We start from the raw sequence: 168,487 nt of genomic DNA on the forward strand, positions 1-168,487 counted from the left end.
GTCGACGCCGTACAGGCCGGCGGGCGGCTGCCCCGGCAGGGTCGGCGGGACTGCGGGCTCCCCGTCGTCGTCCTGCCGGGCAGCCGCCGCCGACACCGCCGCGATCATCGTCGCCAGGAGGCAGAGCAGCGCCAGGGTCACCCCGAGAAGATCCTGGCGCCCCCGCACGATCAGCGTCACCAGCAGGAAGGCGGCCACCAGCGCCGCGAAGGCCGCCTTCGCCCGCGCGTCAGGCCTCGGAATTCTCACCCGTCCAGGATGTCCACAGCAGGGCTGCTGTCAACCGGGTGCCCGGCACCAGTGCGATGATCTCCATGGAGATCGTCCTGGGAGAGGAGTGCCGGTGAGTCGCGTCCTGCGGATCGTCGCCGCCGTGCTGGTGTCCGGCGCGCTGGCCGCGTGCGGGTCGGACGAGGCACCGGAGGCGGCGATCCCGCCGCCCACCGGGAGCACCGTCACGCCCGGCGTGGAAGCCGCCACGCCCGCCGCGAGCGGCGCCACGCCCGAGGCGTCGTCGGCCGCGCCCGCGTCGCCCGCGTCGGCCGCGCCGTCCGCCGCCGGTGGCGGCGGATACGCCAATCCGGACGAGGCGATCGCCAACCACCTGGCGGCCGTTTCCGGGGTCCGCTACCTCGGGCTGTGCAAGAACGCGAAGCGCGATCCGGAGGCGGTGTGTGCCCTCCGGAAGGCGTTCGTGGGCCGGGACGAGGTCTACGGTCTCGGTGCCCCGCACAGCGAGATCGTCGCCTTCCTGCTGCTGCGCGACGGCACCGACGGCTGGCGGGTGGTGGACGACCACACCCCCGACGGGAAGGTGACGCCGCCCGCCTGGATGGCCACCGTCCGCTGACCCGGTGCCGGACGGAAGGCAGAGCGTCGGTCGGATTGTCGGATATACAGCTCTCCGCGATCCGGTGAGTAATGGTGCGCCATCCCTAGAGTGACGGAGGTCGAGCCCCGCCTCGACCGTCCTGTCCCCCATCGGAAGGCGTCCACATGCCACAAGGCGTCCACATGCCCCGACGATCCCGGAGCCTCGCCGCTGCGGGAATCGCCGGCGTCATCCTCGCCGGTGCGGCGGTCGCTCCCGCTGCCGCCGCACCGTCCCCAACCGGCTGGGGCCGCCCGGCCACCGCCGATCGGACCAGCCCGCAGGAGGCCCGCCGGGTCGACCGGGTGCCCACGCCCGACCTGGACTGGTACGCCTGCTACGACTACGCCGAGTGCGCCACCGTCCGGCTGCCGCTCGACTACGACCGGCCGAACGGCCCGACGACCGAGATCGCCGTGCTCCGGGTCAAGGCCCGCGACCAGCAGCGGCGGATCGGCAGCCTGTTCCTCAACCCGGGCGGCCCCGGCGGCTCCGGCACCGACGTCGCGCTCGCCGCGCCGTACTTCCTCGGCGACGAGGTGCTCGACCGCTTCGACATCGTCGGCGTCGACCCGCGCGGCGTCGCCGCGAGCCGGCAGGTCCGGTGCTTCCCCTCGGTCAAGGAGCAGACCCGGGCGTACGCCGGCCTCAACGTGGCGTTCCCGTGGACCAGGGCCGAGGAGAAGGCGTACGTCGCCTCCTCGAAGGCCGTCGGCAAGGGCTGCTCCAGCACGGGCCGGCCGCTCACCGGGGCGATGTCGACCGCCGAGGTGGCCCGGGACATGGACGTGCTGCGCCGCGCCGTGGGCGACCGCAAGCTCACCTACCTCGGCTTCAGCTACGGAAGTGTGCTCGGGCAGTACTACGCCAACATGTTCCCGGACCGGGTCCGCGCCCTCGCGATCGACGGGGTGCTCAACCCCGACGAGTGGGTCGGCCGGGGCCGGGCACGCACGCTGTCCCAGGAGGACCGGATGCGCAGCGCGCAGGGCGCGTACCGGGCCCTGCGCGAGATCCTGGTGCGCTGCGACCGGGCCGGCGCGGCGGCCTGCCCGCTGGCCGGGGGCGACCCGGTCGCGTCGTTCGACCTGGTCGCGAAGCGGCTGCGGGCCAAGCCGGTGGTGGTCGAGGATCCCGACTTCGGCCGGGTCACCGTCACGTACGCCGACTTCGTCTCGGCCACCCTGGGCGCGCTCTACAGCCCGACGGGCCACGCCGACATCGTCGACATCACCGCCGGGCTGCTGGTGCTCACCGACCCGGCGTCGTCCCCGGCCGCCCGCCGCCCGGCGTCGGCCGCCGTGAGCCAGCGGGCAGCCGAGGCCCGCGAGCAGGCCCGACGGTACGACTTCCCGTACGACAACGGGTTGGAGACCTTCCTCGGCGTGGACTGCACCGACGGGTACCACCCGAGGGACGCCGCCTCGTTCCCGGCGCTGGCGGCGAAGGCCGACCGGCGCGACCCGTACTTCGGCCGGTTGTGGACCTGGGGCACCTCGCCGTGCGCCCGGAAGACCTGGACCGTGCGGGACTCCGACGCCTACACCGGGCCGTTCGACCGGCGGACGAGCGCACCGGTGCTGGTGGTCGGCAACTACTGGGACCCGGCGACCAGCTACCGGGGTGCGGTGGACGCGGCCCGGCTGCTGCCGAACAGCCGGCTGCTGAGCAGCGACAGCTGGGGGCACACCGCGTACGGGACGTCGGCCTGCGCGACCGGCGCGGTCGACGCGTACCTGCTCCGGGGAACGCTGCCGGCGCGGGGCACCGTCTGCGTGGGCGAGGCCCAGCCGTTCACCGCGCCGCCGGCCGATCCGGCGATGACCCGGCGGGCGGAGTCGTCGAAGGACGCGCTGACCGCCCGGGGGCTTCCGGGGCGGGGCGAGCCGAAGCGGCTCCCGCCGGTGGTCGCTCCGCTGCCCGCGGTCGGCTCACTGACCGTCCGCTGAGAAACCGGGGTGCGGCGGCCGATCGGGCGCCCGCCGCACCCCGGCCCGCCAGCCGCCCCACACGGGGTGGCCGGCTCTGGCTACTCTCGGTTTCCCACCTGCTCCGCTGCGCAGCGAGGTCAGCATGGACGGTCGTTTCACCCGGTCGCGCGTACGCACAATCGCCACCACCGTGGCCGTGGCGACGACCCTGGCCCTGGCCGGGGTCGCCGGCTGCGACAGCCGGCAGGAGTCGCCGCTTCCCTCCGTGCAGGAGAAGCTCCGCGAGTCCCACATCCACGGTCAGGCCAAGCTGCGGATCGGGGTGGCCACCAACGAGCCGTTGATGGGTGAGCTGCGCGACGGCGTGCACGTCGGCTTCGACGTCGAGATCGCCCGCTACGTCGCCGCCTCCCTCGGCTACGAGGGGGACCAGCGGATCGAGTTCGTCCCGGTGTCGACGGAGGACCGCATCCCGGCGCTCCAGGGCGGGCTGGTCGACCTGGTCGTCTCCAGCTTCTCCATCACCGAGGAGCGCAAGAAGCAGGTCAGCTTCGCCGGGCCGTACTTCGTCACCACCCAGGAGGTGATGGTCCCGACCCGGCTCAAGGACCGCATCCGCACCATCGAGGACCTCCGCGACCCGGCCTACAAGATCTGCACCAGCGGCGGCTCCACCACCGAGGCCGAACTGGAGAAACACCAGGTCAAGGCGCTCGTCGTCAAGGACGTGGGGGACTGCGTCGACGGCATCCGCAAGGGGCGGTACGACGCGGTCAGCTCCGACGAGGCGATCCTCGCCGGCTTCCGGGCCAGGTTCCCCACCGAGTTCGAGATCGTCGACATGCCCTTCGGCACCAGCGAACTGCTCGGCATCGGCGTGCCGATCGGCGACCCGGCCCTGCGCGACCTGGTCGCGTTCTTCCTGCACAAGAGCTACCAGCAGGGGCGGGACGGGCTGAGCAGCCCGTGGTCCATCGCGTACCACCAGACCCTCGGCCCCTGGCTGCCGACCCAGAAGCGGCAGCCGCAGCCGCTCGACGTGCCCAAGCTGGTGGACTTCGACGACAAGGCGCCCCGGCGATGAGCGCGGCGGTGGCACCCGCGCGGACGATCGGCCCCGGCGCACCGGAGGACGTTCCGCCGGGCTTCTCCGCGTCGGCCCTGGCCGAGCGCCGCGCCCGGGCCAGTCAGTCGTTCTGGACGGCCGTGGTCGGCGTACCGGCGATATTCTCGGTGTTGCGGCTCGGCGTCGAGGCCGGCGGCGAGTTGCAGACGACGCTGCTGCTGGTGGCGAACGTCGGGCCGGTGAACCTGCTGGCCGGCTTCCTCACCACGGCGGCCCGGCTGCTCTCCACCGCGCTGGTGGCTGTCTTCGCCCTCGGCGCGGTGCTGGGCGCCAGCGTCGACCGGCTGCCGCCGGGCAGCGTGCGCAGGCCGCTCTTCGCCCGCTGGGCGGAGGTCACCCCGGCCTGGTTCGTGGCGGCGAGCTTCCTGCTCGCCCTGGTCACCTGGCCGCTGCTCTACCTGCCGCTGCTGGTGCCGGCGTTCGTCGCCGCGTTCCAGCTCACCCCCGAACGGCTGCACGACCGGCCCGGGCCACGGGTGCTGATGATCGCGGCCCTGCTCGCCGGGTACGCCTGGCTGCTGCTGCCCACGCTTCGCGACGCGTGGCGGCAGGGAGAGCCGGTGGCGCTCCTGCTGCTCGTCGTGCCGCCGCTGCTCGCTCTCGCCATCGCCGGCCCGCTGCCCGGGGCGGTGATCAGGCCGCTGGCCTCGGGCACCCAACTCGCCGTGCTGGCCGTGCTGGTGTGGGCGGCGCTGCCGGTGATCAGCACGCCGGTGTTGCCGCTGACCGTCACCACGGTCGGCAGCGGCCCCGGGGCGGCGACCCAGGACGTCCGGGGACACGTGGTGACCACCGACGACGTGCACGTGGTGATCCTCCAGGAGCACGGCGGCGTCCGGTATGTCCCGGTGGACCAGGTCCGCGCGCGGGTGCTCTGCCCGAGCGAGACGGAACTGCCCAGGCGCCGGCTGTGGATTCGTGACTTCCACGTCGAGGACTCGCTGTTGGAGGGCCTGGGCCGGCGGGTCCGTCCCGTGCACCGCGTGGACGCCGCCTGCCGTGCCACCGGCTGAGGGTCCTCATCGTCCGCGCCGAAAATGCCGATACCCGAAGTCGATCGATGAATCCCTATGAGATTGGCGGTCGTGCGGCGATTCTGTCCCTACCGGTTCCATCACCCGCAGGGGGCACACATGATCCAGATCCGCGCCGGACACCGTCGCGCCGCAGTCGCGGTGGGCGCCGCGCTGATCCTCACGGCCGCGCCGATCGCCACCCCACCGGCGTACGCCGACAGCCAGGTCGAGGCGTACACGATCGGCACGGGCTACGGCCTCTACAAGTCCACCGGCGGCGCGCCAGCCCTGGTGCACGGTGAGCAGGTCGCGCCGCCCGGGGCCGGCGTCGCCACCATCCGGTCCGAATCCGGCAGCATCACCGCGTTCGCGATCGGCGTGAACGGCGGTCTCGTTCTGTCGCGGACCGTGCCGCTCGGCGCCGGCCCCGCCGTCACCATCGACGGCCCCGCCGGCCTGGCCCCACCCGGGGCCCCGATAGCCGCTGCCGGCCTGGACGTCTTCTTCGTCGGCCGCAACGGCGCTGTCTTCAACAGGTCGTACCTGAGCGGCGCGCCGACCGCGCCGCGGCAGGTCACCGTCGCCGGCATCGCCCCGCCCGGCGCGGTCGTCGCCGCCATTCCCGGGACCACCCCCGGAGCGGCGTTCGTCGGCACGGACGGCGCACTCCGCGTGGTCCGGCCGAACAGCACCGGCGCCTGGACGACGGCCCCGGCCAGCCCACCGAACTTCGCCACACCCGGTGGCGGGCTCGCCGCCCTCTCCGCCCTCGCCGGGTTCGTCGCCGGGCTCGACGGACGGATCTGGCAGGTGAGGCTGACCGGCGGCCCGCTGCCGGACCCGTGGCAACCGGTCCCTGTCGCCGGCACCGGGGCCGCGCCGGTCGGGGCACACCTCGCCGCGGTCCAGTTTGCCGGCGGCCCGACCGTCGTCATGTTCGCCGGCCACGACGGTGCCGTCCGGGCCACCTCGAACGTCGCCGGCACCTGGCACGAGCCGACCGCAGCCACCGCGTCCGGTGTCGCCACCCCCGGGAAGCCGATCGCCGCCACCATCCACGGCGACCACCTCGACGGTGACTGGTGCGGCAACGGCCAGGCGTGGCAGCTCCGCATCCCGAAGCCGATCCCCCCGTCCGGCCCCCATCCCGAGCCGTGGAACGCTGTCGTCTCCTCGTTCCAGGCACCCAACATCCAGCCCGGCGGCCACGTCTCCAACGTCCTGCGCTAGCGCTACGCCATCGGCCCGGGTGCCATGGACGGTGACCGGCCGGTCCCGCCCCGGTCGCGCCGGGGCGCGTGATCAGGACCTCATGGACGTTATCCGGCCGCTTTGAGGTCCATGGCGTCCTGATCGCCGGGCCGGGCGTTCACGACCACGCGGGCCGATGTCGTCGGGCCAAGCTGAGGGCTGCGGCGCCGCGGGTGATTGCAGTAGCTGGGGTCGATGTGAGGCTTGTTCTCTCCGGGTGCCCGCTGTCGTGCCACCCGACACGACGCGGGCCCTAAGCCTCCCCGGCTCCTCGCCGAATCAGTAGGACTTGTCCTGGCCGAGGACGTGCTGGGCGACGAAGTTGAGGATCATCTCGCGGCTGACCGGGGCGATCCGGCCGGCCCGCACCGCGCCGAGCAGCGTGGCTACCCCGTACTCGGTGGTCATGCCGGCCCCGCCGAGGACCTGGACGGCCGTGTCGACGGCCAGCGCGGCGGCCTCCCCGGCGGCGTACTTGGCCATGTTGCCGGCCACCCCGGCCTCCAGGTCGCGGCCCGCGTCGTAGAGGGTGGCCGCCTTGTGGATCATGAGGCGGGCCAGCTCGACCTGCACGGCCGCGTGCGCGAGCGGGTGGGAGACGCCCTGGTGGGAGCCGATGGTCCGGCCGCCCCAGACCTTGCGGGTGGCGGTGTACTCGCTGGCCCGCTCGATCGCGTACCGGCCGGTGCCGGCACCCATCGCGGCGACCGTGATCCGCTCCGGGTTGAGCCCGGCGAAGAGCGCCGGCAGGCCGGCGTCCAGCGACTCGCCGACCAGTGCGTCGGCGGGCAGCCGCACGTCGTCGAGGTAGAGCAGGAACTGGTTCTCCGGGGAGACGATCTCCATGTCCAGCTTGGACCGGGTCAGCCCGGGCGCGTCGGTCGGCACGATGAACAGCGCCGGCTTCAGCTTTCCGGTGGTGGCGTCTTCGGTTCGCGCGACAACCAGCACGTACGACGCCTCGTCGACGCCCGAGATGAAGCACTTGCGACCGGAGAGCAGCCAGTCGTCGCCGTCGCGGCGGGCCACGGTGCCGAGCCGGTGGAAGTTCGAGCCGGCCTCCGGTTCGGTGATCGCGAAGACCACCTTGAGCGAGCCGTCGGCGAAGCCGGGCAGGAAGCGCTTGCGCTGCTCCTCGGTGCCGTGCCGGGTGATCACCGTGGCCGCGATGGCCGGCGAGACCACCAGCAGCAGCAGCGGGCAGCCGGCCGCCGCCAGTTCCTCGCAGACGATGGCCAGGTCGGTGATGCCGCCCCCGCCGCCGCCGTACTCGGTGGGGATGTTGACGCCGAGGTAGCCCAGCCGGCCGGCCTCGTCCCACAGCTCGGTGGTGTGCTCGCCGGAGCGGGCCTTGGTGACGAAGTAGTCGTGGCCGTACCGCCGGCCCAGCGCGCGGACGGCGTCGCGGAGCTGGTCCTGCTCGGGGGTGAGGTCGAAGTTCATCGGGGGGCCTCCAGGATCACTCGGGGTTGACCACGGCCAGCACAGCGCCCGTGTCGACCTGCCCGCCGGCCGCGACCGGAAGCTCGGCGACCACGCCGTCGGCCGGGGCGAGCACGGGATGCTCCAGCTTCATCGCTTCGAGGGTCAGCAGCAGGTCGCCGGCCGCCACCCGCTGGCCGACCTCGACGTGCACCCGGGTCACCGCGCCGGGCAGCGGCGCGACCAGCGACCCGGCCGCCAGCTCCGCCGTGGGCTCCGGGAAACGCGGCAGCTCGGTCAGGCTCGTCGCCCCGTCCGGGCCGTCCACGAAGACCTCCGAGGACGCCCGGTGTACGCGGTACGCCCGCCGTACCCCGTCGACGTCGAGCACCACCCGGTCCGGGGCGGCCCCGACCAGGCTCACCACCGACGTGGGCGCGTCCGCCGGGGATGCTGCGTCCGGGGCCGACTCGTCGGCGAGGGCGGTGGAGCCGGCGTCCGGCAGGGCCGCCCACTCCGCGAGGCCACCCGAGCGGTCCAGGCGGTAGCGCACCTCGATCTCGCCGTCCGGGGCGGCGAACCGGGTGACCTGCGGAAACGCCGGCACGTTGCGCCAGCCCGAGGGGATCCCTGCCAGCACCGGAGCGTCAGCCCGCCGGGCGGCGGCGGTGGCCAGCGCGGCGGCCAGGGCCACCAGGGGGAGCTCGTCGGCCGGCAGCAGCGGGGCGAAGACCTCGGGATGCCGGTCCAGGAAACCGGTGTCGACGTCGACGGCACCGAACTCCGGGCTGCGCAGGACGCGGACCAGCAGGTCCCGGTTGGTGGTCACCCCGTGCAGCTCGGCGCGGGCCAGCGCGCCGGCCAGGGCGCGGGCCGCCTCGGCACGGGTGGGCGCCCAGGCGATCACCTTGGCGAGCATCGAGTCGTAGTGGACGCCCACCACCGAACCGTCGACCACACCCGAGTCCAGTCGCAGCCCCGGCCCGGCCAGCGGCCCGAACTCGGCCACCACCCCGGGCACCGCGAACCGGTGCAGGTGGCCGGTCGCCGGCCGGTACCCCTGCGCGGGGTCCTCGGCGCAGAGGCGTACCTCGATGGCGTGGCCCTGGGCCGGTGGGGTCGCCGCCACCGGTAGCGGCTCGCCCTCGGCGACGAGCAGTTGCAGCCGGACCAGGTCCAGGCCGGTGGTCAGCTCGGTGACCGGGTGCTCGACCTGAAGGCGGGTGTTCATCTCCAGGAAGTAGATCTCCCCGTCGGACGCGAGCAGGAACTCGACCGTCCCCGCGCCGACGTAGTCGACCGCCCGGCCAGCGGCCACCGCCGCCTCGTGTAGCGCCATGCGTACCTCGTGCGGGAGGACGCCGGGGGCCTCCTCGACGACCTTCTGGTGCCGGCGCTGGATCGAGCAGTCCCGCACCCCGAGGGCCACCACCGTGCCGTGCGTGTCGCCGAAGATCTGCACCTCGACGTGCCGGCCCCGCTCGACGTACCGCTCGATGAAGACCGTGCCGTCGCCGAACGCGCCGGTCGCCTCGCGCCGCGCGGAGGCGACGGCCTCGGCCAGCGCGGCGGCGTCGCGGACGACGCGCATGCCGCGCCCGCCGCCCCCGGCGGACGCCTTCACCAGCACCGGGAAGGCGGTGATCTCGTCGGCGTCGGTCCAGGTGGGCAGCATCGGCACGCCCGCCTCCGCGAGCAGGGCCTTCGCCGCCATCTTGTCGCCCATCGCGGCGATCGCCTTCGCGGGCGGGCCCACCCAGGTCAGCCCGGCGTCGGTCACGGCGGCGGCGAACTCGGCGTTCTCGGCGAGGAAACCGTAGCCGGGATGGACCGCGTCCGCGCCGGCCCGCCGGGCCGCGTCCAGGATCAGCTCGATCCGCAGGTACGTCTCGGCGGGCGTGTTTCCGGGCAGCCGCACCGCCTGGTCGGCCTCGGCGACGAACGGCGCGTCGGCGTCGGCGTCGGAATGGACGGCCACCGTCTCGACGCCGAGCGCCCGGCAGGTGGCGAGGACCCGGCGGGCGATCTCGCCCCGGTTCGCCACCAGGAGTCTCGTGATCACTGAACCTGCCTTTCGTTCGCGACTGCGGGACTCCGCTTCGCTGCGTTCCTCGCGCTCACGGTCGGAGCCTGCCTTTCGTTCGCGACTGCGGGACTCCGCTTCGCTGCGTTCCTCGCGCTCACATGCGGAAGACGCCGAAGCCGTCGGCGCCCCTGACCGGTCCGTTGTGGATCGCCGACAGGCAGAGCCCGAGGACGGTACGGGTGTCGCGCGGGTCGATCACCCCGTCGTCGTAGAGCCGGCCGGAGAGGAAGAGCGCGCCGGACTGCGACTCGATCTGCTGCTCGACCATCATCCGCATCGCCGCGTCGGAGTCCTCGTCGTAGTCCCGTCCCCGGGCGGCGGCAGCCTGTCGGGCCACGATGGAGAGCACGCCCGCGAGCTGCGCCGGCCCCATCACCGCCGACTTGGCGTTGGGCCAGGTGAAGAGGAACCTCGGCTCGTACGCCCGGCCGCACATGCCGTAGTTGCCGGCGCCGTAGGAAGCGCCGAGGTTGACCGTCAGGTGCGGCACTGTCGAGTTCGACACGGCGTTGATCATGAGTGCGCCGTGCTTGATGATGCCGCGCTGCTCGTACTCGGTGCCGACCATGTAGCCGGTGGTGTTCTGCAGGAAGATCAGCGGAGTGTCGGCGGCGTTGGCGAGCTGGATGAACTGGGCCGCCTTCTGCGCCTCCTCGCTGAACAGCACGCCCCGGGCGTTGGCCAGCACCCCGACCGGGTAGCCGTGCAGCTCGCCCCAGCCGGTCACCAGGGCGGTGCCGTAGGCCGGCTTGAACTCGTCGAACTCGCTGCCGTCGAGCACCCGGGCCAGCACCTCACGCGGGTCGAACGGCACCTTCAGGTCGGCGCTGGCGATGCCGAGCAGCTCCTCCGGGTCGTACCTCGGTTGGGCCGGGCGTGGGTTGCGTGGTGCCGGGCCCTGCTTGCGCCAGTTCAGCCGGCGTACGCACTGCCGGGCCAGCCGGATGCCGTCCCGCTCGTCGGAGGCGAGGAAGTCGGCCAGGCCGGACGTGCTCGCGTGCATCGCCGCCCCGCCGAGCGACTCGTCGTCGGTGACCTCGCCGGTGGCCATCTTCACCAGCGGCGGCCCGGCCAGGTAGACCTGCGACCGGTCCCGGATCATGATCACGTGGTCGGACATTCCCGGCACGTACGCGCCCCCGGCGGTGGCGTTGCCGAAGACCACGCTGACCGTGGGGATCTTCGCGGCCGAGAGTCGGGTCAGGTCGCGGAACACCCGGCCGCCCGGGATGAAGATCTCCGCCTGGGTGGGCAGGTCCGCGCCGGCCGACTCGACCAGGTTCACCATCGGCAGGCGGTTGGTCAGGGCGATTTCGCCGGCCCGGCGGGTCTTGGCGAGCGACCACGGGTTCACCGCGCCGCCGCGTACCGTCGGGTCGTTGGCGACGATCAGGCACTCGACACCTTCGACCACGCCGATGCCGGTCACCACGCTGGCGCCGACGGGAAAGTCGGTGCCGTAGGCGGCCACCGGGGACAGCTCCAGGAACGGGCTGTCCCGGTCCAGCAGCAGCTCGATCCGCTCCCGGGGGAGCAGCTTGCCCCGCTTGTGGTGCCGGGTCACGTACTTCTCGCCGCCGCCGGAGCGGGCCCGGTCGAGCTCGGCGTCCAGCTCGGCGAGGCGCTCCAGCAGCGCCTCCCGGTTGGCCCGGTGCCCCGGCGAGGCCGCGTCGACCACGCTGCGCAGAGTCGTCATAGGCCCATGCCTTTCGCGATGATCTCGTTCATGATCTCGGTGGTGCCGCCGCCGATGCCGAGGATCCGGGCGTCGCGGTAGTGCCGTTCCACCTCGGCGTCGCGCAGGTAGCCGTAGCCGCCGTGCAGTTGGAGCGCCTGGTCGACCACTTCGGCGCAGGCGGCCACCGCGACGTTCTTCGCCATCGCCACCTCGGTCACCACCGGCTCGCCCGCCGCCACCCGGGCCGCCACCTGGTGCACGTACGCCCGGGCCGCCTCGGCACGGGTGTGCATCTCGGCCAGCCGGTGCCGGATCAGTTGCCGGCTCGCCAGCGGGCGGCCGAACGTGGACCGGTCCCGGCACCACCGCACCGCCAGCTCCACGCAGCGCTGCGCGATGGCGTACGCCTGGGTGGCCAGGGAGAGCCGTTCCGCGGCGAAGTTCTGCATGATCGCCAGGAAGGCCTCGTTCTCCTCGCCGATCCGGTTCGCCACCGGCACCCGTACGTCGGTGAACGACAGCTCGGCGGTGTCCGAACAGTGCCAGCCGAGCTTCTCCAGCCGGCGCCCGACGGTGAAGCCCGGCGTGCCCTTCTCGATCACCAGCAAAGTCAGCGCGCCGGTGCCCGGCGGCAGGGTGCAGACCGCGGTGGTCACGAAGTCCGCCCGGACGCCACTGGTGATGTAGGTCTTCGACCCGTTGACCACGTAGTGGTCGCCGTCCCGTCGCGCCTGGGTACGCAGGCTCGCCACGTCGGAGCCGCCGTCGGGTTCGGTGATCGCCAGCGCGCCGATCGTCGTGCCGGCCAGCGTCGGCCGCACGTACCGGTCGATCAGCTCCGCGTTGCCGGAGGCGACGATGTGCGGCAGGGCGATGCCGTGGGTGAAGAGCGCGGCGATCAGCCCCGACGAACCGCCGGACCGGATCACCTCCTCGGTCACGATGATCGAGTCGAGCAGGTCGCCCCCGCTGCCGCCCACCGACTCCGGGAAGCCGATCCCGAGCAGGCCGAGCTTGGCGGCGCTGGCGTGCAGTTCCCGGGGGATCTCGCCGGCACGCTCCCAGCCGTCCAGGTGCGGCAGCACCTCCCGGGTGACGAAGGCCCGGGTCAGCTCCCGCAGTTGCCGCCGTTCCGGCGTGTCCGCGATGGTCACCGGCCCTCCCCGGGCGTGCCGCCGCGGGCCGGGCAGGGCGTGCCGCCGTCCGCCGGGCCGGACGTCAGGTCGGCGGGCAGGTCGACGACCCGGGAGCGGAGCAGCTCGCCGAGCGCCTTGGCCTGCGGGTCGAACCGGGTGGAGGCGGCCACGCCCTGCCCGAGCAGCCCCCGGACGACGAAGTTGACCGCCCGCAGGTTCGGCAGCTCGTGCCGCTCCACGGTCAGCGGGGCGGTCTCGGGCAGCAGCTCGCCCAGCCGGTCCGTGGTGAGCCAGCCGCGCAGCCACGACCAGGTGGCATCGGTGCGGGCCCAGACGCCCAGGTTGGCGTCGCCGCCCTTGTCGCCGGAGCGGGCCCCGACGATCTCGCCGAGCGGCGCCCGCCGGGTGGGGTGTGCGGAAGGGCCCCCTGTTATCGCCTTTTGATGTGCAGGGGGCCCTTCCGCACACATGTTTGGTGGGGGAGCGATCGGCAGCCGCTCGCCGGAGGGGAGCACCGCGACGTGCGACACCGCGTCCTGCGGCACCACGTCGGCGGTGAACACCCCGTAGGGCGTGGCGTCGCCGGGCAGCGTGGTCAGCGTGCAGCCCGGGTAGGAGGCCAGCGCCAGCTCCACCGCGGCGGCCGAGAACGCCCGCCCGGCCCGTGCCTTGTCGCCGTCCCGCAGGTGTACGTGCAGCAGCGCACTCGCCGCCTCGGTGTCGGCCGCGTCCGGGTGGTCGGTACGGGCCAGGGTGAACTCCAACCCCTCCGGCCCGACCGCCTCCTCGACCTGGCCCTGGACCAGGGCCGCTTTCGCCGGGATGTCGAGCCCGCACAGGACGAAGGTCATCGAGTTGCGGAAGCCGCCGAGGTTGTTGACGCCCACCTTGAGGGTGGCCGGCGGGGGCGTGCCCCGGACGCCGCTCACCCGTACCCGGTCCGGACCGTCGGCGCTCAACGCGACCGTGTCCAGCCGGGTCACCACGTCCGGCCCGAGGTAGGCCGGCCCGCCGACCTCGTAGAGCAGCTGGGCGGTGACCGTCTCCACGGTGACCGCGCCGCCGGTGCCCGCATGCTTGGTGATCACGCAGGAGCCGTCCGGACGCAGCTCCGCGACCGGGAAGCCGGGGCGGTGCCCACCGTCGGGCAGCTCGGTGAAGAAGCTGAAGTTGCCGCCGGTCACCTGTGCCCCGCATTCGAGCAGGTGGCCGGCGACGGTCGCCCCGGCCAGCGCGTCCAGGTCGTCGCGGCCCCAGCCGAACCGGGCGATCGCCGGCCCGACGACCAGGGACGCGTCGGTCACCCGGCCGGTGACCACCACGTCCGCGCCGCCGTCCAGGCAGGCGGCGATGCCGTACGCCCCCAGGTAGGCGTTCGCCGTCAGCGCGTCCGGGCGGGCGAGGGCGTCGCCCTCGACGTACCCGATGCGGACGGTCAGGCCGAGCCGGTCGGCGAGCGACCCGATCGCGGCGGCCAGGCCGGCCGGGTTCAGCCCGCCGGCGTTGGTCACGATCCGCACGCCCCGGTCGAGCGCGGTGCCGAGGCACCCCTCCAGTTGGCGGAGGAAGGTCTTCGCGTAGCCGAGGGAGGGGTCGCGCAGCCGGTCCCGGCCGAGGATCAGCATGGTCAGCTCGGCCAGGTAGTCGCCGGTGAGCACGTCCAGGTCGCCGCCGTCGAGCATCTCTCGCCAGGCGCTGAACCGGTCGCCGTAGAAGCCGGAGGCGTTGCCCACACGCAGCACGGCGCTCACGCCGGCACCTCGCTGGCTGCCTGGGGCGGGACGCCGGGGCCGGGCGGGCCGGCGAAGGCCTGCGCGACGTCCAGCCACGCGTCGGCGACCGGGCCGGTCGCGGTCAGCGCCAGGTCGGCGCGGTGCCGCCGCCGGGTGACCAGCAGGCAGAAGTCGAGCGCCGGGCCGGTGACGCGGTCGGTGGCGCCGGCCGGGCCGTACGTCCAGGTGTCGCCGTCGGGCGCGGCCAGCTCGACCCGCACCGGCGCCGTCGGCACCGGCCGGCCGTGGACGGCGAAGCTGTGGCCGAGGGTACGGAAGCCGAGGTACGCGACGTGCCGCAGCCGTGCCGTGGCGGGGCGGATGACGCCGAGCGCCTCGGCCACGTCCGCGCCGTGGGCCCAGGTCTCCATGACTCGGGCGGTGACCATCGACGCGGGCGACATCCGGGTGCCGAACCAGGGCAGCCGCCCGCCGGCCGGCACCCGCTCCAGCGCGTCGGCGAGCGCCCCCCGGCCGGCCCGCCAGCGGGACAGCAGCGTGGCCGGCGGGGCGAGGAATTCCTCCGCTCCGGCGTCGACGAGCCGGGCGGGGTCGGGAGCGGCGACCACGGTGGCGAGGAACGCCTCCGGGTCGGTGGCGGCGAGCAGCGCCACCTGATCGGTCCAGGCGAGATGGGCGATCTGGTGCCCGACGCTCCAGCCTGCCGCCGGCGTGGGGCGTGCCCAGTCGGCCGGCGGCAGGGCGGTCACGAGGCCGTCGAGTTGTTCGGACTCGGCGGCCAGATCCGCGAGCAGGTCCTTGAGGTCGACCATGGTGCCTCCGGGGAGCTGGGCGGGCCGGTCGGAGCGGCGGCGGTCAGGGGGTGAGCAGGGTGGCGAGCTGGCGTTTCCAGGTGTGCAGCAGGGCGGCGCGGCGGGCCGAGTCGTCGTTGAGCAGGTTGGCCACGCCCAGCCCACGCAGCAGGTCGAGGGTCGCCTGCACCGCCTCCCGGACGCCCGGGCGGCGCTCGTCCACGTCGAGCAGGGCGACGGTGAGCCGGTGCATCTCGCGGCCGACCCGGGCCTCCAGCGGCACCAGGGCCTCGCGCAGCTCCCGGTCGGTCCGCGCGGCGACCCACAGTTCGAGGGCGGCGACGAAGAGCGGACCCGTGAAGGCCGCCCCGAGCAGGTCGATCACCCGGTCGAGTCGCCGGGGACCGGGCGGCAGCGCCTCGGCCTCGGTGCGCAGTTCCTCGGCCCGCCGGTCGGCGAGGTGGGCGACGGCGGCCGTGACCAGCGCGGCCTTCGTGGGGTAGTGGTGCAGCTGAGCGCCCCGCGAGACGCCGGCCCGCGCCGCCACGACGGTGGTCGTGGTGCCCGACCAGCCGTGCTCGACCAGGCACTCGACGGTCGCCTCCAGCAGCCGGGCCCGGGTGGCGCGGCTGCGCTCCTGCTGAGGTACGCGGATCGACGCGGGCACGGGGACAGCGTGCCGCTCTCGAAACAAACAGTCAAGACTGACTTTTTTGAGCGGTAGCCATGTCCGGCCCCTTTCGACGTGCCCCGGGGCGGGCGGCGGACCGGTCCCCCGCCCGGACGCTGTCGAGCTGCCCGCACGGATGGGGCACGGCTCCCTCGCCGTGATCGAGGTCAAGCTGCTGCGCGAGGTCAAGCTGCTGTTGCGCTACGCCAAAAAGTCGGGCAGCCCGCCCGGCGTCGCAGGGTCGGGGGCCGGCGAATGGGTCTTCCCCTGCGGGCGAGCCGACCGGGTGGAGGGGATCCCGTCGGGACTGCACCCCGGTGGGGCCAGGCTGGGACGCCGCGTAGCTGGTGGTCCGGGTAGGGGTGACCGGCTGGGCGAACCTGGTCGGGGTCTCCTCGGCGGGGACCGGCACGGCGGTGCCGACTTCGGTGAGGCCGTTGCCAGCCAACTCCAGGGGCGTGCTTCCCGCTTCGCGGCGCGGCCCGGCGCATGAGCATCGGGCTTGCCTGCTGGCGCAGGACGCCGGCACCGACCACCCGCGCCCTGGGCCGGACTGATGGCCGACCGGGACAGGGCTGATGGCCGACCGGGGCGGAGCTGATGGCCGACCGGGGCGGGGCTGATGGCCGTCGGGGCCGGGCTGATAGCGGGCGCGAGATCGTGCTCGATCCTGGAACGAGTGCCATCCAGTCGCCGGAGTGACCACTCGATCCTGGATCGAGCACGATCTTGGAGCCGCCCCGCACGCATGGATGGGGCAGCTCGACAGCGTGCGGACAGGAATGGTCGCGGGGTGCGCTGGGCCGGGGGATCAGCCCGAGCCCGCTCAGTCCGCGAGCCCGCTCAGTCCGCGAGCCCGCTCAGTCCGCGAGCCCGCTCAGTCCGCGAGCCCGCTCAGTCCGCGAGCCCGCTCAGCCTGCCCCGCCGGCAGCCCCGCTGCCCGCCCCGCCGGCTGCTCAGCGGCCGTCGCGGGGGGCGAAGACCGCCAGGGCGTCGGCGTCGCTGTGCTGGGAGCGTAGGTACTCGTCGGCCCAGGCGGTGGCGTCGGGGAAGCTCGACTCGGCGGTCACCCGGGCGCAGGCGGCGTCCACGTCGAAAGGGGTGCGCCGCAGGTGCACCCCCGGCCCGAGGAGCGCCCAGAACGCGCCGGGGCCACCGTAGGGCATGCCGATGCTGCCGGGGTTGACGATCAGCCGGCGGTCGGCCAGCCGGGTGAACGGCATGTGGGTGTGCCCGCAGACCACCGTGCGCACCTCGGCCGGCACCCCGGCGAGCACCTCCGCCCAGCGTTCCATCCGGGAGTCGACGAGCACGACCTCCTCGTCGTCCCGTGGGGTGGCGTGGCAGAAGAGCACCGGCCCGAGGCCGGCGATCTCCAGGGTGACCGTCAGCGGCAGTGCCGCCAGCCGGGCCACCTGATCGTCGCGCAGTTGCTCGGCCGCCCAGTTGGAGACGTCGATCGGCGAGGGCCGCCCGGCCCTGGCCTCCACCAGCTCACGGTCGGCGTTGCCGCGTACCCAGCAGGCGCGGTCGCCGAGGTCGGCGAGCAGGTCCAGCACCTCGACCGGCTGTGGGCCGGCCGCGATGTCGCCGGTGAGCACGATCAGGTCGGCGGCGGCGACGTCCGGCTCGGCCAGCACGGCCTCCAGCGCCGGTAGCGCCCCGTGGATGTCGGAGAGAACGGCGACCCTGTTCAGCATCGACCCACCGTGCCCGCCGGCCCGCCCCGGCGTCCAGCGATTCTGCCCCGGGCAGACAGGGCCCGGGGCAGGCGGTCGAGCCGGGTTACGTTCAGACGCGGGCGCGGCGGGCGAGGCGCTCCGGGTCGAGGATGATGATGCTCTTGCCGTCCAGGCGCAGCCAGCCGCGTGACGCGAAGTCGGCCAGCGCCTTGTTGACGGTCTCCCGGGAGGCGCCGACCAGCTGGGCGATCTCCTCCTGGGTGAGGTCGTGGGTCACCCGCAGCACGCCGCCGTCGCGGGTGCCGAAGCGGCCGGCCATCTGGAGCAGGTTCTTGGCGACGCGGCCGGGCACGTCGGTGAAGATCAGGTCGGCCAGCGAGTCGTTCGTCCGCCGCAGCCGGCGGGCGAGCACCCGGAGCAGCTGCTCGGCGATCTCCGGCCGGTTGTTCAGCCACGGGCGCAGGGCCTGCTTGCGCAGCCGTACCAGCCGGGTGTCGGTGACCGCGGTGGCGGTCGCCGTGCGCGGGCCGGGGTCGAAGAGCGACAGCTCGCCGACCATGTCCGACGGGCCCATGACCGCGATCAGGTTCTGCCGGCCGTCGGCAGCCCGCCGACCTACCTTGATCTTGCCGGACAGCAGGATGTAGAGACTGTCGCCGGGCTCGCCCTCGTTGAAGACGACCTCGCCCTTGCGGACCTCGAGCGTCTCCATCTCCTTCGCGAGCGCCTCGGCCGCCTCCGGGTCGACGCCCTGGAAGATTCCGCTGCGGGCCAGTACCTCGTCCATCGCCGCACCTCCGCCTGCGCGTGCCGCCCGTCGGCCGGGTCCGCCGTCCGCTGATCCCTCGCGCGTCGCCAGTCTAGGCGCATGTGAGCACGTATCAGAGGTGCACCCCTGGAAACTTGATCGTTGGGCGTAACCCTCCCGCCCTGATCAAGCAGTAGGATCGCGCCCGCCGGGTGCCGACGGGCCCACCGGAGCCGGGTCGTAGGGTCACCCCCGTGCTGAGCGAACCCGTGCTGACCGCCCGTCGGGAGGACGGTCGGGACGTCCCGCTGCTGTTCTGGCGCGCCGACCGCCCGCTGCGCGCGGTCAGTTCAGCGCCGCTGGGCGGCGGGATCGGTGTCCGGCACTGGGTCGTCAACGCGACCGTGCCCATGTCGTACGACCGGGACGACCCCGCCGACCACCTGGCCGAACTCGCCGACGGGCTCGGCCTCGACGGGCCCGGGGTGGGCCTGCTGACGGGGGTGGACGTCGCCGAGGTGGTGGCCCGGACGGACACCGGCGTGCGCGTCTGGGCCACGGTCGGCCTGGGCACCCCCGTCTGGGCGGCGCAGCCCGCCCCCGTGGCGCTCGCGCAGCGGGTCGGCACGGTCAACATCGTGGTGTACGTCCCGGCCCGGCTCGGCGACGCCGCCCTGGTGAACGCGGTGGCGACCGCCACCGAGGCGAAGGCGCAGGCGATCGCGGAACTCGGCGTGCCGGGCACCGGCACCCCGACGGACGCGGTCACCGTGCTCTGCCCGGTCGACGGCCCGGAGTCTGCGTACGGCGGTCCCCGCTCGACCTGGGGCGCTCCGCTGGCCCGGGCCGTGCACGGCGCGGTGACGGCGGGCGGCGGGGGCACCGTGGTCCCGTGGTCGGACCGGCAGGAAAGCTGAATCCCGTCCGAATGGCTCTCGTTTCGGCGTTGCGTACCCGATAAGGTCGCGCTCGATGTACGCTGCCGCCTCCCCTCCGCGCCGCCGCGCCGCGCTCGCCGTCGGCGCGCTGCTCGCCGTCCTGCTCACCGCCGGCTGCGGAGGCCCCGATTCCGGGGCCGACGCGGTCTGGGAACCCGGCGCGGGTGGCGGTGGCACCGGCGCCCCCGTCCGGTCGGCCGAGCCCGAGAAGCCCGCCGAGCAGACCATCTCGCTCTCGGCGACCGGCGACATCATCATGGGCAACGCGCCGAACCGGCTGCCGCCCAACGGCGGCAAGGGGTTCTTCGACTCGGTCAAGAAGGCTCTCGCCGCCGACCTGGTGATGGGCAACCTGGAGGAGCCGCTCACCGTCGACACCGGCACCGGCAAGTGCGGCCCGAACTCGACCCGCTGCTTCCAGTTCCGGGCCCCGCCGGAGTACGCCGCGCACCTGCAGGACGCCGGCTTCGACCTGCTCAACCAGGCCAACAACCACGGCTACGACTTCGGCCCGAAGGGCTACGAGAACACCCAGAAGGCGCTGGAGAAGTACGACCTGGCGCACACCGGGGCGCCCGACCAGATCACCGTGGTCGACGTCAAGGGGGTCAAGGTCGCGGTCGCCGGCTTCTCGTCGTACGTCTGGTCCAACAGCCTCACCGACATCGCCGCGGCGAAGAAGGTGATCACCAAGGCGGCCGGCATGGCCGACATCGTGGTGGTGCAGGTGCACATGGGCGGCGAGGGCTCCGAGAAGACCCGGGTGCGGCCGGGCACCGAGATGTTCCTCGGCGAGAACCGGGGCGACCCGGTGAAGTTCTCCAAGGCGATGATCGACGCCGGCGCCGACCTGATCGTCGGGCACGGCCCGCACGTGCTGCGCGGCATGGAGTTCTACAAGGGCCGACTGATCGCGTACAGCCTGGGCAACTTCGCCGGCGGGGGCAACTCGCTGAGCAACGCCGGGCGGCTCGGCTGGGGCGGGGTGCTGAAGGTGTCGCTGAAGCCGGACGGCAGCTGGGCCGGCGGCTCGTTCGCCTCGACGTACATGAACTCCATCGGCAAGCCGACCATGGACAAGGACGACCGCGGGCTGGGCCTGATGAAGCAGCTCACCAAGAGCGACTTCCCGGAGACCGGTGCGAAGTTCGACGACTCCGGCGCGATCAGCACGCCGCAGGGCGGCTGACCGGGGGGCGCCACGGCGCGTGCGCCCGGCCGAGCGTCGGCCGGGCGACGTAGGCTGGCCGGCGTGACCACGAGTTCCTCCGGCTTCACCGAGACCGACCTCGGGCGCACCCGTCGCGCCCGGCGGATCGGTCGGGTGCTGGCCGAAACCCACCCCGACGCACACTGTGAACTGGACCACTCCAGCCCCCTGGAGCTGGCCGTCGCGACGATCCTCTCCGCGCAGTGCACGGACAAGAAGGTCAACGAGGTCACCCCGAAGCTGTTCGCCCGCTACCCGAGCGCCGCCGACTACGCGGGGGCGGACCGGGCCGAGATGGAGGAGCTGATCCGGCCGACCGGCTTCTACCGCAACAAGACCGACTCGCTGATCAAGCTCGGCCAGGCCCTGGTGGAGCGCTACGGCGGCCGGGTCCCCGGCAAGCTCGCCGACCTGGTGACGCTGCCCGGCATCGGTCGCAAGACCGCCAACGTCATCCTCGGCAACGCCTTCGACGTCCCCGGGATCACCGTCGACACCCACTTCCAGCGGCTGGTCCACCGCTGGCGGCTGACCGACGAGACCGACCCGGTCAAGATCGAGCACGCGATCGGGGCACGCTTCCCCCGGCGCGACTGGACCATGCTGTCGCACCGGATCATCTTCCACGGCCGCCGGGTCTGCCACGCCCGCAAGCCGGCCTGCGGGGCGTGCACGCTGACGAGGCTCTGCCCGTCGTACGGGACCGGCCCGACCGAGCCGCCGCTGGCGGCGAAGCTGCTCAAGGGCCCCCGGGCCCGGGAGTTGGCGGTGGCCGCCGGAGTCGCCCCCGAGCTGGTGCCGGTCCAGGCCGTCGTGGCGGAGGCACCGTGAGCGCGAACCGCCGACTCGCCGCGCTGCTCGTGCCCGTGCTGCTGGCCGTCGGCGGGTGCACCGCCGGCACCGAGGAGAAGGACCCCGGCCCGTCCGCCCGGCAGAAGGCCGCCGCCAGCCGGCCGTCGCCCTTCCAGGACTGCTCCGCCCTCGGCACCCCGCCCCCGTCCGCCGCTCCGGCCGTCCCGGCTGGCGGCGGGGGAGCGGCGTTGCCCGAGTTGAGCCTGGAGTGCTTCACCGGCGGCGCGTCGTTCGCCCTGCGGGAGCTGCGGGGCCCGGCGGTGATCAACGTCTGGGCCTCCTGGTGCCCGCCCTGCCAGGAGGAACTGCCCGCGTTCCAGCGCCTCAGCGAACGTGCCGCCGGCCGGCTGCACGTCATCGGGGTCAACAACCAGGACTCCCGCGAGGCCGCGAAGGGCATCGGGGAGGACTTCGGCCTCCGCTTCCCCGTCCTGTTCGACCAGGGCGAGTCGTTCAAACGGGCGCTCGAGCGCAAGGCCATCCCCGTGACCGTCTTCGTCGACGGGCAGGGCCGCGTCCGGCACGTCGACACCTCCGGCGCGCTCGACGACGCCCGGCTGGCGGACCTCGTCCGGCAGCACCTCGGGCTGACGGTGCCGGCGTGAGCCGGCGGGCCCGGTGGGGCGCGGAGGTGGCGGCGTGAGCCGACCGCCAGGCTGGATGGAGCCGCTGCTCACCCGGCTCGGCAGCGCCCGGAGCGAGGACTTCACCCGGCTGGTCACCCCGGAGAGCGGCGGGCGGGAGAGCGCCGTGCTGGTGCTGCTCGGCGAGGAACCCGGCGCCGGCCCGGACGTGCTGGTCCTCCAGCGCGCGGCGTCCCTGCGCAATCACGCCGGCCAGCCCGCCTTCCCCGGCGGAGCGGCCGACCCGGAGGACGCGGACGCCCGGGCGACCGCGCTGCGCGAGGCGAACGAGGAGGTCGGCCTCGACCCGGCCAGCGTGACCGTCCTGGCCGAGCTGCCGAAGCTCTGGATCCCGGTCAGCGACTTCGTGGTCACCCCGGTGCTCGCCTGGTGGCACGCGCCGCACCCGGTGCACCCGCGGGAGCCGGCCGAGGTGGCGCACGTGGCCCGGCTGCCGATCGCCGAGCTGGTCGACCCGGCGAACCGGATGCGGGTCCGGCACCCGGGCGGGTGGATCGGTCCGGCCTTCTCGGCGCGCGGGATGGTGGTCTGGGGCTTCACCGGCGGGGTGCTGGCCGCGCTGCTGGAGATGGGCGGTTGGGCCCGGCCGTGGCCCCGTGACCGGGTGATCGACCTGCCGCCGACCGGGGCCACGCCGGCACCCTCCGCCGGCACCGACGCGGTCGACGAAACTCCGGTGCGCTGACCGGACGGTCACCCTTCGCGAGCGACGGGCACCCCCCGAGCCCGGTGCCCGTACGCTTGACGCGTGTCCGCCGTTGATCTCGTACTGCTCATGCTCATGCTCGTGTTCGCGATCAGCGGATACCGTCAGGGCTTCGTCATCGGGGTGCTGTCGTTCTCCGGCTTCTTCCTGGGCGCGCTGGCGGGCCTCCAGCTCGGGCCGCTGCTGGCACAGCAGTTCGTGGGCAGCGGCACCCGGGTGCTGATCTCCCTCGTGGCGGTCTTCGGGCTGGCGGTGGTCGGCCAGGCGATCGCCGGCTGGGCCGGTTCCCACCTGCGCAAGACGATCACCAGCGACGTGGGGAAGCGGGTCGACGACGTCGGCGGGGCGTTCGTGTCGCTGTTCGCCGTGCTGCTGGTCGCCTGGCTCGTCGCGGTGCCGCTCGGCTCGTCGTCGCTGCCCTGGCTGGCCTCCTCGGTCCGCAACAGCGCGCTGCTCACCGTGGTCGACCGGGTCCTGCCCGACCAGGCGCAGCAGCTCTCCACGGCGCTGCGGGACACCGTCGACACCAACGGCTTCCCCGACGTCTTCGGCGACCTGGCGCCCACCCGGGCCCGGCAGGTGTCCCCGCCGGACCCGGCGCTCGCCGGCTCCCAGGTGGTGGTCAACAGCCAGCGTTCGGTGGTCAAGGTGCTCGGCTCCGCCCCGAGCTGCTCGCGCCGGATCGAGGGCTCCGGCTTCGTCTACGCCGACGACCGGGTGATGACCAACGCGCACGTGGTCGCCGGCACCCGGTCCACCGTCGTCGAGTTGAACGGCGAGCGGTACGACAGCAAGGTGGTCGTCTACGACCCCGACCGGGACCTGGCCGTCCTGCACGTACCCGGGCTGCCCGGCCCGTCGATGCGGTTCGCGGCCGGCAACGCGGGCAGCGGCGCCGACGCGATCGTGCTGGGCTTCCCGCTGGACGGGCCGTACAACGCCCAGTCGGCGCGGATCCGGGAGGTCGACCGGATCACCGGGCCCGACATCTACTCCGCCGGCAACGTGACCCGGGAGGTCTACACGATCCGGGCGCTCGTGCAGAGCGGCAACTCCGGCGGCCCGCTGGTCTCGTCGAACGGGCTCGTGCTCGGGGTGATCTTCGCGGCGGTGGAGGACGACCCGAACACCGGCTTCGCGGTGACCGCGGCCGAGGCCCGCCCGGTGGCCCTGGCCGGCGCCGAACGCACCCGCTCCGTCGGTACCGGCGAGTGCACCTGACGGGTCGGTCGCATCGCGTCGACCGGCGCGTGGGCTCAGCGTCGCCGGACGGGCGACCGGTCAGCCGCTCGTGCTTCCCGTGGGCCCGGGGGAGGGCGGCGGTGCCGGCCGGCCGGGCGGGGCGGCCCGCCAGACGGTGAACGCGGCGGCGGTCGCGGCCACCACGGCCGTGCCGAGCAGCCAGCCGGCCAGCACGTCGCTGGTCCAGTGCACGCCGAGGGCCACCCGGCTGAACCCGGTCACCAGGGCGAGCAGCAACGCGGCCGTCCACACCATCCTTCTGGCGACCGGCCCCGCGTGCGGGAGGAACACCACCAGCAGCACCCCGGCGGCGAGGGCGGCGTTGAGCGAATGCCCGGACGGGAAGGCCAGCCCGGGCGCCTCGGCCACCGGGTCGGGCAGGTCCGGCCGGGGCCGGCCGAAGAGCAGCTTGAGCAGCGGGCTGAGCAGCCCGCCGGCCGCCATGGTCACGGCGACCCAGACCGCCAGTTGCCGGGCGCCCCGGCGCACCAGCCAGAGGACCAGGACCAGGGCTCCGAGCCGCAGCGGCATCGGGGCGAACACGTCGGTCCAGGTGGTCATCAGGCGTACCCACCCGGGATGGTCGGCGGCGTGGCCCGCCAGCGCGCCGGTGACCCCCGTGTCCATCCGGTGCAGCGGGGGCCAGTCGCCCAGGACCAGGACCGCCAGCAGCGTGAACGGGACCACCACCAGGAACGCGGCCCCGACGGCGAGGGTCAGCCGCAGCCCCCGGGCGTGGTCGGGGTGCAGGCGGCGGTCGCGCCACGAGGATCGCGGCGGCGCGGCGAGGGTGCGCGGGCCGGAGCTGCTCATGACATCCGTTCTACCCGGGACACGGCCCGGTCAGACCCGGTACGGGCCCTCCGGCCGGTCCTTCCTGCGCTGTCGACGGACTGTCCGTCCCGGCGCACCCCGGCCGGGTGCTGCCGGTGTCAGTGCGCCGGCGGCCGGCGCCACGCCCGCTCGGGACGCCGGGCGGCGGCCAGCGGAGCCCACTGCCGGAAGCGGCGCACCATCAGCGCGGCCCCGGTCAGCAGGGCGACGAAGAGCACGGCTCCTGTCCACAGCCGTTCCGGGGTGGCCTCGGCGTGCGCGCCCGCCGGCTGCGCCGCCCACCGGGTCTGCTGGCGCTGCGCGCCGAGGTCGAGCTCGTCGCCGACCGTCGCCGCCTCGGGCTGCGCCGGCCCCGGCGCCGGGCCGAACCCGACCACGCCGGGCGAGGACTGGTCGTCCAGCGGGTTGCGCCCCACCGGGGTCACCTCTGCGTTCAGCGCGGCGACCGGGTCGACCATGCCGTACCCGAAGCGGTCGTCCCGGCCGCTCGGGCCGATGTCGCGGGCGGTGGCCAGCAGCCGGTTGACCACGTCGCCGGCGGACATCTCCGGGTAGCGGGCCCGCACCAGCGCGGCGGTGGCGGCGACCAGTGGCGCCGCGAAGCTGGTGCCCTGCACCCGCCAGTAGCCGCCCGGTCGGGCCCCGACGAGGCCCGTCGCGGGCGCGGTGAGCACGGTGCTCTGCCCGGTGATCGCCCCGGACCAGAGGTTGTCGCTGTCGCGTTCCGACCCGGTGACCGCGATGACGCCGGGCTCGCGCGCCGGGTACCAGACCTTGGAGTCGGACGAGCTGCCCACGTTGCCGGTGCAGGCCACCACCACGACGTCCCGGACGAACGCGTAGTCGAGCGCGGCCGCCAGGGCGGGGCTGTCGCCGCTACCGCCGAGGGACAGGTTGATGACGCGGGCGCCGTTGTCGACGGCCCAGCGCACGCCCTTGGCGACGATCAGCGCGTCGTCGTAGCGGTTCTCGGCGTCGAGGACGCGCACCGGGAGGATGCGGCTGTCCGGCGCCAGGCCCACGGCGCCCCGCCGGTCGTCGTCGCGCCCGGCGATCAGCCCGGCGACGGTGGTGCCGTGCCCGACCGGGTCGGTGCCGTCGGCCGACCCGGGGGGAGCGACCAGGTCGAGGCCGGGCAGCACCCGGCCGGCCAGGTCGGGGTGGCTGCCGTCCACTCCGGAGTCGATCACCGCGACGGTGACCCCCCGCCCGGTCGAGCTGCGCCACGCGGTCTTGGCCTGCAACACGTCGAGCTGCCACTGCTCGTCGCGGACCTGGTCGGAGCGGCTCTGGCTGTCAGGGGCCGCGAGCGCCACCGGAACGGCGGCGGGCTGCCGAGGGGCGGCGTGGGCCGTGGCGGCGGGCCCGGCGACCGCCACGACGGCGGCTGCCACGCCCAGCAACGCGCGTCCGGCGATCCGCCGAGCCGCTGGCGGACAGCTGTGCCGCACGGTGGTCACATCCTCAGGCATTCATCACGACGCAAACACGACGATCGGAGATTACCGTTTCCCTGGCCTCTTGCGGGCCGTTCCGCAGGACCCGGGTCACGGCGGTGGCAGGTGGGCGAGCTGGACCAGGCGTACGCCCTCGCGCCGGGTGACCAGCCGGCCGCGTCCCGGGGGCAGCGGGCCGGGTCGTACCGGGCCGACCAGCGCTCCCTCGTCCGGGCTGCCGGCCATCACCAGCCCCGCTGTGGACAGTTCACGGAGGCGTTGCACGAGCGGTTCGTACTGGGCCCGGCCGGCGCCCCCCGAGCGGCGGACGAGCACGAGGTGCAGCCCGACGTCCCGGGCGTGCGGCAGGTGCTCCTCCAGTGCACGCAGCGGGTTGGCCGGGCCGCTGGCGACCAGGTCGTAGTCGTCGACCAGCACGAACAGCTCCGGCCCGGACCACCACGACCGCTGCCGTAGCTGGGCGGGCGTGACGTCGGGCCCCGGTGTGCGGGCCGCCATGTAGTTGGCCGCCGACTCGATCAGGTCGGTGGTGAACGCGGCGGCGGAGCCGTACCCGATCAGGTGCTGCGACGGCGACTCGGTCAGGTCCACCAGGCTGCGCCGGTAGTCGACGAGGATCACCCGGGCCTGCTCGGGGGTGAACCGGGTCATGATCGAGGTGGCCAGCGCGCGCAGGAACGACGACTTGCCGCACTCGGCGTCGCCGAAGACCACGAAGTGCGGCTCGGTGGCGAAGTCCAGCACCACCGGGCGCAGGTCCGCCTCGGCGATCCCCACCGGAATGTGCAGGCCGGTCGTCGCGGTCAGGTCGAGTTCGGCGTACGGCAGCACCGGCGGGAGCAGCCGCACCGGGGGCGCGACCGCGCCGGCCCAGCCCCCCGCCACCTGCTTGACCAGGTCGGCCATGTCCCCGCCGGGCGTGCCCAACTGTGGCAACGCGGTGAGGAAGTGCAGGCTCTCGGCGGTGATGCCCCGGCCGGGGGTCTTCTCCGGCACGTTGGCCGCCGCCCGGCGGGCCACCAGCGAGTCGGACGGGTCGCCCAGGCGCAACTCCAGCCGGGAACCGAAGAGGTCCCGGATCGCCGGCCGGAAGTCCAGCCAGCGCACCGCCGTCGCGACCACGTGCACCCCGTACGACAGGCCACGGGTGGCCAGGTCGGTGATGAGCGGCTCCAGGTCGTCGTACTCGCCGCGCAGGGTGGCCCAACCGTCGACCACCAGGAACACGTCGCCGAACGGGTCGGCCCCGGGCTGGTCGGTGCCCGCCCGCGCGGCCCGGCGCTGCCGCCAGGCGGCCATCGACTCCACGCCCAGCTCGGCGAAGCGCTGCTCCCGGTCGACGAGCAGGGTGGCGATCTCGCCGACCGTACGCCGGACGGCTGTCGGGTCGGCGCGGCCGGTGACCCCGCCGACGTGCGGCAGGTCGCGCAGCGCGGCGAGCCCGCCGCCGCCGAAGTCCAGGCAGTAGACCTGCACCTCGGCCGGGGTGTGGGTGAGCGCCAGGGCGCAGACCAGCGTGCGCAGCGCCGTCGACTTGCCGCTCTGCGGCCCGCCGACCACGGCGACGTGGCCGGCGGCGCCCTCCAGCGCGAGCCAGAGCAGGTCCCGGCGCTGCTCGAAGGGCTTGTCGACCACCGCCACCGGCACCTGGAGACCGCCGTGCAGTTCCGGGTTGCCGAAGGTGAGCCCGCGCGCCGGGTCGACGCCGACCGGCCCGAGCAGCTCGTCCAGCGCCGGCGCCCGGCCGAGCGGAGGCAACCAGACCTGGTGGGCCGGCGGGCCCTGCCCGGCCAGCCGGTCGACCATCAGCTCCAGCACGCTCTCCGTGCCCGCCTCGTCGGCCCTGGCGGGCAGGGCGGGCGGCCCGACCGGCTCCGGCTTGGGCACGAGGTGGGTGGAGAAGGCGAGCAGCCGCGGGGCCCCGGTGCCGCCCGCGCCCGTCGCCGCGCCGCGCCGGCGCACCGCCCCCGAGACGTACGCGGCCCTGAACCGCACCAGCGGTTCGGTGCCGAAGCGCAGATAACCGTGGCCGGGGGAGCGGGGCAACTCGTGCGCGTCCGGCACCCCGAGCACGGTGCGGGACTCCAGCGCCGAGAAGGTCCGCAGCCCGATCCGGTACGACAGGTGGGTGTCCAGCCCGCGTAGCCGCCCCTCCTCCAACCGCTGGCTCGCCAGCAGCAGGTGCACGCCGAGCGACCGGCCCAGCCGGCCGATCTGCACGAACAGGTCGATGAAGTCGGGCTTGGCCGAGAGCAGTTCGGAGAACTCGTCACAGATCAGCAGCAGCGACGGCAGCGGGGCGAGTGGGGTGCCGGCGGCGCGGGCCCGCTCGTAGTCGCGCAGGCTGGCGAAGTTGCCGGCCCGGCGCAGCAGCTCCTGGCGGCGGACCAGCTCGCCGTTGATGGCGTCGACCATCCGGTCGACCAGGGGCAGCGCGTCGGCCAGGTTGGTGATCACCGCGGCGGTGTGCGGCAGGCGGTCGAAGGAGGCGAAGGTGGCGCCGCCCTTGAAGTCGATAAGCACGAAGTTGAGCTGCTCCGAGCTGTGCGTGGCGGCCAGCCCGAGCACAAGCGTGCGCAGCAGCTCCGACTTGCCGGAGCCGGTCGCCCCGATCAGCAGGCCGTGCGGCCCCATCCCGTCCTGCGCCGACTCCTTCAGGTCGAGCTCGATGGCGCCGCCGTCGGTGCCCACCCCGATCGGCACCCGCAGCCGGTCCCGGTTGGAGCGGGGCGCCCAGCCCTGCTCCGCGGTGAAGCTCTCCGGGTCGCCGAGGCCGAGCAGCTCGGGCAGGCCCAGCTCGGCGCCCGGTGGGGCGTCCGGGCCGCGAACCGTCGCGGCCAGCCGCAGTGGGGCCAGGCGCCGGGCCACCGCCTCCGCGTCGACCGGGTCGAGCCGGTCCGCCGTGCCGACCTCGGCGTGCCCCTCGGACGACCGGGAGACCAGCCGGCCAGCACGCAGCTCCAGCAGCAGCGCGAACCGGTCCAGCAGGCGTGGCGGCGGGGTGTCCAGGTCGATGACCGTGACCGCGTCGATGCCGCCGTCCCCGGTCAGGTCGGCGGCCCCGGTCAGGTCGCCGCCGTCGAGCACCACCACCACGTGCGGGCCGTCGGTGGCCGGGCCGGCGGGGCTGAACCGGGACCGGCTGGCCAGCACCTCGTCCAGCAGCCCCTCCAGCTCGACGGCAGTGGTGGTGACCAGCCGGACCGCGCCGAGGGCGTCGGTGCGGATGGGGTGGTGGGCGTGCGGCAGCCACTTGACCCACTCCCAGGCGGCCCGGCGTTCCGGCCCGGCGCAGACCGCGACGAGCAGCTCGTCCGGGGCGTGGAAGACCGCGAGCTGAACGAGCATCGCCCTGGCCAGCGCCTGGGCGGCCGGCTCGCCGCCGTCGCCCGTGGCGCCGCCGTCGGCGGCGTCCCGCACGAAGACCCGGGCGAAGGCGCGCAGCGAGAGCGCCACCGGCAGGTCGGGCACCACGGAGTACGCGTCGAGGAACCGGCGCAGCGCGCCCGCGGTCATCGGTTCCAGCTCCTCAAGCGGGCGGGTGACCGGCGGGACCAGCGGAGTGGCGAGGGTCTGCGGGCCGACGGCGACCCGGACCACGGCGAAGTCCGGGTCGGTGGGGCGGCGCTCCCAGACCCGGTGGCTGTCGACGGTCGACCAGAGCCGACCGGGATCCGGGTGCCGGTAGTAGAGCCCGGCGCGCTGCCGCCCGGCGGTCTGCCGGACCCGGCGCCGCAGCGCGGTCAGATGCCGCAGGTAGTCCCGCCGGGCGGCCATCATCTCCGACTTCTTCGGGGTGCCGGAGGCGCTGCCCCACGAGGTCATCAGCATGGCCAGCGAGGAGAGCCCGAACATCCCACCGACCACGTAGGAGTAGGCGCCGCCGCCGCGGCCGAACATCATCGCCATCGCCACGGTGCCGCCGAGCATCGGCAGCACCATGAGCAGCTGCTGCCAGCGCCCGCCGGTGACGGCGGGGATCTCCGGCGGCGCGTCCACCGGCAGCTCGCCCACCGGGATCTCCGGAGCCGGTCGGCGGGGCGGCCGCTTGATGACGACAGTGGACACTGCACCTCCTGACAGCGCTCGGTAACCCGAGCCTGGCTCATGGTAGGTAAAGTCCTGTCGTCCGCGCAGCCACCAACCCCGCCGAACATGGAGATCAGTCGATGACAATCGGGCTGGCCCGGGTCACCATCAGTGCCCCGCAGCGGCGGGTGGACGTCGCCCTGCCAGAGCAGGTGCCCCTGGCCGAGCTGCTGCCCGAGGTGCTCCGCCACGCCGGCGAGGGCCTGGCCGACGACGGCGAGCGGCACGGCGGCTGGGTGCTGCGGCGCACCGACGGGGCGGTGCTGGCCACCGCGCAGGCGCTGCTGCCGCAGGGCGTCCGCGACGGCGAGGTGCTCCATCTGGTGCCGGCCCGCGCGCAGTGGCCCGAGCTGGAGTACGACGACGTGGTCGAGGCGATCGCCGACGGCGCCCGGCGGCGCGGTGGGGCGTGGTCACCCGCCGCCACCCGCGCCGCCGCCCTGGCCGGGGCCGCCGTGCCGCTGGCCGTCGGGCTGCTCGCCGTGACGGCCGGCGGCCCGGCGCACGAGGCGGCCTGGCCGGTCGCCGCCGTGCTGGCGCTGCTGCTCACGCTCGCCGGGGTGGTGGCGTCCCGGGCCCACGGGGACGGTCCGGCCGGCGCGACCCTGGGCGGCTACGCCCTGCCCTACGCGGCCGTGGCGGGCGCTCTCGCGGTCAGCTCCGGCGACCCGGTCGGGCCGGTCCCGGGGCTGCGCTGGATCGGCGCCCCCGAGCTGCTGGCCGGGTCGGTGGCGCTGCTGCTGGTGTCGGTGCTCGGGCTGGTCGGCGTCGCCACCCGGCTCCGGGTCTTCGTGGCGGGTGCCACCGCCGGGCTCGGCGGCGCGCTGGCCTCGCTCGGCGGGCTGCTGCTCAGCCCGGCCGGCACGGCGGCGGTCCTGCTCTGCGTGCTGGTCTTCGCCGTCGGGGCGATCCCGCTGCTGGCCATCCGGCTCGGCAAGGTGCCGCTGCCCCCGATCACCCTGCCCACCGGCGAGCCGGTCGGTGCCGACCGGGCCCGCGACCTGCCCGACCGGGACCGGGTCTACGCGGCGGTGGCCCGGACGGAGGAGATGCTCACCGGCATGCTGCTCGGGCACGCCGTGCTGGCGGTCGCCGCCGCCGGAGTCCTCGGCCTCTCCGGCGGGGTCGCCGGCCCGCTGCTGGTGGCGGTGGCCTCGGCCGTGCTGCTGCTTCGCTCGCGGCTGTTCGTGGCGCTGCGCCACCGGGCGCCGACCGTGGTCGCCGGCCTTGCCGGTCTCGCCGTGCTGGGCGCCGTGCTCGTCGACCGGTCCGGCTCGACCGGCCGGCTCGCGCTGGTCGTCGGCGGGCTGGCGCTGGCCCTGGTGGCGGTGACCGCCGGCACCACGTACGCCCGCCGGCCGGTCTCCCCGTACGTCGGCCGGATCGCCGACCTCACCGACACCGCCCTGGTGGTGTCGGTGGTGCCGGTCGCCTGCGCGGTGCTCGACCTGTACGAACGGGCCCGGGGGCTGCTCGGCTGAGCGGCCCCCGGGCCCGTCGGTGGTCGGTGCCGGGTCAGTGCGCGGACTCGCCGCGCGCCTCGGCCTCCTTGGCGCGCCGGTACGACGCCGCGATCTCCGCCTCGGCCTCGATGCGCCCCACCCACGTGGCGCCCTCGACGGACTTGCCGGGCTCCAGGTCCTTGTAGACCTCGAAGAAGTGCTGGATCTCCAGCCGGTCGAACTCGCCGAGGTGGTGGATGTCGCGCAGGTGCTCCTGGCGCGGGTCCTCGTAGGGCACGCAGAGGACCTTGTCGTCGCCGCCCTTCTCGTCCGTCATCCGGAACATGCCGATGGTGCGGCACCGGATCAGGCAGCCCGGGAAGGTGGGCTCGGGAACCAGCACGAGGGCGTCCAGCGGGTCGCCGTCCTCGCCCAGTGTGCCCTCGATGAAGCCGTAGTCAGCCGGGTACTGCGTGGAGGTGAAGAGGGTACGGTCCAGCCGGATCCGGCCGGTCACGTGGTCGACCTCGTACTTGTTGCGGTGACCCTTGGGGATCTCAACCGTCACGTCGAAATCCATCTGCACGCTCCCTCGTTTGCCCACGCTGGCCAACGGAAACCAGCGGCACGCCGCTCCCGTACGGATGAATGCCCACCCGCCGGCTCCGGCCGCCGCATAGTGTTCGGACCGAAGTAGTGTCACCCAAGCAGATTTTCGCGGGGGAGGAGGGGGTCGTGGGGAGGGAAGATTCACACTACCGTCCGGAGGCGGGTGCTGGACGGGGTACCGGAGGATCTGCTTCCGGCAGGGCCACCGGGCGGTTCCCGGTGCCCGACGCCCATCTCCCCCGCACGCCCGGATCCCCGGGCGGCCCCGACCGGCCGGGCGGTCCGCCCTCCGGCCACGAGGTTGCGCCCGGCCCGGTGCCCGGTGCCGGGCAGGCCGTGCCTGCTGGCCAGGCCGTACCCGCCGGTCAGGCAGTACCCGCCGATCAGGCCGGCCAGGCGTCCCCTCCGGGGGCGCCCGACCTGTGGGCCGCCGCCGCGAACCGCCCCGCCGGTGGGCCACCCGACCCGGCAGCCCCGCACCGGACGGCGCCCGCCGCAGCCGGCCCGGCCCGCCGCCGCGCCCTGCCGGTCACGCTGGCCGCGGCACTCGTGCTCGTCCTGGCCGCCGTCGGGCTCGCCGTGGTCCGTCCGGGCCCGCTGGCCGACTGGCTGGGCGACGAGCCCGCCGGCAGGGAGACCGCCCAGGCGGCGGAACCCGCACCCGTGGCGGTGCTGGCCGGCGCGGACGCGAACGCACCCCTGCCCACCCCCGAGGGCGTACGCGCGGCGCTCGCCCCGCTCGTGGCCGTGCCCGCCCTCGGCGACCGGGTGAACGTCTCGGTGACCGACGTGGCGACCGGCCAGCCGCTCTTCGGCAGCGGCGAGGACGACGGCACGGTGCCGGCCTCGGTGACCAAGCTGGTGACCGGGGTGACGGTGCTCGCGGCGCGCGGTCCCGCGTACCGCATCCCGACCCGGGCGGTGGCCGGTGCCGCCCCCGGCGAGGTGGTGATCGTCGGTGGCGGCGACCCCACGCTGGCGGTCGACGCGAAGGGCTTCTACCCGGGGGCGGCCCGCCTCGACGATCTGGCCGCCCAGGTGCGCGCCGCGTCGGGGGGCACGAAGCCGACGAGGGTCGTCTTCGACCCGTCGCTCTACTCCGGTCCCGTATACGAGCCGGGCTGGGACCCCGACATCCCCACCGGTGGCTACGGCGGCGCGGTGACGGCGCTGATGACCGATGGCGCCCGCAGCGACGTGCCGCGCGCGAAACGCGACGACAGGGCCGGCAACCACTGGGCCGAGCGCACCGCGCGGCCCGACCTCGCGGCCGCCCGGTCCTTCGCCCGGCTGCTCGGGGTGCCGGCGGACGCGGTCCAGCGCGGCACCGCCCCCGCCGCCGCCACCTCCGGCCCCGGCGCGGAGCTGGGCAGGGTGGAGTCGTTGCCGATGGTCCGGCTGGTCGACATCATGATCAGAGACAGCGACAACATCATCGCGGAGGCGCTGGCCCGCCAGGTCGCGCTGGCCCGCGACGAGCCCGCCTCGTTCGCCGGGGGCGGCAGGGCGATGGACGCGGTGGCGGCGGAGCTGGGCCTGCCGGCCGACGAGCTGACGCTGGCCGACGGCAGCGGGCTGTCGCGTACCAACCGGATCAGCCCCTCGCTGCTCACCGAACTGATCGCGCTCGCCGGCAACGGCAGCCGCCCCGAGCTGGCCGCGATCTTCGGCGGCCTGCCCGTCGCCGACTGGTCCGGCACCCTCGCCGACCGGTACCAGACGGCGGCGACGAAGGCCGGCGCCGGGGTGATCCGGGCCAAGACCGGCACCCTGACCAAGGTGCACGCCATCGCCGGCCTGGTCAGCACGACCGACGGGCGGCTGCTCACCTTCGCCGTGCTCACCGACGAGGTGCCCCCGGACGGGCTGACGGCCGCCCGGGTGGCGCTGGACCGGATCGGCGCCGCCCTGGCCGGCTGCGGCTGCCGCTGACGGGCGCGACCGGCGTCGATCGCCCGGCGCGAGCCCGGGCCGGGGTGTTCCGGCGCGGGTACCGTGGGGTGCATGGCGCAGTTCGTGGACTGGGATCTGGCCGCCGCCACCGCGGGGGCACTGAGCAAGTCGGGCCCCCGGGTGTCCTACACCGAGGCGACCGACGTCGTCAGTGAGCTGCGGCGACTGACCGACGAGGCGGCGGGGCACGTCGCGGAATACACGGGCCTGCGGTCGCAGGTGTCCCATCCGCCGGTGCGGGTGGTCGACCGGCGGGACTGGGCGGCGACCAACATCGCCGGGCTGCGGGAGGTGATCACCCCGCTGGTCGGCCGGCTCACCAAGGACAAGCAGCCCGGAGCCCTGACCGACGCGATCGGCTCCCGGGTCACCGGCGTGCAGGCCGGCACGGTGCTGGCCTACCTCTCCGGCCGGGTCCTCGGCCAGTACGAGGTCTTCTCCGCCGACCCGGGGCAGCTGCTGCTGGTCGCGCCGAACATCGTCGAGGTGGAGCGGAAGCTGGGGGCCGACCCCCGGGACTTCCGGCTCTGGGTCTGCCTGCACGAGGTGACCCACCGCACCCAGTTCACCGCCGTACCGTGGATGCGGGCCTACTTCCTCAGCGAGGTGCAGGCCTTCGTGGACGCCTCGTCGAACGGCGGCGAGCACCTGGTGGAGCGGCTGCGCCGGGGCGTGGCCACGCTCTCCGACGCGGTGAAGAACCCGGAGAGCCGCACCAGCGTGCTGGACCTCGTCCAGACTCCGGCGCAACGGGCGGTGCTGGACCGGCTCACCGCGCTGATGACCCTGCTTGAGGGGCACGCCGAGTTCGTCATGGACGGCGTCGGCCCGCAGGTGGTGCCGAGCGTCGAGCGGATCAGGGCGGCGTTCAACCGGCGCCGGGAGACCGGCAACCCGCTGGAGAAGGCGGTCCGCCGGCTGCTCGGCGTGGAGGTCAAGATGCGCCAGTACGCCGAGGGCCGCAAGTTCGTGCACGGCGTGGTCGACCGGGTCGGCATGGCGGGCTTCAACAAGATCTTCGACTCGCCGCTCACCCTGCCCCGGCTCGACGAACTCGGCGACCCGGACGCCTGGGTGAGCCGGGTGCACGGGCCGGTCGGCCCGGCCCCGACGGTCGGCTGACCGTACGCCCGTGGCCGCGCTCGCCCCGCCGGTGGCCGCGATCCGGGTGGCGGTCCGCCGCGCGCTGGCCGACCTGCCGCCCGGAGGGCTGGTGCTGGTCGCCTGCTCGGGTGGCGCGGACTCGCTCGCGCTGGCCGCCGCCGCCGCGTTCGTCGCGCCCCGGACGGGCCGCTCCGCCGGTCTGGTGACGGTCGACCACGGCCTGCAGGAAGGCTCGGCGCAACGGGCCGAGGCGGTGGTGACGTGGGCCCGCGAGGCTGGCCTGGCGCCGGTCGAGTCGGTGCGGGTCGAGGTGGCCGGCCGGCCGGGCGGGCCCGAGGCGGCTGCCCGCGAGGCCCGTTACCTGGCGCTCGCCGAGGTGACCGGCCGGGTCGGGGCGGTGGCCCTGCTCACCGGGCACACCCGGGACGACCAGGCGGAGACCGTGCTGCTCGCGCTCGCCCGGGGCGCCGGCCCGCGCGGCCTGGCCGGGATGCCCGTCCGCCGGGATCTCGACGGGGTGCCGCTGCTGCGTCCGCTGCTGGAGGTGAGCCGGGAGCAGACCCGCAAGGCGTGTGCGCTGCTCGGGCTGAGCCCGTGGGAGGACCCGCACAACGCCGACCCCTCGTACGCCCGCGCCCGGGTCCGGGCCGACGTGCTGCCCGCACTGGTCCGCGCGCTCGGCCCCGGGGTGCTGGACAACCTGGCCCGGACGGCCCGGATGGTGGCGGCGGACAACACCGTCCTCGACGAACTGGCCGGGGCCGCGCTGGCCGGTGTCCGGCACCCCGACGGCGGGCTGGCCGTGCCGGCCCTGGCCGCCCTCCCGCCCGCGGTGCGTGGCCGGGTGCTGCACGCCTGGGCCCGGGAGTTGGGCGCCGCGCCCGCCGCCCTGTCGCACCGGCACGTGACCGCCCTGGACGCGCTGGTCACCCGCTGGCGGGGGCAGGGGGCGGCGCATCTGCCGGGCGGGCTGCGGGTGCTGCGCCGCGACGGTCGGCTCACCGCCATCGGTCCCCGCTGATCCGTTCCGCCGGAGGGTAACCCCGTGGTCCCGGAGTCGGGCCCGTCGGCCCGGGGCCCGGTTCCGGGGCCGCGGAATTCGCCGGGAGACGGTAGACATTCCGCATGGCGTACCCCCGACAGCCGCTCTTCGCGCCGCACGGCGCGGTGGCGACGAGCCAGCCGCTGGCCGCGGCGGCCGGCCTGGCGGTGCTGCGACGCGGCGGCAACGCCGTCGACGCGGCGCTGGCCACCGCGATCGCCCTGACTGTGGTGCAGCCCCCGTCCAACGACATCGGGGGCGACCTGTTCGCGATCGTCTGGGACGGCGAGCGGCTGCACGGCCTCAACGCCTCCGGCCGGTCCCCGGCGGCCCTGACCCGCGAGCTGGTGCTCGCCGCGACCGCGGGGCAGGGCACGGCCCCGGTCGACGCGCTGGGCGGCACGCAGCGGGTGGGGCCGGCGATGCCCGCCCGGGGCTGGTTGCCGGTGACCGTGCCCGGCGCCCCGGCCGGCTGGCGCGACCTGCACGACCGGTTCGGCTCGTTGCCCTTCGCCGACCTCTTCGCCGACGCGATCGGTTACGCCGAGCGCGGTCATCCGGTCTCGCCGGGCGTGGCGGCGATCTGGTCCCGCGCGCTCGCCGCGCACGTCGACCAGACCGGCCCGGAGTTCGCGGAGTTCGGCCGGGTGTTCGCGCCGGGCGGCCGGGCGCCCCGGGCCGGGCAGTGGTGGCGCAACCCCGACGCGGCCCGGACCCTGCGGCTGATCGCCGACAGCGGGGCGGACGAGTTCTACCGGGGCCGGATCGCGGAGGCGCTGGCGGCGCACGCGGCCCGCACCGGCGGCCTGCTCACCGGCGACGACCTGGCCCGGCACACCTCGACCTGGGTGACGCCGGTGTCCGTCGGCTACCGGGGGCACGAGGTCTGGGAGCTGCCGCCGAACGGGCAGGGTCTGGCCGCGCTGCTCGCGCTGCACATCCTCGACGGGGTGGACCTCGCCGGGCAGCCGCTCGCCGAGCGGTTGCACCGGCAGATCGAGGCGATGAAGCTCGGTTTCGCCGACGCGCACGCCCACGTCGCCGACCCGGAGCGGGTGCCGGTGCCGACGACGGCGCTGCTCTCGCCGGACTACGCGGCGGCCCGCCGGGCGCTGATCACCGAGCGGGCCGGGGAGCCGACGGCCGGCGACCCGGAGCGCGGCGGCACGGTCTATCTCTGCACCGCCGACGCAGGCGGCATGATGGTGAGCCTGATCCAGTCGACCTACCTGGCCTTCGGCTCGCGCGTGGTGTTGCCCGGGCACGGCTTCGCCCTGCAGAACCGGGGGCTCGGGTTCCGCCTCGACCCCGCGCATCCGAACGCGGTGGGGCCGGCGAAGCGGCCCTACCACACGATCATCCCCGGCTTCCTCACCCGGGACGGGCGGCCAGTCGGCCCGTTCGGGGTGATGGGCGGGCACATGCAGCCGCAGGGGCACGTGCAGGTGCTCTCGGCGACGCTGGACGGCGGGCTCGACCCGCAGGCTGCGCTGGACGCGCCGCGCTGGTACTGGCACGCCGGGCGGTCGGTGCTGGTCGAGCCGGAGCTGGTCGCCACCGACGAGGGCCGGGCGGCGGTGGCCGAGCTGCGGGCGCGGGGTCACGAAATCGCCGTCGCGGAGGAGCCGGCGGTCTTCGGGCACGGTCAGGCGATCTGGCGGTTGCCGGAGGGCGGTTACGTCGTCGGTTCGGAGCCGCGGGTGGGGGGCGGCATGGGCGGCTGGTGACCGGGCCGGCCCGCCTTGTCCATCGCGGCGGGCTCAGGCTCCCACGCGGTCGCGGAAGGCGGCCCGGTAGCGGTGCGGGGTGGCGCCGACCCGGCGGGCGAAGTGGTGCCGTAGCGCCGCCGAGTCGCCGAAACCGGCCCGGTCGGCGACGGCCTCGACGGTGAGCCCGGTCTCCTCCAGCAGCCGCCGGGCCAGCAGCACCCGCTGGTTGGTCAGCCAGTCGTGCGGCGTGGTGCCGGTCTCGGCGCGGAACCGCCGGGCGAACGTACGCGGAGCCATCCCCGCCCGGGCGGCCAGCTCGTCGACGGTCACCGGCCGGTCGAGGTGCCCCATCAGCCACTCCAGCACCGGCTCCAGGGTCGGCGCCTCCGGGGTCTTGGGGATGGGCGCCTCGATGTACTGGGACTGCCCGCCGTCGCGGTGCGGGGGCACCACCATCCGGCGGGCGAGCCGGGTGGCCGTCGCCGAGCCGTGCTCCTGGCGGACCAGGTGCAGGCAGGCGTCGATGCCAGCCGCCGTGCCGGCGCTGGTGATCAGTCGGCCGTCCTGCACGTACAGCGAGTTGCACCGCACCCGGGCGGTCGGGTGGCGGCGTTCCAGTTCGTCGACGTACCGCCAGTGGGTGGTGCACTCGCGGCCGTCGAGCAGACCGGCCGCGCCCAGCACGAACGCCCCGGAGCAGAGGCTGAGCACGTACGCCCCGCGGTCGGCGGCCCGGCGCAGCGCGGTGAGCACCGTGGCCGGGACGGTGCTGTGGTGGTGGGCCGGGACGGCGACCAGGTCGGCCTCCTCGACCGGGCCGAGGTCGGCGTTCGGAATCAGGTGGAAGCCCGACGAGGTGCGGACCGGGCCCCCGTCCGGGCTGCACAGGCTGAAGTCGTAGCCGGGAAACCCGTCGGCGGTGCGGTCGGTGCCGAAGACCTCGGTGACGACCCCGAGTTCGAACGTGGCGACCGGATCCAGGGCGAGGACGGCGACCGATCTGAGCATGTGACGAGGGTAACCAAGCCGGTGGCAGAAAATCGAGTAGGCATGGCATATCTGCCACTGTCCGGCGCTCGCCGGCTGGCGGAGACTGGTTCCAGTCCGGTGCGCACCGGCGGCGAAAACGACAGCAATCATGCGAAAGCGAGCGCCGCCATGGGAATCCTGTTCTTTCTTCTGCTCCTCGTCCTGCTGGCCGCGGCCTCGGCCGCCGGTCTCACCGTCGACAGCCGGGACTCGGCCGACTGGAAGCCCTCCGACGACGGTCGGCGCTGGCGGTCGCGGTTCTGCTGAGGTGATTGGTCGTCCCCGCGAAGTTTCGTCGTCGGCGGGACCGCGCCCAAAGGGGCGGCCCCGCCGACGGAAGCCAACCGGCGTACGGCAGGCTAGGAGCCATGGCTGACGGCTCCTGGTACGACGCCGACATCGACCACGTGATCATCTCCGAGGCGCAGATCCGCGAGAAGACCGCGGAACTCGCCAAGCAGGTCTCGGCGGACTACGCCGACGTCGATGACGGGCTCCTGCTGGTCTGCGTCCTCAAGGGCGCGGTGATGTTCATGGCCGACTTCGCCCGGGCGCTGGGCCGCAGCGGGCCGCCCGCCGAGCTGGACTTCATGGCCATCTCCTCCTACGGCCAGGGCACCACCTCCTCCGGGGTGGTCCGCATCCTCAAGGACCTCGACCGGGACATCGCCGGCCGGCACGTGGTCGTGGTCGAGGACATCGTCGACTCGGGTCTGACCCTCTCCTGGCTGTTGCGCTACCTGGAGTCCCGTTCGGCCGCGAGCGTCGAGGTCGTCGCGCTGTTCCGCAAGCCCGACGCGGTCAAGGTGCCGGTTCCGGTGAAGTACGTGGGCTTCGACATCCCCACCGAGTTCGTCGTCGGCTACGGCCTCGACTTCGGCGAGCGCTACCGGGAGCTGCCCTACGTCGGCGTGCTCAAGCCCGAGGTCTACGCCCGCACCTGAGTCACCGCCGCCGCGCCCGACCCGTCCCGCGCCGCGGCCCGAGTCCCGCTCGCATCGGCGTCCGTCGAGCGGACGTTCAGCGGGCTCTCAGTCAATCGGTCTACGGTGTAGGTCGGTGGCGTGGAGGCACCCTCCACGCTCGGCCCCCTCGAACCGCGGGACCGGCGGTCGGGAGACCGGGCGCGGAGCTTCCGTCACGTCGGCTGGACCCGGTCCGCCCGACGCGTAGGTACTGGGCTCGCAGGCGCGCTCCGCGCGCGCACAGTGTTTCGCTGTGCGCGACTGCGGGGCTCGCAGGCTCGCTCCTCGCGCACACGATGTTCCCTTTGTGCGCGACTGCGGGGCTCGCAAGCTCACTCCTCGCGTGCACGGTGTACCGTCGAATGACCGCGGCGCGGCAGTTTCGTGCCTCGGGGTCGAGCCGGCCCGCACGGCGGCTCCGGCCGCCGCCACACGCGGCGACATCATCAGACGGTCAGGACGTCGATCAGGAGGATGCGGGCGCCCCGGCGCTCGACAACAGCATGGAACGTACGCGTTTCTTCCGCCGACCGGTGGTCTGGATCATCCTGGTCATCCTCGGCGCCGTTGTGCTCAGTCAACTGTTCACCGCTGGTCCCAGCTACCACCGGGTGGACACGTCCGTTGCGCTCGACCAGCTCAACACCGGCAAGATCAAAAAGGTCGTCTTCCAGGACAAGGAACAGACGATCCAGCTCGACCTGGAGCAGAAGGCCAAGTTCGGCGACACGAACACCGACCGGATCGAGGCGCAGTTCCCCTACGAGGTCGGCGACGAGGTCTGGAACGAGGTCCTCGAGGCCAAGGCCAACAACCGGGTCACCGGCCCGGCCGACGCCAAGGTGTCGTCCGACAGCATCTGGGTGAGCCTGCTGGTCAACCTGCTCCCGATCGTCCTGCTGGTGCTCCTGCTGCTCTTCTTCATGTCGCAGATGCAGGGCGGCGGCTCCCGCGTGCTCAACTTCGGCAAGTCCAAGGCGAAGATGATCACCAAGGACACGCCGAAGACCACGTTCGCGGACGTGGCCGGCGCCGAGGAGGCCGTCGAGGAGCTGCACGAGATCAAGGACTTCCTGCAGAACCCGGCCAAGTACCAGGCCCTGGGCGCCAAGATCCCGAAGGGCGTGCTGCTCTTCGGCCCGCCCGGCACCGGTAAGACGCTGCTGGCCCGCGCGGTCGCCGGCGAGGCCGGCGTGCCGTTCTACTCGATCTCCGGCTCGGACTTCGTGGAGATGTTCGTCGGTGTCGGCGCCAGCCGGGTCCGCGACCTCTTCGAGCAGGCCAAGGCGAACGCCCCGGCGATCGTCTTCGTCGACGAGATCGACGCCGTCGGTCGCCACCGCGGCGCCGGCATGGGCGGTGGCCACGACGAGCGCGAGCAGACGCTCAACCAGCTGCTCGTCGAGATGGACGGCTTCGACACCAAGGGCGGGGTCATCCTGATCGCCGCCACCAACCGGCCCGACATCCTCGACCCGGCGCTGCTGCGCCCGGGCCGCTTCGACCGGCAGATCCCGGTCGACGCCCCCGACATGGAGGGCCGCAAGGCGATCCTGCGGGTGCACGCCAAGGGCAAGCCGTTCACCCCCGACGTCGACCTCGACTCGGTGGCGCGGCGCACCCCGGGCTTCAGCGGCGCCGACCTGGCCAACGTCATCAACGAGGCCGCGCTGCTCACGGCCCGCAAGGACCAGCGGGCGATCACCAACGACTCCCTGGAGGAGTCGATCGACCGGGTGATCGCCGGCCCGCAGCGCCGGACCCGGGTGATGAGCGACCAGGAGAAGAAGATCACCGCGTACCACGAGGGTGGGCACGCGCTGGTCGCCTGGGCGCTGCCGCACGCCGCGCCGGTGCACAAGGTGACGATCCTGTCCCGCGGCCGGTCGCTCGGCCACACCCTGGTGCTCCCCACGGAGGACAAGTACACCCAGACCCGCGCCGAGATGGTCGACACCCTGGCGTACGCGCTGGGTGGCCGCGCCGCCGAGGAGCTGGTCTTCCACGAGCCGACGACCGGCGCCGGCAACGACATCGAGAAGGCCACCCAACTGGCCCGCGCGATGATCACGCAGTACGGCATGAGCTCCAAGCTCGGCGCCATCAAGTACGGCACCAGCGGCGACGAGCCGTTCCTCGGCCGCAACATGGGCCACGAGCGGGACTACTCCGACGCCGTCGCCGCCGAGATCGACGGCGAGATGCGGGCGCTGATCGAGCTGGCCCACGACGAGGCCTGGGAGATCCTGGTGGAATACCGGGACGTCCTGGACAACATCGTGCTGGAGCTGATGGAGAAGGAGACCCTCTCCACCGCCGACATGGCCCGGATCTGCGCCCGGGTGGCCAAGCGGCCGCCGATGGCGCCGTACAACGGCTTCGGCAAGCGCCAGCCCTCCACCGAGCCGCCGGTGCTCACGCCGGCCGAGAAGGACGCGCTGAAGGTGCAGGCCCAGGCCGACGGCGCCCAGGCGACGGTGGGTGGCGGCAGCCCCAACAGCTCCAACAACTCGGACGGTACGCACTGAGCACCGACCCGACGGCCAGTTCCCGGGAGCACCGGGAACTGGCCGTCTCCGCGACCGAGCCGGACGGCGACGACACCCTCGACTACGTCGCCGCGCGACTGATCAGCGGCAAGCTGACCGGTCGGCCCGTCGAGGAGACCATGGACCTCGGACGGATCGAGAAGGCCGTCCGCGAGATCCTGATCGCCGTCGGGGAGGACCCGGACCGCGACGGGCTCCAGCAGACCCCGGCCCGGGTGGCCCGCGCGTACGCCGAACTCTTCGCCGGGCTCCGCGTCGACCCGGCCCAGGTGCTCAGCACCACGTTCGAGGCCAACCACGAGGAGTTGGTGCTCGTCCGGGACATCGACGTGATGAGCCTGTGCGAGCACCACCTGCTGCCGTTCCGGGGCAGCGCCCACATCGGCTACATCCCGGGGCCGGACGGCCGGATCACCGGCCTGTCCAAGCTGGCCCGGCTGGTCGAGGTCTTCGCCCGCCGGCCGCAGGTCCAGGAGCGGCTCACCTCACAGATCGCCGACCTGCTGATGGAGCGGCTCGAACCGCGCGGCGTGGTGGTGGTGCTCGAATGCGAGCACATGTGCATGGCGATGCGCGGCATCCAGAAGTCGGGTGCCAAGACCATCACCTCGGCCGTGCGGGGCACCCTCCAGCGCGACGCCAAGTCCCGCGCCGAGGCGATGTCGCTGATCATCCCCCGCTGACCGGGGGCGCCACCGTGCTGGGTCCTGCCGACCGCAGGCCGGCCGGCGCGTCGGTGGCCGGCCAACGGTGCTCGCGCCGGGTGCCCCCGACAGGTGCGCCCGCCCGCCGGCACCTGGTCAGCAGGGCCTCGTGGTCAGCCCGGTCAGCAGCACCTCGTGGTCAGCCGGCCAGCATCGCGAGCAGCAGGCCCGCGCTGACCAACACCGCCGGGACCAGGCACACCAGCGCGCCGAGCCGGGCCGTGCGATCCAGCCGGCCGCCCTCCGGCGGTGGAAAGAGCCGCCCCACGCCGATCCAGCCCGCCACGAACGCCACCGCCGGCATCGGCAGCCCGCAGACCAGCGCGGCCACGCTCGCCGCCCCGGCCCCCGTCGCCACGAACAGCGCCACCTGGAGCGCCGGCACCAGGAGCGCCAGCGGCCCGTACACCAGCAGGTTGCGCGGGCGCGGCGGCCAGCCGGCCAGGCGCGGCAGCCCACGCGCGGCCAGGGCGGCATCCGCGGCGTCCGCCCGACCCCGGGCGGCGCGGAGCGCGGCCAGCACCGCCGCCGGCCCACCCGCCATCGACCGGGTCGCCTCGGTCAACTCCGGCGGCGTCGGGAGCAGCGAGATCGGCGGTACGCCCCGCTCGCGCAGCCGAGCCTCCTGTGAGGCCAACCGGGCGCGTACGGTGGTCAACTCCTCGCGGGCGGCCTCCACCGACCGGGCCTGCTCACCCGCGGCGGTGGCCGCGTCCCGGCGTACCCCGTCGAGCTGACGGGCGGCGGCGAGGTAGTCGGTCCACGCGGCGGACACGGGGTCGCCGCCCCCGACCGCCCCCGACGGCCCGTCGCCGTCGCTACGACCGGGCGCCGGGTCGGCGCCGGAACGCTGCCGCCCCGGCCCCGCATGGGCCGCACTGGTCCGTGCCCCGCCGCGAGTCATGCCGGCTCCCCCTCCTCGGCGAACGGAACCAGCACCGTGCCCTGCTCGCCCGGGCCGTCCCAGAGCACCGCCCGGCCGGGGCGGGGCCGCCACTGCACCGGCCGCCCGAAGACCGACGTGAGCTGGGCGCCCGGCAGGTCCACCACGGCCACGGCGGCAAGCTTGTCCACCTCGTCCCCGGGCTCCAGCAGCGCGGCGAACGACGGCACCGTCCGCCAGCGGCCGAGCAGGTGCCGGCCGGCGGGCGGCCCGTCCCGCAGCAGCGCGCGCAGGCGCTCCGGGGGCAGTTGCTCCGGCGTCGGCACGTCCAGGCCGAAGACCACCAGGTAGGCCGGCTCCGTGCCGTCCAGGGCGGTGAGCAGGCCGGCCAGGTCCACCGACTCCACCGGATGCCGCCCGGCCAGTTCGGCCGCCAACGCCCCGGCGAGCGGGCGGCAGTCCTCGTCCGGCGCGGCGATCACGAACCGGGCGGCTCCCGGCGGATGGTGGGCCGCGGTGCTGCGGGCGGCGGTGGCGAGCAACAGTGCCGCCTCCGGCCCCGGGCCGAGCACCGCCAGGTTGCGCCCCGGAGCGGGCCCGAGCGGCACCGCGACGGTGGTCCGGGGCACGTCGACCGCCCGGCCCAGCAGAGCGGCGGCACCGGGCGCCTGGCCGGCCAGCGCGGCCCGGTGCCGGGGATCGTTGCGCAGCAGCGGGCGGGCGTAACCGGCGAACACCACCGGCGGGGTGGCGCCCTCCGGGCGGGCCGACCAGAGCCGGTGCCGCAGTTCCTCCACCGTGTCGGGGTGGTCCTGCGGGTCCGGGAAACGGACCATCCGCTCGTGCCCCCGGATCGCTCCCCGGGGCCCACCGAGCCCGCCCGCGGTGTTCACCACCGCGCTGCCCACCGGCAGCCCGGCCGCGGAGTCGTTCGTCGGCTCCAGCACCGAGCCCCCGCCGGGCAACGCCACCCGCACCGGGAACTGCCCCAACACCGAATCCCGGTCGGTACGCGAGCCCAACCCCAGGTCACCCTCGCCGGCCAGCACCAGGTGCACCCCGTAGGCACGCCCCGTCCGGGCCAGCGCGTCCAGCCGGGCGGCGGCGTCGGCGGCCAGCCGGTCCCGTTCCGCGAAGAGCAGCGGGAGATTGTCGAGCACGCAGACGATCCGGGGCATGGCCCGGTGCTGCCGCAACTCGGCGAAACGCTGCCCGCCGGCCCGGGTGCCCGCCTCCTCCCGCCGCCGCACCTCCGTGGTCAGCCCGTCGAGCAGGCTCAGCACGTACTCCCGGTCGGCGGCCATCGCGGCGGCCCGGACCTGCGGGATCCACGACCGGTCCCGCTCGGTCTGGAGGAACTCCACGAAGGACTCGGCGTCGGCGAGGTCCACCAGGTAGAGGGCCAACTCGTCGGGGCCGTACCGGGCGGTCAGGCCGAGTAGCGCGGTGCTGAGGAAGGTGGACCGGCCCGCCCCCGAACGGCCGCTGACCAGCCAGTGCGGCGTCAGCTCGGCGAAGCCGAGCGACACCGGCCGGCCGCCGGCGTCGCCGATGGTCGTGACCAGCCCGTCCACCCCGCTCGCCGACCACAACTCCTCGTCGGCCGCCGGCAGCAGGTCGGTCAACGCCAGCCGCGAGCCGGCCTCCACCTGCGCGGCCAGCCGGCGGCAGACCGCGTCGACGAGTGCGGCGGGCGGGTCCGCCTCGACGAAGACAGGTGAGTTCAGCCCGGGCGGATCGGCGCCGGGCCCGGCGAACGACCCGCCGGGCGGGTCACCCAGCAGCGCGTACGCGTTCCGGATCGCCAGCGTCGTCGCCCGCGGCAGCGGCTCCCGGCTGCCGTGCGGGCTCGGCGGTGGCCAACCCGCGACGACGAGGTGCAGCCCGGCGGCCCGGCCCGGCTCGGCCAGGGCCTCGATCCGGGCCAGGTCGGTGGGCCCGGTCGACTCGGGCAGCGCGGCGATCACCAGCAGCAGCGTCCGGTCGTGCCGGCGACGCCCGCTCGTCCCCGGCGCCACCCACTGCTCCGCCTCGGTGAGCACGGCCCGCAGACCCGCGACGTCCACCGCCGGAGGCGGCAGCAGACCCGCGTCCGCGAGCGGCGCGAACGGCGCGAGGACCGTGCCGGTCGCGTCCACCGCGCGGACCAGCAACGCCCCGGCCGGGGTCGCCGCCAACACCCGCAGCAGTACGGCCCGGAGCAGCCCCGCCACCCGGGGATCCCGGGCGTCGACGTCCACCGCGAGGTGACCCGTGCCGAGCAGCGGCACCAGGGCGGGGAACCGCGCGTCGTCCAGCGGTGCGGCCGTGCCGACCCGGACGAAGGCCGGTGGGCCCTCACCGGCCGGCGCGGTCGGCGCCATCGTCTCCAGGGGAGCGCCCGCCCAGCCCGGAGCCAGCACCGCCCCCGCGGACCGGAGGCGGTCGGCCAGCTCGTACTGGCGGCGCTGGTCGGCGGGAGCGGGACGGGTGTCGTCGAGGACGCCGGCGGCGGCGGTCGCGATGGCGGCAGCCCGCCGGTGCAGTGCGGCGGCGCGGTTCGTGCGTGCCTTCGGACCGGCCACCGCGTCCACCCCCTCTGCCCGAGGTTGGCAACCCCTCCCCGCGCAGAGACGGTAACCCAGCCGGGGCGACTCGTCCGGGATGCGCGACGGCGCTGCGCCGGTGTTGTCGTGGAACTCACCGATGGGGAGGGGTCCGTCACGATCCGCTGGATCTGGGGCATTGGGTCTCCCGCCCCCAGCCGCTAGCCTCAGGGGGTGGAATCAGTGCAGCCCCCCGCCGGTTCCCAGGTCTCCCGCGTACCGGCGCAACGGCCCCCGTCCGACCACCTGGCGCCGCCCTCGACAGCCCCGGCGCCGGAGCGGCCCCGGCGGCGGCTGCGCACTGTGGTCACCGTGGTCGCGAGCGTCGTCGTGGCGCTCTGCCTCGGCGGGGTGGCCGCCGGATACGTTCTCTACAACCGAGCCGCCACACCCGACCGGAGCGCTCCCGACGTAGTGGTGGACAACTATCTCCGCGCTTTCCTCGTGGACCGCAACGACACCCGAGCAGACCTATTTACCTGCGAGGGGGCCGGCGATCGGGCCGCAGTCTCCAGCCTGCGCAGTGAGATCGAGCAGCGGGAGGCGAACTTTGGTGTTGTTGTCAGGGTCAGCTGGGGGCCGCTCACACGAAAGGAGAACCGTGAGGGCGAATCTGTCACTACAACGCTCACCATCTCAGGCTCGGCCAATGGCCAGCCTCGGAGCAGCCGGCGTGAGGACTGGGTATTCGACGTCGCGGAAAGTGATGAAGGATGGCGAGTCTGCGGTGGCCGCAAGATCGGTTGAAACCTCACTCGATCCAAAGCAGGTGAACCGGCACCTCCAGTGTGGTCGGTGACTGGCCCCGCCAGGCCCAGCGGTACCACTCCACCTCCGGTGTCACCCGGACGCAGATGTCGCCCTCCGCGCCCGAATAGGTCTCGGTGACCGCCCGCAGGTCCCGATGTTCGACGGAATCGACCACGTGCACCACCCGACGGCCCGTCACAGCGTCCGCCTCGAATACCGGGGTCGGCGTGCGGTGCGCAGGAGCATCCAGGGAGACCAGGCGGACGCCTGTGTCCCCGCCTGTCGAGGCATCCGACCGCTGGGCCCTCACGGTCTCCACCCAGACCCGTTCGACCGGGACCAGCGGCGCGAACACCTCCACCTGATCGGACTCCGCCCGGTACCACTCGTGCTCGGGGATGACCGGCACGTAGGTCCGGCTGCCCTGGACCACCCGTTCGTCTGCGCGTAGGTCACCGCGCCAGCCGAGCCCGGGCAGGCCGACCAGCACCCGCCGCCCGCGCAGCTCGACCCGACCGGTGGCCGGCACGATCTCGATGGGCTGGGGTGGCCGGGGCGCCCAGTCCGGTTGGCCGGCGAACGGGTCGGGGAACGGCTCGTTCATGATGCTGGGCGTCTCATCCCGCACTCTTGAGCGGTGCGCCCCGCGACCGCATGAACGGCGCTGGGTCGACAGCGCCCCGGCTGGACCGGTCTCCGTCTTCGTGCACCTCGAAGTGCAGGTGCGGGCCAGATGAGTTGCCGCTGCTGCCCACCTCGCCGATGACCTGGCCGGCCTCGACGAGTTGGCCGACAGCGACGCGGGGCTTGCTCACCATGTGGCAGTAGCGGGTGACGAACTTACCGGCGTGCAGGACATCGACGAACCAGCCGCAGCCGCCCTTGTTCGGCCAGCCGTCCACGTCGCAGGTGAGCCGGCCCCGGTTGTCGGGATCGCAGCGGGATACGAGAACGCGGCCGGTGGCGGCGACCCGGATCAGAGTCCCCTTCGGGGCGGCGATGTCGACCCCGTTGTGCCCGGGCCGGCTCGCCGTGCGGAAGCCCGAGCCGACGCCGCCCGGAATGGGAGCCGTCCACCCCGAGGCGGCGATCTCCCCGCCAGCGGCGCGATCGCACGCCTGCTTCCCATTCACCAGTGCGATCCGGGCCGCCCCGCCGGCCATCGCGTTGACGATCTTGGAGGCAAGTTCCTCGTGCTTGGCGTACGCGTCCGGGAAGGCGCTGATCTGCACGGCCTGTGCGGCCCGGGTCAGCGACATCCGCTGCCAGTCGGGCACCTTCACCAGCTTCTCGTAGAACTTCCGGGCTGCGTACTCGGGCGTCATCCGCTGAGCGACGCTGCCCCAACCCGCCCGTTGCTGGAAGAGACCAACAGAGTCGTGGTCGGCGCCAACGCCCTCGTTGGGCAGGTCCTCCGACTCGCCTACGGTCCGGTTCGCCAGGTTGCGCAGCCGGGACTCCTGCATGGCGGTCGCCACGGCGATGACCCATCCGCGCGGTGCCACCTTCATATCCTGCCCGACCTTGATGATCCGGGCCGCGTTGCGGAGCTGCGTCTCGCCGTACTCGGACATCCGGGGCATGCTCCCCCGGACGTCGACCTGCTGGTTCTCCCTGCATTCCATGCTCGCCGCCGTCATCGGATCGCTGGCGTCGCCGCCCAGCTCCGTAAGGAAGAAGGCGCCGGCGCCGCCCGTGCAGCAGAGTAGGGCGAACGTCGCGGTCAACGCGGCGGCCAGGGCGCCGAGTCGAAGCTGTCGACGGCGCGGTCGAATCTCGTCGCTCATTTCTGCTCCCAGTCCACCGCGTCCACCAGCCACCGTCCGTCGGGCGCCACCAGTTCGAGACGGAGCTGTCCCGAATCGAGCGGGACCGACACCTCGACGAAGTTCTCGGCCCGGGCCCGGAGTGTGACCTCGCCGGTCATCTGTCCGGTTGGCACCCCTGACGGGTCGGCACCGGCCATCTTCTCGGTCAGGGCAGGGGTCGACAGCGGACGCAGCCCTTTGTGCCACTGGTCTGCCGTGACGCCGGGCTTGCCGAGCCAGGCGGCGGCGAAGCGCTCGGCGGTCTTCTCCGGTGTGAGGTTTCCGGGCCGGGTGACGGGTGACGGGGGAGCGCCCGTCGAGAGGGCCCCGTCGTCACCGGCGGTCGGGGCGACCGTGGTGATCGGCTGACTCGGGCGGTTGCTGAGCCCGGCCGTCGGGTCGCCGGGCCCCGAGACCAGCCGCGCCGCCCCGATGATCCCGAACACCACGACGGCGATGCCGAGCGCGATGCCGAGCCGGGACCGGAGCACCCGGGTGACCAGGAATTCGACCGCCCGACGCACCCCACTCACCGCGCCTCTGAGCGAATCCGCGGAGTGGAACGCTCCGGCTCACGCTCCGCCGACCCGGGACGGTAGATGACGAACGACGGGTTCTCGTCCGGTACGTCGGGTTCCGTCCAACTGGCCGGTTGCCGCCGGCGGGGTCGAGGCGCCACCGGACGGGCCGCGGCGCGCTCCTCGGTGGCCGGTGGTTCCGTCTCGGTGACGGGCTCGCGGCCGTCGGGCCGCTGCCGCTCCTCGCCGGCGCGGGTGGCGGCGTGCGCCGGATCCTCCAGCCGGGCCTCTGGCCGGATGGTGGTCTGCTCGGCCACGACGGCACGACGCCGGCCCTTCGTCGGCTCGGCCGTGCCGCCGGGCTCCGCCACGTCGAGCCGTGCGGCAGCGCGCATGTCGCGGAAGAACCGCCGGTGCCAGGATCCGGCCGAGCTGACCGCCTCGCTGTTGTCCTTCCCGCCGAGCTGGGTGATCCGTCGGTAGGGGCGGAGCAGCAGCCAGCCGACCACACCGCAGAGCCAGACCAGCACCACCTGGAGCCAGCCGGGCAGGGTCGGCGTGCTCATGATGAGATCGACCGCGAAGAGGTAGATGGCGGCGCCGGTGCCGAAGATGGCGATGTTGAACACGGCGGCCACCACCGCGTTCGCCAGCCGCCGTAGCCCGGCGCTGGCCGGGCGCATCAGACCCACCGTGCCCAGGATCGGCGCGGCGATCACCGCCCAACGGAAGATCAGGAAGCCCAACAGCACCAGCAGCGAGGCGGTCAGGTCGAACATCGCGAAGAGCCCAGCGGCCAGCACCGCGATGAAGCCAGCGCCCACCCGGTCCATGTCCCGGACGCCCTGGAGGTACTCGTACGCCTCCGGGTCCTCCGTTTCGATCTGCTGCGCAACTCTCGCCCACTGTTGCTGCTTCGCCTTGATGGTGGCTTCCCGCGTAGCCGGGTTCGACCGGAGCTTCGCCGCCTCCTCCCAAGAGAGCGACTTGGCGTCGTAGAGGGCCGGGCCGTACTTCTTCGCGGTCTCGGTGTCCGCCGAGCCGAGCACCCCGCGCAGCCAGTTGCGGTAGAGCATGGCCTCGGCCGCGGTGTCACTTGCCCGGACTGCAGGCGGACGGTTGTCCTTGCATGCTTCTGGGTTTGGGTCATCGCACTGGCTCGGAGGGGTGTCCTTCGTGGCTGGACCGACGGCGTCGTGCACCACGCCCAGGGTGGTGACGAGGGTGCCGTCGGCGATGTTGGCCGACTTGACCGGCCAGGCGGCCAGGGCGGTCACCGCGACCATCACCAGCAGGGCCCAACCCGCCGTGGTCATCGCGTTGCTCATGTCCGACTGGCGGGAGCGCCAAAGCAGATACAGACCGACCACGCAGAGCGTGACGATGCCGAAGACGCTGAAGACCTTCTGGTAGACGGCCTTGGTGGCCTGATCCACCAGCGGGTCCGCCCAACCCCACATCGAACGCGGATCCCAGGCGCGTTCCCGCAGCGCGTTCGAGGCGCCCACGATGGCCGTGGCCACCATGAACTCTCCGTTGGCCACGGTGTTGGTGAACTTGTAGTCGGGGTGCAGGACCGTCGTCGCGCAGCCGCTGTCGACGTCGTACGTCGAGTAGCTGTATCCGGCGTAGCCGTAGTCGCTGTAGAGACCCTTCGGGCCCGGCAGCTTGGCCGACTCCGGGCGGGAGGCGAACCAGCCGGCCAGCCCCGAGTCGGGCGCACCGGGGGTCGGTGCGTTCCGGCACTTTACTTCGGTGTCCGCGACTTCCTTGAGTTTGGCGACGCAGGCGCGGAAGTCTGCCTGCCACTCCTGCGTGGTGCAGAGGTCGGCTGCGGCCTGGGCCGTCAGTGGTGTCGGGGCGGCAGCGGCGGCGCCGACGGCCGGCCAGCCGATGGTGGCACCGGCGAGTACGCCGAGCGCGAGCAGGAACGCCGCCAACCGTGCCCGGGCCCGCGCCATGTCACGCCTCCATGTTCGGCAGGATTGCCGGCAGTACCCCGGCCGCCGCGGCTATCGCGGCGGGAGTGGTGTCGAGGTGGTCCAGCAGACCGTCGACGTACGAGACGTCGACCCGGACCTTCTGCACCCGCCCGTCGACGTCCCGCATCACGAACTCGCGGAAGCCGAGCCGGGTGGCGCTGGTGGCGTCGGCGGTGGAGAGGGAGGCCAGCGTCGCCTCGTAGCCGTCGTCCACCGGTACCCGCAGCAGGCGTAGCGCCTCGGAGGCGATCTCCGCGTCCTCGGCGATCCGGCCGACGAAGACGGTGGAGACCAGGTTCTGCACGTCGAGGCCGAGGATGTCGCGCGGGTTCTGCGAGGCCACCAGCGCGGCGAGGTTCCACTTGCGGGAGTCGCGGGCGAGCCGGACCAGGAAGGACCGCCCGGAGCGCCAGCCCTCCATGAAGTGCGCCTCGTCCAGGCCGACGAGCTTGCGGGACGACATCGAGCCGCCGTAGCAGCGGCGTACGGCGAGCCGGTGCGCGGTGTGCAGCATCGGCAGGGCCAGCGCCTCCTCGGCGGACCAGTACTCCCGCTCGATCTTCAGGTCGGGCAGCCGCAGCCCGGCCATGGTGATCACGGTGAGCGCCGCGTCCGCCCCCAGCAGCCCTTCCGGCGGCCGGCCGAAGAAGAGCATGGCCAACGGCATCTCGGCGGTGTCCAGCAGCAGGTTGGCCAGCTCCCGGCCGGCGTCGTCGTCGAGCTGGCTGAGGCAGGCGACCACGTCGTCCAGGGTGGAGGTCTCCTCGGCGGGCACCTGGCGTACGGCGTGCCGGAACAGGGTCGCGGTGGACGCCTCGCGGGCGACCTGCGGGGGCACCAGCATCATGCAGATGTCCTGCACCAGCATCCGCCGCTCGGCCCGGGCGTTGGAGACCGCGATCTCGAACTCCCGGTCGCCCGCCGCGCCACTGCCGAACTCGCTGCGCAGCGGCGTCGGGATCAGCGAGTACGGGGCCAGCGTGCCGTGTTCGGAGCCGGTCAGGTTCAGCACCCGCGAGTACGGGCGCAGCTCCGGCATGGCGCAGAGCCGGGCCAGCGGGCCGGACGGGTCGAGCAGGGTCACCTGGACCCCGCGCCGGGCCGCCAGGTAGCCGAGCGCGCCGAGCAGGGTCGACTTGCCGCCGCCCGGTTCGGCGACGAAGACGGCCAGCCCGGAGCGTTCGCGTACCTCCATCGGGAAGTGCAGGTCGAGGAAGACCGGCCGGCGGCAGGTGCCGGCCGTCCGCCCGATCAGGTCACCCCGCCGGTCGCCGACGGTGGAGGCGGCCTGGGGGAGCGCGGCGGCGAGCAGGTTGACCGGCATCCGCCGCACGTAGCCGGTGTTGGCGATCGGCTCGCCGGGGATGAACTCGCGGGCCAGCCAGTCCTGGTTCTTCGGGTGTTGCAGCGAGATGCGCAGCTCGCGGGAGTAGAGCTGGATCAGCCGACGGGCCCGCTCCAGGCATTCCTCACGGTTGCGGCCGCCCACGGCGATCCGGTGCCAGCCGTGGGCGCGGGCGGAGTCGACCGGCAGGCCGGTGGTCATCTCGTCGCCGATCACGAGGGCCCGCTTGGCGAGCCGTTCCAGCTCGGGCGGGGCGTCGATGCCGTGCTCGGCGTAGTCGAGCTGTTGGGAGCGGATCATCCGTAGCCGGTGTTCGAGGTTACGGAAGGAGTCGCCGGAGCCGAGGATGTCGACGCGGGTCGAGAGCTCCATCGGCCAGGGCAGCCGCTCGTGGAAGTGCAGCCAGGGCTCGTGCCGCTCGGGGATCTCCAGCGGCTCCATCCGGCCGACCGCCAGTACGGCGACGTGGCGCTCCTCGCCGGTCATCCGGTTGACCAGCTTCACCGTGGAGCCGTACGGGCTGCGGTAGCGCTCGACCTGCTCGGTGAGGGCGAGCAGGTCGCCGCGTTCCCACCGGCCGTCGGTCAGCGGGGAGAGCTGGCCGGGTGGCGCCATGCAGAGCGCCACCGAGCGGTAGAGCAGCCACTCCAGTTCCTGTGCGGTGACCCGCCGCCCGCGCATGCCGAACGCGCCCAGCACCTCGTCGAACTGCTCGACCGTCCGACCGAGCTTGCGGCGCTCGCCCTCGGCCACACCCCGCCCGAAGGTGCGCAGCAGCCGCTCGGTGAGCGAGTCGCCGAGGGACCGCCGGGCGAACGTGACGCCGAGGTAGGTCTGCCCCTCGGCGTGGTTGACCGAGAGCAGGTGCCGCTGCGCGGCCACCAGGTGGTCGCCCCAGCCGGCCGTGCCCGGAACGTCGGGCAGCGGGGCGGCGGTGTGCGCGTCGATGGTGCGGGCCCACTCGTCGGCCGGGAAGGGCCGGGTGGTGCGCCGCAGGTGCAGCCGGAAGCCGGCCAGCCCGGCGTACTGCTCGGAGATCGCCGAGAGCAGGGCCTCCCGCTCCGCGTCCGGCCGGAAGGCCCAGCGGACCTCGGGCAGCCAGTACCAGGCGGTGACGGTGTTGGGGGTGAAGGTCAGGTGGCCGGCGATCTCGGTGACGGCCAGCTCGACCGCCGGGTCCCGGTCCCCGAACTTGATCTTCGGGGGCTTGACCCGGGCCGGCTTGGTGGGCTGGTCGCGCCGGCTGACGCCACGTTGGCGCGGCGGTTTCGTCTCCCGGCCGTCCCGCTCCGGGGCTCGCTCGCCGGTGCGCCGGGCCGGCCGCTCCCGCGCCGCGCCGGGCGACGGCGGATCGGCCGGCGCCGGGTGCGGCGACGCCTGGTGCGGCGGCGGATCGACCGGGGCCGGTTGGTAGGGAAGTGCCGCAGCGGTGGGCGGGGGCGTTGCCGGCACGTCGTCCGCGGCCGGGCGGACCGTGGGCAGCCGGTCCCCGGTCTGGTGCGGCACCCGCGACCGGGCCGGCCGGGCGGGCGGCTCGTACGGGGCTGCCGGTGGCCGGGCGGGCGTCTCGTACGGCGCGGGCCGGGCGTCGACGCCCGGCGGGACCTCCCCTGCGGGCGCACGGTCGACCGGTTCGGTCGGTCGGGCGGCCGGCGGCAGGGTGGCGGGGGCCGGTGCGGCCGGGGCCGGCTCGACGGCGGCCGGCTGCTGCGGGATGGCGGGCTGCTCCCGACCGGCACCCCCGTGCGGGGCGGCCGGCCGCGTCGTGCCGGGGCGCGTCCCGCCGAACAGGTCGAGGAAGGGGGAGTCGATGTCGGCGCTGTCGCCGGTGGCGGCATGCGGTTGTTCGGACCGTGCCGGCCGGCGCTGGACCGGACGGGGCGCCTGGAAGACGCCGACACCGCCGTGCCCGGGCCTCGTCGCGAGCGCGGGATCGAGGGTGGCCTCGTCCGCCTCCGGGTCGTTGGGGTAGTCGAACGACCGCGCACGGTTACCGAGCGGTGCGACCGGACGCCCTGCCGGGGAACCCGGCGTGGAACTGCGACTCATGCGACCGCCTCACCCGCGTCGTTCGGCTGCCTGGTCGGCGTGCGACCGGTCATGCCAGTTCCTCCCGGATCCTGATCCGGCTGCCGACCAGGCGGGGATCCCGCTGCTCCGCGGCCGGCTCCCGGGTCCGCCGCCAGTCGGTCAGCGCGGTGCGGATCACCATGCGCGCGGGCCGGTCCGGGTCGACGTACCGGAAGATGAACGAGGTGCTCACGATGGCGAGCGCGATCTCCCAGGCCGGGAAGAGCTCGACCCGCAGCGTGAACAGCCAGTGGATGAACATGTAGAGGGGAACGAGCAGCATGAACAGGCCGTACTGGGCGTACGGCAGGTGGACCGGAAGGGTGTAGCCGGGCGGCCCGAGATAGACCAGACGGGCCCGGTAGATGTCGTCGTCGGTGCGCAGCCGCATCTCGTGCCCGCGCCTATTCGAAGATCAGGTCGATCAGGTAGTCGCCGATGAAGAACAGTGTGGCGGCTCCGGCGATGAAAGCGAGCCCGACGATCGCGATGGCCGAGCTGGTGAGCACCTTGGAAATCTCACCCCGGCTGGCGCGCCCGATGAAGATGACGCCCAGCACGGCCAGCAGGATCGGGGCGATCTTGCTGGCGAAGAACGTGACGACACCGTTGGTGTCGATGCCCTTGGGCGCGGGCTCGGCGAGTGGAGTCGACGCCAGGGCGTAGAGCGTGTGGGCGGCGGTGGACGTCACCGTCTCCATCAGCTCGATGGCGATCACTGGAACCTCCCCAAGTCGCGGCCGGCGGCGCCGCGGTGGTGCAGTAGGTGTGCCTGGCGGGAACGATGCTTCCCGTGCGCAGCGTCGGCGACCCTGCGTTCGTTACCCACCACGGAGGGTGGTGAGCTTTGGGCGGATTTTCCCGCTTCGGCCCTCCCTCCAGGCTTCGCCATCTCGATGCCGGGCAATTCCAAAGGGTACGGGCAGCCACTCTTTGCGACAAGCCGCGAAGAGTCTGCCCGATCCGGCCCAGACGACCGATCGTACACCTGTTCGAATGCGCATGTCACTGCCCCCGACCCGGCCCACCCGGGGCACCCCGATCGACCGGTACCGTCTAGCCGTGACCGATCTGGTACGGGCCTCGACCCCGGTGGTGATGGGCGTCCTCAACGTCACGCCCGACTCCTTCTCCGACGGCGGACGGTACGCCGACCTCGATGCCGCCGTCGGACACGGCGTGCGGTTGCGGGCCGAGGGCGCCCACCTGGTGGACGTCGGCGGAGAGTCCACCCGGCCCGGCTCCGACCGGGTCGACGCGGAGACCGAGGCGGCCCGGGTCGTACCGGTCATCCGGGAGCTGACCGCCGCCGGGGTGCCGATCAGCATCGACACCACCCGCGCCCGGGTGGCCGAGGCGGCCCTCGCCGCCGGCGCGGCCGTGGTCAACGACGTCTCCGGCGGCCTCGCCGACCCCGACATGGCCCGGGTGGTCCGGGACGCCGGCTGCCCGTGGGTGCTGATGCACTGGCGCGGCCACTCCCGCGAGATGGGGGAACTGGCCCGCTACACCGACGTGGTCGCCGACGTCCGCGCGGAGCTGGGCCAGCGCGTCGACGAGGCGCTGCGGGCCGGGATCGCCGCCGACCGGATCGTGATCGACCCCGGGCTGGGCTTCGCCAAGACGGCCGCGCACAACTGGGAGCTGAGCACCCGCCTGCCCGAGCTGCTGAGCCTCGGCTTCCCGCTGCTCTTCGCGTCCAGCCGCAAGTCGTACCTGGGACGGCTGCTGGCCGGTCCCGACGGCGCACCCCGGCCGACCGGCCACCGCGACGTGGCCACCGTCGCCACCAGCCTGCTCGCGGTGGCGGCCGGCGCCTGGGGCGTACGCGTGCACGACGTCCGGGCCACCGTGGACGCCCTGGCCGTGTGGCGGGCGACGGGCGCGCCCCGTCTCGCACCCGCGACCGAGGGCGACGCCCGCGCGACCCACCCGGGCGTCGACCAGGCGGCCGACACCACCGAACAGGGAGGAGACCGATGACCGACCGGATCCAGCTGACCGGCCTGCGGGCGCACGGCCGGCACGGGGTGTACGACTTCGAACGCGTCCAGGGGCAGGACTTCGTCGTCGACGCCGTCCTGGAACTCGACCTGACCCCGGCGGCCCGTTCCGACGAGGTGGGCGACACCGTGCACTACGGCGAGCTGGCCGAGCGGCTGGTCGCGGTGGTCACCGGCGAGCCGGTCAACCTGATCGAGACGCTCGCCGACCGGCTGCTGACCGTCTGCCTGGCCGACCCCCGGGTCGAGGTCGCCACGATCACCGTGCACAAGCCGGAGGCGCCCGTCCCGCACGCCTTCACCGACGTGGCGGTCACCATGACGCGGCGGCGCGACCGGTGACCCGCGCCGTCCTCTCCCTGGGCAGCAACCTCGGCGACCGGCTGGCACACCTGCGCTCGGCCGTCTCGACGTTCGGCGACACGGTGCTCCTGGCCTCCGGCGTCTACGAGACCCCGCCGTGGGGGGATCAGGACCAGCCCGCGTACCTGAACGCCGTGCTGCTGGCCGAGGATCCGGCCGCGACCCCGTACGACTGGCTGGAGCGGGCCCGGGCGGCGGAGCGCGCCGCCGGGCGCACCCGCGACCCGCAGCGGCGCTTCGGGCCGCGCACCCTGGACGTGGACGTCATCGCCGTGTGGGCCGACGACGAGCCGGTGCGCAGCGACGACCCCGAGCTGACCCTGCCGCATCCCCGGGCCCACCTGCGGGCGTTCGTGCTGCGCCCGTGGATCGACATCCAGCCGTACGGCCGGCTGCCCGGGCACGGCTGGCTGACCGACCTGCTCAACACCGGCCCGGCGGCCGACGACGCCCTGGATCTGCGCCCCCGGCCGGATCTGGCGATAGAGTCGACGGCATGACCGAGTGGAGCCGGCCGGCATGACGCAGGCGCGATCCCCACGACCGGGCGGGGCGGGTCCCGACCGGTCCCGGATGGGCCCCACCCGGATCTCCACCCTGGTCGTGGCCGGTCTCGGGGCCGCCGCGGTGGCCTGGCTGCTGATCAGCGCTCTCTACTACGACCACCTGCCCGATCTGCCCTGGCTGCCGGTGGTCACCCTCGCCGCGCTGGCCGTGCTGGAGGGGTACGCCGCCGTGAACACCCGGGGCCGGATCGAGCGCAGGCCGGGCCGTGACCCGGTCAACCCGCTGCTGGTCGCCCGGTTCGTGGTACTGGCCAAGGCGTCCGCGCTCGCCGGGGCGATCTTCGCCGGGTTCTACGCCGGGCTGACCGGCTGGCTCTTCGTGGAGCGTACGGACGCCGCGATGGACGACCGCCCGGTCGCCGGCGCCGGGCTGCTCGCCGGGCTGGCACTGGTGGCGGCGGCGCTCTGGCTGGAGCGCTCCTGCCGCGTTCCCGAGCAGGAGGACGACGAGGACCGCGAGCCCGGCAACCGGGAGGGCCGCCCCGGCCCGCGCTGATCTCAGGGGGTTACGCCCGACCGCCCGCGCGGGTACGGTGCCTGCGACCGGAGTGCAACGCCGCCCCCGGTCCGCCCGCGCGTCGGACTGGACGGGCGGCCTCTCGTGGGAGGCGGCGTCATGGGATACGAGGAAACTGGGCGTGACCTGTCCGCCGAGCCCTCGTCGGGCATCCCCGCCTCGGTTCTGGAGAACGTCTTCGACGATCCCGCGCACGGGGAACCCGGGCGGGACCGGTTCGCCGTCCATCTCGTGTGGGAGTCGCTGCTCCTGGTCGGGCTGGTCGCGCTGGGCTACCTGCTCTGGCAGGAGAACCCGGCCGCGCTGCGTGGCGACGGGCTGCGCTCGCTGCTCCTCGACGCGGTCGTGCTCGGGCTGCTGACGCTGGCCGCCGGGTTGAGCCTGCGGACCGCGGCGGTGAACCTGGCGATCGGTCCGGTGCTGGTCGCCGCCGCGCTGCACATGGCCGAGCAGGGCGACCGGGGCGCGGCGGCTGCCGTCGGACCGGCCGTGGCGGTGGCCGCGCTGGGTGGCCTCGCCCTGGCGCTGGCCGTGGTGGTGTTGCACGTCCCGGGCTGGGCGGCCACCCTCGCCGGCGCGGCGGGCGTGATCGTGTACGTCGAACAGCGCTCCGCGCCGGTCCTGCCGCAGGGCGACTACGACCCGGGCGGCAACGCGCTGCCCCTCTTCATCGGGTTCGCGGCAGTGGCGGTGCTCGGCGGGTTCTTCGGTTCGGTGCGGGCGGTCCGCCGGGTGGTCGGCCGGTTCCGTCCGGTCGTCGACCCGGCCCGCCGCCGCGGCGTGGTGGCGGCGGTGGTCACCTCCGGCGCGATCGTCGTCTCCACGGTGCTGGCCGCGCTGGCCGGCCTGCTCACCGCCAGCCGGGGCACCGGCCCGGTCGCGCCCACCGCCGGGCTGGACTGGACGGTGTTGGCCGTCGGCGTGGCGCTGCTCGCCGGCACCAGCGCCTACGGTCGCCGGGGCGGCGTCCTCGGCCCCCTGCTGGCGATCTGCCTGGTCACGGTCGCCGTCGAGTACGTGCGGGCCCGGGGGTGGACGGTGAGCCGGTGGGCGGTCGGCGGGGCGGTGCTCGGCGTCGGGCTGGTGGTCACCCGGCTGGTCGAGACCTTCGGGCGACCGGCGAGCGGCGCGGCGGCGGAACCGGGCCGGACCGGTGACCGCCGGTCCGGGGCGGGCTGGTCGGCGCCCGCGGCGGACCCGGTCGGCGAGTGGCCGCCCGCCGTGCCGACGCAGTCCCCCGAGAGCCCCGTGGACCCCTGGAGCGACCCGCGGTGGGAGACCGGGTCCCGGCACCGGGAGGCCGGGCCCCGGCACTGGGACGCCGGCGACAGGTGAGCCGGTGCCGCGTCCACCGGGCCGGGAGTGATCTCGCCGGTTAGGCTCGGCGACATGACCGACACACCATCGACCTCCGCCGGCCCGTCCTTCGAGGAACTCGACGCGCTGTCCACTGAGGAGCTTCGGGAGCGGGCGTTCGCGGTCGCCCGGGAGCGCCGCGACGTGGGCTTCTACTGGTCCGTCCTGCGGCACCTGCCGAACGCGGACGAGGCCGCGGCCCTGGACGGCGCACCCAACTCGGTCGGGCCGACGATCGACGAGGCCGTGGCACTGTGGCGGGAGCTGACCGGGCACGGCTACGAGGAGTCGGCGCCGCTGCTGCGCGCGGCCTTCATCGACTACCTGATGACACACCCGCGGCGCTGACGGTGACCGGCGGTCCCGGGCAGGTTTGCCCTCCGCGGTCGGCCGGGAACTGACCCGGTCATGGCCCTGACCAACCCGTCACGGACCGGCGGTCGCTACGGGACGGCGGCCGGCACGGGCGCGCTCGCCGTACTCCTGTTGGTGGCGGTCTGCGGCAGCCCGGCGTACGTGGGCTGGGCCGCGGGCACCGACCCGAACACCGCCGGCGGCTGGTTCCTGCAACTGCTCTCCTGGCCGGCCTGGCGGTTCGACGGCGACGGGGAGACCGGCCTGCTCGCCGGGAACCTGCGGGCCGTCCTGCTGGTGATCCTCGCCGCCCTCTTCCTCTACCTGCTGCCCACCTCGCAGGTGGCCCGGGTGCAGGCGTCGGGCACGCAGTTCTTCTCCGGCTGGGCCGCGTACGTCCTGGCCAGCGGCTTCGCCTCGCTGCTCGCCGCCTTCCTCGGCCCGGATCCGTCGCTGCTCACCGCGATCCAGTCGGCCGGCACCGGCGCGACGTACGGCTTCCTCTCCGGCTGGATCATCGGCGCGGCCAGCCTGGGCGGCCGCGCCTGACACCCGGCGCGGCCGTGCCTGACACCCGACCCGGCCGCGCCTGACCCGACACCGCGCGCCGGAGTGCCGGTGCGGTCACCGGTCAGGCCGCCGCACCTCCGCCGGACTGGCCGAGTTCGAGCAGCCGGGCCCGGCTGAGCACGCCGACCGGCTGTCCCCCGTCGGTCACCACCACCCGGTCCGCCGCCGAGGTCAGCAGCACCCCCAGCGCGTCGTACGCCGACCCGCCCAGCGGCATCGTCGGCAGCCCGGCCACCCCGGCGGCCGGCAGCGGTTCGACGGCCTCGCCGGTGACCGGGGTGACCGCCAGCCGGCGGATCCCCCGGTCGGCACCCACGAACTCCCGGACGAAGGGCGTGGCGGGCGCGCCGAGCACGGCGGCCGGGGTGTCGTACTGCTCCAGGCGGCCGCCCTCGGAGAGCACCGCGATCCGGTCGCCGAGCCGGACCGCCTCGTCCAGGTCGTGGGTGACCAGCACGATGGTCTTGCGCACCTCGGCCTGCAACCGGAGGAACTCCTCCTGCAAGCGGGTCCGGACGATCGGGTCGACGGCCGAGAACGGCTCGTCCATCAGCAGCACCACCGGGTCGGCGGCCAGCGCCCGGGCCACGCCGACCCGCTGCCGTTGCCCGCCGGAAAGTTCGTGCGGGTAGCGGCGGCCGAACGTGGCGGGGTCGAGCCCGACCAGGTCCAGCAGCTCGTCGACCCGGCGGCGGCTGCGCTGGCGCGGCCAGCCGAGCAGCCGGGGCACGGTGGCGACGTTGGCGCTGACCGTCTGGTGCGGAAAGAGCCCGACGTTCTGGATGACGTAGCCGATCCGGCGGCGCAGCCGCACCGGGTCCGCCCGGGTGACGTCCTCGCCGCCGAGCAGGATCCGGCCGCCGGTCGGCTCGATCAGGCGGTTCACCATCCGGAGCACCGTGGACTTGCCGCAACCCGACGGGCCGATCAGCACCGCCAGCTCGCCGGCCCGGATCTCCAGGCTCAGCTCCCGTACGGCCTCGGTGCCGTCCGGGTAGCGCTTGCGGATGCCCTCCAGCGCGATCGACGCCGCACGCGGCTCAGCGGGTTTCGTGCTCTCCGGGGTAACGTCCACACATGTCCTTCCGCCTGAGCTACCGGGCCGACCCGGGTAACCCGTGGTTCTCCTGGCAGTACCTGCGGGACAACTCTGACACGATCCTCGCGGCCGTGCGTGAGCACGCCTCGCTGACGGTCCGCGCGGTGCTGATCGCCGCCCTGATCGCGCTGCCGCTGGCGGTGGCCGCGTACTGGTATCGATCGCTCGCCGGGCCGGTGGTGGCCCTCACCGGGGTGCTCTACACGATCCCGTCGCTGGCGCTCTTCGCGTTCATCGCCCCCTACCTCGGCATCGGCGCGGTGACGGTGCTCAGCGTGGTGGTCCTCTACGCGCTCCTGGTGATCGTCCGCAATGCCGTCGCCGGGCTCAACCAGGTGCCCCCCGAGGTCCGTGAGGCGGCCGAGGGGATGGGCTACGGCCGCTGGGGCCGGCTGTTCCGGGTCGAGTTGCCGCTGGCCCTGCCCGGCATCCTCACCGGACTGCGGCTGGCCACCGTCTCCACGGTGGCCCTGGTGACGGTGGGCGTGGTGATCGGGCGCGGCGGTCTCGGCCAGCTCATCTTCGCCGGCTTCCAGAACAACTTCTACAAGGCACAGATCATGACGGGGACGCTGCTCTGCGTCCTGCTCGCCCTGGTGCTCGACCTCGTCCTCGCCGGCGCGGGCCGGCTGCTGACGCCCTGGCTGAGGAGAAGGTCGGCGTGATCGCGACGGAAGCGCCGCAGCGGAGTCCCGCAGTCGCGAACAGAAGGTTGGCTCGGTGAACCCGGTCGAGGCGGCAATGGTCTGGCTCAACGACCCGCTGAACTGGACGAATCCGGGCGGGATCCTGGACCGGCTCGGCGAGCACCTGTCGATGTCGGCGGCGGCGGTGCTGCTCGGTTGCCTGATCGCCTGGCCGATCGGGCTCTGGCTCGGGCACACCGGGCGGGGCGGCGGCCTGGTGCTGCTGGTGTCCAACGTCACGCTCGCCGTGCCGACGCTCGCCCTGCTCACCATCCTGCCGCTGACCTTCCTCGGTTTCGGCCGGCCGTCGGTGGTGGTGGCACTGGCCGTGTTCGCGGTTCCGCCGCTGCTGGCCAACGCGTACACGGGGGTGCGGCAGGCCGACCCGGAGGCCCGGGACGCGGCACGCGGGATGGGCTTCTCCGGCTGGCAGCTGCTGCGCCGGGTCGAGCTGCCGCTGGCGGTGCCCTACCTGGCGGCCGGGTTCCGCACGGCGGCGGTGCAGGTGGTGGCGACCGCGGCGCTGGCGTCCTTCGTCAACGGCGGCGGCCTGGGCCAGATCATCCGGGCGGGCTTCGGGCTCGACATCGCGGCCGGCGGTGGGCAGATCCTGGCCGGCGGCGTGCTGGTGGCCGGGCTCGCCGTCCTGCTGGAACTCGTGTTGGCGGTGGTGGAACGGCTCGTCACGCCGCGCCCGCTGCGGGCCGGTCGTCGCCGGGCGAGCCGCCGGGCGGCGGAGGCGGTGGCCGGCGGCTGAGCGCCGGCCGTCCGAGGCGGCGCTGATCTTCCACGGGCGCCTGTCGCCCGGGCGGCGCTGGTTCCACGGCGCCTGTCGCCCGGGGCGGAGCTGACGACTGGTGACGATCCGGTGACAAACGTTGCCTCGGGTTGTCGGAGTCGCGAGAAAGATGTTGGGGTGGGAGATCGCGGGCGGTCGAAGCAGGGTGTCGCCCGTCAGCACACAGCGGGCGATCGACTGGATTTCGCCCGTCGGACACGCGGCCGGCCCGGACGGGTCGCGCCGGGACACGGAAGGCGGGCACTGATGCGCGCACGTACACGCCTGGCGGTCGGCGCGGTGGGCGCCCTCGCCGCGGCAGGGCTGCTGACCGGATGCGGCGACGCCGGCTCCTCCGGCACCGACGCCCCGGCACCGGCGGCCTCCGGGGCGGGCTGCGCCCCGGTCGCCGGCGACCAGCTCGTCGTGCTCGACGACGACAAGAAGCTCCAGAACACCGACAACGTCATCCCGGCGGTCAACGCCGACGTGGCCAACCCGCAGCTGATCGCGGCCCTGGACAAGGTGTCCGCCGCCCTCGACACGCCGAAGCTGATCCAGCTCAACAAGGCCGTCGACGTGGACCGCAAGACGGCGCAGAAGGCGGCCGAGGAGTTCGCGGCTGCCAACGGCATCACGGCGGGTGTCGCCAAGGGACCCGGCGGGAAGATCGTGGTCGCCGCGGCCAACTTCACCGAGAACGAGATCCTGGCCGAGCTCTACAAGATCGCGTTGACCGCCGCCGGCTACGACGTCAAGGTGCAGCAGGTCGGCAACCGCGAGCTCTACGAGCCGGCTCTGGAGAAGGGCGAGATCCAGGTCGTCCCGGAGTACGCGGCGACCATGGCCGAGTTCCTCAACACCAAGGCCAACGGCAAGGACGCCCCGCCGGTCTCCTCGCCGGAGCTGGAGAAGACCGTCGCGGCGCTCAAGGCGGCCGGTGACAAGGTGGGCATCGTCTTCGGCACGCCGGCCGCCGCCCAGGACCAGAACGCCTTCGCCGTGACCAAGACGTTCGCCGACAAGTACGGCGTCAGCACCCTCTCCGACCTGGCCGCCAAGTGCTCCGGCCAGGCGACCGTGCTGGCCGGGCCGCCGGAGTGCCCGCAGCGGCCGAAGTGCCAGGCGGGCCTGATCGAGGTCTACGACTTCAAGGCCGGCTCGTTCAGCTCGCTGGACCAGGGCGGCCCGCAGACGAAGAACGCGCTGAAGACCGGCGCGGCCAGCGTGGGCCTGGTGTTTTCCTCGGACGGCGCGCTCGCCACCAGCTGATCCGACCAATGCGAGAAAGGGGCGAAGGGGCCGGAAGGCCTCTTCGCCCCTTTTCGGGTGGCACAGGTCTCGGTAGGCTCCGGATCCATGCCAGCCCCGGTCGCCTCCGCTGACAAGCGCAGCCTCCCGCTGCTCGCCGTGCTCTTCTGGATCGGTGTCGCACTGGCACCGGTGGCCGCGTTGATCCTGCTCGTCGCGGACGGCAACGGCCCGCTGCGGTTCGCCGCCGTGCTCGCCATCATGGCCGTGGTGCTGATCGGCCTGTCGATCGCGCTGCGTGCCGACGGCGCGGGTCCGGCCCGGACCGAGGAGCTGCTGGACGAGATCGAGCAGCTCCGCCACGAGCTGCGCGGGGAGATCGCGGCCGCCGCCCAGCGTGGCAACCAGGCGCTCGACCATGCCCAGCGGGCGCAGGAGGCGGTGACCGCGCTGCGCCGTCGGCTGGACGCCAGCAGCGCCGCGCTGGCCGGGGTCGACGACTCCGCCGGTGCTGGCCGGGCCCGGGTTCCCGCCGACGGCACCGGCTGGGATCGGACGCCGGGCGCCCAGGACGAGGCGGCACCCCGCCGGAGGCACGCCGACCGGGAGGACGAGGAACACACCCGTCGGGCGCAGCCGGCCCCGCGCGCCGAGCGGCCCGCGCCCGGCCGGGCCGGCGGACACGACACGGAGTCACCGGCCGGTGGGCCGCCCGGCAGGTACGCCGAGCGGCCCGCCGCCGGGGCGGCCGGCGTGTACGGCGCGGGTCGGCCGGCGGAACCCGGGAGCCCGCCCCCGGCCCGCCCGGTCGGCATGGTCCGGCACACCGAGACCGTGCACGTCACCACCCGGCACACCATCGTGGACGGCACCGCGTCCGTGCCCGGTGACCGGCGTGGCCGATACGACGACGGGTACGCGGAACGCTGGTCACCGGCGCCGGAGGAGCGGCCGTGGCCGGGCGGGCCGGACGACCGGTCCCGGGCCGACCACGGGTACGGCGACCCGGCCGACCGGCCCCGCCACGGCGACGACCGGGGGCGCGACGGCGGGCACCGCCGGGACGACCGGGCGCGTGACGGCGGGCACCGCCGGGACGACCGGGGGCGGGGTGAGGCGGCCGGGTCCGGTCGCGCCGCGCCGGCAGGGCAACCGGGGGACGGGCGGTCGTACCCGGCCGAGGAGGCGGGGGCGGAGGGCGACGAGTACTGGTCGCAACTGCGCGCCGGTGACCGGTGGGCCACGGTGCGGGACGACGACCGCGGGCGGGAAATGCGGGTCGGGGAGCGGCGGGCCGAGGTGCACTCGGACGCCACCGGCACCGAGTACCGGGTCGCGGACCGCTGGGCGGCGGTACGCCGCGACGAGCCGAATCGGGGCGCGGCCCGGGCGGACGACGGGTGGCGCGGCGACTGGGCGGAGCCGGCGGACGTCCCGGCCCTGCCGCCCGGCGGGGTGCCGGTGCCCGACGAGTGGCGCCCGCCCCGCCAGCGGGGACGCCAGCCCGAGCCGCACCACGAGCCCGAGCCGCAGCGGCACGACCAGCACGTCGGCGATTTTCGGCAGGAGCAGCGCCAGGCCGGCCAGCGGCAGGACGAGCGCTACGGGTATCCGCCGCGGGACGACGGGCCACGCGCGGGCGGCACCCGCTCCACCGACCGCTGGCGCTGACCCGACCGCCGGCAGCACCGGACGCGGCGGCCGGCGGTCACTTGTCGATGTCGCCGACCACGAAGAACATCGAGCCGAGGATGGCGATCAGATCCGGCACCAGGCAGCCGGGGAGCAGGGTGGCCAGCGCCTGCACGTTCGCGTACGACGCGGTGCGCAGCTTCAGCCGCCACGGCGTCTTCTCGCCCCGGGAGACCAGGTAGTAGCCGTTGATGCCGAGCGGGTTCTCGGTCCAGGCGTAGGTGTGTCCCTCGGGCGCCTTGAGCACCTTCGGCAGCCGGGTGTTGACCGGCCCGGTGAGCCGGTCCACCCGGTCCAGGCACTGCTCGGCGAGGTCGAGCGAGGCGTACACCTGGTCGAGCAGCACCTCGAAGCGGGCGTGGCAGTCCCCGGCGGTCTTCGTCACCACCGGCACGTCCAGCTCGCCGTAGGCCAGGTAGGGCTCGTCGCGGCGCAGGTCGAGGTCGAGGCCGGAGGCCCGGGCGACGGGCCCGGACGCGCCGAACGCGGCGGCCTCCGCGGCGGAGAGCACCCCGACGCCGACCGTGCGGGCCAGGAAGATGTCGTTGCGCCGGATGAGGTTGTCCAGGTCCGGCATCCGCCGGCGGACCTCGGCGATGGCGGCCCGCGCCCGGCCGGTCCAGCCGGACGGCACCTCCTCCTTGAGCCCGCCCACCCGGTTGAACATGTAGTGGATCCGGCCGCCGGAGACCTCCTCCATCACCGCCTGGATGGTCTCCCGCTCGCGGAACGCGTAGAACATCGGGGTGATCGCGCCGATCTCCAGCGGGTAGGAGCCGAGGAACATCAGGTGGTTGAGGACCCGGTTCAGCTCGGCCAGCGCCATCCGTAGCCAGGTGGCCCGCTCCGGCACCTCCATGCCCATCAGCCGCTCCACGGCGAGCACCACGCCCAGCTCGTTGGAGAAGGCGGAGAGCCAGTCGTGCCGGTTGGCCAGCACGATGATCTGCCGGTAGTCGCGTACCTCGAAGAGCTTCTCCGCGCCCCGGTGCATGTAGCCGACGATCGGCTCGCAGGCCACCACCCGCTCGCCGTCGAGGACCAGCCGGAGCCGGAGCACGCCGTGCGTGGAGGGGTGCTGCGGCCCGATGTTGAGCACCATGTCGGTGCCGAGCTGCTCCCCGCCGGTGCCCGCCACCAGGCCGGCTCCGGTGCCGACGGTCAGCTCGCGGAGGTCGCCGGCATCCGTGGTCATGCCCGTCATCGTGCCATGAACCGGTCGGGGTCGACGCCGACCGGTTGCCGCAGCCACCAGTGCCCACCCAACCCGGCCGGGTCGGTCAGTTCGGCCGCCGTCGACGCGGCGGCGAGCGCCCGCACGTACCCGGTCGGGTCGGCGGCGGCCAGGCTCAGCGGCGGTCGCCCGCCGTCGGCCCCGAGCGCCCGCAGCGCCTCCCGCTGCGACACCAGGTCGTACGCGCACCGGGCGACCCGCTCACCGGCGGAGGCGACGGAGTCCACGGCGACGTGTGCGGTGACGTCGCGGGTCCCGTCCGGCACCGGCGGCACCTGACGCCCGTCCCGGTAACCGGTCAACGTCCCGTCCACGGGCCGGCCGTCGCGCAGGTGCCCGTAGTCCACGGCCAGCGCCAGCCCCCGGTCGACGTGGCGCACGGCGTCCGCCCACGCCTCGTCGCGGCTCCTGCCGATCTCGGCGCGCGACCCGGGTCCGCTCGGCCACCAGCGGTCGAGCCAGGCGGCGTCGGCCGCCTCGACGGGGTCGCCCACCGCCTCCGTGCCGGTTCCCGGGTCGACCGCCAGGTAGCGCCAGCCGTCGCCGGCCCGCACGGCCAGGTCGAGCGGCACGTTGTCCAGCCACTCCGTGGCCAGCAGCAGCCCGGTGATCCGGTCCGGGATCTCCGAGGTCCAGTGGATCTCCGCCGGCAGCCCGTCGGGCCGGGGTGCCCGCTCGACGGCGGTGAGCCGTACGCGCCGGGCCAGCGGCACCGGGTCGGCGCCGGCCGGCCGCGCCCGGGGGCCGGCGGGGGGCTCCCCGGCGAGCCCCGCGAGCAGCGACCAGAGCAGTTCGCCGCGCCCGGCACCGACGTCGACGACGTCGAGCCGGCCCGGGTGCCCCAGCGCGCGGTCGAGGTCGGCCAGCAGGCGCAGGAGGCAGTTGGCGAACAGCGGGGCGGCGTGCGCGCTGGTGCGGAAGTGCGCGGCCGGGCCGGCGCCGGAGACGAAGAAGCCGTCCGGTCCGTAGAGCGCCCGTTCCATGGCGTCCCGCCAGCGGATGGACATCAGTTCATGCTCCGTTCAGCCCACGTCACCATGCCGACCCTACGGTCAGCGGTCATGAGACGACTGTTCCTCCCCGCCCTCACGGTCGTACCGCTGCTGCTGGCCGGCACGCCGGCGTCCGCCGCGCCGGCCCGCGCCGGCGCCGACGAGACGCCGCGGGCCGTCCGGGCGGCGGTCGAGACGCCCTCGCTCTTCGACGACGCCGCCGGCGGCGACGCGGACGCCGACGACCCGGCGATCTGGGTGCACCCCACCGACCGGGCCGGCAGCCTGGTCGTCGCCACCGCCAAGAACGGCGGCCTGCGGGTGTACGACCTGCACGCCCGGCAGCGGCAGGCGATTCCCACCCCGCCGGCGCCCGGCCCGGACGACGAGGCGGGCCGGTTCAACAACGTCGACCTGGTCACCGGTTTTCGGCTGGGCCAGCGGCGGGTGGACCTGGCCGTGGTCACCGACCGGGGCCGGGACCAGCTGCGCTTCTACCGGATCGACCCGGCGACCCGGCGGCTGACCGACGTCACCGCGCCGGACGTGCCGTACGCCTTCAGCCGCGACCAGGCCGAGGTCAACGAGCAGCGCACCGCGTACGGGCTGGGCGCCTGGACCGCCCCCGACGGCACCGCCTACGCGGTGGTCAGCCGGCGCAGTACCCCGGAGGTGGGCCTGTTCCGGCTGGTCGAGCGGGCGGGCCGGGTCTCCTACCGGCCCGTGGACCGGCTCACCCTGCCGTCGCGCTTCGCCCTGCCCGACGGCACCTCCTGGTCGCCGTGCACCGATCCCGGGGACGGCCCGCAGGTCGAGGGGACGGTGGTCGACCCGGCCACCGGCGTGGTGCACCTGGCTCAGGAGAAGGTCGGCCTGTGGCGGACCCGGCTGGCCGGCGGCCGGTTCGTCGGCGCCCCGGTGGCCGTGGAGCGGGTCCGCGAGTTCGGGGTGCCGGCCGCGTTCGACCCCGAGGTGGACGACTGCGTGACCGACCACTCCGCCGACCCTGGCTTCGGCGGCCGGATCGCCCAGGACGTCGAAGGGCTGACCATCTACCAGACCGGCCGGTACGCCGGCACGCTCGTCGTGTCCAGCCAGGGCGACGACACCTTCCACACCTACGACCGGCGCACCGGCCGCCACACCGGCCGGTTCGCGGTCGTCGACGGCCCGGTCGACGGGTCGCAGGAGTGCGACGGCGCGGCCGTGGTCGCCACCCCGCTGCCGGGCTTCCCCGGCGGGCTGCTGGTGGTGCACGACGGCCGGAACACCCCAGAGACTCCGGGCGGCGACGGCGACGCCCGCCCCGACACCAACTTCAAGTTCCTCGACGCCGGGTTCCTGCGCGCCGGCCGCTGACCCCCCGTCCAGCGGGCCGCTCCGCGTCGGCGGGGCGGCCCGGGTCATGCCATCGGTGAACGTTTTCACACATCCTTGTCCCGCTTCCGTAACCCCGGCGCATACTTGCCATCGACCGGTACCCCTTCTCGAGGACTGGATCGTCGCCATGAGCGCACCGCTGCGCCCGCGTCCGGCCGCCGCCCTCCGGGCCGCCGCCCCGCCGGCCACCACCCCCCGTCTCCTCTCCGTCGGCGTCATCGGCGCAGGCCGGGTCGGCGCCGTGCTGGGCGCCGCGCTGGCCTCCGCCGGTCACCGGGTCGTGGCCGCCACGGGCGGCTCCGGCGCGTCCCGGGCCCGGGCGGCCCTGCTGCTTCCCGGCGTGCCCCGCCGCTCCGCCGCCGCCGTGGCCCGGGCGGCCACCGACCTGTTGCTTGTCGCCGTGCCCGACGACGCGCTCTCCGGAGTGGTCGCCGCCCTGGCCGACGGCGGCGCGCTGCGGCCCGGTCAGGTGGTCGCGCACACCTCCGGCGCGCACGGCCTGGCCGTGCTCGCCCCCGCCGCCGCGGTCGGTGCCCGGCCGCTCGCCCTGCACCCCGCGATGACCTTCACCGGGGCACCGGACGACCTCGCCCGGCTGGCCGGCATCTCGTACGGGGTCACCGCCCCGGCCGAGCTGCGCCCCCTGGCCGCCCGGCTGGTCGCCGACCTCGGCGGGGTGCCGGAGTGGGTCGGCGAGGCGGACCGACCGCTCTACCACGCGGCTCTGGCGCACGGCGCCAACCACCTGGTCACCCTGGTCAACGAGGCGGCCGACCGGCTGCGCGACGCCGGGGTGACCCAGCCGGAGAAGGTGCTCGCTCCGCTGCTGCGGGCCGCCCTGGAGAACGCGCTGCGCCTCGGCGACGACGCGCTGACCGGGCCGGTGTCCCGGGGCGACGCCGGCACCGTCGAACGGCACCTGGCCCGGCTCGCCGCGACCGCCCCCGAGTCCGTGGCGCCCTACCTGGCCCTGGCCCGGCGTACGGCCGACCGGGCCATCGCCGCGGGGCGGCTCCGGCCGGTCGACGCGGAGTCGCTGCTCGGCGTGCTCGCCGGCGACCGGCGGGAGGTGGCGGCGTGACGGGGCTGGCAGGGAAGGGAGAGGACCGCATGCCGGAGCTGGTGCACACCCGGGCCGAGCTGGCCGCGGCGCGCGACGGGCTCAAGGGCACCGTCGGCGTCGTGATGACCATGGGCGCGCTGCACTCCGGGCACGAGACGCTGCTGCGGGCGGCCCGGGAACGGGCCGACCACGTGATCGTCACGATCTTCGTGAACCCGTTGCAGTTCGGCCCGACCGAGGACTTCGACCGGTACCCGCGCACGCTCGACGCCGACCTGGAGATCTGCCGGCGGGCGGGCGCGGACGTGGTCTTCGCCCCCGCCGTGGTCGACATGTACCCGGACGGCGAGCCGCGGGTGCGGGTGAACCCGGGCGCGCTCGGCGAGGACCTGGAGGGGCAGAGCCGCCCCGGGTTCTTCCACGGGGTGCTCACCGTGGTGCTGAAACTGCTCCAGCTCACCCGCGCCGACCTGACGTTCTTCGGCGAGAAGGACTACCAGCAGCTGACCCTGGTGCGGCGGATGGCCCGGGACCTCGACGTGCCGGTCGAGGTGGTCGGCGTGCCCACCGTGCGGGAGCCGGACGGGCTGGCCATGTCCAGCCGCAACCGTTACCTCTCCCCGGCCGAGCGGGAGGCCGCCCTGAGCCTGTCGGCGGCGCTGCGGGCCGGGGCCGGGGCCGCCGAGGCGGGTGGTGACGCGGGGGAGGTGCTCACCGCCGCGCACGCCGCCTTCGGCGCCGGTACGCCCGGCGCGCGGCTCGACTACCTGGTGCTCACCGACGCGGACCTGGAACCGGGGCCGGTCTCCGGGCCGGCGCGGCTGCTCGTCGCCGCCAAGGTCGGCACCACCCGGCTGATCGACAACGCGGCGATCCGGCTCGCCCCCCGTTCCTGAAGTCCACCCCCGACATCCGCGAAAGGCATCCCGATGCTGCGCACCATGCTCAAGTCGAAGATCCACCGGGCCACGGTCACCCAGGCCGACCTGCACTACGTCGGCTCGGTGACCGTCGACGAGGATCTGCTCGACGCCGCCGACCTCATCCCCGGTGAGCAGGTGGCGATCGTGGACATCACCAACGGGGCGCGGCTGGAGACGTACGTGATCCCCGGCGAGCGGGGCAGCGGCGTGATCGGCATCAACGGCGCCGCCGCCCACCTGGTGCACCCGGGCGACCTGGTCATCCTCATCTCGTACGGGCAGATGGACGACGCCGAGGCCCGGGCCTACTGTCCCCGCGTCGTGCACGTCGACACCGACAACCGCGTCGTCGAGCTGAACGACGACCCCACCACCGCCGCCCCCGGCACCGCCGGCGCCCCTGTCCCCAACCCCCGAGCCGCCCTCCGCTGACCCCTGCCCCCCTCCCCTCCCCTCCCACCCCGCCCCTTGCGGCGATCTTGCACTTATGGCCCTTGATTTGTCCGCACTGTGTGGCTTGTCGGGGCAGAAGGTGCAAGATCGCGGGAGAGGGGAGGATGTGCGGTCTGTTACCGGGAGGGGGCGGTGGGTAGGGTGAGAGGGCTCGGGTGACGCGGGTGGTGGCTGGGGGAGGCCGCGATGCACCGTGGTGTGTCCAGTCTGCTCGCGGCCCTCGCCGCGACCGCGATGCTGGCCGGCTGTGCGGGCGCCGCCGGGCTGGACGGTGACCTGGCCGACGACTGGCCGGCCATGGCCGCGCCCGGGCCCTTCACGCCGGCCGCCGGGGTGTGTCACGAGGCCGACTTCGCCGACGTGGTGACCCTGGCGGCGTACGCGCCGGTCGACTGCGCCGCTCCGCACCGCGTCGAGACCGTGCACGTCGGCGCCTTCCCGGCCGAGCGGCCCGCCCCGCCGCCGGGCGGCTCCGCCGAGCTGCGGGGCGCCTTCGCCGAGTGCGACACCCGGGCCAGCGGCCACGTCGGCGACGACTGGCGGGCGGGGCGGCTCCGGCTGGCGGTGGCGCTGCCCTCCGGGCCCGGCTGGGCGGCCGGTGCCCGCTGGTACCGGTGCGACCTGACCGAGGTGAGCACCGTCGAGGCCGCCGCCACGGTGGTGGTCCGCACCGGCAGCCTGCGGGACGCGCTCCGTGGGCCGTCCCCGCTGCGGCTGGGCTGTCAGCAGGCCCGCGCCGACGGCGGCTCGGTGCGCACGCTGCTCCCGGTCGACTGCGCCACCAGGCACGACGTCGAGTTCGTCGGGGTGTGGCGGGCGCCCGACCGCCCGTACCCGACCCGCCCCGCCGACTGGGCGCCGCTGTACGCCGGCTGCCGCTCGGTGCTCGGGCGCTACGTGGGGGTGCCCGAGGACGCCGCTCTGCGGTTCCGCAGCGGCGTGGTGGTCCGCCCGCCGGGGGCCGGCCGGTGGCGCGTCGGGGACCGGGGCGTCCGCTGCTACCTCTGGCTCGACGACCGCTCGGTGACCGGCTCCCTGCGGGGCGCGGGCCCTGCGGCCCTTCCGGTGCGGAAGAGATAACGGGGAGTTCGGGGTTGGCCGGCCCGACAGCCGGCCCGGCCGGTGGCGCGCGTCCGGACGTCATGGCCCAAACCACTCGTCCCGCCCCCGCCGCCCCTCGCGAGGACCCTTCGGGTTGACTGTGGGCATGGACCTTCCGACCGTCGACCTGCCGACGCTGCCCGGCCTGCTGGCCGCCCCCGCGCCGGGCTGGGTGGAGACCACCGACGTGATCGTGGTGGGCTCCGGGGTGGCGGGGCTCACCGCCGCGCTGCATCTGCGCGAGGCGGGGCTGCACGTCACCGTCGTCACCAAGGTCAACATCGACGAGGGGTCGACCCGCTGGGCGCAGGGTGGCATCGCCGCCGTGCTCGACCCGCACGACACCCCGACCGCGCACGCCTCGGACACCGAGATCGCCGGCGTCGGGCTCTGCGACCCGGCGGCGGTGCGGGTACTCGTCGAGGAGGGCCCGACGCGGCTGCGCGAGCTGATGCGGATCGGGGCGGAGTTCGACCGCAACCCGGACGGCTCGTTGATGCTCACCCGCGAGGGCGGGCACCGGGCGGACCGGATCGTGCACGCCGGGGGCGACGCCACCGGGGCGGAGGTGCAGCGCGCCCTGCACGCCGCCGTCCGCCGCGACCCCTGGATCCGGCTGGTCGAGCACGCCCTGGTGCTGGACCTGCTGCGCGCCCCCGGGGACGGTCCCGGCGGGCTCGGCCCCGCCTGCGGCATCACCCTGCACGTGCTCGGCGAGGGCAGCGAGGACGGCGTGGGCGCCATCCTGGCCCGGGCGGTCGTCCTGGCCACCGGCGGGATGGGCCAGATCTACGCGGCCACCACCAACCCGGCCGTGTCGACCGGGGACGGGGTGGCCCTCGCAATGCGGGCCGGCGCGGCGGTCACCGACGTGGAGTTCGTCCAGTTCCACCCGACCGCGCTGATCACCCCGGCCGGTGCCGGCGTGCCCGGCGCCGGGCACGCCCAGCAGCCGCTGGTCTCCGAGGCGCTGCGCGGCGAGGGCGCCCACCTGGTCGACGGCGACGGCAAGCGGTTCATGGTCGGGCAGCATGAGCTGGCCGAGCTGGCGCCCCGGGACGTGGTCGCCAAGGGCATCCACCGGGTCCTGCTGGCCACCGGCGCGGACCACGTCTTCCTCGACGCCCGGCACCTGGGCGGCGACTTCCTGGCCCGGCGCTTCCCGACCATCGTCGCGTCCTGCCTGGCCATCGGGGTCGACCCGGCGACCGACCTGATCCCGGTCGCCCCCGCCGCCCACTACGCCTCCGGCGGCGTCCGCACCGACCTGCGCGGTCGGACCTCCATCCCCGGCCTGTACGCGTGCGGCGAGGTCGCCTGTACCGGCGTGCACGGCGCGAACCGGCTGGCCAGCAACTCGCTGCTGGAGGGGCTCGTCTTCTCCCGGCGGATCGCCGAGGACATCGCGGCCGGGCTGCCCGAGCAGGCGCAGCCGGCGCCGACGGGGGCCTGGGTCGGCGGCGAGGGCTGGGTGCTGCCGGCCGAGGCGACGCCGACGCTGCAACGGGCGATGACCCGGGGCGCGGGCGTGCTCCGCTCGGCGGAGACCCTGGCGGGGACCGCCGACGTGCTGACCGGGCTCGGCGCGGGCCGGGGCCGGCCCCGGACGGCCGACTGGGAGGCGACGAACCTGGTCACCGTGGCGTCGACGCTGGTCGCCGCCGCGTACGCCCGCCGGGAGACCCGGGGCTGCCACTGGCGGGAGGACTTCCCGACGGCCGACGAGCGGTGGCACGGCCACCTGGTCGGCGCGATCGGGGCGCAGGGCAGACTGACGCAGACGTGGGAGGGGACCCGATGACGGAGTCGACGGAGCGGGCACTGCGGGACGCGGGCCTGGACCCGGCGCAGGTGCGGCGGGTGATCTCCGACGCGCTCGCCGAGGACCTGGGGCCGGACTTCCTGGACGTCACAAGCGTCGCCACCATCCCGGCCGAGCAGACCGACACTGCCGACCTGGTGGCCCGCGCCGACGGCGTGGTGGCCGGGCTGGCCGTGGCGGCGACGGTGTTCGAGCTGGTCGGCGAGGTGACCGGCACGGGTCGTACGGTCGAGGTGTCGATGGTGGCCCGCGACGGCGCGCGGGTGGCGCGCGGCGACGTGCTGGCCACGGTGACCGGCCCGACCCGGCTGCTGCTCACCGCCGAGCGGACGGCGCTCAACCTGCTCTGCCGGATGTCGGGGGTGGCCACCCACACCCGGGCCTGGGCGGACGCGCTGGCCGGCACCAAGGCGATGGTGCTGGACACCCGCAAGACCACCCCGGGGCTGCGCGCCCTGGAGAAGTACGCGGTCCGGGCCGGCGGCGGCACGAACAAGCGGATGGGCCTGCACGACGTCGCGATGATCAAGGACAACCACAAGTTCGCGGCGGGCGGCATCACGGCGGCCTTCCGCCGGGTCCGGGAGGCGTTCCCGGACGTGCCCGTGCAGGTGGAGGTGGACACCGTCGCCGAGGCGGTGGAGGCGGTCGAGGCCGGCGCGGACTTCCTGCTGCTCGACAACATGACCCCGGAGATGCTCACCGAGGTGGCCGCGCTGGTGGGGGACCGCGCGGAGCTGGAGGCGACCGGCGGGCTGACCCTCGACATGGCGGCGCGGTACGCGGCGACCGGCGTCGACTTCCTGTCGGTCGGGGCGCTGACGCACTCCTCGCCGATCCTCGACGTCGCCATGGACCTGCGCACCGGGTGAACCGGCGGCCGGGCGTTGTCTAGGCTGCGAGCGTGCTGCTCTGCATCGACATCGGAAACACCAACACCGTGCTGGCGACCTTCGACGGCGACAAGCTGGTGCACTCCTGGCGGATCAAGACCGATGCGCGGGCGACGGCCGACGAGCTGGGCCTGAAGTTCCGGGGCCTGCTCGCCGCGGACGCCGTCGAGATCACCGGGGTCGCGGCCTGCTCCACGGTCCCGGCCGCGCTGCGCTCGCTGCGCAACATGCTCGCCCGCTACTACGCGGACCTGCCGAGCGTGATCGTCGAGCCCGGGGTACGCACCGGTGTGCAGCTCGCCATCGACAACCCCAAGGAGGTGGGTGCCGACCGGGTGGTGAACACCCTGGCCGCGTACACCCTCTACGGCGGGCCGTCGATCGTGGTCGACTTCGGCACCACCACCAACTTCGACGTGATCAGCGCCCGGGGCGAGTTCCTCGGCGGCGCCTTCGCCCCGGGCATCGAGATCTCCTTCGACGCGCTCGCCGCGCGGGCCGCCCAGCTGCGCAAGGTGGAGGCGGCCAAGCCCCGCTCGGTGATCGGCAAGAACACCGTCGAGTGCCTCCAGTCCGGCCTCTACTTCGGCTTCGCGGGGCAGGTGGACCGGATCGTCGAGCGGATGGTCGAGGAGATCGGCGAGGTGAGCGCGGTGATCGCCACCGGCGGGCTGGCCTCACTGGTGATCAACGAGTGCCGCACGATCACCCATCACGAGCCGATGATCACCCTGATCGGCCTGCGGATGGTCTACGAGCGCAACCTCTGACCGGCCAGGCGCCTGCCGGTTCGGCCGCCGTCGTGCGGCCAGGTGCCGTCAGCGCCGCCGGCCCCGGCAGACGAGCGTGCGGTACGGCAGCTCGAACCGTTCCCGACCGGCCAGGTCGGGATGCGTGTCCAGCAGTTCGCGAAGCTCCCTGTCGACGCCGCGGCGCTGCTCCGGGTCGGCGGTCAGGTAGTAGGAGCGGGTCCGGACCATCCCGACCAGCTCGTCGGGGGTGAGCGTGCTGCGGTACGCGAACTCGGCCTGCTCGACCGGCTCGAACGCCAGCCCGAAGTCGGTGATCCGGTCGGCCAGTTCGTCGGCGCTCTCGCTCACCCGGGCGATCTTCGTCAGCTCCGCGACCCAGCCGATCCGCTCGTCCCGCAAATTCCAGATCGGGGCGAGGACGCCGCCGGGCCGGAGCAGCCGGGCGATCTCGGCGTGGGCGCGCTCCGTGTCGAACCAGTGGTACGCCTGGCCCGCGAGCACCGCGTCGGCCGCGCCGTCGGGCAGCGGCACCGACTCGGCGCTGCCCGCCAGGGCCGAGACGCCCGGGGTGGCGGCGTCGAGTTGGGCCCGCATCCCCGGGTCCGGCTCCACGGGCACCACCTCGTGGCCGAGGGCGAGCAGCCCACGGGTGAGGATGCCCGTACCGGCGCCCAGCTCGACGACGTGGACCGGGGCGCCCAACCCGTCGAGTGCCCAGCGGACGGCAGGCTCCGGGTAGCGGGGGCGGAAGCGGTCGTAGTCGCTCGCGACGGCCCCGAACGACAGGGCGTGAGTGGGGTCGGTCATGGCGGGCAGGTTATCCCGTAACGCCTCGCTGGGGCCTTGAGTACGCTCGGGGCTTGACCCCGCCCGAAATCTCCTTCTGAGGAAGCGTGCCGTGACCGAGCAGAACCCCGTGCCAGTTGATCCCGCCGACGACCTTCCCGAGCAGATGAAGGTCCGCCGGGAGAAGCGGGACCGGATGCTCGCCGAGGGCGTCGAGCCGTACCCGGTCGGATTCTCCCGGACCAGCACGCTGGCCGAGATCCGCGAGAAGTACGCCGAGCTGCCCACCGACACCGCCACCGGTGACCAGGTCTCGGTCACCGGTCGGGTGATCTTCGTACGGAACACCGGCAAGCTCTGCTTCGCCACCCTGCGGGACGGCGACGGCACCGAGTTGCAGGCCATGCTCTCCCTGGACCGGGTCGGCGCCGAAAGGCTGGACGACTGGAAGCGCCTGGTCGACCTCGGCGACCTCGTCGGGGTGACCGGCGAGGTGATCACCAGCCGCCGGGGCGAGCTGTCCGTACTGGCCGACCGGTGGACCGTCACCGCGAAGGCGCTGCGCCCGCTCCCGGTGGCCCACAAGCCGCTGAGCGAGGAGGCGCGGGTCCGCCAGCGCTACGTGGACCTGATCGTCCGGCCGCAGGCCCGGCAGATGGTGCGTACCCGGGCCGCGACCGTACGCAGCCTGCGCGACTCGATGCACGGCCGGGGCTTCATCGAGGTGGAGACGCCGATGCTCCAGCTGCTGCACGGCGGTGCGGCGGCCCGGCCATTCGTGACCCACAGCAATGCGCTCAACACTGATCTGTATCTGCGAATCGCACCGGAACTGTTTCTCAAGCGGGCGGTCGTCGGCGGCGTCGACCGGGTGTTCGAGATCAACCGCAACTTCCGTAATGAGGGAGTCGACTCTTCGCACTCGCCCGAGTTCGCGATGCTCGAGGCATACGAGGCGTACGGCGACTACGACACCATGGCCGAGCTGACCCGAAATCTCGTGCAGCAGGCGGCGATCGCGGTCAGCGGCTCGACCGTGGTGACGCACGCCGACGGCCAGGAGTTCGATCTGGGCGGCGAGTGGCGGTCGGTGACTCTCTTCGGGGTGCTTTCCGAGGCGCTCGGCGAGGAGGTCACGGTGCGCACCGAGCGCGCCCGCCTGGTGGAGTACGCCGACAAGGTGGGTCTGGCGGTCGACCCCAAGTGGGGGCCGGGCAAGCTGGCGGAGGAACTGTTCGAGGAACTGGTCGTGCCGAGCCTGCAGGCGCCGACCTTCGTCCGCGACTATCCGGAGGAGACCAGTCCGCTCACCCGGGGGCACCGCGACGAGCCCGGGCTGGCCGAGAAGTGGGACCTCTACGTGCTCGGTTTCGAGCTGGGCACGGCGTACTCCGAGCTGGTGGACCCGGTGGTGCAGCGGGAGCGCCTGGTGGCGCAGGCGCAGCTCGCCGCACGTGGCGACGACGAGGCCATGCGGCTGGACGAGGACTTTCTCCGGGCGATGGAGTACGGAATGCCACCCTCCGGGGGTATGGGAATGGGAATCGACCGGCTGTTGATGGCGCTCACGGGTCTGGGAATTCGGGAAACCATCCTCTTCCCCCTGGTGCGCCCGGAGTAGTCACGCATCTCCACAGGGTCGTTCCCGCAACCTATTGACGCGGCAAGCATCGCGCAGGTTATTGTGCTCTAAGTTTGCAGGAGCACCCTGCTCGAAAGGAATGTGGGACGTGGCCAAGCAGATCATTCATAAGCTGGTCGATGACCTTGACGGCGGGGACGCTGACGAGACGGTCAAGTTCGCGCTCGACGGCGTTCAGTACGAGATCGACCTGTCAGGCTCGAACGCCGAGAAATTGCGCGACGTATTCGCCCCCTACATCGCCCACGGCACCAAGGTGGGTAGGGGTGGCGTCGTGGTCGGCGGCCGGGCCGCACGCGGTCGGGGCGGGGCCACCGCCGACCGGGAACAGAACAAGGCAATCCGGGCCTGGGCCAAGAAGGCCGGCAAGGACATCTCCGACCGCGGCCGGATCCCGCAGGAGATCGTCGACGAGTACCACGCCAAGGCCGGTCACTGAGCAAGACCGCCAACGGGGCGACAACGACGCCGGGCCGGAGCACGACTCCGGGCCGGCGTCGCCGTATTCCCCGGCGGGTGCCTGCTGCTGGTCTTCCCCCATGCCCCGCGCCGGGTGGTCGACCGGGAAGAATCCCGCCCCGGCGGTCGTTGTCCACAGCCGGTGGAGAGTCTGTCCACAGCCTGTGGACGACTCCGGGCGGCCCGCTTCCGGGCCGCGGCGGCCCCGGCGCGACCCGTGGAGACGGGTTCCGTGGCCGTGGCCGAATTTCGCTCTGCGCGTACAGGTAGGGGTACCGGAACACCCCCTGAGCGCGGACGGTTGTGTAAAACGACGCGTACACGGCCTCCGACGGGGACACACGACCTCAGCGGAGTCGGTTCGCGGCGATAGAGTAAGGAGGCACGGACGCCCGTCCCGGTCGTCCGCGCACTGGCCCCGCCACGACTTCTTGACCATCAAGATCGAGTGCGCACGGCACGTGAGGAGCACGAGGGCATGTTCGAGCGGTTCACCGACCGAGCGCGACGGGTTGTCGTCCTGGCCCAGGAAGAGGCCCGGATGCTCAACCACAACTACATCGGTACGGAGCACATCCTGCTGGGCCTGATCCACGAGGGTGAGGGCGTCGCCGCCAAGGCTCTGGAGAGCCTCGGCATCTCCCTGGAGGGCGTGCGGCAGCAGGTCGAGGAGATCATCGGCCAGGGCCAGCAGGCGCCGAGCGGGCACATCCCGTTCACGCCGCGGGCCAAGAAGGTGCTTGAGCTGTCGCGGCGCGAGGCGCTGCAGCTCGGCCACAACTACATCGGCACGGAGCACATCCTGCTCGGCCTGATCCGTGAGGGTGAGGGCGTCGCCGCCCAGGTGCTGGTCAAGCTCGGCGCCGACCTCAACCGGGTCCGCCAGCAGGTGATCCAGCTGCTCTCCGGCTACCAGGGCAAGGAGCCGGCCGCGGCGGGCGCCGCGCCGGGCGAGGCCGCGCCGTCCACCAGCCTCGTGCTGGACCAGTTCGGCCGGAACCTGACCCAGGCCGCCCGCGAGGGCAAGCTCGACCCGGTCATCGGGCGCGAGAAGGAAATCGAGCGGGTCATGCAGGTGCTCTCCCGCCGTACGAAGAACAACCCGGTCCTGATCGGCGAGCCGGGTGTCGGCAAGACCGCCGTGGTCGAGGGGCTGTCCCAGAAGATCATCAAGGGCGAGGTGCCCGAGACGCTGAAGGACAAGCAGCTCTACACGCTTGACCTCGGTGCCCTGGTCGCCGGCTCCCGCTACCGCGGTGACTTCGAGGAGCGCCTCAAGAAGGTGCTCAAGGAGATCCGCACCCGCGGCGACATCATCCTGTTCATCGACGAGATCCACACCCTGGTCGGCGCCGGCGCCGCCGAGGGCGCGATCGACGCGGCGAGCATCCTCAAGCCGATGCTGGCCCGCGGTGAGCTGCAGACCATCGGCGCGACCACGCTCGACGAGTACCGCAAGCACCTGGAGAAGGACGCCGCTCTCGAGCGCCGGTTCCAGCCGATCCAGGTGGGTGAGCCGTCGCTGGCCCACACCATCGAGATCCTCAAGGGCCTGCGCGACCGCTACGAGGCGCACCACCGCGTCTCCATCACCGATGCGGCTCTCGTGGCCGCCGCGACCCTGGCCGACCGGTACATCTCCGACCGCTTCCTGCCGGACAAGGCGATCGACCTGATCGACGAGGCCGGTGCCCGGATGCGGATCCGTCGGATGACCGCGCCGCCAGACCTGCGCGACTTCGACGAGCGCATCGCCCAGGTGCGTCGCGACAAGGAGTCCGCGATCGACGCGCAGGACTTCGAGCGGGCCGCCCAGCTGCGCGACAAGGAGAAGCAGCTCCTCGGGCAGAAGGCGCAGCGGGAGAAGGAGTGGAAGGCCGGTGACCTGGACGTCGTCAGCGAGGTCGACGACGAGCAGATCGCCGAGGTGCTCGGCAACTGGACCGGCATCCCGGTCTACAAGCTGACCGAGGAGGAGACCTCGCGCCTGCTGCGCATGGAGGACGAGCTGCACAAGCGCGTCATCGGCCAGGAGGACGCGGTCAAGGCGGTCTCGAAGGCGATCCGGCGTACCCGTGCCGGCCTCAAGGACCCGAAGCGCCCGTCGGGCTCGTTCATCTTCGCCGGTCCGTCCGGTGTCGGTAAGACCGAGCTGTCCAAGGCCCTCGCGGAGTTCCTGTTCGGCAGCGAGGACGCCCTCATCCAGCTCGACATGTCCGAGTTCCACGACCGCTACACGGTCTCCCGGCTGGTGGGTGCCCCTCCCGGCTACGTCGGCTACGACGAGGGCGGCCAACTCACCGAGAAGGTGCGGCGTCGGCCGTTCTCGGTGGTCCTCTTCGACGAGATCGAGAAGGCCCACCCGGACGTGTTCAACACGCTGCTCCAGATCCTGGAGGACGGTCGGCTCACCGACGGTCAGGGCCGGATCGTGGACTTCAAGAACACGGTCATCATCCTGACCACCAACCTGGGCACCCGCGACGTCGCCAAGGCGGTCTCGCTCGGCTTCCAGGCGTCGGAGGATTCCGACTCGAACTACGACCGGATGAAGCAGAAGGTCAACGACGAGCTCAAGCAGCACTTCCGGCCCGAGTTCCTGAACCGGATCGACGACACCATCGTCTTCCACCAGCTGCGCCAGCAGGAGATCCTGTCGATCGTGGACATCATGATCCAGCGGATCGAGGGCCAGCTGCGCAACAAGGACATGGGCCTGGAGCTGACGGACAACGCCAAGAAGTACCTGGCGACCAAGGGCTTCGACCCGGTGCTCGGTGCGCGTCCGCTGCGTCGCACGATCCAGCGCGACATCGAGGACAACCTCTCCGAGCGGATCCTCTTCAACGAGCTGACCCCGGGTCAGATCGTCGTGGTGGACTGCGAGGGCGACCCGAACAACATCGACAAGTCCAAGCTCGTCTTCAAGGGCGCGGACCGGCCGGCCACCGTGCCGGACGCCGTACCGGCCGATCTCGGCGGCACCGCTGCCGCAGGCGCGGACGAGTAGGAACAAAGCACAAAAGGGCGGCGCCCCCGGTGGCACACCAGCCACCGGGGGCCGCCGCCCTTTGCGCTGTACGAGCCCGGTCCTACCCGCCTGTTCCGCCTCCCCGCCCGTCCGGGGCGTCCCCGCCGGCCCCGGCCTCCCACCCCCCGTCCCCTCCCGCGCCCCCAGGCCCGCGCCCTCCCGGCCGCGATCTTGCACTTTGCGCCCAAGGCTTGCGGCATATGCCGGGTTTATGAGGGCAGCAAGTGCAAGATCGCCGAGGCGGGGACGGGAGGGGCGCAGCGAGCGCGCCCGTCCCGGCTCGCGATCTTGCACTTTGTGCCCGAACTTTGCGGCACGAGTCGGTTTTGCCGGGGCGGAAAGTGCAAGATCGCCGAGCGCGGGCGGGCGTAACGTTCCGTATGGGGTGGTTTGGGGTGGTGAGCGTCACCGGGACGGTGGGCATGGGCCGGGGGTCCGGGTCGTTGTAACCAGGTGAGCGCGTGAACCCCCGCCCCCGCCCCGGGGAGCAAGTGGCCGGGGACGACAGGTGACCGGGGTGACCGGGAAACGCCGGGCCGGAATGACCGCCGGCCTCGGATCGTTACATCCCCCGGGACCGCCCCCTCCATCCGAGGCGTGGCGCACCCCTTCTGGCTTGACCTTTCCCTCACCCGCAACACACCCCACCCCCCTGCGGGGTGTGTCGCGTACCCCCGATCGAAAGGTGCTCTCATCATGCGTACCGATCTGATCCGTAAGACCGCTCTGACCGTGGCCGGGCTCGCCGTCACCGGCGGCGCCATCGCCGCCCCCGCCACCGCCGCGTTCGCCGCCCCCGCCGAGAAGCCGGCCACGCCCGTCCAGGCCGACCGCAAGCAGGCCGACCGCAAGCACAGCGAACGCGAACTCGACGTCCGCTACGAAGCCCAGCCCAACTTCTACTACTGCGGCCCCGCCGCCGCCCGCAACGCCCTCAGCGTCCAGGGCAAGAACATCGACGTCGACGGCATGGCCCAGCGCATGGGCACCACCGAAGCCGGCACCAACTCCATCAACGACATCACCCCCGTCCTCAACAAGGAAACCGGCAAGGACGCCTACCAGTCCGTCGAGATCCCCGGCGCCAAGGCCGACGACAAGCAGACCGACAAGCTGCGCACCGACATCGTCACCGCCATCGACGAGGGCCACGCCATCGTCGCCAACATCGCCGGAACCGCCACCGACACCACCGGCACCACCCACTCCTTCGAGGGCGGGCACTACATCAGCGTCGTCGGCTACCGCGACAACGGCAACACCGTCACCATCGCCGACTCCGCAGACCCGAACCAGGCCTCCTACCGGATGAGCGTCGACAACCTCGCCGACTGGATCGCCACCCGCGGCTACACCTCCTGACCCCCCAACAAGCCAAAGGAAGGGCCCCTTGCCAACGCAAGGGGCCCTTCCTTTCACCAGACGGGTCAGGGGCGGCGGTCGCGCTCCTGGCTCAGCCGCTCGTCAAGCCGGCCCAGTTCGTAGATGGCGTTCAGGTTCGTCGGCAGTCGCGTGACGTTGTCGACGGCGGGCTCTTCCCCCGGATCGGGCGCCGGGGCCGATGGGCTGGCCGGCCCGGAGGGTGCGGCGGCGGGTCGGCGCCGCCGGCTCCACACGAGCAGCACCGGCACCGCCAGGGCGCCCAGCACCAGACCGGTGACCAGCCATCGGTCCGTTCCATCGCCGTCGCCGTCCCGGGGCGGGGCTCCGAGCGCCGAGGGAGCGCCGGAAGCGCCGCCCCGGCCGTCCGGGCCCGGCACCTCGGCCTCCCGATCGCCCGAGCGCCCCGCTGGCCGAGCTCGACCGGGCGCCGCTGCGGAGCCTTCCAGGCTGGGCACGGCCGATGAGCCTGCCGGGCTCGGGGTGGGCGCCGTGGAGCCGGACGGAGCCGGCGTCGGGGAGGCGCTCGGGGTGGCCTGGCCTCCCCCGGTGAGCAGGTCGTCGACGATCTTCCCGACGCCGTCGAGCAGGTCGCCGACCGGCCCGCCGGAGGCCGACGGCGCGGGCGCGGGAGCGAGTGCCAGAGTCAGGGCGAGCGCGGCCACGGCAGACATGGTTCACCTCGAAGGGAGTCGGTGTGTCCGGCACCGTACCGCACTGCGGGTGATCGCCGCGTCACGCCCCGACCGTCGGCGGCGGACGGGGGACGCCGCGTGCGGCGCCCCCCGGTGCCGGGCGTCAGACCGGCAGGCCCCCGACCTGGGTGTTGATCCAGGTACGGATGGACGGCAGGTCCACGTAGATGGACGGGCCGGTGGCGCAGGTGGAGTTGTTGTTGCCGGCCCGGCTGGTGGCGCCGATCAGGGCCCACGCCCCGTTGATCTGGCGCACCTGCGGGCCGCCCGAGTCGCCGTAGCAGGCGCCCGCGTTGCCGTTGGTGTTGTTGGTGCAGATCTCGTACGGGCCGTTGATGCCGAGGCAGCGGCTGTCCGCGACGATGGAGGTGTCCAGCTCGTGCGCGACGGTCGGGGCGCTACCGCAGCCCCGGGGAGCGCAGGTCTGGCCCCAGCCGATGATCCGGGTGGCGGTGCCGACCGCGCCGGAGGTGGTCGGGATCGGCGCCGGGGCGTAGCTCACCGAGCTGCCGAGCTGGAGCAGCTTCACGTCGACGCTCGGGTGGTTGACCGCCCGGATCACCGAGACGACGGTGCCGCCGCTGGTGCGGTTGATGCTGCCGACCCGCACCGAGGAAGGCGTCCCGCAGTGCTTGGCGGTGACGGCCCAGTTGGCCTTGATGAGCGTGCCGGTGCAGCCGGAGACGTACACCATCCACGGGTAGTTCTCGGTGGCCGGCCGGCCGTTGACCACCTGCGGCGTGATGTCGTCGGTGTCGTTCCACACGAACGTGCCGGTCGGCGCCTCCGCCGCGGCGAGACCGCCGGCGAAGAGCTGGTTCACCCGCGACGCCTCGGCCGCGCTGGGGTACGCGTTGGTGCAGGAGACCGGCGCGCTACTGCCCGACATCAGGTCGGAGCAGAGTCCCGTGCGCAGGTCGGGCAGGCCGAGGATGTGGCCGAGTTCGTGGGTGGCGATGCGGGTGCGGTTGTACCCCTGGTTGACGGCGGTCCAGCCCATCCAGATCCGGCCGGCGCCGAGGCTGGTGACCTGCGCGCGCGGCCAGCCGCTGTCGACGTAGATGGTGACGTTGCCCGGCGTACGGGCCACCAGCTGGACGTTGCTGACCCGGCTGTTCCAGATGGCCGCGGCCTGGTCGAAGTTGGTGCGGAACTCGCCGGCCCGGCTCGCGTCGTAGTAGACCGTCCGGGCGGCGGCGGACGCGCCGGTGTCGGTGGCGACCTGCATTCCGGTTGCGGCCAGGACCGCCGCCAGCGCGGCTCCCGCCGCGCGCAGCAGTTGTCGTCGGAACATTCCGTACTCCCTGTGGTCGTCCGGCGGCGTGCCACCGCCGGCATAGATGTACGTGAATGCTAGAGCGAGAGCTGTCGATATACGGCATAACGGAACCGTCATACCGGCGCGGGCAGCCAGCGGGTGACCTCGGTCAGAGGTAGTTGGAGAAGAGGTCGGTCGTGGGCCAGGTCGTCACCTTGCCGATCTCGGCGTTGATCTGCGGGCTCAGCACGTGGAAGTCGAGGCTGCCGGTCTCCTCCCGCCGGTTGAACAGGGCGGCGTAGGTGAAACCGTTCTGCAGGCGGGCGAGGTAGGTGTAGGTGCCGGGCAGGGATCCGTCATGCCAGGTGTTGAGGTGGCCGGTGACCTGCCGCACCCACCAGCCGGCCCCGTACCAGGAGCCGCTCTCGGTGACGCCGATCTCCGGCTTGGCGAACATCCCGGCGATCGAGGTCGCGTTCAGCACCGGGCCGGCGGCGTCGAACACCCGCGCGAAACGCGCCAGGTCGACCGCCGAGGCGAGCCAGCCGCCGCCGGGCCCGCGGTTGGCCATGCTGAATCCGCCGTACGGGGTGGGCACCACGGCGCCCGACGGGTCGGTGACCGTACGGCTGGTGTACTGCGACTCGTAGACCACCTCGGTCGGCGCGGCCTCCGCGCGCAGGGTGCGACCGAGCCGCATCCGGGTGACGCCGACGGGAGCCAGGAGCTTCTCGTTGACGTACGACTCGTAGCTCCTGCCGGAGACCTTCTCGACGATCCGGCCGAGCAGCAGGTAGCCGTAGTTGCTGTAGGCGTACCTGGTGCCGGGGGCGAAGTCGAGGGGGCGGCGGGATGCGTACTGGATGATGTGGTCCTGGCTGATCGGCAGCGGGACGCCGAGCGTGCTCGCGATCGTGTGGTCGAGGTACAGGTAGTCGCCGGAGACGTCCCGGTCCCAGCCGCCGGTGTGCTGGAGCAGCCGCCGGACCGTGACGTTCGCCAGCCGGGGGTCGGCGGCGGTCGACAGCCCGAGCAGCGGGGCGACCGGGGCGTCCAGGCCCAGCAGGCCGTCCTGGGCCAGCCGCAGGACGGCGGCGGCGGTGACGTGCTTGCTCAGGCTGGCGATCCGGAACAGCGACGTGGGCGAGACCGCCGGGACGGCGGTGCCGCCGGCGGCGTAGCGGTAGCCGCGGGCGAGGACCAGTCGCCCGTTCTTGGTGATCGCGAGTTGCGCGCAGGAGATGCCGCGCTCGGCGACGTAGCTCCGCAGGACGTTGTCGAAGCCGGCGAGCGCGGCGGGCGCGACTCCGGAGGCCTCCACCATCGCGCTGATCGCCGTCGGGCTGGCCAGCGCGCGGCCGGCGGTCGCGCCGAGCACGACGGCGGGGAGCACTCCCGCACCCGCGGCGAGGAACTGTCGTCTACTGAGCACTGTCTCTCCGGTCGTCGTCGGTCAACAGGCGGCCGGATCAGGCCGGACGCGACGACGAACTCTACAGTGTCCGGTCACCGCCACCGGCCCGCCGCGAGGCCATGAGCTTTACGACCTGCACGACCTGCCACCCGACACCGTCGTCCGCACCGCCCGTGCCCCGGACCCCGACCCGGCCGGACCGCGACCCGGCCGGACCCCGACCCGGCCGGACCGCGACCCGGCCGGCCCGGGCCAAGTCGAGCAGTCACCGAGAGTTATCGCCACGCGATGTGACGGAGTGTCACGTTCGGCGGGGAATGGAGGTCCGCCCTCGCCTGCCCTTTGCTCTGCAGCCAGGGACGCACCATGCGATCCACCTGCACCGGCGTCTAGCTTGCCTGGCGGCGTCCATCGGCGTGATGCCACGCACCGTAACTGGTGCGTCCATGGCTGCAGAGCAAAGCGTCGGAGGATGAGGCGAGGGGCGGGCGAAGGATGCCACTCAGAGTGACCTCGTAAGCGGAGGGATCGCGGGCGGCGGCCGGTGGCGACCGGTGGCGACCATCGCCAACCGATCGGCACACGTCACCGGCGAGCAACGACAACGAGTGGCCTTCGCGCACGGCACCGGAGACACCGCGGCCCTGCCGTACCGGCTAGCGGTGGCGTCCCGGTCGCGGGTCGGCGCCGAGGTCCTCGGGCGCCCCGGTCTCCACCAGCCGACCTTCGGACAGCCGCAGCCAGCGGTCCACCCCGATCTCGGCGAGGAACCGTTCGTCGTGGCTGATCACCACGAACGCGCCCTCGTACGCGTCAAGCGCGTTCTCCAACTGGCCCACGCTCACCAGGTCAAGGTTGTTGGTCGGCTCGTCGAGCAGGAGCAACTGCGGCGCCGGTTCGGCGAACAGCACGCAGGCCAGGGTGGCGCGTAGCAGCTCGCCGCCGGAGAGCGTGGCTACCGGCAGGTGGGCGCGTGTGCCCCGGAACAGGAAGCGGGCCAGCAGGTTCATCCGCTGCGCGTCCGGCATCGCGGGCGCGGCCACGGCCAGGTTCTCCGCCACGGTGCGGTCGGGATCCAGCAGGTCCAGCCGCTGGGAGAGGTACGCGATCCGGCCGTCGGCCCGCCTCGTCCGGCCACCCTCCGGCGCCACGTCCCCGCTGACCATGCGCAGCAGGGTCGACTTGCCGGCACCGTTCGGGCCGGTCAGGGCGATCCGCTCGGGCCCCCGGATCGTCAGGTCGACGCCGTCACCGGCGAACAGGGCGCGGTCGCCGTGGCGGACCTGCATCCGCTCGCCCTGGAACACGGTGCGGCCGGCCGGAACGTTGGTCTCCGGCAACTCCACCGTGATCCGCTGCTCCTCGCGCAGGGCCCGCCCCGCCTCGTCGAGCCGGGCCTTGGCGTCGCTGACCCGCGCGGCGTGCGTCTCGTTCGACCGGCCGGCCGACTCCTGGGCGCCCCGTTTCATGGTGCCGGCAAAGATCTTCGGCAGGCCGGCGCTCTTGAGGTTGCGGGCGGCGTTGCCGGCCCGGCGCTCCGCCCGCTCGCGGGCCTGCTGCATCTCCCGCTTCTCCCGCTTGACCTCCTGCTCGGCGTGGCGGATGTTCTTCTCGGCGACCTCCCGCTCGGCGTGCACCGCCTCCTCGTACGCGGTGTAGTTCCCCCCGTAGGAGCGGATCTCGCTCCGGTCGAGTTCGAGGATGCGGTCCATCCGGTCCAGCAACGCCCGGTCGTGGCTGACCAGCAGCAGGCAGCCTGACCAGTCCTCCAGCACGGCGTAGAGCTTGCGGCGGGCGTCGAGGTCCAGGTTGTTGGTCGGCTCGTCGAGCAGCAGCACGTCGGGCCGCTTCAGCAGTTGCGCCGCCAGGCCGAGGGAGACGACCTGGCCGCCACTGAGGGTGTGCAGGGGTCGGGCGAGGGTGACGTCGTCGAGGCCGAGCCGGTCCAACTGGGAGCGGGTGCGCTCCTCGACGTCCCAGTCGTTGCCGATCGTGGTGAAGTGCTCCTCGGCGGCGTCCCCGGCCTCGATGGCGTGCAGCGCCCTGAGTACCGGGGCGATCCCCATCACCTCGGCCACCGTCAGGTCACCGGAGAGGGGAAGGCTCTGCGGCAGGTAGCCGAGCACCCCGTCGACCGTCACGGAGCCGCCGGTGGGTTGGTACTCGCCGGCGATCAGCTTGAGCAGCGTGGTCTTGCCGGCGCCGTTCGGCGCGACGAGGCCGGTGCGACCGGCGCCCACGGTGAACGACAGGTCCGCGAAGACCGGGGTGTCGTCCGGCCAGGAGAAGGAGAGGCGCGAGCAGACGATGAACGCGTCGGACATGCGAAAGACCCCTGAGGTGAGGTGGGCGCACCGAGGCGCCCGAGAGGACGGGATTCAGAGAACGCCGGCCCGTGGCCACGGCGGCGGCTTGTCGTACGCCTGCCGATGGCCGGGTCCTCCGGGATCACCCGGAGATGTCGTCGTCGCCCGCCATGTCTGGTCTCCTTGTCCGCCCTGATCTCGCTGCGTCGTCGAGGTCAGGGTCGCCCGATCACTCGTCACCCACCCTATCAGCGTCGCCCCGCCCCGCGCGGCCACGCGCCCCGGTCGTCAGAGGCCCGCGCACGGGGTGGCGCCCAGCGCGCATCCCTCGGGGGCCTTGGTCAGCGGGTCGCCGTCGCGGACGGCGAACGTGAACGTCCGCGAGCGGCCGGCCGGCACGGGCGGCCCGGTGAAGGTGACCGCCTGCCCCTCCTGCCGCCAGTCGGCACCACTGGCCTCGGTGACGGTGCCGCCCTCGGCGAGCGTGACGACCACCGTCCAGCCCTTCGCCGAGGCGCCACCCGGGTTGTCGACGACGACCTCCCCGGTGTAGCCGAGGAACCGCGTCGACACCGTCGCGTAGCGGGCGGTCACGGCCGGGGCCGGCGATGCGCTCGGGGTGGCCGTACGCGATGGCTTCGCCGTGGGGGTGCGACTCGGGCGGGGCGTGGCCGACGTGGCGGTCCGCGTCGGGCGGGCGGAGAGGGTCGGCTTCGCCGTCCGGCTCGCAGCGGCCGTCGCGGTCGGCGACGCCGCCGGGTCCGGGCCGGCGACGGGTTCCGGGTCGGCCGGCAACACGGCCCACGCGCCCGCCCCTGCGGCCAGCACGACACCGGCCACCCCCGCGACCAGCAGCGGCCGGCGGCGACCGGGCGGTGCCGGCGCGTCGCCGAACGCCACGGCCGGCAGCTCGATTGTCATCCCGGCCTCGCCACGCCGCAGGTCGACCTGCCGGAACGCCAGCCAGTCGAGGATCGCCGGCAGCCGACCCGCCAGCGCCTGCCGGTAGGACTCCTCCCGGCGGGCCCGCTGCTCCTCGGTCCAGCTCCCGTGCTCCAGCACCTCGCGTACCGACAGCCGGCTGCCCTCGGCGGTGGGAGCGACCTCGCAGGTCAACCGGCTACGCCGGCCGCCCTCGAGGCAACGCAACGCGATCAGCTCCGGCTCCCGCCGGTCGGCCACCTCCGCGTCGACGGCGGCGTCGAACCCGGGCAGCCCCGCGGTGAACAGCAGCAACCGGTCGCGCTGCCCCGCCATCTGTTCGACCTCGGTGAACCACCGCGCGAGCAGCCCAAGATCCGTCAATGCGTGCCAGACCCGGTTCGCCGGGTGGAGCAGGTCGACCTGCGCGTCGATCTCGGTCACGGCGAGACTCTACGGGCATCGATCGTGGACCGCCCCGCACGGGTTCCGCCCCGGCGCCCACCCCCCTGGGCGCCGGTCGGCGGTCAGCCCTTGACGCAGACGACCTGCTTGAGGTGCGCCACCACCTCGACCAGGTCCTCCTGCCGCGCCATCACCTGGGTGATGTCCTTGTACGCGGCGGGGATCTCGTCGACCACCCCGGCGTCCTTGCGGCACTCCACGCCGGCGGTCTGCGCGGCCAGGTCGGCGGTGCTGTACGTCCGCTTCGCCTGCGCCCGCGACATCCGCCGCCCGGCCCCGTGCGACGCCGAGCAGTACGCCGCCTGGTTCCCCTTGCCCCGCACGATGTACGAGCCGGTGCCCATCGACCCCGGGATGATGCCCAGGTCCCCCCGACCGGCCCGGATCGCCCCCTTGCGGGTCACCAGCACCTCGACGCCGTCGTAGCTCTCCTCCGCCACGTAGTTGTGGTGGCAGGAGATCGGCTCGTCGTAGCGCACCTGCGGGAACTGCTCCCGCACCACGCCGCAGAGCAGCGCGAGCATGACCGCCCGGTTGCGCCGCGCGTACTCCTGCGCCCACCACAGGTCCCGGCGGTAGGCGTCCATCTCGGGCGTACCGGCGAGGAACACCGCCAGGTCCCGGTCGGGCAGGTCGGTGTTGTGCGGCAGCCGCCGGGCGATCGCGATGTGCCGCTCCGCCAGCTCCTTGCCGATGTTGCGCGAGCCGGAGTGCAGCATCAGCCACACCCGTCCCTCGTCGGTGCCGCCCTGCTCCAGGCAGACCTCGATGAAGTGGTTGCCGCCGCCCAGCGTGCCCAGCTGCCGCTGGGCCCGGGTCTCCAGCTGCGCCACCCGCCGGTCGAGGTCGCCGAACCGGCGCCAGAAGTCGTCCCAGCCGCCCTGCTCCAGCCCCCGGATCCGGCGCGGGTCGACCGGCTTCTCCCGCTGCGCGAACCCGACCGGGATCGTGGCCTCGATCGCCGAGCGCACCCCGGCGAGGTCGTCCGGCAGGTCGGCGGCGGTCAGCGAGGTGCGGACCGCGGACATGCCGCAGCCGATGTCGACGCCGACAGCGGCCGGGGAGACGGCCTGCCGCATCGCGATGACCGAACCGACCGTGGCGCCCTTGCCGAAGTGGACGTCCGGCATGACCGCGACGCCCTCCACCCAGGGCAGCGCGCCGATGTTGCGCAGCTGCTGGGCGGCCTGCGGCTCGATGTCGTACGGGTCGGTCCAGACCCGTACCGGCGCGCGGGTGCCCGCGAGCGGGGTGAAACTCATCGTCGTCTCCTCGTGTCGTCGGCTGGTCGTCACCGGGTCGGCGCGGCCGGAAGGGTCGACGGCCGCCCGGGAATCGAACCCGGCGGAGAGGCGTCCGGCCGGGATTTCGCCCCGGCGATCATCGCCGTGGTCGGTGACGGGTGGAGGTGGACGTCGGTCCGGGTGGACGAAAAAGCCGCCCGGTCCCGACGGGATGGGCGGCTGCGCGTACGCGCTGGCGCTAGTCGCGCCACCACCCCGGCTGCCGGCCCTGCTCGGGGCGACAACGACCTGTGGATTTCCCGCCCGTGGGCAACGAGGCACCGCCGCGCGGCGATAGCCACGTGGCGTCGGTGCGGGCGCGCTGCGACACGGCGTACTCCCCTGCGGTCGATCGGTTGACCTTGCGCCGATGACGGTAGGCGGGACGGGCAGGTGGCCGCAAGGGAGTTTTCGGCGCGCCCACCGGGCGGACGCATGAGGCAGCAAGATTCCCTATCACTCCCTCAACGGGGTATGTTGGGGAGCGATGAGTGATGAGATGTTCTCAGTCGAGCAGGTGGCGGAGCGGCTGGGCCTGCACGTGCGCACTGTGCGTGGCTACATCCGCAGCGGCCGGCTCCCGGCCGTGCGGATCGGCAAGCAGTACCGGATCGCCCGCGCCGACCTCGACGCGCTGACCGGCCGCCCCCGGCCGGCCCGGCCCGCCGGGGGCGTGGTGGCGGAGGTGTCGAGCATCGTGCAGATCGACGGCGTCGACCGGCCCTCCGCCGACCGGCTGGGCACGCTCGTCCTGACCGCGGCGAACACGTCCCACCATCCCGTGCAGCCACTGCGCGTCCAGACCGTCCACGACGAGGAGCGAAACCGCATGAAGATCGTGATACTCGGCGGGGCCTCGGCCACCGCCGAGCTGCTGCACCTGCTCGACGCCGTGCTCGGCGCCGACAACGGCCTGCTCACCGGGGAGGTCGACGGTGCCTGACGTGATCGAGGAGCGGGCCGGGGTACCGGTGCTGGTGTGCGATCCGGCCGGCCCGCCGGTGGTCACCGCGCAGGACGCGCTGGACCTCATCGGCGCGGCCTTCCTAGGCGCGACGGTGGTGGCGGTGCCCGCGAGCCGGCTCGACCCGTCCTTCTTCTCCCTCGGCACCCGCTTCGCCGGCGAGATCATGCAGAAGTTCGTCAACTACCGGCGGCGGCTGGTCGTCGTCGGCGACATCTCTTGGCACGTCGAGACCAGCTCGGCCCTGCGCGCCCTCGTGCACGAGTCGAACCGGTCCGACCACGTGTGGTTCGTTCCCGACCTCGACGCGCTCGACGCCCGGCTGGGGGCCACGATCCAGCCGGCCGGCTGAGCGACCGGCACCGGCCGCCCGCCGCGGCGCTTCCCCGGCCGGGGCCGGCGACCGCGCGCGAATGGGCTACGGTCGACGGCCGTGGCCCTGATGCGCTGTGACTTCTTCTCCGAGACCCTCGGCATGAGCACGTCGATGACGGTGATCCTGCCGCAGCGGACCTCGTCGCAGATCGGCATGACCGGCAGCGCCCCGGCCGGCGACCCGCCCGTGCTCTACCTGTTGCACGGGCTCAGCGACGACGACACGATCTGGCTGCGCCGCACGTCGATCGAGCGGTACGTGGCACCACTGGGCCTCGCCGTGGTGATGCCCCAGGCCGGGCGCAGCTTCTACACCGACGAGGAGCACGGCAACCGGTACTGGACGTTCCTCAGCACCGAGTTGCCCCGGGTGTGCCACGAGTTCTTCCGGCTCTCCGACCGGCGGGAGGACACCTTCGTCGCCGGGCTGTCGATGGGCGGCTACGGCGCGGTGAAGTGGGCGCTGCGCGACCCGGACCGGTTCGCGGCGGCCGCGAGCCTGTCCGGCGCGCTCGACGTGACCACCCGCCGGCACCACCCGACCGCGCCCCTCGACCCGGGCGTCTGGCACACCGTCTTCGGCGAGCGCACGGTGACCGGCACCGACGACGACACGGTCGCCCTGCTCGACCGGGAGCCCGGCGCCGGCCGGCCCGCGCTCTACGTCGCCTGCGGCACCGAGGACTTCCTGTACGACGACAACCTGACCTTCGTGGCGGCGGCCCGCGAGCGGGGCGTCCCGGTCACCGTGGACTTCTCCCCCGGCACGCACGACTGGGCGTACTGGGACGCGAAGATCCAGGACGTGCTGGCCTGGCTGCCGCTGCGCACCGACCGCTGACCGGCCCGCGGCGCCCGCCGGATCGGGGCCGCTAGCCCGGCTCGGCCGAGGAGCGGGCCACCGGCAGGTCGAAGTACGTGTCCGGCCAGGGCTCGTCGCGGAAGCGGTAGTGCCACCACTCGCGGTCGTAGTTGACGAAGCCGCCGTCGGTCATCAACTGCCGCAGCAGCCGCCGGTTGTCCCGAGGCACCCCCGTGACCCGAGGTGAGTCGGTGTGCGCGAGCGGGTCGAAGCAGTCGAAGCCGGTGCCCATGTCCACGCCGTTGTCGGCGAACCGCTGGCCGTGGGGGGCGGTGCAGGAGACCAGCGGCTGACCCGGAGCGTACGGGGGCTGCGTCGGGGTCGGCACGTCGACCAGGGTCAGGTCGAGCGTGCTGCCCCGGCTGTGCGCGGTGGGCGCCCCGACGTACCCCTGGTCGAACAGCTCGGACTTCGCCACCCGGGGATAGAACTCGGCCTTCATCCGCTGCTCCCCGGGCTGTCCCGCCCAGCTCACGAAGTCGTCGGCGGCCCGTTGTGGGCGGTAGCAGTCGTACACCTTCAGGCTGCGCCCCCGGGTCAGGGCGGCGTCCTGCACCCGGCGCAGCGCCTCGGCGGCCCGGCGGGTGAGCAGGCAGAGCGGTTCGGGATAGCCGGCGACCGGCCGGCCGACGAAGTTGTGCGCGGTGGCGTACCGGATGTCGGTGCGGATGCGCGGGTCGACGTCGGTCAGGACGACGAAGCCCGGCCCGGACGTCGCCGGCGGGGCCGACCGCGGCGGCGACGGCTCCGGCGCCGGCCCGGGCCGGGCGCAGCCGGGCGCCAGCGCCGCGACCACGACGGCCGCCGCGACGGCCCGGGCCCCGACCCGCCACGGGGCTCGCCGGCGGCTCCGGGCTGGCCTGTGCACACCCCTGTCTATCAGGCTACGGGCCGTCGGGCGCCCGATCGCTCACCCGGCCGGCGGGGTGACGGCGAACCGGGGGCGCAGCCGCCGGGTGTGGTCGACGTGCCGGGCGGGACCGCGCAGCGCGACCGCCGCCACGAGCCGGTGGTCGGTGCTGGACGCGGCCAGTCGCAGCTCCAGCTCACCCGGCTCGACGACCCGTCGCCCGTCGCGGCCGGTGAACGCGAACAGGTCGCCCGGCACGGCCAGGTCGATCCGGCAGGCCGCGCCCGCCTCCAGCGGCACCCGCAGGTAGCCGATCAGCCGCTGCACCGGCTGGACCACCGAGGCCACCGGGTCGTGGGCGTAGACCTGCACCACCTCGCCGCCCCACCGGGAGCCGGTGTTGCGCAGCGTGAAGTGCAGCCGGAACTCACCGTCGGTGGCCGCCGTCCGCTCGTCGACCACCAGGTCGGACCAGTCGAACGTGGTGTAGCCGAGGCCGTGCCCGAAGCCGTACGCCGGGGTCGGATCGACGTTGGAGACGTCACTGGCCTGCCCGAGGCGCGCCGACAGGTAGGTGCTCGGCTGACCGCCCGGCCGCCTGGGCACGCTGACCGGCAGCCGCCCCTGCGGCTCGACCCGGCCGCTGAGCACACCGGCGATGGCCGGGGTGCCCTCCTCCCCGGGAAAGAACGACTGCACGATCGCCGCCGCCTCGGGCACCGCCCGGCCCAGCGCGTACGGGCGCCCGGCGAGCAGGGTCACCACCACCGGCGTGCCCGTGTCCAGCAGCGCGTCGAGCAGGTGCTGCTGCGCCCCCGGCAGGGTCAGCGACTCGGCGTCGCAGCCCTCGCCGCTGGTGCCCCGGCCGAACAGCCCCGCCCGGTCACCGAGGGCGGCGACCACCACGTCCGCGCCCCGTGCCGCCTCGACCGCCGCGGACACCCCGCCGGTGTCGTCGCCGTCGACAGAGACGCCGGCCACGGTGACCACGACGCTGTCGGGGAACTCGGCGCGCAGCGCCGCCGCCAGGGTGGGCAGCTCGATGCCGACCGGCACCTCGGGATACCGGGGGCCGACGTGGGCGGGGAACGAGTAGCAGCCGAGCACCGCCGTGGGGCTCTCCGCCTGCGGGCCGACCAGCGCGATCCGGGCCGGCCGGCGCAGCGGCAGGACGCCGTCGTTGGCGAGCAGCACCACGGACCGCTCGGCGACCTCGCGGGCCAGCGCCCGGTTGGCCGGCGGGTCCAGGTCGACCGTGCCGCGTACCGCGTCCGGGTCGGACAGGTCGGCCCCGGCCAGCGCGGCAGGCACCGGGCTCCAGTCGGCGTCGAGGAGGCCGAGCTGCGCCTTCTGCGTCAGCACCCGGCGGACCGCCCGGTCGACGAGCGCCTCCGGCACCGTGCCGGCTGCGAGCGCCTCGCGCAGCGGCTCGCCGAACGTCTTGACCGTCGGCAGCTCGACGTCCACGCCGGCGGCGAGGGCCGCCGAGGCGGCCTCGGCCCAGCCGCCGGCGACCCCGTGCAGGGTGTGCAGGAAGGCGATGCCGAAGTAGTCGGCCACCACGGTGCCGGCGAAGCCCCAGGCGTCGCGGAGCAGGCCCGTCAGCAACTGCTCGTCGGCCGCCGACGGCACCCCGTCGGTGTCGGTGTAGGCGTGCATCACCGACCGGGCGCCGCCGTCGCGGATCGCCATCTCGAACGGCGGCAGCATCACGTCCGCCCGCTCGCGGGGGCCCATCGGCACGGGGGCCTGGTTGCGGCCGCCCCGGGAGGCGGAGTAGCCGACGAAGTGCTTCAGGGTGGCCACCACCCCGGCGGACTCCAGGCCCCGCACGTACGCCGTGGCGATGGTGCCGACGAGGTAGGGGTCCTCGCCGATCGTCTCCTCCACCCGCCCCCAGCGGGCGTCGCGCACCACGTCGAGCACCGGGGCCAGCCCCTGGTGCACGCCGACGCGGCGCAGGTCGGCGCCGATGGTGGCGGCCATCCGCTCGATCAGGTCCGGATCGAAGGTGGCACCCCAGGACAGCGGCACCGGGTACGCGGTGGCGCCCCAGGCCGCGAAGCCGGCCAGGCACTCCTCGTGCGCCATCGCCGGGATGCCGAACCGGTTCGCGGCGGCGATCCGCTGCTGGGTCCGCAGCAGCGACAGCGCGCCGAGCGCGGGGTCGACCGGGGCGGTGCCGAACGGGCGGGTGAGCTGGCCGAGCCCGGTGCCCAGCAGGGCGTCCAGGTCGACCGGCTCCTCCATCTCGTGCTGGTACGGCGCGACCTGGCCCCCGTCGGCGGCGGCGCCGACCCAGACGCCGTAGAGCTGCGCCACCTTCTCGGGCAGGGTCATCGCGGCGACCAGGGCGTCCACCCGGGTCGCCACGTCGAGGGTCGGGTCCGTCCAGATCGCGGCGTCGGTTCCGATGTCGAGGGTCACGTTGTCGGTCACTTTCCTCCGACGCCCATCAGCCCCTGTACCAGGGCCCGCCGGGCGAACAGATAGACGAGCAGGACGGGCACCATCGACAGCACGACCGCGGCCAGCAGACCGGGAAGGTTGATCCCGTACTGGGTCTGGAAGTTGTAGAGGCCGAGGGTGATCACCTTGGTGGAGTCGGACTGGGTGAGGATCAGCGGGAACAGGAAGCCGTTCCACGCCTGCAACGCGGAGAAGACCGCGATCGTGGCGATCCCGCCGCGCGACAGCGGCAGCACCAGTTGGAGGAAGACCCGGGCCGGGGTGGCGCCGTCGATGGCCATCGCCTCGTACAGGTCGGGTGTGATGTCCCGCATGACGCCACTGAGGATGAGCGCGCACACCGGCAGCGAGAACGCCGCGGTGGGCAGGATGACGCCGACCAGGTTGTCGTAGAGCCCGGCCTCGCTGATCAGGTAGAAGATCGGCACGATGACCGCCTGCGCCGGGATCGCCAGGCCCAGCAGGAACAGCCGGAACACCTGCGAGGTGAGCCGGCTGCGGCTGCGCACGATGGCGTACGCCAGCGGCGGCACGAGCAGCAGCACGATGGCCACCACGCTCGCGGTCACCGCCAGGGTGTTGAGGAAGTACCGGCCGAAGCCCTCGTCGAAGGCGCCGGTGTAGTTGTCCAGGGTGAAGGTGTCGGGCGGGGCGATCGGGCCGTTGGCGCCGTACCCCTCGCGGGTCTGCACGGTGATCGCCAGCATGACGTAGATCGGCAGGCCCACCAGCAGCAACCAGAGCATCGCGCCGATCCCGGCGATCCAGTTCGGGCGGCGGCGCGTCACAGGCCCTCCATCGTGCTGCGCATCTTGTCGTAGCCGGAGGCCCGGACCACGATCAGCGAGATGACCGTGGCGACGACGACGAGGAGCAGGGCGATGGCCGCCCCGGCGCCGAAGTCGAAGCTGCGGAACGCCTGCTCGTACATGTAGTAGGCGGTGATGGTGGTGTCGGTGCCCGGGCCGCCCTGGGTGAGGATCAGGACGGTGTCGAACATGGTCAGCCCGCCGACGACCATGAGGACGACCGAGGTGATCATGGCGTTGCGCAGCTGCGGCAGGGTGACGTGCCGGAACTGCCCCCACCGGCCGGCCCCGTCGACCTCGGCGGCCTGGTAGAGCACCGCCGGCACGGCGCGGGCCGCGCCCTGGTAGATCAGCGCGTGGAACGGAATGAACTGCCAACTGCTGACGAAGACCAGCACCCCGATCGCGCCCGTCCGGGTGCCGAAGAGGTTGCCGTCGCCGAAGAGCCAGCCGGCCTGCCCGGGCACCCCGAAGTTCGGGTCGAGCAGCGCCCGCCACAGCACCGAGACGGCGGTCGCCGACAGCAGCAGCGGCAGGAAGAAGATCGCGGACAGCACCGCGCGGTTGCGCTGGTGCCCGGCCGCCCACACCCCGATCAGCAGGCTCAGCGGGGTCTGCACCAGCACACCGAGGGCGGTGAGCAGGACGCTCAGCCACAGGCTGTTGAGCATGACGGGGTCGCGGGCGAGCCGCTGCCAGTTGGCCAGCCCGACGAACTCCGGATCGCCGAGCCCGGCCCAGCTGGTGAAGCTGAGCACGACCACCAGGACCAGCGGGACGATCGCGAAGAGGCCGAAGAACAGGGTCGCGGGTAGGGCCCAGGCGAAGCCCGGGCGGCTGACCGTGGGGCCGCCCGGGCGTCGTCCGGCCCGCCGCCGCTGCTGCGGCACGGCGGGGGCGGCGAGGGTGGTGGACATGGTTGCGGTCAGCCCGCCTGGAGGGACTGCATGGCCTTGATGAAGCCGTCGGCGTCCGTCCGGCCGTTGCAGTACTGCTGCACCGCCTGGTGGATGGTCGTGGTCGCCGCCGGCGGGTACGCCTGGTCCCAGGAGAGCTGGAACGACGGGGCCTCCTTGACCAGGTTGTACTGGAACTTCAGGTAGCCCGGGTTGGCGGCGGTGTCGAGGAACTTCTCGGTGTTGGTGGTGGTGGGCAGGTTGCCGATCTCCAGCTGCGCCTTGACGAAGTCGTCGGAGTACTGCAGCTTGAGGAACTCCGCGACCGCCTCCGGGTGCCGGGTCTTCTTCAGCACCGAGTAGAAGTTGTTGGTGTTGCCCACCACGTTGCGCGGGTCGCCCTTGCCGTCCGGCACGCTCGGGAACGCGGACCAGCCGAGGTCGTTGGCGGCGAACGTCGGGTTGCCGTCGTTGTGGGTGGAGTAGTTCCAGGAGCCCATCAGCTCGAAGCCGGCCTTGCCGCTGGCCAGCAGGGCGGGCGAGCCGCCGTCGGTGAACTTGACCGAGTCGAAGTTGGTGCCGAACGCCTTCGCGTCGGTCAGCTGGCGCAGCAACTGGAGGGCGCGGCGGCTCTCCGGGCTCTCCCAGGCGCTCTTGTCGCCGCCGAGCGCCTTGGCGAACAGCTCGGGACCGGCCACCCGGTCGTAGAGGTACTGGTACCACATCTGGGTCGGCCACTGGTCGCCGCCGCCGAGGGCGATCGGCGTGATCCCCTTGGCCTTCAGGGTGTTCACGGCGGCCAGCAGGTCGTCCCACGTCTTCGGCGGCGTGATACCGGCGTCGGCGAGGACCTTCTTGTTGTGGAACAGCAGGACCGGCTGGGTGCCGCGCATCGGCACCCCGTACGCCTTGCCGTCGACGGTGGCGGTGTTGAAGACCGAGGGCAGGAAGTTGTCCTTCAACCCCGGGTCCTTGGCGATCATGTCGTCCAGCGGCAGCAGCAGGTCGGCCTTGACGAACGGGGCGATGCTGCCGCCGCCCCAGTTGAAGAAGACGTCCGGCGCCTGGTTGGTGTTGATGATGGTCTGGAGCTTGGTCTGGTACTCGGCGCCGGGGATGGTGTCCAGTACCGCCTTGACCTTCGACGTCTTGTTGAACGTCTCGACGAGCCGCGTCTCGACCTTGTTGGTGGCGTCGCCGTACACCAGGATGCGGATCTCGTCCGGACCGGCGGCCGGGTCGTCGCCGCAGGCGGCCAGTGGCAGCGCCAGCGCGAGGGCGGCGCCGAGCGCGACGGCCCGGGCGAGCCGCGTGCGTACAGTCATGATCGACCTCTCGTGGTGGGGGTGTGGTGGGGGACGTCGCCGCCTGCACGCGACGACCGAAAGGCGTCCGACAAGTTTCCGGAATAATTCCGTAACTTGTCCGAACGCTAGAACCGACCTGCCGTGTCGTCAACCCCCGATCGTGGGGCAAGATGAGCCGGTGGAGCGGCCCCGCCGTTCCGGACGTTTTTCGGTGGTGACGGGTACGGTCGGCCTTCCGACCGGTGAAGGAGACGCGGGTGGACGGCGACGACGGGCGCAGGATCACCATCACCGCTATCGCGCGGGAGGCCGGGGTCTCGGTGCCGACCGTGTCACGGGTGCTCAACGGGCGTTCGGACGTGGCCCCCGACACCCGCGAGCGGGTGGAGGAGCTGCTGCGCCAGCACGGCTACCAGCGCCGCGGCAGCCGCACGGTGAACCGCGCCGGCCTGGTCGACCTGGTCTTCAACGACCTGGACAGCCCCTGGGCGGTGGAGATCATCCGAGGGGTCGAGGATGTCGGGCACACCGCGGGGGTCGGCACGGTGGTATCCGCGATACACCGGCAGTCGACCGCCGTACGGCAGTGGTTGCAGAACCTGCGGGCCCGAGCCACCGACGGCGTCATCTTCGTGACCTCGCACCTGAGCCCGCCGCTGCACGCGCAGCTGCGCCGCCTCAACGTGCCGGTGGTGGTCGTCGACCCGGCCGGCGTGCCCGCCACCGACGTGCCGACCGTCGGGGCCACCAACTGGGCGGGCGGGCTCGCCGCGACCGAGCACCTGCTGTCGCTCGGGCACCGACGGATCGGCTTCGTCGCCGGGCCCACGCACCTGCTGTGCAGCCGGGCGCGCCTCGACGGCCACCGGGCCGGGCTGGAGGCCGCCGGGGTGCCGGTGGACGACCGGCTCGTGCAGCCGGGCGACTTCTACCACGCCTCGGGCTTCGCCGCCGGCACCGCCCTGCTCGACCTCGACGAACCGCCGACGGCCGTCTTCGCCGCCAGCGACCAGATGGCCTTCGGCGTCTACGAGGCCGTCCGCCGCCGCGGGCTGCGGATCCCCGACGACGTCAGCGTCGTGGGCTTCGACGACCTGCCCGAGGCCCGCTGGGCGTCACCGCCGCTGACCACCGTCCGGCAGCCGCTGGTGGAGATGGGCCGGCTGGCCGCCCGGACCGTGCTGCGGCTGGCCCAAGGCGAGGGCATCGACTCCCCCCGGGTGGAACTCGCCACCAACCTGGTCGTCCGGGACAGCACGGCGGCGCCGCGCCGGCCGTGACGGCCGGCGCCCGGCGCTCCCGATCGGGTTCCGGAAGTTCCGGAAATCCCGGCGTCGGCACCGCCGCCGGGCAGGAGCACCAGGCCGAGGGCCGACGAGTTCCCGACACTCGTGATCTTGCACTTCGCGCCCCCCATTTACACGCAGCTGCCGGCTTCGCCCGGACACAAAGCGCAAGATCGCGGGGCCGGGTGGGCCCGCGGCCCCTTTCGGCGCCACCTCTCTCACCCCTCCTCCGCGATCTTGCACTTTCCGCCCCCTATTCACGCCTATATGTCGGCTTTGTTCGGGCAGCAAGTGCAAGATCGCGGGGCCGGGCGGCCGGGCCCGGTCCGCTCTGGTCGCCCGGGCGTGGCCGTCGGCCCCGCGATCCGCTCGGCCGCCCCCGGAACGACCGGGACGGTCCGAGGGCGGCGGGGGCGATCCGGCGCAGGCTCAGCGGTGGTGGTGCTGGGCCGCCCGCCGGATGTCCACCGGCAGGGCGGGCGCGCCGTCGACCGGCGCCGGGTCCTCGGCCGTGGGGGCGATGCCACCCGCGGCGATCCGGTCGAGGGTGGCCAGGCCGGCGGCGTCGATCGAGCCGAAGACCGTGTAGTTGGGGCGCAACGCCGAATCCGACTGGACCAGGAAGAACTGGCTGCCGTTGGTGTCCGGGCCGGCATTGGCCATGGCGAGTGTGCCCCGGGCGTAGAGCCGGCGCACGCCGGTCGGGTCGGTGGGCGCGGGCGGCAGGTCGGTGGGCAGCTCGTCGGCGTACCGGTAGCCGGGGCCGCCGGAGCCGGTGCCGGACGGGTCGCCGCACTGGAGCACCTTCAGTGTCGGATACGCGGTGAGCCGATGGCAGGACGTCCGGTCGTAGAAGCGGTGCCGCGTCAGGTGCAGGAAGCTCTGCACGGTGCAGGGGGCCGCCTCCCGGTCGAGGGTCAGCCCGATCGGCCCCTGGTTGGTCCGCAGCGTCACGCGCACCGTGCCCCGGTCGGGGGTGCGGCGTGGGTCGGGCGGCAGCGGGACCGGCCGGGCGGCCGGATCCTCGGGCGTCGCCGTGTAGGCGCACGGGCCGGGCGTGACCCGGCTGTCGTCGGCGGAGGCGCCCACCGGGGGCGCGGCGACCGCGGCGGCGCCGGCACCGGTGACCAGCGTGCCCGCCACCAGCGCTACCCCGGCGAGGCGGCGCAGCGTACGGGCCGGTCGACGGCATGCCTCGATCGACGTCGGAACGGGGTGCGGGCGGGGTTCGCTCGACACGGGGATCCTCCCGGAACTCGTGGCACCAGAAAGACCGGAGTCTATGGATCTCGCCGCCCGTTGTCGATCCACCCGGTAAGGAAGGGCCCTTCCTTACGCCCCGGTGCGTCGTGCGCTGCGGTTCAGCTTCGGCGGCGGGTCGTTCGCCGGCGGCGGAGCAGCAGCCCTGCCGCCAGTAGCGCCGCCACCGCCGCCGCGAGTGCGGCCGTGGGCCAGCGGCCCGCCAGCCCGTCCTCGATCGGGCCGCTGGCCGCAGCCGGACGCGGGGTGCTGGTGGCCGCGGGGGCCGGCGGTGTGGCGGCCGCCGAGGCGTTCAACTCCCCCGGCTCGACCAGTCGGCCGACGGCGGCACCCCTGGGCAGCGAGAAGCCCCAGTCGAGCAGGGCCGCGCCCTGCTCCCAGCCGCGCGCGGGCCGCGGCTCGGCGCCGAGCAACGTGACCACGAGACGCCGTCCGCCCCGCTGGGCAGCTCCGACGTAGGTGTGCCGGGCGAGGTCCGTGAAGCCCGTCTTGCCGCCGAGCGCCCCGGGGTACCGGTAGACGAGCTGGTTCTCGTTCTGGATCTCGAAACCCTTGGTCCGAAGCGCCGGCTGGGCGGGGATACGGTGCGTCTCGGTGAGCGCGTACCGCCGGAAGGTCGGGTCGGCGAAGCAGGCCCGGGCGATCAACGCCAGGTCGTACGCGCTGGTGAACTGGCCCCGCCCGTCGAGGCCGGACGGGGTCACCGCGTGTGTCTGGAGGGCGCCGAGGCGGTGCGCCTCCTCGTTCATCGCCCGCACGCCACCGGCCATCCCGGCCGGTCCGCCGCCGAGCCGGGCCAGCGCGTTGGCCGCCTCGTTGCCGGACTGGAGCAGCAGCCCGAGCCAGATGGTCTCGATCCGGTAGCGGCCACCACGCACCAGGCCGACGGCCGAGGAGCCCGGTTCGATGTCCATGTCTCCCGCGGTGACGGTGACGACCTGCTTCGGGTCGAGTCGGGGCAGCATGGTGGCCGCCAGCAGCAGCTTCTGCACGCTGGCCGGCGTGCCGTACTCGTGCGGGCCGCAGCCGCCCAGCACCTGGCCGCTGTCCAGGTCGGCGACCAACCACGAGGTCGCGGTGACCGCCGGCGGTCGGGCGACCCCCGCGGGGACGACCAGGCCGGCGGTGGCCAGCTCCGGCCCGCCCACGGCCCGGTCCTGCGGTACGCCCGGCGGTGGCGACGGGCGCGGCGGGCGGGACACGACGGGCGCGGGCGCCTTGGGGCAGGGCACCGCCGGAGCAGCACCGGCCGCGGACGGAACGGCACCGGACGCGGACGGAACGGCACCGGACGCGGACGGAACGGCACTGGACATGGACGGAACGGCACCGGCCGCGGGCGTCAGCGAGGCGGCGCGGCTGGTGGGACCGGCCGCCGCGGGGAAAGGCGCAGTGGCGCCCAGGAGAACTGCGGTCGCCGTCGCCGCCAGCAGCCGAACCTTCATGCCCCGCACCCTAGTCGTGGGCTCCGTTGTGCGAGCACGGCTACTCTGCTCCCCGGCCACCGGCAGTGGGAGCCCACACCCGCACCCCGATGCGAGGTTCGGACTACTTCCGGGAAAGTGTGGCCTCGTGCGCTCGCCGAGGGGACGACTTCCATGACGTGGCGTGATCATGGCGGACGGTCGGGGTCGGCCCCGCGCGAGAGGCCAGGCGCCGCCCGTCGGCCGGGACCATCGACCCTGCCAGCAGGGGTGCCCGGGGGCGGAGACTGGGGCTGAAAGCGGTAGCCGATGTTCCGATTTTCCGGAGGGACGACCATGCAAGCCATCTCGCTGACCCGCCTCGCCGACGACCTGCTCGCCACCGCGCGGAAGGCGGACAGCGGTCGCGGCGCCCGGTCCCTGCACAGCGGCCGGGACCGCCGGCTGCGGCAGACCCTGCTCGCCCTCCGGGGCGGCCGTTCCCTCGACGAGCACGACAACCCGGGCGAGGCGACGCTGCAGGTGCTCGTGGGGCAGGTGCGGCTAATGGCCGGTGACGAGTCCTGGGAGGGGCACGCCGGCGACCTGGTGGTGATCCCGCAGTCTCGGCACGCGCTGCACGCCGTCACGGACGCCGCCGTCCTGCTCACGCTCACGCCACGACCATGACCATGGCCGTGAGCAGGACGGCCGCGATCGTGACCACCGACCCGCACGCCGGAACTCTTCTGGATCACCTCCACAGCGTGTGGCATGGTCGTCGCCATGCCGGGCATCCCCGTACCTCCCTTCGCCGGTCCTGACGACGCGCGCCGCTTCCACCTCCTCCTGCTGTGGCACCTGGCGCAGCTCAAGCGGCCCGGCGAGCCGGTCGGCGTACACCAGCTCCTGCTCGGCCAGGTGCTCGCGCCGCACGAACCCCGCGCCGGCGCCGGTACGCCCTGCGCCGAGTGCGAGCGTCCCTATCCGTGCCGGACGGTCCTCCGGGTGGCGCTCGTCAGCCGCTTCGGCGTCGACTGGGAGCCCGTCGGCGTGGCCCGGCTGCTGCGCGACACCCGCGTCTGGGGTGCCCGCTTCGACGGCGTGGAGCTGGGTGAGGACCGGTTCGCCTGGGAGCACGACCCGAGGTTCGCCGCCGAGCGACGGACCGACGGCGGGTGGGTCGTCACCTCGACGGAGCGCGGCTCGACCCGGGTCCGGGCCGAGCCGGCCGACGACCGGGCGATGGTGGAGTTCATGGCCGAGCAGGTGCAGGAGCACTCGTTCCCGTTCGGCTGGCGGGTGCCCGAGGAGTTCCCGGCGATGGTGGCCGACGGGGCCCACGCGGCGGCCCGGTGGTGGGCCGGGCACGGCCGCCTGCCGTACCTGTCGAGGCACGACGACGACGGCGACTGGTGACCCACCGGCACCGGGCATCGATCCACGTCCAGTCGGTTGGCTCACAAGCTGTTGCCCACGGTGTCACCCACCGACTACAACTCCGGTGACGATCGCCCGGATCTCCCGGCGACGGTGGGCGAGGTGGTGGCCGTGGCTCTGATCTCCTACGACGACGCCGACTCGGCGGCCTTCGCCCGCAGCCGGGAGCTGCCGCGCGACGGCCTGCAACGGTGGCGGCACGCGGTGCAGCAGCACCTGCGTCCGCGTACCGGCAGCACGGTGCTCGACCTCGGCGCGGGCACCGGAGCATGGGCCGCGGCCTTCACGGACTGGTTCGGCGCCCGGGTCGTGGGAGTGGAGCCGGCCGACGCGATGCGCTCCCGCGCCGGCCACCGGCCGCTGCTCGCCGGCGACGCCGTCGCGCTGCCGCTGCGCGACTCCTGCATGGACGCGGCGTGGCTGTCCACGATGATCCACCACATCGGCGACCTCGACGCGGCGGCGCGGGAGCTGCGCCGGGTGCTCCGCCCGGGCGCGCCCGTGCTGATCCGCTCGCCGTTTCCCGGCCGGCACCAGCGGATCACGCTGTTCCGCTGGTTCCCGGAGGCGGTACGGGTACTCGATACGTACCCGGACCTGGCCCGGGTACGCGCGGTGTTCGCCACGGCCGGGTTCACCGTGAGCACCGTCGAGCCGGTCGCGCAGACCACGGCGGCGTCGCTGGCCGAGGCCGCCGCGCACCTCGACCGGCGGGCCCACACCCTGCTCCAATTGATCACCGACGAGGAGTACGCCGCGGGGCTGGCCCGGCTCCGGGCCGCGGCCGGCACGGCGACGGGCCCCGTCGTCGACCACCTCGACCTGCTGGTGCTGCGCTGAGTCATTCCGGCAGCGCCGGGTCGCGGTGCCGCAGGTAGTCGTGCAGCGCCGCCGAGGCGCGCAGCCGGCGCAGGCTGCGCCGGTGCAGCTCCTGCTCCCGCCGGGCCAGCTCCGCCCGGACCCGCTCGGCGCTGCCGGTGGTGCGCATCTCGGCCAGCACGGCAGCGATGATGTCGAACGGGTACGCCCCGCGCCGCAGCAACGCGACGACCTGCGCGGCGCGCAGCTCGGCCGCGTCGTACAGCCGGTAGCCGGTGCCGCGCTCGCGGACCGTCCGGAGCAGGCCGCGCTGCTCCCACAGCCGTAGCTGCGAGGTGCGGACGCCCACCAGGTCGGCGACCTCGCCGATGCGCACTCCGCGCCGCCGCGCCGGCAGGACGGCGGCCGGGCCGGTCACCACCGTCTCGAACGCGCCGAGCACCCGCCGGATGTCGGCCCGCTCGCGGTCCAGCTCGGCGTGGCCGGCGTCGAGGGCCGCCAGCGCCGCCGCCAGGTCGCCCCGGTGCACCGCGGCCATGACCTCCCGGGTACGCGCCCAGCCATGCCCCTCGGCCATCCGCCGGGTCACGGCCAGGGCCCGCACGTGCGTGTCGGTGAAGACGCGGTAGCCGGCGGGGGTGCGTTCGACAGGTGGCAGCACGCCGAGATCGACGTAGTTGCGCACCTGCTGCACGGAGATCCCGGCGGTCGCCGCGACGTCCACCGCCCGCCATCGCCCGGCACGCCGCCCCAGATCCACCACCGGGCCACCCTATCGCCTTCCACGTGGTTTGAGACTTTTCCGGGCAGGCGGAACGATCGGGGTCGGAGAATGACGCAAAACCCTCTACGGGGACGTGAATGAGATGATTGAAGGCGGCCTGGCCTCCGTAGACGCCATTCGGGCGGGACGCCGCCCACGCTCTCGCGAAGGGTCCTCATGCAACAGCCAGCACGGTCCGCCGCCGACAGTCACGACATGATCGAGGTACGCGGAGCCCGGGAGAACAATCTCGCCGCCGTCTCGGTCGACATTCCCAAGCGCCGGCTGACCGTCTTCACCGGCGTCTCCGGGTCCGGGAAGTCGTCCCTGGTCTTCGGCACGATCGCCGCCGAGTCACAGCGTCTGATCAACGAGACCTACAGCGCCTTCCTCCAGTCGTTCATGCCGAGCCTCAGCCGGCCCGACGTCGACTCCCTGCGTAACGTGAGCGCGGCCATCGTCGTCGACCAGGAGCGGATGGGCGCGAACTCGCGCTCCACGGTCGGCACCGCGACCGACGCGTACGCGATGTTGCGGATCGTCTTCAGCCGCCTCGGCACCCCGCACATCGGTGGGGCCGGCGCGTTCAGCTTCAACCTGGCCGAGGGCATGTGCCCGACCTGCGAGGGGCTCGGCCGGGTCTCCGACCTCGACGTCGACGAACTGGTCGACGTGGAGCGCTCGCTCAACGACGGGGCGATCAAGGTGCCCAACTTCGCCGTCGACTCGTGGTACTGGCAGACGATCGTCGGGTCGGGCCTGTTCGACCCGGACACGAAGCTTCAGGACTACACGCCCGAGCAGTGGCACGACTTCCTCCACAAGCCGGCCACGAAGATCAAGATGGGTGGCAACAACTGGACGTACGAGGGGCTGGCCGTCAAGGTACGCCGGCTCATCCTGGCCAAGGACCGCGAGTCGATGCAGCCGCACATCCGCGCGTTCGTCGATCGGGCGGTCACCTTCGCGACCTGTGCCGAGTGCGGCGGCGCCCGGCTCAACCAGGCGGCCCTGTCCGCCCGGATCGCCGGGCGCAACATCGCCGAGTGCGCGGCGATGCAGATCAGCGACCTGGCCGCGTTCGTCCGTGCGATCGACGACGTCTCCGTGGCACCGCTGGTCGAGAACCTGCGTGACCTGCTCGACTCGCTTGTCGAGATCGGCCTGGGCTACCTCAGCCTGGACCGCGAGTCCGCCACCCTCTCCGGCGGCGAGGCGCAGCGGGTCAAGATGGTCCGCCACCTCGGCTCCAGCCTCTCCGACGTCACGTACGTCTTCGACGAGCCGACCGTGGGTCTGCACCCGCACGACATCGCGCGGATGAACGACCTGCTGCTGCGGCTGCGCGACAAGGGCAACACGGTGCTGGTCGTCGAGCACAAGCCCGAGACGATCGCGATCGCCGACCACGTGGTCGACCTCGGGCCCGGGGCGGGCACGTCCGGCGGCCGGGTCTGCTTCACCGGGGACGTCGCGGGGCTACGCCGCTCCGACACCCTCACCGGCCGCCACCTCGACCACCGGGTACGCCTGCGCGAGGACGTCCGGCGGCCCACCGGCCACCTTCCGATCCGCAACGCCGACCTGCACAACCTGCGGGACGTCAGCGTCGACATCCCGCTCGGGGTGCTGACGGTGGTGACCGGGGTGGCCGGTTCCGGCAAGAGCTCGCTGATCCACGGCTCGCTGCGCCGCCGCGACGGCGTGGTGGTCGTCGACCAGTCCCCGATCCGGGGCTCCCGGCGCAGCAACCCGGCCACCTACACCGGCCTGCTGGACCCAATCCGCACCGCCTTCGCGAAGGCCAACGGCGTCAAGGCGGCGCTGTTCAGCGCCAACTCCGAGGGCGCCTGCCAGAACTGCAAGGGCCTCGGCCTGGTCTACACCGACCTGGCGATGATGGCCGGCGTCGCCTCGGTCTGTGAACGGTGCGAGGGGCGGCGGTTCACCGACGAGGTGCTCACCTACCGGCTGCGCGGCAGGAACATCAGCGAGGTGCTCGCGATGTCGGCCATCCAGGCCCGGGACTTCTTCCCCGGCGGCGCCACCCGGGCCATCCTCGACCGGCTGGTCGACGTCGGGCTCGGCTACCTGACGCTCGGCCAGCCGCTCAACACGCTCTCGGGAGGCGAGCGGCAGCGGTTGAAGCTGGCCATCCGGATGGCCGACAGCGGGAGCACGTACGTGCTGGACGAGCCGACCACGGGGCTGCACCTGGCCGACGTCGACCAACTGCTCGCCCTGCTGGACCGGCTGGTCGACGCCGGCAACACGGTCGTCGTCATCGAGCACCACCAGGCGGTCATGGCGCACGCCGACTGGTTGATCGATCTCGGGCCGGGGGCGGGGCACGACGGCGGCCGGGTCGTCTTCACCGGTACCCCCGCCGAGCTGGTCGCCCACGGCGACACGCTGACCGCCCGCCACCTGCGCGAGTACGTGGACCGCTGAACCACCGGCCGCCGGCCCCACGCACGGGTGGGGCCGGCGGCCCGGCGACATGTCAGTTGAGGCGGCGCAGCCAGCGGCGCTGCCAGGGAGTCTCCACGGCCTTCGGCCGGTAGGCGGCGCGCACCCAGTCCACCGCCTGCCCTGCCGGCAGCCCGTCCAGGATCGCCAGCGCCGCCAGCGCGGTGCCCGTGCGCCCGGTGCCGCCCCGGCAGGCCACCTCCACCCGCTCGCCGTCGTGGGCGCGGCGCAGGGCCTCGGTCAGCGCGTCGACCGCGTCCGCCCGGTCGACCGGGATCCAGAAGTCGGGCCACCGGATCCGCCGGTGCTGCCAGTCGGGCGTCGGGCCGGTCGCCAGGAGCAGGGCGAAGTCGGCGGGCGACGCCGCGTCGGCGATCCGCCGGCCCCGCACCGTCGCCCCACTCGGCAGTACGACGACGCCCTGCTGCTCACCCCACAGCCGTTCCACCCCGCCATCCTCCCCGCCCGGCCGCTCCCCCGCTGCCCCCGGCGTCGACCGCGAGGCCGCCGGCGGTGTCGATCTCCGCTGGCACCGCCGGGTCCCGCGGTCAGCCGGGTGGTCGCGGGTTTCTGGGGCGGGCTCGCAGGTGCGCGCGTTCGCCCTGCCTGCCGAACAGGCTGAGGAACTCGACCGGCTCGGCCCCGGCCGCCCCGAACCAGTGCGGTACGCGGGTGTCGAACTCGGCCGCCTCGCCCGGCACGAGCACCATGTCCTGGTCGCCGAGGACGAGGCGGAGTCGCCCGTTGAGGACGTAGAGCCACTCGTACCCCTCGTGGGTCTGCGGATCGGGCTCCGCCCGACGGCCGCCGCCCGGGATCACGAGCTTGTACGCCTGGATGCCGCCGGGCCGGCGGGTCAGCGGCAGCATGGTCATGCCGTGGCGGGTGACCGGGCGCAGGTGGATGCGCGGGTCGCCGGTGGGCGGGGCGTCGACGAGTTCGTCGAGCGTGACGCCGTGGGCCCTGGCCAGCGGGAGCAGCAGTTCGAGGGTCGGTCGGCGGCTCCCCGACTCCAGCCGGGACAGGGTGCTCACCGAGATGCCGGTCGCCGCCGACAGGTCGGCCAGCGTGGTCTCCCGCTGCCGCCGTAGCGCGCGCAGCCGGGGCCCGACCGCGCCGAGTGCCTGGTCGAAGCCGTTCTCCATGCCGCCAGTTTGCCATGCCGGCAACAAGCTTTGCCACTCTGGCCGACCGGCGCGCATGGTGGTCGCGGGAGGTGGTCACGATGACCGACGAACTGGGTGCCGACTACGAGGTGCTGGTGATCGGCGGGGGCGCCGCGGGACTGAGCGGGGCGCTGACGCTGGCCCGGGCGCGGCGTTCGGTGGCGGTGCTCGACGCGGGTGCCCCGCGCAACGCCCCGGCCGAAGGGGTGCACGGGCTGCTGGCCCTGGACGGGATCCGACCGGCCGAGCTGCTGGAGCGGGGCCGGGCGGAGGTCCGTGGCCACGGCGGTCACGTGGTGACCGGCGAGGTCGACGCGGTGACCCGCGACGGCGCCGGGTTCGCGGTGACGCTGACCGACGGCCGCGGCGTCCGTGCCCGCCGGCTGCTGGTGGCCACCGGGCTGGTCGACGAGTTGCCCGAGGTCCCGGGGTTGCGAGCCCGGTGGGGCCGGGACGTGATCCACTGCCCGTACTGCCACGGGTGGGAGGTGCGCGACCGGGCGATCGGCGTGCTGGCGAGCGGGCCGCTGTCGGTGCACCAGGCGCTGCTGTTCCGCCAGTGGAGCCCCGACGTCACGTTCTTCTCGCACCGGCTGCCGCCGACCGCCGAGCAGGCGGAGCAACTGGCGGCCCGGGGCATCCGCGTGGTGGCCGGTGAGGTCGCGTCCCTGGAGGTCGTCGACGACCGGCTCGGCGGCGTACGGCTGAGCGACGGCAGGCTGGTCGGCCGCGAGGCGCTGGCCGTCTCGTCGCGGATGGTGGCCCGCGCCGGGTTCCTGGCGTCGCTGGGGCTGCGGCCGGCGGAACACCCGGCGGGCGTCGGTGAGCACGTCCCCGCCGACGCGACCGGCCGCACCGAGGTGCCCGGCGTGTGGGTCGCCGGCAACGTCACCGATCCGGCCGCCCAGGTCGGTGCCGCCGCCGCGGCGGGCACCGTCGCGGCGGCGCAGATCAATGCCGACCTGGTCGCCGAGGAGACCCGCCGGGCGGTCGCCGCCCGGCGGGAGCCCTTCTCCGCCGCGTCGGAGGCGCTCCTGTCCGACCTGGTGCTGGGCGACCGCCGGCACGGCCGGTGAGTCGGGGCCCGGCGGCGCTCAGCCGGGCGACGGGCCCACCCGGGGCGCGGGTCTTGCCGGCACAGGCGTCGAGCGTGGTGCGGGCGTCCAGTCCGAGGCTCTCGACGACCAGTGAACCGGAAGGGGGTCCGCCCCGTATCCCGGGACGGTTGGTGGGTACCCGGGGTGGCGGGCAACGGGGGTCACGACCGCTGAGCGAAGGGACGTGTGGGCATGCCGGAGGCCATGGAGACGGTGTTCGCCAGCGTGATCGCCCGCAATCCGGGCGAGCCGGAGTTCCACCAGGCGGTACGCGAGGTGCTGGAGAGCATCGGCCCGGCGCTGGCCCGGCACCCGGAGTACGCCGAAGCCCAGGTGATCGAGCGGATCTGTGAGCCGGAACGGCAGGTCATCTTCCGGGTGCCGTGGGAGGACGACCACGGCCGGATCCAGGTCAACCGGGGTTTCCGGGTGGAGTTCAACAGCGCCCTCGGTCCGTTCAAGGGCGGGCTGCGCTTCCACCCGTCGGTATACCTGGGGATCGTGAAGTTCCTCGGCTTCGAGCAGATCTTCAAGAACGCGCTGACCGGGCTGCCGATCGGCGGCGGCAAGGGCGGCGCCGACTTCGACCCGAAGGGACGCTCGGAGCGGGAGGTGATGCGGTTCTGCCAGAGCTTCATGACCGAGCTGTACCGGCACATCGGCTCCCAGACCGACGTGCCGGCCGGGGACATCGGCGTGGGCGGCCGGGAGATCGGCTACCTGTTCGGCCAGTACAAGCGGATCACCAACCGGTACGAGTCGGGGGTGCTCACCGGCAAGGGCCTGGCGTACGGAGGCGCGCAGGTGCGCCGCGAGGCGACCGGCTACGGGGCGGTCTTCTTCGCTGAGGAGATGCTCCGGCGGGCCGGGGACAGCCTCGACGGCAAGCGGGTGGTGGTCTCCGGCTCCGGCAACGTGGCGATCTACGCGATCGAGAAGGTGCACCAGTTCGGCGGGCGGGTGGTCGCCTGCTCCGACTCGGCGGGCTACGTCCTGGACGAGCGGGGCATCGACCTGGAGCTGCTGCGGGAGCTGAAGGAACAGCGCCGGGCCCGGCTCGACGACTACGCCCGGCGCGTGCCGCACGCCGTGGCGGTCCCCGGTCGTACCGTCTGGGAGGTGCCCTGCGAGCTGGCGCTGCCGTGCGCCACCCAGAACGAGATCGGCGGGGCGGAGGCCGCGGCTCTCGTGACCGGTGGCTGCGTCGCGGTGGTGGAGGGCGCGAACATGCCGACCACGCCGGAAGCGGTGCGCATCCTCGGCCGGGCCGGGGTGCGCTTCGCGCCGGGCAAGGCGGCCAACGCCGGCGGCGTCGCGGTGAGCGCACTGGAGATGCAGCAGAACGCCAGCCGGGCCTCCTGGACGTTCGCCGAGTCGGAGCAGCGGCTGCACACGATCATGCGGAACATCCACGACCGCTGCTGGGCCACCGCCGAGGAGTACGGGCTGCCCGGCGACTACATGGCCGGGGCGAACATCGACGGGTTCTGCCGGGTGGCGGAGGCGATGCTGGCACAGGGCCTGATCTGAAACCGACAGGTCGGCCGGCCGCTCTCGCACTCCCTCCGAAACGCGCCACCGCCGTTGGCGACAGCCGTGCTCGCCGTTCCTCGCGCCGAGATCTTGGACAGTTGTCGTTGGGTGTGAGCGGTAACTGTCCAAGATTTGGTGGCGGGGATGCCGGCGGCCGGCGCCCCTGTGGGGTGCCGGCCGTGGGGTGGTGGTGTGTCGTGGTGGATGTGCCGCTGGCCGGCACCGATGTGCTCGGTGCCGGCCGGCGGTCCCCCTTGTGGTGGAAAGTCTTCAGGGTCAGCTGTTCCAGTGCTCGGTGACGAGGTCGGCGGCCTGCTGCTCCCACTGGGCGTAGTGGTCGGGGTACGCCGACACCTGCACCGTCTGCGCGGCCACGGTCAGCGGCATGTCCTGCCAGCCGTCGACCTGCTTCAGACCCTTCAGGAACGCCGTCGTCGAGTACTCCGGGTCGGTGATCTGCTCGACCGTGCCCCACCCACTCGACGGACGCTGCTGGAACAGGCCCTGCGAGTCGTGGTCGTTGCGGTCACCCAGGTGACCCAGGTTCTCCAACTTCGACTCCTGCAACGCGGTCGCGATGGAGACCACGGCGGCCCGCTCGTCCATACCAGCCTTCTTCGTCGCCGCGATGATCGCCTTGGTGTTGGCGACCTGCTCGTCGGTCAGGTCGATGCGGGACTGGGCGCCCTGCACACCGTGCGGGATCAGCTTGCCCTTGTCCACGCCGGCCGGCTTGTCGGCCTGCGCCATCGCGACGGCCGTGACGGGCGTCGTGTCGACAGCCGTCGGGGTGCTGTCGGTCATCGGGCCGGCGGCCACACCACCGGCGAACGCGAGACCGGCGATACCGAGAACGCTGTTACGGATGAACGTGTTCATGGGGGACGCTCCATTCGGGGGTTGGCACCCACACACCGAAAGGGGGTCGGCTCTGTGCGGGTGCAAGCACCGTCCGGCGCTCGGATGAACAAAGTTCAAGAACGGCCGCGTGGGGCGAAGGGGGGTGCCCTGCACGTCGGCCGGGACCATGTGTAACGACCGGCGACCCGCCATCATTCCGGGGCCCGGGCCAGCCACCCGAAGGGGCGGGGCGTGCCCTTGCTCGGTCGTACGCATGGTGTAACGACCCCGGGGCGGCCACGATTCCGCCCCCACGATGCCCCCGGTCACACCCCGAAACCCGACACCCACCCCACCGACACCCACCGCCCACCAGACCAACGACCGACACACCGGACAGCCCTCCACAAGACCGGCCCCTGCCCCAAGGGGTGCACGAGCGACCACACGAAACCTTGGTCGGAAACCGCCCCGACCCTCCCCTCCCCTCCCGCCGTCGATCTTGCACTTCTCGCCCCTGAATAAGCGGCAATTAGTGCAATCTGGGGGCAGAAAGTGCAAGATCGCGAGGATGGAGGGGGCGCGGGGAGGGCCGGGGCGTGTACGCGGGCTGGCGCCCGTCGGACGTGTCCGACGGGCGCCAGCCGTTCTGCGGTGCCGGGCTAGGCCCGGGGGGAGGTCCGACAGGTCAGCGGGCGGTTCCCGCGCCGAAGCGGTGGCGCTTGCGCCACACCAGCGACACCAGCAGGAGCACCGCGCCGGCGCCGACGAGACCGCCGCCGAACTTCATCGGGGTGCTCAGGCTGCTACCCGTGACGGGCAGCGGCGTCTCGTGCTTCTTGAGCACGACGCACGTCGCGGTCGCCACCCTCCTCGACGTCTCGCCCTCGGCCCGGTAGGTGTACGTACCGTGGTGGCGCGGCGTGTAGGTGGTACGGAACTTGCCCTCGCTGTCGGCCGTGACCTCCAGGTAGCGGGGGTTCGGCTGGGGTGCCTGGTGGAATGAGACCGGCACCATCGCGATCGTGTCCCCGTTGCTGCGGCGGGCCCGGTCCGCGCCCGGAACGCCAGCGGCCAGGGGCGACGTGCTGACGGTGATCTCGACCGTCTCGCCCGGCATCCAGCCGCTGCCGATCAGCGCGGTCGTCTGCCCGACCACGACGGTCGACGGGTTGACCGCGAGTGTGGCGGGGCCAGGCGGGTAGGGCGGCGGTTGGGTTTCGCTAGGCGACGGTTGTGGCTGCGGCTGCGCAGCCCCCGCGGCGGTTGGCATGGCCGCCACGGCCAGACCGACCGCGAGCGCCATGATGATGCGGGATAGCCGCATGATTGGTTCCCTCCTACTGGTCACAGCTTGGTGCGGAAACAACTTGGGTGGTCCATGGGTGGGCGGTGGGGGTCAGCCACAGTTCGGCCGAGCCAACGCCGGTCTTCGCGGTCAGCACGGCGACCTCCAGGGTGCGGGACTCTCCCGGGGCGACCTCGACATTCGCCGTGGTCACCTGGCGGCGCCGCTCGGCGCCGCTGCCCACCGCCGTCTCGACGTTGTCGAGGCGGGTGGTGAGCACGGCCCCGCCGGTCGGGCTGTGCACCGACACCAACGTGCGGGCGGTGTACGGGTCGCCAGCCAGACCGAGGCCGAGCACCGACTTGCTGAGACCCGACTTCGGTGCCGACGAGCGCAGGGTGACCCGGAGTCGGAGCTCCCGACGCCCGTCGGGCCGGCACCCACCGACCGTGAGGGTCGCCGTCTGCCGGAGGTAGTAGCCGAGCTTCGCGCCGCTGCCGTCGTTGAGGAACACGCCGACCGTCGGCACGGTGTCCTTCTCCGGAAGCACGCCGGCCACCCGGCTGTCGCCGATGATCCGCTGCTCTTCCGATCGGGCACTCCAGAACAATATCCGTCGTTCGGTGACAGCACGGTCAAATGCGGACAATAACCCCTTTGTGTCGAGTTCCTTCGTGACCAGCGCGTCGAACACCGCGGCGGCCGAGGCGGCGAAGAAGGCGTCCTGCTTATCGTTGTCCATCCGCTGGTAGCTGTCGCTGAGCACCGTCTGGACGACCTTCTCGGCGGCCAGCGGGACCCCGCCGGGAACCATCACCGGGCCCGTGGCCTTGAGCAGGTACGACAACACCACCGGATCGACCGCCAGCACCCCGTCGACCGTGGTGCCCGTACGCCGCCGGAACATCTCCCGGTAGAGGGCGGCGGCGGTCGGGAAGTGCGGGGTGAGGTTGACGTCGGCCGGATAGATGCCGGGCAGGTCGGCCCAGAGGCGGCGCACCTCCGTGGGCACCTTCAGCGGCGGCTGGAACAGGCCCAACGCGCTGCTGGTGCCCTGTTGCCCCATCCGGACCCGCCCGCCGTCGGCGCGGATGACGGCGTACGCGCCGATCATGCCGCCGGTCGCCCGCAGCTCGGCGGGGTTCTGCGACACCACGAGGTAGGTGCGGGGGCCGTCGGCGCCCAGCAGCGGCGGGAGCAGCCGGCTGGCCTGGTCCGCGGCGGCGGTCAGGCCGGCGAGCCGGTCGATCTCACCGCGCAGGTCGGCGAGCGCCTGCCGGACCTGGCCGACCAGGCCGGCACCGGGCACCGCCGCGAGGCCGTCCCGGGCGCCCTGCACCGTGGCGTTGATCCGAGCCAGCTCGGCCGAGAGCGTCCGCAGCCGGCCCACGTCCAGCCGCCCGCCCGCGGGCACCAGGCTGGTCAGGTCGGCACGCAGCAGCAGCGGGAAGGCGTTGCGGGCCAGGTCGTCGACCGCGACCGAGATCTGCCGGACGGCCGCCAGGTTGTCCCCGGCGAACGGGGCGCGCCGGCCGACCCACCAGCCGGGATCGCCGGTGGCCGCCCGGGCGCTGCCGGCCTGCTCCTGCAACGCCGCGAGGGTGCGCTGCGCCCTGGCGGTGTCGCCGCCGACCACCTGGGCGCTGAGCTCCCGGGCCAGGCCGGCGGCGTTGAGCAGGTGGGCCCGCGCCTGCCAGCCCCGGAAGCCCACCCAGCCGCCGGTCAGCAGCAGCAGCGAGCCCACCACGAGGGTGGCGAGCAGAGCCCGGCGCACCTGCCGCCGCCGGCGGGATCGAACCCGCCGCCGACGAGACCTCGCGCTCTCCGTCACACCACACGCCCTTCCTGAAAAACGGACAGCGGAGCCGAAACCTCACTGTCCCCGAACCGCTAACGATCGTTTTGGCCGAAAGATGACGGCGTCGCCCCGTACGCGACGGTCACTCGCGCCTCACCGGCCGACGCCACGCCCCGCCGCTTCGTGCAGCAGCCGTTCGATGCGGTCCACGCCCGCCGGCATCGACATCTCCCGCAGGTACGCCTCCCGGCCGCGCCGACCCATCTCGGCCCGGGCGGGCGGCGGGATGGTGGCGGCCAGCCAGAACCGGTCGGCCAGGCTCGCCCAGTCCTCCGGCGGGCAGGAGAGCCCCGCCCTGGCCCGTTCCACCAGGTCGGCGGTGTCGCCGCCGGCGGAGGCCACCACCGGTGCGGCGCAGGAGAACGCGGCCTGGAGCTTCGCCGGCAGGGTGCTGCGCAGCTCGGGCAGGTTCCGCAGCATGACGAGCTGGTAGTCGGCGGCGGCGTACAGGTCCGGCATGTCCAGCGGAGACCGCCGCTGGACGAAGCGCACGTTCTCGGCACGCAACTCGGCGGCGAGCCCCCGCACCCGCCGCTCGTCCGCGCCCGAGCCCACCAGGACGAGGTCCATCGTGTGGTCCAGCGCCGCCGCCGCCCGCACCGCGGTCTCCAGGCCCTGCCGGGCGCCGATGGTCCCGGCGTGCATCACCACGCAACGGTCGTCGCGCCGGACCAGTCGGCGGGCCGCCGGGCTGGGCCGGGCGGGATGGAATATCCGCTCGTCGGTCCAGTTGAGCACCACCCGCACCCGGGCCGGGTCGGCGCCGGCGGCGACGACCCGGTCGCGTAGCGACGGCGCGGCGACCGCGATCCCGGCGGCGGCCCGACACGTACGCGCCATCGCGGCGGCGATCCGCCCGGCCCACCGCCCGTTCTCGGCCCCGACCGGCTCGTCCTCCGTCCAGACGTCCTGCACGTGCACGACGGTCGGCACCCGGCCCAGCAGCCGCAGCAGGCCCACCGCGGCGAAGGCGTTGGCCGGCGGCAGGTGGACGTAGAGGGCGTCGACGTCGGCCAGGAACGACCGGCCGGTCAGCGTCGCGCTGCCGGCGAACGACAGGTAGCCCGCCATCCGGCCGCCGATCGACCCGTCACCCGAGCAGTAGCGCGGGACCCGCCGGACGGTCAGCCGCTCGCTGCGGGTCTCGTGTCGCCAGCGCTGCCGCCAGCCCGGGTAGACGTGGCCGCCGGGGTAGTCGGGAAAACCGGTCAGCACCTTCACCTCGTGCCCCCGCACGGCGAGTTCCTCGGCGAGGCTGCCCGGGATGAACGCCGGCTCGGGCGGGAAGTGGTACGCCAGGATCCCGATCCTCACCGGCCTGCCCCCGTCCAGGTGCGACGGCTCGGCGCGGCACCGTACCGGCGACCGGCCGACCCCGCGTACGATGCCGGCATCCCCTCCACGTCCGGCCACCACCGGAGGCCGGACACCGTCGCGGCGCGATCACCCGCGACCGCACCGACGAGAGGGGTCCGCATGGTCGACCGGGTGTTGTTCGTCTGCCACGCCAACCTGTGCCGCTCACCGATGGCCGAATACATCGCCCGCCGCCTGCTGGCCGGGCAACCGGTGTCCCTCGGCAGCGCGGGCACCGACGCCGTCGAGGGCCTGCCGATGCACCCGTACGCGGCAGAGCTGGCGGCGGAGACCGGCGGGGTGCCCGCCGGGTTCCGCAGCCGCGCGCTACGCCCGGAGTACCTGGTCGGGGCGACACTGGTCCTGGCGGCGACGCGCCGGCAGCGGTCGGTGTGCACCGCGCTGGCGCCCGCCGCGCTGCACCGGACGTTCACCATCCGCCAGTTCGGCCGGCTCGCGGCGGCGGCCGACCCGACGACGGATCCGGCCGACGGCCCCCTGCGGGCCGCGGTCGAGGCGGCCGCCCGCGCCCGGGGGCGGCTGCAACCCGCCGCCGGAGACGCGGACGACCTGCGGGATCCGATCGGGGGGACCGCCGCCGACTTCCGACGCTGCGCGGAGGAGATCGAACGCTCGATGCGACCCCTCGCGGCGCTCATCGGGACAGCCGGGTGAGTTCCTGCGTGCGGTCGCCGACCACGCCGTCGATCCGCTCGGCGTGCCGGGCGGCCGAGGCGTGCTCGGCCGGCGCGTCCAGGGTCCCGGCGGCGGCGACCACCCGGTAGGCCTCGTACTGGTACGCCTCCGCCTTGGCGACCTTGGCCATGTTGAGCACGCAGCCGAGCAGCCGGACGGAGACCGAGTGCAGGGCGCGGGAGGCCTGGGCCACCTGGGCCCGGGAGGTCCGCCCCTGCTGGGAGACCAGCAGCGCGCCGTCGGCCTGCACGGCCACCACCACGCCGTCGGTCACCGCCAGCAGCGGGGCGGTGTCGATGATGACGATGTCGGCCGACTCCCGCAGGGCGAGCAGCAGGTCCGCCATCGCCTTGGAGCCGAGCAGTTCGCTGGGGTTGGGCGGCGCCGAGCCGCTCGGCAACACCAGCAGGGACTTGTCGCCCCAGCGCTGCACCACGTCACCCACCTGGACGTCGCCGACCAGCACGTCGGTCAGCCCGATGCCGGCGTCCAGGCCCAGGTAGTCGTCGACCTTCGGGCGGCGCAGGTCGGCGTCCACCAGCAGCACCCGCCAGCCGGCCTCGGCCAGGGCGATCGCCAGGTTGCAGGAGAGCGTGGTCTTGCCCTCGCCCTGTAGCGCGCTGGTGACGGCGATGACCCGGGCGGGCTCGTGCACGTCGACGAAGCGCAGGTTGGTACGGAGCTTGCGGACCGCCTCGGCCCGGGCGGAGTTCGCCGCCTCGCCGACGATCAGGGGCGCCGACTTCGCCGTGCTCTCGAAGGGGATCTCGCCGAGCAACGGACTGCCGGTGGTGCGCTGGAGGCCGGCGGCGTCGCGCAGGCGGACGTCGGCCACCCCGCGCAGAAGCGCCAGGCCCACGCCGGCGAGCAGTCCCAGCAGCGTCCCGACCGCGACGTTGCGGACCGGCTGCGGTGAGACGGGGGTGGGGCTGACCCGGGGCCCGCTGACCACCTCGATCTTGATCGGGCCGGCCTTGCCGTCCTGGGTCGTCTCCACCTTCTGCACCAGCTCCACGAACTTCGCGGAGAGCAGTTCGCTGACCTTCAACGCGCGGTTCTGGTCGGTGTCGGTGACCGACGCGCGCAGCAGCACCGTGCCGGTCTCGGTGGAGGTGCTGACCTTGCCCTGCACCTCCTCGGCGGTGAGCCCGACCGGGTTCTCGGCGACCACGCTCTGCGCCAGGCGGTCGCTGGTCAACAGCTCGGCGTACGACTTCACGCGCTGCTGGAGGAAGAGGCCGCCCTGGTAGGCGTCCGTGACGCCCTGGCTGGGCGTGGTGACGAAGAAGGTCACCGACGCGACGTACCGGGGCTGGGCCCGGACGGTGAGGAGGGCGGTGACGCCGAGCGCGACCATGACGGTGAGAAGCACGATCCACCAGTGCCGACGCACGAGGCGGAGTTGGCGGTACAGGTCCATCAGGCGCGCCTCCGTACCAGGCCGGTAACGCCAAAGAACTTCACGAAAACCCCCAAGGTCGACGTAAATCTCGTGAAACCATTAAAGCGACTCATGCGACTTATGTCCCGAGTTATACACTTTCCCCCTTGACATATGCATCCGACCCACCATCGAACAAACGGCGGTACGCCGTCGGGGGTGGCGGGGGAAAGTGACCCGAGTGGTGTGCCCGCCCGCAGCGGTCCCCGACTCGCCGGACGGCGCGGTCCTGGATAGGGTCGGAGTCGGTGTGCCGGGAAGCCTGGTCGGCGTCGACCTGTGCTGCCCAGACCCCGAGGTGGACCCGATGACCCGCCGCGCCCCGCGCACCGACCGCCCCCGCCCGGCCCGCCGGCTCTTCTCGCGTACGTCCTGGCCGGAGGCCCGGTTCCTGGCCGACGTGCTGCGGACCGAGACCGTCGGCGGCGCTCTGCTGCTGTTCGGCGCGGTGATCGCGCTGGTCTGGGCGAACTCCCCGTGGGAACCCTCCTACGCGGCCCTCGGCGCGTGGGTGCCGTGGCCCGGCGCCGCCGCCCTGCACCTCGACCTGAGCCTGGCCGCCTGGGCCGCCGACGGCCTGCTGGCGGTCTTCTTCTTCGTGGTCGGCCTGGAACTCAAGCGGGAGTTCGTCGCGGGCGAGCTGCGCGACCCGCGCCGGGCGGTCCTGCCGGTGGTCGCGGCGGTCGGCGGCATGGCGGCACCGGCCCTGATCTACGTCGCGGTCAACCTCGCCGCTGGCGGCGAAGGGCTGCGGGGGTGGGCCATTCCCACCGCGACCGACATCGCCTTCGCCCTGGCCGTGCTGGCCGTCATCGGCTCCCACCTGCCGCAGGGCCTGCGGGCCTTCCTGCTCACCCTCGCGGTGGTCGACGACCTGCTCGCCATCACCGTCATCGCGATCTTCTACACCGAGCACCTCAGCCCGCTGCCGCTGCTCGCCTCCCTGGCCCCGATCGCGCTGTTCGGCCTGCTCGTGCAGCGGCGCCGGACCTGGTGGTGGGCGCTGATCCCGCTCGCGGTCACCGCGTGGGCCCTCATGCACGCCTCCGGGGTGCACGCCACCGTGGCGGGCGTCCTGCTGGGCTTCACCGTGCCCGTCCTGCGCGGCAAGCACGACGGCGCGCCCGGGCTCGCCGAGCACCTGGAGCACCGCTGGCGCCCGGTGTCGGCCGGGATCGCCGTGCCGATCTTCGCGTTCTTCGCGGCCGGGGTGTCGCTGCGGGGCGCCGACCTGGGCGCGGTCGTCACCGACCCGATCGTGGTCGGCGTCGTCGCCGGCCTGGTGCTCGGCAAGGCTATCGGGATCTTCGGCTCGACGTTCCTGCTGGCCCGGTTCACCCGGGCCCGGCTCGACGAGGACATCACCTGGACGGACCTGCTCGGGGTGGCACTGCTCGCCGGGGTCGGGTTCACCGTCTCCCTGCTGATCGGCGAACTCGCGTTCGGCCCCGGCAGTGCCGCCGACGACAACGTCAAGGCGGCCGTGCTGACGGGCTCGCTGACCTCGGCGCTGCTCGCCACGGTCGTGCTGGTCCGGCGCAACGCCGCCCACCGGCGGATCGCCGAGGCGGAGCGGGTCGACGCCGATCAGGACGGCGTGCCCGACGTCTACCAGCGCGGAAACGACTGATCCGGCGGCGGCCGGCGCCGCCGGACCGTCACGGTGCCGGCTCCGCCTCCCGGACCTGCCGCTGCTCCTGGCGGATCTCCCGGCCGAGGAAGTGGTTCAGGGCGGTCCGGATGGCGGCGACGGCCGCCAGTTGGCCGATCTGGTCGAAGGTCGGCGAGCCGGCGGTACGCAGGATGTGCGCCGCGAGCTGGAACTCCAGGCCCAGGGTGGGGAACCGCCCCAGGGAGAGCCGGATCGGGGTGAACACGGCGGCGCTGCGGTGCCGCAGCCCTTCGACCACGAACCGCAGCGCCGCCCACGCCGCCCCGACGAAGATGACCACCGCCCCGGCGATCTCCACCGCGGTGACCAGCGCCTGGTAGTCGTGGTGCAGGATCCCCTCGACGCCCACCCGCTGGCACTGCCCCGCCGGCCCGCCGGTGGTCGACGTCAGGTGAGCTGCGTGACGGCCTCCAGGATCAGCCAGAGCCCGCAGATCGCGAACAGCGCGGCGGCACCGTACTTGATGGTCTTCTCCGGCAGCTTCCGGCCGAGCATCCGCCCGACCAGGATGGCCAGCGCGTCCGCCGCGACCATGCCGATCGTCGAGCCGAGCCAGGTGCCGAACCAGCCGTACTGGGTGGCGAGGGTGATGGTGGCGAGCATCGTCTTGTCGCCCAGCTCGGCCAGGAAGAACGCGATCGACACCGCGACGATGGCCGACTTGCTGTTCTTCTCGGCCTTGCGCTTCTCCTCCTCGGTGAGGGTGTCCCCGCGCAGCGTCCACGCGCCGAAACCGAGGAACGCCAGGCCGGCGACGAGCGAGATCCACTCCGTCGGGAGCGCGGCGCCGAGGCCGTAGCCGATCGCCACCGATGCCAGGTGCACCACCGCCGTGGCCACGGTGATCCCGATCAGGACCGGCACGGTCCGGAACCGGGTGGCGAAGGTCAGGGCCATCAGCTGGGACTTGTCCCCCAGCTCGGCGACGAAGATGACGCCGAAGCTGACGACCAGCGCGACGAGGAAACCTTCCATGACATCCTTCCGGATCAAGCCGGGAGGAGGTACGGGGCGCCCTCGACCCGGCTGCGACAGCCTGGGTCGAAGGTCTCGCCCGCCTCGGCACACCGAGGCCGCGTGGCCGGATGCGGAACGCACCAGTGTGTCGACCACGACATTGGGGGCTACTCCCCTTCGCGCCGTCAGCCTAACCGATCACCGACGGGCCGGGCGTCGTGGGTGAAGATGCTCACCCCGGGCCACGCGCCTGTTCACCGGCGCGGGCCGCCGTGGTCACTCGGCGCGGGCCAGGGTGACGCCGAAGAGATTGTCCGGGTCGGTCCAGAAGTCGTGGGCGGCGAAGCGGGCCGCGCCCAGCTCGGCGGCGATCCCCGCCGGGCGGAACTTCGCCGACACCTCCGTCCGCAGCTCCTCCCCCTCGGCGAAGCTGACCGCCAGGTCGAGCACCCGGACCCGCATCGGTCGCCGCGCCCGCAGCCGCATCTCGATCCACTCGTGCTCGGCGTCCCAGAGCGCGACGTGGGCGAACCCCGCCGGGTCGAAGTCGGCGCCCAACTCGCGGTTGACCACCCGCAGCACGTTGCGGTTGAACTCCGCCGTGACCCCGGCCGCGTCGTCGTACGCCGGCACCACGACCGCCGGATCCTTGACCAGGTCGGTGCCGAGCAGCAGCCAGTCCCCCGGCTCCAGGGCGGCCCGCATCGCGGCGAGGAACCGTGCCCGCTCGGCCGGCAGGAGGTTGCCGATGGTGCCGCCGAGAAAGAGCACCAGCCGGCGCCCACCGGCCGGCAGGCGGTCCAGGTGGCGGGTGAAGTCCCCCACGATGCCGCGTACCCGCAGCCCCGGGTAGTCCTCGGCGATCTCGGCGGTGGACTGGCACAGCGCGCTGACCGACACGTCCAGCGGCACGAACGTGCCCAGGCCGCCCCGGCGGGTGAACGCGTCCAGCAGCAGCCGGGTCTTCTCCGACGAGCCCGACCCCAGCTCGATAAGCGTCTTCGCGTTGGTCAGCTCGGCGATCACGGCTGCCCGCTCCGCCAGCACCGCCCGCTCGGCCCGGGTCGGGTAGTACTCCGGAAGCCGGGTGATCTCCTCGAACAGCTCGCTGCCGCGGGCGTCGTAGAACCACTTGGGGGGCAGCCACTTCGGCTCGGCGGTCAGCCCGGTGCGGACGTCCTCCCGCAGGCTGCGCCCCAGGTCCCGCTCCTCAAGGTAGATCTCCAGCGGCTCCGCGCTCATGTCTTTCCCTTCGTCGTCGGCGGTAACGCCCTGTCGGCCGGCGGTCAGCACTCGGCGAGGGCACGAACGCGCACCCCCGTCGCGGTGGCCTCCACCAGTCGCCCGTCCGGCACCGCCTGCCAGCCGGGCTCGTCGTCGTGCGGCTCGGACGCCAGCAGGACCGAGGCGGGCGTCGCGCGGATCGACAGCGCGTGCCCGGCCACGCTCGCCACCACCGTGCGCCCATCGGTGAGCAGCAGGTTGAGCCGGGATCCGGGGGCGGCGGCGGCCACCGCCGTGACGGTCTCGGCGACCGCGCGGGCCGGTTTCACCCCGGCCCGCAGCCGGTGCCGGACCAGTGCCCACAGCAGCGCCGAATCAGTGGACGCGTCGAGGGTGAGCAGGTCGCGTACCGGCAGGGTGCCGGCGATCGGGACCAGCGAGTCCGGCCAGCCCCGCACCACACCGTTGTGGCTGAACAGCCACCGCCCCTCGGCGAACGGGGCGGCGGCCCCGTCGAGCACCGCCATGCCCACCGTGGCGGAGCGGACGGCGGCCAGCACCGCGCCGGCCGAGGTGACCGCCGCCAACTGCGCGATGGTCGGGTCGCTCCAGATCGGCTGGGACCGGCGGTAACGGACCGGCTCGCCGTCGCCCGGGTACCAGCCGACACCGAAGCCGTCGGCGTTGATCGTCCCGCCGCCGCGCATGTCGCGAGGGGCCCAGGACTGCCGCACGAGGGAGTACGGCGGGTCGAACAGCAACTCCCGCAGCGGGACCGGGGGCCCCAGGTACGCCAGGTGGCGGCACATCAGCCGGCCCCGCCCGACCCGGCGGATCGGCCCGGACACGGGAGGACAACGCCCGGCCGGCCGGGTGGCGGCTGCGCCCTCACGGCTGCGCCTCCTCCGGGCGGGCGTCCCGGGCGCAGCGGAAGCCGCTGAAGATCTGCCGCCGGATCGGGAGGTCCCAGTTGCGGAAGGTGCCCCGGCAGGCCGCCCGGTCGGTGCCGAAGGACCCGCCCCGCAGCACCTGGTAGTCGTCGCCGAAGAAGACCTCCGAGTATTCCCGGTAGGGGAACGCGGTGAAGCCGGGGTGGCCCCGGAAGGTGGTGGAGGTCCACTCCCACACGTCGCCGACGAGCTGGTGCACGCCCAGGGGCGAGGCGCCCGCCGGATAGGCACCCACCGGGGCGGGCCACAGGTGCCGCTGGCCCAGGTTGGCGTGCTCGACGGTGGGGTCGTCGTCGCCCCACGGGTAGCGGCGGGAGCGGCCGGTGGCCGGGTCCCAACGGGCGGCCTTCTCCCACTCCGCCTCGGTCGGCAGCCGCTTGCCGGCCCAGGTGGCGTACGCCTGGGCCTCGTGGTGGCAGACGTGCACCACCGGCTCGTCGTCGCGCACCGGCGCCCACCGCCCGAACCGCTGGTAGGCCCAGCCGTCGCCGTCGCGCCGCCAGTGCATCGGCGCGGACAGCTCCGCCTCCCGCCGGTGCCGCCACCCGGCCGGGCTCCACCAGCGCGGGTCGTCGTATCCGCCGTCGGCGATGAACTCGCGGAAGCGCCCGTTGGTCACCGGCGCGGCGTCGATGACGTACGCCGGCAGCCGCACCCGGTGCGCGGGGCGCTCGTTGTCCAGCGCCCACGGGTCGGTGTCGGTGCCCATCGTGAACTCGCCGGCCGGCACCAGCACCTCGCCGCCGACCCGGGCGCGGGGCTCCGGCGGCGGCGGGGCGTGCAGCACCGGCGGGCCGGCGCGGAGCTGGTGGGTGGCGAGCATCGTCTCGTCGTGCTGCTGCTCGTGCTGCACGATCATGCCGAAGGCGAAGCCGTCGGCGACCAGCGGCCGGTCGGTGAACGCGACCCGGTCCAGCAGGTCGAACACCTTGTCCCGGACGGTGAGCAGGTAGGCGCGGGCCTCCTCCGGGGGCAGCAGCGGCAGCGCCGGACGGTCCGCGCGGGGCTGCTTGAACGCGTCGTAGAGGTCGTCGATGTCCCGCCGGACGGGCTCGCGCCCGCCCACGTCCCGGACCAGCCAGAGTTCCTCCTGGTTGCCGACGTGGGCGAGGTCCCAGACCAGCGGGGACATCAGCGGCGAGTGCTGCCGCGTCAGGTCGGTCTCGTCGACCGCCTCGGTCAGCAGGGCCGTACGGGCCCGGGTGCGCGCCAACTCCGCCGCGATCCGGCCACGCAGCTCCTCCGTGCCCGCCCGCCGGGTGGTCGCTCCGGTCACCGGTGCCTCCTCCCCACGGCGGCCCGACGCCGCCGTACGCCTCGGTCGATGTCGTCGTGCAGGGCCGCCGGCAGGTCGAGCCGGGGCAGGGCCGTGAGGGCCAGGTCGAACAGGTCCGCCGCGGCGGCGGCCAGCGCCGGATCGCGCAGGCCGTCCCGGGCCGCGGCGTGCCAGCGGTGTGCCACCGACCCGGCGACGGCGCGGGCCGCGCCCACCGTGCCGGAGTCGGCGAACAGGGCGGCCAGCACCGCGAGCGGGACCGCCCACCCCCGCCCCGGCTGGGTGTCGAGCCACCGCAACTCCAGGTAGCCCCGAGGTCGCACGGGCGGGAAGAGGGTGCTCACGTGGTAGTCGAGGTCGTCGGTGGTGGGCGGTCGCGGCAGCGCCCCGTCGATCCAGTCGGCGAAGGTGACCCCCGGTGGCGGGGTCCAGTCAGGGCCGTCGTCGCGCAGGCAGAGCAACGGCGCGGCCAGGACGTACTCGGTCCAGGCGGCGACCGGGTCGACGTCAGCCCCCTCCGGCGTCCACACCGGACGGGTGCGGGTCGGGTCGATGCCGTACCAGGCGGCCATCCGCGCGGACGCCCAGCCGGTGGCCCGGCCGGCGTGCCGGTCGGCCGTGGCGAACGCGGCCAGCAGCGGTGGCCCGACGGCGTGCACCGTCGCCCAGCGGGCCGACAGCTGCTCCGGCTCCCCGGCGTCGAGACAGACCTGGAGGCCGGCGGTGCTGTACATCATCGTCCGGCCGGCCGGGCCGCGGCGGTCGAAGACCTTTCGCATGGCCTGGTAGCGCGGGCTTTCCAGCACCGCGCGGGGTGGCCGGTGCGGGTCGATGCCGCTGCTCCCGAGGACCAGCCCCGCGGCGCGGAGCAGGCCGCTCAGCGCGGCGACGTCGCCGTCGGTGGCGTGGATGAGAGCGGCGATCGAGGCACTTGGCGCGGTGGAGATCTCCAGCTGCCCACCGGGCTCCACCGTCACGGTGCCACCGTGTGGGAGCGGCGCGGCGGGGCTCGCGCGGTCGAGGGTGACGGGGCTGTGTCGCCCCAGGGCCGCCCGGAGCCGCTCACAGTCGATCGGGCGGGTGGGGTCGGCGATGTCGTGCACGGTCCATTCGAGTTCGACGCCGGTGTGGGTCGGTGGGCCGGTCTTGAAACAGATGCGAGCGAGGTGCCCCTCGGCTGCGGCGGACTCCCTCAGGACGGTGGTGCGGTCCAGCTCCGGCGACATCACCACAGGACGGGCTCCCTTCCCCCGGCCGACTTCCGCTCCGTGCCACCGTAGCGCCACCCACCGTCATCGGCAGGGCGCTGGCGGCCCCGCCCACTCCTGTCTAGCAGAGAATTTCTCGCGGGCCGGCCGGAACGGGCAGGGGACTCAGTCGGTCGCTGCCGGCTTCTTCGGCGCCGGCTCGGGAGCCAGTTCCCGGCAGTACTGCGTGACCCGCTCCGCACCGCCCGCCGCGGTCACCAGTGCGGCGAACCCGGGAGCGTCCAGTGCCCTCTCCCGCTGGCCCGGCGGCTTGGCCAGGTAGGCCCGGCAGAGCCCGGGCAGGTGCTCGGTCCGCGGCTTCGGGGTACCCGGCACCTCCCCGGCGGTGGCACCGCGGGTGGCAGCGGCCGAGGTGGCGACGGCGGAGGGGTCCCGCGGGATCCCGGTAGGGCGGTCATCCGCGTCGTCGGTCGTCCCGCCCCGATCCGTGGCCGTGGTGGCCGGCACCGGGGTGGCCGGGCGCGGCGGCGGAGCCGGGTCGGCGGGACGGTCCAGGGCGACGGCCGCGAAGGCGGCCCCCGCGATCGTGGTGACGGCGATCCCGGTGCCCCAGGCCACCGCGCCGGCGGTGAACCGGCTGCGGTGCGGCGACCGGGCGGGAGCGGCGGCGGGCCCGTCCACCCGGGCCGCCCGGAAGGCCGCCGCGGCGGCCTCCTCGCCGGCCAGTTCGCCGGGACGGGCGGGGGCGGCGGCGGCGGAGAGCAGCCTGGCGAGCGGCTCCGGGTCGCCGGTGCCCGCCGTCCGGGGCCAGCCGGCGCGGGCCGTGTCCAGGAGCCGTTCGGACGCGGCACGGTCAGCGGGCCGCTCGGGCCGCCGGAAACTCATCCTGAATCCCCTCACGTCAACCGTCCGCCGGTTTGGCGTGCTGCGCCTGCCGACGGGCGGGGCGCGGGCGGGGCGGGGCGGCGACCTCGGCGACGTCCGGCAACCGGGTCAGGTCGAAGCGCTCCAGCTGGGCGGCGAGCCGGCGCAGCCCCCGGTGGGCGGCGGTGCGCACCGCACCGGGCCGGCGGCCCAGCACCCGCCCGGCGGTCTCGGCGTCCAGCCCGACGACCGCGCGGAGCAGGACGGCCTCGGCCTCGCGGGGCGGCAGGGTGGCGATCAGCGCGAGCGCCGCCTCGGTGCCGATCGTCTCGCCGGCCCGCTCGGCGGTGTCGAGGTCACCGGCCAGTTCGGCGAGCGCCTGCACCGGCACCGGCAGGGAGGGGCGGCGGCGCTGCCGGCGCAGGTGGTCCATCGCCCGGTTGCGGGCGATGGTGACGGTCCAGGCCCGGAACTCCCCGCCGGTGAACCTGGGCAGGTCACGGGAGATCTGCAGCCAGGTCTCCGAGGCGACGTCCTCGGCGTCCGCGCCGACCAGGACGGTCAGGTACCGCAGCAGGCCGGGTTGGATGCTGCGGTAGAGGAACCGGAAGGCCTCCTCGTCGCCGGCCTGCGCGGCCGCGACGGCCTCGTTCAGCTCACCCGCCATGAGGTCGCCGTCTCCGTGCCGCGGACACGCGCGGGCGGCGCACGCCGCGACGGGCGCACGCGAGATGAGCACGGCCCGGCAACCGGACCCGATCACGCACCCTCAGCCCCCCGCTGACCCGATCACGCCCGGCGACCGCGCCGGCCCGGACGGTACGTCTGACCCCCGCCGCGACGGCACGGCCGGCGGCACGGGCGCCGCAGCCACACGCGGGGCGGCCCCGAGTCGGGGTAACGCTAGGAGCGCCGGGCCCACCGGGCAAGTCAGCATGGTCGGCAGAATAGTGAGAATTATCTAGCCGATCAGGTGGCGGGGAACCGTAACGGCGCGGGGCGCCGGGACGCTGCACGCGCCCGACGGCTGCGGACGAGGAAACATCCGCCCAGCGTGCGGCGGCGCCGGGCGACCGCCGTCACGCGTCACCCACCGACGGTCACCGCTTTTTCGCGCGTACGCCCGGGCGTGGCGCCCCCGCCGGCCGGCGGACGCGGCCCGGGGGGCCACCTCGCGGCGCGCCGATGCCGGCCGCTCTGGGTACGGTGGTGCTGTGTTGTCATCGGAGGTCGTACTCAGCGGTCGCTACCGCCTGGACGAGCGCGTCGCCACGGGCGGCATGGGCGACGTCTGGCGCGGCAAGGACCTCGTCCTCGGCCGTCAGGTCGCGGTCAAGGTCCTGTTGCCGGCTCTGGTCTCCGACCCCGACTTCATCGCCCGCTTCCGTGCCGAGGCCAGGATCATGGCCGCCCTGCGCCACCCCGGGATCGTGCAGGTCTTCGACTGCGGCGAGGACGACCTGCCCGACGGCGGCCGGGCCGACTACCTGGTCATGGAGTTCGTGACCGGCCAGCCGCTGTCCAAGCGGATCGAGGCCGCCGGCCGTCTCGACGTGGCCACGACCATGGCGATCGTGGCGCAGGTCGCGCAGGCGCTGCACGCCGCGCACCTCGGCGGGATCGTGCACCGCGACGTCAAGCCGAGCAACCTGCTGGTGCAGGAGGACGGCAGCGTCGTGCTGGTGGACTTCGGCGTGGCCAGGTCGACGGACGTCACGAGCATCACCAGCACCAACGCGGTGCCGGGCACCGCGTTGTACATGGCACCGGAACAGGCCTCCGGCCGGCCGGTGTCCGGGGCCACCGACATCTACGCCCTCGGCGCCGTGACCTACTGCTGCCTCAGCGGCAGCCCGCCGTTCACCGGCGACAACCCGCTCCAGGTCGCCGTCCGCCATCTCGACGACGAGCCGCCGGAGCTGCCGCACGACGTTCCGGAGGCGGTCCGCGCCCTGGTCTCCCGTGCCCTGGCCAAGGATCCGGCCGACCGGTTCAGCAGCGGGGCGGCGATGGCCGAGGCCGCCCGCGCCGCCGTGTCCGACCCGTCCGCGCCGACCGCCCTGGTGCCCGCCGCCGGGGCCACGGTGCCGAGGAGCGGCGGCCCGGGCACCCGCACCGACGTCCCGGTCGTCGCGGCCGGCGCCCGGCGGAGGCGGCACGGCACCCTGGCCGGCGCCGTCGCCGCGGTGGTGGTGGCGCTCGCGGGGCTCGCCGTGGCGCTCAATGCGGTCGGCGAGACCGACGCGCCGGCGGTCGAGGTCCCGTCGCAGACCGCTCCGGCCGCCGAGCCGACCGGCGGCGTCGACACACCGACGGAGGCCGAGAGCCCCGTCGGCCCTGACCGTCCGCTCCGGCCCGCCGGGTCCACCTCCAGCCCCTCGCCGTCGGCCACCGTGTCACCGTCCCCCCAGCCGACCCGGTCGGCGGAGCCGGAGCCGCCCGGCCCCACCGCCAGCCCGGAGCCGCCCGCCAGTCCGCCCCCCACCGGCGCACCGACCCAGAGCACCGCGCCGACGGAGCCGACCGAGACGCAGAACCCCCCGGTGGATCCGGACAATCCGCCGGTGGTCTGACCCGCCGACGCCGGTCCCGGTAGGCGGGCCACGGGTCCGGTCCTGCGGGGCTCGCGGCCACGACCACTGTCACCCTCGGTCGCCCCCCCTGACGCTTCGGCAATCCCACCAGCCCCGATATCCCCAAACCGGACTTACGGGCACAGAGATCGCTCTAGGCTCCAAGCAGGTTGTTTCCGCTGTCTGCCTCGGGAGTCCGGGTGAGCGTTGAGAAGTTGGTCGTGATCGGCCAGGGGTACGTCGGCCTGCCACTGGCGATGCGGGCCGTCGAGGCCGGGCTGGACGTGATCGGCCTGGACGTCGACTCCGACCGCGTCAAGCGACTCGCGGCGGGCGAGTCGTTCGTGGAGGACATCCCGGTCGACCGGCTGGGCCGGGCGCTGGCCAGCGGCCGGTACCACCCGAGCACCGAGTACGCCGACGCCGAGGGCTTCGACATCTGCGTGATCACGGTGCCCACCCCGCTGCGGGACGGCACTCCCGACCTCAGCTTCGTGGAGCAGGCCGGCGTCGGCATCGGCCCGTACGTGCGGCCGGGCTGCACGGTGGTCCTGGAGTCCACCACCTATCCCGGCACCACGGAGGAGCTGCTGCGCCCGCTGCTGGAGTCGGCCAGCGGCCTGCGCAGCCCGGGCGACTTCCACCTCGGCTACAGCCCCGAGCGGATCGACCCGGGCAACCGGACGTGGCGCCTGGAGAACACCCCGAAGGTGGTCTCCGGGATGGACGCGACCGCGTTGGCCCGGGTGGACGGGTTCTACCGCCGGCTCGTGGAGCGGACCGTGCCGGTGGACTCCACCCGGGTGGCGGAGCTGACCAAGCTGATCGAGAACACCTTCCGGCAGGTGAACATCGCCCTGATCAACGAGCTGACCATGCTCTCCCACCACCTCGACATCGACGTCTGGCAGGCGATCGAGGCGGCGGAGAGCAAACCGTTCGGCTTCATGCCGTTCCGGCCCGGGCCGGGGGTCGGCGGGCACTGCCTGCCGATCGACCCCTGCTACCTGTCCTGGCAGGTCAAGCGGCGCCTCGGGCGGCAGTTCCGGTTCATCGAGCTGGCCAACGACGTCAACCACGAGATGCCCGAGCACGTGGCGCAGCGGATCATGAACGGGCTGAACCGGACGGGTCGCGCGGTCAGCGGGGCGCGCCTGCTGCTGCTGGGGCTGGCGTACAAGAAGAACACCGGCGACATGCGCGACTCCCCCGCCGTCGACGTCACCCGGCGCCTCCAGGCCCTCGGCGCGGACGTCCGGGCGGTGGAGCCGTACGCGGAGCCACACCACATTCCCGGCGGTGTGCTGGTGGTGGAGCTGACCGAGCGGGAGATCCGCGCGGCGGACGCGGTGGTGGTGGTCACCGACCATGACGACTTCGACTACGACCTGGTGACCCGGCACGCCCGGTACGTCTTCGACACCCGCAACCGGTGCGCCGGCCCGGCGGTGGAACGCCTGTAGGACCCGGCACCGTCGGCCGGTCCCGCCCCGGCGGGCGGGACCGGCCGACGGATGTCACTGGTCGCCGAGCGCCTCGACCACCGGCCGGGCCAGCGCCCGGCGGGCGGGCAGCACCGAGGCGGCCAGGGCGGCCACGACGGCGACGCCGAGGATCAGCCCGAGCTGCCCCACCGGCAGCACCACGGCGAAGTCGCCACTGATCCGGGCGAGCAGCGCCATGGCGGCCGCGCTCACGCCGGTGCCGAGGCCGACCCCGAGCACCGCGCCGACCAGCGCCATCAGCACCGCCTCCACGGCCAGCACGGCGCGCAGCCGGCCCCGGGTGAGCCCCACCGCGCGCAGCACGGCGTGCTCCCGGGCCCGCTCCAGCACCGACAGGCTCAGCGTGTTCGCGACCCCGACCAGCGCGATCACCACGGCGAGGCCGAGCAGCGCGGTGACGAACGCGAGCAGCATGTCGACCGTGCCGGTGAGCATCTTCTTGTACGCGCCCTGGTCCATCAGGTTGGCCGTGGGGTAGCGGGCCAGCACGGTCTCGATGGCGGCCCGGGCCTGGTTGGCGGGAACGCCGTCGACGGGGTCGACCTCCGCCAGGTGGCCCCGCTCGTCGGGGAAGAGCGCGGCGAAGTCGGCGTCCACCACGTCGATCACATGGCCGGCGGGCACGGGGCTGCCACCCAGCACCGGCCCGTCGGCGGTGACGACCGCTGCCACCCGGAACGGCCGGCCCCGCAGGGTGACGGTGGAGTCGACCGTCCAGCCCCGGGCCTGGGCCAGCTCCCGGTGCACCAGCACCGAACCGGGTCCGAGCCGGCCGGGGTCGCCGGCCACCACCCCGGTCAGCGTCCGGCCGACCAGGGCCGGGTGCGCGGCCCGGACCTGCACGCCGTCGGCGACGGTGCCGCGCTGCTCGTGCACCACCGCCAGCTCGGGACGGGCGCGCAGCTCGGCGACGAGCGGTCCCGGCAGGTCCCCGCCCACCCCGGTGACCAGCCAGTCGACGCCGACCTCGGCGTCCACGCTGCGCTCGATCCCCTCCTTGATGCTGCGCGCGCCGACCACGAAGGCCGACACCAGACCGATCCCGATCACCAGGGCGGTCGCGGTCGCGGCGAGCCGGCGCGGATTGCGTACGGCGTTCGTCACGGCCAGGCCGACGGTGGCCCCGAACAGCCTGCGGGCGGGCCAGCCCAGCACCCGGACCAGCGCCGGCACGAGCACCGGGCCGAAGAGCACGATGCCGAAGAAGGTGAGCACGCCGCCGGCCGCCACCAGCACCACCTGGCCGGCGGACGCGGCACCGACCAGCGCGGCGACCCCGGCGGCGGAGACCAGCGCCCCGGCGGTCAGCCGGAGCCGGCCGGCGCCCCGGGCGGGCTGCACCGCCGCGTCGGTGAGCGCGGCGACCGGGGCGACGCGGGTACCCCGCCACGCGGGCAGCAGCGCGGCGCCCACCGTGATCGCCGTGCCGAGGAGGATGCTGACCAGCACCGTCGGCAGGGTGACGGTGAGCCCGCCCGAGACCGGCGCGTCGAGTCGCGCCATCAGCTGCCCCATGCCACCGGCCAGGACGACCCCGATCAGCACGCCGGCCGCGGAGGCGAGCAGCCCGACCGCGGCGGATTCCAGCAGCGCGGCGCGGAACAGCTGGCCCCGGGTCGCGCCGACCAGCCGCAACAGCGCGGTCCGCCGGGTCCGCTGGGCCAGCACGATGGCGAAGGTGTTGGCGATGACGAAGCCGGCGACCACGACGGCGACCCCGGCGAAGGTCAGCAGCACCATGTTGAACTGCTGGAGATCACGCACCGCGTCGGTCACGGCGTCGTCGAGGATGCGCTGCCGGGTCTTGACGGTCACACCGGCGCCGGCCGCCTCGGCGGCCCGGTCGGCCAGGGCCGCGTCGGCCACGCCCGGTCGCGCGGCCACCATGATCCGGTCGTAGCCGCGCTGGCCCGTCACGGCGAGGGCGTCCGCGCCGACCAGGCCGATGAACGGGCCGCCGACGTCCCGGGCGGTGCCGGCCACGTCGACCGTGCCGACCAGCGTGTACGGGCGGGCCGCTCCCCCGCCGCCGCCGAGACGTACGGGCGCGCCGAGGGTGAAGCCCTCCTCGGCGGCGGTGGGCGCGTCCAGCACCACCTCGCCGGGGCGGTCGGGCAGCCGGCCGGCCACCACGTCGTACGAACGCAACGCCTGCTCGACGGGGATCGCGGCGAGGACGGCGTAGCCGAGCACGGGGCGGCCGTCGGCGCCGACGATCCCGCCGGAGCCGAGCAGTTCGCCCTCGGCGGCGGCGACCCCGTCGACCGCGCGCACCCGGTCGACCAGTTCGGCGGGCAGCGCGGCGGCGGTGGCGGAGTACACGGCGAGGTCGGTGTGCCGGTCGAACGCCCCGGCCCGGTCGTACGCGCCGGCCCGCATCCCGTCGACGAAGATCAGCGTGCCCGCGACGAACGCGACGCCGAGGACGATGGCCAGCGACGAGAGCACCAGACGCGGCACCTCGGCGCGGAGTTGGCGCAGGGTCAGCCGGATCATCGGGCCACCGCCGTGCCGCCGACGGCCGGTACCCGCGGCGGGTCGAGGCCGGCGAGCGCGTCGCGCACCCGGCCGGCGGCGAGGTCGACGTCGATCCTGTCGGTGGCGGCGGGCGCGGGAGATGCGACGGACACGTGGGGCTCCCCGTGGAGATCGTGGCTGGGACGTCTCCGACGCTATGGACGCGGGTGGCGGGGCGCGTCCACCCGCGCGCCCGGTTTCGCTGCGACCTCGGGGCACCCTGACCGGGCGGACCCGTACGACCTGGGTCGTAGACCGGCTCAGCCGCCGGGGACGACCAGCCCGCTCTCGTACGCCAGCACCACCGCCTGCACCCGGTCGCGGAGCTGGAGCTTGGCCAGGATCCGCCCGACGTGCGTCTTCACGGTCGCCTCCGCGACGTGCACCCGGGCGGCGATCTCCGCGTTGCTGAGCCCTTCGGCCACCAGCAGGAGGATCTCCCGCTCCCGCTCGGTGAGCTGGCCGATCCGGGGGTCCTCGGCGGGTAGCGGGCCGAGCCGCCCGGCGAACCGGTCGAGCAGCCGGCGGGTGATGGGCGGCGCGACCACCGAGTCGCCCTGGGCGACCACGCGGATGGCGGTCAGCAACTCCTCCGGCGGGACGTTCTTGAGCAGGAAGCCGCTGGCGCCCGCCTGGAGCGCGGCGAAGGCGTCCGCCTCGGTGTCGAAGGTGGTGAGCACCAGCACCCGGGGCGAGCCGGCGGGACGCTCCCGGCAGATCCGCCGCGTCGCCTCGACCCCGTCCATGGTCGGCATCCGGACGTCCATCACCACGACGTCGGCCTCGATCCGGGCCAGCACCCGCAGTGCGTCGGCGCCGTCGATCGCCTCGCCGACGACCGCCAGGTCGGGTTGGGAGTCCAGCACCATCCGGAACCCGGCGCGGACCAGCGCCTGGTCGTCCACGATCACCACCCGGACCGTCATGCCGCCGCCACCTCCGTCGCCCCGGAGGTCGACGGTAGCGGCAGCCGCGCCTCGACCTGCCAGCCCCCGGCGAGTCGGGGCCCGGCGGTGAGGCTGCCGTCGTACACCCCGACCCGCTCCCGCATGCCCACCAGGCCGTGCCCGCCGGACGGGGCCGGGGCGACCGGGGTCTGGCCGCGCCCGTCGTCGACCACCCGGACCACCACGGCGTCGTCGGCGTGGACGAGGGTGACCTCGACGCGGGCGCCGACCCCGGCGTGCTTGAGCGCGTTGGTCAGCCCCTCCTGCACGACCCGGTAGACGGTCAGTTCCAGCCCGGGCGGCATCGGCGGCGGCTGCCCGGTGACCGTGTGCCGGGCCCGCAGGCCGGCGGCGCGGAACCGGTCGAGCAGGGTGGGCAGCTCGGTCAGGGCCAACCGGCGGTGTGCCGGGTCGGCGGCCACCCCGGCGCCGTCGGGCTCGCCCGCCGCGTCGAACGGGCTGGGCTCCCGCAGTACGCCGACCAGCCGGCGCATCTCCTCCAGCGCCTGCCGGCCGGTGTCGCCGACCACCTTCATCGCCTGGCGGGCGGTCTCCGGGTCCCGGTCGAGCATGAACCGCGCGCCGTCGGCCTGCACGATCATCACCGCCATGCCGTGTGCCACCACGTCGTGCAGTTCCCGGGCGATGCGGGTGCGTTCCCCGGCGACGGCGGCCCGCGCCTCCGCCTCGCGTTCCCGTTCCAGGGTGGCGGCCCGCTCCTCCAGGCTGAGCACGTAGAGGTGGCGGGTCCGCACGTTCAGCCCGACCAGCCACACCGCACCGGTGACCAGGCCGAAGTAGATCGCCGTCGCCCACCAGGCGACGTCGCCGCGGGTCTGGAGGGCCGCGAGCACCACCCCGACGCCGGCGCCGACCCCGGCGAGGATCCCGTCGCGGAGGCGGTCGGCGTACTTGACCACGCTGTAGAGGGCGACCAGCACCGCGACGTCGAAGGCCAGCGGCCCCCAGCCGGCGGCCAACTGCACCAGCCCGAGCGCCGCCACGACGGCGGCGACCGCCGACGGGTGGGACCGGCGGAACAGCAACGCCACCGCCATCGCGGCCCCGACCAGGGTGGCTCTCCACCCACCGGGTTGACTCACCGCGGTGACGAGGCCGAAGAGCATCACCATGGCGACGACGAAGACGTCGAAGGCGACGCTGCGCAGGGGGCGGCCGAGGATCGTGCGGTTCACGGTCACCCAGCGTACGTGCCGCAGGCCGGTGCCGGCGGGGTCGGCGCACGGGCGGAGACGCGCCCGCCACGCGCGCGTGGCGCGTCGGCGGGATCAGGCCAGCAGTTCGCGCATCCGGTCGATCTCGACGGTCTGCTCGGTGGCGACGGAGTTGGCGAACTCCGACAGGGTGAGGTCGGCGCCGACCTTGAGCAGGTCGGTGGCCATCTGGACCGCACCCTGGTGGTGCTCTGTCATCATCCGTACGAAGAGCCGGTCGAACTCCGCACCGCGCGCCGCCGCCAACTGCCGGATCGCCTCCGGCGACTGCATGCCCCGCATGCCGGCGTGCTCGTGCCCCGCCGTCTCCGTGCCGAGCCCCCGTTCCTGCAACCAGCCCCGCATCATGCCGATCTCCGGGCCCTGGCTGGCCCGGATCCGCTCGGCGAGGGCGCGCAGGGCCGGGTCCGCGGCTCGGTCGGGGGCCAGTTCCGCCATCTCCAGCGCCTGGGCGTGGTGCGGAATCATCATCCGGACGAACCAGACGTCCAATGAGTTGTGGCGGGCCCTGGTGGCGTCGCGCATCTCCTCGGCGGGCCGGGTGACGGCGGTCTCGCCCGGTCGACCGGGCACGATCACGGCGGGCCGGGACGGACCGGCCGGGGCGGACGTCGGGGCGGCGACCGGTCCCGCCGGGGCGGGGACCGCGCCGTCGTCGGACCGGGACAGGATGACGACCACCACCGACAGCAGGAGCGCGGACAGGGCGACGGCCAGGGTCCGCATGCGGCGGTGGGTCATGGGCCACTCCTGTTGGTAGAGGTCATCGCGATCGTATCCATCGACACAGAGCCTCACATGTGACGCGCGTCACATCGACAGGTCTCATCGGACGGTAGGGTGTGCGGCATCGTCATCCCCCTTGCGAAGGGCATCGCCGATGACCAGTCTCCGCTCCCCCCGGGCCCGGCGGCTCACCACGGTGAGCCTGGCCGCGGCCGGTCTTCTCCTCGCCGGCGTCGCCACCGCCGCTCCCGGAAACGCCGGGGTGACGGCGCGCTCGGCCCCGGCCGGCACGGTGGACGCCACCAACACGATCCCCGGCATCGACGAGATCGTCAGCAGTCCCAACCTGCGGCAGGTCGCCAACGTGCCGAAGCAGGCGCCACTGGACGGCACCAACAGCGACATCGCCTTCCAGGGCCGCTACGCCTTCGCCGGCAACTACAACGGCTTCGTCATCTACGACATCTCGCGGCCCACCGCGCCGACCGTGGTGTCGCAGGTCTACTGCCCCGGGTCGCAGAACGACATCTCCATCCACGGGGAACTGCTGTTCCTCTCCACCGACAGCCCCCGCAGTGACGACTCCTGCAACAGCGTCGCCGGATCGGCCACGGCCAAGGAGTCGTGGGAGGGCATGAAGGTCTTCGACATCAGCGACAAGGCCAACCCGCGCTACGTCAAGGCGGTGGAGACGGCCTGCGGGTCGCACACCCACACCCTCGTGCCCGGCAAGGACCGCAAGGCGGTCTACCTGTATGTGTCCTCGTACGGCCCGCGCGCGGAGTTCCCCGACTGCCAGCCCCCGCACGACTCCATCTCCATCGTCAAGGTGCCGCTGAAGTCGCCCACCGACGCGGCGGTGGTGTCCACCCCGAACCTCTTCCCCGACGGCGGTTACGAGGGCCGGCCGGGTGGCTCGGCCACCACCGGCTGCCACGACATCACCGTCTACCCGGAGAAGAACCTGGCGGCCGGCGCGTGCATGGGTGACGGCATCCTGATGGACATCTCGAACCGGGAGGCCCCGCGGCTGATCAACCGGGTCCGGGACACCGTCAACTTCGCGTTCTGGCACTCGGCGACGTTCAACAACGCCGGCACCAAGGTGATCTTCACCGACGAGCTGGGCGGCGGCGGCGCGGCCACCTGCAACGAGGTCATCGGCCCCCACCGGGGCGCGAACGCCATCTACGACATCACCGGCCGCGGCGACGCCCGGACGATGGTCTTCCGCAGCTACTTCAAGATTCCCCGGGTCAACGCCGACACCGAGACCTGCGTGGCGCACAACGGCTCGCTGATCCCGGTGCTCGGGCGGGACTTCATGGTCCAGGCGTGGTACCAGGGCGGCATCTCGGTCTTCGACTTCACCGACTCGGCCAACCCCAAGGAGATCGCCTTCTGGGAGCGGGGCCCGTTGTCGAACGACCAGCTGACCGGCGGCGGTTCCTGGTCCGCGTACTACTACAACGGCTACATCTACTCCAACGACATGCGCAAGGGCCTCGACGTCCTGAAGCTGACCGACTGGCGGACCTGGACGGCGAACCTCGTCCGCTACCGCGAGCTGAACGTGCAGACCCAGCCCAGCTACCTCGGCTGGTAGTCGCGCCCACCGCGCCGACGGGCCCGGTCCCCCTCGCAGGGGGCCGGGCCCGAACGTGTCCCTGGTGGACGCGGCGGCGACGCTCAGCCGGCCGGCGGGTACGGGTCGTCCTGGTACGTGTACTCCGTCTCGATCCTGCCGTCCGAGGTGTGCACGACGAGCTGGCTCGGCTCGTTGCCGTGCGCCGCCCGACGGCCCTCCTCGACAGCGCGTTGCTTGGTGTCGAACGTGCCGACGACCTGGTTGCCCTGCTCGACCTTCCAGCCGCCACCGTTCGGCACGACGTGGTACTCGTTGCGCTTCATGTCTGTCACCCGCCTCTCGGTCGTTGTCTGCCCCGATACCCGGGCGCCGGGCGCGGAAACCCTCCTCCGTGGACAACCGACCGCCGCCGCCATAGCGTTGAGGGTCATGCGGAGAACCCTGCTGCCCGCCGGACTGGCCCTGGTGCTGGCCGTCGGCGCCTGCGCCAGCTCCACGCCGGCACCCGCCCCGGCACCGGAACCCACCGCCGCGCCGACGGCGTCGGGGCCACTGACCGCCTCGCGGCAGGACGCCGGCCAGGTCGAGCGAACCCTGGCCAGCCTGCGCAGGGTCGACGAGCTGCCGTTGTACGAGATGACCTACGACGGGGCGTACGACCCGACCGTCGGCACGGACGCCGGCCCGGCGAGGCCGTTCGGGTGCTCGCTCTTCGCCGCCGCCGGCGACCCCGGCCGACCGCTGTTCGCCCGCAACTTCGACTGGGACGCCAACCCGGCGCTGGTGCTGCGCACCGATCCGCCGGACGCGTACGCCAGCATCTCGGTGGTCGACATGTCGTACCTCGATGTGGACGCCGACCCGGCCGGTGACCGGCGGCTGCTCAACGCCCCGCTGCTGCCCTTCGACGGCATGAACGAGCGGGGCCTGGCGGTCGGGCTCGCCGCGGACGACGGCGCCCGCGCCGACCTCGACCCGGGCCGGGCCACCGTCGGATCGGTACGCATCCTGCGGCTGGTGCTCGACCGCGCGGCCACGGTCGACGAGGCGGTGGCGGTCTTCCAGCGGTACAACGTGGACTTCCAGGGCGGCCCACCACTGCACTACCTGATCGCCGACGCCGGCGGCGCCTCGGCCGTGGTCGAGTTCGTCGACGGCCGGCTACGGGTCGAGCGGGGCTCGGGCGGTTGGCGGGCGCTGACCAACGTACCCGTCGTGGGCGTCGCCGAGCAGCGCCGCCGGGAGGACCGCCGCTACCGGACGATCGCCGAGGCACTCGACCGTAGCGGCGGCGTGGCGGACGCCGCGGCGGCCCTGAAGATCCTCGCCGACGTCCGGCAGGCCCACACCCGCTGGTCGGTGACGTACGACCTGCGTGGCGGGGAGGTCCGGCTGACCACCGCGGCGGGCGGCGCGCACAGCTACCGGCTGCCGATGACGTGACCCTCGCTCAGCCGGGAATCCGGTCGAGCTGCGCGCGGATCGCCTCCGGCGTCAGGGCCGGCCGGCCGCCGGGATGCCCGACGGTGGCGCCGGCCGCCGCCACGGCGTACCGCGCGGCCCGCTCAGGAGAGTCCCCGCGCAGCACGCCGAGCGCCAACGCGGCGACGAAGGCGTCCCCGGCGCCCGTGTCGTCCACGGTGGGGGTCTCGCTCAGCGGCACGAACAGCGCGCCGCCGGGCCAGACGAAGGCGTTGCCCTCGCCGGCCACCTCGACGGCCAGCAGGGACGGGCCGCGGCCGAGCAGCGCGCGGCCGGCGGCGATCCCGCCCGCCGCGTCGCGCGGCGCGTCGCCGCCGATCAGCTCGACCTCCCGGGCGTCGGCGCGCAGCACGTCGGCGAGGGCGAGCAGCGCGTCGGTGTCGGCCGGGTCGGTCGGCGCGCCGTCGAGCACCACCAGCCGGCCGGCCTCCCGGGCGGCGCGCGCCGCGACCAGGGCCGCGCCCGACGGCTGCTGGAGCTGCACCAGGACCGCCCGCGCGGCCCGCAGCGCGCCGGCGGCGCCGGCCACGTCCGCCACGGTGAGCAGGGTGGCCTCGGGCAGGTCCTCCAGGTAACGCCAGCGGGCCTCGGCGTCGACCACGTCGACGATGAGCCCCGTCGTCGTGCCGGGCCGGCGCAGCACCGGGTCGACGTCGATGCCGTCGGCCCGCGCCAGTGCCAGCAGCCGCTCCCCCACCTCGTCGTCGCCGACGACGCCGAGCAGCCCGACGGACGCGCCGAGCTGGGCGAGCCCGACGGCCTGGTTGGCCCCCTTCCCGCCGAGCAGCTCGCGCCGGCGCCGTACCGGGGCGGTGCCGCCGGGACCGGGCACATCGTCGACCAGCAGGACGAGATCCCGCGCGACCTGTCCCACCACCATCACGTCCGGGTGCGCCATGCCGGCCCTACTACCCGGGTGGCGCCGGTTGATCCGTCTCCCGGGGGGCCCGGCGCGGCGCTCAGCCCGGCAGCGTCGCCCCGTCGCCCCCGGTACGGCGCGGCCCGACCAGCCGGCGCACCATCGGCGCGGCGTTCCACTTCGCCGCCCCCACCAGGTCGCGGGCGTGCTCCAGCACCGTGTAGTCGGGCCGGGCCCGGCCGTCCGCGAGGGCCCGGTCCAGGTCGTTGCCGCACCGGGTCAGCACGCTGTCGAAGTCGCGGCGCACGGGTTCGAGCAGATGGTAGCCGAACGAGCGGTGCAGCCGGGCGAAGAACGGCTTGTAGAGCCGGGCCCGCTCGTGCAGCCCGGAGGAGTACGACATCGGGTTCTTCGGCCGGCGCCGGACATAGCCCGGCAGCAGGTCGGCGAAGGCCCGCCGGACGATCCACTTCTCCTGCCCGTCGCGCATCTTCAGCCCGATCGGCAGCCGCATCGCCAGCTCCACCAGGCTCAGGTCGAGAAACGGCACGCGCGCCTCCACCCCGTGCCCCATGCTGGCCCGGTCGACGCGCTGCAACTCCGTACGGCAGAGGTTGCGGATCTTGTGCAGGAACAGCCGGCGGGACGCCTCGGGGCCGACCTCGTGGTACATCGGGTAGCCGCCGAACAGTTCGTCCGAGCCGTCCCCGGTGAGCACCACCTTCACGCCCAGCTCGCGGAGCCGACGGAACAGCGGCACGGTGACCACCGCGTTGATGATGTCGCCGTACTCGGTCAGCTCGGACAGCCGGATGGCCTCCCGGATGTCCGCCAGCCGGATGTCGCGCGGGCGCAGCTCGACCACCTCGTGCGGCACCCCCAGGTCCCTCGCCAGCCGCCGCGCGTACGCGACATCGGGGCTGTCGGGCACCCCGACCGTGACCGCGACACAGTCGGGGTGCATCTCGCGCACGTGCAGCAGGGCCAGCGAGCTGTCCAGCCCGCCGGAGAGCACCACCCCCACGGTGAGGTCGGTGTCCACCCGCATCCGGATGCTGTCGGTGAGGGCGGCACGGACGAGCAGGGCGGCCTCGTCCGGGTCGTCCACCACCGGCAGCCCCTCACCCAGGGCCAGCAGGTCGACGTACGCGCGCAGCCGGACCGACCCGTCGGCCTCGGCCCAGCCGTGGTGCCCGGGCGGCACCTCGGCGATCGGGGCCCGGTGCCCGGCCAGCGCCTTGATCTCGCTGGCGACGTGCAGGCAGCCGGGCGTCCGGGTCCAGTACAGCGGCTTCACGCCGAGCGGGTCCCGGACCAGGTAGGCCCGGCCGGTGGGCCGTTCCACGATGGCGAAGGCGTACTCGCCGCGCAGCCGGCTCACCAGGCCCTCGCCCCAGTGCAGGAACGCGGCGAGCACCACCTCGGTGTCGCCGGCGGTGTGGAAGCGGTGGCCGAGCCGGACCAGTTCCGCGCGCAGCTCCCGGTGGTTGAAGACCTCGCCGTTGTAGCAGAGCAGCCAGCGCCCGTCGGCGGAGACGCAGGGCTGCGCGGCGTGTTCCCGGTCCACGATCGGCAGCCGGCGGGTGCCGGCGAGCAGGCCGTTCTCGTAGCGGGTCTCGGTGACCTCGCCGCGTGGGGCGAGGGTGGCGAGCATCCGCCGGAAGGTCGTCGGATCGGCCTCCGGGCCGAGGCTCAACGCGATGCCGCACATCGGCTCAGACCCCCATCTCGGCTTCGTACGCCCGGCGCAGCCGTCGCCGCACCGCCGGGGCGAGGCACAGGTGCCACGCCTGCCCCTCGTCGACCACGTTGATCTCGCCGGCCCGCTGCCGGGCCAGCAGCAGCTCGGCCAGGGTGTCCCGGACGCCGAACCGACCGAACCACGTCATCTCGACGTCGACCGCCCAGCCGAGGCAGTGGCCGCTGGGCACCATGGCGGCGTACCCGAGCCGGCGCAGGCGGTGCTGGTGCTCCGCGCTGCGGACCAGGCTGGTCACCCACAGCGGCGGAGTGGCGGGCGGGCTGCTGGCGGCGAGTTCCCGGGCGACGTCGTTGAGCAGCGCCACCACCTCCCGCCGGGCCCGCCGGAACCGCAGCCCGGCGGTGCGCGGGGTGGCGTCGGGCCACAACCGGCGCCGGGCCGCCCGCACGCCGCGCCCGAGCAGCGTCCGCGGCTGCTCGGTGTAGCGGAAGCGCAGCAGGTCCCGCCGGCGCAGCCACTCCAGGTCGACCAGCTCGGGACTGGCGTCGACCTGGGCGTCGGTGCGGAAGCCGGGGGTGTCGCGCCACCACATCACGTCGATGCGGGAGAGCAGGTAGATCCGGACCAGCGCGGTGAGATCGGCGGCGGAGCTGCGCGCGTTCGGCTGGTAACGGGCCATCTCCAGCAGCAGCGTCTCGCGGGCGCCGATCAGCCCCTGCGGCGTGGCGTCGAGCACGGCCGCGATGGCGGGCTCCCGCAGCCGCTCGTCGATCAGCACCTGCCGGGCGGTGGCGCAGGATGCCCCGGCCAGTGCGGCGACCTCGACCAACAGGTCTGCCACGGCGGCCCGGTAGGCGTCGAGGTCCGGCGCGGCGGCCGGTCCGGGCGGTGCGCCGGGCACGCGGCGGCGGGCCCGGACGGCGGGTGTGACGGAGGAGCCGGGCCGCTGTCCCGGGCTTCGGCTGGGCACTCGCATGGTCGGGTCCTCTCTCCCGTCACGACGTCACTGTGTGCATCGCCCTGCGCCCACCGTAATCAGGCGTGACGGGATAAGCCCGAACAATCCTCCTATTTACTCCTACGGGGCGGCCGATGCGCCCTGCCGAGCACGAACGGTCACGGTCGGGACGGGGCACTCCACCGCTGCACCTCGTCGTACGAGGGCGGTCGCGTGGGCGGTGTGGTGCCGGCGCGCACCGCGTCCAGGGTGTCCGCTGCCGCCCCGAGCGCGGCCCGGAACAGCAGCGAGCCCGTGCTGACCCGGGCCACGCCGAGCGCGTGCAGCTCGTCGAGGGTGGGGCCGCCCGGCCGGTACAGCACGTTGAGCGGCGCGTCGATCCCCGCGACCAGAGCGGCGACCGTGTCGGCGTCCGGCGTTCCCGGTACGAAGATCCCGTCGGCCCCGGCCGCCTCGTAGGCCCGGGCCCGGCGCAGGGTCTCCGGCAGCGGATCGGGCAGGCCGAGCCACCACGTGTCGGTGCGGGCGTTGACGAACACCTCCGGCGCGGCGGCCTTGACGGCGGCCACCTTCGCCGCCGTCAGCGCGGCCGGATCGAGGGTGCCGTCGGCACGGCCGTCCTCGAGGTTGACGCCGACCACCCCGAGCGCGGCCAACTCCACCACCAGCTCGGCGACGGCCGCCGGGTCGTCGGCACACCCCGCCTCCACGTCGGCGGTCACCAGCACCGGCAGGCGGCGCAGCACCCGGGCCAGGCGCAGATTCTCCGCCCGGGTCGCGGCCACCCCGTCCGGCAGGCCGGCGGACGCGGCGACGCCCAGGCTGGTGGTGCCGACCGCCGGACAACCGCGCGCGGCGAACGCGCGGCGCTGGCGTGGTCCCAGGCGTTGGGCAGCAGCAGCGGCCGGTCGGCGTGGTGCAGGGCGCGGAAGGCGGCGCAGCGCTCGTTCATCGGGATACCACCTCGACAGTCGTCGGGACGCGCAGCAGCGCGTGCGGTTCGTGGGTCGCGGGTGCGGCGACGACGCGGCACCGGCGGCGCAGCACGTCCACCACCCCGGCTGCCAGGGCGAGGGCGTGCCGCTGCCCCGGGCAGCCGCGCGGGCCCGCGCCGAAGGTCAGCGACGCACCGGGGCGGCCGGGCGCGAAGCGGTCCGGGTCGCCGTGTGCCGCCGGGTCGCGGTTGGCCGCGTCGAACCGCAGCAGGACCCCGCTGCCTGGCGGGAGGTCGTTACCGGACAGCCGGACCGGCGCGACCGTGACCCGCCGGGTGCCGCGCACCGGCGGGTCGAGCCGGAGCACCTCGGCGAGCAGTTCGGTGGTCGGCACGGTCGGCGGCACCGCCAGCCCGTGCCGGGCGGCGGTGCCGATCAGCCCGGCCGTGGCGTCGCACGCCTGGACCAGCAGGCCGATCCGGTTCGCCACCGCCTCGGGCGGACCCGGCAGCCCCATCGCCAGCAGCGTCGCCACCGCGGCGTCGGCGGCGGTGACGCGCGCGGCGTCCGCGCCGGGATGGTAGGCGGCGGCCACCGCGGTCACCGCCGGCACGACCGGGTCCGGATCGGCGAGCCCCAGTCGGGCCGCCAGCACCCGCAGCGGTACGCGCCGCGCGAGCACGGCCATCACGTCCAGGCGGTCACCGGCGCGGTCGAGCGTGTCCCCGGTCAGCCGGGCGGCATCGGCGTGCAGCTCGTCGGGGTCCACAGCGGCCAGGGCGGCCACGCCGGCCGCCCGGCGCGCGGGGTGCCGCTCCGGCGCGCTGAACCGGCTGACGGCACCGCGCAGCCAGGACAGGGTGCCCGGTGGCCCGTCCCCGGCGACGGGCACCTGGCAGGCCGGATCGGTGAGCACGGCCCGCACGTCGGCGTGCCGGGTCACCGTCCAGCCGGCGTCGGGGTCGAGAACGGGCGGGCCGCCGGGCGGTGTGCCGGGTGCGGGTGGAATGACGAGTTCATCGACGATCACGCCCGCGACCGTACGGCCGGATCGGTTCGGTGCCGGCCGAACCGTCGATCAGGCGCGGCCGCCGCCGGTGTCGGGGGTCGCCTCCGGCGCGAGGTCCGCCGGGGCGAGGCCGAGGGCGGCGGCCAGCGCGGGACCGCCGGCCGGGGTCAACCGGACCGCCCGGCCGGCGCCCCTGGTGAGCCAGCCCGCCGCGAAGAAGCGGTCGCACAGGGCGGCGCCCAGCGCCCCGGCCAGGTGCGGACGGCGCTCGGTCCAGTCCAGGCAGTCGCGGACCAGGGGACGGCGGACGGCCCGCAGCGGTGCGACCGGAACCCCGAGCCCGGCCAGCCAGTCCAGCCCTGCCGGGGTCAGGGCCAGCCCGTCGCTGCCGTCGAGCAGCCGGCGGGCGAACAGCGCGTCACGCAGCAGGACCCCGAGGCGGCCGGCCAGATGGTCGTAACAGGTGCGGGCGTACGCCAGGGCGGCATTGGCCCGGGCGGCGCGCAACGAGCCGGCGGACGGGGGCGGGTCCGGGGCGTGGCCGGCCAGATCCTCGATCAACTGGGCCACCGCGGGGCCGGCGAGCCGGACGTAGCGGTGCCGCCCCTGTCGCTGTTCGACCAGCAGCCCGCCCCGGACCAGCCGGGTGAGGTGGTCGCTGGCGGTGGACGCCGCCACCCCGGCGAGGCGGGCCAGCTCTCCGGCCGTCCACGCCCGGCCGTCCAGCAGGGCCAGGCAGAAGCGGGCCCGGGTGTCGTCGGCGAGCAGTGCGGCGAGCCGGGCCAGGGCCGGGCCGGACGCGGCGGTGGTGGTCACCGGCCCATGCTGGCACGGACACGTTGCGGTGCCCACCGACACGTCGTCCCGCCTCGGCCGGTTCCCGTCGCTGCGGGCGGCCTGCGGCGGCGGGCCGTTCAGGGGCCGGCGCCGCCGAGCGGGCTGACCGTCCTGCTCTCCCCGTCGTAGCTGCGCCCGGCGACGAAGGTGCCGTCGGGGCGGTCGGCGCCCGCCACCGCGCGGGCCCGCCGGCGGTCGGCGTCGCGGAAGCGCAGCGCCAGGCTCAGGTGCGGCCGCCAACTGCCCGGCGCGTGCCACGGCCGCTGTCCCGGTGCCCCGGCGAGGACGTCCCAGACGGCGGCGTGCAGGGCGGTCAGCTGCGGCGACGGGTGGAGCAGCCACACCAGCGGGGCGCTGCCGCCGAGCACGGCGATCCGGTCCAGCCGTACGGGCAGCGGCAACGCGGCGTCGAACAGGTCGGTCAGCCGCCGCCGCGCGCCGGGCGGGAACTCGTCGACCGCGGCGAGGGTCAGGTGCGGCCGGTTCGTCGGGTGGGTGTTGCGGGCCAGGCTGGGCAGCCCTGCCGCGGCCAGCCGCTCCCAGGCTCCGCGCACCGCGCCCTCCAGCCCGGGCGAGCAGACCAGTTCGACCGTACGCACGCCGCCAGGCTAGCCGGCCGGAGTCCGGCGGCGAGCCCTGCGTGGCGGCTGTTGTGCCGGTCGGCGAAACGGCGTCGCGGCGGTGATGAAAGGCTTGGCGGTATGAGTTCCGCACCCGTACGGCACGACCCGCCCTCCGGCCCCGGCCCCGACGCCCCCGACGACACGAGCCCCTTCTCCGATCTCGGGCTGCGCGCCGAACTGCTGGGCGCGCTGACCGCCCTCGGCTACGAGGAGCCCACCCCGATCCAGCAGGAGGCGATCCCACTCCTGCTGGCCGGTCGGGACCTGCTGGGCCAGGCCGCCACGGGTACGGGCAAGACGGCCGCCTTCGCGCTGCCCCTGTTGCAGCGGATGCCGGACGACCGGCCCGGGGGCGCCCCGGTGGCGCTGGTGCTGGTCCCGACCCGCGAGCTCGCGGTGCAGGTCTCCGAGGCGTTCCACCGCTACGGCAAGGACCTGGGTACGCGGGTGCTGCCGATCTACGGCGGGCAGCCGATCGGCAGGCAGCTCCGCGCCCTCGACTCGGGGGTCGACGTCGTGGTGGCCACCCCTGGCCGCGCGCTCGACCACATCGCCCGGGGCACCCTCGACCTGGGGTCGCTGGCCACGGTGGTGCTCGACGAGGCCGACGAGATGCTCGACATGGGCTTCGCCGAGGACATCGAGGCGATCCTGGAGCACGCGCCGGACCAGCGGCAGACGGTGCTCTTCTCGGCCACGATGCCGGCGCGCATCGACGGGTTGGCCCGCCAGCACCTGACCGACCCGGTACGCATCCTGATCGCCCGGGAGCAGCCGGTCGCCGGCGAGGCGCCCCGGGTGCGGCAGAGCGCGTACATCGTCGCCCGGGCGCACAAGCCGGCGGCGCTGGGCCGGGTGCTGGACGTCGAGTCGCCCACCGCGGCGATCGTCTTCTGCCGCAGCCGGGAGGAGGTCGACCGGCTCACGGAGACGATGAACGGCCGTGGTTACCGGGCCGAGGCGCTGCACGGCGGGATGAGCCAGGAGCAGCGCGACCGGGTGATGGGCCGGCTGCGGGCGGGCACCGCGGACCTGCTGGTGGCCACCGACGTGGCCGCCCGGGGCCTGGACGTCGAGCAGCTCACCCACGTGGTCAACTACGACGTCCCGTCGGCGCCCGAGTCGTACGTGCACCGGATCGGTCGGGTCGGCCGGGCCGGGCGGGAGGGCGTGGCGATCACCCTCGCCGAGCCGCGTGAGCACCGGATGCTCAAGACCATCGAGCGGGTCACCGGGCAGCGGATCGGCATCGACAAGATCCCGACCGTGGCGGACATGCGCACCCGGCGGCTGGAGCTGACGCAGGGCGCGCTACGGGAGAGCCTGCTGGAGGACGACCTCGACCCGTACCGGGCGATCGTGGAGTCGTTGACCGACGAGTTCGACCTGGTGGAGGTGGCCCTCGCGGCGGTGAAGCTGGCGCACGAGGCGACGTCGCCGGGCTCGGCCGACGAGGAGGAGATCCCGCAGGTGCCGGTCCGGGGCCCGCGCGAGGGTCGGCCGGACAGCGGCGGCCGGGGCGATCGGCGTCCCGGTGCCGCCCGGTCCCGCACCGGCGGCACCGTCCAGGTCTTCGTCGGGCTGGGCCGGCGCGCCGGCGTCCGCCCGCAGGATCTGGTGGGCGCGATCACCGGCGAGACCGGGGTCAACGGCCGGGACATCGGCTCGATCGAGATCGCCGACCGGTTCTCGCTGGTGGAGGTGCCCCAGAGCGTCGCCGACGAGGTGATCGCGGGGCTGCGCGGCAGCACCATCAAGGGCCGCAAGGCGACCGTACGCCGGGACCGCGACGGCGACGGCGGCGGCGAGCGCCGCTTCGACGGCGCCAACCGGCGCGAGCGCCGCTGACCAGGTGAAAGGAAAGGGCACTTCCTCCTGACGTTTCCGGTTGAGGAAGGGTCCTCTGCCAACACTCGGGTATCCCGAGCAGGCACGCGCCGCGCCGCCTGCCGGGGAAGGGTCCCCTGCTGTCCACGAGGCGTTGGCAGGGGTCCCTTCCTACCCCTCGGGCGGCGGGCGGAACGTGTTCAGAGCGCGGCGGGCGGGCGGTTGTGGTGGCCGCCGTGGGCCGTCACATGGTTCTCCTCCACCGCCGCACTGTGTGCGACAAGCGCGTCGTAGTTCACGGCCACGCCCTTCAACAGGATCTTGATGGCGCTCTCCGCCTCGGCATCGGTCAGGTGCCGGCGGCCGAACAGTGCGCGGTAGTGCACCAGCGATCCGACGATGTCGAGCACCTGCTCCCGGTCGGTGTCCGGGCACAGGTCTCCGCGCGCGACGGCTCGGTCGAGGGTGCTGCCGACCGCCCGGCGGGACGGTTCGACGACGGTGTCCAGGTAGCGCGCCCGCAGTTCCGGGTCTGCCGCGCAGTCGCTGTACAGCGAGCTGAGCACGTCCGGGCGGATTGTGCGGTAGGCGGCGAGAAAGACGTTGAAGCTCTCGTCGAGGTCGCACAGCGTGCAGCCGGTGTCGGGCGGCGAGGGCACGTCGAGCCGGGTCGCTATCGCGGCGAGCACCAGCGGTGCGCGCCCTGGCCACCGTCGGTATATCGCCGGTCGGGAGGTGCCGGCCCGGCGGGAGACGTCTTCGAGCGTCAGCCTGCTGTAGCCCGCCTCGTCGAGCACGTCCAGTGCGGCGGCGAGCACAGCGCTGTCGATCTGCGGGTCGCGTGGTCGGCCGCCGGTGCCCCCGGTGGAACGATGCGCTTCGGGCATGCGCACCAGGCTATACCCGCAGTTACGTTACGGCACGTAATGAGTACGCCTTGATCGAGATCGCGCCGACCTGGACACCGCAGGCGTCCCCACCTATCGTTACGTGATGGAACGTAATGGAACCGGAGCGGTAGCCGTGGACCACGCGACCGGCCGGGAATGGGCGGGGCTCGCCCTGCTGGTGCTGCCCATGCTGATGCTCTCGACCGACCTGACGGTGTTGTTCTTCGCGCTGCCCACACTCAGCGCAGACCTGAATCCCACCGCGGTCCAGGCCCTGTGGATCGTGCACGTCTACGGATTTCTGATCGCCGGGTTCCTTGTCACCATGGGACGGCTGGGCGACCGCATCGGCCCGCGCCGGCTCCTGTTGACCGGCTCGGCCATCTTCACCGCCCTGTCCGCCGTCGCGGCGTTCTCCGACAGCGCGGAGATGCTGATCGCAGTTCGCGCCCTGCTGGGAATCGCCGGCGCCACCCTGATGCCGTCACTGTTCTCGCTGTTGCGCGTCATGTTCCGCGACGACAGGCAGCGTCGCCTCGCCATCGCCATCATGTTCAGCGCCTTCTCCGCCGGCGGGGCGATCGGCCCACTCCTCGGTGGGGTGCTGCTGGAGTTCTTCTGGTGGGGATCGGTCTTCCTCGTCAACGTGCCCCCGATGCTTCTGTTCCTGCTCGCCGGCCCCAGGTTGCTACCGGAACGCGAGGAGCGGTCTCGCACCGGGATCGACGTGGCGAGTGTCGCGCTCTCCGTGGCCGGAATGCTCGCCGTGGTCTACGGACTCCAGGAACTCGCCGCCGGGCAGGAGACGGGCAGCGGTCCGGTCTGGCCGAAGCTCGCCGTCGTGGCGGGCGGCCTCGTCGTCCTGGCCGTCTTCGTCCGCCGACAGTCTCGGCTGCGCAGCCCGCTGTTCGACCTTGCTCTGCTCGCCAACCGTCGGATGACCGTCTCACTGGCGGCCCTGCTGCTCGTCGGCATCGGTGTCGTCGGCATGTTCTACCTGTTCACCCAGTATCTCCAGTGGGTCGGAGGTCTCTCGCCCCTGCAGGCCGGTCTCTGGACGCTTCCGTACATCCTGGTGAACATCGGCGGGGCGATGCTCGCGCCCGCCCTCACCGCGCGGATCCCCGCCGCGACCGTCGTGGTGGGAGGGCTGGCCGTCGCCGCGCTCGGGGCGGCGCTTGTCGTCGTCGCCACCGGCCTGGGAGTGCCTCTCCCCCTACTCGTGGCCGCGGTATCGATCATCGGGTTCGGGCATGGCGCGGCGATTGCCCTGATCAGCGATCTGGTCATCTCCAGCGCTCCGCCGGAGCAGACGGGTTCCGCGGCGGCCGCCCAGGAAGTGGGGGGTGAGCTGGGAGCCGCACTCGGAGTGGCCGCCGGCGGTGCGACCGGCGTGCTCATCTACCGCGCGACCCTGTCCGACACCATGCCGTCCGAGGTGCCGGAGTCGGCCGCGCGGTCCGCGGAATCCAGCATCCATGCGGGGATCGCCACGGCTGAACGGCTCTCCGCCGACAGCCCGGCATTCCTCGGCGTGGTGCGCGATGCCGTGACCCACGGACTGCAGGCCTACGCCGGTGTGGGCGCCGTCCTCGCAGCCGTGGCAGCCGCGCTTGTCGCTACGGTCCTCGTCGTCCGCAGGCAAGAGCCGACCCGCACCCGCTAGCGGGGTTCGCGTACCGCCAGCCGGGCAGGTCATGCGCGCTGCCGCAGACCTGTTAGGAAGGGCCCCCTGCTATCGCCTGGTGCATAGCAGGGGGCCCTTCCTAACATCTCAGGCGGCGGTGAGGGCCGGGTCGGGGCGGGTGTCGGCCTCGGCGGGGCGCAGCGCCAGGGCGAGCACGTCGGCGACGTCGGCCAGGGTGTGCACGGTCAGCTCCTGCCGTACCTCGGCCGGCAGGTCGTCCAGGTCCGGCTCGTTGCGGGCCGGGATGATCACCTCGGTCAGGCCGGCCCGGTGGGCGGCGAGCAGCTTCTGCTTCACCCCGCCGATGGGCAGCACCCGGCCGGAGAGGGTCACCTCGCCGGTCATCCCGAACTCGGGCCGCACCGGCCGGCCGCTGGCCAGCGACGCGAGGGCGGTCACCATGGTGATGCCGGCGCTGGGGCCGTCCTTGGGCACCGCGCCCGCCGGCACGTGCAGGTGGATCCGCCGCCCGGCCAGCGCGTTCGGGTCCAGCCCGAGCCGCCGCCCGTTGGAGCGCAGGTACGACAGCGCGATGTGCGCGGACTCCTTCATCACGTCGCCGAGCTGGCCGGTGAGCGTCAGCCCCGGCTCGCCCTCCATGCTGGTGGCCTCGATGAAGAGCACGTCGCCGCCGGCACCGGTGACGGCCAGGCCGGTGGCCACGCCCGGCACCGCCGTCCGCTCCGCCGACTCCGGGGTGAACTTCGGCCGCCCGAGGTAGGTGGCGAGGTTGCCGGTGTCCACCCGGACCGGCGCCGGGTCGGCGGCCAGGGCCACCGCGACCTTGCGCAGGATCTTCGCCAGCGACCGCTCCAGCTGTCGTACGCCGGCCTCCCGGGTGTACTCGCCGGCGATCCGGGCGAGGGCGTCGTCGGCGACGGTGACCTCCTCGGTGGTCAGCCCGGCCCGTTCCCGCTGCCGGGGCAGCAGGTGGTCCCGGGCGATGGCGACCTTCTCGTCCTCGGTGTAGCCGTCGAGGGTGACCAGTTCCATCCGGTCCAGCAGCGGGCCGGGGATGGCCTCCACCACGTTGGCGGTGGCCAGGAACAGCACGTCGGACAGGTCGAGGTCGACCTCCAGGTAGTGGTCGCGGAAGGTGTGGTTCTGCGCCGGGTCGAGCACCTCCAGCAGGGCGGCGGCGGGGTCGCCCGCGTAGCCGGCGGCCAGCTTGTCGACCTCGTCGAGCAGCACCACCGGGTTCATCGAGCCGGCCTCCCGCAGGGCGCGCACGATCCGCCCGGGCAGCGCGCCGACGTAGGTGCGCCGGTGGCCGCGGATCTCGGCCTCGTCGCGGACGCCGCCGAGGGAGACCCGGACGAAGTTGCGGCCGAGCGCGCGGGCGACCGACTCGCCGAGGCTGGTCTTGCCGACGCCGGGCGGGCCGGCGAGGGCGAGCACCGCGCCGGAGCCGCGACCGCCGACGACGCCGAGGTTGCGCTCGGCCCGCCGGGCACGTACGGCGAGGTACTCCAGGATCCGGTCCTTCACGTCGGCCAGGCCGGCGTGGTCGGCGTCGAGCACGGCACGGGCCGCGACCAGGTCGGTGTGGTCCTCGGTACGCGTACCCCACGGCATCTCCAGCACCGTGTCGAGCCAGGTCCGGATCCAGCCCGCCTCCGGGGACGCGTCGCTGGCCCGTTCCAGCTTGCCGACCTCGCGCAGGGCCGCCTCGCGGACCTTCTCGGGCAGGTCGGCGGCCTCGACGCGGGCCCGGTAGTCGGCGGAGCCGTCCGGCTCTTCCTCGCCTAGTTCCTTGCGGATGGCGGCGAGCTGCTGGCGCAGCAGGTACTCCCGCTGGGACTTCTCCAGCCCCTCGCGGACGTCGGTGTTGATCTGCTCGGCGACCTCCTGCTCGGCGAGGTGCTCCTTCACCCAGCCGACGAGCAGTTCCAGCCGGGCGGTGACGTCCGGTGCGGCGAGCAGCTCGGTCTTCTGGGCGAGGCTGAGCCAGGACACGTAGCCGGCCGAGTCGGCGAGCTCGGAGAGGTCGGTCATCCGCTCCATCGCGTCGATGACCTGCCAGGCGCCGCGCTGCTGGAGCACGGACGTCATGAGGGCGCGGTAGTCGCGGGCGAGTTCGCGGGCGCGGCCGGCGGGGGCGGGTTCGTCGAGCACGGTCGCCTCGACCCAGAGGGCGGCGCCGGGTCCGGGTACGCCGGAACCGATCCGGGCCCGGGACAGGCCACGGATGACGGCGGCCGGTTCGCCGCTGGGCAGTCGGCCGACCTTCTCGATCGTGGCGACCGCGCCGACGGGGCCGTACTCGCCGTCGAGGCGGGGCACGGCGAGCAGTTTGTGGTCACCGGTGGCGCGCGCCGCGTCGACGGCGGCCTGGGTGGTGGGGTCGAGGGTCACCGGGATCACCATGCCGGGCAGGAGCACGGCGTCGGTCAGGGGAAGTACCGGAAGGGTTGCCATCGAACACCTACTATCGCGTTGAGTTGAGCGTGTTCAGCTCAAGTAACAAACCGTTCCCCTTGTTCCGCGCTGTGACGTAGGCCACCGCACCGCCCCTCGGCGGCGGCAGACCCACCGCCGGGCCCACACCCCGCCACGCCGCCCGACGACTGCGGAGCCACGCCCGCGACGATCGGCGGAGTCACCGGCCGGCGGGCGCCGAACTGTCCCGGGCTTTGCGCCGGGCCGCCGATTTCCCCCGGCGATAACGCGACCCGCCGAAATGAAAACGACGCGCATTGTTGCGGATATGCCGTCGGATAGGTCAAACTTTGACCACACCCCGCCCCACACAGGGAGTAATTGGCGATGGCAAGAAAAGTAATCACGGTCCTGACCGACGACCTCGACGGTGGAAAGGCCGACCGGACCGTCGAGTTCAGTCTGGACGGCGTGGCCTACACCATCGACGTCTCCGACGAGAACGCGGGCGTTCTGCGTAAGGCCCTCGACCCGTACATCAACGCTGGCCGGCGGATCGGGCGCGGCGCGGTCGACGCCGGGCGGGCACCTCGCCGGGCAGGCGCGTCGAGCGGCTCGGGAATGGACCGGGAGCAGAACCGGGCCATCCGGGAATGGGCCACGAAGAACGGCTACAAGATTTCCGAGCGGGGCCGCATCCCGGTCGAGGTCGTCGAGGCGTACAAGAACCGCTGACCGGGCACCCGGGTTCACGCTGCGGCTTGCGCGGGGTCACGCTGTGAAATCAGCGGGGCCCCGCCGGTCTTTTCCCACGGCCGGGCATTCGCACGAACCACACCTCCGCCGCGCAGCCATTCGCGGGCGGGCCATTTGCCCGTCAAACGGGACCGCCTGCGCGCCCTGACGCTCGACTACTGGGCCATCAACTGACCTTCACCGCCCTCACCGGGCTGGCCTGGCTCTGCATCGAGAGCAGCGCGATGCTGCCGGTGGCGTTGCAGGCCGACGGGCTTCCGGCGTCGGCGTTCGGGCGTCGCGTCGCCGGCCGCGCCCAGGCAGCGGGCCGCAGTGGCCTGAGCACGTGGGGTGGTTCAGTCCGTGCAGAGGTGCGCGAACGCGAAGCCGCCGGTCATCTCGTCGTGGCGCGACTCCAGCCGCCGGATGTCGGCGAGCAGCTCGTCGCGGGGCGTCAGCACCGGCTCGGCCGTGTCGAGCGCGGCCATCCGTTCGCCGACGGCCAGCGCGGCCAGATCCTCAGCCAGCCGGCCTGGGTCCACCCCGGCGGAGACGCGCTGCTCGTGCACCGTCACCCGCTCCACGAGACAGGCGCCGGGGCGCACCTCCACCCAGCTCCACCCCTCGGCCGGGCCGTCCGCCCAGCGTACGTGCAGGCCCCGGACGAGCGGGTCGACCAGCCGTCGCGACACGTACGCCTCGACGGCGGCGGCCCGGGCCAGCGCGCCGAGGTCGTTGACGTGGCCGGTCCGCCCGTCGGGCAGCCGGCCGAGGATGTCGCGGAACCCGACCGGGGACACGTCCGCGTCGTCGGGATCTGCCGCGCCGAGCTCCGCGTAGCCACGCGCGTCGATCACGTACGCGACGATCCGCCGGCCGTACCCGTCGGCGCGCAGGGTCGGCGAGCCGATCCGCAGCACCGCCAGGCCGACCGCCTCGGCGACCGCGTTCTTCAGCCGCTCGGCCCGCTGGCCGGCGGACCCGGCCGGCGCGACGGGGCCGATCTCGACGGCGAAGACCGGCCGGGCCGTGTCGGCGGCACAGACGACGAGGTCGTAGCCCTCCCGCAGGGCCGTGCTCCACTGGTTGCCGGTGATGCCCGGCGGGCGCCGCTGCGTCAGCTCGCCGAGCCGGCGGGCACCGTGCACGAGGTGACCGCCCCGGGCGAGCAGCGGACCGCGCCCACCCTCGCCGGAAACCGCGCGCAGCCAGGAACCGTCCCCACCACCGGTGCTCGTCATCCGCCTGATCCGTCCGTCCCGCCGCCGGTCCCCGGCCGACGCGTCGGCCGGGGCGAGTCTAGGCGGTCGATCATGACCGGTTCGGTGGTGGTGTCCCGAATCCGGGCCGGACCGCAATTCGCTTGAACCACCCGCCGGCACGCCGGTGGGATGGCCTGGTGACCGTCTTCCTGAGCACCGACCGGCTGGTGCTGCGCCAGTTCACCCCCGACGACGCGGAGTTGCTCGTCGAGCTGGACGGCGATCCCGCGGTGATGCGGTACCTCACCGGCGGGCGGCCCACGCCGCCCGCGACGGTACGGGAAAGCCACCTGCCCCGGATCCTCGACCACTACCAGCGCCCGCCCGGGCTCGGCTGGTGGGTGGCGTTGGACCGGGGCTCGGCTGACTTCCTGGGCTGGTTCGAGTTCCGTCCGACCCGCGACGGCGATGCCCGGGAGGTGGAGCTCGGCTACCGGCTGCGCCGGGCCGCCTGGGGCCGCGGCCTGGCCACGGAGGGCGGCCTGGCCCTGGTGGAGAGAGGCTTCACCGGGCTGGGCGTGGAGCGGGTCACCGCGAACACGATGGCCGTCAACGCCGCGTCGCGCCGGGTGCTGGAGAAGTGCGGGCTGCGCCACGTGCGGACGTACGTCGGGGACTGGCCGGAGCTGATCGAGGGCGCGGAACACGGCGAGGTGGAGTACGCGCTGACCCGGCGGCAGTGGCTGCGTCGCGATACCGGCTGACGCACCGCGCGACGCGGACCTCCCCCCGATCGGGCATGATCGGCGGGTGCGCCGACGGCCGGCGGACGGGACCGGGGAGGTGCGCGGGTGCGGGTGGTGTCGCTGGTGCCGTCGCTGACAGAGGCGGTGGCGCTGACCCTGCCGGGTCTCCTGGTGGGCGCCACCGACTGGTGCTCCCACCCCGCCGGGTTGGACGTGGCACGGGTCGGCGGAAGCAAGTACCCCGACCTGGACCGGGTACGCGCGCTGCGGCCGGACCTCGTCCTGCTCAACGTCGAGGAGAACCGCCGCGAGGACGCCGACGCGCTGGCCGAGGCCGGCGTACCGGTGCGGGTGACCTACCCGCGTACCGTCGACGAGGCGCTGGTCGAGCTGGCCGACCTGCTCCGCGAGCTGGGCGCCCCGACCGAGCCGGAGTGGCTCGTGGCGGCCCGCCGGGCGTGGGCCGCGCCCCTCGCCGCGCGGCCGGCCCGCCGGGCGGTGGTGCCGGTCTGGCGGCGGCCGTGGGTGGTGCTGGGCGCCAACACCTTCGCCGGCGACGTGCTGCGTAGGCTCGGCGTGACCAACCTGTACGCCGACGACGCGGAGCGCTATCCGCGGCCGACACTCGACGAGCTGCGCGACCGGGCACCGGAGCTGGTGGTGTTGCCGGACGAGCCGTACCGGTTCACCGCCGACGACGGGCCGGAGGCCTTTCCGGGTGTCCCGTGCGCCCTGCTCTCCGGCCGGCACCTGACCTGGTACGGCCCGTCGCTCGCCGAGGCCCCCGCCGTGCTGGCCGCCCAGCTCGCCGACCCGGTCGTCCGGACGGGCTGACGCCGAAGCCTGACCCGCCGGTGCTGCGCCCGCCGGTCGGCCCGCTGACCGGGAGAGGGTCAGCCACCCGCGCGGCGGCGCCGCTCCCGGCGGGCGTCGACGACGCTCCACCCGATGGCCACCGACAGCGTCAGCACCACCACCGCCAGGGTCAGCCAGACCGGCAGCTTCCCCACGGGCGTCTCGGCCAGGATCAGTTTCACGCCGGCGAAGGCCAGCAGCACGGCCAGCCCGTACCGCAGGTAACCGAAGTGCCGCAGCAGCCCGGCCAGGCAGAAGTACAGGCTGCGCAGGCCGAGCACGGCGAACGCGGTCGCCGTCCAGACCAGGAACGTGTCGGTGGTGATGGCCAGGATCGCCGCCACCGAGTCGATCGCGAAGACCACGTCGGTCGCCTCGATCGCGACCAGCGCCACGAGCAGCAGGGTGGCCCGGCGCCGGCCGTCGACCCGGACGACGAACTGGCCGTCGTGGTAGCGGGGCTCGGTGGGCACCAGCCGCCGGAACACCCGGACCGCCGCGTTACGTTCCGGATCGACGTCCGGCTCGCCGCGGACCGCGAGCCGCCAGCCGGTCCAGACCAGGAAGGCGCCGAGCACGACGCCGGCCCAGGTCAGCCGCTCCAGCAGCGCCGCACCGGCGAAGATGAAGGCCAGCCGGAACGCGAGCGCCCCGACGACCCCCCAGAAGAGCACTTTGTGCTGGTATCCGGCGGGCACCCGGAAGTAGCCGAACAGCAGCGCGAAGACGAAGACGTTGTCGACGGAGAGCGCCTTCTCCAGCAGGTATCCGGAGAAGTACGCGACAGCCGGCTCGCCGCCCCGCCAGAGCCAGATGACCAGGCCGAAGGTGAGCCCCGCGGTGATCCAGACAGCGCTCCACACCAGCGCCTCGCGCAGTTCGATCACGTGGTCGCCGCGGTGGGAGAGCATGTCCACGGCGAGCATGGCCGCGATGACCGTGCCCACCGCCGCCCAGGCCCAGAGGGGCGCCGCGAACGTCGCCTCGTCCACCCGACGTCCTCCGCATCTGCGAGTGCGGCTCCGTTCCCCACGCGCGGCCTGCGCTCCCGGTGACCAGGGGCGCGTCCGCTCCGAGCCTAGGTGAGCCACCCGCCTGTCGGCGGCCGTCCGCCGAAGTCGCTGCCGAGGCTTGGGTCCCGTCCGTACGGGCGGAGCCCGCGCCTCGGCGGTCAGGCAACCGGTGTGGCCCGGTCCGCCTCCAGCTCGACGAGGCCGCGGTCGTCCACGTCGTACGCCACGGTGCTGGTCACCCGCACCACGCCACTGACCTGCCCGGCCAACCGGGTGGCCACCTCGACCGCGCTGCGCCGGTCCAACCGGCCGTCGAGCGCCACCTCGCCGTCGCACACCCGGACGGTGATCAGACCGTCCCGCACCGCGAGCACCCGGCGCAGCACCTCCTGCACCACGTCCTCGCGGATCTCCGCGTCGGTACGCAGGTGCACCCGCAGCAGGTCGCCGCGCGTGACGATGCCGACGAGCCGGCCCAGGTCGTCGAGCACCGGCAGCCGCTTCACCGACTCGCGGTCCAACTGCCGGGCGGCGGCGGTGACGGTCGCCTCCGGCCAGGTCGTCACCGGCGGCGCGGTCATCAGGTCACGGGCCAACAGCGCGTCGGCCTTCTCCCGGGCGGCACGGCGCCGCCGTCCCTCGAAGATCCGCCGCTCGTCCGGGTGGCCGGCCCGCTCGACCTTGTGCAGCAGATCCGACTCGGACACGACGCCGAGGACCCGCCGGTGCCCGTCCACCACGGGCACCCCGCTGATGCCCTGCCGGACCAACGCGTCGACGATCTGCCGGTAGGGGGTCTCCTCCCCCACCGTCGTGACCTCCCGGGTCATCACGTCGCCCACCTGCCACGTCCTCATCACGACCTCCCTGTCGTTCCGCCCCCGACGCTACGGCCGGCGCGTCCCGCCGGGGCAGGGTCACACCGACCGGGTCGGCCCGGCCGGACGGACCGGTCCGGAAGGGGTCCAAGGTCCCGGTCCGACAGGGCCCGGTCGGCCCTGCCCCGCCGGCCCAGGGCAGGCGTCCAATAAAGACGCCACCGGGAAAGCGCGGTGCGGGACACCGAAGGGACGTGGAGACAATGACCGCGACGATCGAGCGGACCACCGCCAGGAACAACGCTGCGGTGGCGCAGACCCGGCACGTCGCGGAGACCACCCGGGAGCGGGCCGCCCGGTACGTCTTCGCCGGCATCCGGATCGCCCTCGGCTGGACGTTCCTCTGGGCGTTCCTCGACAAGGTCTTCGGCCTGGGGTTCGCCACCGAGGCGAAGAACGCCTGGATCAACGGCGGCAGCCCCACCAAGGGCTTCCTGACCTTCGGCGCCGCGGGTCCGTTCGCGGACTTCTACCAGGGGATCGCAGGGGCGGCCTGGGCGGACGTGCTCTTCATGACCGGCCTGGCCGCGATCGGCACGGCGCTGCTGCTCGGCATCGGGATGCGCGTCGCCGCCGTCGCCGGCGCGGTGCTCTACGTCATGATGTGGACGGTCGTCCTGCCTCCCGAGACCAACCCGTTCATGGACGAGCACCTGCTCCACGCGGCGCTGCTGATCGGTCTCGCGCTGGTCAACGCCGGTGCCACCCTCGGCCTGGGCGCGATGTGGGCGAAGCTGCCCCTCGTGCGGCGGTTCCCCTGGCTGCGGTGACCTGATCGGCACCTCCCGCCCAGCGGGCGTCACCACCGGTGGCGCCCGCTGCTCGTGTTCCCCGGTTCTTTCGCATCCCCGCTCCGGCCGGCGGTTGCGGGGACCGGCGCGCAGCGGTCGGAGGCCATCCGGCAGGATCTCGGGTGACCGGACATCAGGACCGAAACGGCAGGAGACTCACGAATGAACCAGTCAGCAGACGCCCGCTCGGGCAAGCCCGAGGTGGGCCCGATCGAGGGCGCGCCGCCCGCCGACCTCGTCGTCGAGGACATCACCGTCGGCGAAGGACCGGAGGCCCGCCCGGGTCAGCTGGTGAGCGTCCACTACGTGGGGGTCGCGCACTCCACCGGCCACGAGTTCGACTCCTCCTGGAACCGGAACGAGACGTTCGAGTTCTCGCTCGGCGGCGGGCAGGTCATCGCCGGCTGGGACCAGGGCGTGGCGGGCATGCGGGTCGGCGGCCGGCGCCGGCTGACCATCCCGCCGCACCTGGGCTACGGCAGCCGGGGCGCCGGCGGCATCATCAAGCCGGGCGAGACCCTGGTCTTCGTCGTCGACCTGCTCGACGTCCGCTGAGTCAGCGGGCCGGTGCCGGCGCGGGACACCGCCGTCGGCACCGGCCTGACGTCGGCACCGGCGCGCCTCCCCGCGGCACGGCGGCCGGGTGCGGTGGGGTCCGCGGACGCTGTCGAGCTGCCCCGCCCACAGGACCACCAGCGGGATGCACGGTGCGAACGCCGGCCAGGACGGTGGCGGTGGCCGCGGTGGCGGTGGCCGCGGTGGCGGTGGCGGTGGCCGCGGTGGCGGTGGCCGCGGTGGCGGTGGCCGCGGTGGCGGTGGCCGCGGTGGCGGTGGCCGCGGTGGCGGTGGCCGCGGTGGCGACAGCTGACGGCGAGTCGGAGCAGCGGCCGTTGACGGGTCCAAGGCGCGCTGGTCGGTAGCGTTGCCCCATCTGTGCGGGCAGCTCGACAGTGGTCGCGTGGTGAGGGTGGTGGCCCGGATGACCGGTGGCGGGCAGGGCGGCCGGCCACGGGCGGTCAGCAGGGCACCAGCTCCCGGTCGGCGCACCGGCCGACGATCTGGATGACCCGGTGCAGGCCGGTCGCCCGCAGCACCCGCTCGACCACCGGGTCGGGGTGGAGGAGCACCAACTCCCCGCCCCGGGCGCGGATCCGCAGGTGGGCGGCGACCAGCGCCCGCACCCCGGTGGCGGAGAGCAGGCGGACACCGGAGAGATCCAGCCGGAGCACGGGCCGGGCCGGGGCGGCCCAGAGCGCGGAGCGGAACACGGCGACCGTCGCGATGTCGACCTCCCCGACCACCCGCACGTCAACCGCGTGGTCGGCCACATCGATCTCCACGTGGAGCCGGTCGTCACCCTGTCCCATGCCCACGAATCTAGCCCCCACCACCGACATTTCCGCCCTGCTGAGGGACCGGATCCGGGTACGTCCAGGGACAGACCCGGGGTCTCCCCCGATCCTCCTCAGGGAGGATGCGACAGGGCGCACCGGAGGTGTCATCGGGTGGCGCCGGGGCGCCGACACACGCCCGGACCGGCCCGCGTGGTGACGGGCCGGTCCGGGATCGTACGGGAGGGTCAGCCGCCACGGACCGACTGCGCCGGCGCCGGCGAGCCTCCGGCCACCGCGCCCGGGTGCGGGACGCTGGACGGGGACGGCCGCAGCCCTGCGGGCACGGGCAGCGCGCTGCCCTTGACGAACTCGTCCCAGCTGACGTTCCACGCCGTCCAGCCGTTGCCCTCGTTCAGCGGCACCTCCGTGCCCTTGACGGTGACCAGGTCGCCGACCTGGGTGACCCCCATCAGCCAGTCGGCGGCCGCGGCGGAGACGTTGGTGCACCCGTGCGAGACGTTGATGTTGCCCTGGTCGCCCTCCGACCACGGTGCGCCGTGGATGAACTCGCCGCCCCAGGTCAGCCGCTGGGCGTCCTCGACGTCGACCACGTAGGGGTCGGCCGAACCCCGGGTGTCGAACGTCGTCTGCTGGTGCTTCTCCATGATCACCATCTTGCCGCTGGACGTCGGCGTGCTCGGCTTGCCCAGGCTGACCGGGATCTTGCGGACGACCTTGCCGTCGCGCAGTACCGACATCTGCTTGGTCGCGTTGTCGATCTCCAGTGCCACCTGCGGGCCGATCTTCGACGTGGCGGTGTGTTCGGCGTCCCCGACCCGGTCCTTGCCGATCGGCAGGCCCTCCAGCCCGGCCCGCACGCTGATCGTCGTGCCCGGGCGCCAGAAGTCAGGTGCCCGGTAGTAGACCTGGCTGCCGTCGGCCACCCACGACCAGGCGCCCGGCTGGGGCGGGTCCGTCTTCACGAACAATCGGCGTTGCACGTCGTCCCTGGCCTCTTTCGGAATTGGCGGGTCGAAGGCGACGGTCACCGGCATGGCGGTGCCGTACGTCCGTTTACCGGCGAAATACAACGTGCTCGCGATTTGCGGCTTGGTCGATTTCGGCATTGTGGTGAAGGTGGTCTTCCTGGTGGTGGTCTTCCCCGAGTCGCCCGTGGCGGTCACCTCCGCGGTGTAGGTGCGCCGCGGCTTCAACGGCGCCGACGGCACCCAGCCCGAGCCGTCCTCCCGGGGCTCCGCCTTGACCTGCGCGCCCTTGTCGTCGGTGATCCGTACGGCGGTGACCTTCCCGTTTCTGACCGCGGTCCCCACCTCGGCGGTGATCGGCACCTCGCGGGCCCTGTCCGTGGGCGTCACGGCCAACTCCGGAGCCGGCGCCTGCCCCTCCTTCGGCCCGGCACCCGGTCTGCGGTCGGCGGTGCACCCGCCGAGGGCCAACGGCGTCGCCGCGATGGTCACGGCCAACACCGTCAGTCGCCGCCTCAACTTCATGATGCGTCCCCCCGTTAAATTGGCGTCCTCCGCCACATTCTCTCCACGCCCACCGGGCTGGGCGCGCAATTTCGGCGAAATATGTGAAGCAATCATGCGAAGCATTTCCCCGGCTGCGCGAAATGAGTCCGGCCGCCCACCCTTTCGGATCCGTCCGGGAATCGTCCGGCACGCCACCGTCGGGGCCGGACATCCCGGCCCGTCCCCGGTGCGCCGCGCCGGCCGGGTTCCGACCGGAAGGACGGTCGCTGCCCCCTTTTGTGGAGCCGGCCGCTCGGAAAGCCGTCGGGGCCACCGCTGCCGGGTCAGGTCCAGCCACCGTCGCCGTGGTTGCGTTCCCAGCGGCCACCGACAGGTGGGGTGTCGATCCGCATGGCGCGGTCGGCGTTGCCGGCGAGGTCGTTGTCCTCGACCCGGCAGTCCACACAGCTGCCCCGCTCGGTGATCCACAGACCGTGGTCCTGGGTGCTCGGATCCCGGTTGTCCCAGATCCGGTTGCCCCTGATGGTGGCCGAGTCGACGGCCGCGTTGATCGCGATTCCGGCCCGTACCGGCGGCCCGGCCGGCAGCTCGTAGCGGGACCCCGGCGGCGGGGTGCCGCCGCTCCATGCGCTGGAGGCGTCCGGTCGGATCGGCGCGAGGGTGAGTTCCGTGTCGTCGTTGGCCGCCACCAGGGCGATCCGGTCGCCGACCCGCAGCACCTTGCCCCGGTGGCCGTCGTTCGGCCAGTTCGCCCGCCGGTCCACCACCGTCCGGTCGCCGTAACGCACCGAGTCGCCGTGCCCGCTCGTCGCCGGCGCCCGCTGGCGCCCGTTGTTCCGGATCCGGTTGCCGACCAGGATCGCGTCGCGCAGCGGGCGGTCGATGCGGATGGCGTCGGCGCTGTTGCCGTAGAAGTCGTTGCTCTCGATGACGATCTCCTCGGCGACCTGTTCCTCCGACCCGCCGAGGTTGCGCTGGTGGTAGCCGTACCGACCGTTGCCGCTGATCCGGTTGCCACGGATCGTGTACGGCCCGGGGGTGTTGCCGATGCTGATCCCGTCGCCCAGGTTGCCGTCGATCACGCAGTCCGTGAGGATGCCGGCCCGCCCGGCCGTGTGCGTGGTGCCCTTCGCCGAGACGTGGAAGCCTGCCTCCAGGTTGCCGGTCATGGTGCAGGCGGAGACGATCAGGCCGTTCGCGCCCCAGTCGGAGATGCCGAAGCGGTTGCCCTGGGCATGGCAGCCGATGATCCGTACGCCCCGTGGGCGCAGGTGGCTCGCCTCCTGCAACTCCAGGAAGATGCCGTTGGTGGCGTTCCCGACCGACGTGCAGTTGACGATGTTGAACCGCTCGACACTGCCCCAGCCGCCGATGCCGACGCCGATGCCCGCACCACCCATCTCGGTGCCGCTGTCCAGCCGCCCGCAGCCCGCCACCAGCACCCCGTCGATGAGGCAGTCCTGGAGGAAGTCGCAGCCCAGGCCGGTGGCGGCGGTGTGGTGGATGTAGAGGTTGCGGAAGACGCCACGGACGACGTACTGGAGCCCGAGGCCCTTGGCCAACGGGTTGTAGTCCGCCGACGCCACCTCCGAGCCGTCGATCTCGAAGTCGGCGAACATGCAGTCGGCCAGGTGCCGGTCCTGGTCGGCCCCGTGCTCACGCTCGGTGTAGAAGGCCAGCGGCGCGGGGTCTGCCCGGTTGCCGGCGTTGCTGAGCACGAAGCGGGTCGCGCCCGGCCCCGCGCCGACGAGCGACACGCCGCTGCGCCACACCGTGCCCGCGTCGCGCATCGAGTAGACCCCGGGCGGGCAGCGGATGACCCGGGCCCGGCCGTCGGCGGCGTACGCGTCGCCGAGCCGGTCCACCAACGCGGCCAGCGCCGGCTGGTCGTTGGTCACCCCGTCTCCGGTCAGGCCGTGCTCCCGGGCGTCGCAGAGCAGTGGGGCACCGGCGACCGGGTGGCGACGCACGCCACCGGCGGACGGCATGTGCGAGTACCCCAACCTCGTCCTCCCCTCGGCGAGACTGCCCGGCCCGCATTCCCGACCCGCCCCTCGGGAAACGCGGCCCCGCGACGGCGACGGCCCCGGCCCGCCGGGTGGCGGAGCCGGGGCCGTCGCGGCCGGGTGACGGGGTCGGATCAGACGTTGGCGATCAGCAGGGCGGGCCGCTCGACGCAGTCGGCGACGTGCCGCAGGAACCCGCCGGCCACCCCGCCGTCGCACACCCGGTGGTCGAAGGTCAGGCTGAGCTGCGTCACCTTGCGCACCGCGAGCTGCCCGTCCACCACCCAGGGCTTGTCCACGATCCGGCCCACGCCGAGCAGCGCCGCCTCGGGGTGGTTGATGATCGGGGTGGAGCCGTCGACGCCGAAGACTCCGTAGTTGTTGAGCGTGAACGTGCCGCCGGTCAGCCGGGCCGGGGGCAGCGTGCCGGCCCGGGCGGCCGTGGTGGTCGCGGCCAGCTCGGCGGCCAGCTCCGCGGTGGTGAGCCGCTGCGCCTCCCGCAGCACCGGCACGACCAGCCCCCGGTCGGTCTGGGCGGCGATGCCCAGGTGCACCCCGGCGGACTGGACGATCCGCTGGCCCTCGGTGTCGACCCGGGCGTTGAGCTGCGGATACCGGCGCAGTCCGGACAGGCAGATCCGGGCCAGCAGGGCCAGGATGCTCACCGGCGCGTCCGGGGTCGCCGCGTTGATCGCCGCGCGGGTCTCCAGCAGGCCGGTGGCGTCCGCGTCCACCCAGATGGTGACCTCGGGGATCTCCCGCCGGCTGCGGGAGAGCTTGTCGGCGATCGCCTTGCGGATGCCGGTCAGCGGAACCACCAGGTCCCGCGCGTCGGCGTCGGGGGCGGCCGGCGCCACCGCCTCGTCCGGCACCGCGGCGAGCCGGGTGGCCGGCGACGCGCTTGCGGCCGCAGCGGCCTCGACGTCCGCCCGCCGCACCACGCCACCGGGGCCGGTGCCGCGCAGGGTGGCCAGGTCGAGCCCGTGCTCGCGGGCCAGCCGGCGCACGATCGGCGAGATGACCAGGGGCACCACCGCGGCGTGCGGCCGGTCGGCCGGCGCCGGGTCGTGCGGCCGTGCGGTCGGGGACACCCCGGCCTGCCGGTCGGC

At 73.9% G+C, this 168,487-nt stretch carries 148 protein-coding genes (1 of these 148 cut by a window edge); 68 read left to right on the forward strand and 80 right to left on the reverse strand.

From position 1 onward, the window contains the following. A protein-coding gene (locus ABZ809_RS14245; protein WP_357562894.1) for a hypothetical protein crosses the window boundary here: on the reverse strand, positions 1 to 249 show its 5' portion. Its footprint begins 99 nt before the window's first position; the window shows 249 of its 348 coding nt (coding positions 1–249); the start codon lies at positions 247 to 249; the stop codon falls past the left edge of the window. Between the two features lie 94 nt (positions 250 to 343). Here ABZ809_RS14245 and ABZ809_RS14250 point away from each other — a divergent pair, with 94 nt between their 5' ends. The 5 genes from ABZ809_RS14250 to ABZ809_RS14270 all read left to right on the forward strand — a co-directional run bounded on the left by ABZ809_RS14250 (position 344) and on the right by ABZ809_RS14270 (position 6,174). Next, positions 344 to 850 carry a hypothetical protein gene (locus tag ABZ809_RS14250; RefSeq protein WP_357562895.1) on the forward strand — a complete coding sequence of 169 codons (507 nt, stop codon included), beginning with the start codon at positions 344 to 346 and terminating at the stop codon, positions 848 to 850. A 164-nt stretch (positions 851 to 1,014) separates the two neighbouring features. Then, complete coding sequence (locus tag ABZ809_RS14255) at positions 1,015 to 2,820, forward strand: alpha/beta hydrolase (protein WP_357562896.1); 1,806 nt, start codon at positions 1,015 to 1,017, stop codon at positions 2,818 to 2,820. A gap of 124 nt (positions 2,821 to 2,944) precedes the next feature. Beyond that, a complete protein-coding gene (locus ABZ809_RS14260) occupies positions 2,945 to 3,886 on the forward strand; it encodes a transporter substrate-binding domain-containing protein (protein ID WP_357562897.1) in 942 nt (313 codons plus the stop codon). Next, positions 3,883 to 4,941, forward strand: coding sequence for a hypothetical protein (locus tag ABZ809_RS14265; RefSeq protein ID WP_357562898.1), 1,059 nt, complete (start codon positions 3,883 to 3,885; stop codon positions 4,939 to 4,941). The genes ABZ809_RS14260 and ABZ809_RS14265 overlap by 4 nt, the downstream gene beginning before the upstream one ends. A 120-nt stretch (positions 4,942 to 5,061) precedes the next feature. After that, positions 5,062 to 6,174 (forward strand): hypothetical protein, encoded by a 1,113-nt coding sequence (locus tag ABZ809_RS14270; protein ID WP_357562899.1) that lies wholly within the window; start codon positions 5,062 to 5,064, stop codon positions 6,172 to 6,174. A gap of 300 nt (positions 6,175 to 6,474) precedes the next feature. Here ABZ809_RS14270 and ABZ809_RS14275 read toward each other — a convergent pair whose 3' ends face one another. The 9 genes from ABZ809_RS14275 to ABZ809_RS14315 form a co-directional block, all read right to left on the reverse strand. After that, on the reverse strand, positions 6,475 to 7,638 hold the full coding sequence (locus tag ABZ809_RS14275; protein ID WP_357562900.1) for an acyl-CoA dehydrogenase: 1,164 nt from the start codon (positions 7,636 to 7,638) through the stop codon (positions 6,475 to 6,477). Positions 7,639 to 7,654: 16 nt separating this feature from the next. Then, entirely contained in the window at positions 7,655 to 9,679 is a 2,025-nt protein-coding gene (locus ABZ809_RS14280; RefSeq protein WP_357562901.1) for a biotin carboxylase N-terminal domain-containing protein, read from the reverse strand. Between the two features lie 118 nt (positions 9,680 to 9,797). After that, positions 9,798 to 11,399 (reverse strand): carboxyl transferase domain-containing protein, encoded by a 1,602-nt coding sequence (locus ABZ809_RS14285; protein ID WP_357562902.1) that lies wholly within the window; start codon positions 11,397 to 11,399, stop codon positions 9,798 to 9,800. Continuing rightward, on the reverse strand, positions 11,396 to 12,535 hold the full coding sequence (locus ABZ809_RS14290; protein ID WP_357562903.1) for an acyl-CoA dehydrogenase family protein: 1,140 nt from the start codon (positions 12,533 to 12,535) through the stop codon (positions 11,396 to 11,398). The genes ABZ809_RS14285 and ABZ809_RS14290 overlap by 4 nt, the downstream gene beginning before the upstream one ends. Next, positions 12,532 to 14,268 carry an acyclic terpene utilization AtuA family protein gene (locus ABZ809_RS14295; RefSeq protein ID WP_357562904.1) on the reverse strand — a complete coding sequence of 579 codons (1,737 nt, stop codon included), beginning with the start codon at positions 14,266 to 14,268 and terminating at the stop codon, positions 12,532 to 12,534. Before ABZ809_RS14295 ends, ABZ809_RS14290 begins: the two co-directional genes overlap by 4 nt. Then, positions 14,265 to 15,062: a TIGR03084 family metal-binding protein gene (locus tag ABZ809_RS14300; protein ID WP_357562905.1), complete on the reverse strand. Its 798-nt coding sequence runs from the start codon at positions 15,060 to 15,062 to the stop codon at positions 14,265 to 14,267. Before ABZ809_RS14300 ends, ABZ809_RS14295 begins: the two co-directional genes overlap by 4 nt. 43 nt (positions 15,063 to 15,105) lie before the next feature. After that, positions 15,106 to 15,708 carry a TetR/AcrR family transcriptional regulator gene (locus ABZ809_RS14305; RefSeq protein WP_357562906.1) on the reverse strand — a complete coding sequence of 201 codons (603 nt, stop codon included), beginning with the start codon at positions 15,706 to 15,708 and terminating at the stop codon, positions 15,106 to 15,108. A gap of 959 nt (positions 15,709 to 16,667) precedes the next feature. Further along, a complete protein-coding gene (locus ABZ809_RS14310; protein ID WP_357562907.1) occupies positions 16,668 to 17,411 on the reverse strand; it encodes a metallophosphoesterase family protein in 744 nt (247 codons plus the stop codon). 91 nt (positions 17,412 to 17,502) lie between these two features. Continuing rightward, complete coding sequence (locus ABZ809_RS14315) at positions 17,503 to 18,180, reverse strand: Crp/Fnr family transcriptional regulator (protein WP_088981720.1); 678 nt, start codon at positions 18,178 to 18,180, stop codon at positions 17,503 to 17,505. A gap of 215 nt (positions 18,181 to 18,395) precedes the next feature. On the opposite strand from ABZ809_RS14315, the gene ABZ809_RS14320 reads away from it, so the two are divergent. The 6 genes from ABZ809_RS14320 (at position 18,396) to ABZ809_RS14345 (ending at position 23,712) form a co-directional block, all read left to right on the forward strand. Next, positions 18,396 to 19,058 (forward strand): adenosylcobinamide amidohydrolase, encoded by a 663-nt coding sequence (locus ABZ809_RS14320; RefSeq protein ID WP_357562908.1) that lies wholly within the window; start codon positions 18,396 to 18,398, stop codon positions 19,056 to 19,058. A gap of 55 nt (positions 19,059 to 19,113) precedes the next feature. Then, positions 19,114 to 20,268 (forward strand): CapA family protein, encoded by a 1,155-nt coding sequence (locus tag ABZ809_RS14325; RefSeq protein ID WP_357562909.1) that lies wholly within the window; start codon positions 19,114 to 19,116, stop codon positions 20,266 to 20,268. 63 nt (positions 20,269 to 20,331) lie between these two features. Then, a complete protein-coding gene (gene nth / locus ABZ809_RS14330; protein ID WP_357562910.1) occupies positions 20,332 to 21,120 on the forward strand; it encodes an endonuclease III in 789 nt (262 codons plus the stop codon). Beyond that, complete coding sequence (locus ABZ809_RS14335) at positions 21,117 to 21,746, forward strand: TlpA disulfide reductase family protein (RefSeq protein WP_357562911.1); 630 nt, start codon at positions 21,117 to 21,119, stop codon at positions 21,744 to 21,746. Before nth ends, ABZ809_RS14335 begins: the two co-directional genes overlap by 4 nt. 34 nt (positions 21,747 to 21,780) lie before the next feature. Next, a complete protein-coding gene (locus ABZ809_RS14340; protein ID WP_357562912.1) occupies positions 21,781 to 22,470 on the forward strand; it encodes a CoA pyrophosphatase in 690 nt (229 codons plus the stop codon). Between the two features lie 63 nt (positions 22,471 to 22,533). Then, positions 22,534 to 23,712 (forward strand): MarP family serine protease, encoded by a 1,179-nt coding sequence (locus tag ABZ809_RS14345; protein ID WP_357562913.1) that lies wholly within the window; start codon positions 22,534 to 22,536, stop codon positions 23,710 to 23,712. A 60-nt stretch (positions 23,713 to 23,772) separates the two neighbouring features. On the opposite strand, the gene ABZ809_RS14350 is transcribed toward ABZ809_RS14345, so the two are convergent. The 3 genes from ABZ809_RS14350 to eccCa form a co-directional block, all read right to left on the reverse strand. Beyond that, positions 23,773 to 24,546 (reverse strand): phosphatase PAP2 family protein, encoded by a 774-nt coding sequence (locus tag ABZ809_RS14350; protein ID WP_357562914.1) that lies wholly within the window; start codon positions 24,544 to 24,546, stop codon positions 23,773 to 23,775. A gap of 119 nt (positions 24,547 to 24,665) precedes the next feature. Next, positions 24,666 to 26,039 carry a type VII secretion-associated serine protease mycosin gene (gene mycP, locus ABZ809_RS14355; RefSeq protein WP_357562915.1) on the reverse strand — a complete coding sequence of 458 codons (1,374 nt, stop codon included), beginning with the start codon at positions 26,037 to 26,039 and terminating at the stop codon, positions 24,666 to 24,668. A gap of 75 nt (positions 26,040 to 26,114) precedes the next feature. Beyond that, positions 26,115 to 30,092, reverse strand: a complete 3,978-nt coding sequence (eccCa, locus tag ABZ809_RS14360; protein WP_357562916.1) for a type VII secretion protein EccCa — start codon at positions 30,090 to 30,092, stop codon at positions 26,115 to 26,117. A 101-nt stretch (positions 30,093 to 30,193) separates the two neighbouring features. On the opposite strand from eccCa, the gene eccD reads away from it, so the two are divergent. Then, positions 30,194 to 31,594 (forward strand): type VII secretion integral membrane protein EccD, encoded by a 1,401-nt coding sequence (gene eccD / locus ABZ809_RS14365; protein ID WP_357562917.1) that lies wholly within the window; start codon positions 30,194 to 30,196, stop codon positions 31,592 to 31,594. A 34-nt stretch (positions 31,595 to 31,628) separates the two neighbouring features. Here the strand turns inward: eccD and ABZ809_RS14370 are convergent, their stop codons facing one another. After that, positions 31,629 to 32,135, reverse strand: a complete 507-nt coding sequence (locus ABZ809_RS14370) for an inorganic diphosphatase (RefSeq protein WP_357562918.1) — start codon at positions 32,133 to 32,135, stop codon at positions 31,629 to 31,631. A 551-nt stretch (positions 32,136 to 32,686) separates the two neighbouring features. Here ABZ809_RS14370 and dacB point away from each other — a divergent pair. The 4 genes from dacB to ABZ809_RS14390 all read left to right on the forward strand — a co-directional run bounded on the left by dacB (position 32,687) and on the right by ABZ809_RS14390 (position 37,990). Then, positions 32,687 to 34,096 carry a D-alanyl-D-alanine carboxypeptidase/D-alanyl-D-alanine-endopeptidase gene (gene dacB / locus ABZ809_RS14375; RefSeq protein WP_357563034.1) on the forward strand — a complete coding sequence of 470 codons (1,410 nt, stop codon included), beginning with the start codon at positions 32,687 to 32,689 and terminating at the stop codon, positions 34,094 to 34,096. A gap of 72 nt (positions 34,097 to 34,168) precedes the next feature. Next, positions 34,169 to 35,239, forward strand: coding sequence for a zinc-dependent metalloprotease (locus ABZ809_RS14380; RefSeq protein WP_357562919.1), 1,071 nt, complete (start codon positions 34,169 to 34,171; stop codon positions 35,237 to 35,239). A gap of 10 nt (positions 35,240 to 35,249) precedes the next feature. Continuing rightward, positions 35,250 to 36,242, forward strand: a complete 993-nt coding sequence (gene tilS / locus ABZ809_RS14385) for a tRNA lysidine(34) synthetase TilS (RefSeq protein WP_357562920.1) — start codon at positions 35,250 to 35,252, stop codon at positions 36,240 to 36,242. Positions 36,243 to 36,346: 104 nt separating this feature from the next. Beyond that, positions 36,347 to 37,990: a gamma-glutamyltransferase family protein gene (locus ABZ809_RS14390; RefSeq protein ID WP_357562921.1), complete on the forward strand. Its 1,644-nt coding sequence runs from the start codon at positions 36,347 to 36,349 to the stop codon at positions 37,988 to 37,990. A 33-nt stretch (positions 37,991 to 38,023) separates the two neighbouring features. Here ABZ809_RS14390 and ABZ809_RS14395 read toward each other — a convergent pair whose 3' ends face one another. Then, positions 38,024 to 38,980 carry a helix-turn-helix domain-containing protein gene (locus ABZ809_RS14395; RefSeq protein WP_357562922.1) on the reverse strand — a complete coding sequence of 319 codons (957 nt, stop codon included), beginning with the start codon at positions 38,978 to 38,980 and terminating at the stop codon, positions 38,024 to 38,026. Positions 38,981 to 39,022: 42 nt separating this feature from the next. On the opposite strand from ABZ809_RS14395, the gene ABZ809_RS14400 reads away from it, so the two are divergent. The 4 genes from ABZ809_RS14400 (at position 39,023) to folE (ending at position 43,198) form a co-directional block, all read left to right on the forward strand. Next, the gene (locus ABZ809_RS14400; RefSeq protein WP_357563050.1) at positions 39,023 to 39,268 is read left to right on the forward strand and encodes a hypothetical protein; all 246 of its coding nucleotides are present in this window, start codon (positions 39,023 to 39,025) and stop codon (positions 39,266 to 39,268) included. A gap of 101 nt (positions 39,269 to 39,369) precedes the next feature. Beyond that, complete coding sequence (gene hpt / locus ABZ809_RS14405) at positions 39,370 to 39,945, forward strand: hypoxanthine phosphoribosyltransferase (RefSeq protein ID WP_151455493.1); 576 nt, start codon at positions 39,370 to 39,372, stop codon at positions 39,943 to 39,945. A gap of 524 nt (positions 39,946 to 40,469) precedes the next feature. After that, positions 40,470 to 42,494: an ATP-dependent zinc metalloprotease FtsH gene (gene ftsH / locus ABZ809_RS14410; protein WP_357562923.1), complete on the forward strand. Its 2,025-nt coding sequence runs from the start codon at positions 40,470 to 40,472 to the stop codon at positions 42,492 to 42,494. A 38-nt stretch (positions 42,495 to 42,532) separates the two neighbouring features. Next, a complete protein-coding gene (folE, locus tag ABZ809_RS14415) occupies positions 42,533 to 43,198 on the forward strand; it encodes a GTP cyclohydrolase I FolE (protein ID WP_357563036.1) in 666 nt (221 codons plus the stop codon). 160 nt (positions 43,199 to 43,358) lie between these two features. On the opposite strand, the gene ABZ809_RS14420 is transcribed toward folE, so the two are convergent. Next, positions 43,359 to 44,123 carry a hypothetical protein gene (locus ABZ809_RS14420; protein WP_357562924.1) on the reverse strand — a complete coding sequence of 255 codons (765 nt, stop codon included), beginning with the start codon at positions 44,121 to 44,123 and terminating at the stop codon, positions 43,359 to 43,361. Next, complete coding sequence (locus ABZ809_RS14425; protein WP_357562925.1) at positions 44,120 to 46,675, reverse strand: FtsK/SpoIIIE domain-containing protein; 2,556 nt, start codon at positions 46,673 to 46,675, stop codon at positions 44,120 to 44,122. The genes ABZ809_RS14420 and ABZ809_RS14425 overlap by 4 nt, the downstream gene beginning before the upstream one ends. A 195-nt stretch (positions 46,676 to 46,870) precedes the next feature. Between ABZ809_RS14425 and ABZ809_RS14430 the strand changes: the two genes are divergently transcribed. Beyond that, positions 46,871 to 47,434 carry a hypothetical protein gene (locus ABZ809_RS14430; RefSeq protein ID WP_357563037.1) on the forward strand — a complete coding sequence of 188 codons (564 nt, stop codon included), beginning with the start codon at positions 46,871 to 46,873 and terminating at the stop codon, positions 47,432 to 47,434. Between the two features lie 4 nt (positions 47,435 to 47,438). On the opposite strand, the gene ABZ809_RS14435 is transcribed toward ABZ809_RS14430, so the two are convergent. The 7 genes from ABZ809_RS14435 to ABZ809_RS14465 are packed head-to-tail and all read right to left on the reverse strand — an operon-like array spanning position 47,439 to position 55,879. After that, positions 47,439 to 48,041, reverse strand: a complete 603-nt coding sequence (locus tag ABZ809_RS14435; RefSeq protein WP_357562926.1) for a hypothetical protein — start codon at positions 48,039 to 48,041, stop codon at positions 47,439 to 47,441. Positions 48,042 to 48,054: 13 nt separating this feature from the next. After that, the gene (locus ABZ809_RS14440; RefSeq protein WP_357562927.1) at positions 48,055 to 49,224 is read right to left on the reverse strand and encodes a M23 family metallopeptidase; all 1,170 of its coding nucleotides are present in this window, start codon (positions 49,222 to 49,224) and stop codon (positions 48,055 to 48,057) included. Then, positions 49,221 to 49,778: a hypothetical protein gene (locus tag ABZ809_RS14445; protein ID WP_357562928.1), complete on the reverse strand. Its 558-nt coding sequence runs from the start codon at positions 49,776 to 49,778 to the stop codon at positions 49,221 to 49,223. Before ABZ809_RS14445 ends, ABZ809_RS14440 begins: the two co-directional genes overlap by 4 nt. Next, positions 49,775 to 51,724: an MFS transporter gene (locus ABZ809_RS14450; RefSeq protein WP_357562929.1), complete on the reverse strand. Its 1,950-nt coding sequence runs from the start codon at positions 51,722 to 51,724 to the stop codon at positions 49,775 to 49,777. Before ABZ809_RS14450 ends, ABZ809_RS14445 begins: the two co-directional genes overlap by 4 nt. 1 nt (position 51,725) lies before the next feature. Further along, complete coding sequence (locus ABZ809_RS14455; protein ID WP_357562930.1) at positions 51,726 to 55,139, reverse strand: ATP-binding protein; 3,414 nt, start codon at positions 55,137 to 55,139, stop codon at positions 51,726 to 51,728. 49 nt (positions 55,140 to 55,188) lie between these two features. Next, positions 55,189 to 55,551 (reverse strand): hypothetical protein, encoded by a 363-nt coding sequence (locus ABZ809_RS14460; protein ID WP_357562931.1) that lies wholly within the window; start codon positions 55,549 to 55,551, stop codon positions 55,189 to 55,191. Between the two features lie 13 nt (positions 55,552 to 55,564). Next, on the reverse strand, positions 55,565 to 55,879 hold the full coding sequence (locus tag ABZ809_RS14465; RefSeq protein WP_357562932.1) for a hypothetical protein: 315 nt from the start codon (positions 55,877 to 55,879) through the stop codon (positions 55,565 to 55,567). 343 nt (positions 55,880 to 56,222) lie between these two features. Here ABZ809_RS14465 and folP point away from each other — a divergent pair, with 343 nt between their 5' ends. The 7 genes from folP to ABZ809_RS14500 all read left to right on the forward strand — a co-directional run bounded on the left by folP (position 56,223) and on the right by ABZ809_RS14500 (position 60,868). Beyond that, the gene (folP, locus tag ABZ809_RS14470) at positions 56,223 to 57,143 is read left to right on the forward strand and encodes a dihydropteroate synthase (protein WP_357562933.1); all 921 of its coding nucleotides are present in this window, start codon (positions 56,223 to 56,225) and stop codon (positions 57,141 to 57,143) included. Then, positions 57,140 to 57,505 (forward strand): dihydroneopterin aldolase, encoded by a 366-nt coding sequence (gene folB, locus ABZ809_RS14475; RefSeq protein ID WP_357562934.1) that lies wholly within the window; start codon positions 57,140 to 57,142, stop codon positions 57,503 to 57,505. The genes folP and folB overlap by 4 nt, the downstream gene beginning before the upstream one ends. Then, the gene (folK, locus tag ABZ809_RS14480) at positions 57,502 to 58,026 is read left to right on the forward strand and encodes a 2-amino-4-hydroxy-6-hydroxymethyldihydropteridine diphosphokinase (RefSeq protein ID WP_357562935.1); all 525 of its coding nucleotides are present in this window, start codon (positions 57,502 to 57,504) and stop codon (positions 58,024 to 58,026) included. The genes folB and folK overlap by 4 nt, the downstream gene beginning before the upstream one ends. 19 nt (positions 58,027 to 58,045) lie before the next feature. Then, positions 58,046 to 58,588 carry a DUF3180 domain-containing protein gene (locus ABZ809_RS14485; protein WP_357562936.1) on the forward strand — a complete coding sequence of 181 codons (543 nt, stop codon included), beginning with the start codon at positions 58,046 to 58,048 and terminating at the stop codon, positions 58,586 to 58,588. A 120-nt stretch (positions 58,589 to 58,708) separates the two neighbouring features. Next, positions 58,709 to 59,944, forward strand: coding sequence for an ABC transporter permease (locus ABZ809_RS14490; protein WP_357562937.1), 1,236 nt, complete (start codon positions 58,709 to 58,711; stop codon positions 59,942 to 59,944). A 54-nt stretch (positions 59,945 to 59,998) separates the two neighbouring features. Next, positions 59,999 to 60,313, forward strand: coding sequence for a hypothetical protein (locus ABZ809_RS14495; protein ID WP_357562938.1), 315 nt, complete (start codon positions 59,999 to 60,001; stop codon positions 60,311 to 60,313). A gap of 60 nt (positions 60,314 to 60,373) precedes the next feature. Continuing rightward, positions 60,374 to 60,868 (forward strand): hypothetical protein, encoded by a 495-nt coding sequence (locus ABZ809_RS14500; protein ID WP_357562939.1) that lies wholly within the window; start codon positions 60,374 to 60,376, stop codon positions 60,866 to 60,868. Positions 60,869 to 60,950: 82 nt separating this feature from the next. On the opposite strand, the gene ABZ809_RS14505 is transcribed toward ABZ809_RS14500, so the two are convergent. Further along, positions 60,951 to 61,964, reverse strand: coding sequence for an ATP-binding cassette domain-containing protein (locus tag ABZ809_RS14505; RefSeq protein WP_357562940.1), 1,014 nt, complete (start codon positions 61,962 to 61,964; stop codon positions 60,951 to 60,953). A gap of 2 nt (positions 61,965 to 61,966) precedes the next feature. Between ABZ809_RS14505 and ABZ809_RS14510 the strand changes: the two genes are divergently transcribed. The 4 genes from ABZ809_RS14510 (at position 61,967) to ABZ809_RS14525 (ending at position 66,374) form a co-directional block, all read left to right on the forward strand. After that, positions 61,967 to 62,653 carry an ABC transporter permease gene (locus ABZ809_RS14510; protein ID WP_357562941.1) on the forward strand — a complete coding sequence of 229 codons (687 nt, stop codon included), beginning with the start codon at positions 61,967 to 61,969 and terminating at the stop codon, positions 62,651 to 62,653. Positions 62,654 to 62,729: 76 nt separating this feature from the next. Further along, complete coding sequence (locus ABZ809_RS14515) at positions 62,730 to 63,431, forward strand: ABC transporter permease subunit (RefSeq protein ID WP_357563038.1); 702 nt, start codon at positions 62,730 to 62,732, stop codon at positions 63,429 to 63,431. 288 nt (positions 63,432 to 63,719) lie between these two features. Continuing rightward, positions 63,720 to 64,724, forward strand: a complete 1,005-nt coding sequence (locus ABZ809_RS14520) for a glycine betaine ABC transporter substrate-binding protein (RefSeq protein ID WP_357562942.1) — start codon at positions 63,720 to 63,722, stop codon at positions 64,722 to 64,724. Between the two features lie 87 nt (positions 64,725 to 64,811). Next, on the forward strand, positions 64,812 to 66,374 hold the full coding sequence (locus ABZ809_RS14525; protein ID WP_357562943.1) for a hypothetical protein: 1,563 nt from the start codon (positions 64,812 to 64,814) through the stop codon (positions 66,372 to 66,374). 37 nt (positions 66,375 to 66,411) lie between these two features. Here the strand turns inward: ABZ809_RS14525 and ABZ809_RS14530 are convergent, their stop codons facing one another. Both ABZ809_RS14530 and ABZ809_RS14535 read right to left on the reverse strand, forming a co-directional pair. After that, positions 66,412 to 67,599, reverse strand: a complete 1,188-nt coding sequence (locus ABZ809_RS14530; protein ID WP_357562944.1) for an NADH-quinone oxidoreductase subunit D — start codon at positions 67,597 to 67,599, stop codon at positions 66,412 to 66,414. After that, positions 67,596 to 68,636 carry an SAM-dependent methyltransferase gene (locus ABZ809_RS14535; RefSeq protein ID WP_357562945.1) on the reverse strand — a complete coding sequence of 347 codons (1,041 nt, stop codon included), beginning with the start codon at positions 68,634 to 68,636 and terminating at the stop codon, positions 67,596 to 67,598. The genes ABZ809_RS14530 and ABZ809_RS14535 overlap by 4 nt, the downstream gene beginning before the upstream one ends. A 54-nt stretch (positions 68,637 to 68,690) precedes the next feature. On the opposite strand from ABZ809_RS14535, the gene ABZ809_RS14540 reads away from it, so the two are divergent. The 8 genes from ABZ809_RS14540 to ABZ809_RS14575 all read left to right on the forward strand — a co-directional run bounded on the left by ABZ809_RS14540 (position 68,691) and on the right by ABZ809_RS14575 (position 77,026). Then, positions 68,691 to 69,980 (forward strand): phytase, encoded by a 1,290-nt coding sequence (locus tag ABZ809_RS14540; RefSeq protein ID WP_357562946.1) that lies wholly within the window; start codon positions 68,691 to 68,693, stop codon positions 69,978 to 69,980. A gap of 148 nt (positions 69,981 to 70,128) precedes the next feature. Beyond that, a complete protein-coding gene (locus tag ABZ809_RS14545) occupies positions 70,129 to 71,082 on the forward strand; it encodes a Rossmann-like and DUF2520 domain-containing protein (protein WP_357562947.1) in 954 nt (317 codons plus the stop codon). Positions 71,083 to 71,111: 29 nt separating this feature from the next. Next, on the forward strand, positions 71,112 to 71,960 hold the full coding sequence (gene panC, locus ABZ809_RS14550) for a pantoate--beta-alanine ligase (RefSeq protein ID WP_357562948.1): 849 nt from the start codon (positions 71,112 to 71,114) through the stop codon (positions 71,958 to 71,960). 33 nt (positions 71,961 to 71,993) lie between these two features. Beyond that, positions 71,994 to 72,419, forward strand: coding sequence for an aspartate 1-decarboxylase (gene panD / locus ABZ809_RS14555; protein ID WP_357562949.1), 426 nt, complete (start codon positions 71,994 to 71,996; stop codon positions 72,417 to 72,419). A 207-nt stretch (positions 72,420 to 72,626) separates the two neighbouring features. Then, a complete protein-coding gene (locus tag ABZ809_RS14560) occupies positions 72,627 to 73,520 on the forward strand; it encodes a septum formation family protein (protein ID WP_357562950.1) in 894 nt (297 codons plus the stop codon). A gap of 127 nt (positions 73,521 to 73,647) precedes the next feature. Continuing rightward, positions 73,648 to 75,342 carry an L-aspartate oxidase gene (locus ABZ809_RS14565; protein ID WP_357562951.1) on the forward strand — a complete coding sequence of 565 codons (1,695 nt, stop codon included), beginning with the start codon at positions 73,648 to 73,650 and terminating at the stop codon, positions 75,340 to 75,342. Continuing rightward, complete coding sequence (gene nadC / locus ABZ809_RS14570) at positions 75,339 to 76,235, forward strand: carboxylating nicotinate-nucleotide diphosphorylase (protein WP_357562952.1); 897 nt, start codon at positions 75,339 to 75,341, stop codon at positions 76,233 to 76,235. Before ABZ809_RS14565 ends, nadC begins: the two co-directional genes overlap by 4 nt. Positions 76,236 to 76,267: 32 nt before the next feature. Further along, positions 76,268 to 77,026, forward strand: a complete 759-nt coding sequence (locus ABZ809_RS14575; protein WP_357562953.1) for a type III pantothenate kinase — start codon at positions 76,268 to 76,270, stop codon at positions 77,024 to 77,026. Between the two features lie 48 nt (positions 77,027 to 77,074). On the opposite strand, the gene ABZ809_RS14580 is transcribed toward ABZ809_RS14575, so the two are convergent. Beyond that, positions 77,075 to 77,815: a class I SAM-dependent methyltransferase gene (locus ABZ809_RS14580; RefSeq protein WP_357562954.1), complete on the reverse strand. Its 741-nt coding sequence runs from the start codon at positions 77,813 to 77,815 to the stop codon at positions 77,075 to 77,077. A gap of 91 nt (positions 77,816 to 77,906) precedes the next feature. Here ABZ809_RS14580 and lysS point away from each other — a divergent pair, with 91 nt between their 5' ends. The 4 genes from lysS (at position 77,907) to ABZ809_RS14600 (ending at position 84,288) form a co-directional block, all read left to right on the forward strand. After that, complete coding sequence (lysS, locus tag ABZ809_RS14585) at positions 77,907 to 79,415, forward strand: lysine--tRNA ligase (RefSeq protein WP_357562955.1); 1,509 nt, start codon at positions 77,907 to 77,909, stop codon at positions 79,413 to 79,415. A gap of 109 nt (positions 79,416 to 79,524) precedes the next feature. Next, positions 79,525 to 79,875, forward strand: coding sequence for an Lsr2 family protein (locus ABZ809_RS14590; protein ID WP_323135733.1), 351 nt, complete (start codon positions 79,525 to 79,527; stop codon positions 79,873 to 79,875). Between the two features lie 498 nt (positions 79,876 to 80,373). Continuing rightward, the gene (locus ABZ809_RS14595) at positions 80,374 to 82,905 is read left to right on the forward strand and encodes an ATP-dependent Clp protease ATP-binding subunit (RefSeq protein WP_357563039.1); all 2,532 of its coding nucleotides are present in this window, start codon (positions 80,374 to 80,376) and stop codon (positions 82,903 to 82,905) included. 717 nt (positions 82,906 to 83,622) lie between these two features. Further along, entirely contained in the window at positions 83,623 to 84,288 is a 666-nt protein-coding gene (locus ABZ809_RS14600; RefSeq protein WP_357562956.1) for a C39 family peptidase, read from the forward strand. Positions 84,289 to 84,353: 65 nt separating this feature from the next. On the opposite strand, the gene ABZ809_RS14605 is transcribed toward ABZ809_RS14600, so the two are convergent. From ABZ809_RS14605 to ABZ809_RS14630, 6 genes are all read right to left on the reverse strand, one after another. Further along, positions 84,354 to 84,980: a hypothetical protein gene (locus ABZ809_RS14605; protein ID WP_357562957.1), complete on the reverse strand. Its 627-nt coding sequence runs from the start codon at positions 84,978 to 84,980 to the stop codon at positions 84,354 to 84,356. A 124-nt stretch (positions 84,981 to 85,104) separates the two neighbouring features. After that, the gene (locus ABZ809_RS14610; protein ID WP_357562958.1) at positions 85,105 to 86,295 is read right to left on the reverse strand and encodes a snapalysin family zinc-dependent metalloprotease; all 1,191 of its coding nucleotides are present in this window, start codon (positions 86,293 to 86,295) and stop codon (positions 85,105 to 85,107) included. Positions 86,296 to 86,428: 133 nt separating this feature from the next. Then, complete coding sequence (locus ABZ809_RS14615) at positions 86,429 to 87,691, reverse strand: serine hydrolase domain-containing protein (protein ID WP_357562959.1); 1,263 nt, start codon at positions 87,689 to 87,691, stop codon at positions 86,429 to 86,431. Positions 87,692 to 88,329: 638 nt separating this feature from the next. Next, the gene (gene abc-f / locus ABZ809_RS14620; RefSeq protein ID WP_357562960.1) at positions 88,330 to 89,997 is read right to left on the reverse strand and encodes a ribosomal protection-like ABC-F family protein; all 1,668 of its coding nucleotides are present in this window, start codon (positions 89,995 to 89,997) and stop codon (positions 88,330 to 88,332) included. Positions 89,998 to 90,267: 270 nt separating this feature from the next. Continuing rightward, positions 90,268 to 91,344 carry an SRPBCC family protein gene (locus ABZ809_RS14625; protein WP_357562961.1) on the reverse strand — a complete coding sequence of 359 codons (1,077 nt, stop codon included), beginning with the start codon at positions 91,342 to 91,344 and terminating at the stop codon, positions 90,268 to 90,270. Positions 91,345 to 91,427: 83 nt separating this feature from the next. Then, on the reverse strand, positions 91,428 to 92,627 hold the full coding sequence (locus ABZ809_RS14630; protein WP_357562962.1) for an RtcB family protein: 1,200 nt from the start codon (positions 92,625 to 92,627) through the stop codon (positions 91,428 to 91,430). Positions 92,628 to 93,135: 508 nt separating this feature from the next. Between ABZ809_RS14630 and ABZ809_RS14635 the strand changes: the two genes are divergently transcribed. The 3 genes from ABZ809_RS14635 (at position 93,136) to ABZ809_RS14645 (ending at position 94,828) form a co-directional block, all read left to right on the forward strand. After that, positions 93,136 to 93,591, forward strand: coding sequence for a helix-turn-helix domain-containing protein (locus ABZ809_RS14635; RefSeq protein ID WP_357562963.1), 456 nt, complete (start codon positions 93,136 to 93,138; stop codon positions 93,589 to 93,591). Then, the gene (locus tag ABZ809_RS14640; RefSeq protein ID WP_357562964.1) at positions 93,584 to 93,964 is read left to right on the forward strand and encodes a DUF4180 domain-containing protein; all 381 of its coding nucleotides are present in this window, start codon (positions 93,584 to 93,586) and stop codon (positions 93,962 to 93,964) included. Before ABZ809_RS14635 ends, ABZ809_RS14640 begins: the two co-directional genes overlap by 8 nt. Positions 93,965 to 94,045: 81 nt before the next feature. Further along, positions 94,046 to 94,828, forward strand: a complete 783-nt coding sequence (locus ABZ809_RS14645) for an alpha/beta hydrolase family protein (protein ID WP_357562965.1) — start codon at positions 94,046 to 94,048, stop codon at positions 94,826 to 94,828. Positions 94,829 to 94,859: 31 nt separating this feature from the next. Here the strand turns inward: ABZ809_RS14645 and ABZ809_RS14650 are convergent, their stop codons facing one another. The 5 genes from ABZ809_RS14650 to ABZ809_RS14670 all read right to left on the reverse strand — a co-directional run bounded on the left by ABZ809_RS14650 (position 94,860) and on the right by ABZ809_RS14670 (position 101,198). Then, positions 94,860 to 95,645 (reverse strand): M15 family metallopeptidase, encoded by a 786-nt coding sequence (locus ABZ809_RS14650; protein WP_357563040.1) that lies wholly within the window; start codon positions 95,643 to 95,645, stop codon positions 94,860 to 94,862. A gap of 114 nt (positions 95,646 to 95,759) precedes the next feature. Beyond that, entirely contained in the window at positions 95,760 to 98,138 is a 2,379-nt protein-coding gene (locus tag ABZ809_RS14655; RefSeq protein ID WP_357562966.1) for a glycoside hydrolase family 3 N-terminal domain-containing protein, read from the reverse strand. Next, the gene (locus tag ABZ809_RS14660; protein WP_357562967.1) at positions 98,135 to 98,956 is read right to left on the reverse strand and encodes a carbohydrate ABC transporter permease; all 822 of its coding nucleotides are present in this window, start codon (positions 98,954 to 98,956) and stop codon (positions 98,135 to 98,137) included. The genes ABZ809_RS14655 and ABZ809_RS14660 overlap by 4 nt, the downstream gene beginning before the upstream one ends. Continuing rightward, positions 98,953 to 99,894, reverse strand: coding sequence for a sugar ABC transporter permease (locus ABZ809_RS14665; protein ID WP_357562968.1), 942 nt, complete (start codon positions 99,892 to 99,894; stop codon positions 98,953 to 98,955). The genes ABZ809_RS14660 and ABZ809_RS14665 overlap by 4 nt, the downstream gene beginning before the upstream one ends. A gap of 8 nt (positions 99,895 to 99,902) precedes the next feature. Further along, positions 99,903 to 101,198: an extracellular solute-binding protein gene (locus ABZ809_RS14670; RefSeq protein ID WP_357562969.1), complete on the reverse strand. Its 1,296-nt coding sequence runs from the start codon at positions 101,196 to 101,198 to the stop codon at positions 99,903 to 99,905. 239 nt (positions 101,199 to 101,437) lie between these two features. Between ABZ809_RS14670 and ABZ809_RS14675 the strand changes: the two genes are divergently transcribed. Continuing rightward, positions 101,438 to 102,460: a LacI family DNA-binding transcriptional regulator gene (locus tag ABZ809_RS14675; RefSeq protein WP_357562970.1), complete on the forward strand. Its 1,023-nt coding sequence runs from the start codon at positions 101,438 to 101,440 to the stop codon at positions 102,458 to 102,460. Positions 102,461 to 102,895: 435 nt separating this feature from the next. Here the strand turns inward: ABZ809_RS14675 and ABZ809_RS14680 are convergent, their stop codons facing one another. Next, entirely contained in the window at positions 102,896 to 103,666 is a 771-nt protein-coding gene (locus ABZ809_RS14680) for a peptidylprolyl isomerase (RefSeq protein ID WP_357563042.1), read from the reverse strand. A 161-nt stretch (positions 103,667 to 103,827) separates the two neighbouring features. Next, positions 103,828 to 105,042, reverse strand: coding sequence for a D-alanyl-D-alanine carboxypeptidase (locus tag ABZ809_RS14685; protein ID WP_357562971.1), 1,215 nt, complete (start codon positions 105,040 to 105,042; stop codon positions 103,828 to 103,830). Positions 105,043 to 105,486: 444 nt separating this feature from the next. On the opposite strand from ABZ809_RS14685, the gene ABZ809_RS14690 reads away from it, so the two are divergent. From ABZ809_RS14690 to ABZ809_RS14700, 3 genes are all read left to right on the forward strand, one after another. Continuing rightward, positions 105,487 to 105,819: a cupin domain-containing protein gene (locus ABZ809_RS14690; protein ID WP_357562972.1), complete on the forward strand. Its 333-nt coding sequence runs from the start codon at positions 105,487 to 105,489 to the stop codon at positions 105,817 to 105,819. A 96-nt stretch (positions 105,820 to 105,915) separates the two neighbouring features. Further along, positions 105,916 to 106,548: a hypothetical protein gene (locus tag ABZ809_RS14695; protein WP_357562973.1), complete on the forward strand. Its 633-nt coding sequence runs from the start codon at positions 105,916 to 105,918 to the stop codon at positions 106,546 to 106,548. Positions 106,549 to 106,680: 132 nt separating this feature from the next. Continuing rightward, positions 106,681 to 107,409: a methyltransferase domain-containing protein gene (locus ABZ809_RS14700; protein WP_357563044.1), complete on the forward strand. Its 729-nt coding sequence runs from the start codon at positions 106,681 to 106,683 to the stop codon at positions 107,407 to 107,409. Position 107,410: 1 nt separating this feature from the next. Here ABZ809_RS14700 and ABZ809_RS14705 read toward each other — a convergent pair whose 3' ends face one another. Then, complete coding sequence (locus ABZ809_RS14705; RefSeq protein ID WP_357562974.1) at positions 107,411 to 108,151, reverse strand: MerR family transcriptional regulator; 741 nt, start codon at positions 108,149 to 108,151, stop codon at positions 107,411 to 107,413. A gap of 177 nt (positions 108,152 to 108,328) precedes the next feature. Between ABZ809_RS14705 and ABZ809_RS14710 the strand changes: the two genes are divergently transcribed. Beyond that, the gene (locus ABZ809_RS14710; RefSeq protein WP_357562975.1) at positions 108,329 to 110,602 is read left to right on the forward strand and encodes an excinuclease ABC subunit UvrA; all 2,274 of its coding nucleotides are present in this window, start codon (positions 108,329 to 108,331) and stop codon (positions 110,600 to 110,602) included. 52 nt (positions 110,603 to 110,654) lie between these two features. On the opposite strand, the gene ABZ809_RS14715 is transcribed toward ABZ809_RS14710, so the two are convergent. Together ABZ809_RS14715 and ABZ809_RS14720 are read right to left on the reverse strand one after the other, a co-directional pair. Next, the gene (locus ABZ809_RS14715; protein WP_357562976.1) at positions 110,655 to 111,068 is read right to left on the reverse strand and encodes a protein-tyrosine phosphatase family protein; all 414 of its coding nucleotides are present in this window, start codon (positions 111,066 to 111,068) and stop codon (positions 110,655 to 110,657) included. 100 nt (positions 111,069 to 111,168) lie between these two features. Beyond that, positions 111,169 to 111,765, reverse strand: a complete 597-nt coding sequence (locus ABZ809_RS14720; RefSeq protein ID WP_357562977.1) for an XRE family transcriptional regulator — start codon at positions 111,763 to 111,765, stop codon at positions 111,169 to 111,171. An 80-nt stretch (positions 111,766 to 111,845) separates the two neighbouring features. Here ABZ809_RS14720 and ABZ809_RS14725 point away from each other — a divergent pair, with 80 nt between their 5' ends. After that, positions 111,846 to 112,862, forward strand: a complete 1,017-nt coding sequence (locus tag ABZ809_RS14725; RefSeq protein WP_357562978.1) for an NAD(P)/FAD-dependent oxidoreductase — start codon at positions 111,846 to 111,848, stop codon at positions 112,860 to 112,862. Positions 112,863 to 113,075: 213 nt separating this feature from the next. Continuing rightward, a complete protein-coding gene (gene gdhA, locus ABZ809_RS14730) occupies positions 113,076 to 114,413 on the forward strand; it encodes an NADP-specific glutamate dehydrogenase (RefSeq protein ID WP_357562979.1) in 1,338 nt (445 codons plus the stop codon). Between the two features lie 279 nt (positions 114,414 to 114,692). On the opposite strand, the gene ABZ809_RS14735 is transcribed toward gdhA, so the two are convergent. The 4 genes from ABZ809_RS14735 to ABZ809_RS14750 form a co-directional block, all read right to left on the reverse strand. Next, positions 114,693 to 115,295 carry a hypothetical protein gene (locus ABZ809_RS14735; RefSeq protein WP_357562980.1) on the reverse strand — a complete coding sequence of 201 codons (603 nt, stop codon included), beginning with the start codon at positions 115,293 to 115,295 and terminating at the stop codon, positions 114,693 to 114,695. A 649-nt stretch (positions 115,296 to 115,944) separates the two neighbouring features. Further along, positions 115,945 to 116,583 carry a hypothetical protein gene (locus ABZ809_RS14740; RefSeq protein ID WP_357562981.1) on the reverse strand — a complete coding sequence of 213 codons (639 nt, stop codon included), beginning with the start codon at positions 116,581 to 116,583 and terminating at the stop codon, positions 115,945 to 115,947. A gap of 13 nt (positions 116,584 to 116,596) precedes the next feature. Then, positions 116,597 to 118,318: a DUF4012 domain-containing protein gene (locus ABZ809_RS14745; RefSeq protein WP_357562982.1), complete on the reverse strand. Its 1,722-nt coding sequence runs from the start codon at positions 118,316 to 118,318 to the stop codon at positions 116,597 to 116,599. A 177-nt stretch (positions 118,319 to 118,495) separates the two neighbouring features. Next, positions 118,496 to 119,716 carry a glycosyltransferase family 4 protein gene (locus tag ABZ809_RS14750; RefSeq protein ID WP_357562983.1) on the reverse strand — a complete coding sequence of 407 codons (1,221 nt, stop codon included), beginning with the start codon at positions 119,714 to 119,716 and terminating at the stop codon, positions 118,496 to 118,498. Positions 119,717 to 119,878: 162 nt separating this feature from the next. Here ABZ809_RS14750 and ABZ809_RS14755 point away from each other — a divergent pair, with 162 nt between their 5' ends. Further along, positions 119,879 to 120,433 carry a low molecular weight phosphatase family protein gene (locus ABZ809_RS14755; RefSeq protein WP_357562984.1) on the forward strand — a complete coding sequence of 185 codons (555 nt, stop codon included), beginning with the start codon at positions 119,879 to 119,881 and terminating at the stop codon, positions 120,431 to 120,433. Here the strand turns inward: ABZ809_RS14755 and ABZ809_RS14760 are convergent. Further along, positions 120,414 to 121,874, reverse strand: coding sequence for a polysaccharide biosynthesis tyrosine autokinase (locus tag ABZ809_RS14760; RefSeq protein ID WP_357562985.1), 1,461 nt, complete (start codon positions 121,872 to 121,874; stop codon positions 120,414 to 120,416). The two genes, ABZ809_RS14755 and ABZ809_RS14760, sit on opposite strands and share 20 nt — an antisense overlap. Before the next feature lie 328 nt (positions 121,875 to 122,202). Between ABZ809_RS14760 and nhaA the strand changes: the two genes are divergently transcribed. Continuing rightward, positions 122,203 to 123,525: a Na+/H+ antiporter NhaA gene (nhaA, locus tag ABZ809_RS14765; protein ID WP_357562986.1), complete on the forward strand. Its 1,323-nt coding sequence runs from the start codon at positions 122,203 to 122,205 to the stop codon at positions 123,523 to 123,525. 28 nt (positions 123,526 to 123,553) lie between these two features. Here the strand turns inward: nhaA and ABZ809_RS14770 are convergent, their stop codons facing one another. From ABZ809_RS14770 to ABZ809_RS14805, 8 genes are all read right to left on the reverse strand, one after another. After that, a complete protein-coding gene (locus ABZ809_RS14770) occupies positions 123,554 to 123,916 on the reverse strand; it encodes a DUF1622 domain-containing protein (RefSeq protein WP_357562987.1) in 363 nt (120 codons plus the stop codon). 38 nt (positions 123,917 to 123,954) lie between these two features. Beyond that, positions 123,955 to 124,542, reverse strand: a complete 588-nt coding sequence (locus ABZ809_RS14775) for a TMEM165/GDT1 family protein (protein ID WP_357562988.1) — start codon at positions 124,540 to 124,542, stop codon at positions 123,955 to 123,957. A 258-nt stretch (positions 124,543 to 124,800) separates the two neighbouring features. Next, a complete protein-coding gene (gene egtD, locus ABZ809_RS14780) occupies positions 124,801 to 125,766 on the reverse strand; it encodes an L-histidine N(alpha)-methyltransferase (RefSeq protein WP_357562989.1) in 966 nt (321 codons plus the stop codon). 44 nt (positions 125,767 to 125,810) lie between these two features. Beyond that, positions 125,811 to 126,557, reverse strand: a complete 747-nt coding sequence (gene egtC / locus ABZ809_RS14785) for an ergothioneine biosynthesis protein EgtC (RefSeq protein ID WP_357563046.1) — start codon at positions 126,555 to 126,557, stop codon at positions 125,811 to 125,813. Positions 126,558 to 126,636: 79 nt separating this feature from the next. Further along, positions 126,637 to 127,974: an ergothioneine biosynthesis protein EgtB gene (egtB, locus tag ABZ809_RS14790; RefSeq protein WP_357562990.1), complete on the reverse strand. Its 1,338-nt coding sequence runs from the start codon at positions 127,972 to 127,974 to the stop codon at positions 126,637 to 126,639. Next, positions 127,971 to 129,206: an ergothioneine biosynthesis glutamate--cysteine ligase EgtA gene (gene egtA / locus ABZ809_RS14795; RefSeq protein ID WP_357562992.1), complete on the reverse strand. Its 1,236-nt coding sequence runs from the start codon at positions 129,204 to 129,206 to the stop codon at positions 127,971 to 127,973. The genes egtB and egtA overlap by 4 nt, the downstream gene beginning before the upstream one ends. Positions 129,207 to 129,347: 141 nt before the next feature. After that, complete coding sequence (locus ABZ809_RS14800; protein WP_357562993.1) at positions 129,348 to 130,067, reverse strand: hypothetical protein; 720 nt, start codon at positions 130,065 to 130,067, stop codon at positions 129,348 to 129,350. Positions 130,068 to 130,083: 16 nt separating this feature from the next. After that, positions 130,084 to 130,713 carry an RNA polymerase sigma factor gene (locus ABZ809_RS14805; protein WP_357562994.1) on the reverse strand — a complete coding sequence of 210 codons (630 nt, stop codon included), beginning with the start codon at positions 130,711 to 130,713 and terminating at the stop codon, positions 130,084 to 130,086. 547 nt (positions 130,714 to 131,260) lie between these two features. On the opposite strand from ABZ809_RS14805, the gene ABZ809_RS14810 reads away from it, so the two are divergent. Continuing rightward, the gene (locus tag ABZ809_RS14810; RefSeq protein WP_357562995.1) at positions 131,261 to 132,619 is read left to right on the forward strand and encodes a protein kinase; all 1,359 of its coding nucleotides are present in this window, start codon (positions 131,261 to 131,263) and stop codon (positions 132,617 to 132,619) included. A 200-nt stretch (positions 132,620 to 132,819) separates the two neighbouring features. Next, positions 132,820 to 134,082, forward strand: a complete 1,263-nt coding sequence (locus ABZ809_RS14815) for a nucleotide sugar dehydrogenase (RefSeq protein ID WP_357562996.1) — start codon at positions 132,820 to 132,822, stop codon at positions 134,080 to 134,082. A gap of 54 nt (positions 134,083 to 134,136) precedes the next feature. Here ABZ809_RS14815 and ABZ809_RS14820 read toward each other — a convergent pair whose 3' ends face one another. From ABZ809_RS14820 to ABZ809_RS14840, 5 genes are all read right to left on the reverse strand, one after another. Beyond that, the gene (locus ABZ809_RS14820; RefSeq protein WP_357562998.1) at positions 134,137 to 136,620 is read right to left on the reverse strand and encodes an FtsX-like permease family protein; all 2,484 of its coding nucleotides are present in this window, start codon (positions 136,618 to 136,620) and stop codon (positions 134,137 to 134,139) included. Then, on the reverse strand, positions 136,617 to 136,754 hold the full coding sequence (locus tag ABZ809_RS14825) for a hypothetical protein (protein WP_357562999.1): 138 nt from the start codon (positions 136,752 to 136,754) through the stop codon (positions 136,617 to 136,619). Before ABZ809_RS14825 ends, ABZ809_RS14820 begins: the two co-directional genes overlap by 4 nt. Positions 136,755 to 136,901: 147 nt before the next feature. Next, positions 136,902 to 137,567, reverse strand: a complete 666-nt coding sequence (locus ABZ809_RS14830; RefSeq protein ID WP_357563001.1) for a response regulator transcription factor — start codon at positions 137,565 to 137,567, stop codon at positions 136,902 to 136,904. Beyond that, entirely contained in the window at positions 137,564 to 138,790 is a 1,227-nt protein-coding gene (locus ABZ809_RS14835) for a histidine kinase (protein WP_357563002.1), read from the reverse strand. The genes ABZ809_RS14830 and ABZ809_RS14835 overlap by 4 nt, the downstream gene beginning before the upstream one ends. A gap of 87 nt (positions 138,791 to 138,877) precedes the next feature. Further along, a complete protein-coding gene (locus tag ABZ809_RS14840; RefSeq protein ID WP_357563004.1) occupies positions 138,878 to 139,564 on the reverse strand; it encodes a DUF305 domain-containing protein in 687 nt (228 codons plus the stop codon). 139 nt (positions 139,565 to 139,703) lie between these two features. Here ABZ809_RS14840 and ABZ809_RS14845 point away from each other — a divergent pair, with 139 nt between their 5' ends. After that, positions 139,704 to 141,155 carry a hypothetical protein gene (locus ABZ809_RS14845; RefSeq protein WP_357563005.1) on the forward strand — a complete coding sequence of 484 codons (1,452 nt, stop codon included), beginning with the start codon at positions 139,704 to 139,706 and terminating at the stop codon, positions 141,153 to 141,155. Between the two features lie 83 nt (positions 141,156 to 141,238). Here ABZ809_RS14845 and ABZ809_RS14850 read toward each other — a convergent pair whose 3' ends face one another. After that, positions 141,239 to 141,460: a DUF2188 domain-containing protein gene (locus ABZ809_RS14850; RefSeq protein WP_357092866.1), complete on the reverse strand. Its 222-nt coding sequence runs from the start codon at positions 141,458 to 141,460 to the stop codon at positions 141,239 to 141,241. Positions 141,461 to 141,566: 106 nt separating this feature from the next. Here ABZ809_RS14850 and ABZ809_RS14855 point away from each other — a divergent pair, with 106 nt between their 5' ends. Beyond that, on the forward strand, positions 141,567 to 142,580 hold the full coding sequence (locus ABZ809_RS14855) for a linear amide C-N hydrolase (protein ID WP_357563007.1): 1,014 nt from the start codon (positions 141,567 to 141,569) through the stop codon (positions 142,578 to 142,580). A 7-nt stretch (positions 142,581 to 142,587) separates the two neighbouring features. Here ABZ809_RS14855 and ABZ809_RS14860 read toward each other — a convergent pair whose 3' ends face one another. The 7 genes from ABZ809_RS14860 to ABZ809_RS14890 form a co-directional block, all read right to left on the reverse strand. Further along, entirely contained in the window at positions 142,588 to 143,517 is a 930-nt protein-coding gene (locus ABZ809_RS14860) for a PfkB family carbohydrate kinase (protein WP_357563009.1), read from the reverse strand. Between the two features lie 61 nt (positions 143,518 to 143,578). Beyond that, positions 143,579 to 145,189 (reverse strand): asparagine synthase-related protein, encoded by a 1,611-nt coding sequence (locus tag ABZ809_RS14865; RefSeq protein ID WP_357563010.1) that lies wholly within the window; start codon positions 145,187 to 145,189, stop codon positions 143,579 to 143,581. A 4-nt stretch (positions 145,190 to 145,193) separates the two neighbouring features. Continuing rightward, entirely contained in the window at positions 145,194 to 146,156 is a 963-nt protein-coding gene (locus ABZ809_RS14870; protein WP_357563011.1) for a hypothetical protein, read from the reverse strand. A 140-nt stretch (positions 146,157 to 146,296) separates the two neighbouring features. After that, positions 146,297 to 147,109, reverse strand: coding sequence for an isocitrate lyase/phosphoenolpyruvate mutase family protein (locus ABZ809_RS14875; protein WP_357563047.1), 813 nt, complete (start codon positions 147,107 to 147,109; stop codon positions 146,297 to 146,299). Then, a complete protein-coding gene (locus tag ABZ809_RS14880) occupies positions 147,087 to 148,103 on the reverse strand; it encodes a cytochrome P450 (RefSeq protein WP_357563012.1) in 1,017 nt (338 codons plus the stop codon). Before ABZ809_RS14880 ends, ABZ809_RS14875 begins: the two co-directional genes overlap by 23 nt. Before the next feature lie 48 nt (positions 148,104 to 148,151). After that, positions 148,152 to 148,898, reverse strand: coding sequence for a winged helix-turn-helix domain-containing protein (locus ABZ809_RS14885; protein WP_357563013.1), 747 nt, complete (start codon positions 148,896 to 148,898; stop codon positions 148,152 to 148,154). A 98-nt stretch (positions 148,899 to 148,996) separates the two neighbouring features. Next, positions 148,997 to 149,518 (reverse strand): 2'-5' RNA ligase family protein, encoded by a 522-nt coding sequence (locus ABZ809_RS14890; protein ID WP_357563014.1) that lies wholly within the window; start codon positions 149,516 to 149,518, stop codon positions 148,997 to 148,999. A gap of 102 nt (positions 149,519 to 149,620) precedes the next feature. On the opposite strand from ABZ809_RS14890, the gene ABZ809_RS14895 reads away from it, so the two are divergent. Then, positions 149,621 to 151,390, forward strand: a complete 1,770-nt coding sequence (locus ABZ809_RS14895) for a DEAD/DEAH box helicase (protein WP_357563015.1) — start codon at positions 149,621 to 149,623, stop codon at positions 151,388 to 151,390. 179 nt (positions 151,391 to 151,569) lie between these two features. Here the strand turns inward: ABZ809_RS14895 and ABZ809_RS14900 are convergent, their stop codons facing one another. Then, complete coding sequence (locus ABZ809_RS14900) at positions 151,570 to 152,256, reverse strand: TetR/AcrR family transcriptional regulator (RefSeq protein ID WP_357563016.1); 687 nt, start codon at positions 152,254 to 152,256, stop codon at positions 151,570 to 151,572. A 106-nt stretch (positions 152,257 to 152,362) separates the two neighbouring features. Between ABZ809_RS14900 and ABZ809_RS14905 the strand changes: the two genes are divergently transcribed. Next, the gene (locus ABZ809_RS14905; protein WP_357563017.1) at positions 152,363 to 153,925 is read left to right on the forward strand and encodes an MFS transporter; all 1,563 of its coding nucleotides are present in this window, start codon (positions 152,363 to 152,365) and stop codon (positions 153,923 to 153,925) included. 108 nt (positions 153,926 to 154,033) lie between these two features. Here the strand turns inward: ABZ809_RS14905 and lon are convergent, their stop codons facing one another. Next, complete coding sequence (gene lon / locus ABZ809_RS14910) at positions 154,034 to 156,364, reverse strand: endopeptidase La (protein WP_357563018.1); 2,331 nt, start codon at positions 156,362 to 156,364, stop codon at positions 154,034 to 154,036. A 348-nt stretch (positions 156,365 to 156,712) separates the two neighbouring features. On the opposite strand from lon, the gene ABZ809_RS14915 reads away from it, so the two are divergent. Further along, positions 156,713 to 157,060 (forward strand): Lsr2 family protein, encoded by a 348-nt coding sequence (locus ABZ809_RS14915; RefSeq protein ID WP_357563019.1) that lies wholly within the window; start codon positions 156,713 to 156,715, stop codon positions 157,058 to 157,060. Positions 157,061 to 157,247: 187 nt separating this feature from the next. On the opposite strand, the gene ABZ809_RS14920 is transcribed toward ABZ809_RS14915, so the two are convergent. Next, the gene (locus ABZ809_RS14920) at positions 157,248 to 157,406 is read right to left on the reverse strand and encodes a hypothetical protein (protein ID WP_357563020.1); all 159 of its coding nucleotides are present in this window, start codon (positions 157,404 to 157,406) and stop codon (positions 157,248 to 157,250) included. Positions 157,407 to 157,416: 10 nt separating this feature from the next. Then, complete coding sequence (locus tag ABZ809_RS14925; RefSeq protein WP_357563021.1) at positions 157,417 to 158,301, reverse strand: hypothetical protein; 885 nt, start codon at positions 158,299 to 158,301, stop codon at positions 157,417 to 157,419. A gap of 158 nt (positions 158,302 to 158,459) precedes the next feature. Here ABZ809_RS14925 and ABZ809_RS14930 point away from each other — a divergent pair, with 158 nt between their 5' ends. Both ABZ809_RS14930 and ABZ809_RS14935 read left to right on the forward strand, forming a co-directional pair. Then, positions 158,460 to 159,026 carry a GNAT family N-acetyltransferase gene (locus tag ABZ809_RS14930; RefSeq protein WP_357563022.1) on the forward strand — a complete coding sequence of 189 codons (567 nt, stop codon included), beginning with the start codon at positions 158,460 to 158,462 and terminating at the stop codon, positions 159,024 to 159,026. An 87-nt stretch (positions 159,027 to 159,113) separates the two neighbouring features. Beyond that, a complete protein-coding gene (locus ABZ809_RS14935; protein WP_357563023.1) occupies positions 159,114 to 159,842 on the forward strand; it encodes a helical backbone metal receptor in 729 nt (242 codons plus the stop codon). Between the two features lie 59 nt (positions 159,843 to 159,901). On the opposite strand, the gene ABZ809_RS14940 is transcribed toward ABZ809_RS14935, so the two are convergent. Both ABZ809_RS14940 and ABZ809_RS14945 read right to left on the reverse strand, forming a co-directional pair. Further along, complete coding sequence (locus ABZ809_RS14940; RefSeq protein WP_357563025.1) at positions 159,902 to 160,855, reverse strand: TerC family protein; 954 nt, start codon at positions 160,853 to 160,855, stop codon at positions 159,902 to 159,904. A 179-nt stretch (positions 160,856 to 161,034) separates the two neighbouring features. Further along, complete coding sequence (locus ABZ809_RS14945) at positions 161,035 to 161,733, reverse strand: CBS domain-containing protein (protein ID WP_357563026.1); 699 nt, start codon at positions 161,731 to 161,733, stop codon at positions 161,035 to 161,037. Between the two features lie 215 nt (positions 161,734 to 161,948). Between ABZ809_RS14945 and ABZ809_RS14950 the strand changes: the two genes are divergently transcribed. The 3 genes from ABZ809_RS14950 (at position 161,949) to ABZ809_RS14960 (ending at position 163,465) form a co-directional block, all read left to right on the forward strand. Continuing rightward, entirely contained in the window at positions 161,949 to 162,524 is a 576-nt protein-coding gene (locus ABZ809_RS14950) for a hypothetical protein (protein ID WP_357563027.1), read from the forward strand. Positions 162,525 to 162,707: 183 nt separating this feature from the next. Then, positions 162,708 to 163,100 (forward strand): FKBP-type peptidyl-prolyl cis-trans isomerase, encoded by a 393-nt coding sequence (locus ABZ809_RS14955; RefSeq protein WP_357563028.1) that lies wholly within the window; start codon positions 162,708 to 162,710, stop codon positions 163,098 to 163,100. A gap of 152 nt (positions 163,101 to 163,252) precedes the next feature. Continuing rightward, on the forward strand, positions 163,253 to 163,465 hold the full coding sequence (locus ABZ809_RS14960) for a hypothetical protein (RefSeq protein ID WP_357563029.1): 213 nt from the start codon (positions 163,253 to 163,255) through the stop codon (positions 163,463 to 163,465). Between the two features lie 96 nt (positions 163,466 to 163,561). Here the strand turns inward: ABZ809_RS14960 and ABZ809_RS14965 are convergent, their stop codons facing one another. The 4 genes from ABZ809_RS14965 to ABZ809_RS14980 form a co-directional block, all read right to left on the reverse strand. Continuing rightward, entirely contained in the window at positions 163,562 to 163,912 is a 351-nt protein-coding gene (locus ABZ809_RS14965; RefSeq protein WP_357563030.1) for an STAS domain-containing protein, read from the reverse strand. A gap of 212 nt (positions 163,913 to 164,124) precedes the next feature. Continuing rightward, complete coding sequence (locus ABZ809_RS14970; RefSeq protein WP_357563031.1) at positions 164,125 to 165,390, reverse strand: Ig-like domain-containing protein; 1,266 nt, start codon at positions 165,388 to 165,390, stop codon at positions 164,125 to 164,127. A gap of 305 nt (positions 165,391 to 165,695) precedes the next feature. After that, positions 165,696 to 167,360 (reverse strand): right-handed parallel beta-helix repeat-containing protein, encoded by a 1,665-nt coding sequence (locus ABZ809_RS14975; RefSeq protein WP_357563049.1) that lies wholly within the window; start codon positions 167,358 to 167,360, stop codon positions 165,696 to 165,698. 152 nt (positions 167,361 to 167,512) lie between these two features. Further along, positions 167,513 to 168,487 (reverse strand): dihydrolipoamide acetyltransferase family protein (locus ABZ809_RS14980; protein WP_357563032.1); only part of this gene is annotated, 975 nt, incomplete at its 5' end.

The sequence above is a fragment of the Micromonospora sp. NPDC047074 genome, from assembly GCF_040643815.1.
Taxonomy (GTDB): Bacteria; Actinomycetota; Actinomycetes; order Mycobacteriales; family Micromonosporaceae; genus Micromonospora.

Bases quoted from the DNA above. Each gene is read 5' to 3' on its own strand.
- ABZ809_RS14965 (WP_357563030.1), bottom strand. From the start codon at position 163,912: ATGGGACAGGGTGACGACCGGCTCCACGTGGAGATCGATGTGGCCGAC.
- ABZ809_RS14560 (WP_357562950.1), top strand. From the start codon at position 72,627: ATGCACCGTGGTGTGTCCAGTCTGCTCGCGGCCCTCGCCGCGACCGCG.
- ABZ809_RS14435 (WP_357562926.1), bottom strand. From the start codon at position 48,041: ATGAACGAGCCGTTCCCCGACCCGTTCGCCGGCCAACCGGACTGGGCG.
- ABZ809_RS14860 (WP_357563009.1), bottom strand. From the start codon at position 143,517: ATGGCGCACCCGGACGTGATGGTGGTGGGACAGGTCGCGCGGGATCTC.
- lon (WP_357563018.1), bottom strand. From the start codon at position 156,364: ATGGCAACCCTTCCGGTACTTCCCCTGACCGACGCCGTGCTCCTGCCC.
- ABZ809_RS14530 (WP_357562944.1), bottom strand. From the start codon at position 67,599: ATGACGGGCATGACCACGGATGCCGGCGACCTCCGCGAGCTGACCGTC.
- egtC (WP_357563046.1), bottom strand. From the start codon at position 126,557: ATGTGCCGCCACCTGGCGTACCTGGGGCCCCCGGTCCCGCTGCGGGAG.
- egtD (WP_357562989.1), bottom strand. From the start codon at position 125,766: ATGAGCGCGGAGCCGCTGGAGATCTACCTTGAGGAGCGGGACCTGGGG.
- ABZ809_RS14310 (WP_357562907.1), bottom strand. From the start codon at position 17,411: ATGCTGAACAGGGTCGCCGTTCTCTCCGACATCCACGGGGCGCTACCG.
- ABZ809_RS14710 (WP_357562975.1), top strand. From the start codon at position 108,329: ATGCAACAGCCAGCACGGTCCGCCGCCGACAGTCACGACATGATCGAG.
- ABZ809_RS14420 (WP_357562924.1), bottom strand. From the start codon at position 44,123: ATGACTCGCGGCGGGGCACGGACCAGTGCGGCCCATGCGGGGCCGGGG.
- gdhA (WP_357562979.1), top strand. From the start codon at position 113,076: ATGCCGGAGGCCATGGAGACGGTGTTCGCCAGCGTGATCGCCCGCAAT.
- mycP (WP_357562915.1), bottom strand. From the start codon at position 26,039: ATGCCTGAGGATGTGACCACCGTGCGGCACAGCTGTCCGCCAGCGGCT.
- ABZ809_RS14580 (WP_357562954.1), bottom strand. From the start codon at position 77,815: ATGACCGACCCCACTCACGCCCTGTCGTTCGGGGCCGTCGCGAGCGAC.
- ABZ809_RS14975 (WP_357563049.1), bottom strand. From the start codon at position 167,360: ATGCCGTCCGCCGGTGGCGTGCGTCGCCACCCGGTCGCCGGTGCCCCA.
- ABZ809_RS14775 (WP_357562988.1), bottom strand. From the start codon at position 124,542: ATGGAAGGTTTCCTCGTCGCGCTGGTCGTCAGCTTCGGCGTCATCTTC.
- ABZ809_RS14300 (WP_357562905.1), bottom strand. From the start codon at position 15,062: ATGGTCGACCTCAAGGACCTGCTCGCGGATCTGGCCGCCGAGTCCGAA.
- ABZ809_RS14740 (WP_357562981.1), bottom strand. From the start codon at position 116,583: ATGCGGCTATCCCGCATCATCATGGCGCTCGCGGTCGGTCTGGCCGTG.
- ABZ809_RS14285 (WP_357562902.1), bottom strand. From the start codon at position 11,399: ATGACGACTCTGCGCAGCGTGGTCGACGCGGCCTCGCCGGGGCACCGG.
- ABZ809_RS14905 (WP_357563017.1), top strand. From the start codon at position 152,363: ATGGAACGTAATGGAACCGGAGCGGTAGCCGTGGACCACGCGACCGGC.
- hpt (WP_151455493.1), top strand. From the start codon at position 39,370: ATGGCTGACGGCTCCTGGTACGACGCCGACATCGACCACGTGATCATC.
- ABZ809_RS14855 (WP_357563007.1), top strand. From the start codon at position 141,567: ATGCGGAGAACCCTGCTGCCCGCCGGACTGGCCCTGGTGCTGGCCGTC.
- ABZ809_RS14440 (WP_357562927.1), bottom strand. From the start codon at position 49,224: ATGAGCGACGAGATTCGACCGCGCCGTCGACAGCTTCGACTCGGCGCC.
- ABZ809_RS14515 (WP_357563038.1), top strand. From the start codon at position 62,730: ATGGTCTGGCTCAACGACCCGCTGAACTGGACGAATCCGGGCGGGATC.
- ABZ809_RS14535 (WP_357562945.1), bottom strand. From the start codon at position 68,636: ATGTCCATCCGCTGGCGGGACGCCATGGAACGGGCGCTCTACGGACCG.
- ABZ809_RS14870 (WP_357563011.1), bottom strand. From the start codon at position 146,156: ATGCGAGTGCCCAGCCGAAGCCCGGGACAGCGGCCCGGCTCCTCCGTC.
- ABZ809_RS14350 (WP_357562914.1), bottom strand. From the start codon at position 24,546: ATGAGCAGCTCCGGCCCGCGCACCCTCGCCGCGCCGCCGCGATCCTCG.
- ABZ809_RS14635 (WP_357562963.1), top strand. From the start codon at position 93,136: ATGAGTGATGAGATGTTCTCAGTCGAGCAGGTGGCGGAGCGGCTGGGC.
- ABZ809_RS14395 (WP_357562922.1), bottom strand. From the start codon at position 38,980: ATGCTCAGATCGGTCGCCGTCCTCGCCCTGGATCCGGTCGCCACGTTC.
- ABZ809_RS14390 (WP_357562921.1), top strand. From the start codon at position 36,347: ATGGCGTACCCCCGACAGCCGCTCTTCGCGCCGCACGGCGCGGTGGCG.
- ftsH (WP_357562923.1), top strand. From the start codon at position 40,470: ATGGAACGTACGCGTTTCTTCCGCCGACCGGTGGTCTGGATCATCCTG.
- ABZ809_RS14900 (WP_357563016.1), bottom strand. From the start codon at position 152,256: ATGCCCGAAGCGCATCGTTCCACCGGGGGCACCGGCGGCCGACCACGC.
- ABZ809_RS14925 (WP_357563021.1), bottom strand. From the start codon at position 158,301: ATGACGAGCACCGGTGGTGGGGACGGTTCCTGGCTGCGCGCGGTTTCC.
- ABZ809_RS14685 (WP_357562971.1), bottom strand. From the start codon at position 105,042: ATGTCCAGTGCCGTTCCGTCCGCGTCCGGTGCCGTTCCGTCCGCGTCC.
- ABZ809_RS14370 (WP_357562918.1), bottom strand. From the start codon at position 32,135: ATGGATTTCGACGTGACGGTTGAGATCCCCAAGGGTCACCGCAACAAG.
- panC (WP_357562948.1), top strand. From the start codon at position 71,112: ATGCCGGAGCTGGTGCACACCCGGGCCGAGCTGGCCGCGGCGCGCGAC.
- ABZ809_RS14760 (WP_357562985.1), bottom strand. From the start codon at position 121,874: ATGGACCTGTACCGCCAACTCCGCCTCGTGCGTCGGCACTGGTGGATC.
- ABZ809_RS14955 (WP_357563028.1), top strand. From the start codon at position 162,708: ATGAACCAGTCAGCAGACGCCCGCTCGGGCAAGCCCGAGGTGGGCCCG.
- ABZ809_RS14695 (WP_357562973.1), top strand. From the start codon at position 105,916: ATGCCGGGCATCCCCGTACCTCCCTTCGCCGGTCCTGACGACGCGCGC.
- ABZ809_RS14840 (WP_357563004.1), bottom strand. From the start codon at position 139,564: ATGACCCACCGCCGCATGCGGACCCTGGCCGTCGCCCTGTCCGCGCTC.
- ABZ809_RS14495 (WP_357562938.1), top strand. From the start codon at position 59,999: ATGACCGACACACCATCGACCTCCGCCGGCCCGTCCTTCGAGGAACTC.
- ABZ809_RS14490 (WP_357562937.1), top strand. From the start codon at position 58,709: ATGGGATACGAGGAAACTGGGCGTGACCTGTCCGCCGAGCCCTCGTCG.
- ABZ809_RS14595 (WP_357563039.1), top strand. From the start codon at position 80,374: ATGTTCGAGCGGTTCACCGACCGAGCGCGACGGGTTGTCGTCCTGGCC.
- ABZ809_RS14735 (WP_357562980.1), bottom strand. From the start codon at position 115,295: ATGAACACGTTCATCCGTAACAGCGTTCTCGGTATCGCCGGTCTCGCG.
- ABZ809_RS14270 (WP_357562899.1), top strand. From the start codon at position 5,062: ATGATCCAGATCCGCGCCGGACACCGTCGCGCCGCAGTCGCGGTGGGC.
- abc-f (WP_357562960.1), bottom strand. From the start codon at position 89,997: ATGTCCGACGCGTTCATCGTCTGCTCGCGCCTCTCCTTCTCCTGGCCG.
- ABZ809_RS14460 (WP_357562931.1), bottom strand. From the start codon at position 55,551: ATGCGGCTGCGCACCGACGACGACATCTACCGGGCCCGTCTGGTCTAT.
- ABZ809_RS14265 (WP_357562898.1), top strand. From the start codon at position 3,883: ATGAGCGCGGCGGTGGCACCCGCGCGGACGATCGGCCCCGGCGCACCG.
- eccD (WP_357562917.1), top strand. From the start codon at position 30,194: ATGACAATCGGGCTGGCCCGGGTCACCATCAGTGCCCCGCAGCGGCGG.
- ABZ809_RS14850 (WP_357092866.1), bottom strand. From the start codon at position 141,460: ATGAAGCGCAACGAGTACCACGTCGTGCCGAACGGTGGCGGCTGGAAG.
- ABZ809_RS14600 (WP_357562956.1), top strand. From the start codon at position 83,623: ATGCGTACCGATCTGATCCGTAAGACCGCTCTGACCGTGGCCGGGCTC.
- ABZ809_RS14720 (WP_357562977.1), bottom strand. From the start codon at position 111,765: ATGGAGAACGGCTTCGACCAGGCACTCGGCGCGGTCGGGCCCCGGCTG.
- ABZ809_RS14845 (WP_357563005.1), top strand. From the start codon at position 139,704: ATGACCAGTCTCCGCTCCCCCCGGGCCCGGCGGCTCACCACGGTGAGC.
- ABZ809_RS14260 (WP_357562897.1), top strand. From the start codon at position 2,945: ATGGACGGTCGTTTCACCCGGTCGCGCGTACGCACAATCGCCACCACC.
- ABZ809_RS14485 (WP_357562936.1), top strand. From the start codon at position 58,046: ATGACGCAGGCGCGATCCCCACGACCGGGCGGGGCGGGTCCCGACCGG.
- ABZ809_RS14400 (WP_357563050.1), top strand. From the start codon at position 39,023: ATGGCATATCTGCCACTGTCCGGCGCTCGCCGGCTGGCGGAGACTGGT.
- folB (WP_357562934.1), top strand. From the start codon at position 57,140: ATGACCGACCGGATCCAGCTGACCGGCCTGCGGGCGCACGGCCGGCAC.
- ABZ809_RS14945 (WP_357563026.1), bottom strand. From the start codon at position 161,733: ATGAGGACGTGGCAGGTGGGCGACGTGATGACCCGGGAGGTCACGACG.
- ABZ809_RS14525 (WP_357562943.1), top strand. From the start codon at position 64,812: ATGCCAGCCCCGGTCGCCTCCGCTGACAAGCGCAGCCTCCCGCTGCTC.
- ABZ809_RS14895 (WP_357563015.1), top strand. From the start codon at position 149,621: ATGAGTTCCGCACCCGTACGGCACGACCCGCCCTCCGGCCCCGGCCCC.
- ABZ809_RS14670 (WP_357562969.1), bottom strand. From the start codon at position 101,198: ATGACTGTACGCACGCGGCTCGCCCGGGCCGTCGCGCTCGGCGCCGCC.
- ABZ809_RS14275 (WP_357562900.1), bottom strand. From the start codon at position 7,638: ATGAACTTCGACCTCACCCCCGAGCAGGACCAGCTCCGCGACGCCGTC.
- nadC (WP_357562952.1), top strand. From the start codon at position 75,339: ATGACGGAGTCGACGGAGCGGGCACTGCGGGACGCGGGCCTGGACCCG.
- ABZ809_RS14315 (WP_088981720.1), bottom strand. From the start codon at position 18,180: ATGGACGAGGTACTGGCCCGCAGCGGAATCTTCCAGGGCGTCGACCCG.
- ABZ809_RS14830 (WP_357563001.1), bottom strand. From the start codon at position 137,567: ATGACGGTCCGGGTGGTGATCGTGGACGACCAGGCGCTGGTCCGCGCC.
- ABZ809_RS14565 (WP_357562951.1), top strand. From the start codon at position 73,648: ATGGACCTTCCGACCGTCGACCTGCCGACGCTGCCCGGCCTGCTGGCC.
- ABZ809_RS14380 (WP_357562919.1), top strand. From the start codon at position 34,169: ATGGCGCAGTTCGTGGACTGGGATCTGGCCGCCGCCACCGCGGGGGCA.
- ABZ809_RS14630 (WP_357562962.1), bottom strand. From the start codon at position 92,627: ATGAGTTTCACCCCGCTCGCGGGCACCCGCGCGCCGGTACGGGTCTGG.
- panD (WP_357562949.1), top strand. From the start codon at position 71,994: ATGCTGCGCACCATGCTCAAGTCGAAGATCCACCGGGCCACGGTCACC.
- ABZ809_RS14450 (WP_357562929.1), bottom strand. From the start codon at position 51,724: ATGGCGCGGGCCCGGGCACGGTTGGCGGCGTTCCTGCTCGCGCTCGGC.
- ABZ809_RS14755 (WP_357562984.1), top strand. From the start codon at position 119,879: ATGGTCGACCGGGTGTTGTTCGTCTGCCACGCCAACCTGTGCCGCTCA.
- ABZ809_RS14545 (WP_357562947.1), top strand. From the start codon at position 70,129: ATGAGCGCACCGCTGCGCCCGCGTCCGGCCGCCGCCCTCCGGGCCGCC.
- ABZ809_RS14610 (WP_357562958.1), bottom strand. From the start codon at position 86,295: ATGTTCCGACGACAACTGCTGCGCGCGGCGGGAGCCGCGCTGGCGGCG.
- nhaA (WP_357562986.1), top strand. From the start codon at position 122,203: ATGACCCGCCGCGCCCCGCGCACCGACCGCCCCCGCCCGGCCCGCCGG.
- ABZ809_RS14665 (WP_357562968.1), bottom strand. From the start codon at position 99,894: ATGTCCACCACCCTCGCCGCCCCCGCCGTGCCGCAGCAGCGGCGGCGG.
- ABZ809_RS14915 (WP_357563019.1), top strand. From the start codon at position 156,713: ATGGCAAGAAAAGTAATCACGGTCCTGACCGACGACCTCGACGGTGGA.
- ABZ809_RS14520 (WP_357562942.1), top strand. From the start codon at position 63,720: ATGCGCGCACGTACACGCCTGGCGGTCGGCGCGGTGGGCGCCCTCGCC.
- ABZ809_RS14725 (WP_357562978.1), top strand. From the start codon at position 111,846: ATGACCGACGAACTGGGTGCCGACTACGAGGTGCTGGTGATCGGCGGG.
- ABZ809_RS14325 (WP_357562909.1), top strand. From the start codon at position 19,114: ATGTACGCTGCCGCCTCCCCTCCGCGCCGCCGCGCCGCGCTCGCCGTC.
- ABZ809_RS14865 (WP_357563010.1), bottom strand. From the start codon at position 145,189: ATGTGCGGCATCGCGTTGAGCCTCGGCCCGGAGGCCGATCCGACGACC.
- ABZ809_RS14255 (WP_357562896.1), top strand. From the start codon at position 1,015: ATGCCCCGACGATCCCGGAGCCTCGCCGCTGCGGGAATCGCCGGCGTC.
- ABZ809_RS14805 (WP_357562994.1), bottom strand. From the start codon at position 130,713: ATGGCGGGTGAGCTGAACGAGGCCGTCGCGGCCGCGCAGGCCGGCGAC.
- ABZ809_RS14510 (WP_357562941.1), top strand. From the start codon at position 61,967: ATGTCCTTCCGCCTGAGCTACCGGGCCGACCCGGGTAACCCGTGGTTC.
- ABZ809_RS14690 (WP_357562972.1), top strand. From the start codon at position 105,487: ATGCAAGCCATCTCGCTGACCCGCCTCGCCGACGACCTGCTCGCCACC.
- ABZ809_RS14540 (WP_357562946.1), top strand. From the start codon at position 68,691: ATGAGACGACTGTTCCTCCCCGCCCTCACGGTCGTACCGCTGCTGCTG.
- ABZ809_RS14605 (WP_357562957.1), bottom strand. From the start codon at position 84,980: ATGTCTGCCGTGGCCGCGCTCGCCCTGACTCTGGCACTCGCTCCCGCG.
- ABZ809_RS14820 (WP_357562998.1), bottom strand. From the start codon at position 136,620: ATGATCCGGCTGACCCTGCGCCAACTCCGCGCCGAGGTGCCGCGTCTG.
- ABZ809_RS14800 (WP_357562993.1), bottom strand. From the start codon at position 130,067: ATGAGTTTCCGGCGGCCCGAGCGGCCCGCTGACCGTGCCGCGTCCGAA.
- ABZ809_RS14970 (WP_357563031.1), bottom strand. From the start codon at position 165,390: ATGAAGTTGAGGCGGCGACTGACGGTGTTGGCCGTGACCATCGCGGCG.
- ABZ809_RS14500 (WP_357562939.1), top strand. From the start codon at position 60,374: ATGGCCCTGACCAACCCGTCACGGACCGGCGGTCGCTACGGGACGGCG.
- ABZ809_RS14455 (WP_357562930.1), bottom strand. From the start codon at position 55,139: ATGAGTCGCAGTTCCACGCCGGGTTCCCCGGCAGGGCGTCCGGTCGCA.